The 172,939-nt window shown below is 74.1% G+C and carries 163 protein-coding genes and 5 pseudogenes; 70 read left to right on the top strand and 98 right to left on the bottom strand.

All coding sequences use genetic code 11. The features are described 5' to 3' along the window. The first annotated feature begins 74 nt into the window (after positions 1 to 74). On the top strand, positions 75 to 1,388 hold the full coding sequence (locus ABD993_RS19995) for a pyridoxal phosphate-dependent decarboxylase family protein (RefSeq protein WP_345420476.1): 1,314 nt from the start codon (positions 75 to 77) through the stop codon (positions 1,386 to 1,388). On the opposite strand, the gene ABD993_RS19990 is transcribed toward ABD993_RS19995, so the two are convergent. From ABD993_RS19990 to ABD993_RS19960, 7 genes are all read right to left on the bottom strand, one after another. After that, complete coding sequence (locus tag ABD993_RS19990; protein WP_345420473.1) at positions 1,363 to 2,514, bottom strand: acyl-CoA dehydrogenase family protein; 1,152 nt, start codon at positions 2,512 to 2,514, stop codon at positions 1,363 to 1,365. The genes ABD993_RS19995 and ABD993_RS19990 overlap by 26 nt on opposite strands. A gap of 10 nt (positions 2,515 to 2,524) precedes the next feature. Further along, positions 2,525 to 3,286 carry a 3-hydroxyacyl-CoA dehydrogenase gene (locus ABD993_RS19985; RefSeq protein ID WP_345420471.1) on the bottom strand — a complete coding sequence of 254 codons (762 nt, stop codon included), beginning with the start codon at positions 3,284 to 3,286 and terminating at the stop codon, positions 2,525 to 2,527. Next, on the bottom strand, positions 3,283 to 4,431 hold the full coding sequence (locus tag ABD993_RS19980; RefSeq protein WP_345420468.1) for a thiolase family protein: 1,149 nt from the start codon (positions 4,429 to 4,431) through the stop codon (positions 3,283 to 3,285). The genes ABD993_RS19985 and ABD993_RS19980 overlap by 4 nt, the downstream gene beginning before the upstream one ends. A gap of 163 nt (positions 4,432 to 4,594) precedes the next feature. Next, a complete protein-coding gene (locus ABD993_RS19975; protein ID WP_345420465.1) occupies positions 4,595 to 5,746 on the bottom strand; it encodes an ABC transporter substrate-binding protein in 1,152 nt (383 codons plus the stop codon). Positions 5,747 to 5,749: 3 nt separating this feature from the next. Further along, positions 5,750 to 6,577, bottom strand: a complete 828-nt coding sequence (locus ABD993_RS19970; RefSeq protein WP_345420462.1) for an ABC transporter permease — start codon at positions 6,575 to 6,577, stop codon at positions 5,750 to 5,752. Next, positions 6,574 to 7,353, bottom strand: a complete 780-nt coding sequence (locus ABD993_RS19965) for an ABC transporter ATP-binding protein (RefSeq protein WP_345420460.1) — start codon at positions 7,351 to 7,353, stop codon at positions 6,574 to 6,576. Before ABD993_RS19965 ends, ABD993_RS19970 begins: the two co-directional genes overlap by 4 nt. Beyond that, a complete protein-coding gene (locus tag ABD993_RS19960) occupies positions 7,350 to 8,219 on the bottom strand; it encodes an ABC transporter permease (RefSeq protein ID WP_345420457.1) in 870 nt (289 codons plus the stop codon). Before ABD993_RS19960 ends, ABD993_RS19965 begins: the two co-directional genes overlap by 4 nt. A 165-nt stretch (positions 8,220 to 8,384) precedes the next feature. On the opposite strand from ABD993_RS19960, the gene ABD993_RS19955 reads away from it, so the two are divergent. Genes ABD993_RS19955 through ABD993_RS19940 form a run of 4 tightly spaced genes read left to right on the top strand, consistent with a single transcriptional unit; the run spans position 8,385 to position 12,860 of the window. Continuing rightward, on the top strand, positions 8,385 to 9,227 hold the full coding sequence (locus tag ABD993_RS19955) for a nitrilase-related carbon-nitrogen hydrolase (protein ID WP_345420454.1): 843 nt from the start codon (positions 8,385 to 8,387) through the stop codon (positions 9,225 to 9,227). Next, complete coding sequence (locus tag ABD993_RS19950) at positions 9,224 to 10,477, top strand: aspartate aminotransferase family protein (RefSeq protein ID WP_345420451.1); 1,254 nt, start codon at positions 9,224 to 9,226, stop codon at positions 10,475 to 10,477. Before ABD993_RS19955 ends, ABD993_RS19950 begins: the two co-directional genes overlap by 4 nt. Beyond that, positions 10,474 to 11,862, top strand: coding sequence for a dihydropyrimidinase (gene hydA, locus ABD993_RS19945; protein WP_345420449.1), 1,389 nt, complete (start codon positions 10,474 to 10,476; stop codon positions 11,860 to 11,862). Before ABD993_RS19950 ends, hydA begins: the two co-directional genes overlap by 4 nt. Continuing rightward, the gene (locus ABD993_RS19940; protein ID WP_345420505.1) at positions 11,862 to 12,860 is read left to right on the top strand and encodes a TIGR03842 family LLM class F420-dependent oxidoreductase; all 999 of its coding nucleotides are present in this window, start codon (positions 11,862 to 11,864) and stop codon (positions 12,858 to 12,860) included. The genes hydA and ABD993_RS19940 overlap by 1 nt, the downstream gene beginning before the upstream one ends. On the opposite strand, the gene ABD993_RS19935 is transcribed toward ABD993_RS19940, so the two are convergent. Further along, the gene (locus ABD993_RS19935) at positions 12,830 to 13,420 is read right to left on the bottom strand and encodes a TetR/AcrR family transcriptional regulator (protein ID WP_345420446.1); all 591 of its coding nucleotides are present in this window, start codon (positions 13,418 to 13,420) and stop codon (positions 12,830 to 12,832) included. The two genes, ABD993_RS19940 and ABD993_RS19935, sit on opposite strands and share 31 nt — an antisense overlap. 79 nt (positions 13,421 to 13,499) lie before the next feature. Between ABD993_RS19935 and ABD993_RS19930 the strand changes: the two genes are divergently transcribed. Next, positions 13,500 to 13,991 carry a hypothetical protein gene (locus ABD993_RS19930; RefSeq protein WP_345420443.1) on the top strand — a complete coding sequence of 164 codons (492 nt, stop codon included), beginning with the start codon at positions 13,500 to 13,502 and terminating at the stop codon, positions 13,989 to 13,991. Here ABD993_RS19930 and ABD993_RS19925 read toward each other — a convergent pair. From ABD993_RS19925 to ABD993_RS19915, 3 genes are read right to left on the bottom strand one after another with little or no spacing between them, the layout of a single operon-like run. Further along, on the bottom strand, positions 13,985 to 14,506 hold the full coding sequence (locus tag ABD993_RS19925) for a DUF1059 domain-containing protein (RefSeq protein WP_345420440.1): 522 nt from the start codon (positions 14,504 to 14,506) through the stop codon (positions 13,985 to 13,987). The two genes, ABD993_RS19930 and ABD993_RS19925, sit on opposite strands and share 7 nt — an antisense overlap. A gap of 51 nt (positions 14,507 to 14,557) precedes the next feature. Then, positions 14,558 to 15,718 carry an acyl-CoA dehydrogenase family protein gene (locus tag ABD993_RS19920; RefSeq protein WP_345420437.1) on the bottom strand — a complete coding sequence of 387 codons (1,161 nt, stop codon included), beginning with the start codon at positions 15,716 to 15,718 and terminating at the stop codon, positions 14,558 to 14,560. Continuing rightward, positions 15,711 to 16,901: an acyl-CoA dehydrogenase family protein gene (locus tag ABD993_RS19915; RefSeq protein WP_345420434.1), complete on the bottom strand. Its 1,191-nt coding sequence runs from the start codon at positions 16,899 to 16,901 to the stop codon at positions 15,711 to 15,713. The genes ABD993_RS19920 and ABD993_RS19915 overlap by 8 nt, the downstream gene beginning before the upstream one ends. Before the next feature lie 137 nt (positions 16,902 to 17,038). Between ABD993_RS19915 and ABD993_RS19910 the strand changes: the two genes are divergently transcribed. Further along, positions 17,039 to 17,398 carry a DUF3040 domain-containing protein gene (locus ABD993_RS19910; RefSeq protein WP_345420431.1) on the top strand — a complete coding sequence of 120 codons (360 nt, stop codon included), beginning with the start codon at positions 17,039 to 17,041 and terminating at the stop codon, positions 17,396 to 17,398. Between the two features lie 178 nt (positions 17,399 to 17,576). Next, a complete protein-coding gene (gene hrpB / locus ABD993_RS19905) occupies positions 17,577 to 20,072 on the top strand; it encodes an ATP-dependent helicase HrpB (protein WP_345420428.1) in 2,496 nt (831 codons plus the stop codon). Between the two features lie 3 nt (positions 20,073 to 20,075). Here the strand turns inward: hrpB and ABD993_RS19900 are convergent, their stop codons facing one another. Further along, positions 20,076 to 20,321 carry a DUF3039 domain-containing protein gene (locus ABD993_RS19900; RefSeq protein ID WP_345420426.1) on the bottom strand — a complete coding sequence of 82 codons (246 nt, stop codon included), beginning with the start codon at positions 20,319 to 20,321 and terminating at the stop codon, positions 20,076 to 20,078. Positions 20,322 to 20,331: 10 nt separating this feature from the next. Here ABD993_RS19900 and ABD993_RS19895 point away from each other — a divergent pair, with 10 nt between their 5' ends. Further along, complete coding sequence (locus ABD993_RS19895; protein WP_345420502.1) at positions 20,332 to 21,291, top strand: pseudouridine-5'-phosphate glycosidase; 960 nt, start codon at positions 20,332 to 20,334, stop codon at positions 21,289 to 21,291. Here ABD993_RS19895 and ABD993_RS19890 read toward each other — a convergent pair. From ABD993_RS19890 to ABD993_RS19880, 3 genes are read right to left on the bottom strand one after another with little or no spacing between them, the layout of a single operon-like run. Beyond that, positions 21,260 to 21,640 (bottom strand): DUF3099 domain-containing protein, encoded by a 381-nt coding sequence (locus tag ABD993_RS19890; protein ID WP_425569058.1) that lies wholly within the window; start codon positions 21,638 to 21,640, stop codon positions 21,260 to 21,262. The genes ABD993_RS19895 and ABD993_RS19890 overlap by 32 nt on opposite strands. A gap of 50 nt (positions 21,641 to 21,690) precedes the next feature. Continuing rightward, positions 21,691 to 22,119: an ArsR/SmtB family transcription factor gene (locus ABD993_RS19885; protein ID WP_345420420.1), complete on the bottom strand. Its 429-nt coding sequence runs from the start codon at positions 22,117 to 22,119 to the stop codon at positions 21,691 to 21,693. Between the two features lie 24 nt (positions 22,120 to 22,143). Next, positions 22,144 to 22,716 carry an HhH-GPD-type base excision DNA repair protein gene (locus ABD993_RS19880; RefSeq protein ID WP_345420417.1) on the bottom strand — a complete coding sequence of 191 codons (573 nt, stop codon included), beginning with the start codon at positions 22,714 to 22,716 and terminating at the stop codon, positions 22,144 to 22,146. A 23-nt stretch (positions 22,717 to 22,739) separates the two neighbouring features. On the opposite strand from ABD993_RS19880, the gene ABD993_RS19875 reads away from it, so the two are divergent. Continuing rightward, the gene (locus ABD993_RS19875; protein ID WP_345420414.1) at positions 22,740 to 24,221 is read left to right on the top strand and encodes a DUF7782 domain-containing protein; all 1,482 of its coding nucleotides are present in this window, start codon (positions 22,740 to 22,742) and stop codon (positions 24,219 to 24,221) included. 10 nt (positions 24,222 to 24,231) lie between these two features. Beyond that, positions 24,232 to 24,657, top strand: a complete 426-nt coding sequence (dtd, locus tag ABD993_RS19870) for a D-aminoacyl-tRNA deacylase (protein ID WP_345420411.1) — start codon at positions 24,232 to 24,234, stop codon at positions 24,655 to 24,657. Positions 24,658 to 24,668: 11 nt separating this feature from the next. On the opposite strand, the gene ABD993_RS19865 is transcribed toward dtd, so the two are convergent. From ABD993_RS19865 to ABD993_RS19855, 3 genes are all read right to left on the bottom strand, one after another. Next, a complete protein-coding gene (locus tag ABD993_RS19865) occupies positions 24,669 to 24,944 on the bottom strand; it encodes a hypothetical protein (RefSeq protein ID WP_345420408.1) in 276 nt (91 codons plus the stop codon). Between the two features lie 73 nt (positions 24,945 to 25,017). Beyond that, a complete protein-coding gene (locus tag ABD993_RS19860; protein ID WP_345420405.1) occupies positions 25,018 to 25,443 on the bottom strand; it encodes a helix-turn-helix domain-containing protein in 426 nt (141 codons plus the stop codon). A gap of 34 nt (positions 25,444 to 25,477) precedes the next feature. After that, positions 25,478 to 27,223, bottom strand: a complete 1,746-nt coding sequence (locus ABD993_RS19855; RefSeq protein ID WP_345420402.1) for a PHA/PHB synthase family protein — start codon at positions 27,221 to 27,223, stop codon at positions 25,478 to 25,480. A gap of 263 nt (positions 27,224 to 27,486) precedes the next feature. On the opposite strand from ABD993_RS19855, the gene ABD993_RS19850 reads away from it, so the two are divergent. From ABD993_RS19850 to ABD993_RS19840, 3 genes are all read left to right on the top strand, one after another. Then, positions 27,487 to 28,755 carry an alpha/beta fold hydrolase gene (locus tag ABD993_RS19850; protein ID WP_345420399.1) on the top strand — a complete coding sequence of 423 codons (1,269 nt, stop codon included), beginning with the start codon at positions 27,487 to 27,489 and terminating at the stop codon, positions 28,753 to 28,755. A gap of 265 nt (positions 28,756 to 29,020) precedes the next feature. After that, the gene (locus ABD993_RS19845) at positions 29,021 to 30,031 is read left to right on the top strand and encodes a sigma-70 family RNA polymerase sigma factor (protein ID WP_425569057.1); all 1,011 of its coding nucleotides are present in this window, start codon (positions 29,021 to 29,023) and stop codon (positions 30,029 to 30,031) included. Between the two features lie 256 nt (positions 30,032 to 30,287). Then, entirely contained in the window at positions 30,288 to 30,830 is a 543-nt protein-coding gene (locus ABD993_RS19840; protein WP_345420394.1) for a flavin reductase family protein, read from the top strand. On the opposite strand, the gene ABD993_RS19835 is transcribed toward ABD993_RS19840, so the two are convergent. The 3 genes from ABD993_RS19835 to ABD993_RS19825 form a co-directional block, all read right to left on the bottom strand. Then, on the bottom strand, positions 30,782 to 31,528 hold the full coding sequence (locus tag ABD993_RS19835) for an HAD family hydrolase (protein ID WP_345420391.1): 747 nt from the start codon (positions 31,526 to 31,528) through the stop codon (positions 30,782 to 30,784). The genes ABD993_RS19840 and ABD993_RS19835 overlap by 49 nt on opposite strands. 61 nt (positions 31,529 to 31,589) lie before the next feature. After that, complete coding sequence (locus tag ABD993_RS19830; RefSeq protein ID WP_345420388.1) at positions 31,590 to 31,757, bottom strand: hypothetical protein; 168 nt, start codon at positions 31,755 to 31,757, stop codon at positions 31,590 to 31,592. An 87-nt stretch (positions 31,758 to 31,844) separates the two neighbouring features. Beyond that, entirely contained in the window at positions 31,845 to 32,591 is a 747-nt protein-coding gene (locus ABD993_RS19825) for a GntR family transcriptional regulator (RefSeq protein WP_345420499.1), read from the bottom strand. A 169-nt stretch (positions 32,592 to 32,760) separates the two neighbouring features. Between ABD993_RS19825 and ABD993_RS19820 the strand changes: the two genes are divergently transcribed. From ABD993_RS19820 to ABD993_RS19805, 4 genes are all read left to right on the top strand, one after another. Continuing rightward, a complete protein-coding gene (locus ABD993_RS19820; protein WP_345420385.1) occupies positions 32,761 to 33,636 on the top strand; it encodes a Cgl0159 family (beta/alpha)8-fold protein in 876 nt (291 codons plus the stop codon). Between the two features lie 49 nt (positions 33,637 to 33,685). Continuing rightward, on the top strand, positions 33,686 to 34,693 hold the full coding sequence (locus tag ABD993_RS19815) for a substrate-binding domain-containing protein (RefSeq protein WP_345420383.1): 1,008 nt from the start codon (positions 33,686 to 33,688) through the stop codon (positions 34,691 to 34,693). Positions 34,694 to 34,759: 66 nt separating this feature from the next. Beyond that, positions 34,760 to 35,815 carry an ABC transporter permease gene (locus ABD993_RS19810; protein WP_345420381.1) on the top strand — a complete coding sequence of 352 codons (1,056 nt, stop codon included), beginning with the start codon at positions 34,760 to 34,762 and terminating at the stop codon, positions 35,813 to 35,815. 7 nt (positions 35,816 to 35,822) lie between these two features. Continuing rightward, a complete protein-coding gene (locus tag ABD993_RS19805; protein ID WP_345420379.1) occupies positions 35,823 to 36,638 on the top strand; it encodes an ATP-binding cassette domain-containing protein in 816 nt (271 codons plus the stop codon). On the opposite strand, the gene ABD993_RS19800 is transcribed toward ABD993_RS19805, so the two are convergent. Next, positions 36,628 to 37,644, bottom strand: coding sequence for a LacI family DNA-binding transcriptional regulator (locus ABD993_RS19800; protein WP_345420377.1), 1,017 nt, complete (start codon positions 37,642 to 37,644; stop codon positions 36,628 to 36,630). The two genes, ABD993_RS19805 and ABD993_RS19800, sit on opposite strands and share 11 nt — an antisense overlap. 86 nt (positions 37,645 to 37,730) lie before the next feature. Here ABD993_RS19800 and ABD993_RS19795 point away from each other — a divergent pair, with 86 nt between their 5' ends. The 3 genes from ABD993_RS19795 to ABD993_RS19785 are packed head-to-tail and all read left to right on the top strand — an operon-like array spanning position 37,731 to position 40,514. Beyond that, entirely contained in the window at positions 37,731 to 38,891 is a 1,161-nt protein-coding gene (locus ABD993_RS19795; protein WP_345420375.1) for a phytanoyl-CoA dioxygenase family protein, read from the top strand. Continuing rightward, positions 38,885 to 39,640, top strand: coding sequence for an SDR family oxidoreductase (locus ABD993_RS19790; protein WP_345420373.1), 756 nt, complete (start codon positions 38,885 to 38,887; stop codon positions 39,638 to 39,640). Before ABD993_RS19795 ends, ABD993_RS19790 begins: the two co-directional genes overlap by 7 nt. A 10-nt stretch (positions 39,641 to 39,650) precedes the next feature. Then, entirely contained in the window at positions 39,651 to 40,514 is an 864-nt protein-coding gene (locus tag ABD993_RS19785) for a sugar phosphate isomerase/epimerase family protein (protein ID WP_345420371.1), read from the top strand. A gap of 47 nt (positions 40,515 to 40,561) precedes the next feature. Here the strand turns inward: ABD993_RS19785 and ABD993_RS19780 are convergent, their stop codons facing one another. Continuing rightward, a complete protein-coding gene (locus ABD993_RS19780) occupies positions 40,562 to 41,599 on the bottom strand; it encodes a class I SAM-dependent methyltransferase (RefSeq protein ID WP_345420369.1) in 1,038 nt (345 codons plus the stop codon). 215 nt (positions 41,600 to 41,814) lie between these two features. Between ABD993_RS19780 and ABD993_RS19775 the strand changes: the two genes are divergently transcribed. Continuing rightward, positions 41,815 to 43,674, top strand: a complete 1,860-nt coding sequence (locus tag ABD993_RS19775; protein ID WP_345420366.1) for an acyltransferase family protein — start codon at positions 41,815 to 41,817, stop codon at positions 43,672 to 43,674. Positions 43,675 to 43,677: 3 nt separating this feature from the next. On the opposite strand, the gene ABD993_RS19770 is transcribed toward ABD993_RS19775, so the two are convergent. Further along, positions 43,678 to 44,211, bottom strand: coding sequence for a DUF6069 family protein (locus ABD993_RS19770; protein WP_345420363.1), 534 nt, complete (start codon positions 44,209 to 44,211; stop codon positions 43,678 to 43,680). 99 nt (positions 44,212 to 44,310) lie between these two features. On the opposite strand from ABD993_RS19770, the gene ABD993_RS19765 reads away from it, so the two are divergent. After that, positions 44,311 to 44,682: a hypothetical protein gene (locus ABD993_RS19765; RefSeq protein WP_345420361.1), complete on the top strand. Its 372-nt coding sequence runs from the start codon at positions 44,311 to 44,313 to the stop codon at positions 44,680 to 44,682. Position 44,683: 1 nt separating this feature from the next. Then, positions 44,684 to 45,694 (top strand): zinc-dependent alcohol dehydrogenase family protein, encoded by a 1,011-nt coding sequence (locus tag ABD993_RS19760; protein ID WP_345420358.1) that lies wholly within the window; start codon positions 44,684 to 44,686, stop codon positions 45,692 to 45,694. Between the two features lie 29 nt (positions 45,695 to 45,723). Here ABD993_RS19760 and ABD993_RS19755 read toward each other — a convergent pair whose 3' ends face one another. Next, on the bottom strand, positions 45,724 to 46,671 hold the full coding sequence (locus ABD993_RS19755) for an aldo/keto reductase (RefSeq protein ID WP_425569061.1): 948 nt from the start codon (positions 46,669 to 46,671) through the stop codon (positions 45,724 to 45,726). A gap of 133 nt (positions 46,672 to 46,804) precedes the next feature. Here ABD993_RS19755 and ABD993_RS19750 point away from each other — a divergent pair, with 133 nt between their 5' ends. The 3 genes from ABD993_RS19750 to ABD993_RS19740 all read left to right on the top strand — a co-directional run bounded on the left by ABD993_RS19750 (position 46,805) and on the right by ABD993_RS19740 (position 50,186). Next, the gene (locus ABD993_RS19750; RefSeq protein ID WP_345420353.1) at positions 46,805 to 48,613 is read left to right on the top strand and encodes an FAD-dependent oxidoreductase; all 1,809 of its coding nucleotides are present in this window, start codon (positions 46,805 to 46,807) and stop codon (positions 48,611 to 48,613) included. 71 nt (positions 48,614 to 48,684) lie between these two features. Beyond that, a complete protein-coding gene (locus ABD993_RS19745; RefSeq protein ID WP_345420350.1) occupies positions 48,685 to 49,236 on the top strand; it encodes a hypothetical protein in 552 nt (183 codons plus the stop codon). Between the two features lie 170 nt (positions 49,237 to 49,406). Continuing rightward, positions 49,407 to 50,186, top strand: coding sequence for a dienelactone hydrolase family protein (locus ABD993_RS19740; protein WP_345420347.1), 780 nt, complete (start codon positions 49,407 to 49,409; stop codon positions 50,184 to 50,186). A gap of 15 nt (positions 50,187 to 50,201) precedes the next feature. Here ABD993_RS19740 and zwf read toward each other — a convergent pair whose 3' ends face one another. The 3 genes from zwf to ABD993_RS19725 all read right to left on the bottom strand — a co-directional run bounded on the left by zwf (position 50,202) and on the right by ABD993_RS19725 (position 53,786). Beyond that, on the bottom strand, positions 50,202 to 51,701 hold the full coding sequence (gene zwf, locus ABD993_RS19735) for a glucose-6-phosphate dehydrogenase (RefSeq protein ID WP_345420344.1): 1,500 nt from the start codon (positions 51,699 to 51,701) through the stop codon (positions 50,202 to 50,204). A 154-nt stretch (positions 51,702 to 51,855) separates the two neighbouring features. Then, on the bottom strand, positions 51,856 to 52,974 hold the full coding sequence (locus tag ABD993_RS19730; protein ID WP_345420342.1) for an LLM class flavin-dependent oxidoreductase: 1,119 nt from the start codon (positions 52,972 to 52,974) through the stop codon (positions 51,856 to 51,858). Then, positions 52,971 to 53,786: an alpha/beta fold hydrolase gene (locus ABD993_RS19725; RefSeq protein WP_345420339.1), complete on the bottom strand. Its 816-nt coding sequence runs from the start codon at positions 53,784 to 53,786 to the stop codon at positions 52,971 to 52,973. Before ABD993_RS19725 ends, ABD993_RS19730 begins: the two co-directional genes overlap by 4 nt. Before the next feature lie 164 nt (positions 53,787 to 53,950). Here ABD993_RS19725 and ABD993_RS19720 point away from each other — a divergent pair, with 164 nt between their 5' ends. The 3 genes from ABD993_RS19720 to ABD993_RS19710 are packed head-to-tail and all read left to right on the top strand — an operon-like array spanning position 53,951 to position 57,257. Next, the gene (locus ABD993_RS19720) at positions 53,951 to 55,066 is read left to right on the top strand and encodes an LLM class flavin-dependent oxidoreductase (RefSeq protein ID WP_345420336.1); all 1,116 of its coding nucleotides are present in this window, start codon (positions 53,951 to 53,953) and stop codon (positions 55,064 to 55,066) included. An 11-nt stretch (positions 55,067 to 55,077) separates the two neighbouring features. Then, positions 55,078 to 56,439, top strand: coding sequence for an NtaA/DmoA family FMN-dependent monooxygenase (locus tag ABD993_RS19715; protein WP_345420333.1), 1,362 nt, complete (start codon positions 55,078 to 55,080; stop codon positions 56,437 to 56,439). Next, entirely contained in the window at positions 56,436 to 57,257 is an 822-nt protein-coding gene (locus tag ABD993_RS19710) for a CBS domain-containing protein (RefSeq protein ID WP_345420331.1), read from the top strand. Before ABD993_RS19715 ends, ABD993_RS19710 begins: the two co-directional genes overlap by 4 nt. A 73-nt stretch (positions 57,258 to 57,330) precedes the next feature. On the opposite strand, the gene deoC is transcribed toward ABD993_RS19710, so the two are convergent. The 9 genes from deoC to paaA all read right to left on the bottom strand — a co-directional run bounded on the left by deoC (position 57,331) and on the right by paaA (position 63,497). Further along, positions 57,331 to 58,044 carry a deoxyribose-phosphate aldolase gene (gene deoC, locus ABD993_RS19705; RefSeq protein ID WP_345420328.1) on the bottom strand — a complete coding sequence of 238 codons (714 nt, stop codon included), beginning with the start codon at positions 58,042 to 58,044 and terminating at the stop codon, positions 57,331 to 57,333. Positions 58,045 to 58,069: 25 nt separating this feature from the next. Further along, complete coding sequence (locus ABD993_RS19700) at positions 58,070 to 58,702, bottom strand: zf-HC2 domain-containing protein (RefSeq protein ID WP_345420325.1); 633 nt, start codon at positions 58,700 to 58,702, stop codon at positions 58,070 to 58,072. Next, positions 58,699 to 59,250, bottom strand: a complete 552-nt coding sequence (locus ABD993_RS19695; RefSeq protein WP_345420322.1) for an RNA polymerase sigma factor — start codon at positions 59,248 to 59,250, stop codon at positions 58,699 to 58,701. Before ABD993_RS19695 ends, ABD993_RS19700 begins: the two co-directional genes overlap by 4 nt. 6 nt (positions 59,251 to 59,256) lie before the next feature. Next, complete coding sequence (locus ABD993_RS19690; protein ID WP_345420320.1) at positions 59,257 to 59,655, bottom strand: hypothetical protein; 399 nt, start codon at positions 59,653 to 59,655, stop codon at positions 59,257 to 59,259. 109 nt (positions 59,656 to 59,764) lie between these two features. Beyond that, positions 59,765 to 60,802, bottom strand: a complete 1,038-nt coding sequence (paaE, locus tag ABD993_RS19685; RefSeq protein WP_345420317.1) for a 1,2-phenylacetyl-CoA epoxidase subunit PaaE — start codon at positions 60,800 to 60,802, stop codon at positions 59,765 to 59,767. 1 nt (position 60,803) lies between these two features. After that, complete coding sequence (gene paaD, locus ABD993_RS19680; RefSeq protein ID WP_345420496.1) at positions 60,804 to 61,292, bottom strand: 1,2-phenylacetyl-CoA epoxidase subunit PaaD; 489 nt, start codon at positions 61,290 to 61,292, stop codon at positions 60,804 to 60,806. Further along, positions 61,286 to 62,182, bottom strand: coding sequence for a 1,2-phenylacetyl-CoA epoxidase subunit PaaC (gene paaC, locus ABD993_RS19675; RefSeq protein WP_345420314.1), 897 nt, complete (start codon positions 62,180 to 62,182; stop codon positions 61,286 to 61,288). Before paaC ends, paaD begins: the two co-directional genes overlap by 7 nt. Further along, positions 62,182 to 62,448: a 1,2-phenylacetyl-CoA epoxidase subunit PaaB gene (gene paaB, locus ABD993_RS19670; protein WP_231498371.1), complete on the bottom strand. Its 267-nt coding sequence runs from the start codon at positions 62,446 to 62,448 to the stop codon at positions 62,182 to 62,184. Before paaB ends, paaC begins: the two co-directional genes overlap by 1 nt. Positions 62,449 to 62,552: 104 nt before the next feature. Continuing rightward, positions 62,553 to 63,497 carry a 1,2-phenylacetyl-CoA epoxidase subunit PaaA gene (gene paaA / locus ABD993_RS19665; protein WP_345420311.1) on the bottom strand — a complete coding sequence of 315 codons (945 nt, stop codon included), beginning with the start codon at positions 63,495 to 63,497 and terminating at the stop codon, positions 62,553 to 62,555. 163 nt (positions 63,498 to 63,660) lie between these two features. On the opposite strand from paaA, the gene paaZ reads away from it, so the two are divergent. Beyond that, the gene (gene paaZ / locus ABD993_RS19660; protein ID WP_345420308.1) at positions 63,661 to 65,658 is read left to right on the top strand and encodes a phenylacetic acid degradation bifunctional protein PaaZ; all 1,998 of its coding nucleotides are present in this window, start codon (positions 63,661 to 63,663) and stop codon (positions 65,656 to 65,658) included. Positions 65,659 to 65,708: 50 nt separating this feature from the next. After that, positions 65,709 to 66,968, top strand: a complete 1,260-nt coding sequence (gene paaK, locus ABD993_RS19655) for a phenylacetate--CoA ligase PaaK (RefSeq protein ID WP_345420493.1) — start codon at positions 65,709 to 65,711, stop codon at positions 66,966 to 66,968. On the opposite strand, the gene ABD993_RS19650 is transcribed toward paaK, so the two are convergent. Then, positions 66,960 to 68,513, bottom strand: coding sequence for an FAD-dependent monooxygenase (locus tag ABD993_RS19650; RefSeq protein ID WP_345420305.1), 1,554 nt, complete (start codon positions 68,511 to 68,513; stop codon positions 66,960 to 66,962). The two genes, paaK and ABD993_RS19650, sit on opposite strands and share 9 nt — an antisense overlap. A gap of 4 nt (positions 68,514 to 68,517) precedes the next feature. Continuing rightward, the gene (locus ABD993_RS19645; protein WP_345420302.1) at positions 68,518 to 69,477 is read right to left on the bottom strand and encodes an MBL fold metallo-hydrolase; all 960 of its coding nucleotides are present in this window, start codon (positions 69,475 to 69,477) and stop codon (positions 68,518 to 68,520) included. 170 nt (positions 69,478 to 69,647) lie between these two features. Here ABD993_RS19645 and ABD993_RS19640 point away from each other — a divergent pair, with 170 nt between their 5' ends. The 5 genes from ABD993_RS19640 to ABD993_RS19620 all read left to right on the top strand — a co-directional run bounded on the left by ABD993_RS19640 (position 69,648) and on the right by ABD993_RS19620 (position 77,226). After that, entirely contained in the window at positions 69,648 to 71,024 is a 1,377-nt protein-coding gene (locus ABD993_RS19640; protein WP_345420299.1) for a BTAD domain-containing putative transcriptional regulator, read from the top strand. Next, positions 71,021 to 74,035 (top strand): hybrid sensor histidine kinase/response regulator, encoded by a 3,015-nt coding sequence (locus ABD993_RS19635; RefSeq protein WP_345420296.1) that lies wholly within the window; start codon positions 71,021 to 71,023, stop codon positions 74,033 to 74,035. Before ABD993_RS19640 ends, ABD993_RS19635 begins: the two co-directional genes overlap by 4 nt. A gap of 52 nt (positions 74,036 to 74,087) precedes the next feature. Continuing rightward, on the top strand, positions 74,088 to 75,731 hold the full coding sequence (locus ABD993_RS19630; protein WP_345420293.1) for a purine-cytosine permease family protein: 1,644 nt from the start codon (positions 74,088 to 74,090) through the stop codon (positions 75,729 to 75,731). 88 nt (positions 75,732 to 75,819) lie between these two features. Continuing rightward, positions 75,820 to 75,990 (top strand): VOC family protein, encoded by a 171-nt coding sequence (locus tag ABD993_RS19625; protein WP_345420290.1) that lies wholly within the window; start codon positions 75,820 to 75,822, stop codon positions 75,988 to 75,990. A 9-nt stretch (positions 75,991 to 75,999) separates the two neighbouring features. Further along, a complete protein-coding gene (locus tag ABD993_RS19620) occupies positions 76,000 to 77,226 on the top strand; it encodes a cytochrome P450 (RefSeq protein ID WP_345420287.1) in 1,227 nt (408 codons plus the stop codon). Positions 77,227 to 77,386: 160 nt separating this feature from the next. Here ABD993_RS19620 and ABD993_RS19615 read toward each other — a convergent pair whose 3' ends face one another. From ABD993_RS19615 to ABD993_RS19530, 19 genes are all read right to left on the bottom strand, one after another. Then, positions 77,387 to 78,649: a glucuronyl esterase domain-containing protein gene (locus ABD993_RS19615; RefSeq protein ID WP_345420284.1), complete on the bottom strand. Its 1,263-nt coding sequence runs from the start codon at positions 78,647 to 78,649 to the stop codon at positions 77,387 to 77,389. A 91-nt stretch (positions 78,650 to 78,740) separates the two neighbouring features. Next, positions 78,741 to 79,760 carry an adenosine deaminase family protein gene (locus ABD993_RS19610; protein ID WP_345420281.1) on the bottom strand — a complete coding sequence of 340 codons (1,020 nt, stop codon included), beginning with the start codon at positions 79,758 to 79,760 and terminating at the stop codon, positions 78,741 to 78,743. Beyond that, positions 79,676 to 80,020, bottom strand: coding sequence for an aldehyde dehydrogenase family protein (locus ABD993_RS36815; RefSeq protein ID WP_425569059.1), 345 nt, complete (start codon positions 80,018 to 80,020; stop codon positions 79,676 to 79,678). Before ABD993_RS36815 ends, ABD993_RS19610 begins: the two co-directional genes overlap by 85 nt. After that, positions 79,948 to 80,445, bottom strand: coding sequence for an aldehyde dehydrogenase family protein (locus tag ABD993_RS19605; RefSeq protein WP_345420278.1), 498 nt, complete (start codon positions 80,443 to 80,445; stop codon positions 79,948 to 79,950). The genes ABD993_RS36815 and ABD993_RS19605 overlap by 73 nt, the downstream gene beginning before the upstream one ends. Beyond that, positions 80,442 to 81,956 carry a GMC family oxidoreductase gene (locus ABD993_RS19600; protein ID WP_345420275.1) on the bottom strand — a complete coding sequence of 505 codons (1,515 nt, stop codon included), beginning with the start codon at positions 81,954 to 81,956 and terminating at the stop codon, positions 80,442 to 80,444. The genes ABD993_RS19605 and ABD993_RS19600 overlap by 4 nt, the downstream gene beginning before the upstream one ends. Beyond that, positions 81,943 to 82,551 carry a thiamine pyrophosphate-dependent enzyme gene (locus ABD993_RS19595; protein ID WP_345420272.1) on the bottom strand — a complete coding sequence of 203 codons (609 nt, stop codon included), beginning with the start codon at positions 82,549 to 82,551 and terminating at the stop codon, positions 81,943 to 81,945. The genes ABD993_RS19600 and ABD993_RS19595 overlap by 14 nt, the downstream gene beginning before the upstream one ends. Then, a complete protein-coding gene (locus ABD993_RS19590; RefSeq protein WP_345420269.1) occupies positions 82,548 to 83,048 on the bottom strand; it encodes a thiamine pyrophosphate-binding protein in 501 nt (166 codons plus the stop codon). The genes ABD993_RS19595 and ABD993_RS19590 overlap by 4 nt, the downstream gene beginning before the upstream one ends. 10 nt (positions 83,049 to 83,058) lie before the next feature. Then, positions 83,059 to 84,060, bottom strand: coding sequence for a Rieske 2Fe-2S domain-containing protein (locus tag ABD993_RS19585; RefSeq protein WP_345420266.1), 1,002 nt, complete (start codon positions 84,058 to 84,060; stop codon positions 83,059 to 83,061). A gap of 161 nt (positions 84,061 to 84,221) precedes the next feature. Then, positions 84,222 to 85,376 carry a glycerate kinase gene (locus ABD993_RS19580; protein ID WP_345420263.1) on the bottom strand — a complete coding sequence of 385 codons (1,155 nt, stop codon included), beginning with the start codon at positions 85,374 to 85,376 and terminating at the stop codon, positions 84,222 to 84,224. Further along, positions 85,373 to 87,133 carry a glyoxylate carboligase gene (gcl, locus tag ABD993_RS19575; protein ID WP_345420260.1) on the bottom strand — a complete coding sequence of 587 codons (1,761 nt, stop codon included), beginning with the start codon at positions 87,131 to 87,133 and terminating at the stop codon, positions 85,373 to 85,375. The genes ABD993_RS19580 and gcl overlap by 4 nt, the downstream gene beginning before the upstream one ends. Then, positions 87,130 to 88,032 carry a 2-hydroxy-3-oxopropionate reductase gene (locus tag ABD993_RS19570; RefSeq protein WP_345420257.1) on the bottom strand — a complete coding sequence of 301 codons (903 nt, stop codon included), beginning with the start codon at positions 88,030 to 88,032 and terminating at the stop codon, positions 87,130 to 87,132. The genes gcl and ABD993_RS19570 overlap by 4 nt, the downstream gene beginning before the upstream one ends. Continuing rightward, positions 88,029 to 88,811 carry a hydroxypyruvate isomerase family protein gene (locus tag ABD993_RS19565; protein WP_345420254.1) on the bottom strand — a complete coding sequence of 261 codons (783 nt, stop codon included), beginning with the start codon at positions 88,809 to 88,811 and terminating at the stop codon, positions 88,029 to 88,031. The genes ABD993_RS19570 and ABD993_RS19565 overlap by 4 nt, the downstream gene beginning before the upstream one ends. A gap of 22 nt (positions 88,812 to 88,833) precedes the next feature. Then, positions 88,834 to 89,763 carry an allantoicase gene (gene alc, locus ABD993_RS19560; RefSeq protein WP_345420251.1) on the bottom strand — a complete coding sequence of 310 codons (930 nt, stop codon included), beginning with the start codon at positions 89,761 to 89,763 and terminating at the stop codon, positions 88,834 to 88,836. Next, complete coding sequence (gene allB, locus ABD993_RS19555; RefSeq protein WP_345420248.1) at positions 89,763 to 91,052, bottom strand: allantoinase AllB; 1,290 nt, start codon at positions 91,050 to 91,052, stop codon at positions 89,763 to 89,765. The genes alc and allB overlap by 1 nt, the downstream gene beginning before the upstream one ends. Next, positions 91,049 to 91,399 carry an allophanate hydrolase-related protein gene (locus ABD993_RS19550; protein ID WP_345420491.1) on the bottom strand — a complete coding sequence of 117 codons (351 nt, stop codon included), beginning with the start codon at positions 91,397 to 91,399 and terminating at the stop codon, positions 91,049 to 91,051. Before ABD993_RS19550 ends, allB begins: the two co-directional genes overlap by 4 nt. Before the next feature lie 20 nt (positions 91,400 to 91,419). Then, positions 91,420 to 93,690: a xanthine dehydrogenase subunit D gene (gene pucD / locus ABD993_RS19545; protein ID WP_345420245.1), complete on the bottom strand. Its 2,271-nt coding sequence runs from the start codon at positions 93,688 to 93,690 to the stop codon at positions 91,420 to 91,422. After that, a complete protein-coding gene (locus ABD993_RS19540; protein ID WP_345420242.1) occupies positions 93,687 to 95,027 on the bottom strand; it encodes an 8-oxoguanine deaminase in 1,341 nt (446 codons plus the stop codon). The genes pucD and ABD993_RS19540 overlap by 4 nt, the downstream gene beginning before the upstream one ends. Next, positions 95,024 to 95,482, bottom strand: a complete 459-nt coding sequence (locus ABD993_RS19535; protein WP_345420239.1) for a (2Fe-2S)-binding protein — start codon at positions 95,480 to 95,482, stop codon at positions 95,024 to 95,026. Before ABD993_RS19535 ends, ABD993_RS19540 begins: the two co-directional genes overlap by 4 nt. Further along, complete coding sequence (locus ABD993_RS19530; protein WP_345420236.1) at positions 95,479 to 96,360, bottom strand: FAD binding domain-containing protein; 882 nt, start codon at positions 96,358 to 96,360, stop codon at positions 95,479 to 95,481. The genes ABD993_RS19535 and ABD993_RS19530 overlap by 4 nt, the downstream gene beginning before the upstream one ends. A 92-nt stretch (positions 96,361 to 96,452) precedes the next feature. On the opposite strand from ABD993_RS19530, the gene ABD993_RS19525 reads away from it, so the two are divergent. Continuing rightward, positions 96,453 to 98,030, top strand: a complete 1,578-nt coding sequence (locus ABD993_RS19525; protein WP_345420233.1) for a PucR family transcriptional regulator — start codon at positions 96,453 to 96,455, stop codon at positions 98,028 to 98,030. On the opposite strand, the gene ABD993_RS19520 is transcribed toward ABD993_RS19525, so the two are convergent. The 5 genes from ABD993_RS19520 to uraD (ABD993_RS19500) are packed head-to-tail and all read right to left on the bottom strand — an operon-like array spanning position 98,017 to position 102,393. Beyond that, positions 98,017 to 98,826: an MOSC domain-containing protein gene (locus ABD993_RS19520; RefSeq protein WP_345420230.1), complete on the bottom strand. Its 810-nt coding sequence runs from the start codon at positions 98,824 to 98,826 to the stop codon at positions 98,017 to 98,019. The genes ABD993_RS19525 and ABD993_RS19520 overlap by 14 nt on opposite strands. 37 nt (positions 98,827 to 98,863) lie before the next feature. Then, entirely contained in the window at positions 98,864 to 99,706 is an 843-nt protein-coding gene (pucL, locus tag ABD993_RS19515; RefSeq protein ID WP_345420227.1) for a factor-independent urate hydroxylase, read from the bottom strand. Position 99,707: 1 nt separating this feature from the next. Further along, positions 99,708 to 100,001: a hydroxyisourate hydrolase gene (locus tag ABD993_RS19510; RefSeq protein ID WP_345420224.1), complete on the bottom strand. Its 294-nt coding sequence runs from the start codon at positions 99,999 to 100,001 to the stop codon at positions 99,708 to 99,710. Next, positions 99,998 to 100,483: a 2-oxo-4-hydroxy-4-carboxy-5-ureidoimidazoline decarboxylase gene (uraD, locus tag ABD993_RS19505; protein ID WP_345420221.1), complete on the bottom strand. Its 486-nt coding sequence runs from the start codon at positions 100,481 to 100,483 to the stop codon at positions 99,998 to 100,000. Before uraD (ABD993_RS19505) ends, ABD993_RS19510 begins: the two co-directional genes overlap by 4 nt. Beyond that, complete coding sequence (gene uraD / locus ABD993_RS19500) at positions 100,480 to 102,393, bottom strand: 2-oxo-4-hydroxy-4-carboxy-5-ureidoimidazoline decarboxylase (protein WP_345420218.1); 1,914 nt, start codon at positions 102,391 to 102,393, stop codon at positions 100,480 to 100,482. Before uraD (ABD993_RS19500) ends, uraD (ABD993_RS19505) begins: the two co-directional genes overlap by 4 nt. Before the next feature lie 336 nt (positions 102,394 to 102,729). Here uraD (ABD993_RS19500) and ABD993_RS19495 point away from each other — a divergent pair, with 336 nt between their 5' ends. The 4 genes from ABD993_RS19495 to ABD993_RS19480 are packed head-to-tail and all read left to right on the top strand — an operon-like array spanning position 102,730 to position 107,133. Next, entirely contained in the window at positions 102,730 to 103,053 is a 324-nt protein-coding gene (locus ABD993_RS19495; RefSeq protein WP_345420215.1) for a SidA/IucD/PvdA family monooxygenase, read from the top strand. Further along, complete coding sequence (locus ABD993_RS19490; RefSeq protein ID WP_345420212.1) at positions 103,050 to 103,700, top strand: SidA/IucD/PvdA family monooxygenase; 651 nt, start codon at positions 103,050 to 103,052, stop codon at positions 103,698 to 103,700. The genes ABD993_RS19495 and ABD993_RS19490 overlap by 4 nt, the downstream gene beginning before the upstream one ends. A gap of 38 nt (positions 103,701 to 103,738) precedes the next feature. Beyond that, the gene (locus ABD993_RS19485; protein WP_345420209.1) at positions 103,739 to 105,385 is read left to right on the top strand and encodes an ABC transporter ATP-binding protein; all 1,647 of its coding nucleotides are present in this window, start codon (positions 103,739 to 103,741) and stop codon (positions 105,383 to 105,385) included. Further along, positions 105,382 to 107,133 (top strand): ABC transporter ATP-binding protein, encoded by a 1,752-nt coding sequence (locus ABD993_RS19480; RefSeq protein WP_345420206.1) that lies wholly within the window; start codon positions 105,382 to 105,384, stop codon positions 107,131 to 107,133. Before ABD993_RS19485 ends, ABD993_RS19480 begins: the two co-directional genes overlap by 4 nt. Positions 107,134 to 107,172: 39 nt before the next feature. Here ABD993_RS19480 and ABD993_RS19475 read toward each other — a convergent pair whose 3' ends face one another. Beyond that, positions 107,173 to 108,606 (bottom strand): amidohydrolase family protein, encoded by a 1,434-nt coding sequence (locus tag ABD993_RS19475; protein ID WP_345420203.1) that lies wholly within the window; start codon positions 108,604 to 108,606, stop codon positions 107,173 to 107,175. Positions 108,607 to 108,712: 106 nt separating this feature from the next. On the opposite strand from ABD993_RS19475, the gene ABD993_RS19470 reads away from it, so the two are divergent. From ABD993_RS19470 to ABD993_RS19455, 4 genes are all read left to right on the top strand, one after another. Then, positions 108,713 to 109,585, top strand: coding sequence for a LysR family transcriptional regulator (locus ABD993_RS19470; RefSeq protein WP_345420200.1), 873 nt, complete (start codon positions 108,713 to 108,715; stop codon positions 109,583 to 109,585). A 114-nt stretch (positions 109,586 to 109,699) separates the two neighbouring features. Then, positions 109,700 to 110,596 (top strand): fumarylacetoacetate hydrolase family protein, encoded by an 897-nt coding sequence (locus ABD993_RS19465; RefSeq protein WP_345420197.1) that lies wholly within the window; start codon positions 109,700 to 109,702, stop codon positions 110,594 to 110,596. Then, positions 110,593 to 111,537, top strand: coding sequence for an MBL fold metallo-hydrolase (locus tag ABD993_RS19460; RefSeq protein WP_345420194.1), 945 nt, complete (start codon positions 110,593 to 110,595; stop codon positions 111,535 to 111,537). The genes ABD993_RS19465 and ABD993_RS19460 overlap by 4 nt, the downstream gene beginning before the upstream one ends. A gap of 77 nt (positions 111,538 to 111,614) precedes the next feature. Continuing rightward, positions 111,615 to 112,874 (top strand): Nramp family divalent metal transporter, encoded by a 1,260-nt coding sequence (locus ABD993_RS19455; protein WP_345420191.1) that lies wholly within the window; start codon positions 111,615 to 111,617, stop codon positions 112,872 to 112,874. Positions 112,875 to 112,945: 71 nt separating this feature from the next. Here the strand turns inward: ABD993_RS19455 and ABD993_RS19450 are convergent, their stop codons facing one another. The 6 genes from ABD993_RS19450 to ABD993_RS19425 all read right to left on the bottom strand — a co-directional run bounded on the left by ABD993_RS19450 (position 112,946) and on the right by ABD993_RS19425 (position 118,101). Next, positions 112,946 to 113,353 carry a nitrile hydratase accessory protein gene (locus ABD993_RS19450; RefSeq protein WP_345420188.1) on the bottom strand — a complete coding sequence of 136 codons (408 nt, stop codon included), beginning with the start codon at positions 113,351 to 113,353 and terminating at the stop codon, positions 112,946 to 112,948. After that, positions 113,350 to 113,970, bottom strand: a complete 621-nt coding sequence (nthA, locus tag ABD993_RS19445; protein ID WP_345420185.1) for a nitrile hydratase subunit alpha — start codon at positions 113,968 to 113,970, stop codon at positions 113,350 to 113,352. Before nthA ends, ABD993_RS19450 begins: the two co-directional genes overlap by 4 nt. Before the next feature lie 2 nt (positions 113,971 to 113,972). Then, positions 113,973 to 114,668, bottom strand: coding sequence for a nitrile hydratase subunit beta (gene nthB, locus ABD993_RS19440; RefSeq protein ID WP_345420182.1), 696 nt, complete (start codon positions 114,666 to 114,668; stop codon positions 113,973 to 113,975). After that, entirely contained in the window at positions 114,665 to 116,194 is a 1,530-nt protein-coding gene (locus ABD993_RS19435; protein ID WP_345420179.1) for an amidase, read from the bottom strand. The genes nthB and ABD993_RS19435 overlap by 4 nt, the downstream gene beginning before the upstream one ends. 82 nt (positions 116,195 to 116,276) lie before the next feature. Next, the gene (locus ABD993_RS19430) at positions 116,277 to 117,704 is read right to left on the bottom strand and encodes a substrate-binding protein (RefSeq protein ID WP_345420176.1); all 1,428 of its coding nucleotides are present in this window, start codon (positions 117,702 to 117,704) and stop codon (positions 116,277 to 116,279) included. 79 nt (positions 117,705 to 117,783) lie between these two features. Next, entirely contained in the window at positions 117,784 to 118,101 is a 318-nt protein-coding gene (locus ABD993_RS19425; protein WP_345420174.1) for an ArsR/SmtB family transcription factor, read from the bottom strand. A gap of 138 nt (positions 118,102 to 118,239) precedes the next feature. On the opposite strand from ABD993_RS19425, the gene nicT reads away from it, so the two are divergent. Both nicT and ABD993_RS19415 read left to right on the top strand, forming a co-directional pair. Next, entirely contained in the window at positions 118,240 to 119,322 is a 1,083-nt protein-coding gene (nicT, locus tag ABD993_RS19420; protein WP_486362897.1) for a Nickel transporter NicT, read from the top strand. A 30-nt stretch (positions 119,323 to 119,352) separates the two neighbouring features. After that, entirely contained in the window at positions 119,353 to 120,075 is a 723-nt protein-coding gene (locus ABD993_RS19415) for a response regulator transcription factor (RefSeq protein WP_345420171.1), read from the top strand. Here the strand turns inward: ABD993_RS19415 and ABD993_RS19410 are convergent. The 4 genes and pseudogenes from ABD993_RS19410 to hppD form a co-directional block, all read right to left on the bottom strand. After that, a complete protein-coding gene (locus ABD993_RS19410) occupies positions 120,059 to 120,295 on the bottom strand; it encodes a hypothetical protein (protein ID WP_345420168.1) in 237 nt (78 codons plus the stop codon). The genes ABD993_RS19415 and ABD993_RS19410 overlap by 17 nt on opposite strands. Before the next feature lie 10 nt (positions 120,296 to 120,305). Further along, a complete protein-coding gene (locus ABD993_RS19405; RefSeq protein ID WP_345420485.1) occupies positions 120,306 to 120,782 on the bottom strand; it encodes a carboxyl transferase domain-containing protein in 477 nt (158 codons plus the stop codon). A 76-nt stretch (positions 120,783 to 120,858) separates the two neighbouring features. Beyond that, a pseudogene (locus ABD993_RS19400) lies at positions 120,859 to 123,486 on the bottom strand (ATP-binding protein); the annotation flags it as partial. Positions 123,487 to 123,678: 192 nt separating this feature from the next. Then, positions 123,679 to 124,884, bottom strand: coding sequence for a 4-hydroxyphenylpyruvate dioxygenase (hppD, locus tag ABD993_RS19395; protein ID WP_425569055.1), 1,206 nt, complete (start codon positions 124,882 to 124,884; stop codon positions 123,679 to 123,681). A 145-nt stretch (positions 124,885 to 125,029) separates the two neighbouring features. Here hppD and ABD993_RS19390 point away from each other — a divergent pair, with 145 nt between their 5' ends. Further along, positions 125,030 to 125,536, top strand: coding sequence for an Lrp/AsnC family transcriptional regulator (locus tag ABD993_RS19390; RefSeq protein ID WP_345420165.1), 507 nt, complete (start codon positions 125,030 to 125,032; stop codon positions 125,534 to 125,536). On the opposite strand, the gene ABD993_RS19385 is transcribed toward ABD993_RS19390, so the two are convergent. From ABD993_RS19385 to ABD993_RS19365, 5 genes are all read right to left on the bottom strand, one after another. Continuing rightward, positions 125,521 to 126,504, bottom strand: coding sequence for a hypothetical protein (locus ABD993_RS19385; protein WP_345420162.1), 984 nt, complete (start codon positions 126,502 to 126,504; stop codon positions 125,521 to 125,523). The two genes, ABD993_RS19390 and ABD993_RS19385, sit on opposite strands and share 16 nt — an antisense overlap. Further along, positions 126,501 to 127,004, bottom strand: a complete 504-nt coding sequence (locus tag ABD993_RS19380) for an SbcC/MukB-like Walker B domain-containing protein (RefSeq protein WP_345420160.1) — start codon at positions 127,002 to 127,004, stop codon at positions 126,501 to 126,503. The genes ABD993_RS19385 and ABD993_RS19380 overlap by 4 nt, the downstream gene beginning before the upstream one ends. A gap of 124 nt (positions 127,005 to 127,128) precedes the next feature. Continuing rightward, positions 127,129 to 128,418, bottom strand: coding sequence for a hypothetical protein (locus tag ABD993_RS19375; protein ID WP_345420157.1), 1,290 nt, complete (start codon positions 128,416 to 128,418; stop codon positions 127,129 to 127,131). A 66-nt stretch (positions 128,419 to 128,484) separates the two neighbouring features. Beyond that, positions 128,485 to 129,993, bottom strand: a complete 1,509-nt coding sequence (locus ABD993_RS19370; RefSeq protein ID WP_345420155.1) for a metallophosphoesterase family protein — start codon at positions 129,991 to 129,993, stop codon at positions 128,485 to 128,487. Next, positions 129,993 to 130,982: an ATP-binding protein gene (locus tag ABD993_RS19365; RefSeq protein WP_345420152.1), complete on the bottom strand. Its 990-nt coding sequence runs from the start codon at positions 130,980 to 130,982 to the stop codon at positions 129,993 to 129,995. Before ABD993_RS19365 ends, ABD993_RS19370 begins: the two co-directional genes overlap by 1 nt. Here ABD993_RS19365 and ABD993_RS19360 point away from each other — a divergent pair. Further along, entirely contained in the window at positions 130,933 to 131,229 is a 297-nt protein-coding gene (locus ABD993_RS19360) for a phosphorylase family protein (RefSeq protein ID WP_345420479.1), read from the top strand. The genes ABD993_RS19365 and ABD993_RS19360 overlap by 50 nt on opposite strands. A 632-nt stretch (positions 131,230 to 131,861) precedes the next feature. Here the strand turns inward: ABD993_RS19360 and ABD993_RS19355 are convergent. From ABD993_RS19355 to ABD993_RS19335, 5 genes are all read right to left on the bottom strand, one after another. After that, positions 131,862 to 132,752: an MBL fold metallo-hydrolase gene (locus ABD993_RS19355; protein WP_345420149.1), complete on the bottom strand. Its 891-nt coding sequence runs from the start codon at positions 132,750 to 132,752 to the stop codon at positions 131,862 to 131,864. A 181-nt stretch (positions 132,753 to 132,933) separates the two neighbouring features. Further along, positions 132,934 to 136,326 carry an ATP-binding protein gene (locus tag ABD993_RS19350; protein ID WP_345420146.1) on the bottom strand — a complete coding sequence of 1,131 codons (3,393 nt, stop codon included), beginning with the start codon at positions 136,324 to 136,326 and terminating at the stop codon, positions 132,934 to 132,936. Then, the gene (locus ABD993_RS19345; RefSeq protein WP_345420143.1) at positions 136,323 to 137,651 is read right to left on the bottom strand and encodes a hypothetical protein; all 1,329 of its coding nucleotides are present in this window, start codon (positions 137,649 to 137,651) and stop codon (positions 136,323 to 136,325) included. Before ABD993_RS19345 ends, ABD993_RS19350 begins: the two co-directional genes overlap by 4 nt. A 24-nt stretch (positions 137,652 to 137,675) precedes the next feature. Beyond that, a complete protein-coding gene (locus tag ABD993_RS19340; protein WP_345420141.1) occupies positions 137,676 to 138,341 on the bottom strand; it encodes a LuxR C-terminal-related transcriptional regulator in 666 nt (221 codons plus the stop codon). Then, positions 138,332 to 138,964 carry a histidine kinase gene (locus ABD993_RS19335; RefSeq protein ID WP_345420139.1) on the bottom strand — a complete coding sequence of 211 codons (633 nt, stop codon included), beginning with the start codon at positions 138,962 to 138,964 and terminating at the stop codon, positions 138,332 to 138,334. The genes ABD993_RS19340 and ABD993_RS19335 overlap by 10 nt, the downstream gene beginning before the upstream one ends. A 215-nt stretch (positions 138,965 to 139,179) precedes the next feature. Here ABD993_RS19335 and ABD993_RS19330 point away from each other — a divergent pair, with 215 nt between their 5' ends. The 4 genes from ABD993_RS19330 to ABD993_RS19315 all read left to right on the top strand — a co-directional run bounded on the left by ABD993_RS19330 (position 139,180) and on the right by ABD993_RS19315 (position 144,816). Further along, positions 139,180 to 141,792, top strand: a complete 2,613-nt coding sequence (locus ABD993_RS19330) for an Hsp70 family protein (protein ID WP_345420136.1) — start codon at positions 139,180 to 139,182, stop codon at positions 141,790 to 141,792. 158 nt (positions 141,793 to 141,950) lie between these two features. Beyond that, on the top strand, positions 141,951 to 142,178 hold the full coding sequence (locus tag ABD993_RS19325; RefSeq protein WP_345420133.1) for a hypothetical protein: 228 nt from the start codon (positions 141,951 to 141,953) through the stop codon (positions 142,176 to 142,178). Positions 142,179 to 142,366: 188 nt separating this feature from the next. Further along, positions 142,367 to 144,025 carry an Hsp70 family protein gene (locus ABD993_RS19320; RefSeq protein WP_345420130.1) on the top strand — a complete coding sequence of 553 codons (1,659 nt, stop codon included), beginning with the start codon at positions 142,367 to 142,369 and terminating at the stop codon, positions 144,023 to 144,025. Positions 144,026 to 144,030: 5 nt separating this feature from the next. Continuing rightward, a complete protein-coding gene (locus ABD993_RS19315) occupies positions 144,031 to 144,816 on the top strand; it encodes a PIG-L family deacetylase (protein ID WP_345420126.1) in 786 nt (261 codons plus the stop codon). A 23-nt stretch (positions 144,817 to 144,839) separates the two neighbouring features. Here ABD993_RS19315 and ABD993_RS19310 read toward each other — a convergent pair whose 3' ends face one another. Continuing rightward, positions 144,840 to 146,087, bottom strand: coding sequence for a hypothetical protein (locus ABD993_RS19310; RefSeq protein ID WP_345420123.1), 1,248 nt, complete (start codon positions 146,085 to 146,087; stop codon positions 144,840 to 144,842). 62 nt (positions 146,088 to 146,149) lie between these two features. On the opposite strand from ABD993_RS19310, the gene ABD993_RS19305 reads away from it, so the two are divergent. Further along, complete coding sequence (locus ABD993_RS19305) at positions 146,150 to 147,316, top strand: GNAT family N-acetyltransferase (protein ID WP_345420120.1); 1,167 nt, start codon at positions 146,150 to 146,152, stop codon at positions 147,314 to 147,316. A 95-nt stretch (positions 147,317 to 147,411) separates the two neighbouring features. On the opposite strand, the pseudogene ABD993_RS19300 reads toward ABD993_RS19305, so the two are convergent. From ABD993_RS19300 to ABD993_RS19275, 6 genes and pseudogenes are all read right to left on the bottom strand, one after another. Then, positions 147,412 to 148,026, bottom strand: a pseudogene (locus ABD993_RS19300) (glycosyltransferase family 4 protein); the annotation flags it as partial. Between the two features lie 380 nt (positions 148,027 to 148,406). Next, complete coding sequence (locus ABD993_RS19295) at positions 148,407 to 149,567, bottom strand: GNAT family N-acetyltransferase (protein ID WP_345420117.1); 1,161 nt, start codon at positions 149,565 to 149,567, stop codon at positions 148,407 to 148,409. Between the two features lie 6 nt (positions 149,568 to 149,573). Continuing rightward, positions 149,574 to 150,194, bottom strand: a complete 621-nt coding sequence (locus ABD993_RS19290) for a hypothetical protein (RefSeq protein WP_345420114.1) — start codon at positions 150,192 to 150,194, stop codon at positions 149,574 to 149,576. Then, complete coding sequence (locus tag ABD993_RS19285) at positions 150,191 to 152,509, bottom strand: ArnT family glycosyltransferase (RefSeq protein WP_345420111.1); 2,319 nt, start codon at positions 152,507 to 152,509, stop codon at positions 150,191 to 150,193. Before ABD993_RS19285 ends, ABD993_RS19290 begins: the two co-directional genes overlap by 4 nt. Beyond that, positions 152,506 to 154,020 carry an oligosaccharide flippase family protein gene (locus tag ABD993_RS19280; RefSeq protein WP_345420108.1) on the bottom strand — a complete coding sequence of 505 codons (1,515 nt, stop codon included), beginning with the start codon at positions 154,018 to 154,020 and terminating at the stop codon, positions 152,506 to 152,508. The genes ABD993_RS19285 and ABD993_RS19280 overlap by 4 nt, the downstream gene beginning before the upstream one ends. A gap of 32 nt (positions 154,021 to 154,052) precedes the next feature. Beyond that, positions 154,053 to 156,011, bottom strand: coding sequence for a glycosyltransferase (locus tag ABD993_RS19275; protein WP_345420105.1), 1,959 nt, complete (start codon positions 156,009 to 156,011; stop codon positions 154,053 to 154,055). Between the two features lie 243 nt (positions 156,012 to 156,254). Here ABD993_RS19275 and ABD993_RS19270 point away from each other — a divergent pair, with 243 nt between their 5' ends. From ABD993_RS19270 to ABD993_RS19250, 5 genes are all read left to right on the top strand, one after another. Continuing rightward, on the top strand, positions 156,255 to 156,446 hold the full coding sequence (locus ABD993_RS19270) for a hypothetical protein (RefSeq protein ID WP_345420102.1): 192 nt from the start codon (positions 156,255 to 156,257) through the stop codon (positions 156,444 to 156,446). 96 nt (positions 156,447 to 156,542) lie between these two features. Further along, on the top strand, positions 156,543 to 157,241 hold the full coding sequence (locus tag ABD993_RS19265; RefSeq protein WP_345420099.1) for a DUF6777 domain-containing protein: 699 nt from the start codon (positions 156,543 to 156,545) through the stop codon (positions 157,239 to 157,241). Between the two features lie 243 nt (positions 157,242 to 157,484). Then, entirely contained in the window at positions 157,485 to 158,057 is a 573-nt protein-coding gene (locus ABD993_RS19260) for a hypothetical protein (RefSeq protein ID WP_345420096.1), read from the top strand. Between the two features lies 1 nt (position 158,058). Further along, positions 158,059 to 158,466 carry an FAD-dependent oxidoreductase gene (locus tag ABD993_RS19255; protein ID WP_345420094.1) on the top strand — a complete coding sequence of 136 codons (408 nt, stop codon included), beginning with the start codon at positions 158,059 to 158,061 and terminating at the stop codon, positions 158,464 to 158,466. A 247-nt stretch (positions 158,467 to 158,713) separates the two neighbouring features. Further along, the gene (locus tag ABD993_RS19250) at positions 158,714 to 159,079 is read left to right on the top strand and encodes a hypothetical protein (protein WP_425569054.1); all 366 of its coding nucleotides are present in this window, start codon (positions 158,714 to 158,716) and stop codon (positions 159,077 to 159,079) included. A gap of 73 nt (positions 159,080 to 159,152) precedes the next feature. Here the strand turns inward: ABD993_RS19250 and ABD993_RS19245 are convergent, their stop codons facing one another. Together ABD993_RS19245 and ABD993_RS19240 are read right to left on the bottom strand one after the other, a co-directional pair. Further along, a complete protein-coding gene (locus ABD993_RS19245; RefSeq protein ID WP_345420091.1) occupies positions 159,153 to 159,797 on the bottom strand; it encodes a CoA transferase subunit B in 645 nt (214 codons plus the stop codon). Next, the gene (locus ABD993_RS19240) at positions 159,794 to 160,543 is read right to left on the bottom strand and encodes a CoA transferase subunit A (RefSeq protein ID WP_345420088.1); all 750 of its coding nucleotides are present in this window, start codon (positions 160,541 to 160,543) and stop codon (positions 159,794 to 159,796) included. Before ABD993_RS19240 ends, ABD993_RS19245 begins: the two co-directional genes overlap by 4 nt. A gap of 100 nt (positions 160,544 to 160,643) precedes the next feature. On the opposite strand from ABD993_RS19240, the gene ABD993_RS19235 reads away from it, so the two are divergent. Continuing rightward, positions 160,644 to 161,411 (top strand): IclR family transcriptional regulator, encoded by a 768-nt coding sequence (locus ABD993_RS19235; RefSeq protein ID WP_345420085.1) that lies wholly within the window; start codon positions 160,644 to 160,646, stop codon positions 161,409 to 161,411. A 47-nt stretch (positions 161,412 to 161,458) separates the two neighbouring features. Here the strand turns inward: ABD993_RS19235 and ABD993_RS19230 are convergent, their stop codons facing one another. Beyond that, positions 161,459 to 161,956, bottom strand: coding sequence for a nuclear transport factor 2 family protein (locus ABD993_RS19230; protein ID WP_345420082.1), 498 nt, complete (start codon positions 161,954 to 161,956; stop codon positions 161,459 to 161,461). 167 nt (positions 161,957 to 162,123) lie between these two features. On the opposite strand from ABD993_RS19230, the gene ABD993_RS19225 reads away from it, so the two are divergent. Beyond that, complete coding sequence (locus ABD993_RS19225; protein ID WP_345420079.1) at positions 162,124 to 163,437, top strand: MFS transporter; 1,314 nt, start codon at positions 162,124 to 162,126, stop codon at positions 163,435 to 163,437. A 3-nt stretch (positions 163,438 to 163,440) separates the two neighbouring features. On the opposite strand, the gene ABD993_RS19220 is transcribed toward ABD993_RS19225, so the two are convergent. After that, positions 163,441 to 163,908 carry a MarR family winged helix-turn-helix transcriptional regulator gene (locus tag ABD993_RS19220; RefSeq protein WP_345420076.1) on the bottom strand — a complete coding sequence of 156 codons (468 nt, stop codon included), beginning with the start codon at positions 163,906 to 163,908 and terminating at the stop codon, positions 163,441 to 163,443. 42 nt (positions 163,909 to 163,950) lie between these two features. Between ABD993_RS19220 and ABD993_RS19215 the strand changes: the two genes are divergently transcribed. Genes ABD993_RS19215 through ABD993_RS19195 form a run of 5 tightly spaced genes read left to right on the top strand, consistent with a single transcriptional unit; the run spans position 163,951 to position 169,203 of the window. Then, entirely contained in the window at positions 163,951 to 164,967 is a 1,017-nt protein-coding gene (locus tag ABD993_RS19215) for an Ldh family oxidoreductase (RefSeq protein ID WP_345420073.1), read from the top strand. A 47-nt stretch (positions 164,968 to 165,014) separates the two neighbouring features. Continuing rightward, entirely contained in the window at positions 165,015 to 166,040 is a 1,026-nt protein-coding gene (locus ABD993_RS19210) for an LLM class flavin-dependent oxidoreductase (RefSeq protein WP_345420070.1), read from the top strand. A gap of 3 nt (positions 166,041 to 166,043) precedes the next feature. After that, positions 166,044 to 167,720 carry an AMP-binding protein gene (locus tag ABD993_RS19205; RefSeq protein ID WP_345420067.1) on the top strand — a complete coding sequence of 559 codons (1,677 nt, stop codon included), beginning with the start codon at positions 166,044 to 166,046 and terminating at the stop codon, positions 167,718 to 167,720. Then, positions 167,717 to 168,673, top strand: a complete 957-nt coding sequence (locus ABD993_RS19200; RefSeq protein ID WP_345420064.1) for a beta/alpha barrel domain-containing protein — start codon at positions 167,717 to 167,719, stop codon at positions 168,671 to 168,673. Before ABD993_RS19205 ends, ABD993_RS19200 begins: the two co-directional genes overlap by 4 nt. Beyond that, the gene (locus ABD993_RS19195) at positions 168,670 to 169,203 is read left to right on the top strand and encodes a type II 3-dehydroquinate dehydratase (protein WP_345420061.1); all 534 of its coding nucleotides are present in this window, start codon (positions 168,670 to 168,672) and stop codon (positions 169,201 to 169,203) included. The genes ABD993_RS19200 and ABD993_RS19195 overlap by 4 nt, the downstream gene beginning before the upstream one ends. Positions 169,204 to 169,305: 102 nt before the next feature. On the opposite strand, the gene ABD993_RS19190 is transcribed toward ABD993_RS19195, so the two are convergent. After that, complete coding sequence (locus ABD993_RS19190; protein ID WP_345420058.1) at positions 169,306 to 169,905, bottom strand: TetR/AcrR family transcriptional regulator; 600 nt, start codon at positions 169,903 to 169,905, stop codon at positions 169,306 to 169,308. Between the two features lie 425 nt (positions 169,906 to 170,330). On the opposite strand from ABD993_RS19190, the gene ABD993_RS19185 reads away from it, so the two are divergent. The 3 genes and pseudogenes from ABD993_RS19185 to ABD993_RS19180 all read left to right on the top strand — a co-directional run bounded on the left by ABD993_RS19185 (position 170,331) and on the right by ABD993_RS19180 (position 171,440). Continuing rightward, positions 170,331 to 170,528: a hypothetical protein gene (locus ABD993_RS19185; protein ID WP_345420055.1), complete on the top strand. Its 198-nt coding sequence runs from the start codon at positions 170,331 to 170,333 to the stop codon at positions 170,526 to 170,528. 41 nt (positions 170,529 to 170,569) lie between these two features. Continuing rightward, positions 170,570 to 170,890, top strand: a pseudogene (locus ABD993_RS36810) (MFS transporter); the annotation flags it as partial. 109 nt (positions 170,891 to 170,999) lie between these two features. Beyond that, positions 171,000 to 171,440, top strand: a complete 441-nt coding sequence (locus tag ABD993_RS19180) for a hypothetical protein (RefSeq protein WP_345420052.1) — start codon at positions 171,000 to 171,002, stop codon at positions 171,438 to 171,440. Between the two features lie 61 nt (positions 171,441 to 171,501). On the opposite strand, the pseudogene ABD993_RS36805 reads toward ABD993_RS19180, so the two are convergent. Both ABD993_RS36805 and ABD993_RS19165 read right to left on the bottom strand, forming a co-directional pair. Then, positions 171,502 to 171,912 (bottom strand): annotated as a pseudogene (locus ABD993_RS36805) (IS110 family transposase); the annotation flags it as partial. A 630-nt stretch (positions 171,913 to 172,542) separates the two neighbouring features. Further along, positions 172,543 to 172,863 (bottom strand): annotated as a pseudogene (locus tag ABD993_RS19165) (fumarylacetoacetate hydrolase family protein); the annotation flags it as partial. Positions 172,864 to 172,939: the final 76 nt, after the last annotated feature.

Below are 172,939 nucleotides of genomic sequence, written 5' to 3'. Positions count from 1 at the left end.
CCGCGATCGGCGGACATCCACCCGCCCACCGCGTCAACAACCTCTGCGGCGGCGACATCTAGCAGTCTGCGGGCGTGCACGATCTCGAACCGGAGGAGTTCCGCAGGCTCGGCCGCGAGCTCGTCGACTGGGTGGCCGGGTACCGGTCGGAGCTGGGCGGTCTCCCGGTCCGCCCGTCCGTGCGGCCCGGTGAGGTCCGCGCCGCGCTGCCCGCGGGCCTGCCGGAGGAGCCCGCCGCGGACCTCGGCGGGGCCCTGACCGCCCTGCTCGACGACGTCGTGGTCCCGGGCACGCTGCACTGGCAGCACCCGGGCTACTACGGCTACTTCCCGGCCCAGGCCTCGCTGTTCTCACTCCTCGGCGACCTCGCGTCCGGCGGGCTGGGGGCCCAGGGGATGCTCTGGTCGACCGCGCCCGCGGCCACCGAGGTGGAGCAGGTCGTGGTGGACGGGATGGCCCGGGCCCTCGGGCTCGGCGAGGCGTTCACGTTCGCGGGCGGGGGCGGCGGGTCCTTGCAGGACTCGGCCTCCTCGGCGGCGCTGGTCGCGCTGCTCGCCGCGCTGCACCGGTCGGACCCGGGGTGGCGGGAGACCGGCGTCGCCGGGGACGAGCGGGTCGACGTCACCGCGGAGACGCACTCGTCGCTGGCCAAGGCCGTGCGGATCGCCGGGCTGGGCTCCCGGGCCCTGCGGGTCGTGTCCGGAAGTCCGATGGACACCGCGGCGCTCGCCGCGATGCTGGCCGAGGACCGGGCGGCGGGCCTGCGACCGGTGCTGGTCTGCCCCACGGTCGGGACGACGGGGACGGGCGCGGTGGATCCCGTCGCCGCGGTCCGTGCGGTCGTCGAGGACGCGGCCGGGGATGCCTGGGTGCACGTCGACGCGGCCTGGGCGGGCGTCGCCGCGCTGTGCCCGGAGTTCCGGTCCGTGCTGGCGGGCGCCGAGCGCGCCGACTCCGTCTGCACGGACGCCCACAAGTGGCTCGGGACCGCCTTCGACGCCTCGTTCCTCTGGACCCGGCACGCCACCGCCCTGCCGGACGCCCTGTCCATCACCCCGGAGTACCTCCGCAACAGCGCCACCGACTCCGGCGAGGTCGTCGACTACCGGGACTGGCAGGTCCCGCTGGGGCGCCGGTTCCGGGCGCTCAAGCTCTGGGCGGTGCCGCACGGCATGGGCCTTCCTCACCCACACCACGGTCGAGGGCCGCTACGCCGTCCGCATCGCCGTCGGCGCGATGCGGACGACCGCCAAGGACGTCGACACCCTCTGGACCCTTCTCTGCCCGTCATGAGGAGGTCCCTGCCCGACGAGGGTGTCCCGGTCCGGCGAGTCTGGCGGCGAGCGGCGCCGCGAGTCACGGTCAGAGGCCGAGCGAGCGGCCGATGACCTCCTTCATGATCTCGGTCGTGCCGCCGTAGATGCGGGTGATCCGGGCGTCCGCGTAGGCCCGGGCGATGGGGTACTCGTTCATGTACCCGTACCCGCCGTGCAGCTGCAGGCACCGGTCCACGACGCGGCCCTGCAGCTCGGTGCACCAGTACTTCGCCTTGCCGGCGTCGACGGCGTCCAGCTCCCCCGCGTTCAGGGCGCGGATGCAGTCGTCCACGAAGTGCTCGGCGATGTCCACCTCGGTCGCGATCTCGGCCAGGACGAACTTGGAGTTCTGGAACGACCCGATCGGCTGGCCGAAGGCCTTGCGCTCCTTGACGTACTCCAGCGTCCACTCCAGGGCCGCCCGCGCTGCCGCGACACCCGCGACGGCGATGGACAGCCGCTCCTGCGGCAGCTTGGTGACGAGCTGGGTGAACCCCTGCCCCTCCGTCTCGCCGAGCAGGTTGGCCACCGGGACCCGGACGTCGGTGAACGACAGCTCCGCCGTGTCCTGCGCGTGCTGGCCCAGCTTGTCCAGGTTCCGGCCGCGCTCGAAGCCCTCCATCCCGCGCTCGAGCACGAGCAGGGACATGCCCTTGTGCTTCTGCGTGGGATCGGTCTTCACCGCCGTGATCACCACGTCCGAGTTGATCCCGTTGGTGATGAACGTCTTCGCGCCGTTGACGACGTAGTGGTCGCCGTCCCGCCGCGCGGTGGTGGTCATCGAGGCCAGGTCCGAGCCGATGCCGGGCTCGGTCATGGCGATGGCCGTGATCAGCTCCCCGGACACGATCCCCGGCAGCCACCGCTTCTTCTGCTCCGCGTTCGCGAAGGAGAGGAAGTAGGGCATGCAGATGTCGTTGTGCAGGGTGAGCCCGAGCCCGGCACCGCCGTTCCCGGTGCGCATCAGCTCCTCGATGATCACTGCGTTGAAGCGGAAGTCGACCACCCCGCCGCCGCCGTACTCCTCCGGCACGTCCATGCCGAGGAAGCCGTTGGCCCCCGCCTTCGCGAAGACCTCGCGGGGGACGATGCCCTCGTGGTTCCAGGCCTCGTCGTTCGGGGCGATCTCCTGCTCGACGAACTTCCGGAACGACTCCCGGAAGGCCTCGTGGTCGTCGGAGTACAGCTTCCGCTTCACGCGCGTTCTCCTACCTGGGTGCCATGCGGATGGCGCCGTCGAGCCGGATGACCTCGCCGTTGAGCATCGGGTTCGCGACGATGTGGGCCGCGAGCAGGCCGTACTCGCTCGGCTTGCCGAGCCGGGCCGGGTGCGGGACCTGCTTGCCGAGCGACTCCTTGGCCTCGTCCGGGAGCCCGCCGAGCAGCGGGGTCTCGAACAGGCCCGGGGCGATGGTGTTGACCCGGATCTGGGCGCTCGCGAGGTCGCGGGCGATCGGCAGGGTCATGCCCACGACGCCGCCCTTGGACGCCGAGTACGCGGCCTGGCCGATCTGCCCCTCGAACGCCGCCACCGACGCGGTGTTGATGATGACGCCGCGCTCGCCGTCGATCGGCTCGTTCGCCACCATGCGCTCGGCCGCCAGCCGGATCACGTTGAACGTGCCGATCAGGTTGACCGTCACGACCTTCGTGAACGCGTCCAGCGGGAACGCGCCCTGCTTGCCGACGGTCCTGTAGGCGTTGCCGATGCCCGCGCAGTTGATCGCCGCGCGCAGCGTGCCCAGCTCGGCGGCCTTGTCCAGAGCCGCCGTGACCTGCTCCGGGTTCGTGACGTCCGCCGCCACGAAGGCCACCCTGTCGCCCAGCTTCTCGGCGATCTCGGTGCCCTGCGAGGTCGGCAGGTCGATGATCACGACCGAGGCACCGGCGTCGAGCAGGGTCTCGGTGGTGGCCAGGCCGAGGCCGGAGGCGCCGCCGGTGACGAGGGCGACCTGTCCGTCGATGTTCACAGCAGCTCCAGGATGGTCGCGTTGGCCTGTCCGCCGCCCTCGCACATGGTCTGCAGGCCGTAGCGGATCCCGTTGTCCCTCATGTGGTGGACCATCGTGGTCATGATCCGGGCGCCGGACCCGCCGAGCGGGTGGCCCAGGGCGATCGCGCCGCCGTTCGGGTTGAGCGACTTGACGTCCGCGCCCTCGATGTCCGCGAGCCAGGCCATCGGCACGGGGGCGAAGGCCTCGTTGACCTCGAACACGCCGATCTCGTCCACCCTCAGGCCGGACTTCGCCAGCGCCTTCCGGGTGGCGGGGATCGGGGCGGTCAGCATGATCACCGGGTCGGCACCCGCGAGGACCGCGGTGTGCACTCGGGCGATCGGGCGCAGGCCCAGCTCGGCAGCCTTCTCCGAGGTCGTCATCAGCAGGGCCGCGGAGCCGTCCGAGATCTGCGAGGCGTTGCCCGCGTGGATGACCCCGTCCGCCTTGAAGACGGTCTTGAGCGTGGCCAGGCCCTCGACGGTGCCGCCGGGGCGGATGCCCTCGTCCTTGCTCACGACCGTGCCGTCCGCCAGCGTGACGGGCGCGATCTGGCCCTCGAACCGGCCCTCGGCCTGCGCGGCGGCGGCCTTCTCGTGGCTGCCGATCGAGAACTCGTCCAGCTGGGTGCGGGACAGGCCCCACCGCTCGGCGATCATCTCCGCGCCGACGCCCTGGTTCGGGCGCACGTCGCCGTAGCGGGCGACGAAGCGCTCGCCGTACGGGTCCTGGCCGTTGCTCGAGGAGCCCATCGGCACCCGGGACATCGACTCGACCCCGCCCGCCACCACCACGTCGTACTGACCCGCGACCAGGCCCGCCGCCGCGAAGTGCACGGCCTGCTGCGAGGACCCGCACTGCCGGTCGATCGTCACGCCGGTGACGGTCTCCGGGAAGCCCGCCGCGAGCGCCGCGGTCCGGCCGATGTCCATGGTCTGCTCGCCGACCTGGGACACGCAGCCCCAGATGACGTCCTCGATCGCGGCGGGGTCCACCCCGCTGCGCTCGGCCAGCGAGGCCAGCACGTGCGCGGACAGGTCGGTCGGGTGGACGCCCGATAGGCCCCCGTTCCGCTTGCCCACGGGTGTGCGTACCGCTTCGACGATGACTGCATCACGCACGGTCGAGCTCCTCACCTCTGCCACCGACGGACGGCGCCGTCGCCCTTCGGGCACGGTAGCAACGAAACGGTCAGCAGTGACCGCGATCGCGGTGTGGCGTACAGAACATTCGTTCAGATGCCCAGCTGGAACGGGGCTCCCGGGTCGCGGGAGCCCCGTCCGGTCAGTTGCCGCCGGGGTTCAGGGTGACCGTCTCCGGCTGGTAGCCGGCACCGACGACGTCCACGCCGTCCGTCTTGAGCAGCGCGAGGGCCCTGGTGACGTAGTCGTTGGTGTAGGCCTCGGCGTCCGGGTCCCTGGTGAGGACGGTCTGCCCGTCCGCGTTCACCGCGGTCCGGGCCACGCCGACCGTCTGCGCCCACGCGGCCGGGTCGATCGTCCCCGCGCCCGCGGCGGGCGAGGGCCAGATCAGCTTGTTGACCTCGTTGACCTGCCACAGCTGGTGGCTGGCGCCGAGCTTGGAGCCCGCCTTCACCACGATGTCCCGGCAGGAGGCCACGTTGTCCCGGCAGTACGCCCAGCCCTGGATCGACGCGGCGACGAACCTCGTCGTCTGGTCCTGGTAGGCCGGGTCGGAGAGCTTGTCCGTGCTCGCCCAGATCGCGTCCTGGAGCATCGCGGTGCCGTCGGAGTTCCAGTCGACGACCGAGAAGTCCTCGGGCTTGTACAGCTGCCCGGTGGCCGGGTTGGTCGCCTCCAGGACCTGCGCGTACTCGTTGTAGGACATGGCCTGCGCGGCGTCGATCTCCCCGGAGAGCAGGGCCTGCATGTCGAACTGCTGCTGCACCAGCGTGACGTCGGCGGGCTTGAGGCCCGCCTTCGTCATGCCCGCGAAGAGCTCGAACTCGTTGCCGAAGCCCCAGTTGCCCACCTTCCTGCCCGCGAACTGCGCGGGCGCGGTGATCCCCTTGTTCGCGAACGCGACCTGCCGGGTCCCGGAGCGCTGGAAGATCTGCGCGACATCCGTGATCGCCGCGCCCTGCTCGCGCGAGGCCAGGGCTTTGGGCACCCAGGCGATGGCGTAGTCCGCCTGGCCCTGTGCCAGCACCGTCTGCGGGACGATGTCGACGCCGCCCTCCTTGATCGTGACGTCGAGCCCCTTCGCCTTGTAGAAGCCCTGGTCGATCGCGGCGAGGTAGCCGGCGAACTGGCCCTGGGTGAACCACTGCAGCTGCAGGGTCACCGGGGTGAGCGCACCGGGGGCGGCCGAGGAGCCGCCCGATGCCTGCCGGCCCGCGGGCGTGGTGGAACAGGCGGCGAGGGCGACGGCGGCCGCCGCGCCGACGGTGGCGAGGAGCCATCGGGGGGTTCTCACGTGCTACCTCCGGTTGCGCGTCACGAGCCGCTCGGCGAGCAGCCCGGCGAGGAAGAACAGCAGCCCCAGCACGATCGAGGCGGCGACGAAGGCCCACGCGCGGGTGTAGGCGGTGTTCGCGGCGGCCGCGGAGATCCGACTGCCGAGCCCGTTCTGCAGGCCGCCGAAGTATTCGGCGACGATCGCGGCGATCACCGCGGCCGGCGCGGCGAGCCGGAGCCCGGTCATGACGAACGGGACCGCGCCGGGCAGCCGGACGAACCGGGTGTACTGCCGCCGGGTCGCGGCGAGGGCGACCATCAGCTCGTCGTGCACCGGGCGGACCCGGCGCAGCCCTCGCGCGGTCGCGACGAACACGGGCACGGTCACCACCACCGTGACGACCAGCCGCCGCGGGATCTCGGTGGTGGAGCCGAACATCGTGGTGAACACCGGCGCCAGCGCCACGATCGGGATCGCCGAGGCGGCGAGGACCACCGGGGTGACCAGCTCGGAGACCAGGCGCGAGCCCGCCGCCAGTACGGCCAGCAGCACTCCCACCAGGAACCCGACGACCAGCCCGACCAGCGCGTTCCCCCCGGTCACGCCCGCGGTCTGCAGGATCACCGGGAACTGCGCCCCGACCTGCTCGGCGATCGCGGTGGGCGCGGGGAGCAGGAACGAGGGCAGCCCCCCGATCCGCACCACCAGCTCCCACACGACGAGCAGCGCGATGCCGAACGCCACCGGCGCCACGACCGCGGACGCCCCGCGGAACCGGCGTGCCGGGCCCGGCACGGCACCGACCCCTCCCGCGGCTCCCCCGACGGACGTCTCCGGCGGGGCGCTCACTCCGCCGCCCCCTTGCGCAGCGCCTCCCGGACCGCGGTGACGGCCTCGAAGAAGGCGGTGGTCTCGCGGACGTACTCGACGGCGCCCGGGTCGTCCGGCACGGTGCCCGGACGGCGCCCGGCGACGATCTCGGTGACCCGGCCCGGACGCGGGGACATGACCACGACCCGGTCCGAGAGCACCACGGCCTCGGGGATCGAGTGGGTCACGAACAGCACCGCGGCGCCGGTCTCCCCCGCGATCCGCAGCAGCTCGGCCTGCATCCGCTCGCGCGTCATCTCGTCCAGGGCGCCGAAGGGCTCGTCCATCAGCAGCAGCTTGGGGCTCGGGGCGAGCGCGCGCGCGATCGCGACCCGCTGCTGCATGCCGCCGGAGAGCTCCCCCGGCCGGGAACGGGCGAAGTCCGCGAGCCCCACCAGCTCCAACAGCTCGGCGGCCCGCGCCCGCCGCTCCGCCCTGCCGACGCCGTGGACCTGCAGCGGCAGCTCGACGTTCTCGGCGACGCTGCGCCAGTCCAGCAGTCCCGCCTGCTGGAAGGCGATGCCGTAGTCCTGGTCCAGCCGGGCCTGCCGCGCCGGTTTGCCGGTGACGGTGACGGTGCCGGAGGTGGGCTGCTCCAGGTCCGCGACGAGCCGCAGCAGGGTGGACTTGCCGCAGCCCGACGGACCGATCAGCGAGACGAACTCCCCCGCGCCGATCGTCAGGTCGATGTCGGTCAACGCGGTGACCGGCCCGAACTCCTTGCCCGCCCCCGCCAGCTCGACGGCGGCGCTCACGCCGTCGCCCCGCGGTAGCGCGAGAGCCCGAGCTCCAGCACCGTGACCAGACCCGCCGCCACCAGCCCGAGGACCGCCGCGCCGAGGATCGCCGCGTAGACCTGCGAGGGGTCGCCGGTGGCGGACTGCGCGTACTCGATGATCAACCGTCCGATCCCGCCGCGGGTCCCCGTGGAGATCTCCGCGACGATCGCGCCCACCACCGCGGCCGCCGCGGCGAGCCGCGCGGCCGGGACCAGGTACGGCACCGACGCGGGCAGCCGCAGCCGGACCAGCGTGGTCCACCAGCCCGCGGCCAGTGCGTGGAACATCTCGACGTCCGCCTTGCGCGGGGAGGTGAGCCCGCGCAGCATCCCGACCGAGATCGGGAAGAACGCCAGGTACGAGGCGATCACCATGACCCCGGCCCACGGCTCCCACGTCCAGCCCCCGATCGCGATCCTGCCGCCCCAACCCGCGACCAGCGGCGCGATCGCGATCAGCGGGACGGTCTGGGAGGCGATGACGTAGGGCAGCACGGCCTTCTCGGCCAGGGCGAACCGCTGCATCAGCACGGCCAGCAGGGTCCCGCCGATCCCGCCCAGCACCAGCCCGCCGAGCGCCAGGCCCAGGGTGACCAGCGCGCCCCCGGCCACCGCGGCGCCGACCGAGCGCGGGTCGGCGGCGCCCGCCACCTCGGGGGCGCCGAGCCTCGCCAGCACGGTCCAGACGTGCGGCATGGCGGCGTCGTCCGTGCGGGGCAGGATCCGGGTGTCGCCGACGGTCACGCCCGCGGCGGGCAGCAGCCATTTCGCCAGCTCCCACAGCGCCACGAGGAGCACGAAGGCCGCCACCGCGGTCGTCGCCCCCCGCAGTCTGCCGTTCATGCCGTCCCCTTCGCGCCGTGCGGTGATCCGGAATCCTCTGGGCACGAGGTGACAGGGGTGTTACGGCGAGGTTCCCCTTGGACCGTCGATCATCAGCCCCTTGCGCGCCGGACCGTCGCGGGTCGATGGTGTCGCCTTCGGGAACGGGTGTGAAGGGGGTCGGTCATGGGGCGCACCGTTCGGGCGGCGATCCTGCAGGCCAAGTGGACCGGGGACACCGCGTCGATGATCGACGTGCACGAGACCCACGCGCGGGCGGCCGCGGCACGGGGCGCGCAGGTGATGGGCTTCCAGGAGGTCTTCAACGCGCCGTACTTCTGCCAGGTGCAGGAGTCCGAGCACTACCGCTGGGCGGAGCCGGTGCCGGACGGGCCGACCGTGCAGCGGATGGCGGCGCTGGCGAAGGAGCTGTCGATGGTGCTCGTCGTGCCGGTCTTCGAGGTCGAGAGCGCGGGCAACTACTACAACACCGCCGCGGTGATCGACGCGGACGGCACGATCCTCGGCAAGTACCGCAAGCACCACATCCCGCAGGTGAAGGGGTTCTGGGAGAAGTACTACTTCCGCCCCGGCAACCTCGGCTGGCCGATCTTCGAGACCGCGGTCGGCAAGGTCGGCGTGTACATCTGCTACGACCGGCACTTCCCCGAGGGCTGGCGCGCGCTGGGCCTGGCGGGCGCCGAGATCGTGTTCAACCCGAGCGCGACGAGCCGGGGGCTGAGCTCCTACCTGTGGAAGCTGGAGCAGCCCGCCGCCGCCGTCGCGAACGAGTACTTCGTCGCCGCGATCAACCGGGTGGGGGTCGAGGAGTACGGGGACAACGACTTCTACGGCACCAGCTACTTCGTCGACCCGCGCGGGCAGTTCGTCGGCGAGGTCGGGTCCGGCTCGGAGGAGGAGCTGATCGTCCGCGACCTCGACCTGGGGATGATCGACGAGGTGCGGCAGCAGTGGGCCTTCTACCGCGACCGCCGCCCGGACGCGTACGGCCCGCTGGTGGAATCGTGAACCTCCACGAACGGACGCGGGCCGTGCTCCCGAGCTGGCTCGCCCTCTACTACGACGACCCGATCGAGCTGGACCACGGCTCCGGGCGGCACGTCTGGGACGCGGACGGCAACCGCTACCTGGACTTCTTCGGCGGCATCCTCACCACGATGACCGAGCACGCGCTGCCCGCGGTCACCGAGGCGGTGGCGGCGCAGGCCGCGAAGATCATCCACTCGTCCACGCTCTACCTGAACCGGCCGATGGTGGAGCTCTGCGAGGAGATCGCGGCGGTGTCCGGCATCCCGGACGCCAAGGTCTTCCTCACCACCAGCGGCACCGAGGCGAACGACGCGGCGCTGCTGCTGGCCAGCGTGCGCAACCGCTCCAACCAGGTCCTGGCGCTGCGCAACAGCTACCACGGCCGCTCCTTCTCCACGATCGGGATCACCGGCAACAGCGCCTGGTCGCCGACCTCCCTGTCGCCCTTCCAGACGTACTACGTCCACGGTGGACAGCGTCTCCACTCGCCCTTCGCGCACCTGTCCGACGCGGACTTCATCGCCGCGTGCGTGGCGGACCTGGAGGACGTGCTGGACCAGACCGGGGGCTCCATCGCCGCGCTGATCGCCGAACCCATCCAGGGCGTCGGCGGGTTCACCTCGGGGCCGGACGGGCTGCTCGGCGCGTTCGCCGAGGTGCTGCGGGCGCGGGACATCCTCTGGATCTCCGACGAGGTGCAGACCGGCTGGGGGCGCACCGGCGAGCACTTCTGGGGGTGGCAGGCGCACGTCGCCGAACGGACCAGCGCGGCGCCGGACATCGTCACGTTCGCGAAGGGCATAGGGAACGGCTTGTCCATGGGTGGGGTGATCGCCCCGGCGTCGATCATGGACGACCTGCCCGCCAACTCCATCTCCACCTTCGGCGGCAGCCCGATCACCTCGGCGGGGGCGCTGGCGAACCTGCGCCACCTGCGCGAGCACGACCTGCAGGGCAACGCGGCCAAGGTCGGACCGATCCTGCTCGACGGGCTCAAGGCCCTCGACCTGCCGCACGTCCTGGACGTCCGGGGCAAGGGGCTGATGATCGGCGTCGAGCTGGACACGGCGGCGCGGGCGGTGGCGGTGCTGCAGTCCTGTAAGGACCGCGGGCTGCTGGTGGGCAAGGGCGGGCTGCGCGGGGACGTGCTGCGCATCGCCCCTCCCCTGTCGCTCACCGCCGACGAGGCGCACGAGGGCCTGGCCATCCTGGTCGAGGCCCTCCGATGAGGACGATCGTCCGCGGCGGCACCGTCGTCACCGCCGCGGAGGAGGTCGTCGCGGACGTGCTCGTGGACGGGGAGCGGGTCGTCGGGGTCGTCTCCCCCGGGGCGGTCCCGTTCGTCGCGGACACCGAGATCGACGCGACCGGCCGCCTGGTCGTGCCCGGCGGCGTGGACGCCCACACCCACATGGAGATGCCGTTCGGCGGCACGTTCTCGGCGGACACCTTCGAGACCGGCACCCGCGCCGCAGCCTGGGGCGGCACCACCACGATCATCGACTTCCCGATCCAGAGCCGGGGCGGGTCGCTGCGCGAGGGGCTGGACGCCTGGCACGCCAAGGCGGCCGGGAAGTGCGCGATCGACTACGGCTTCCACATGATCCTGGCGGACGTCGACGACTCGTCGCTCAAGGAGATGGAGGCGCTGGTCGGCGAGGGCGTGACCAGCTTCAAGCTGTTCATGGCCTACCCGGGCGTCTTCTACTCCGACGACGGCAGGATCCTGCGGGCCATGCAGAAGGCCGCCGAGACCGGCGGGCTGATCATGATGCACGCGGAGAACGGCATCGCGATCGACGTGCTCGTCGAGCAGGCGCTGGCCCGGGGGCAGACGGACCCGCGCTACCACGGCGACGTGCGGCACGCGCTGCTCGAGGCCGAGGCCACGCACCGCGCGATCCAGCTGTCCCGGGTCGCCGGGGCCCCGCTCTACGTCGTGCACCTGTCCGCGCGCCAGGCGCTGGACCAGGTCGCGGCCGCGCGCGAGGCCGGGGACAACGTGTTCGCCGAGACCTGCCCGCAGTACCTGTTCCTGTCCACGGACGACCTCGCCCGGCCGGGCTTCGAGGGCGCGAAGTACGTCTGCTCCACGCCGCTGCGCCCGGCCGAGCACCAGGCCGCACTGTGGCGTGGCCTGCGCAACGACGACCTCTCGGTGATCTCCACCGACCACTGCCCCTTCTGCTTCAAGGGGCAGAAGGAGATGGGCCTCGGGGACTTCTCGAAGATCCCCAACGGGATGCCCGGCGTCGAGACCCGGATGGACCTGCTGCACCAGGGCGTCGTCGAGGGGCGGATCTCGCGGCGGCGCTGGATCGAGCTGGCGTGTGCCACACCGGCCCGGATGTTCGGGCTCCACCCGCGCAAGGGCACGATCGCGCCCGGCTCGGACGCGGACATCGTCGTCTACGACCCCACCGCGCAGCAGACCCATTCGGCCGCGACGCACCACATGGCCGTCGACTACTCGGCGTACGAGGGCCGGACGACCACCGGTCGGGTGGACACCGTGCTGTCCCGGGGGCGGGTGATCGTCGACCGCGGCGAGTACCTCGGCTCGGCGGGCCACGGGTCGTTCCTGGCCCGCGACACGTGCGGGTACCTGCGATGATCGACATCGGGCTGGTGCTGCAGACCGACCCGCCGGCGTCGGAGGTCGTGGACCTCATGGTGCGCGCCGAGGAGCTCGGGTTCACCCACGGCTGGACGTTCGACTCGCACGTGCTCTGGCAGGAGCCGTTCGTCATCTACAGCCGGATCCTGGAGCGGACGTCGCGGCTGCTCGTGGGGCCGATGGTGACCAACCCGGGCACCCGGGACTGGACGGTGCTGGCGTCGCTGTTCGCCACGCTGGACGACATGTACGGCCCGCGGACGGTCTGCGGGATCGGCCGCGGGGACTCGGCGATGCGCGTGCAGGGGCGCCCGCCGACCACACTGGCCCGGCTGGAGTCGTCGATCGAGGTGATCCGCGGGCTCACGGCGGGTGACGCGGTGGACCTCGGCGGCACGGACGTGCGGATCCCCTGGGTCCGCGAGGGCGCGCCCGCGGTGCCGATCTGGGTCGCGGGCTACGGACCCAGGGCGCTCGCGCTGGCCGGACGCTGCGCGGACGGGTTCATCCTGCAGCTCGCGGACCCGTACCTGGTCGAATGGACGATCAAGACGGTGCGGGCCGCCGCGGCGGAGGCGGGCCGGGACCCCGACACGATCACCATGTGCGTGGCGGCACCGGCCTACGTCACCGAGGACCTGGCGCACGGCCGGGACCAGACGCGGTGGTTCGGCGGGATGGTCGGCAACCACGTCGCGGACCTCGTCACGCGCTACGGCGCCTCGGGCGTCGTCCCCGAGGAGCTCACGGGCTACATCAAGGGCCGCGAGGGGTACGACTACAGCCACCACGGCCGAGCGGGGAACCGCTCCACCGACTTCGTGCCGGACGAGGTGGTGGACCGCTTCTGCCTGATCGGCCCCGCCGCGGCGCAGCGGGAGCGGCTCGCGGAGCTGGAGTCCCTGGGCGTCGACCAGTTCGCGATCTACGCCATGCACGACGGCCGGGACGCGACGATCGAGGCCTACGGGACCTCCGTCATCCCGCGGCTGTAGGCGGGGGCGGGATGGATGCCGAGCGCCGGGACCAGCCTGCGGTGCAGGTAGCCGCGCAGCTCGTCGTCCGTGGCGCCGGTGTGCCCGTCGAACCAGACGAGGGAGAGCACGAACCGGATGACGGTCTCGGCGATCTCGTCCATCTGGTCCGCCAGCTCGGGCTGGTGGTCCAGCAGGGGGGCCAGGTAGCGCTTGGTCATCGCCACGGCGTCCGGCGAGAGGCTCCACCGGGCCAGCTCGAAGGTCGCGCGCTCCGGGAAGGCGATCGGGGCGAGCGCGGGCTGGGTGCGGAACTCGTAGCGGGCGCGCAGGGTGGCCTCGACGACCAGCTCCGCGGCCGACCCGGCCTGGTTCGCCGTGGTCCAGATCCGCTCGACGATCTCGCCGGAGAGCCGCAGCAGCGCCGCCGACACGAGCTGCTCCCGCGAACCGAAGTGGCGGTAGACCGTGGGACGCGAGACGCCGGCCCGGGCGGCGACCTCGCTGAGGGAGGCCGCGTCGAAGCCGGAGAGGGTCAGCACCTCCACGGCGGCGTCGAGGATCCGCCTGCGCACGTCCACCGGGTCATCCTCCCAGCCCAGCCGCCGCGCCGGCCACTCTCGACGGAACCCGTCGGTGTCCACCGCTAGCGTCCGCGGCGTGGACACCGACACGGACGGCACGCACGTCACCGCTCAGGACACCGCCCAGGACCCGCTGATGGACCGGATCACGGCGCTGGTCGCCCTGTCGCACCAGGGTTCCCGCGCGGAGGCGGCGGCGGGCTTCGCCGCACTCTGGCCCGAGCTCGTCGATCCCTTCCACCGCTGCGTGCTCGCGCACTACGCCGCGGACGTGCAGGAGGACCCGCACGCCGAGCTGGAGTGGGACCGCCGCGCGCTCGCCGCGGCGGACGAGGTGCCGCCCGGGCGCGCGGAGTCCCACCATCCGGCGCTGCAGCTCGCGGGGTTCTACCCGTCGCTGCACCTCAACCTGGCCGAGGCCTGCCGCAAGGTCGGCCTGGTCGACGAGGCCCGGGCGCAGCTGGCCGCCGCACGGGCGCGGCTGGGCGCGCTCGAGGACGCCGACCCCGGGTACGCGGGCACGATCCGGGGCGGCCTCGAGCGCCTCGCCGAGCGGCTGGGTCAGTAGACCCGCACGCGCTCCACGTCGAGATCGCGGAAGGCGGGCTCCCCCGCGATCGCGGCCATGCGCTCGGCGATGCGCTGGGTCGCCGGGTGCTTGGAGTTGCGCATGGCCGACTCGTGGTCGGGGAAGGCCACGAGCTCGCAGTGGCGCCCGGGGTCGTCGTGGTCGGTGGCGATGACCGACCAGACGGCGGTGCGCGCCTCACCGATCTCGGCCAGCCACTCGTCCTCGGCGGCGGTGAACTCGGCCATCCGGTCGCTACGGAAGTCGATGAGCTGGACGAACGCCCCGGTGCCGAGGTCGAGCGCCGTGGCGGGCACCATCGCCCCCTCCAGCGCCTCGCGCAGCTCCGGTCCGTCCTCGTGCCCGTGGGCGGCGACCGCGTGGGCCGCGGCCGCCGCCATCAGGTCCGCCGGTTCCCCGGTGAGCGTCATCGTGCAGCCCGACTCGCTCGGGATGGTCCGGCAGTCGATCGTCATCCTCGACATCGCGGCCTCCTCGCCGTCCGATAAGGGCATACATCCCACTCCTCGGACCCCCCGGGCCGCAATCCGGCGTTCGGACCAGCCTCAGCGCACCTCGGTGCCGGTGGCCACCCGCGGGGCGCCGTCGGCCGAGGCCGTCGCGAGGACCAGCCGGGCGATCCGGGCCCGGTGCTCCTCCGCGCCGCCCAGCAGCACCGCATCGGTCACCGCCCGCTTGAAGTACAGCTGGGCCTGGTACTCCCAGGTGAACCCGATGCCGCCGTGCACCTGCACCGCGGCCGAGGCGATCCCGGCGTAGGCCTCCGAGCAGGTCGCCTGGGCGATGCTCGTGGACAGGGCGGGGTCGTCCGAGCCGTCGTCGAGCGCCCAGACCGCGTGGTACGCGGTGGACCGGGCGTGCTCCAGGTCGACGAGCATGTCCGCCAGCCGGTGCTTGACCGCCTGGAAGGAGCCGATCGGGCGGCCGAACTGCAGGCGGCCCTTCGCGTACTCCACGGACAGGTCCAGCAGGTGCTGCGCTCCGCCGACCTGCTCGGCGGCCAGCAGCGCCGCACCGACCCGCAACGCGTGCGTGATCACCCGCTCGGCCTCGTCCGGCCCCGCCAGCAGGCGCGCGGGCGCGTCGGAGAGCCGCACGGTGGCCTGGCGGCGGGTGAGGTCCAGCGTGGTCAGCGCGGTGCGCTCCACCCCGGGGCCCGCGGCGTCGACCACGTGGAGCCCCACGCCGTCCGGTCCGGTCGCGGCGACCACCAGGTCGTCCGCGGCGCCCGCGTCGACCACCCGCTCGACGGTGCCGGTCAGGGTGTCCCCGCTCGCCGTGACCGTGACCGCGGAGGCGTCGAACGCGCCCGCCCGGTCCCCCACCGCGAACGCCGCCGTGCGCGCGCCCTCCACCAGCGGGCCCAGGACCGCGTCCCGCACCTCGCCCGGCGAGGCCGCGACCAGCGCCGGGATCGCCAGCAGCACGGTGCCGAACACCGGCCCGCAGAACAGCGAAGCGCCGAGCTCCTCCACCACCACGGCCTGGTCGACGAGCGTGCCGCCCGCCCCGCCGTCGGCCTCCGGGACGGCCAGCCCGAGCACGCCCAGCTCGGCGCCCAGCCGCGCCCAGGCCCCGGTGTCGAAGCCCGGATCGGACTCCATGAGCCTGCGGACCGTCTGCTCGTCCGACTGCTCGGCGGCGAACTTGCGCACGGCGGTGCGCAGCTCGCGCTGCTCGTCGGTCGTCACGAAGTGGTCAGCCACGGGGCACGTCCTTCCACGCCTTGCCCGAGTCGGCCCGCAGGTCGCCGGGCAGCCCCAGCACCCGCTCGCCGAGGATGTTGCGCAGCACGTCCGAGGTGCCGCCCTCGATGGTGTTGGCCTGCGCGCGCAGGAACCGCTGCTGCAGGGGCCCGCGCCAGTCGTCGTCCCGCTCGACGTCTCGCAGGGTGTAGTCGTGGTAGAGCAGGCCCTCCGGGCCGAGCAGATCCATGCAGAAGGCGTAGACCTGCTGGTTCAGCTCGGCGCCGACCAGCTTGCCGACCGAGCCCTCCGGGCCGGGCCCGCCGACCGTGGCCGCCGCGCGGGAGCGCTCGGAGGTCAGCCGCTGGGCCTCGCTGCGCAGCCAGAGCCGGGTGAGCCGGTCCTCCAGCACGGGGGTGTGCAGGTCCGGGCGCGCGGCCCACAGGCCGACGGCGTCCGCGATCGTCCCGCTGCCCCGCTTGCTGCCGCCCGCGCCGATCGAGCTGCGCTCGTTCATCAGCGTGGTCATGGCGACCCGCCAGCCGTCGCCGACGGCGCCGAGCCGGTGCGCGTCGGGGATCCGGGCGTCGGACAGGTAGACCTCGTTGAACTCGGCCTGCCCGGTCATCTGCCGCAGCGGCCGGGTCTCGACGCCCGGCGCGTGCATGTCCAGCACGAAGTAGGTCAGACCCTTGTGCTTCGGCACGTCCGGGTCGGTGCGGGCCAGCAGCAGGGCCCAGCTCGCCCGGTGGGCCAGCGAGGTCCAGACCTTCTGCCCGTTGATCACCCACTCGTCGCCGTCCCGGACGGCCGAGGTGGCGAGCCCGGCCAGGTCGGAACCCGCGCCCGGCTCGGAGAACAGCTGACACCAGATGTTCTCGGTCGAGGCGAGCGGGCGCAGCCACTCGCGCTTCAGCTCGTCGGTCTGAGCGTGCTCGCGCAGGGTCGGTGCGGCCATCCCGTACCCGATGGGGTTCTGCGAGAAGGGCACCGGCCCGCCCGCGTCCTGCAGGATCGTGTCCGCGACGGCCTGCAGGCCCCGGGAGACCCCGAGCCCCCCGAGACCCTCGGGGAAGTGCACCCACGCCAGCCCCGCGTCGAACGCGGCGGCGAGGAAATCACGGGTCGGGCCCTTCGGGTCATGGTCCCGGACCACCCGTTCGGCGGCCTCGGCCACCCGGGTCCGGTCGGCAACGGTGCTCATGGCCCGACGATAGGAGATGAACGATCGTTAAGATAGGGCCGGCCGCTCGCCCCTCGAACACGGCTGTTCACCGACCGGGTGTCGCCCACATCGACGGAGATGTGTCGCAACCCCCTGTTCGGGGGTATGACGGAGGGGTGAGCGTCCCGGAGTCCCGTCCCCCGCGCCTGACCGATGCCGAGCGGCAGCAGCTCGAGGAGCTCGAGCAGCGCCTGCTCGGCCAGTTCCCCGACCTCGGCGGCCGCTTCCGCCGCGAGGCCCATCCCACCTCCCGCGAGGTCCGCGTCGCGCGGATCGTGTTCGGGCTGATCGCCCTGGTGCTGGTCGTCGTGGCCGGCGTCGTCGGGGGGCTCGGGGGTGCCGTCTCCGTGCTCGTCGCGGTGGTCGGCACGTTCGGCCTGATCGCGTTGGTCACCCGCAACCTCGCCCGGGCGAGAGCCGCGGTCGACGCCACCGCCACCCGGCGGGCCAGCACCTCGGGGACCGCCGAGGCCTGACCGGCCCCGCACGGAACCCGGGCACGGCCACCCGGCCGTCTTTCGGAACCCGCCTGCGCACGACCCCCCGCGGTCCGTGCTGCGCGCCCACCGACGCTCACCTCGTCGCGCGCAGCCGTGGATCGTCGCCGGGCCGGGCCGCAGGCCCCGCCCGCGGTCGACCGGGGAGACTGGTCGCGTGCCCGCCCTCGTCGCCGACCTCGGCGCGCTGCCCGACCTGCCGGTCCGCGCCGCCCTCGACGAGATCACCCGGACCCTGACCGCACACGGCTCGGCCGTGCTCGTCGCGCCGCCCGGGACGGGCAAGACCACGCTCGTCCCGCTCGCCCTCGCGGGCGCGGTCGAGGGGCGGGTCCTGGTGGCCGAGCCCCGCCGGGTCGCCGCCCGTGCGGCGGCGCAGCGGATGGCGTCGCTGCTCGGAGAGCCCGTCGGGGAGCGGGTCGGGTACGCCGTGCGCGGTGACTCCCGCAGCTCCGCGCGCACCCGCGTCGAGATCGTCACGGCGGGGCTGTTGCTGCGCAGGCTGGTGGCCGAGCCGGACCTGCCCGGGGTGGGCGCCGTGGTGCTCGACGAGTGCCACGAACGTCACCTGGACGCCGACCTGCTGCTCAGCCTCCTGCTCGACGCCCGGGAGGGTCTGCGGCCGGACCTCCCCGTGCTGGCCGCGTCCGCCACCGTCGCGGCGGGCAGGCTCGCCGCGCTGCTGGGCGACGCCCCGGTGGTCGAGGTGGCGGCCCGGACGTACCCCGTAGCCGTCCGGTACCTGCCGCCGCACCGGGGCGAGCGGATCGAGGCGTGCGTGGCGCGCGGGGTCCGCGAGGCCCTCGGCGGTACCGACGGGTCCGTGGTGGCGTTCCTGCCGGGCGTCGGCGAGATCCGCCGCACCGAGTCGGCCCTGCGGGGCGCCGGAGTACCCGTGCTCCCGCTGCACGGACGGCTGTCCCCCGCGGAGCAGGACGCCGCACTGCGGGATTCCGGGCGTCGGGTCGTGCTGGCCACGGCGGTCGCCGAGTCCAGCCTGACGGTCCCGGGGGTGCGCGCCGTCGTCGACGCGGGCCTGGCCCGGGTCCCGCGGGTCGACCACCGCCGCGGGATGTCCGGGCTGGTCACGGTCCCGGTCTCGCGCGCGGTCGCCGACCAGCGCGCCGGTCGCGCCGGACGGGAGGCGCCGGGCACGGTGCTGCGTTGCTGGCCCGAGGGGCAGCTGCTCACGCCGTTCCCCGAGCCGGAGATCCGGACCGCCGATCTCACCCGGCTGGCGCTCGACCTCGCTGTGTGGGGTACCCCGGACGGCCGAGCGCTGCGCTGGTGGGACGCCCCGCCGGAGGGGCCCCTGGCCGCGGGCCGGGAGGTGCTGCGCGCCCTGGGCGCGGTCTCCCCCGACGGCTCCCTCACCCCCCGCGGGTCGCGGCTCGCGACCCTCGGCCTGCACCCCCGCCTCGCCCGCGCCCTGCTGGACGGTGCCGACGCCGTCGGCGCCCGCGCGGCGGCCGAGATCGTCGCGGTGCTGGACGACGACACCCTCACCTCCGGCGTCGACCTCGCCGCCGAGCTGGGTCGCCTCCGCGCGGGCCACCATCCCGCGGTGGGACGCTGGCGTTCCGAGGTCACCCGCCTCACCGCCCTGCTCCGCCCCCGGAAGCCCGACCGCCCGGACGCGGGCAGCGCAGAGCCCCACCCGGCCGCCCTCGGCGCCGCGCGCGCCGTGGCGCTGGTCGTGGGGTTGGCGCATCCGGAGCGGCTGGCCCGGCGGCGCACCGGCTCTGCGCCGGTGTTCCTCATGGCGGGGGGCACCGCCGTCGAGCTGAGCGGCGATCCGGCGCTGGGCGGCCGGGAGTGGCTGGCGGTCGCCGTGGCCGACCGCACCCCCGGCGCCGTGCACGGGCGGGTCCGGGCGGCCGCCGCAGCGGACCGGGCCCTCGCCGAGGAGGTCGCCGCCGCGCTGCTCGCCGAGACCGACGAGGTGGCCTGGGTGGACGGGGACGTCCAGGCCCGCCGTGTCCGCAGGCTCGGCGCGATCGTGCTGGAGCAGCGGCCGCTGCGCGATCCCGATCCCGCGCTCGTCCGGGAGGCCCTGCTGACCGGGCTGCGCGCCGAAGGCACCGGGCTGCTGCGCTGGTCCAGGGCCGACCGTGTCCTGCGGCAGCGGCTCGCCCACCTGCACCGCACGCTCGGTGCGCCGTGGACGGGCGTCGCGGAGGAGGACCTGCTGGCGGCGGCGGAGGACCCGGCCGGTCCGCTCGCCGCCCGGCTGGCCTCGGCCCGCCGCCGCGCCGACCTCGCCGCGGTCGATGCGGGCGACGTGCTCCGCGCCCTCGTCGGCTGGCCGCTCGCGGGCCGCATCGACGAGCTGGCTCCGGAGCGCCTCGAGGTGCCGACCGGCTCGAAGGTCGCGGTCGACTACTCCGGCGACCGGCCGGTCCTGCCGGTGCGGGTCCAGGAGACCTTCGGCTGGCGGGCGGGCCCGCGGATCGGGGGCGAGCCGGTGCTGCTGCACCTGCTCTCGCCCGCGGGCCGCCCGGCCGCCGTGACCGACGACCTGGAGTCCTTCTGGGACACCGGATACCCGCAGGTCAGGGCGGAGCTGCGGGGACGTTACCCCCGACACCACTGGCCGGAGGACCCGCGCACCGCGACCCCGACCCGCCGGACGGGCCGCAACCGGCCCGCGTGAGGCTCAGGAGCCGTCGCCGGGCAGGCTCTCGTAGATCTTCTTGCAGTCCGGGCAGACCGGCGAACCGGGCTTGGGCGACTTGGTGACCGGGAACCGCTCGCCGCAGAGGGCCTCCACCATGTTCCCCAGCACCGCGCTCTCGGCGATCTTCGCCTTCTTCACGTAGTGGAACATCTTCGGCTCGTCGGAGCCGGTGGACTCGGTGGTCTCCGGTCGAGTCTCGGTGTCGGGCAGAACCTGGGTGGCCATGTGCACCATGATGCCCCACGTGGCCACCCCCGTGCGCTCCCCCACCGGGTCCCCCGGCACGTCCCCCGTCGTCTCCCCCGCGGTGGCGGACGCGCTCGCGGCCGGCACCGCCGTCGTCGCGCTGGAGAGCACGATCCTCGCCCACGGTCTGCCCGCCCCGCGCAACCGCGCCGCGGCGGACGAGCTGGAGGCCGAGGTCCGCGCGACCGGGGCCGTCCCCGCCACCATCGCCGTGTTCGACGGCGTGCCCCACGTCGGGCTCACCGCCGGGCAGCTGGACCGGATCTGCAGCGAGCCCGTCGAGAAGCTGTCCGTGCGCGACCTCGGGGTCGCCGCGGGACTCGGGCTCTCCGGCGCGACGACGGTCGCCGCCACCGCCCGGCTGGCCGCGCTCGTCGGCGTCGAGGTCTTCGCGACCGGCGGGCTCGGCGGGGTGCACCGCGGCGCCCGCGAGACCTGGGACGTCTCCGCGGACCTCCCCGCGTTGGCCGTGACCCCCGTGCTGACGGTGTGCTCGGGGGTGAAGTCGATCCTGGACGTCGGCGCCACGCTGGAGGTCCTGGAGACCTCCTCGGTCCCGGTGCTCGGCTACCGCACGGACCGCTTCCCCGGCTTCTACCGGCGGGACTCGGGCTTCCCGGTGCCCTGGCGCGTCGAGTCACCGGACCGGGCCGCGCGGATCTGGGCCGCCCACGGGACGGGATCGGGGATGGTGCTGGCCCGCCCGGTGCCCGAGCAGGACGAGCTGGACGAGGCCCTCCACGACCGGCTGCTCGCCGAGGGCCTCGCCCTCGTGGCGGAGCGCGGGATCACGGGCAAGGACGTGACCCCGGCGCTGCTGGAGCACTTCCACTCCGCCAGCGGCGGGGCCAGCCTGGACACGAACGTCGCGCTCGTGCGGGCGAACGCGCGGCTCGCCGCGCAGGTCGCGGTGGCTCTCAGCTCTCCGACTTCGGGGACTCGTCGATGACGAGGTGCTCCCGGTCCTCGAGCTCGAGGCGCTCGGGCTTGTAGCGGTTGACCTTCTCGCGCTTCTGCGGGAGCCGGTCGTTCGCGATCAGCACCGCGATCCACGGCAGGGGGATCGAGATGACCAGCAGGGTCACCGCGAGCCAGGGGATGTTGTAGAACACGGCCGCGAGGATCATGCAGGGGATCCGCATCCCCATCGTGATCTTGTAGCGGCGCTTGCGCACCGCGAGCTCCTCGTCGTAGGAGCGTTGTGCGTCCGTGATGAGCACGGGATCGGCGTCCCGGCCCGGCGGACGACTGGACTCGGTCGTCAAGGGACCACCTCCGTTCCCATCGTGCGTTCTCATCGTGGCACCCGCCGCCACGGTACGCGCGTTCACCTCGCCACGAAGGGGTGCTACGCGTCGTCATCCCGCTCGCCGTGGCGAGGGTCGACCGCGTCTCCGTGCGCGTGCAGCCGCACCGGCCCCACGGCCTCCTCGGAGACGACCTCCAGCAGCCGCTTCGCCAGCCCGCCGGTGATCCGGTAGCGGACCAGCCTGCCCTCGCGGTGCGCCGTGACCATCCCGTGCGCGCGGAGCAGCCGCAGCGCGTGCGAGACCGCCGAGTCGCTCATCCCGACGGCCACGGCCAGGTCCGAGACGCAGAGGTCGCCCGCGTGCTGCAGGGCCAGCAGGATGGACAGCCGGTTGACCTCGCCGAGCGCGTCGAGCACCGTGGCCGCCCGCTGCACGCGCTCGCCGTCCGCCAGCACGGCGGTGGCGTCGCACACCTGGTCGGGATCGATGACCCGCAGGTCGCGACGGTCGGTGGGGACCTTGTGCACGTCGGTGATCCTACGCGCGCCCGCTCAGCCGCCCGCCTTCGCCGCGGCCTTGGCCGCCTGCTTGAAGGAGCGGACCCTCTCCAGCGACCCCTGGTCGACGACGTCCGCCACCGACCGGAACGAGCCCTCGTCCCCGTAGCTGCCCGCGGCCTCGCGCCAGCCCTCCGGCGTGACCCCGCGCTGCTTGCCCAGCAACGCCACGAAGATCTGCGCCTTCTGTGTGCCGAACCCGGGCAGCGCGGAGAGCCGCCGGAACAGCTCCCGCCCGTCCGCGACGTCCGACCAGACACCGGTCACGTCCCCGGCGTAGCGCTCGACGACGGCCTGGCACAGCGCCTGCACCCGGCCCGCCATCGACTTGGGGTAGCGGTGCAGCGCCGGGGTGCGGGCGAAGATCTCCACGAGCGCCTCGGGGTCGTACTCGGCGATCCGCCGGGCGTCGAGGGTGTCCGTGCCCAGCCGGGCGGCCAGCTCGGCGGGGGCGGAGAACGCGCGCTCCATGGGGATCTGCTGGTCCAGCAGCATGCCGGTGAGCAGGGCGAGGGGATCGCGGTCGAGCAGGGCGTCCGCCGCCGCGTCCTGGGAGAGGCTCAGCACGCGCCCAACGGTAGCGTCACGGCGTGCTCCCCGACGATCTGTGTGCCCGGCTCCGCGACACCCTCCTGGAGCAGGGGTTCACCACGACCGGGGTGCGGGCGCTGCTCGGCCCCGGCGCCCACGCCGCGCTGACCCGCGGCGAGCTGGAGGCCCCCGCCCGCGCCACCCGGGACGCCGGGACGCTCGGCGCGCTCGTCCGGCTGTTCCTGCTCGGCGGTGCCGAGGAGAAGCCCCCGCTCCCGGAGCTGGACGCGCTGGTCGCAGGCGGGCTGCTCACCTCCGGTCCCGAGGGCTACCGGGCCGCGATGGACCTGCGCCCCTACGGCGAGGCGGACGTCGGCGGCGAGGCGGACTGGTACGTGCTGTCCGATCTGGACACCCCCGCCGCGCGCCAGGACCGCGACCACGTCACCGGGGTGGGCGGGGCGTCGCTCACGCTGGCGTCGTCGCTGATCAGGACGCCGGTCCGGGAGACCCTGGACCTCGGCACCGGCTGCGGGGTGCAGGCGCTGCACGCCTCGCGGTTCTCCGGGCGGGTGGTCGCCACGGACGTCGCGCCCCGCGCGCTCGAGGTCGCCCGCGCCACCCTCGCGCTGTCCGGTGTGCGCACCGTCGAGCTCGTCGAGGGGCCCTGGCTCGCTCCGGTGGCCGACCGCCGGTTCGACGCGATCGTCTCCAACCCCCCGTTCGTCCCCGGGCCCGCACGGGTCGAGTACGTGTACCGGGACTCCGGCCGGGCGGGGGACGCCGCGCTGGCCGGGCTGCTCGCCGACCTGCCCGCGCGACTGAACCCGGGCGGCCGCGCCCAGCTGCTCGGCTCGTGGCTGCACGTCCGGGGGGAGGACTGGCCGGAGCGCGTCCGGTCCTGGATCCCCGCGGGCTGCGACGCCTGGATCCTGCAGCGCGAGGTCACCGACCCGGCCCTGCACGTGGGCACCTGGCAGCGGGACGCCGGGCTGGACCTGAGCGCGCCCGCCACCCGCGCGGCCGCGTCGGAGTGGCTGGACTGGTTGGACGCCGCGCGCGTCGAGGCCGTCGGGTTCGGGTTCCTGCTGCTGCGCCGCCACTCCGACGATGGGGCCGGGCGGCCCGGTGAGGTCGTCGTCGAGGACCTGCCCGGCGAGCTCGCCGACCCGCTCAACCTCGAGATGGCGGAGTGGCTGGACCGCATCGACTGGCTGGGCGCGCACGCCTCGGACGAGGCCCTGCTCGGCGCCCGGCTGCGGCTGTCCCCCGGCGCCACCCTGGAGCGCTACTCCGTCGCGGGCGCCGAGGGCTGGACGGACGCCGGTGCGGCGGTCGTCCTCGCCGACGGTCCACAGTGGCGGCACGAGGTGGACGAGCCCGCCGCCGCCCTGCTGGCGGGCTGCTCCGGCGCCCTCCCCCTGGACGACCTGTTCGCCCTGCTCTCGTTCGCCCACGACCGGCCGGTGGACGCGCTGGTCCGGGCCGCCCTGCCCGCGGTGCGGGAGCTCGTGCGACACGGCGTGCTGGTCCCCGCGTGAGAGCCCGGGCGTGAGAGCCGTCGCGGCCCGGGTCCGCGGCGCGTCCGTCGAGGTCGGTGGGCGGATCGTCGGCGCGATCGAGGGCGAGGGACTGCTCGTCCTGCTCGGGATCACCCATGCGGACGGCCCCGAGGACGTCGACCGGATGGCCCGCAAGCTCTGGGAGCTGCGCCTGCTGGACGGCGAGCGGTCCTGCGCGGACGCCGGTGCTCCGCTGCTGGTGGTCAGCCAGTTCACGCTCTACGGCGACACCCGCAAGGGCCGCCGCCCCTCGTGGACCGCCGCCGCCCGTCCGGAGGTCGCCGCCCCCCTCGTCGACGCGGTCGTCGCCGCACTGCGCGAGCGCGGCGCCCACGTCGAGACCGGGGTGTTCGGCGCGGACATGCGGGTCGCGTCGGTCAACGACGGCCCGTTCACGATCCTCGTCGAGACCTGAGGGTCGGGCGCTCAGGCCTTGGTCGAGCGCGCCTCGTCACCGACCTCGGTCGCCTTCTCGACGACCTGGACACCGGCGTCGAGGACGCCGCGGGCGAAGTCGCGCTGGACCTGGAGGACCTTCTGCGCGGCGGTGAAGCCGCTGTCGAGCAGGCCGCGCGCGTCCTCGGCGGTGGGGCGGAACGGGGTGAGGGCGGTGACCGCGTCCGTCCAGGTGCCGAAGGCGCCCGAGACGGCGTCCTGGCCGCGCTTGGCGAAGTCGGTGATGCGGTCGGTGGTGGTGGACATGAGTGAACCTCCATGTGTGGCTTCGGTGCTACCGAAACTACGCACGAGCGTTAAGTATGTCAACCACCGCAGCTCAGGCGTCCAGAAAGCTCCGGTAGACGCCGATGATCGCGGCCTTCTGCTCCTCGGTGAGGCGGGTCTCGGCGCGGACCGCCTCCTCGACCGAGGACACCCGGGAGCCGGGCTCGCCCGCGCCGGGCGCCACGCCGCTCGCGGCCGGGGTCTCCCCCCAGCCCGCCTGGCGCAGCAGCTGCTCGGTGTTGAGCTGCAGGGCGTCGGCGATCGAGTGCAACACCTTCAGTGACGGCTGGTGCAGGCCGCGCTCCACCTGGCTGAGGTAGGCGTTGGACACCCGCGTCATCGACGCCATCTCGCGCAGCGACAGCTTGGCCATCTGGCGCTGCGCCCGGATGAACCCTCCGAGCGCGTTGACCTGCTGGGACCAGCCGTCGCCGCGCGTCGCGCGCTCCGCGCGCGGCCCGGCATCACCCGTCGTCATGCGTCCCAGTCTCCCGGACGCGCAAGTGGGGCGGTCAGGGACGGGACACGTACTCGCCCGGCGCGTCCCCGAGCACGGGCAGCGCGGCGCTCCCGAAGTCCGGCGGCGTGCGCAGGTCCCCCGCCCGCTCGGTGATCCACGGCGCCCAGTCCTCCCACCAGCTCGCGCGGTGCTCGGCCGCGTCGTCTCGCCAGTCCTGCGAGCTCGCGGGCAGCTCCGCGGTCTCGGAGAACCAGTGCCGGGACTTCGGCGAGGGCGGGTTCACCACCCCGGCGATGTGGCCGGAGTTCGACAGCACGAACCGGACGGTGCCGCCCAGCCTGCGCGCGCCGAGGTACACCGACTCCCAGGGCGCGATGTGGTCCCGCTCCGCGGTGATCACGTACGCGTCCTGCGTGACGTCCCCGAGGTCCAACCGCTCCCCCGCCAGCTCGAGCTTGCCCTCGGCCAGCTCGTTGCGCAGGTAGTGCGTGCGCAGGTACTCGGTCTGCATCTCGGCGGGCATGCGGGTCGAGTCCGCGTTCCACGTCAGCATGTCGAACGGGACCGGGTCGCCGCCCTGCAGCCAGCTGGTGTTGACGTAGTTCCAGACCAGGTCGGTGGCGCGCAGCAGGTCGAAGGTGCGCTTCATGCTGGCCGCGGGCAGGTACCCGTCCTTGGCCATCACCCGCTCCAGGCGGTCCACCGTGGGCTCGTCGACGAAGACGCCGAGCATGCCGGGCTTCGTGAAGTCCAGCAGGGTGTTCATCAGCGTCAGCGAGTTGACGCGGTCGTCCCCGCGCGCGGCCAGCCAGGCCAGCGTGGAGGCCGCGATCGTGCCGCCGAGGCAGAGCCCGGCCACGTTGACCTTGTCCGCCCCGGTGATCTCCTGCACGGCGTCGAGCGCCGCAACCGGGCCCTCGCGCAGGTAGTCGCTCATGGTCAGGTCGCGCAGCGACGAGTCCGGGTTGCGGTAGCTGATCATGAACACGGTGTGCCCGTGCTGCACCGCCCACTCGACGAGGCTGCGGCCCGGCGCCAGGTCCATGATGTAGTACTTGTTGATCCACGGCGGGCTCATGAGCAGCGGGATCGCCCGGACCTTGGGGGTCTGCGGGGCGAACTGGATCAGCTCGATGAGGCGGTTGCGGTAGACCACCTTGCCCGGGGTCGTGGCCAGGTCCTGCCCGACCGTGAACTCACCGGGGGTGTACTGGCGCGGCATCCCGCCGTTCTGCACCACGTCCCGCAGCGCGTTGTGCAGCCCGCGGACGACGCTGCGCCCGCCCGTCTGGAAGGCCTTCTGCACCAGGCCCGGGCTGGACAGCGGCCAGTTCTGCGGGGCCGCGGCCTGCACGGCCTGGTCGAGCAGGAAGTCGATCTTGCGCCGCGCGGTCGGCTCCAGCTCGAGTGTTCGCGAGAGCGTCGAGAGCCGGTCCGCGAGCAGCGCGTGCTGCTGGCGGCAGAACCAGTACCAGGCGTTCTCCTCCCAGACCGGGTCCGCGAACCGGGGGTCCTTCTCGGGCAGCACCGCGGGCCCGCCCGACGTGCTCCCGACGGCCCGCAGGGCGGAGACCAGTCCGGCCCGACCCGCGTCCAGTCCCCAGCCGAGACCGGTGCGCGCCACCGCTCCCGGATGCGCGGCCGCCGACCGCACCGCGCCCGCCAGCGCGGGCCCGAAGCCGATCGGGTCGACCTTCGCGACGAGCGCCTTCGCGTCGAGCGCCTCGCGTACGCCGCCGACGATCCGGCGCGCGCGGTCCTCCGTCGATCCCGTGTCCGGTGTGCTGCTGGACGTCATCGGCCGTGGTCCCTCCCTGGAGTACGTGCGTGGGGTACCCGGTCCCGCGGGGCCGGAACCGGCCTCACCGCAGTGGGTTCACCCATGGTGAGGGGGTACGCGTCGGTAGCGGTCCGGAGTCGACCCACGTCACTCTGTATGCCCCGTCACCAGCGCTTGGTATAGCAAGCACTACCCCCGAGTAGCCCCGCTGTTGCTAGGGATACCCATCACGACCTACTCTCCGGTAGCAAGGTCGACATCACAGGCGATGGGAGACGACCATGAGCAGCGCGATCACGGCGGCGGGGGATCCGACCTCCGTCGTCCACGAGGACACCGCGCCCGGTGCGATCCCGCCCCAGGTCGGTGGCCCGGCGGCCGATCATCCCTACCGGTTCCTGATGCGCTACGGCGCACGCACCGCGGCGCGGACGGCGGAGGCCGCGGCACGGGCGGCGGGAGCGGCGTGGTGGTCGACGGCGCGCAGGCCGTGGGCGGCGCCCGCCCGCACGGCCCTGTGGCTGTCGACGATCGCGGACCGCGCCGAGCCGCGGTTCCACCTGGCCAACCGGACAGCCCTGGAGACCGACTTCGCGCGACTGCGGGACTTCACCCTGGACGAGCACCGGGACGACGCCGTCGTCCCCACGCTCGTGCTACCGCCCCAGGCCGGGCACAGCTCCACCGTCGTCGACTTCGCGCCGGGGCAGAGCCAGCTCACCGCGATCCGCGAGGCCGGGCTCACCCGGCTCTACGCGCTCGAGTGGCGCGGGGCGACCTCGAAGACCAAGCGGGTCACCGTCGAGGACTACATCGAGGTGGTCGACCGCTCGATCCGGCGCATGGGCGGGCGCGCCAACCTCGTCGGGGACTGTCAGGGCGGCTGGCTCGCGGCGATCTACGCGGCGCTGTACCCCGAGCGCGTGCACACCCTCACCCTCGCCGGCGCGCCGATCGACTTCCACGCGGGTGAGTCGGTCATCGCGGCGTCGACGAAGGCGCTGTCCGGCAGTCTCGGCATGGCGCCCTACCGCGCGCTCGTCGCGGCCAACGGCGGCACCATGTCCGGCGCCGCGGTGCTGAGCAACTTCCTGATGATCCAGCCGCAGGCGGAGATCTCGCGCCAGCTGCAGCTGCTGGCGCACGTCGACGACCCGGAGCACGTGGAGCGGTACCGGGTCTTCGAGGACTGGTTCAAACACACCCAGGACGTGCCCGGGGCGTTCTACCTGTGGCTGGTGGACAATCTGTTCCGGCAGAACAAGCTGGTCCGCGGTGACCTCGAGGTCGGTGGGCGCCCGGTGCGGCTGTCGGCGATCGACTGCCCGGTCCTGCTGCTGGCGGGTGCCACGGATCACATCACGCCGCCGGAGCAGCTCTTCGCCATCGCCGACCACGTGTCCACGCCCGCGTCGCAGATCGTGAGGCGGACCGCCGCGGGCGGCCATCTCGGCCTGTTCACCGGGCACAGGGCGCTGCACCACGACTGGCCCGCGCTGATGGACGAGGTGCACCGGCACTCCACGGCGGGGATCACCGGCGTCGCCTGACCGTCCCGGCCCCGTTCACCCGCACGGCGGATGCGCGGGGCCGGGAACGTTTATCCGACGTCCTGCGTTCAACCCTGTAGAACCCCGGCGGAAGGCCTCCACGGCGAACCGCCCGGGTCGCGTTAGGGGAGGAACGTCCATGACACTGGCAACGACGGTGGATCCCGCAGCCGCTCCTGCCGACGACACCGCGGGTCGACCCACGGCCGGCCGCGGTACGAATCCGCGCGTTCCCGGCCAGCGTACTCCGTCCGCCGGGCGGGTGGTGCGGAGCGCGCAGACCGAGCCCGCGGACGAGTCGGGCGAGGCCACCGAGGAGAACGTCCGGCCGGAGCTCACGGCCGAGGACCTCGACGCGCAGAGCCCGGCGGCCGACCTGGTCCGCGTGTACCTGAACGGGATCGGCAAGACCGCGCTGCTCACCGCGGCGCAGGAGGTCGACCTGGCCAAGCGGATCGAGGCCGGGGTCTTCGCCAAGCACGTCCTCGACACCGAGGGCACCGCCCTGGCGGCGGACTACGCCCGCGACCTGCGCGCCGTGGTGCGAGACGGCGAGCGCGCCCGCAACCACCTGCTGGAGGCCAACCTCCGCCTCGTGGTGTCGCTGGCCAAGCGCTACACCGGGCGCGGCATGCCGCTGCTCGACCTGATCCAGGAGGGGAACCTGGGCCTGATCCGCGCGGTCGAGAAGTTCGACTACGCGAAGGGCTTCAAGTTCTCCACCTACGCCACCTGGTGGATCCGGCAGGCGATCACCCGCGGGATGGCCGACCAGGCCCGCACGATCCGGCTGCCCGTGCACCTGGTGGAGCAGGTGAACAAGCTGGCGCGGATCAAGCGGGACATGCACCAGCGCCTGGGCCGCGAGGCCACCCACGAGGAGCTGGCCGCCGAGTCCGGGCTGCCCGAGGAGAAGATCGCGGACCTGCTCGACCACGCGCGGGACCCGGTGAGCCTGGACATGCCGGTCGGCAGCGACGAGGAGGCCCCGCTCGGGGACTTCATCGAGGACGACCAGGCTGCGGACGCGGAGAACACCGTGATCAGCCACCTGCTGCACGACGACCTGCGCCGCGTCCTCGGCACCCTCGAGGAGCGTGAGCAGCTGGTCATCCGGATGCGCTACGGCCTAGACGACGGCCAGCCGTGCACCCTGGACCAGATCGGCCGCCGCTTCGGGCTCTCCCGCGAGCGGGTGCGCCAGATCGAGCGCGAGGTCATGGCCAAGCTGCGGGTCGGCGAACGCGCCGACCGGCTGCGGGCCTACGCCAGCTGATCCCGGTCCCCCGGCGCGGACGAGGCGCGGCACCGATCCGGTGCCGCGCCTCTCGCGTGAGCGGCCGACGTCGCCCTCCGGGCTCCCCACGAGTCGGGACGACGTCGACCGGTGGTCATTGTCCGGCCCGGCCTGCCCCGCACCCGTCCGACGGGGCGGGCTCGATCGGTGGACACGGGGGCGGTCCGCGTCACATCGCATTTCGGAGGTCGAAACAGTGATGGTCTTCCCGCAGCCGGTTGCCTAGGCTCGACCCATGACGTCGAGCGCCCCGTCGAGTGCCCAGGACACCCCGCAGCCGGTCACCCCGCAGATCATGCGGGAGGTGTTGGGGCACTTCGTGTCCGGCGTCGTCGTGATCACCGCGCAGGGGCCGGAGGGCCCGATCGGCTTCACCTGCCAGTCCTTCTCCTCGCTGTCGCTGGACCCGCCGCTGATCTCCTTCTCCCCCGCGCGCACCTCGTCGACCTGGCCCAAGATCCGGGAGATCGGCACGTTCTGCGTGAACGTCCTGGCATCGGACCACTCGGAGTACAGCAACGGCTTCGCCCGCTCGGGCACGGACAAGTACGCGGGCGTGACCTGGTCCCCCGCCCCCAGCGGCTCGCCGATCCTGGAGGGCGTGAGCGCCTGGATCGACTGCACGCTGTGGAACGAGTACGACGGCGGCGACCACACCATCGTCATCGGCACGGTCTCGGACCTGGGTGCGGACGAGGCGCGGCTGCCGCTGCTGTTCTACCGCGGCGGTTACGGGATCACCGCGCCGCTGCCGCCGAGCGGGGCCGAGGAGTCCTGAGTCTGGGGCAGGCCCAGACGGGCGGGGAGGTCGGCCACCGAGCCCAGCACGTCGTGCGCTCCCGCCGCCCGTAGCGTGCTCGTGGGGTGGGCGCCGCCCGCCACGCCCAGCGCCAGCCCGGCGCCCGCCCGCGTGGCCGCGCGGATTCCCGCCGTCGTGTCGGCGACGAGCACGACCTCCACCGGGTCGGCGTCGGCGGCCACCGCGGCGGCGAGCACCAGGTCCGGGTCCGGCAGGCCGCGCCCACCGACGTCCCCGGGTCCGAGCACCAGGTCCGCGGGCAGCCCGGTCGCGGCCACCAGGCGGTCGCAGGCCCGGGTCGAGAGGTTCCCGACGAGGGCGACCGCGAGGTCCGCCTCGCGCAACGCCGCGATCGCCGCTCCCGCGCCCGCGACCGCGCGCACGCGGCCCGCGCCCGCCTCGTCGCACAGCCAGGCCTCGTAGACCTCCGCCGCCATCCGGGCGCGGCGCAGGTCGCCGTCGAGCAGGTCGGCGAAGATCCGCACCACCGGGCGGTCCATCGCCGCGCGCGCCTGCCGCTCCAGCGCGGGCACCCGCGGACCCGCCACCGGCACGCCCACGCTGACCAGGCCGCGCCGGACGGCGTCGAGCGCGAGCCCCTCGTCGGCCACCGCCGTCCCGACGAGGTCCACCACCGCCACCCGCATCCCGCCACCCCACCGGTCGAGGGTGAGCACGGGGCCTACCGTGGGCGACGCCCAGGTGAACTCGGCGAATCCCTCACGTGATCGTCACCGCTCAGGCGGCGGTGTCCTCCAGCTCGGAGATCACGCGCAGCGCGGCGTCCGGGTAGTCCTCGACGAGCCGCGCGACCTGGTCCTCGCGCCCCTCCGCGACCGCGGTGTTCACCGCCGCCACGTACTCGTCGTGCAGCAGCCGCAGACGCGCCCGCACCAACTCACCCATCACCGTCGCTCCTCCTCGTGGAAAGTGTCCACCCGGTCGAACGCCCCCCGGGCCGCCGGTGCTTCCCCTTCCCGCGCAGGTCACAACTCAGCTGGTGAGGTTCAGCTCGAAGGAGTACCGGCTGGCCCGGTAGAGGTGCGAGCCGTACTCGACGGCCTTGCCCGCCGCGTCCCACGCCGTGCGGGTCATGGTGAGCAGCGGGGCGCCGCGGGTCTCGTCGAGGATCCGGGCCTCGGCCGCCGTCGCCGTCCGCGCGCCGACGACCTGGTTCGCCATCCGCGGCACGTGCCCGGCCGCGCGCAGCAGGTCGTAGAGCCCGCCGCGCTCGAGGTCCTCGCGACGCAGCCGCAGCAGGTCGACCGGGACCGCGTTGTGCATGAGCGCCAGCGGCTCGTCCCCGGCGAAGCGCAGCCGCTCCACCCAGGTGACCTCGGAGCCGAACGGGATGCCGAGCGCCTCCGCGACCTGGTCCGGGGCGGGCCGGATGTCGAACTCGCGGATCTCGGTGCGGGGCGCCTGCCCGCTCTTGGCGAGGTCGTCGTACAGGCTGGTCAGCTCCACGGGGCGGCGCACCTTGGGGTGCACCACCTGGGTGCCGACGCCGCGCTTGCGGATCAGCATGCCGCGTTCGACCAGGTAGGAGATGGCGCGGCGCATCGTCGGGCGGGAGACGCCGAGCCGGTCGGCGAGCTCCACCTCGTTCTCCAGCCTGCTGCCGACCGGGATGTCGCCCTCCTCGATCTGCTGCTGCAGTCGGGTGGCGACCTGGAAGTACAGCGGGACCGGACTCGTGCGGTCCAGGGTCACGTCCGGGACCAACGCTCCGCCGCCCATTCGGTCCACGCGACACTGCCTCTCTCCCATGTCCTGACAAAGTATGTCAGGACAAAGTGTTGACGTACTGCTCGCAGGAGCGTACACCTATCGCGGTGTTCGGAGTCACAACGAACTCGATCACCGGCCCCGGCAGGGACTGCCGGGACGTCCGACGGAGAGGCAGCTCATGCGAGACGCGGTGCTCTCCGATCTCGTCCGCACCCGGGTGCGCCGCCCGGACGCGGTGGCCGCGGCCGCCGCGAACCGCCGCAGGCCGACCTCGCTGCTGGGCGACCACGGCCGCCTGATGATGGTGGCGGCCGACCACCCGGCCCGCGGTGCACTTGCCGCGGGCGACCGCCCGCAGGCCATGGGCGACCGCGCGGACCTGCTGGACCGGCTGGTGCTCGCGTTGTCCCGGCCCGGGGTGAACGGGGTGCTCGGCACCCCGGACGTGCTGGAGGACCTCCTCCTGCTCGGCGCGCTGGACGACAAGGTGGTCATCGGCTCGATGAACCGCGGCGGCCTCGTGGGCACCGCGTTCGAGCTCGACGACCGCTTCACCGCCTACGACGCCGCGAGCATCGCCGCGGCGGGCTTCGAGGGCGGCAAGATGCTCGCCCGGATCGACGCGGACGACGCCGCCAGCGTCGCGACGCTCGAGTCCTGCGGGCACGCGGTGTCGGAGCTGGCGGGGCACCGGCTGATGGCGATGGTGGAGCCGTTCCTGTCCCGCCGGGTCGACGGCCGGGTCCGCAACGAGCTCACCGCGGACGCGATGACCCGGGCGATGACCGTCGCCGCGGGGCTGGGCACCACGTCGGCCTACACCTGGCTGAAGGTGCCCGTGGTCGAGGACATGGAACGCGCGATGGCGGCCACCACGCTGCCCGCCGTGATCCTCGGCGGCGAGGTGGCCGACGACCAGGAGGCCACCCTCGCCCGCTGGAGCAAGGCCCTGGCCCTGCCCACCGTCCAGGGACTGGTCGTCGGCCGGTCCCTGCTCTACCCACCGGACGACGACGTCTCCGGGGCCGTCGACGCCGCGGTGCGGCTGCTCTAGCATGCCGCGCCACCTTCACTCATCGATGAGACGAAGTTCAGGAAGGACAATGATGTTCCGATCCGCGAAGCGGGCCACGGTGTTCGCCGCCGTCCTCGCGAGTGCCGCCCTCGTCACGGCTGCGTGCAGCAGCCAGGGGGGCGCGCAGAACTCCGGCGCCGCGAACGCGCCTGCGGGTGGCACGGCGCCCGGGGGGCAGAAGTACACCATCGCGATGGTGACCCACGCCCCTCCCGGCGACACCTTCTGGGACAAGATCCAGTCCGGCGCCCAGGCCGCCGCGACCCAGCTCGGCGTGGACCTGAAGTACTCGAACGATCCCGACTCCGGGCCCCAGGCCACCCTTGTCCAGAACGCGATCGACTCCAAGGTCGACGCCATCGCGGTCAGCCTCGCCTACCCGGACGCCGTGGGGCCGGTCCTGAAGAAGGCCTCGGATGCGGGCATCCCGACCGTCGCGTTCAACGCCGGTCTCGACCAGTACCAGAAGTACGGCGCCAAGATGTACTTCGGCTCCGACGAGGACGTCGCGGGCCAGGCCGTCGGCACCAGGCTGAGCCGGTCCGGAGGTACCGGCAAGGCGATCTGCGTGATCCAGGAGCAGGGCAACGTCGCCCTGGAGACCCGGTGCGCAGGCGTCGCCAAGACCTACCCGAACGTCGAGATCCTGCAGGTCAACGGACGCGACCTGCCGTCGGTCCAGCAGACCATCGGGGCCAAGCTGCAGGAGGACCCCTCGATCGGCTACGTCGTCACCCTCGGTGCCGACTACGCGCTCGCCGCGGCCCAGTCGGTCTCGAGCGGCAACAGCCAGGCGAAGATCGCGACCTTCGACCTGAACAAGGACACCGCGCAGGCCATCAAGGACGGCAAGGTGCTCTTCGCCGTCGACCAGCAGCCCTACCTGCAGGGCTTCATGTCCGTGCAGATGCTGTGGCTCAACCTCACCAACGGCAACGACCTCGGTGGTGGCAAGGCCGTCCTGACCGGTCCGTCCTACGTCGACAGCGCCAACATCGACAAGATCCTCCAGTTCGCCAACAACAACACCCGCTGAGCCGCGGGCCGTGGGGAGCCGGACGTGAACTCCGGCTCCCCCGCCGCGCCGATCCTAGGAGCTGACATGAGCTCGTCACTGGCGACCGAGCCTCCGCCGACCGCGGACCGGCCTGCGGCACCGCGCCGATCCCTCGCCTCGCGCCTCCTCACCCGGCCGGAGGTCGGTGCCATCGCCGCCGCGGTCGCGATCTTCATCTTCTTCTTCGTGATCGCCACGCCGTTCCGGTCCGCCGACGCCTTCTCGACGGTCCTCTACGCGAGCTCGACCATCGGCATCGTGGCGATCGGCGTGGCGCTGCTGATGATCGGCGGCGAGTTCGACCTCTCCTCCGGTGTGCAGGTCACCACCTCGGCCCTGACCACCGCGATCATCTGCTACCAGCTCAGCCTGAACATGTGGGTCGGCGTCGTCCTCGGCCTCGTGGTCGCGCTGGGCGTCGGGTTCCTCAACGGCTACCTGGTGGTGCGCACCGGCATCCCGAGCTTCCTGATCACGCTGGCGACGTTCTTCGTGCTTCGGGGCGTGAACATCGGTGTGACCAAGGGTGTGACCGGCACTGTCGCCACCGCCAACGTCTCCGACATCGACGGCTTCGACTCGGCCAAGGCCGTCTTCGCCTCGGACATCCCGCTGGGCTTCATGACCGTCAAGATCACCGTGCTGTGGTGGATCGCCTTCGCCGCCATCGGGACCTGGGTGCTCCTGCGGACCCGCGTCGGCAACTGGATCTTCGCCGTCGGCGGCAACAAGGACTCCGCCCGGGCGGTCGGTGTGCCGGTCAAGGCCGTCAAGATCGGCCTCTTCATGACCGTGGCCTTCATGTGCTGGTTCCTCGGCATGCACCTGCTCTTCAACTTCAGCACCGTGCAGTCCGGCCTCGGCGTCGGCAACGAGTTCATCTACATCATCGCCGCGGTCGTCGGCGGCTGCCTGCTGACCGGCGGCTACGGCTCCGTCATCGGTGCCGCCATCGGCGCCTTCATCTTCGGCATGACGACCCAGGGCATCGTGTTCGCGGGCTTCGACCCGAACTGGTTCTACACCTTCCTCGGTGTCATGCTGCTGCTCGCGGTGCTGGTCAACCTGTACGTCAAGAACTACGCCCTGACGAGGAAGTGAGCACCCGATGACGGACACGATCGCCGAACACGCGTCCCCGGACCTCAAGGCGGGCACGCCGCTGGTCGAGATGGAGGGCGTCGGCAAGTCCTACGGCGCCATCCGGGCGCTCGAGGGCATCAACCTGAGGGTCAACGCCGGCGAGGTCGCCTGCGTCCTGGGGGACAACGGGGCGGGGAAGTCCACCCTCATCAAGATCATCTCCGGACTGCACCCGCACAGCGAGGGCTCGCTCAAGGTCGACGGCGAGGAGGTCGGCTTCAGCTCGCCGCGCGAGGCTCTCGACCACGGGATCGCGACCGTCTACCAGGACCTCGCGGTCGTGGGGCTGATGGAGGTCTGGCGCAACTTCTTCCTGGGCTCGGAGCTGCGAAAGGGCAAGTACCCGCTCGCGCCGATGGACATCAAGGCCATGCGCGAGATCGCGGACACCGAGCTGCAGAAGATGGGCATCAAGGTCAAGGACATCAACCAGCCCATCGGCACCCTGTCCGGCGGTCAGCGCCAGTGTGTGGCGATCGCCCGCGCCGTGTACTTCGGCGCCCGGGTGCTGATCCTCGACGAGCCCACCGCGGCGCTGGGTGTGAAGCAGTCCGGCGTGGTGCTCAAGTACACCTCCGCCGCGCGGGACGCCGGGCTGGGCGTCGTGTTCATCACGCACAACCCGCACCACGCCTACATGGTCGGCGACCACTTCATCATCCTGAAGCTCGGTCGCCGGGTGCTGGACAAGAAGCGCTCCGAGGTCTCCCTGGAGGAGCTCACCGCCGAGATGGCGGGCGGGCAGGAGCTCGCCGAGCTGGCCCACGAGCTCAAGCGCTGACCCGGGGCGGTGCCGTGGTGCGGCGGACCGCGAGGTAGGGGTCCAGGACCTGTTCCGGGCCCGGGCCCTCGCGGCCGCCGTCCAGTCGCGCCACCACCGCGTCCAGCGCGCGGGCGGTGAGGGCCTCGGTGTCCTGCCCGACCGTCGTCAGGCCGACGTGGGCGAGGCGGGCGAGCGGCTGGTCGTCGTAGCCGACCACCGAGAGGTCCTCGGGGACGGAGATCCCCTTGCGCGCCAACGCGTCCAGCAGCCCGACGGCGGTGCGGTCGTTGAAGGCCACCACGGCCGTCGGGAGGTCGTCGAGCAGATGTGCCGCCGCCTCGATGCCCGTGCTCTCGGTGCCGGTGGGGCCGGTGGGGCCGGTCGAGGGGAGCACCCGCGGCGCCAGCCCCCGCTCGCCCATCGCCCGCAGGTAGCCGTCCCGCCGGTCCTCGGCGATGGTGCCGATCCCGCCGTCGACGTAGGCGATCGCGGTGTGGCCCAGGCGGTGCAGGTGGTCCACCGCCAGGGCGGTGCCCGCCTGGTCCGCGGTGCGGACCACGTCCGGACCGGTCGCGGCCTCGAGCCTGCGGCACAGCACGACCAGCGGGACGGTGGCGGCGAGTCTCTCCAGGTCCGGCTGCGGAGCCTCCGGGCCGATCAGCACGAGCGCCTCGCACCGGGAGTCCAGCAGGGTCTCGACCGCCCGGGCCTGGCCGCGGCGGCGGGTCACCGTGGAGAGCACGACGTCGTACCCGCGGTCCTCCGCGGCGTCCTGCAGCTGCTCGGCGACCTCGGCGTGGAACGCGCTGCGGACGTCGATCAGCAGGCCGATCAGCCTGCTCCGCCTGCTGGCGAGCAGCGACGCCGCCCGGTCCGGCCGGTAGCCGAGCCGTTGCGCCGCCTCCAGCACGCGGGCCCGGGTCGCGGCGCTGGGGCCGGGCGCGCCGCGCAGCACCAGCGACGCCGACGCGGGCGACACGCCGACGGCCGCGGCCACGTCGTCCAGTCGCACCCGTCTCGCCACCGGCGCCTCCCCTCTCTTGACACGATCCAACCCCACACCGCACGATACTTGGACTTGAAGCGCTTTAAACACTCCGGAGGGTCCCGATGACGAGCTCCGTCCGCCGCGCCGCCGCGTGGCTCGACCCGGCCGACGCCCGGGTGGAGGACCTCCGCGCGACCGTCGGGCAGCCGACCGATCCGGCCGACTACCCGCACGCCGAGATCGTCTCCGGCGTGACCGTCTACACCGCCGACGACCTGCGGTCCGCATCCCGACGCGAGATCCAGGCCGAGCTCGTCCACGCCCTGCTCGACGGACCCGGCATCGTCGTCCTCCGTGGCGCCTTCGCCGACCACGCCGTCCTGGACCGGGCCACGGACGCCTTCCTCCGGCTGATCGAGGCACAGAGGGCGGCGGGCGACGCGGTGGGCGACCACTTCGCCGCCCCCGGCAGCAACGACCGGATCTGGAATGCGCTGGAGAAGCTCGCCGTCGCCGACCCGGACACCTTCGCCGCCTACTACGCCTCGGACGTGCTCGCCCTGGTGTGCGAGGCCTGGCTCGGCCCGGCCTACCAGGTCACGAGCCAGGTCAACGTCGTCAATCCCGGAGGGAGGGCGCAGTCGCCGCACCGGGACTACCACCTCGGGTTCCTGTCTCCCGCGGGCGCCGCGCGCTACCCGGCCCACCAGCACGCCCTGACCCCGGCGCTGACGCTGCAGGGCGCGGTCGCCCACTGCGACATGCCCCTCGAGACCGGCCCGACGCTCTACCTTCCGCACTCCCAGAAGTACGCGCACGGCTACCTCGTCGCGGACCGGCCGGACTTCCGGGCCTTCTTCGCCGAGCACCACGTCCAGCTGCCGCTGGCCAAGGGGGACGCCGCGTTCTTCAACCCGGCCCTGCTGCACGGCGCGGGCGCCAACCGCACCACCGACGTCCGCCGCACCGCCAACCTGCTGCAGGTCTCCTCGGCGTTCGGGCGGGCGATGGAGTACGTGGACCGGGCCCGGGTCAGCCGCGCCGTGCTGCCCGCCCTGCGCCGGATGCGGGCCGCGGGCGCCTCCGAGGCCGCACTGCGCCGGGTGATCGCCGCGGCCGCGGAGGGCTACGCCTTCCCCACCGACCTGGACCGCGACCCTCCGGTCGACGGCCTCGCCCCGCCCTCGCAGGCCGACCTCGTCACCGAGGCCGTGCTCCTGGGACAGGACGACGCCGCCTTCGCCGCCGCCCTCGCCGCGCACGCGGAGCGTCGGGGATGCTGAGCGGCAAGGTCGTCCTGGTCAGCGGCGGCACCTCCGGGGTGGGCGCCGCAGCGGCCCGGGCCGCGGTCCGGGCGGGCGCGCAGGTCGTGGTCACCGGACGGCGCCGGGAGCAGGGCGCGAAGGTCGCGGCGGACATCGGTGCGCGCTATCTGCCCTGCGACGTCGCCGACACCGACCGGATCACCGCGACCGTCGAGGCCGTCGTGGACGAGTACGGCCGGGTGGACGCGCTGCTCAACGCCGCGGGCCTCACCGACCGCGGCTCGCTGCTGGACACCACGCCCGCGCTGTTCGACCGGCACATCGCGATCGACCTGCGCGGCCCGTTCTTCCTGATGCAGGCCGTGGTGCGGGACATGCTGCGCCGCGAGGCCCCCGGGACGATCGTCAACATCGGCTCGGAGCAGGCGCACGGCGGGGCGCCCACCCTCGCCCCCTACGCCGCGGCCAAGGCCGGGCTCGCCGCCCTGACCAAGAACGTCGCCCACGCGCACCGCTTCGACCGGATCCGGGTCAACCAGCTGAACATCGGCTGGACGGACACGGATGGCGAGGACCGGACCCAACGCACGTTCGAAGGCGCCGGGGACGACTGGCGCGACCGGGCCGCCGCCCGGCTGCCCGCCGGTCGGCTGGGCGATCCGGACGAGATCGCCGACATGATCGTCCTCCTCCTCTCCGACCGCAGCGGCGTGGTCACCGGGTCCGTCGTGGACTGGGACCAGGCCGTGATCGGCACCCACGACTAGGGAGCACTGCATGAACAGGATCGCCGGAGCGCCCATCTCGTGGGGCGTGTGCGAGGTCCCGGGCTGGGGCTTCCAGCTCACCCCCGGGCGCGTGCTCGCCGAGATGGCCGAGGTCGGGCTCGCCGCCACCGAGTTCGGTCCGGACGGGTTCCTCCCGCACGCCCCCGAGGCCAGGGCCGCCACGCTGGCGGAGCACGGGCTGACCGCCGTCGGCGGGTTCACCCCGACCCTGCTGCACCTGCCCGACCACGATCCGGTCCCCGGCGTCGAGGCGCTGCTGCCCTCCTACGCCGCGGCGTCCGCGGGCACGCTCGTGCTGTCCGCGGATACCGGACTGACCGGGTACGACGCCCGCCCCGAGCTGGACGAGCTCGGCTGGAAGACCCTGTTGTCCAACCTGGACCGGATCTCCGCCGTCGCCGCCGTCGCGGGGGTGCAGACCGTGCTGCACCCGCACGTCGGGACGATGGTCGAGAACGGCGACGACGTCCGGCGTGTCCTGGAGGGCTCCTCGATCCAGCTCTGCCTGGACACCGGCCACCTGCTGATCGGCGGCGTCGACCCGGCCGAGCTGACCCGGCAGGCGGCGGAGCGGGTGGCGCACACCCACGTCAAGGACGTCGACCTCGGGCTGGCGCGGCAGGTGCAGGAGGGCCGCAGGACCTACACCGAGGCCGTCCGCGCGGGCATGTACCGCCCGCTCGGGACGGGGGACGTGGACTTCGCGTCCATCGTCTCCGCGCTGCGGGGCCGCGGCTACGACGGCTGGTACGTCCTGGAGCAGGACACGATCCTCACCGAGGCCCCGACGGGCGTCGGGCCGATCGCGGACGTGTACACGAGCGTGGAGCACCTGCGCACCCTGCTCGGCTGAGCACCCGGCGACGTCCCACTGTCGACGTCGGGCGGAGGGGGGTGGGGCTAGTGGGTGGCGGCGGGGGTGCGGCGAAGGCGCAGGCGGGCGCGCAGGGACGGACGCGAGGCGGCGGAGACGGCGGCCTTGTCGGCGTTGTCGGCGTTGTCGGCGTGCTCGGCGCGCAGGTCGGCGATCTCGTCCCACGCCGCGTCGAGCTGCTGCAGGCAGCGGGTCAGGCGGATCTGGTGGTCCGCCGACTCCCGCGCCGCGGCGGTGGCGGCGTACTCCAGCTCCAGCACGCGCGAGACCAGCGCGATCCGGTTGCGCTCCAGGCCCGCGAGCAGCTCGGAGGTGGTCCAGGGCAGCAGCGTCTCCCACAGCTCCTCGGCGAACCAGGCCTCGTCCCGAGCCAGCACCGCGAGCCCCGACAGCGCCGGGACCACGCCCATCGTCCAGGACTCGTCGGCCTCGGCCAGCACGTCCTCGACCGCGGTGAGCACGCCGTTCTCCTCGCCACCCGCCTCGTCGGCGGCGTCGACGGCACCGGCGCCGAGTCCCGCGGGGCCCAGCCCGTCCCGCCCGACCGAGGGACCGTGCGCTCCGACGCCGGGCAGCACGTCCCGCCTGCCCGCGGGCCACAGCACGTTCCACACCAGGACGACGGCGTCGGGCTCCTCGGCCATGACGCGCTCCAGCTCGCGGCGGGTGCCGTGGTAGCCGGTGTCCCCGGCCAGCACGTACAGCTCCGCGGGCGGCGGGTCCCCGTCGGTGACCAGGTGCAGGGCCGGGTCCGCGGTCACCGCGGCGCGCACCGCGGGCGTCGGCGACTTGGCGACGACGTGCACGGACCCGGCCCCGAGGTCGGCGTACAGCCCGGCGTGGGGGTCCGCACCGACGACCGTGACGGTCCCGACGGCCCGCGCCCGCAGGACCGACTCGAGCACCTCGCCGAGCATCGCTCGCGAGGGCTCCGTCAACGACTCCGCCCGGGCTCGGCGCGGCTGCGTGTGCGGCTCCTCGCGAGTGCCGCCCCAGCGCGCCCCGACGACCTCGTTGCCCGTGCCGAGCCCTCCCGGTCCCCGGCCGTCGACGAGTGCCGTCATGTGGCCCCCTCAATGCTCGTCCCCAGAGCCCGTCCCTGCGGTGCGCACAGCCCACCACGCAGGCGGCCCGCCGCCCGGCGGCGACTCGGGCACCGCGGGCGAATCCACTCGACCGGGGCTCGTCCGTCCGGGTGCCTCGCGGCGACACACGCCGGGCGGCCCCTCGCGCCGGACGATCTTCCGTGCGATCGTCACCCGATCGAGGAGGGAGGCCGGTGGCCACACTGGAGGGTTCCCGTGCGCCCGCCCGGCCGCGTGCCGTCCCCGTCCGGGTGCGTCCGGTCCGCAACCCGTTCGCCGTGCCCCACGCTCCCGGGCTGGACGGCCTGCGCGCCCTGGCCGTGCTCGCGGTCGTCGCCTACCACCTGGACCTCGGCTGGGCGGGCGGCGGTTTCCTCGGCGTCGAGGTCTTCTTCACCCTCAGCGGCTTCCTGATCACCCAGCTGCTCGTCGCCGAGCTGCGCAGGCACGGCCGGATCGACGTCCGCGGCTTCGTCCTCGCCCGCGCCCGGCGCCTGGTCCCGGCGCTGGTCCTCGCGGTGCTCGGCACGCTCGTGCTGGTCGCGGTGCTGCTGCCCGCGAACGCCCCCGGGCTGCGCGGCGACGCGCTCGCCTCGCTGACCTGGCTGCAGAACTGGCACCTGCTGATCGGCGGGGTGCCGTACTCGGAGTCGTTCGCGCGGCCGTCGCCCTTCCTGCACCTCTGGTCACTGGCGGTCGAGGCGCAGCTCTACGTCGTCTGGCCCCTGCTGTTCGCCGGCGTCCTCGCCGTGCTGGGCAGGCGCCGGGTCGCGGTCGCGGCACTGCTGCTCGCGTTCGTCTCCGCCGTCGCGTGCGCCTGGCGGTTCGACCCGGACGCGAGCGGCGCGGCCTACTACGCCACCGACGCCCGCGCGTCGGGCTTCCTCATCGGAGCCGCGACGGCGCTGCTCTGGCTCCCCGCGGCGTGGCGGCCGCGCTCACCGGCCGCCCGCACCGCGTTCGACCTCGTCGGGGTCACCGCGCTGGTCGCGCTGCTGCTCGGGCTGGGGACGGCCTCGGAGTTCGCCTCCGACCTCTACCTGCACGGCGGTTTCCTCCGCACCGGCCTGGTCACGGCGGTCGTCCTGGTCGCCGCCACGGGCGCCGGACCCGCGGTGAGCGGCCTGCTGGCCCGCGCGCCGCTCGTCGCCGTCGGGAAGCGCTCCTACGGGATCTACCTCTACCACTGGCCGATCCTGGTGCTGACCAGGCCGACCGGCGACCTCGCCGCGCACGGCTGGTTGCTGGACCTGGGCCGGGTGCTGGCCACACTGCTGGTCGCCGAGGCATCGTATCGGTGGGTGGAGACCCCGATCAGGCGAGGAGCGATCCGACGGATGACGCAGCGGGTTCGGCTGAACCGCCTCGCGGCTGGGGTCGTCGGCGGGTGCGTCGCGGCGCTGACGGTGTCCGCGGTGTTCGCCCTCACCGCGCCCGCGGGCCTCGTGTCCCACGCCCCGACGAGCGCGACCGACCTGGCCGCGGCCGGTCCGGGCACCGATCCCCCGGCTCCTCCACCCGCCCCCTCCGCGCTCCCGGGCCCGGGTGCCGCCCGAGCGGAGCCGGTCCCCGCAGCCCCGACCACTCCGGTCGCCCTCGGCCCCGCCTACGTCCTCGGCGACTCGATCGCCCTCGGCAGCGCCCAGGCGATCACCGCCGCCCTCGGCCCCGGCACCACGGTGGACGCCGAGGTCGGCCGCCAGTACGCGGGCGCCCCCGAGGCCGTCCGGAGCTGGGCCGCGCGCAACCCCGGGCCGGTCGTCGTCGATCTCGGCGCGAACGGCACCGTCGAGGCGGACGACGTCGAGAGCGTCATCGCCGCGGCGGAGGACCGGCCCGTCGTGCTCGTCGGGGTGTCGGTGCCGCGGCGCTGGGAGGCGGGCAACAACGCCGTCCTGCGCGCGGCCGCCGAGCGGCACGCCCCGACCGTCCGGTTCGTGGACTGGGGCGCGCTGGTGGCCGCCGACCCGGGCCTGCTGGGCCCGGACGACGTCCATCCCACCGTGCGGGGGCGGACCGTCCTCGCCGAGGCGATCCGCCGGGCGCTGGCCTGAGCCCTAGCGGGGCCTGCGGGCCGAGGCGCCCGCCCCCGCCACCAGGCTGCTGATCACCAGGCCGATGACCAGGTAGATCACCGCGCTGGTCACGCGCTCGGCGATCGGTCCGCTGCCCAGCAGCGGCAGCAGCGCGACGACGACCGTGACCAGCCCGACGATCCACGACAGGTACGTCATCGGCCGCGGCGTCGACAACAGCAGCAGGTGCGCCAGCCCGGTCGCGGCCAGCGCGGCGACCGCCGCCAGCACGCAGAGCAGCACCGTCCGCGAGTCGCCCAGCACGCCGGACTCGGCGGGCCCGTTGAACGCGATCCGCAGCACCGCTCGCACCACCAGCGTCCCGACCATCGCCACCAGCGCCGCGACGATCGCCGTCGCGATGCCCGCCGACCACAGCCGCGCCGCGTCCACCGTCGGCTTCGGCGGCTGGGTGCGCTGCGGCGGCTCGTAGGGCTGCTCGCGACCGAACTCCCGCGTCGGCTCGTCGCGGTCCCAGCTGCCGTACCCGCCGCCCTGTCCGTAGCCGCTCGACATCCGTCCCCCTGGTCTCGATAGGTGGCGTCAGTCTGCTGCTCCGGACGGGTGGAGGGAAGGTGCGGCCCCGGCGCGTCGGGGTGGCCCTACGCTGACGGGGTGGACGCGCCCGCCCTGACACCCCCGAAGCTCCTGCTGGGTCTGGTGGCGGCCGCCGCCGTCGCGCACGGTGGGTTGGCGGTGGTCGGCGGGGCGCTGTGGGCGCAGGTGATGTCCGGGGTGCTGTGTGTGGCGGGGCTGGTCGTCGTCGGCCTGTTGGTCACCCGGCCCACTGCGCCCGTCGTCCTGGGCACCGCGGTCCTCGGGATGGTCGGTGTCGCGAGCTTCCTGGCGGTGCTGGGGGTGGCGCTGGCCGCGGGCGGCAACCCGGCCGCGGGCTGGATCGGGCCGTGGGGCATCGCCGGGGTGATCGTGGACTCGTCGGTGGTCCGGATCGCCGCCGCCGTGCTGCGCCGCTCCGAGCGGTCCTGACGTGCGCGCGGTCCGCTTCCACACTCTCGGCGGGCCCGAGGTGCTGCGCATCGAGGAGGTCCCCGTCCCGCGGCCAGGGCCGGGCGAGGTGCTGGTCCGGGTGGACGCCGTCGGGCTCAACCGAGCCGAGGTCAACTTCCGCCGCGGCACCTATCTGGAGGACCCGCGGCTGCCCGCCGGGCTGGGCACCGAGGCCGCAGGCGAGGTCCTGGCCACCGGCCCCGGCGTGACGGGCTGGGCGGCGGGGGACGCGGTCAGCGTCATCCCCGCCTTCTCCCAGAACGACCACCCGGTCTACGCCGAGCAGGCCGTCGTGCCGGCGTCCGCGCTGGTGGCGAGGCCGCCGGGGATGGACGCCGTCACCGGCGCCGCGGTCTGGATGCCGTACGTGACGGTCTACGGGATGGTCGCCGAGGTGGTCCGCGCGCGGCCCGGGGACCGGGTCGTGGTCACGGCGGCGGCGAACAGCATCGGGGTCGCGGCGCTGCAGGTGCTCCGGCTCCTGGGTGCGGTCCCCGTCGCCACCCTGCCGGACACGACCCATCGCGAGGCCGTGCTCGCGGCGGGCGCGGCCGAGGTCGTGGTGACCGGTCCGCACGACGTCGACTCCCCCGGTCTCACCGACGACCTCCGCGCGGCGTTCGGAGGGCAGGGCGCCGACCTGGTCCTCGACGCCGTCGGCGGCCCCCAGGTCACCCGGCTCGTCGCCGCCTGCGCGCCGGGCGCGAGCGTCATCGTCCACGGTGGACTGTCCGGGCTGCCCACTCCGTTGCCCGGCGGCGGGTACGCGGCGGTCTGGCTGCGGCGCTACCGGGTCTTCGAGATCACCGGCGACCCGGCGGCCCTCCGTCGGGCCATCGCGTTCGTGCGGGCGGGCCTGGAGACCGGCGCCCTCCGCCCGATGATCGACCGGGTCTTCGCGTTCGAGGACGTCGCCGCGGCCCACGCCTACCTCGACTCCCCCGACCGCGCCCCCGGCAAGCCGGTCCTGCGGGTGGCGCCTTCCGCATAGCCCCCCGGTCTGGTCGGATGGGTGGGCGGTCAGGACCAGGCGCGGGCCCGGCGCTCGGCCCAGTAGCGCTCGGCGGGCTCGGCGAGGTCCAGCAGCTCGTCCTCGATCTCGGTGGGCAGCATCAGCCCGGCGGCACCGACGTTGCTCAGCACCTGGTCCGGCGTCGCGGCACCGGAGAGCACGGTGGCCGCCCAGGGCTGCACGAGCACCCACGCGATCGCCAGCTGGTCGACCCCGCACCCCAGGTCGGCGGCGATCGCCGCCACCCGGGCGTCCGACGGGCAGAGCGCCCCGCCGGGCGCAAGCCGCCCGTTGGCCACGGGCTCCTTCACGATCACCCGGGCGCCCGCGTCCGCGGCCTCGGCGAGGGCCGGGCCCACCGACGGCTCCAGGATGTTCCAGGTGCTCTGGAAGGAGGTGAACAGGCCCTCGCCGTCGACGGTGACGTCCAGCGCGCGGCGCACGGCCGCGGCCTGCTGCGGACCGGACGTCGAGATGCCCACGCGGATCCCGTGCTCGCGCAGGTCGGCCAGGGCGCGGTGCAGCTCGGTGTCCTCCAGCACGCCGGTGTCCAGCGTGGCCGAGTGCACGTGGTAGACGGCCAGCCGCCCGCCGAGCAGGGCCAGCGACTCCGCGGACTGGGTGGCGAAGGCGGCGGCGGAGTGGTCCTTGACCTCGTGGACCGGCACGTCGAGCCGCCACTCCCCCACGTACCGGTAGCCCCACTTCGACCCGATCTCGACGTCCGTCACCTCGGGTCGCCGGGCCAACCAGCCCGCCAGGAACTCCTCGGCCCGTCCGTACGACCGCGCGACGTCGACGTACCGGACCCCGAGGGTGTAGGCGGCGTCGAGCACCGCCCAGGTCCGCTCGCGCAGCGCGTCGACCGACCGGGCCGCGCTCAGGTCCCGCTCCCGTCCGGCGTTGATGTAGGCGGGCCTGCCGACGGCGGCGAGCCCGATGCCGATGCGGCGCACGGAGGTCACGTCCCCACGGTGCCACACCCGGCCTGACACATCGGCGAGGTGCGAACGGTGCTGCACCTCTTGCCGCAGCCGTCGAGCACTGTTCAGCTTGTGTCGCACGACACACACGGACAAGGAGGTCCGCATGACCCAGACCCTCGAGACGGGCACCACCACGCAGGAACGGGTCGACGCGTGGCTCGCCGACTTCGAGGCCGCGCTCGCCGCCCGGGACGCCGAGCGCGCCGCAGGCCTCTTCGCGACGACGTCGTTCTGGCGGGACCTGGTCGCCTTCACCTGGAACATCAAGACGGTCGAGAACCGCGAGGGTGTGGCCGACCTGCTGCGCGCGACCATGGAGACCACGGACGCCCGGAACTTCCACACCACCGAGCCGCCGACCGAGGCGGACGGGGTCGTCGACGCCTGGATCGGCTTCGAGACCGCGGTCGGTCGCGGCCGCGGCCACCTGCGACTCACCGACGAGGGCGCCTGGACCCTCCTCACCACGCTCTACGAGCTGACGGGCCACGAGGAGCCGATGGGCGAGGCCCGTCCGATGGGCGCCGAGCACGGCGCCCGCCGCGACCGCGTGACCTGGGCGGAGGCCCGCCGTGCGGAGTCCGAGGAGATGGGCCGCACGCGCGAGCCGTACGTCCTCGTGGTCGGCGGCGGGCAGGGCGGCATCGCGCTCGGGGCGCGGTTGCGCCAGCTCGGCGTGTCCCACGTCGTCGTCGACCGGTACGACCGGCCCGGCGACCAGTGGCGCAGCCGGTACAAGTCCCTCTGCCTGCACGACCCGGTCTGGTACGACCACCTGCCCTACCTGGACTTCCCGAAGAACTGGCCGGTGTTCGCGCCGAAGGACAAGATCGCGGACTGGCTCGAGTTCTACACGAAGGTCATGGAGGTCACCTACTGGTCGAGGACGACCTGCCGCTCGGCCTCCTACGACGAGGCGGCCCGGGAGTGGACCGTCGTCCTCGACCGGGACGGCGAGGAGATCACCCTCCACCCGACGCAGCTCGTGCTGGCCACCGGCATGTCCGGCAAACCGAACATCCCCGAGCTGCCCGGCCAGGACGTCTTCCAGGGCGAGCAGCACCACTCCTCGCAGCACCCGGGTCCGGACGCCTACAAGGGTGAGAAGGTCGTGGTCGTCGGGTCGAACAACTCGGCCTTCGACATCTGCGGGGCGCTGTGGGAGGTCGGCGCGGACGTGACGATGGTGCAGCGGTCCTCGACGCACATCGTGAGGTCGGAATCGCTGATGGACCTCGGCCTCGGCGACCTGTACTCCGAGCGCGCCGTGGCCGCGGGGGTGACCACGCAGAAGGCCGACATGATCTTCGCGTCGCTGCCGTACCGGATCATGCACACCTTCCAGCAGCCCGTGTACGCCGCGATCAAGGAGCGCGACCAGGACTTCTACGACCGGCTGGAGGCGAGCGGCTTCCGCCACGACTGGGGAGACGACGACTCCGGCCTGTTCATGAAGTACCTGCGCCGCGGCTCGGGCTACTACATCGACGTCGGGGCGGCGGACCTGGTCGCGAACGGCGACGTGAAGCTCGTCCAGGGCCAGGTCGTCCGGCTGACCGAGCGCACCGTGGTGCTCGACGACGGCACCGAGCTGGAGGCGGACCTCGTCGTCTACGCGACCGGCTACGGCTCGATGAACGGCTGGGCCGCCGACCTGATCAGCCAGGAGGTGGCGGACAAGGTCGGCAAGGTCTGGGGCCTGGGCTCGGACACCACGAAGGACCCCGGTCCGTGGGAGGGCGAGCAGCGGAACATGTGGAAGCCGACGCAGCAGGAGGCGCTGTGGTTCCACGGCGGCAACCTGCACCAGAGCCGCCACTACTCCCTCTACCTCGCCCTGCAGCTCAAGGCCCGCCAGGAGGGCATCCCGACGCCCGTCTACGGCCTGCAGGAGGTCCATCACACGCGCTGACACGCCCGCACGGTGTCTCAGTGTGCTCCATCCGGCCCACAGCGACGCCGTCCTGTGCTCTGCTGCCCCCCATGCTGAGGGCTGCGGAATGCCTCATCGAGGCCGAACGGGTATGGGTCCAGGTGCTCGACGGCGTGCGCGCCGAGAGATGGCGGGCGCGCGTGCCCGCGGTCCCCGACGGGCCCCCGACGGCCGGGTCGGTCGAGGCGCTGGTCCGGGTCGTCGTCGCGCGGGACCTCGCGCTGCCCGCCGAGCTGACCGGGCACGAGCCGGTGGAACAGGCGCCGTTCGACCACCACCGCGCCCTCTCGGACCTGGCCCGCGCGGCGGCCGCAGGCATCGCCGAGGCCGCCGCCGGTGCCGACGACGAGGAGACGCTCTGGCGCCGCGCGGTCGCGGTCGCGATCACCGCGCACGAGGTGTCCGTCCACGCCGGATCGGTCAACCCGCTCACCGAGGACCTCGCCCGCACGCTCTACGAGCACACCGCCAAGGACCACGACCGCTGGCAGGAGCTCGGCTACTTCGGCGAACCCCTCACCCCGGTCCCCGACGACGTCTCCTGGCGGGACCGCTTCATCATGTCCGCAGGCCGCGATCCCCACCCGCTCTGGGACCGCTGAAACCCGGTGGCGGACCGCGGCCGCGCGGGGCTACGGTCCCCGCAGCCGTGCGAGAGGGAGAGGAGGTGAGTCCCGTGGACGCTGTAGCGACGTGGGTGCTCCCCCTCGGGGTCACGGTCGGGCGGTAGGTCGCCCGGGAGCGCCATCGGCACTCCCGAAGGGCACGACTGATGCGATTCACCTCCGAACCCCGCCTGGACGAGCACGGCGTCGTCGAGCGCGGGTTCGTCCTCGACCAGATTCCCGCCGAGATTCCCGACGGGATCCCCGACGGGATCCCCGGCCTCCTCTGGACCCCCGCCGACCCCGCCCTCTCGTCCACCCCGACCCCGCTCGTCCTGCTCGGCCACCCCGGCGGACTGCGGCGCATGCACCCCCGGCTCGCCGCCCGGGCCCGGGCGGTGGTGCGGGAAGGCTTCGCGGCGGCGGCGATCGAGCTCCCCGGGAGCGGGGACCGGCCCCCCTCCGCCGCCGCCGAGCAGGCCCGGGCCGACCTGCGTCGGGCGATCGGGGCGGGCGAGGGAGTCGAGGACGACATCGTCGACCGGCTCGTCCTCCCGCTCGTCGACCAGGCGGTCCCGGAGTGCCGGGCCGCCCTGGACGCCCTCCTCGCGCAGCCCGGGATCACCGGCCCGGTCGGGTTCGCGGGCGGGATCATCTCCGTCGGCGTCCGGCTCGCGGTGGTCGAGCCGCGGATCGCGGCCGCGGTGCTGTTCGCGGGCAGCTTCGTGCCCCGGGCCATCCTCGAGGACGCCCGACGGGTCACCATCCCGCTGCACGTCCTGCTGCAGTGGGACGACGAGCACAACGACCGGCAGGCGGCCCTGGACCTGTTCGACGCCTTCGGCTCCGAGGAGAAGACGTTGAACGCGAACATGGGCGGGCACGCCGGCGTCCCCGCCGCGGCGGGGGACGCCGGGAACCGGTTCCTCGCCCGGCACCTGCGGTGAGGGGCTGGTGAGGGGCTACTGCTTCTTCTCCCGCCACGCCCGCTCGAAGGGCAGCCGCCAGGCGTTCGGCGCGATCAGCTGGTGGATCGCGTTCGGGCCCCACGAGCCGGGTGAGTAGCTCTTGACCGGCGGCGGGTCCTCCAGCAGCGGCGCCGAGCGCTCCCAGAGCGACTCGATGCCGTCCGCCGTGGTGAACAGGGTGTGGTCGCCGCGCATCGCGTCCAGGATCAGCCGCTCGTAGGCCTCCAGCACGTCCGCCGCGGAGTCCGTCTCCTGGGTGGAGAACTGCATCGACAGCTTCTCCAGCCGGAACCCGGGCCCGGGCCGCTTGCCGTAGAACGACAGCGACACCTTCGAGGAGTCGGCCAGGTCGAACGTCAGGTGGTCCGGGCCCTGGGTCCCGACGCCGGAGCCGGACGGGAACATCGTCCGCGGCGCCTCCTTGAAGGCGATCGAGATGATCCGCTGGCCCTCGGCCATCTTCTTGCCGGTGCGCAGGTAGAACGGGGTCCCCGCCCAGCGCCAGTTGTCCAGCCCGACCTTGAGCGCGATGAAGGTCTCGGTGTCCGAGTCCCGGGCGACCCCGTCCTCGTCCCGGTAGCCGGTGTACTGCCCGCGGACGACGTCCCACGGGTGCACCGGCAGCATCGACCGGAAGACCTTGTTCTTCTCCTCGGAGATCGCGCGCGGCTCCAGCGCCGTGGGCGGCTCCATGGCGACGAACGCCATCACCTGCATCAGGTGCGTGACGACCATGTCCTTGTACGCACCGGTGGACTCGTAGAAGTTGGCCCGCGCGTCCAGCCCGAGGGTCTCCGGGATGTCGATCTGGATGTGGTCGATGAAGTTGCGGTTCCAGATCGGCTCGAACAGCCCGTTGGCGAAGCGGAACGCCAGGATGTTCTGCGCCGCCTCCTTGCCCAGGAAGTGGTCGATCCGGAAGATCTGCGTCTCGTCGAAGACGGTGTGGACGTAGTCGTTGAGCTCGATGGCGCTGGGGAAGTCGTGGCCGAACGGCTTCTCCATGATCACGCGCGACCGGTCGACGAGGTCGGCGTCCCGCAGCATCGAGATGACCGCCTTGGCGGCCTTCGGCGGAACCGACAGGTAGTGCAGCCTGCGGGTCTCCTCGCCGAGGAGGGTCTCGGCCTCCTTGACCGCGGCGGTGAGCGCCTCCGGTCCGGCGCCCTGGGGGACGTAGGTCAGCTTCTCGGAGAAGTCCGCCCAGTCCTCCTCGGCGAGGCGGTGGGTGCCGAAGTTCTGCACCGCGTTCTTGGCGATCTGCCGGAAGTCGTCCGTGGACATGTCCTCCATGGCCGTGCCGACGATCCGGATCGACGGCGTCAGCTCGGACTCGGACAGGTAGGCCAGACCGGGCAGCAGCTTGCGCTTGGCCAGGTCGCCGGTGGCCCCGAACAGCACGATGACGTGCGGCTTCAGGCTCTCCGGGTCGCGCCGGAACGGGCGCGATCCCGGGCCCGGGTAGGCGATGGTCTGGGGGCGGTGATCGGGCACGCGTTGATCTCCTCGTCACGGAGGCAGGGCAGCCGACGTGGAACGGGGGAACCCTAGCCCCTCCCCGCCGCGGCGGCCCGCCCGCGTGATCAAGCCGCGCTGCTCCGTCCGGGTGGTGTGAGCGTCAGCGACCAGCGGGCGGCACCGATCGGGATCAGCCCCAGACCTCCGCCAGCAGCTCGTGGCTGCGGACCCGGTCGGCATGCTCGGTGGTGATCGTGGTGACCAGTAGCTCGTCCGCCCCGACGACCCTGACCAGCGTCTCCAGCCCGCCGCGGACCGTCTGCGGCGACCCCACGAACTGGCTGTCCACCCGGTCCGCCACACCGGCCCGCTCCTCGGCGGTCCACGGCCGGGCGAGCGCCTCCTCCGGGGTGACGTAGGGGCGGGCGCCGCGGCCGGAGCGGATGTCCAGCACCCACTGTCCGTACGGGGCGGCCAGCTCGCGGGCCCGGTCGTCCGAGTCGGCGACGACGACGTCCGCGGACACGATCACGTGCGGCGCGGCGACCCGGCCGGGGCGGAAGGCGGCGCGGTAGGCCTCGACGGCGTCCAGCACGAGGTGCGGGACGAGGTGGTAGCTCACCGCGAACGGCAGCCCGCGCTGCCCCGCGACCCGCGCGCTGTCCCCGGGCGTGGAGCCGAGCACGATCACGTCCACGTCCGCCCCGAGCGCCGGCGTGACCTGCAGCGTCTCACCGTGCGGGCCCGGTGCGGTGCCTGCGAAGTAGGACAGCACCTCGTCCACCTCGGCGGCGTAGTCCGGCGGGGTCTCGTCGGCGTCGAAGCCCAGCAGGGCCGCGAGGCAGCCGTAGAGCGCGAGGTCGGAGTCGACGCGGCCGGGCGCGGGCAGCAGCAGCCCGTCCACCACCCGCGTCTCCGGCGGGGTGCCGGAGCGCCGTCCCGTCGGGCCGTGGCGGATCAGCCTCAGGATCCGGTGCAGGTCGAACCGCCCCAGGCCGACGTCCACCCGGCCCGGATGCACCGCCGCGACGGTCCCGAACTGCTCGGCCACCTGCAGCGGCCGGGTGTTCGGCAGCTGCACGGCCCCGGATCCGACGCGGATCCGCGAGGTCGCCGACGCGATCAGCGCGACGAGCACCGGCGTGGACGCGGACGCCACGCCCTCGTTGAGGTGGTGCTCGGCCACCCAGTAGCGGTGATACCCCGCCCGCTCGGCGGCCAGGGCCAGGTCGATCGAGTTGCGCAGGGCGTCCCCGGCGGTGCCGTCCCGGGGCACCGGGGAGAGGTCGAGGATCGACAGCGGGATCACGTGAGCACCTCCGTCAGTGCGGCCGCCCAGGCCTGCGGGGCCTCGACCGGCGAGAAGTGGCCCACGCCGTCGAGCGGCCGCAGGTCGGCGGCACTGAACCAGTCGCCCACCCGGTCGGACCAGGCACGGGGGAAGAGCGGGTCGAACTCGGGCCACAGGACCGTGAGCGGGGTGGCGAGCCGGTCGGCGGGCGGCTGCTCGGCGAGCGAGGCGCGCACCATCCCCGCCCCCGCCCGGTACCAGCCGATCGACGCCGTGAACGCGCCCGGGCGGGCGTACCGCGCGGTCAGCCGGTCCAGCCGCTCCTCGGAGACCGTGAAGGCGGGGCCGGACCAGTGGTCCCAGAAGTGCCGCAGGTACGCGCGGGTCGCGTCCGCCCTGCCGTCGACCAGCTCCTCGGCGAGCCGGAGCTGGTGGAAGGACTGGTACCAGAACTCGGCGACGGCGTCCGGCTCCAGCACGCGGCGCCCCGCACCGGGCAGTGGGGGCGCCAGCACCAGCGCCGACACGCGGTCCGGGTGCGTGGCGGCGAGGGTCTGCGCGACCCGGCTGCCCACGTCGTACCCGCCGACCACGACCCGGTCGATGTCGAGGTCGTTCAGCAGCGCGACCAGCGCCGCGGTCTGCCCCGCCGCGCTCGGGTCCCCGGCCGGGGCCGACTCCCCGAACCCGTGCAGGTCGGGGCGGATGACGTCCGCCTCGAGGAGGTCCCCGACCAGGGCCCAGTCCGATCGGTCCCCCGGCCATCCGTGCAGCAGGAGCGCGGGCGGACCGGAGCCCGCACGGTCGTACGCGAGTGTCGTGCCGGCCACAGTCCGGGACCTTACGACGTCGATCGGGACCCCGCGCGCGGTTACTGTCGAAGACGTGCTCCCGGGGGTGTTGACGCAGCGGCGGTGGATCGACTGCTGCCGTGTCCAGACCACCGGGTGTCGCGCCGGCTGACCCTGACCACCACGAGCAGAGAGCCGCCGACATGACCCTGCACCTCGCCGTCGCCCTCGAGGGCACCGGCTGGCACCCCGCCTCCTGGCGCGAGCCCGAGGCACGCCCCACCGAGCTGTTCACCGCGGACTACTGGACCGGGCAGGTCCAGGAGGCCGAGCGCGGGCTGCTGGACCTGGTCACCTTCGAGGACACCTTCGCGATCCAGTCGTCGCGCCCCTTCGAGCCGGACGAGCGCACCGACCAGGTCCGCGGCAGGCTGGACGCCACCCTCGTCGCCGCGCGGGTCGCCCCGCTGACCCGCCACGTCGGGCTCGTCCCGACCGCGGTCGCCACGCACACCGAGCCGTTCCACTTCTCGAAGGCCATCGCCACGCTGGACTACGCCAGCCGCGGCCGGGCCGGCGTGCGGGTGCGGGTCTCCTCGCGGGCGGACGAGTTCGCCCTCGTCGGGCGCCGCACGCCCGGTACCCGGGAGGAGCTCTTCGCCGAGGGGGTGGACTGGATCGAGGTGGTCCGCAGGCTCTGGGACTCGTGGGAGGACGACGCCGAGATCCGGGACGCCGCGACCGGCCGCTTCGTGGACCGGGAGAAGCTGCACTACATCGACTTCGAGGGCCCGCAGTTCTCGGTGCGCGGCCCCTCCATCACCCCGCGGCCGCCGCAGGGCCAGCCCGTGGTGAGCGCGCTGGCGCACCGGGAGGTGGCGTACGAGCTCGTCGGGAAGGCCTGTGACCTGGGTTTCGTGACGCCGATGGCGACCGCGGACATCGCGGGCATCAGGGCCGAGATCCCGAACGAGCCGCTGGTGTTCGGAGACGTGGTGGTGTTCCTGGACGAGTCCGCGGAGGCGGCGCGGGACCGCAAGGGCCGCATGGACTCCCGGCTGGGCCGGGAGCTGGTCAGCGACGCGCACGTGTTCGTCGGGACGCCGGTGGAGCTCGCCGACCTGGTGGCGGACTGGCACGCCGCGGGGCTGGACGGCGTGCGGTTCCGGCCCGGGTCCGTGGACCACGACCTGGTGCAGGTCACCCGGGCCGTGGTGCCCGAGCTGCAGCGCCGCGACGCCTTCCGCACCGCCTACGAGGCGGACACCCTGCGCGGGCTGCTCGGCCTGGCCAGGCCCGCCGACCGCTACGCCGCCTGAGAGGAGCCGCCATGCCGCGCAAGCAGATCCACCTCGCCGCGCACTTCCCCGGCGTCAACAACACCACGGTCTGGAGCGACCCGGAGTCCGGCAGCCACATCGACTTCTCCTCCTTCGAGCACTTCGCGCGGACCGCCGAGCGCGCGAGGTTCGACTTCCTGTTCCTCGCCGAGGGGCTGCGCCTGCGCGAGCAGAACGGCGTGATCTACGACCTGGACGTGATGGGCCGGCCGGACACCTTCGCGGTGCTGGCCGCGCTCGCCGCCGTCACCGACCGGCTGGGGCTCGCGGGCACGATCAACTCCACCTTCAACGAGCCCTACGAGGTGGCCCGCCAGTTCGCCTCGCTGGACCACCTGTCGGCGGGCCGCGCGGCCTGGAACGTCGTGACGAGCTGGGACGCCTTCACCGGCGAGAACTTCCGCCGCGCGGGCTTCCTGCCCCGGGAGAAGCGGTACTCCCGGGCCAAGGAGTTCCTCGCCGCCACGTTCGACCTGTTCGACTCCTGGCGCGGGGACGAGATCGTGGCGGACAAGGAGTCCGGCGAGTTCTGGCGGCCCACCGGGGAGTTCGCGATCCGGACCGACCAGTTCGACATCTCCGGCCGCTTCCCGGTGCCGCGCAGCCCGCAGGGCCGCCCGGTCATCCTGCAGGCCGGGGACTCGGAGGAGGGCCGCGAGTTCGCCGCCTCCGGCGCGGATGCGATCTTCACCCGGCACGGCACCCTGGAGGCGGGCCAGGCCTTCTACGCGGACGTCAAGGGCAGGTTGGCGAAGTACGGCCGCGACCCCGAGGATCTGAAGATCATGCCCGCCGCGACCTTCGTGCTCGGCGACACCGACGCCGAGGCCCAGGAGAGGGCCCGGCACGTCCGCTACCAGCAGGTCAGCCCGGCCACCGCGATCAAGTTCCTCGAGCAGCTGTGGAACCGGGACCTCTCCGACCACGACCCGGACGGCCCGCTGCCCGCGGTGGACCCGGTCGTCGGGGAGAACACGATCTCGCGCGGCCGCGCGAGCGTGCGGATGTACACCGACCCGGTCGCCACGGCGAACGAGTGGCGGGCGCTGGCCGAGGCCAAACACCTCACCACGCGCGAGGTGATCATCGAGGTCACCGGGCGGCAGAACTTCATCGGCACGCCGCAGCGGGTCGCCGCGGCGCTGGACGAGTTCGTCCAGGCGGACGCGAGCGACGGGTTCGTGCTGGTCCCGCACGTCACGCCCGGCGGGCTGGACGAGTTCGCCGACACCGTCGTGCCGCTGCTGCAGGAGCGGGGTGCCTTCCGGACCGAGTACGAGGGCACGACCCTGCGCGAGCACCTCGGCCTCAAGCCCGCGCCGACGACCTCGGGTGCAGACTTCTCGTCGTGATCCGAGCGCGAGACGTGATGACCCGCCGGGTGCTCACCGTGGACGCGGAGGACCCGGTCGAGCTCGCCGAACGGCGGATGCTCAAGGCGGGCTTCTCCGCGCTGCCCGTGGTGCGGGACATCGACCGGCTGGTGGGGATCGTCAGCCTGGTCGACGTGTTGCGGGCGCGGGAGGAGCCGACCGGCTCCGACGGGACGGTCGGCGGGATCATGACCGACGACGTGCTCAGCCTCTCCCCCACCACGAGCGCCGCCGTCGTGGCGCACCGGCTGCGCAGCTACGGCGAGCTGCGGGTGATGCCGATCGTCGAGCGGGGCAGGCTGGTCGGGGTCGTGACGCGCAGCGACCTGCTCCGAGGCCCGCGGAAGGAGCCGGGGCGCCTGGCCCGGCTGCTCCGCCCCAGCCTCCCGGACCCGACCCCGCCGCGGCTCCCGCGCCCGCGGGTCGAGGGTGCGCGCCTCGTCGGCGAGGTGATGACCCGGACCGGGCTGGTCACGGTCGCGCCCGGGACACCCTGTTCCCGGGCGGTGGAGCTGCTGCTGGCCAACCGCTTCACCGCGCTCCCCGTCGTCGAGCCGGACGGCACGCTGGTCGGGATCGTGAGCGAGGCGGACCTGCTGCGGGACCCGCTGGCGGGCGAGCGGGGCGTTCCCCCGCGGACGGTCGCGGGCGCGATGACCCGCTCCCCCACGGTCCTGTACCCCGACACGGCCCTGGCCCAGGCCCGGTCCTTGGTCGTGGACCGCGGCTTCCGCGTCCTCCCGGTCGTCGACGGGGGCCGCCTCGTCGGCGTCCTCAGCCGCAGCGACCTGCTCTGAGGTCCGGCTCGGGCGCGGGAGGTGGGGGACTCCGCGAGTCCCGCACCTCCGCCACCCGTGTCGGACATCGGGCTCAGTAGGAGGCGGTGTCGGTGCGGGGGGTGACGGCGGTGCCCGCGTCCCGGGCGGCGGCGTCGTCCAGGAGGACCGCCGAGCCGCTGGTGCCGAAGCGGGTGGCACCGAGGTCGTGGAGCTGCTGGAGGGTGTCCAGGTCCCGCACCCCGCCGGAGGCCTTGACCTGCACCGACGGCCCCACCGAGGCACGCATGAGCGCGATGTGTGCCGCCGTGGCGCCCCCGCCCGCGAACCCGGTGGAGGTCTTCACGAACGCGGCCCCGGCCCGCTCGGCGGCCCCGCACGCGGCGACGATCTCGGCGTCGGTGAGGAACACCGTCTCCAGGATCACCTTCACGACCAGCCCCCCGGCCGCGGCGACGACGGCCGCGACGTCCGCCTCCACCTCGGCGACCAGACCGCTGCGCAGCCACCCGATGTGGAGCACCATGTCCAGCTCGACGGCGCCGTCGGCGATCGCCTGCCGCGCCTCGGCGACCTTCGCGGCGGTGGAGGTGGTGCCGTGCGGGAAGCCGATCACGGTGCACACCGCGACCCCGGTCCCGGCGAGCGCCTCGGCGGAATGCCCCACGTCCGAGGGCCGCACGCACACGCTGAGCAGCCCGTACCGCGCCGCCGTCGCCAGCTCGGCGTCCACCTGGGCCCGGGTGAGCTCGGGCTTGAGCACGGCGTGGTCGATCATCGCGGCGATCTCGGGGGCGGTGAGAGGCATGACGGCGACGCTACCGACCCGGCCCTCACGGAGGGCTGGGCACCGACCCGGAGGCGACGAACCCGCCCGCCTCGTCCGCGATCCGCATCGTCGCCACCTCGCCGTCCGGACGCGGGACGCCCCACCACTCGGCGCCGCCGGTCGCGTCGTAGGTGACGGAGGCGGCGACCGTGCCGTCGCGGCGGAGGAGATCGCACGTCAGCCTGCCCGCGGACGGGGACTCCAGCCACACGGACAGCAGGTCGGGCCGGTCCCGGTCCACCACGACGTCGCCCACCCGGTGGTCGCCCGAGGTCAGCGGCTCGGCCACGGCCGCGGCGACCACCCGCGGCGCGGTCGAGGACCCGGCCGCCCAGCCCGCGCCGAACACCGCCACCCCCACCAGCGCCGCGGCGACCAGCAGCAGCCGCCCGCGCCGGGGCCGCGGCTCGCGGGCGCGTTCCAGCCGGTCGAGGACCCGCTGCTCGAAGCCCGCGGGCGGCTCGGCGGGCGGGACCAGGGCTCGCAGGGCGTCCCCCACCCCGGCGAGCCGGTCCAGCTCGGCCCGACAGCCCGGACAGGACTGCAGGTGCGCCATCGCCGCCGCCCGCTCCTGCCCGGTGACCAGCCCCAACGCCAGCTCCGGGGCCAGCTCGCGGACTGTCGCGCAGTCGCTCACCACGACCTCCTCGGCGCGTCCAGGACGTCCGCCAGCCGGTGCATCGCGACCCGGATCCGGCTCTTCGCGGTGCCCAGCGGGATGCCCTCGGCGGCGGCGACCTCCCGGGCCGTCATACCGCGGAACGCCGCCAGCACGACCGCCCGGGTCTGCTCCACGGGCAGCGACCGCAGCGCGTCGTGCAGCTCGGCCGCCGACTCCGCCCGCAGCGCCGCCCCCTCCGGCGAGCCGGCGTCCGGCTCGAGCAGGGCGTCGAGCAGTGCGGGATCGACGGGATCGGTGCGTCGGGCCCGGACGGTGTCCACGGCGAGGTTGTGGGTGATCGTGGCCAGCCACGCCCCGACCGAGCCGCGCCGCGCGTCGAACACGGCGGCGTGCCGCCAGGCGCGCTCGAAGGCCTGCTGGGCCACGTCCTCCGCCTGCCGGACGTCCCCGAGCACCGCCAGCGCCACCCCGAACACCCGGTGCTGGAACCGCCGGACGAACGCCGCGGACAGGTCGGCGTCGCCCGAGGCGAGCCCCGCGAGAAGCAGGTCGTCCGGCGGCACGGGTCGTCAGCCGCGAGTGCCGGTGACCGACCAGAGGGCCACCCCGACGGAGCCGACCAGCAGCAGCATCGCCAGCGGCACGTGCACGGCCATCAGACCGAGATGACCGAGCGCGGCCTGCAGGAAGCTCAGCACGAAGACCGCCGCCGCGAGCACCGCGGGCCACTGCCGCCCACCGGTCCGGCGCACCAGCAGCACCGCGACGATCATGGTCAGCCCGGTGAACACGTGCACCCCGTAGGCGCCGAGCGTGTGGAGCATCTCGGCCGCGCGGTTGCGGACGATGATCTCCCCCGCCGTGACGCCCTGCGCGACGACGATCAGCGCGGCCAGCACGGACGTCACCCGCACCGTGGCGACCAGCCCGGCCGGAGCGGTCCTGGAGGTGGCGGCAGCGGTCGTCATGAGGCTCCTCTCGCGGACCGGGCGTGTTCCCGGCGGAACGGTTACGCACCGACCCCCGCGAGGGATCACGCCGCCCCGACACCGTGACCTGATCGTGATGTGGCGGGCCTCAGGCGTCGAAGTCGACGGTCACCGCGTCGGAGACCGGGTGGGTCTGACAGGTGAGGACGTACCCCGCCTCGACCTCGGAGTCCTCCAGGGCGAAGTTGCGGCGCATCGTGACCTCGCCCTCGACGACCTTCGCCCGGCAGGTTCCGCAGACCCCGCCCTTGCAGGCGAACGGGAGGTCTCCGCGGACCTTCTGCGCGCCGTCGAGCACCGGGACGCCGCGGGGCAGGGTGAGGCGGGTGGTGCGGCCGTCGAGCACGACGGTCAGCTCGGCGCCCTCCCCCGTCTCCTCGTCGGGGCGGTGCAGCTCGGGCGGCGGCTCGTCCACGTAGAACAGCTCACGGTGGACCGTGCCGCGCTCCACGCCGAGCTCGCCGAGCACCTCGACCGCCGCCTCGGTCATGCCGAGCGGTCCGCAGAGCCACCACTCGTCGACCGTGGGGACGTCGACCAGCGAGCTCAGCAGCAGCCGGAGCCGGTCGGAGTCCAGCCGTCCGCTGACGATCTCGGCGTCCAGCGGCTCGCGGGACAGCACGTGCACGAGGTGCAGCCGGGGGCCGTAGCTGTTCTTGAGGTCCGCGATCTCCTCGGTGAACATCACGGTGTCCGTGCGGCGGTTGCCGTAGAGCAGTGTCACGCGGGTGTCCGGATGGGCCGCGAGCAGCGAGGACGCGATGGACAGCACCGGGGTGATCCCCGAACCCGCGGCGATCAGCCCGTGGTGGGTGCCCGCCGTCAGCTCCGGGGTGAACCCGCCCGCGGGCGGTCCGACCTCGACCTCGTCCCCCTTCGCGAGCCGGTCGACCAGCCACTCGGAGAACAGCCCGCCGTCCACCCGGCGCACGCCGACCCGCGGCGCCGCACCGACCGGGGCGCAGATCGAGTAGGACCGCCGCTCCTCCCCCTGTCGCAGGGTCAGGAACTGACCGGGACGGAAGGCGTAGTCCCGCTCCAGGCCCGGCGGGACCGCGAAGGTGACGGCCACGGCGTCCTCGCACAGCCGCTCGACCTCGGCGACCTGCAACCGGTGGAACGCCACGTCAGATCTCCTTCATGTGTTCGAAGGGCTCCCGGCAGGAGGGGCAGCGGCGCAGCGCGGTGCAGGCAGTGGGCCCGAAGCGGGAGATCTCGTCCGTCGCCGGGGAGCCGCAGCGCGGGCAGCGGACGGCGGGCGCGGGACCCAGCGTGAGCGGGATCGGCCCGGCCGCCCGCACCGGGGCCGGCCCGGGCGGGGCCACCCCGGCCTCGGCGAGCTTGCGCCGCCCGGCCTCGCTGATCCAGTTCGTGCTCCACGCGGGCGAGAACACCGTGCGGACCTCGACCGGCCCGTACCCGGCGCCGGTCAGGGCCGCGGCGATGTCCGTGCGCATCTCCTCGACCGCCGGGCAGCCGGAGTACGTCGGTGTGATCGTGACGACGACCCGGTCGCCGGTCTCGTCGACCGACCGGACCACGCCCAGGTCGGCGAGGGTCAGCATGGGCATCTCCGGGTCCACGACCTCGGACACCACCCCGCGCGCGCTCACCAGCTCGCTCCGGGGTGTCGGCGCGCCAGGCTCTGCAGCTCGTCCACGACGTGCCCGAGGTGCTCGGTGTGCAGGCCCTGCCTGCCGCCGCGCCCACCGACCGTGCCGACCGGCTTCGCGCGCGGCGGGGTCAGGGTCGCCCGGCGAAGCACCTCGGCCAGCACGGTCTCGACCTCCTCGCGCGTGTCCGCGGGGTCGACGGCCACGCCGGGCAGCGCCCGCTCGGCGTCCGAGGTCCGGAACAGCTCGTCGACGAACGGCCACACCCAGTCCACCGCGGCCTGCATCCGGTCGTGGGACACCGCGGTGCCGTCGCCGAGCCGCAGGGTCCAGCGGGCGGCGTAGTCGCGGTGGTACGCGACCTCCTTGACACCCTTCGCCGCGACGGCCGCGACCACCGGGTCGGCCGAGCCCTCCAGGCGCTGCAGCAGCGCGAGCCGCCAGGTGGAGAACACCAGCAACCGGGCGATGCAGCGGGCGAAGTCGAGGTCGTCCGGCTGCTCGACGAGCGCGACGTTGCGGAACTCCGCCTGGTCGCGCAGGTAGGCCAGGGAGTCCTCGTCCGAGTCCGTCAGGTGACCGGCCCGCGCGAGCAGCACCCGCGCCTGGCCGAGCAGGTCCAGCGCGATGTTCGCGAGCGCGACCTCCTCCTCCAGCTCCGGCGCGTTCGCGACCCACTCCGACAGCCGGTGCTGCAGGACGAGCGCGTCGTCGCCGAGCATCAGGCAGTACGCGGCCAGCGTGGCGGGATCGGCGGGAGCGGGGGCGGTGATCTCCGCCTCCACCTCGTCGAACCCGGAGCCGAAGGCCCAGCGGGGGTCGTCGTGGTCGGTCGTCTCGGACAGCGACTGGTAGGCGTTGGTCGCGTCCTCCTCCATGGCGTGCGGGCTCATCACAGGTGCGGCACCTCCTCCGGGATCGCGTAGAAGGTCGGGTGGCGGTAGACCTTGTCGCCGCTCGGCGCGAAGAACGGGTCCTTCTCCGCCGGGCTCGACGCCGTGATGTCCTCCGCCTTCACGACCCAGATCGACACGCCCTCGTTGCGCCGGGTGTAGAGGTCGCGGGCGTTGTGCAGGGCCATCTCGGCGTCCGCGGCGTGCAGCGACCCCACGTGGACGTGGTTCAGTCCGCGCTTGCCGCGCACGAACACCTCGTACAGCGGCCAGGTCCGGCGGCTCGGGAGCTCGCCCTGCCCGGTCTCGACGCCGGTGGTGGGGACGGCGCCGTGCCCGCCTTCGGCCGTCACCTCGGGAGCGTCCCCGCTCATGCCCGTGCCTCCTGCTTGTCCGCGTACGCCTGCGCCGCCTCGCGCACCCAGGCCCCGTTCTCGTGCGCCCGCCGCCGGTGGGCCAGCCGCTGCGCGTTCGCCGGGCCCGCGCCGCTGATCACGGCCTGGAACTCCGACCAGTCCGGCTCCCCGAAGTCGTGCGCCTGCCGCTCGTCGTTCCACTGCAGCGCCGGGTCCGGCAGCGTGACGCCCAGCGCCGCCGCCTGCGGGACCGACATGTCGACGAACCGCTGGCGCAGCTCGTCGTTGGTGTGCCGCTTGATGCCCCACTCCATGGACTGCTGCGTGTTGGGCGAGTCCCCGTCGGCGGGGCCGAACATCATCAACGACGGCCACCACCACCGGTTCACCGACTCCTGCACCATCTCGCGCTGGGCGTCGGTGCCGTTGACCATCGCCAGCAGCAGCTCGTAGCCCTGCCGCTGGTGGAACGACTCCTCCTTGCAGATCCGCACCATCGCCCGCGCGTACGGCCCGTAGGAGCAGCGGCACAGCGGCACCTGGTTGCAGATCGCGGCACCGTCGACCAGCCAGCCGATCACGCCGACGTCCGCGTACGTCAGGGTGGGGTAGTTGAAGATCGACGAGTACTTCTGCTTCGCGGAGATGAGCTTCTCGGTCAGCTCCTCGCGGTCCACGCCGAGGGTCTCGGCCGCCGCGTAGAGGTACATGCCGTGGCCTGCCTCGTCCTGCACCTTGGCCAACAGGATCGCCTTGCGCCGCAACGACGGCGCGCGGGTGATCCAGTTCCCCTCGGGCTGCATCCCGATGATCTCGGAGTGCGCGTGCTGCGCGATCTGCCGGATCAGCGTCCTGCGGTAGGCCTCGGGCATCCAGTCCCGGGGCTCGATGCGTCCCCCGGAGCCGATGACGGCCTCGAAGTCGGCGGAGAGAGCGAGTCCCTCATCGGTCGCGGTCATCGCGAACCTCCATAACCGAATGTTCGTTCGTTGGATGATGACGCACTTCGGGCCCCCGTGCAACCGCGTCGAGGCCTGCCGATCTCTCCGCCCTCGTGCTAGCCTCCCGGGCAACCGAACGATCGTTCGCCGATGACGACCCCGATCGGAGGCATCACCGCCGATGACCGACCTCTTGCGCTCCTTCGTGGGCGGCAGCTGGCACACCGCACCCGACCAGGGCCGCCCCCTCCACGACGCCGTCACCGGCGCCGAGGTCGCGCGGATCTCCTCGACGGGCGTCGACTTCCGCGCCGCGCTGGAGTACGGCCGCGAGGTCGGCGGGCCCGCCCTGCGGGCGTCGACCTTCCACCAGCGCGCCGCGCTGCTCAAGGCCCTCGGGCAGCACCTGCGCGAGCACCGCGAGGAGCTCTACGCCGTGTCGGCGCGGACCGGCGCGACCCTGTCCGACTCGAAGTTCGACGTCGACGGCGGCATCGGCGTCCTGCTCGCCTACGCCTCGAAGGCCAAGCGCGAGCTGCCGAACGACACCGTCTACGTCGAGGGTGCCGTCGAGCAGCTGGGGCGCGGGGGGACGTTCGTCGGCCAGCACCTGTGCACCCCGCTGCACGGCGTCGCGGTGCAGATCAACGCGTTCAACTTCCCCGTCTGGGGCCCGCTGGAGAAGTTCGCCCCGGCCTTCCTCGCCGGCGTCCCGTCGCTGGTCAAGCCCGCGTCGCCGACCGCGTTCCTCACCGCGCGGCTCGTCGAGCTGATCGTGGACTCGGGACTGCTGCCGCAGGGCGCGCTGCAGTTCGTGGCCGGGTCGCTCGGCGACACCCTCGACCACCTCACCGGCCAGGACATGGTCGCGTTCACCGGCTCCGCGTCGACGGCGCAGACCCTGCGCGCGCATCCCGCGATCGTGCGGAACTCGGTCCGCTTCTCCGCCGAGGCGGACTCGCTGAACTTCTCCGCGCTGGGTCCGGACGGCAGCCTCGACCTGTTCGTGGGGTCCCTGGTCACGGAGATGACCGTGAAGGCCGGGCAGAAGTGCACCGCGATCCGGCGCGCCTTCGTGCCCGCCGACACGGTGGACGCCGTCGTCGAGGCCGTCACCGCCCGGCTCGCGGAGGTCACGGTCGGCCCCGAGGGTCGGATGGGCGCGCTCGCCTCGCTCGACCAGCGCGAGGAGGTCCGCCGCAGCGTCAAGTCGTTGGCGGACGCGGGCCGCGTCGTCTTCGGCGATCCCGAGGCGGACGCGGGCGACGGCCGCGGCGCCTTCCTCTCCCCGGTGCTGCTGGTCGGGGACCCGGAGCGCGCCGAGCCGCACGAGGTCGAGGCCTTCGGCCCGGTCTCGACGATCCTGCCGTACGCGAGCACCGCCCAGCTGATCGACTACGTCGCCCGCGGCCAGGGCAGCCTGGCGGGGTCGGTCGTCAGCGAGGACCCCGCCTTCGTGCGCGAGGTCGTGCTGGGCGTCGCCCCCTTCCACGGCCGGATCCTCGTGCTCAACGAGAAGGACGCGAAGGAGTCGACCGGGCACGGCTCGCCGCTCCCCCAGCTCGTCCACGGCGGCCCCGGCCGCGCGGGCGGCGGCGAGGAGATGGGCGGCATCCGCGGGGTGCTGCACCACATGCAGCGCACCGCGATCCAGGCGGACCCGGACACCCTCACCACGCTCACCGGGCGCTGGGTCCCGGGCTCGGAACGGCGTCCGACGGAGGTCCATCCGTTCCGGCTGCACCTCGAGGAGCTTCGGCCCGGGGACACGCTCGTGGCCGGACCGCGGCGGGTCACCCAGGAGGACGTGGAGCACTTCGCCGAGTTCACCGGCGACACCTTCTACGCCCACATGGACGCCGAGGCCGCGGCGGCGAACCCGCTGTTCGGCGAGCGCGTCGCGCACGGGTACCTGATCGTCTCCCTCGCCGCGGGGCTGTTCGTCGATCCCGATCCCGGGCCCGTGCTGGCCAACTTCGGGGTGGACGACCTGCGCTTCCTCACCCCGGTGAAGTTCGGGGACGAGCTGACGGTCACCCTGACCTGCAAGCAGCTGACCCCCCGGGACTCCGCCGGGTACGGCGAGGTCCGCTGGGACGCCGACGTCACGCGGCAGGACGGCGAGTCCGTCGCCCGGTACGACGTGCTCACCCTGGTGGCCAAGAAGGCCGAGCAGTGAGCAGGCTCGGGGAGGCGCCCGCGCCGGAGACCCTCGACGCGGCCGAGCGGATGTCCACCGACGAGCTGCGCGCCCTGCAGCTGGAGCGTCTGCGGTGGACGCTGCGACACGCCTACGAGAACGTCCCGCACTACCGGCGCGCGTTCGACGAGGCCGGGGTGCACCCGGCGGACTGCCGCGACCTGACCGACCTCGCGAAGTTCCCCACCACCTCCAAGGCGGACCTGCGGGCGAACTACCCCTTCGGGATGTTCGCGGTGCCGCGCAGCGAGGTCCGGCGGGTGCACGCGTCGTCCGGCACCACGGGGAAGCCGACGGTCGTCGGCTACACCGCGCAGGACATCGACACCTGGGCGGGGCTGATCGCCCGTTCGATCCGGGCGGCGGGCGGGCGGCCCGGCCACCTGATCCACAACGCGTACGGCTACGGCCTGTTCACCGGTGGGCTCGGCGCGCACTACGGCATCGAGAAGCTCGGGGCCACGGCGATCCCGGTCTCCGGCGGCATGACGCCCCGGCAGGTCCAGCTCATCCAGGACTTCGGCCCGGACGTCATCATGCTCACCCCGTCCTACATGCTCACCCTGCTGGACGAGTTCGAGCGCCAGGGCGTGGACCCGCGCTCCACCACCCTCCAGGTCGGGATCTTCGGGGCCGAGCCGTGGACGGAGCAGATGCGCACCGAGATCGAGGACCGCCTCGACATGCACGCCGTGGACATCTACGGGCTGTCCGAGGTCATGGGGCCCGGTGTGGCGCAGGAGTGCGTGGAGACCAAGGACGGGCTGCACATCTGGGAGGACCACTTCCTGCCGGAGGTGATCGACCCGCTCGACGCCACCCGGCTGGCGGACGGCGAGGAGGGCGAGCTGGTCTTCACCTCGCTCACCAAGCAGGCGCTGCCGATCATCCGCTACCGGACGCGGGACCTGACCCGGCTGCTGCCGGGCTCCGCGCGGCCGTCGATGCGGCGGATGCAGAAGATCACCGGCCGCAGCGACGACATGATCATCCTGCGCGGGGTGAACCTCTTCCCGACGCAGATCGAGGAGATCGTGCTGCGCACCCCCGGCTTCGCGCCGCACTTCCAGCTGGAGCTGACCACCGAGGGCCGGATGGACGCGCTGACGGTCCGGGTCGAGGCCCGCCCGGACACCTCCGCGGACCGCCGCGCGGCCGCGGCGGGCGAGCTGGTCCGCGCGGTCAAGGACACCGTGGGCGTGTCGGTGGCCTGCGAGGTCGTCGAGCCGGACAGCCTGGAGCGCTCGGTCGGCAAGCTGCAGCGGGTGAAGGACCGCCGGTCACGCTAGTGCCCGCGCCAGGGCGGGGCGGAGCTCCACCGGGTCGGTGACGACGGCCGCGACGTGGGCGTCCGGGCGGATCACCCACGTCTCGTCCGGGCGTGCGCCGAGCGCGGCGGTCAGGGTGCCGTCGGGGTCGATCGTGGGCAGGGACAGGGCCCGGACCGGCCCGGGGACGTCGACCGCGGGGGGCACGGCACCGCCACCGAGCAGCAGGAACCCGTCCCGCGCCAGGGCCCGCAGACGGGCTGCACCCGGCGCATCGGGGAGGTGGACAGGGCCGTCCGGCACGAGCACGCCCGGGCCCGCGGGCGGGGTCCGACCCCGTGGCGGGCGGCCCGCGAAGGGGCGGCGCGGGTCCGGTGTGGTGAGCGGGGAGTCCACGTACCAGAAGGGCTCCGCCAGGCGGCCCGAGTCCACGGCGGCACGGGCCGCGGGATCGTGGGCCGCTCCCGCCAGGACCGTGGCGCGCCGCTCCCGCGCGGCGGCGTCGCCGGGGACCAGGAAGTCCATGGTCGCGGTCGTGACCTCGAGGTTCTCCCGCGCCGCCGCGTGCCGTTCGGCGTGGTAGGTCTCCAGCAGCGCCTCCGACGCCCACCCGTTGCGGACGTAGGCGATCTTCCAGGCCGCGTTCTCCGCGTCGGCCACGCCGGAGTTCAGCCCACGCGCACCGAAGGGCGAGAGCAGGTGCGCCGCGTCCCCCGCGAGCAGTACCCGGCCGCACCGCATCCGGTCCGCGACGCGGGACTGGAAGCGGTACACCGAGCACCAGACCAGCTCGTAGTCGTGCTCCAGCGCCCCGCCGAGGACCTTCCGGATCCGTGCGTCGAGGGCCCCGGCGGCGATCTCGGCGTCGAGGTCGTGGTCCGGCGGAACCTGCCAGTCGATCCGGAACACCGAGTCCGGGCAGGGATGGATCAGCACCTGGCGGCCGGGGTTCCACTCGGGGTCGAAGTGGAAGCGCCGCTCGGTGGCCCAGCCGGGCAGGTCGGCGCGGACGTCGCAGATCAGGAAGCGGTCGTCGAAGGAGCGGCCCCGCAGTGCCACACCCAGCCGGGCACGCAGGTCGTCCGCCCGACCGCCGGCGCAGAGCACGGCGTGCGAGCCGGTCACGGTGGTTCCGTCCGCGCAGGTCGCGGACACCCCGCCCGCGTCCTGCACCAGGTCGGTGACCCGGTGACCCCACCGCACGTCGACCAGCGGCTGCTCGGCGATCCGCGAGTCGAGGATCGCCTCCGTGGTGCTCTGTGAGACGTTGACGAACGGCGGGAAGGCGGGGCGGCCGGGCTCGTCGAGCGTCGTCGCGAAGAGCTCCTCGCCCCGGTGGAAGGTGCGGGCGGTGGTCCAGGTGACGCCGGCGTCCGCGATCCGGCGGCCCGCGCCGACCGCCTCCCAGACGTCGAGCACGTCCCGCTGCTGGCAGATCGCCCGCGAACCCGCGGCCGTGCGGGCGGGGCGCCCGTCGAGCACGACCGACGGCACGCCCCAGCGCGCCAGCAGTAGCGCGGTCGTCTGGCCGACGGGGCCCGCGCCGACGACGAGTACCGGATCCATCGCCTCAGCCCTGCAGCTGCGCCCAGACCTCCCGGTCCCGCTCCGCGGTCCAGATCACCGGCCGCTCGATCCCGGACAGCTCGTCCCACAGGCGCGAGACGTCGAAGGGTAGGCAGTGCTCGAAGATCGGCCAGTGCCCGTAGTCGTCGACGAGGGCGGCGTGGGTGGCCTCGAAGGCCTCCTTCAGCGTCCCGCCCCGCTGCTGCACCGCTCCGACCTCGCGGAGCATGGTCGCGAGGAACCCGCGGGTCTGCTCGATCGCCGCGTCCACCTCGGCGCGCCCGCGGCTGACCGCACCGCGCCCGCCGACGAGCTGCTCCGCGCCGACCGCCTCGACGCGGTCCAACGTGGACCCCGCCCAGTCCCGGTGGAAGGCGTCCCCGGTGTAGAGCGCGGCCTTGGCCTCCACGAGATCGCCCGCGAACAGGATCCGGTGCCGCGGCAGCCAGGCGGTGAGGTCGCCCTCGGTGTGCCCGCGGCCGTGGAACTGCAGGACCAGGTCGCCGCGGTCACCGCCGAGGTCGATCGTGAGCCGGTCCGCGAAGGTCAGCGTGGGCCAGGTCAGGCCCGGGACCGAGTCGGCGCCCTCGGCGAGCCGCGGCATCCGCGCGAACTCCGAGTCCCAGTCCTGCTCGCCGCGCTCCGCGACGAGAGCCCGGGTGTTCTCGTGCGCGACGATCGCCTCCGCCTCGAACGCGCTCGCGCCGAGCACGCGCACCGCGTGGTAGTGGCTGAGCACCAGGTAGCGGACGGGCTTGTCGGTGTGCTCGCGGAGCCGGTCCAGCCACTTCCGCGCCGCGACCGGGGTGGCGAGCGCCTCGAAGCAGACGAGGAAGTCCTCCCCCTCGATCGCCCCGACGTTCGGGTCGCCCTCCGCGGTCAGGGCGTACACCCCGTCCGCGAGGATCTCGAGGGTCTGCTCCTTGGCGGCCGTGTCGGCGGACGACGCGAACGGACGAGCCATCTCGACGCTCCCTTGCGTGACTGGCCGGAACTGCCTGGTCAAAGCTTTGACCGTCGCCGAGGCTAGGCCCTCCCGCAGCCGGGGTCCAGGCCGCGGTACGCCCGGGGCGCCTGATGTGATGGTCACCCGTCGGAAACCTGACGTTGACCTGCACTGCGCATGCTCCTCGCATGGTCGGCGCCGGGGACGAGCCGCTGATCGAGTTCCGACTGCTCGGTCAGGTCGAGGCATGGAGCGCCGGCACCCGGATCGAGCTGGGCGGACCCAAGCAACGCGCCGTGCTCGCCTCGCTCGCGCTGCGCGCGGGCCGGGTGGTCTCCCAGGAGCAGCTCATCGACGATCTCTGGCCGGAGGACCCGCCCGCCCGCGCCGCGGCGACGGTCCAGGTCTTCGTGTCCAACCTGCGTCGCGCCCTCGAACCGGACCGCCCCCGCGGCGCCCCCGCGCGGATCCTCGCCACGGCCTCCCCCGGCTACCGGCTGGCCGTCGATCCCGCCGCGGTGGACGCGCACGAGTTCGGACGGTTGGTCGGGGCCGGGCGCGAGGCCCTGACCGGGGACGATCCGGAGCGCGCCGCCGAGCTGTTGGCGAGGGCCGCCGGGCTGTGGCGCGGCCCCGCCCTCGCCGACCTGCCGGAGGCGCCGTTCGCCCGCACCGAGGCGGCCCGGCTGGAGGAGCTGCGCCTCGGGGCCGCCGAGGACCGCGCGGACGCCGAGCTCGCCCTCGGCAGACACGACGTACTCGCCCCGGAGCTGGCCCGCCGGGTCCGCACCCACCCGCTGCGCGAACGCTCCCGCGCCCAGCTGATGCTCGCCCTCTACCGCTGCGGCAGGCAGGCGGACGCGCTGGCCGCCTACCGCGAGGGGCGCCGGATCCTCACCGACGAGCTCGGCCTCGAACCGGGCGCCCGGCTGCGCGAGCTGGAGCAGGCCGTGCTGCGGCAGGACCCGGCGCTGGCCTGGGCCGCGCCACCGCCCGTCGTGCTGCCCGCCGCGAGCCCGCCGCCGACGGTGGACGAACCCGGCCGCGTCCTCGTCGTCGACGACAGCGGGGTCAACCGCCGCGTCCTGGCCGCCGCGCTGGCCGAGCTCGGTCACGAGGTGCACACCGCCGAGAACGGGAAGGCCGCGCTCGAGCACCTGGCCGCGCACCCCGTGGACGTCGTGCTGCTGGACCTGCTCATGCCCGTCCTGGACGGCTACTCCACGCTCGCCGAGATCAAGGCCGATCCCGCGCTCGCCCACCTCCCGGTGATCATGGTGTCGACCGTGCACGAGATGGCCAGCGTGCTGCGCTGCATCGAGCTCGGCGCCACCGACTACCTGCCGAAGCCCTTCGGCGCCGAGATGCTGCGCGCGCGGCTGCGGTCCTCGCTCGCGGCCAAGCGGTTGCGGGACGCCGAGCTGCGCAGGCTCGCGGACGAACGGGAGGAGGCCGTGGACCTGCTGTCCCGACAGCTGCGGGAGATGACCCGCGAGGTCGAGGAGCGCGAGCGGGCCCTGCAGGCCGAGATCGCCGAGCTCCGCAGCCGGGTGGCGAGCGGATGAGGCCGGGTGGCGAGCGGCGCACGCTCAAGCGGCTGCTCCCGGTCGGCCTCGGGTTCGGCGGGGTCCTGCTGGCGGTGGTGCTGCTGGTCAGCCTGTTCGCCGAACAGAGCATGCAGGGGGCCACCGAGGCCGAGGTGCGGCGCTCGGAGTCCCTGCGGCTGGCCTACGAGCTGCGCCAGACCTCGGACGACCTCACCCGGATGGCCCGGTCCTACGTCGCCACCGGTGATCCGCACTACCTCGACTGGTTCCGGGAGATCCTCGCGATCCGGGCGGGCACCGCGCCGCGCCCGGTGGACTACGACGGCATCTACTGGGACGTCGTCAGCGACACCGGACGGCGACCCACCCCCTTCGAGGCGCCCGCCGCGTTCGCCGCGCTGGCGGACGGCGCCGGGTTCACCGCGGACGAGCAGCAGCTCCTGGCGACGGCCCAGGCCCGCTCGGACGAGCTGGCCGGCATCGAGGAGGAGGCCTTCGCGCTGCTGCCGGACCGCGACCGGGCCACCGCGCTCCTCTACGACGCCGAGTACCTGCACGCCAAGGCCGAGATCATGGACCCGATCGGGCAGGTGATCCGGCTCGTCGACACCCGCACGGCACAGGAGACCGCGGACGCCACGGCCCGGGCCCGCGGCTGGTCGGCGGCGGCGATCACCGTCGCGGTGCTGCTGCTCGCGGGGATGGCGGTGCTGGTCCTGTGGACCCGGCGGGCGGTGCTGCGGCCCGTCGGCGAGCTGGACGCCGCCACCGCCCGGATCGCCGCGGGGGAGCCCGAGGTCCGGGCGCCGGTCGAAGGCGTCGGCGAGATCAGCGCGCTGGCCACCCGGTTCAACGAGATGGCCGAACGCGTGCGGGCCCGGCAGGCGGACGTCATGCTGCTGCACCGGGTGGCGGCGACCGCGCACCGGGCCACCGACCTGGAGACCGCGACCCGCGAGGTGCTGGCGCTGGTCTGCGGGCACACCGGCTGGCCGCTGGGCCGCGCGGTGTTCGAGCACGCCGTCTACGAGCACGGCCGGATGCCGGTCGATCCCGCGCTGGTGGAGCGGGTGCGGGAGAGCGGTGAGCCGGTGTGGGCGGGCTCGGCGATCGGGCTCCCGGTGCGGGTCGGCACCGAGACCGTGGCCGTGCTGGAGTTCGTCGCGGGCCGCCGCACCGAACGGGACCCGGGGCAGCTCGCGCTGCTCGCGGACGTCGGCGCGCAGCTCGGGCAGGTGGTCGACCGGGTCCGCACGGCCGACGCGCTGCGGGACGCCGCCACCGCCGCCGAGGCCGCCAACCGCGCCAAGAGCGCCTTCCTCGCGACCATGAGCCACGAGATCCGCACCCCGATGAACGCCGTGATCGGCATGTCCGGGCTGTTGCTGGACACCGAGCTGGCCCCGGAGCAGCGGCAGTTCGCCGGGATCGTCCGAGACAGCGCGCACTCGCTGCTGCTGCTGATCAACGACATCCTCGACTTCTCCAAGATCGAGGCGGGCAGGCTGGAACTGGAGCAGGCCCCCTTCCACGTCGCCGAGTGCGTCGAGGGCGCGCTCGAGCTCGTCTCCGCGGACGCCGCCGCCAAGGACCTCGAGCTGCTCTGCCTGGTCGAGCCGGGGACCCCCGAAGGCCTGGTCGGGGACGTGACCCGGGTCCGGCAGGTGCTGCTCAACCTGCTCAGCAACGCGGTGAAGTTCACCGACCGCGGCGAGGTGGGCGTGACCGTCGGGCACCACGACGGGGAGTGGGTGTTCACCGTGCGGGACACCGGCATCGGCATCCCGCCGGACCGGCTGGACGCGATCTTCGAGGCGTTCACGCAGGTGGACGCCACCACCGCCCGCCGCTACGGCGGCACCGGCCTCGGCCTCGCGATCTGCAGGCGGCTGTGCGAGCTGATGGGCGGCACGGTCCGGGCCACGAGCACCCCGGGTGCGGGCTCCGCGGTCGTGTTCACCGTGCGGGCCGAGCCCACCGAGGCGGCCCGCCGCGACCCGGTCCCCACCGGGGACGCGCTGCGCGGGCTGCACGCCCTCGTCGTCGACGACCACGCCGGCAGCCTGCGCCAGCTGCGCCGCAGGCTGGGCTCGTGGGGGATGCAGGTCGCGGACACCACCTCCGGTGCCACGGCGCTGCGCTGGCTGGCCGAGGGTCGCCGGTTCGACGTCGCCGTGGTGGACGAGCCCGCCACCGCGGCCGCGGTGCAGGAGCGACAGCCGGGGATGCCGGTGGTCCTGCTGACGGCCCTGGGCCGGGTGCCGCACGCCGACCGGACCGGGGTGGCCGCCGTCGTCGCCAAGCCGGTGCGGCCCGCGCCGCTCTACCGGGCGTTGGCGGACGCCCCGGCGGACCCGGTCGTGCCCGGCGCCCGGATCCTCGTGGCCGAGGACCATCCGGTGAACCAGCGGCTGGTCCTGTTGCTGCTGCACCGGCTCGGGCTGCGCGCGGACTTGGCGGGCAACGGGCTCGAGGCCGTCGAGGCGGTTCGGGACCGGCACTACGACGTGGTGCTGATGGACGTCCGGATGCCCGAGCTGGACGGGCCCGGGGCGACCCGGCGGATCCGGGCCCTCGGCGGCAGACAGCCGTGGATCATCGCGGTGACCGCCGAGCCGGGCGGGCGGGCGGCCTGCCTCGCCGCGGGGATGGACGACCACCTGACCAAACCGCTGGTCGCCGCCGAGCTGGCGGAGGCACTGGCCCGCGCGAGCACACCGGCACCGCTCGGGCCCGCACCGCTGGACCCCGTCGCCCTGGACCGGCTGCGCGAGCTCGTCGGGCACGACCCGGAGACGCTGACCGGGCTCGTCGAGGACTTCCTCGCCGAGGCGCCCGCCCTGGTCGCCGCCCTGCGGGGCGAGGACTCCGCACGCGCGGCCCACACCCTCGCCGGACTGGCCGAGACCTTCGGCGCCACGGCGCTCGCCGCGCGGTGCCGCGCGGGCGACCCGATCGCGGCCGCCGCGGAGTACGCGCGGGTGAGCGCGGCGTTGCGGCAGCTCAGCGGGCATTTGGCGGACGTTTAGCGCTCCCGCGTTCACTTCCGCTCATCGACATCCCTGTGATCGGAAGGCCGCGATGAGCATCGAGGACGCCCCATCCACCACGGCGCCCGCACGCACGGGCGCCGCGAAGGAGACCCTGGAGGACTACACCCTCCGCTTCGCCCCACGCAGCTACCGGAAGTGGGGCACCGGCACGGTCGCCGTCTCGGCGCTCGGCGGCATCGCCTACCTCGCCGACTTCGCCATCGGCGCGAACATCGGTATCGCCTCCGGCACGGTCAACGCGCTGTGGGGCATCCTCGTCTTCGCCGTCGTGATCTTCGTGTCCGGCTTCCCGCTGGCCTACTACGCCGCGCGCTACAACCTGGACCTCGACCTGATCACCCGCGGCTCCGGCTTCGGCTACTACGGCTCGGTCGTCACGAACGTCATCTTCGCGACGTTCACGTTCATCTTCTTCGCCCTCGAGGGCTCGATCATGGCCCAGGGCCTCGAGCTCGGCCTGGGCATCCCACCGTGGCTCGGCTATGCGCTGTCCACGATCATCATCTTCCCGCTCGTCATGTACGGGATGTCGCTGCTGAGCAAGCTGCAGCTGTGGACCACCCCGCTGTGGCTGGTGCTGATGGTCGCGCCCTTCGTCTACCTGCTGATCCAGCACCCGGACTCGATCGGGCAGTTCTTCGGCTACCAGGGTGAGAACGGCACGGGCGCGCCGAACCTCGGCGCCGTCATGCTGGCCGCAGGCGTGTGCCTGTCGCTGATCGCCCAGATCGCCGAGCAGATCGACTACCTGCGCTTCATGCCGCCCAAGACCCCGGAGAACAAGCGCCGCTGGTGGACCGCGATGGTCCTCGCCGGGCCGGGCTGGGTCTTCTTCGGCGCCATCAAGCAGGTCGTCGGGCTCTTCCTCGCCGTCTACCTGATCACGAACGTCGCGGGCGGCGCGGACGTGGCCAACGAGCCGGTGCACCAGTTCCTGGAGATCTACAACCAGTTCCTGCCGCCGTGGGCCGCGATCGCGCTCGCCGTGATCCTCGTCGTGATCAGCCAGATCAAGATCAACGTCACCAACGCCTACTCCGGCTCGCTGGCCTGGACGAACTCCTTCACCCGGGTCACCAAGCACTACCCCGGCCGCCTGGTGTTCGTCGGGGTGAACCTGCTGATCGCGCTGGTGCTGATGGAAGCCAACATGTTCGACTTCCTCAACACCATCCTCGGCTTCTACGCCAACTGCGGGATGTCCTGGATCGTCGTGGTCGCCGTGGACATCGCGGTCAACAAGTACCTGCTGAAGCTCTCGCCCATCCAGCCCGAGTTCCGCCGCGGGATGCTCTACAACGTCAACCCGGTCGGCTTCGGCTCGATGCTGGTCTCCGCCGGGGTGTCCATCCTGGTCTTCTTCGGCGCCTTCGGCTCCGGCATCCAGCCGTACAGCCCGCTGGTCGCGATCGGCCTGGCCGTGGTGCTGCCGCCGCTCCTGGCGATCGCCACCAAGGGCAGGTACTACCTGCGCCGCACGGACGACGGCATCGACCTGCCGATGTACGACGAGCACGGCAACCCGTCCGGCGAGGTGCTGGACTGCCACGTCTGCGGCGAGTCGATCGAGCGCCCGGACATGATGGCCTGCGAGGCGCACTCCGCGCACGTCTGCTCGCTGTGCCTGAGCCAGGACAAGACCGGCGAGCACGTCCTGCCCGCCCAGGTCTGACGGTCCCGCAGGCCGCACCCGCCCGGGTGCGGCCTGCGTTCGGCGCGCCGGAGGGGTGCGCGCCGGCCGGTGCGGGTAGGCCGGGGGCATGAGCGTCTCCTTCGCCGCCGTCGTCCTCGGGTCGCCGAACCCGCCCGCGCTCGCCGCCTTCTACCGCGGGCTCCTCGGCTGGGACACCGTCGAGGAGTCCGCGGAGTGGGTGCGGGTGCTTCGCGATCCCGACGGCCATCCGTTCTGCCTCTTCCTCCCGGGCGCCTAGGCTCGCGGTGTGCGCAGCAAGGTCACCCCGGACGTCTTCGATCCGCGGATCTTCGCGGCCGGGATCCCGCACGAGTCCCTGCGCCTGCTGCGGGACGAGGAGCCCGTCTCGTGGCAGCCCGAGCACGAGGTCGGGATCTGGCCTGCCGGACCGGGCTTCTGGGCGGTGACCCGGTACGCGGACGTCCGGACCGTGCTGCGCACCCCCGCGGACTTCTCGTCCTCGCTGGGCGCGACCCAGATCCGCGACCCGGACCCCGCGGACCTGCCGTTCCTGCGCCGGATGATCCTCAACATGGACCCGCCGGAGCACATGCGGCTGCGTCGACTGGTCACCGGCGCCTTCAGCCGACGGCGGCTGGAGACCTTCGCGGCGACCGTGCGGGCCCGGGCCGAGCGCCTGCTCGACGGGCTGCGGCGCGAGGGCGGCGGCGACCTCACCGCCGTCACGGACGACTTCCCGCTGCAGAACCTGGCGGACCTGCTGGGGGTGCCCGCCGAGGATCGCGCCCAGCTGCTCCACTGGACGAACCGGGTGATCGGCTACCAGGACCCCGAGCACGCCACCGTCGTCACCGACGCCGAGGGCGAACCCGTGAACCCCCGCTCCCCCGCCCAGCTCGCGGACATGTTCGGCTACGCGGACCGGCTCGCCGCGACGAAGCGCCGCGAGCCCGCGGACGACGTCATGAGCGCCCTGGCACACGGCGGCGACCTCACGGGCCCCGAGCTGCAGATGTTCTTCTTCCTGCTGGTGGTCGCGGGCAACGACACCGTCCGCAGCGCCCTGCCCGGCGGCCTGCTCGCCCTGCTCGACCATCCGGAGGAGCACGCGCGGCTGCGCGCGGACCACGCCCTGCTCCCGAGCGCGATCGAGGAGCTGCTGCGCTGGCACCCGCCCGTGCTCACCTTCCGACGCACCGCGACGCGCGACCTGGAGCTGGGCGGGCGGCGCATCGCGGCGGGCGACAAGGTGGTCGTGTACCACGTGTCCGCGCACTACGACGAGCGCCGTTTCCCGGACCCGCTCCGCCTCGACCTGGCCCGCGCGGACAACGACCACCTCGCCTTCGGCCAGGGCCCGCACCTCTGCCTCGGCGCCGCGTTCGCCCGTCTGCAGCTGCGCGAGTTCCACTCCGCCCTGCTCGCGCTGCCGCCGCTCCGCCCGGCAGGTGAGCCGCGCCGCCTCACGTCGAACTTCATCAACGGCGTGACCCGGCTGCCGGTGGAGTGGTGACCTGCGGCACCGGAGTGACCTCGGCCGTCTCCCTCCAGTGAGGATCCTGTTCGCCGTCGCGGCCGGGACGACGAGCGGCCCCTCGGCCACGGAGCCGCCGGCGGCGGTCCCGCCGCCCGAGCAGGCGGCGAGCGAGGCGCGCCCCGTCACCGGCATCCGGCTACCCCTGGACCGGGGCCGCACCCACCGCGGCGAACAGGTCGCCGTCGAGGTAGTTCGTCCAGTCGGCAGCGGTCAGGCCGTGTCCGCCGGAGCGCAGGTGGTAGCTCATCGCGGGTCCCCGGAAGCCCTGGTCCGCGGCCGGGGGCCACGCGGTCGACGCCAGGCCGGTGTCGCCCAGCCCGTACAGCGCGTACACCGGGGCGGCGGCCCGGTAGGCCAGGAACTCGCCCTCCGGGTCGGCGTTGGCGTCCTCGGTGGCGCTCCCGACGACGACCCTGCGGGGCGCCATCAGCGCCAGCAGCTGGTGCTGGTCGACGGGAAGCTCGTCCACCCGGTCCCCGTAGGCCCGGTAGACGGGCGGGAACCAGTGGGGGAACGCCCGGGTGAGCTGGGCGACGCTCTCGCCGCCTTCCCCGCCGCCGCTGCGGCGCGCGAGCGCGGTGCCGGTCGAACCGGCGTCGTTCGCGACCGCCGCCGCGAACCGGGTGTCCTGCGCCCCCGCCCAGAGCGCCGCCTTGCCGCTGCGGGAGTGGCCGAGGACGGCGACCTTCGCGGCATCGACGTCCGGGTCGGTCTCCAGGTAGTCCATGACCCGGCTCGCGCCCCAGGCCCAGGCGCTGATCGCCCGACCCGCGTCCGCGGGCAGCTCCTCGCCCGCGGGGTGGAAGAGATCGATGACCCCGTCGCGGTAGTCGCCGCCGTCCGGCGCGAGGTCATCGGTCCGCAGCGCGACGAAGGCGTAGCCGGCCTTCACGATCGTCGACACCGGCGCGTAGTCCGACGACCGTGCGGGGTCCTCGTCCACGGCGCCGCGATGGTCGATCATCAGGAACGTGCCCGCGGGGCGCGCCGCGGGCAGGAACAGCGGGACCTCGATCCTCCTCGTCCCCCGGGGACCGGTGAGCGTGATGGTCACGATCTTCCGCCGCACACCCCCGACCTCGGACTGCGCGACCCCGAAGGTCTGCGCGGTCGGCGCGGGCAGGCTCCGCCCGTAGACGTTCTCCTGGAAGGCCTCCAGCAGCTCGGCGCGTCGGACGCCCTCCCAGTCCGCCACCGTGGTGACGGCGCCACCGTCGTCGCGGCGCAACGGATTCGGGTAGTCGACCCCGTCGATGGCGACCGTCTCCGGGGCCGGTGCGGCGAGCGCCTGGCCCTGCAGCGCGACTCCCCCGCCCGCGCACAGCGCCACGACCACCGCTACTGACCCCAGGCGTCTGGTGACGGTACGCAGTGGGCGGGAGTGACGGATGGTGCCCACGGGGCGAATCTACGCAGTTCGCGTGACGCCGCAACCACGGTCGGCGCACGCACGTCGATCGGACGACCCCCGTCCGGCTGACGCTGCGTCCTCACGCTTCGTCGAGGGACGCGATCTGCGCGGCGAACTCGGCCCGCAGCCGGTCCTTGCGGTCCGGCGGCAGCCAGGCCGCCTCCACGCCCGCCAGCGCGATCCGGGCCCCGTCCTCGGCACCGAACCCCATGGCGGGCAACGCCTCCGCGTACTCCCGCCCGATGTCGGTGCGGAAGAAGGTGGGGTCGTCCGTGCTCAGCGTGACGTTCAGGCCTGCCCGGATCATCCGCGCCACCGGATGCTCCGGGGTCATTTCCCACCCGGAGAGGACCTGCGTCGAGTACGGCGTGCAGGTGAACGGGATCTGCAGCTCCCGGGCGACCTCGACGACGGCCGGATCGTCCATCACGTGGTAGCCGTGGTCGATGCGGGCGCAGCCCAGCTGCTCGATCGCGATGGTGACCGCCTCGGCCGTCGAGCCCGGGATCTCGGCCACGTGCGCGGTCCGGTTGAGCCCGTGCCGCGAGGCGAGGGCGTACGCCTCGGTCCACAGCTCGGGGGACTCCGTGTTCTCCGGCGTCAGGTAGTCCTGCCCGATCCCGACGACCTCGGGGCGGCCGTCGTCGAGCACCGTGCGGACCAGCGCGACGGCGTCCTCGGGCGGGCGGTGCCGGGCGACCGCCGGGATGATCCCGAACCCCACGCCGAAGTCCCGCTCGGCCGCCGCGAGCCCGGCGACCATCGCGTCGAGCACCTCAGTGTACGGGATCGGGAAGAGGTCGGCGTTGACGAAGTACTCCCGGTACCGCAGGTTGCCCGCGGCGACCGCGTCCTCGACGGACTCGTAGGCCACCCGCTCGAACACGCCCTTGTCGGTGAACACGTGGTTCGCGGCCTCGAAGGCCACCAGGAAGTCCACGATGTTGTCGTAGCCGAACAGGACCTCCGGGTCGTAGGAGGGCAGCGGCACCTCCTTCTCCCGGGCCAGCTCGATCAGCGTCGCAGGCCGGATGGTGGCCACGAAGTGGCAGTGCAGCTCGACCTTGGGCAGGCGTCGCAGGTAGTCGGGGAGGTCCAACGGTGACTCCTCAGATCAGGGTGCAGACGGTCTTGAGCTCCTGGTGGGCGGCTGGCCGGGGGCGCCGTTCTCGGAGCCCCGGCCCGAGATCCCGTGCCCGCCTTGACCAGCTCCGGGGCGAAGTACGAATGGCAGTTGACCCAGGCCGTGCCCGCCCGCAGCGCCTGCGCGGCCGGCTCCGCGGTGCTCAGGTCCCGGGTCCAGACGCTCGCGGCCAGCCCGTACCGGGTGTCGTTCGCCGGGGCGAGTGCCTCGTCCAGCGAGTCGAGCGGGACGAGCCCGGCGACCGGCCGCAGATCTCCTCGCGCACGAGCCGCGAGTCCGGCTCCGCCCCGACGACCACGGTCGGCCGGACGAACGCCCCCTCCGCGCGACCGCCGGTGAGCACAGCCGGGTGAACCGGTCCGCCGCCCCGCGCACCAGGTCGCGCCCGACCGCCGTCGATCATGCCCTGGAACTCCCCGCTGCTCATGGCTCGGCGAGCGTCCGGGCCCGGCTGCTCTGGCAGGGACCAGGCGGGGAAGGCGCGGCGGGCGGCCGTGACCGCGGCGTCGACCTCGGCGGGCCCCGCCGGCGAGACCTCGCGGAGCACCGCACCGGTGGCCGGGTCGGACGTCTCGAAGCGAGCGCCGGACCAGATCCACTTCCCGCCGACCAGCAGCGTCTCACCACCGTCTCGGGTCACACCGACTCCTTCACGAGGTCCGCGGCGCGCTCGGCGACCGCGATCACCGGCGCGTTGGTGTTGCAGGAGGGCAGGCTGGGGAAGACGCTCGCGTCGACCACCCGCAGCCCGTCCACACCGTGCACCCGCAGCTCCCGGTCCAGGACCGGCCCCATCGCCGCAGTGCCCGCCACGTGGAAGAACGTCGAGGTCGCGAGCCGGACGAACGCCTCCCGCTCCGCCGCGCCGAGCCTGCGTTCCGGGGCGGCCGGGCCCGCGCTCACCGCCCGCAGCGCCCGCGTCTCCCCCAGCTCCTGGATGAACTCGACGCCCGCGCAGAGTGCAGCCACATCCGCCGGATCGGCCACCAGGTTCGGCTGGATCCGCAGGGGCGCAGCGGGATCGGCGGAGGTGAGCCGCACCGAACCGAGACTTCGGGCACGCATCAGCCCGGGCGAGACCGCGAAGACCGGCGGATCGAGCCGGTACCGCGCGGCGACCTCGGGCGTCGCGTGGGAACCCTGCACCACGAAGGCGTGCAGGTCCGGCCGGTCGGCGCCGGGGCCGCACCAGTTGAGCATCGCGCCCCCGCCGGTGCCGCGGACCGGACCGAGCGGCTCGCGGGCACGGAAGGTCATCCCGGTGACCAGCGGATGGTCGGCCAGCCGCTCCCCGACCGGCAGGTCCGCCCGCACTCCGATCCCGAGGTCCCGCAGGTGGTCCGCAGGCCCGATGCCGGCGAGCATGAGCAGCCGCGGCGTCTCCAGCGCGCCCGGACAGAGGATCACCTCACGCTCGACGCGCAGCACAGCCGAGGCCCGTGGGGCACGAGCGCCGTGGTCGATCCGGTACCGGGCGCCGACGCAGCGCTCCCCCGCGAACTCCAGCCCCGTCACGACCGCTCCGCAGCGGATCTCCAGGTTGGGCCGGTCGGCGACGGGCGCGAGGTACCCGTCCGCGGCGCCGTGCCTGCGGCCCGCGCACACGGTGAACTCGGGGACCGTCGCTCCGGCGTTCGAGGCGCCGTTGGCGTCCGCGATCAGCGGCAGGCCCCGCTCCGCGGCTCCGTCCAGCACCGCGAGCGCGACCGGGTGCGGATCGGCCTCGCGCTCGACGTGCATCGGCCCACCGCGCCCCCGCCACTCGTCACCCCCGCTCGCACAGTCCTCCGACCTGCGGAAGTACGGCAGCAGGGAGGCGAAGTCCCAGCCCTCGCCCCAGGCGTCGTAGTCGGCCGGATGGCCGCGGTACCAGAGCATCGCGTTGGTGGCGCTGCTTCCGCCCAGCACACGACCGCGCGGGATCGGGATGTGCCGGTGCAGCGTCGGCGCGGCAGGCTCGTAGGCGTGCCCCCAGTCCAACGGACCGCCGATCAGCTCGGTCCAGCGCGCCGGGTCGCGCACCGCGGCGCCACCCTCCGCGGGCCCCGCCTCCAGGAGCACGACGCGCACGGACGGGTCGTCGGACAGCCTGCGGGCGAGCACGCAGCCCGCGCTGCCGCCCCCGATCACCAGGTAGTCAGTTGTGCTCACTGGGCCCCATGATCACGATGCCCTCCGACTCCTCGACGTGCCGGACGAACACGTACTTGTCCTCCCGGCCGTCGCTGTGCTTGCGCGTGATCCCGGGCTCGACCTCGCCGGACACCTTCGCCACCACCACGTACGGCACGGTCGCCGCGAGCCCGGCCGCGCAGTGCGCGGCGAACTCCTCCACGGTCCGGGCGGTGTGCGCCTCGGTCACCCCGGCGCCACGGGCGATCGCGGCGAGGTCGACGCGGCCGGAGGCGGTGTGCGTGGGCGGGCCGCCGATCGACTGGTAGCGCTCGTTGTCCCAGACGGCCACGAACAGGTTCGCGGGCTGCTCGTTGCCCAGAGTCGCGAGGATCCCGAGGTTGAACAGCAACCCCCCGTCGGTGTCGAGGGACACGATCCGCCGGTGCGGCAGCCCGACCGCGAGCCCGAACGCCTCCGGTGTCACGCAGCCCAGCTGCTGCTGGAACAGGCTGGCCGCCCGCATGTGCGGGGCGGCGGTGTACCACTCGTCGACGCTGCCGCCCAGGGACAGGACCACCAGCTCGTCGGACAGCAGCCCCGCGAGCTCGACCATGCAGTCGTACCGCTTCATCGGACGATTCCCCCGCCCAGCGCGACCGCGGAGTGGTAGTAGCTCGCGTAGGCCAGCTCGTAGGCATCCACGATGGACCGGGCGATCTCGGACTCCTCCCGGACCACCCGGTACGGGATGCGCAGCGCGTCCAGCACCGGCTCCATGGTGACCCCGTGCGGGACGGCCCACCAGTTGTTCTCACCCATCTCGCCGCGGTAGCTCATCAGCATGACGACCGGGATCCCGGCGCCGAGGCCCATCCGCGCCAACGGTTCCACCGAGGCGCGCAGCCCCGAGTTCTCCATGACGAGCACCGCCCGCCTCCCGGACAGGAAGACCCCGCCGCAGATCGCGGCACCCTCGCCCTCGTTCGTCACCCGGATCGTGCGCAGGTCCGGATCGGCGTCCATCGCGGGATAGAGCGGCTTGAACAGCGAGTCGGGGAGGTAGCAGGCCACGCTCACCCCCGCCCGCTTCAACCCGGCGAGCACCTCGCCCACCGCCGAATCGTGCATCTCGCGCTCCTTACACCTGGAAGAACCGACCGAGTCCCATGCCGCGCAGCGCCCGTCGGTAGGCGACGGAGCTGCGGTCCGCGGCGATGTTGACCTCGATCCGGGGGTCGAACGGCAGGTTCTCCGGGCGCTGGGCCTCCACGATGGCCCGGTCCTCGGCGAACACCCGCAGGTTGAACGCCTCCACCTCGGCGACGGTCTGCTGCGTGAAGACGTCCTTGGCCACCAGGCAGAACAGCCGGGTGGACCGGGCGCTCACCGGGGTCGCGGCGTTCAACAGACCCAGCCTGCCGCCGTCCGGGAAGTGGACGACGAGCGTGGGGGTGAAGGGCAGGTGCATCTCGAACGCGCGCAGCCAGGACGCCCCCGGGAACGGGTTCTCCACCCCGGCCGCGTAGTTGGCGACGGTCGACCGGTAGTGCACGCGGAACCCGGTCGGAGTCGGCACCGGCCGGTAGGGCGGCACCTCGGTGTCCGCGGGGTCGGCGAACGTCGCGGTGTGGACGAAGGCGAAGTGGCCGACGTCGAGGAAACCCTCCACCTGTCGGCCCGCGAACGCGGCGATGTCGAAGGGTGGCAGGGTCACGCACTGGAAGCCCGGGGCGTCCCAGTTCGGCATCGGCGGGATGCCGGGCTCCCCGGTGGGCCGCAGGCAGGTCCAGACCAGCCCGTACCGCTCGACGACGGGGTACGTGCGCAGGTGCAGGCGCTCCGGGATCCGTGCCGCGGGATCGGCCGGGACCCGCACGCAGCGCCCGCCCACCCCGAACCGAAGGCCGTGATAGGCGCAGGTCAGCGCCTCGCCGTCGGTCGTGCCCATGGTCAGCGGGACCCCGCGGTGCGGGCACAGCTCGTCCGCGACGACGATCTCCGCGCCCGCCCGGTAGACCACCAGCGGCGCGTCCAGCAGCGTGGCGGCGACGGGGCCGCGCCCGAGGTCCGCGGTCCGGGCGACGGCGTACCAGTACCCGGTGAGGATGTGCCGGTCCGCGGGGTCGAACGTGCTCTCCATCGGCCCTCCTCCCGGGACGCGTTGCGGCGCGGAGACGGCCCTCGCACCCGCCACCGGAAGGGGGTCCTCCTCCGCAGGGGAGCTGCGGATCGTTCACCGGCACCGCCGGACGGACGGACACCACCGTCGTGGTGGCTTGTTGCGGGCGGATCCCGCGCCGGTTACAGGTCGATGAAGCAACCCTCGAGGTCGGTCCCCAGCCCGCGGCCGATGCGCCGCAGGAGTGGGCCGGGGGCGGACAGGCAGCGCTCCGGATCGAGGTCGGCCAGCGCGATCGCCCCGGTGAGCCCCGCGTGCGCCAGCACGTCGGGGTCGAGGTCGCAGCGTCCACACACGGCGATGGCCGGCACGCGGGCGGCACGGGCTGCCGCCGCCACCCCGGCGGGGGCCTTGCCGTGCAACGTCTGCGCGTCCAGGGCGCCCTCCCCGGTGACGACGAGGGAGGCGCCGCGGAGGTGCTCGGCGAACCCCACGAGGTCGAGCACCACCTCGATCCCGGGCCGACGGCGGGCACCGAGCACCGTCAATGCCGCGAATCCGACCCCGCCCGCGGCCCCCGCCCCGGGTACGGCGGCGGAACGCGCCCCGACACTCGCCCGCGTCACCGGGACCTCGGCCTGCGACAGCCCCGGCGCCCGGGCGACGAGCGACGCGAACCTCGTCAGACCCGCGTCCAGCAGCGCGACCTCGCGCGGACCCGCACCCTTCTGCGGCCCGTAGACCGCGGCGGCGCCGTGCGGGCCGAGGAGTGGGTTGTCGACGTCGCAGGCCAGCACGATCTCGACCTCGGCCAGGCGCGGGTCCAGCCCGCGAAGGTCGACGTCCGCGGCGTCCCGCAGTGCACCGCCGCCGTCCGGGAGGTCCTCGCCGTCCGCGTCGACGATCCGCGCGCCGAGGGCGGCGAGCAGGCCCGCTCCCCCGTCGGTGCAGGCACTGCCGCCGAGGCCCAGGATGATCCGCCGAGCCCCCGCGTCGAGGGCGGCGGCGAGCAGCTCACCGGTCCCGCGACTGCCGGCGCGCAACGGGTCCGGGTCCGCGAGCGCGAGCCCCGAGGCCGCGGCCAGCTCCACGACGGCGGTCCCGCCCCGCAGTCCGAACGCCGTGTCCACCGGCTTCCCCGTCGGTCCGCTCGCCGTGACCGGGATCCGCCGGAAGCCGGCGGCGAGGGCGGCCTCCAGCGTGCCCTCGCCGCCGTCGGCCACCGGCAGCTCGACGGCCCCGTGCCCGGCGTCCCGCAGCCCGGCCACCAGGTGCCCGGCGACCTCGGCCGCGGTGAGCGTGCCCTTGAACTTGTCCGGCGCGACGAGGACTCTCACGGGAGCGGGATGGTGGCGGTCGGTGCGTGCTCCCGGGTCGTCGCGAGCTCCTCGAACTCCACGACCGCGTCCAGCTCCTGCCCCATCGAGATGTTCGTGACCCGCTCCAGCACGACCTCGACGACGACCGGGACCCGGTGCAGCCGAACCAGCTCCCGCGCCCGGGCGAACGCAGCGGGCAGGTCGGCCGGGTCCGTCACGCGGATCGCGTTGCAGCCCAGCCCCTCCGCGACCTTCACGTGGTCCACGCCGTACTTGTCCAGCTCCGGGCTGTGGATGTTGTCGAAGCCGAGCTGCACGCAGTAGTCCATGTCGAACCCGCGCTGCGCCTGGCGGATCAGCCCCAGGTAGGAGTTGTTCACCACGACGTGGATGTAGGGCAGCGTGAACTGCGCCCCGACCGCCAGCTCCTCGATCATGAACTGGAAGTCGTAGTCGCCCGACAGGGCGACGACGGTGGCGTCCGGATCCGCGACCCGCACGCCCAGCGCGGCCGGGACGGTCCAGCCCAGCGGGCCCGCCTGGCCGCAGTTGATCCAGTGCCGCGGCCGCTGGACGTGCAGGAACTGCGCGCCCGCGATCTGGCTCAGCCCGATCGTGCTGACATAGCGGGTGTCCGGTCCGAACGCCTTGTTCATCTCCTCGTAGACCCGGTGCGGCTTGATGGGGACGTCGTCGAAGTGGGTCCGGCGCTGCAGCGACCCCTTGCGCTCGACGCACTCCCGGACCCACGCGCCGCGCTCCGGCAGGGTCCGCTCCCGGGCGGCCTCGAGGGCGCGGCGCAGGAACGCGCCCGCATCGGAGGTGACCCCGTAGTCCGGCGCGAACACCCGCCCGATCTGGGTCGGCTCGATGTCCACGTGCACGAACCGCCGCCCGCGCCGGTAGACCTCCAGCCCGCCGGTGTGCCGGTTCGCCCACCGGTTCCCGATCCCCAGCACCAGGTCCGACGCGAGCAGGGTGGCGTTGCCGTACCGATGCGCGGTCTGGATCCCGGCCATCCCCGCCATCAGCGGGTGGTCGTCCGGGATCGCGCCCCACCCCATCAACGTCGGGATGACCGGGATGTCGAGCAGCTCCGCGAACGCGACGAGCTCCGCGCAGGCGTCGGCGTTGACGATCCCGCCACCGGCGACGATGACCGGTCGCTCGGCGCCCTCCAGCAGGTCCAGGACCCGGTCGACCTGGGCACGCGTGGCCTCCGGCCGGTGCACCGGCAGCGGCGCGTAGGTCTCCGGATCGAAGTCGATCTCGGCCTGCTGGACGTCGATGGGCAGGTCCAGCAGCACCGGTCCCGGCCTGCCGGACCGCATGAGATGGAAGGCCTGCGCGACCGCGCCCGGGACCTGGGCGGGCTCGCGGACCGTCATGGCCAGCTTGGTGACGGGCGCGGCGATCGCCGCGATGTCGACCGCCTGGAAGTCCTCCTTGTGCAGCCGCGCGACCGGCGCCTGCCCGGTGATCGCCAGGATCGGGATCGAGTCCGCCATCGCCGAGTACAGCCCGGTGATCATGTCGGTGCCTGCGGGCCCGGAGGTCCCGACGCAGACGCCGATGTTGCCCGCCTCGGCGCGGGTGTAGCCCTCGGCCATGTGGGAGGCACCCTCGACGTGCCGGGCGAGGACGTGGGTCAGCGTGCCGTCGCGGCGGACGGCGTCGTAGAAGGGGTTGATCGCGGCGCCCGGCAGGCCGAAGAGGTGGGTGACGCCCTCCGCCTTCAGGATCGCGACGGCGGCGTCGACGGCGCGCATCCTCATGCGGTTGCCCTCCCCGAGAGTTCCTCGACCTGCTTCAGCAGCGCGCTGTGGTCCAGCCCGCCGTGTCCCTGCGCCCGCAGCGAGGCCACGAGCTGTGCCACGTGGGCACCCAGCGGGATCGCGACGCCCGCCTCCCGCGCCGCCGTCGTCACGATGCCCATGTCCTTGTGGTGCAGGTCGATCCGGAAGCCGGGGGCGAAGGTGCGGGCCCGCATGCCTGCGCCCTTGCGGGCCAGCACGGTGCTGCCCGCGAGACCACCCTGGAGCACCGCGAGCGCGGACTCGGTGTCCACGTCGTGGGCCTCCAGGAACACCAGCGCCTCGGCGACGAGCTGGATGTTCCCGGCCACGATGAGCTGGTTGGCGGCCTTCACCGTCTGCCCCGAGCCCGCCGGGCCGACGTGCACGACGGTCCTCCCCACCGTCTCGAGCAGGGGCCGCGCCGCCTCGACGTCCTCGGCGGCACCGCCGACCATGATCGACAGTGCGGCCTCGACCGCCGCGGGCTCGCCCCCGCTGACCGGGGCGTCGACCGGACGGATCCCGCGCTCGCGCTCGGCCTCGGCGATCCGGCGCGCGACGTCCGGGCGGATGGTCGAGCAGTCGATGTGCAGGGTGCCGGGCTTCGCGTTCGCCAGGATGCCGTCGTCCCCTCGATCGGAACCGAAGACGAGGCTCTCGACGTCCGGGCTGTCCGGGACCATGGTGATCACGACGTCCGCCTCGCGGACCGCGTCGGCGGTGTCGGTGGCGGCGCGCCCACCGCGCTCGACCAGGACGTCGACGGCGAGCCGGGACAGGTTGTGGCCCACGACGTCGTGGCCTGCGTCGACGAGGTGGCCCGCCATGGGACCGCCCATGATGCCGAGGCCGATGAAGGCGATGGTCTGCTGACTCATGCGGTGACCTTTCGGGTGGGGATGTACTCCAGCGCGATCCGGCCGGTGTAGCCGGCCCTGTCCAGCGCGTCGAGCACGTGGGGGAAGTCGATCCCGCCGGTACCGGGCTCGTGGCGACCCGGGGCGTCGGCGAGCTGAACGTGGGCGATGCGATCGGCGTACCGGGTGATGGCGGCGTCGAGGTCGTCGCCGTTGACGGCGAGGTGGTAGGCGTCGAACAGCAGCCCGAGGCTCCGCCCGATCGTCGGGCCTGCGAGCTCGCCCGCGTGCGCTCCGACCCGGTCGAGCACGGCCACGGCGTCCGCGGCGGTGCGCAGCGGGTAGCGCTCGGCGCCGCTCAGCGGCTCCAGCGCCACCGTGGCGCCGATGCGGCCCGCCTCCTCGGCGGCGTGGGCCAGGTTCTCGTCGGCGACGTCGTCCTGACCGGAGGCGCCGTCGATCCGGTTGCCGTACAGGGCGTTGAAGACCTCGATGCCGAGCCGCTCGCCCAGGGCGACGGCCACGGCCACCGAGTCGCGGAACTCCTGCTCCCGCCCGGGCCAGGACACGAGCCCGCGGTCCCCGGCGGGCATGTCGCCCCCGGTGAAGTTGAGGCCGCGCAGCCCCACCCCGGAGTCCTCGATCGAGCGGGCGAAGCGGTCCACCTCGGCGTCCGACGGTGAGGCCGACTCGAACGGCCACCAGAACTCGACCTCGGTGAAGCCCGCCGCGGCCGCGGCGGCGGCCCGCTCGAGGACCGGCACGTCGGGCAGACAGAGCGAACAGTTGAGCACGTACACGGTTCCTCCGATGCGAAGGGGGTCAGCGGGCTGCGCGGAAGCGTGCACCCAGGGTCTCGCGGCCCGCGTCGGTGGGGGCGCCCCAGAGGCGTACTCGGGACAGTCCGCCGTCGGGGTGGATGTCGAGGCGGACCCCGGTCACCGGGGGCGCCTCGCTCAGCACGAGGCGGTGCACGGTGTCCGGCTCCAGAGGGGTCTCCACGAGGGTCCGGCCGCCGCCGCTCAGGGTGGCCGACGCCGGGGCGTTGTGCAGGAAGTACCGCGTGTCCAGCTCGACGACCGCGATCCGCGACTCCACGGCGAGGCCGATCTCGACCCAGTCGTTGCCGGTGCCGCGGCGGCGGGCGGTCTCCCAGCCCTCCCCCATCGACCGGGCGGGGCCGGGGAGCAGCAGGTGGTGCGGCTCGCTGTAGAAGCGGTTCGACACGTCCCGGATGTGGCCGCCGTTCTCGACGGCGGCGAGGTCGACGGTGCCGAGCGCTCCGACGAGCGCGGGGTCGGGCAGTGCCTCGCCGAACACCCGGAGGCGGGCGACCCCGCCGTCCGGCACGATGCGCAGCCGGACCTCGGTCACCCGGCGGTCGCACCGGACGTCGAAGGCGTTCTCGCTGTCGCCCTTCAGGTCCGACAGCGGGACCAGGGCGAACCAGTCCCCGTCCGCACGTCCGTCGACGGCGGCCTGCGGCGGGTAGTTGCCGGTGAACCAGGTCGTATCGACCACGATCCGCCGGACGATCCCGGCCGCGCCGAGCCGGACCACGGCCTCGTCGTGCCCCGGCGAGCGCCGACGGCGGGTCTCCCAGCCGTCGTAGACCTTGCCGCGGTGGCCGAACGTGGTCGGGTCGAACTCCGGCGACCCGGGGACGATCAGGTTCTCCTTGGCGGCGAACGACTCGTCGGTCGCGGAGACCACGGAACCGCCGACCGTGCGCAGGGCGAGATCCGGGTGCATCAGGTGTCTCCTCGTCTGATCAGCCGTCCGTGGGGCCGATCGGGGTCGATCCGCGTGCCGCGCAGCCAGGTGCCGCGGACGGCGCCGTGCAGCGTGCGACCGGCGTACGGGGTGGTGGGGTGACGGTGGGCGAGGGCGCCCACCGTGACGGTCTCGTCCGGGGCGACCACCGCGAGATCGGCCGCGGCACCGACCGCGATGCGACCCTTGTGGCCCAGCCCGACCAGGTCCGCGGGTGCGGTCGCCATCCGCTCGACGACGGCCGCGAGCGACCAGCCGCGACGCCGGGCCTCGGTCCACACGACCGGCAGCCCGATCTGCAGGGACGCGATCCCGCCCCACGCCGAGCCGAAGTCCCCGGTGCCCTTGAGCTCGGGGGTCGCGGGCGAGTGGTCGCTGACGACCATGTCGATCACCCCGTCGGCCAGGCCCCGCCAGAGCAGGTCCCGGTTGGCCTCCTCGCGGACCGGCGGGCAGCACTTGAAACGGGTGTCGCCGTCCGGCACCTCCTCGGCGGTGAGCGCGAGGTAGTGCGGGCAGGTCTCCACGGTGACCCGGACGCCATCGGCGCGGGCCTCCGCCAGCAGCGGTACCGCCCTCGCGGACGAGAGGTGGACGATGTGCACCCGGCCACCGGTCTCCCGGGCGGCCGCCAGCACCCGCGCGATGGCCGAGTCCTCCGCCTCCGCGGGGCGCGACGCCAGGAAGTCCGTGTACCGGGTGCCGTGGGCCTCTGCGATGAACGCCGCGTCCTCGGCGTGCGCGAGCAGCACCCCGTCGCCGAGGGCGCGCAGGGCCCCCCGGGGGTCGGGCAGCGGCGGGAACTCCGGCACCCCGCTGTCGAGGAGGAAGCACTTGGCGCCGAACGCCCCCGCCGCGAGCAGACCGGGTAGCTCGGACTCGTTGCCGGGCACCGCTCCGCCCCAGAACCCCACGTCCACACTGCACTGTCCGTCCGCCGCCTTGCGCTTGATGTCGAGCGAGTCGGCGTCGAGCGTCGGGGGCAGCGAGTTCAGCGGCATGTCGACGATCGTGGTGACGCCCCCGGCCGCGGCCGCCCGGGTGGCGGAGGCGAAGCCCTCCCACTCGGTTCGACCGGGCTCGTTGACGTGCACATGGGTGTCGACCAGGCCCGGGATCAGCACCTCGTCGGGGGCCAGGCGGACCTCGGCGGCGTCCAGGGCGGCGTCGCCCGGCAGGATCGCCGCGATCCGCTCCCCCTCGACCAACACCGCGGCCTGCCGCTCCGACCCGCCGACCACCGCCCGTCCGCGGAAGACGGTCCTCACGACCGGTACCTCCGCCAGGAGGCGAGCTCCGAGATGTCGGTGCGGGGGGCGGGGTGGTCGGCCCGGAGCACCATGGCCAGCGACCCGGACCCGTCGGCCAGCTCGACGACGCCGAGCTCCAGCCCGTCCGGCTCACCCGGCAGCAGCACCTCCCGGAGCTGGGCGTAGGAGAGGTCGTAGACCTCGCCCTCCACCGCGCACGAGCCGCCGTCCTCGAGGGCCGGGTAGCGCCCGTCGACGGCGTGGAAGCGGTAGCGGGGCGCGGTGGTCGTCCGGGCGAGCAGTGGGGCGTCGCCCACGAGGTGGTGGTCGGCTCCGCCGGACATGGCGGTGCCGTTCAGGAACATGCGGGGCACTGCTGCTCCGATCAGAAGAGGATGTGCTCCGGGCGGACGGGGACGCGGCGCAGGGGCTTGCCGGTGGCCGCGCGGATGGCCGCCGCGACCGCCGGGCCCGAGGAGATGGTGGGGGGCTCGCCCACGCCGCGGACGCCGTAGGGGGCGTGCGGGTCGGCGTACTCCAGCACCGTCACCTGCATCGGCGGCATGTCGAGGATGGTCGGGATGAGGTAGTCGGTGAACGACGGGTTCTGCACGATCCCGTCCCGCACCACGATCTCCTCCATCAGCGCCAGGCCCATGCCCTGGGCGCTGCCGCCCTGGATCTGCCCGACGACGGCGTCCGGGTTCAGCGCCCGACCCACGTCCTGCGCGGTGTCCAGCGCGACGACCTTGACCAGACCGAGCTCGACGTCCACGTCGACCACGGCGCGGTGGGCGGAGAAGGCGTACTGGACGTGGGCGGTGCCCTGGCCGGTCTCCGGGTCGATCGGGAAGGTCGGGCGGTGGTGCCACTCGACGGTCTCCTCGACGGGCTCGGTCAGCACCTCCACGAGCGAGGCCACGACCTCGCCGGAGTCGGCGACGACCTTCTCGCCGTCCAGCCGCAACCCGGTGCGCCCCAGCGCCTCCGACGCGCGGGCGAGCACGGTCGCGCGCACCGCCTCGCACGCCGCCTGCACGGCGCCGCCGGTGACGTAGGTCTGGCGGGAGGCCGACGTCGAGCCGCCGGAGCCGACGGTCGTGTCCTTGGGGTGCACCACGACCTGCTCCACGCCCAGCTCGGTGCGGCAGATCTGCTGCTCGATGGTGATCAGCCCCTGCCCCACCTCCGCGGCCGCGGTGTGCACGGTCGCGACGGGCTCGCCGTGGACCGCCTCGAGCCGCACCCGGGCGGTGGAGTAGTCGTCGAAGCCCTCGGAGAACCCGACGTTCTTGTACGTCACGGCGTACCCGATCCCGCGCCGGACGCCCTCGCCGTGCGTCGTGTTCGACACCCCGCCGGGGAGCTCGCGGATGTCCCTGTCGACGACCGGGTCGGCGGGCAGGGGCAGGTCGCGCACCGTCCGGATCAGCTCGGCGACGGGCGCCGCGGAGTCGATCACCTGGCCGGTGATGTTGTGGTCGCCCTCGACCATGCCGTTGAGCGCCCGGATCTCCACCCGGTCCCGGCCGACTCGGTCGGCCAGCTCGTCCATCAGCGCCTCGTGCGCGAACGCGGCCTGCACGCAGCCGAAACCGCGCATGGCGCCGCACGGCGGGTTGTTCGTGTACACCCCGCGGGCGTCGACGTGGACGCTCGGGATCCGGTACGGACCCAGCCCCAGGGTGCCCCCGTTGCCGACGACCGCGCTGGTCGACGAGGCGTAGGCACCGCCGTCGAAGAGGATGTCCGCCTTGGCGTAGACGAGCTCGCCGGTCTCCTGCGCCCCGAACTCGTAGCGCAGCCACGCCGGGTGGCGGTGGACGTGCCCGAAGAACGACTCGTCCCGGGCGTAGCTCATCTTCACCGGCTTGCCGGTGTGCAGCGCGAGCAGGCAGGCGTGGACGTGCATCGACAGGTCCTCGCGGCCGCCGAACGCGCCGCCGACCCCGGCGAGGGTCAGCCGCACCCGCTCCGGGGGCAGCCCGAGCACCCGGCAGACCTGGCTCTGGTCGACGTGTAGCCACTGGGTGGCGACGAACAGGTCCACGCCGCCCTCGCCGTCCGGCACCGCGAGCCCGGACTCCGGGCCGAGGAAGGCCTGGTCCTGCATGCCGACCTCGAAGTCCAGCGCGACGACGACGGGCGCCGTCGGCGACGGGTCGCCGCGGCGGATCCTCAGGTCCCGCACCAGGTTGTCGTGCGAGGCGTGCACCCACGGGGCGTCCGGCTCCAGCGCGCGGCAGGGGTCGGTCACCGCGGGGAGGACCTCGTAGTCCACGACGATCCGCTTCGCGGCCCGGCGCGCGGTCTCCGGGTGGTCCGCCGCGACCAGCGCGACGGGTTCGCCCTGGTAGCGGACCACGCCGTCGGCCAGGGCGGGGGTGTCCAGGTGCTCCAGACCGACGGCGTTCTCACCCGGCACGTCCGCGGCGGTGAGCACCGCGGACACGCCGGGGACGCACAGCGCCTCGGTGATGTCGATCGAGCGGATCCGGGCGCTCGGGTGCGGGCTGCGCAGCGTGACGCCCCAGACCATGTCGTCGTGCCACAGGTCGGAGGAGTAGGCGAACTCGCCGGTGACCTTCAAGGTGCCGTCGGGGCGGAGCGGGGAGTCGCCGATCCGGCCCTGCGTCCGCGTTTCGGTCGAGGTCATGACGCCTTCTCCAACAGGGTGCGGTGGACGCGGGCGCACTCGCGCGCCACGGCCTCGGTGTCCACGGTGGTCATCCGGTCCTGCTCGACGACCGGCCGCCCGTCGACCAGCAACAGCTCCAGTGGCGGCGGTGAGCCGAGCACGAGTGCGGCGACGGGGTCGGCGACGTCGGCGTGGCCGAGCCCGTCGAGCCCCCACAGGGCCAGGTCGGCCAGCTTCCCCACCTCGATCGACCCGATCTCGGACTCCCGCCCGAGCACCCGGGCCCCGCCGATCGTGGCCAGCTCGAGAGCGTCCCGGACGGTCAGCGCGGTGGGGCCGCCGACGGCGCGGGCGAAGAGCACCGCGTGCCGGACCTCCTCCAGCAGGCTCCCCGCCTCGTTGCTCGCGGCACCGTCGACGCCGAGCCCGATCCGGGCGCCCGCGTCCCGCAGGTCGCGGGTGCGGGCGATGCCCGCCCCCAGCCGGGCGTTCGACGACGGGCAGTGCGCCACCCCGGTCCGGGTCGCGCCGATCCGCTTCACGGCGGCATCGTCGAAGTGGATCCCGTGGGCGAACCAGACGTCCTCGCCCGTCCAGCCCAGGGACTCCACGTAGTCCAGCGGCGAGCAGCCGAAGCGCTCGCGGCAGAACTCGTCCTCGTCGAGGGTCTCGGCGAGGTGGGTGTGCAGCCGGACACCGCGGCGTCGGGCCAGCTCGGCGGACTCGCGCATGAGGTCACCCGTCACCGAGAACGGCGAGCACGGGGCCAACGCGACCTGCAGCATCGAGCCCGGGGAGGGGTCGTGCCAGCGGTCGATCGCGGCCTCGGACGCGGCCATCACCGCGTCCCGGTCCTCGACGACGTGGTCGGGCGGGAGCCCGCCGTCCCTGCGCCCCAGGTCCATCGAGCCGCGGCACGGGTGGAAGCGCAGGCCGACCTCGGCCGCGGCGCGGATCTCGGCGGCGAAGACGTCCCCGCCCTCGCGCGGGAAGACGTAGTGGTGGTCCGTGCTGGTGGTGCAGCCGGTGAGCGCCAGCTGCGAGAGCGCGCCGGTGGCTCCGGCGTGCACGGAGTGCTCGTCGATGCCGGCCCACACCGGGTAGAGCGTGGTGAGCCACTCGAAGAGCGTGTGGTCGACGGCGAGGCCGCGGGTGACCCACTGGTAGAGGTGGTTGTGCGTGTTGACGAAGCCGGGGGTGAGCAGGCCGCCGCGGGCGTCGACCACCCGATGGCCCTCGCGGTCCGCAGCGGGCCCGGGGCCGACCGCCGTGATCCGGTTGCCCTCGACGACGACGTGTCCGCCCGCGATCTCCGCGCCGGTCACCGTCACGACGTGGGCGTTCTCGATGATCATCGGTTCGCCGCCGCCGTCCGCACCGCGTCCAGGATCTTCTCGTACCCGGTGCACCGGCAGAGGTTGCCCGCCAACGCCTCTCGGATCTCCGGGTCGGTCGGGTCCGGGTTGCGCTCCAGCAGGTCCTTCGTGGACATCAGGAAGCCGGGGGTGCAGAAGCCGCACTGCACGGCGCCCTTCTCCACGAAGGCCTGCTGGACCGGGTCGAGCTCCTCCCCGGCGAGGCCCTCCACGGTCGTCACCTCGCGGCCCTGGGCCTGACCGGCCGCGACCAGGCAGGCGCACACCGGGGTGCCGTCCAGGTAGACCGTGCAGGAGCCGCACTCCCCCTGTTCGCAGGCGTTCTTGGAGCCGGGCAGGCCCAGCCGCTCCCGCAGGGCGTAGAGCAGGCTCTCGCCCTCCCACACGTCGTCCGCCTCGCGGCGGGTGCCGTTGACGGTCAGCTCGATCCTCATGCGGCGCTCCGGTTCTCGTCGCGGTAGGCGTCCCAGGCCCAGGTCGCGGTGCGACGGGCCATCACGGACAGGGCGTGGCTGCGGTAGGCGGCCGAGCCGCGGACGTCGTCGATGGGCGCGGCGGCGTCCCGCACGCGGCGACCGAACTCGGCGGCCAACGCGACGGGCAGCGGGCCGCGGGAGTCCCAGAGCCCGGCGGCCTCCAGCTCGCCCGCCAGGAAGGCGGCGGCCTCGGGGGCGGGACGCGGGGTGGGCGCGGCGGAGCCGATGCCCACCCCCACCACACGGCGGTCCGGGTGCAGCGCGAACCCGAACGCGGACACCGCGATCACCATCGCGTTGCGGGTGCCGATCTTGGAGAACTGCTGCGGGCCGCGCGGCGGCGTGACCAGGACGGCGGAGATCAGCTCGTCCGGCTCCAGCACGCTGCGCTTGACGCCGGTGAAGAACTCGGCGACCGGCACCGTGCGCGTGCCGCGCACCGAGGCGATCTCGACGGAGGCGAACGCGGCCAGCAGCGCCGGGTGCGAGTCCCCCGCGGGCGAGGCAGCGCCGAGGTTCCCGCCGACCGTGCCGCGGTTGCGGATCTGCGGGGAGCCCACCGTCCGGGCGGCCATCGCCAGACCGGGGAGCAGCGAGCCCAGCTCGTCGATCACCCGGACGTACGGGACGCCCGCGCCGAGCCGGACGCGGCCCTCGTCGAGCGACCACTGCCGCAGCTCCGGGACCCGGTTCAGGTCCAGCAGGGCGGGCGGGCGTCGGTGGTCGAAGTTGAGCTCCACCATGACGTCGGTGCCACCCGCGATCGCGACCGCGGCGGGATGCGCGGCCTTCGCCTCGAGGGCCTCTGCCCAGGAGGTCGGCGCCAGGAAGTCCATGTGAGGAGTACAGCCCCGTCGGGCCGCGGCCAGCAGTCTCCGCCCCGACGAACCCATGGCTCTCGAGCCGGGGGCGGTTGTACGTTCCTCCAATGCTGCTGCGGGACCTGGTCGGACGGGCCGACCTCCGGCTCCGGCTGCTCCACGGCGACGAGGCCGCCCTCGACCGCCCGGTGCGCTGGGTCTACACCACCGACCTGCCCGATCCCGGGCGTTACCTGTCCGGTGGCGAGCTGGTGATCAGCGGCCTCGTGTTCCGCACGTCGGAGGCCGACACCGAGCGGTTCGTCGCCGCGCTGGCGAAGGCGGGGGTCGCGGCGTTCGCAGCCGGGGCGGCGGTGTTCCACGGCATCCCGGACGACGTCGTCGAGGCCTGCCGCCGCCACGACGTCCCGTTGGTGGAGGTGCCCGAGGAGGTGTCGTTCGGCGCGGTCACCGAGTACGTCGTGGGCTCGGTGACCGCCGCGCGCGGGGAGCGGCTGGCCGTCAGCCTCGGCAGGCAGCGGCAGCTGCTGGCGGCCGTCGCGGGCGGGGCGGGGCTAGACGAGCTCGCCGCCCGGGTCGGGGCCGAGATCGGCCGGACGTGCCGGGTGCTGTCCGCGACCGGGCGGCTGCTCGCGGGCGGGCCGCTGCCGGAGCGCGAGCTCGGCGAGGCGGTGCGCACGTTCCTGACCGCCGAGCGGTTGCCTGCGGCCACCGGGCACGCGAGCGACGGCGCGCGGGGACAACGCGGGAACCCGGCGGGCGCGGAGGCCGGGGCGGCGCAGCGGGCCGAGCCGGTGCGGACCGTGTTCCCGGTGGGGCCGTCGTCGGAACTGCGGGCCACCTCGTGGTTCGTCGCCGTCGACGGTCCGCCCCCCGAGGGCGACCGCGCGGAGGCCGTGGGCGAGCTCGTCGCGGTGGCCGCGCTGGACCGCGCCCGGCGCGGGGAGGGGCTGCGGGTGGCGCGGGACATCGCGGACGACGCGATCGCGCTGGTCGCGGAGGGGGCGGGCGAGCGCCCGGAGCTGCCGGTGCGGCTGCGTCAGGCGGGGCTGGACCCGTCCGCGGCGCACGCCGTCGTGGTCGCGGCCTTCGAGGGGCGGGGCCGGGCCGAGACCGCTCGGTCGGTGCTGGTGGACGCCGCGGCGCACCTCGGACCGCCGGTCGTCGGGACGCTCGAGGGCCACGCCGTCGCGCTCGTGCCGGGTGACCCCGCGCTGCTCGACCGGGCGCTGGCGCGGATCGCGCCGGGCCTGTCCGGAGAGCGGTTGACCGTGGGGGTCAGCAGGCCCGCCTTCGCCGCGGCGCTCGCCGGGGCGCTGCAGGAGGCGCAGCACGCGCGGTCCCTCGCGGCGCAGCGCCCCGGTCCGCTGCAGGTGGTCACCGCGACCGAGGTGACCTCGCACGTCGCGCTGCTCGCGGCGGTGCCCGACGAGATCCGGCGGACCTTCGCCGACCGCGTCCTCGCCCCGGTCCTGGCCTACGACACCCGCAACGACGCCGGTCTGCTGGAGACGCTGGAGGCCTTCCTGGACTGCTCGGGCAGCTGGAGCCGGGCCGCGGAGCGCCTCCACCTGCACGTCAACACGGTGCGGTACCGCATCGGCCGGGTGGAGGAGCTGACCGGCCGCAGCCTCGCGCACTTCCCCGACCGGGTCGACGTGTTCCTCGCGCTCAAGTCCCGCTGACGGGGTCCCCGGTGCGCAGCACCCCGGGGCGTCGCACCGTGGCGTAGACGCCGGCGCAGGGCAGCACGCCGAACCCGGTCACCTCGACGCGGTTGCGGTCCGCCGGGCCGCGCAGCGCGTGCGGCGCCCGGCCGAGCCCGCCGTGCTCGAGGGTGGGGACGGAGCAGCGGGGCGTCGGCAGCGTGACGCCGAGCTCGACCTCACCGATCCGCAGCGAGCCGCCGAGCCAGTCGTTCTCGGCGAAGGGCGGGAAGCCGGACGGGGTCGTGATCACGACGTTCGGCCGGTAGCGCAGGGCCTCGACCCCGAGCGCGTCGAGCGTCGCGGTGGTGACCAGGTGGAGCGGGGAGTGGTCGACGAACCGACCGCCCGGGGTGCCCTGCGCGATCTCCAGGATCGGCGCGTCCAGCTCGGCGTCCAGCCCTTCGGCCAGCACCGCCTCGGGGTCCGGGCGCTCCACGGACGCGCCGTCCGCCCGCTGCGCCGCCATCACGACGGTGCGGCCGAGGTAGGCGGACAGCGCCGCGTCCACCTGGTCCGCGGCGTGCTGGGTCCCGTCCGGCAACCGGACCCGCACACCGTCCTCCGAGGAGACCGCGCGGCACTGCAGCAGACCGCGCCACCAGCGCGGCTGCTTGGCCGTGGCGACCCGCCCGGTCGTGGGGTCGACCAGGGCGAGCGCGCGGTCGCCGACGGCGCCGTGGCCGTCCAGGACCAGCTCCGCGAGGTCCTCCCCGAGCATCGACTTGACCGGATAGCGATGCAGGGAGGCGACCACCCCGACGTCGGAGAGCATGGCCGCAGCATCGCACAGCGCCGGGCGGGCCGGAGTCTCAGTCGCGGACGACCGTGGCCCGGATGAGGCCGTAGGGGCGGTCGGCGGCGTGGAAGACCTCGTTCGGGTTCTCCAGGCCGAACGGGCTCAGGTCGACCGCGAAGTGGTGCTTGTTCGGCGCGGCCAGCGAGACCTCGGTGATCTCCGGGTGCGCCTCCAGGACCGCCCTGCCCATCTCCCACAGCGTCTGCTGGAGCGCGAGCGAGTGCACGCTCGCGAAGCGCTCCAGCAGGATCGCCCGGACGTCCGACCAGGACTTGTCCCAGTCCACGTCGGTGCCCGCGTAGGTCCAGGTCGCCACGAGGGACGTCGACATGATCCGGTCGTGGGTCTCCTGCAGGGTCGTGTAGCCATCCCGCAGGAAGCCCGCGAACTCGGAGCCGGTGGACTTGAGCAGCACCAGGTCCTCGAGGCCGGAGACGACGGTCTCCCCCGCCGCGGAGACCTCGACGACGGTCGTGCGGATCTCCGACTCCCGCCGCACCCAGGAGTGGTCTCCGCCGCCTTCCACGGGGATCCGCTCCCACGTGTGCTCGTCCACCTCGACGCGGGCACCCTCCACGGGCTCCACATCGGACACGAAGTGGCGGGCCAGGGTCAGCGCGTAGTCCTCGATCTCGCGCAGCCCGTGCTCCTTCGCATAGGCGTACACGGTGTTCTTCTGCGTGTCGGTCGGCAGCACCCGGGACTGGTCCCCCGCCAGGTGCGCGGCGGTGAAGTCCCCGCGCAGCGCGGTCGAGACGGTGACGTCCCGGATCTCGTGCCGGGGCGTGTCCCGGTGGATGCGCACCACCCGGTTCTCGGCCTTGCCGTAGTCGTTCGTGCCCAGCTTGATGCCCATGTCAGCTCCCGCGGTAGGTCGAGTAGGCGAAGGGGGACAACAGCAACGGGACGTGGTGGTGCCGCTGCGGGTCGGTCACCGTGAAGGCCACGGTGACCTCGGGGTAGAAGGACGACCATGCGGCCGTCGCGAAGGTCAGGGTGTGGACGCCCGCGCCGGGCCCGGCGAGGCGGCCGCGACCGTCGGCGTCGGTGGTGATGCGGTCCCGCTCGGTCCCGCCGGTCCGCAGCACGACGGTCATGCCCGCGGCCGGGGTGCCGGTGGTCGCGTCGAGGACGTGGGTGGACAGGCTCATCGCAGCGCCCGCCCGAGCCGCAGCCGGTTGATCGCAGCGAGCTCGCCGAGGGCCACGAGCCGCTCCTCGGCGGGGTCGTTCCCCAGCCGGGACCGGAGCGTGGCCAGCAGGTCCTCGGCGCTTCGGCCCTGGGCGCACACCAGGTAGACGTGGCCGAACCGCTCCTCGTACGCCCGGTTGCCCGTGGCCAGGGCCTCGAGGACCGCGGCCGAGGCACCCGCGACCCCCGCCTGCTCGCGGCGGGCCGTCCCCTCGGCGGCCCGGTCGCCGATGCGGGGGTGACCCGCCAGGGCGTCGTCGAGATCGGCACCGGTCAGCGCCGCGTCCGCGGCGGCCTGCAGCTTCTCGAGGGAGCCGTACGGCCGACCGGCGGCGACCTCGCGCGCCCACCGCGGGGCCGTGCAGACCTCCCGCAACGCGGCCTCGGCGTCCGGGGCGGGCAGCGCGTCGAACCGGGCGACCCGGGCGTCGGCGGGGCTCATCGGGCCGCCGACCCGAACGAGCCCGCTCGGGCCGTCGCGATCGGGTTGGCCTCGGCGACGAGGTCCTCGAAGCGCCGGTTGGCCACCTTGGCGATCTCGATCAGGGCCGCCGCATGCTCCTGTGCGGGCGCGTTGCCGAGCCGTCGCCTGCCCTCCGCCAGGATCGCCGCCCGCTCGGGGTGGTCGCGCACGCACACGATCAGCGGGATGCCGAACCGCTCCCGGTAGGCCGCGGCGAGCGCCGCGAACTCGTCCCGGTCGTCGTCGGCCAGCCGGGTCAGGCCCGCCGAGGACTGGTCGGTCGCGGAGTCGTCGTCGAGCAGGTCGCCGCCGAGGTCCGGGTAGGCCGCCATCAGCGCCCGCTGCTCCTCGCGGGGCGCGGCGAACAGCGCCTCCTGGAACGCGGTGCGCAGCGCGCCGGTGTCCGCGAACGGCCTGCGGTCGTAGGCCCGCCCGACGACGTCCGTCGGTCCCTGGAACAGCCGTCCGAACGCCGCGACGAACTCCTCCCGGCTCATCCGGTTGATCGCGCCGAGCCTCAGGGTCGGCGTACCGGGCGCCCCGGAGATCGCCGGGCCGCGGCCGAGGTGGTGGAACACGACGTTGAGCACGATCGCGGTGATGCTGCCGAGCGTGATGCCGGAGCCGAAGACGATCTGCGCCCACCCCGGCAGCGCCTTCGCGACGTCCGGCTGCGCGGTCACGAACATCGCCAGCCCCACGCTCGTCCCCACGATCACGACGTTGCGGTGGTCGTGGAAGTCCACCCGCGCCAGCGTCTGGAACCCGACGACGGCGACGGTCGCGAACATCGCCAGAGCGGCCCCGCCGAGCACCGGGTGCGGGATGCTCGCGACGACCGCACCCGCCTTGGGGACCATCCCGATGAGGATCATGAAGACGCCCGCCGCCGCGACGACGTACCGGCTCTTCACCCTGGTCAGCCGCACGAGCCCGACGTTCTCCGCGAAGCACGTGTAGGGGAACGAGTTGAGGACGCCGCCGATGGTGGTGGCCAGCCCGTCGGCCCGCAGCGCCCGCGCCACGTCCTCCCTGCCGACCCGCTTGTCCACGATCTCGCCGGTCGCGAACACGTCCCCGGTCGTCTCCACCGCGGTGATCAGCATGACGACGATCATCGAGACGATCGCGGCGCCCGCGAACTTCGGCCAGCCGAAGTGGAAGGGGGTGGTCACGCCGAACCACGAGGACTCCCCCACCGACGCGAACGAGACGTCCCCGAGGATCCAGGCCACCGCCGTGCCCAGGACCAGGCCGATCAGCACGGCGACGGTGGCGGCGAACCCGCGGAACACGCGCTGGATCAGGACGATCACGGCCAGCGTGCCGAGGGCGTAGGCCAGGAAGCGGCCGTTGGCCGGGTCCGGGTTCGAGCCGCCGCCCACGGCGTCCAGCGCGGCGACGGGCAGCAGCGCCAACCCGATGATCGTGATGACCGTGCCGGTGACGACCGGCGGGAAGAAGCGGATGAGCCTGCTGAACCACGGGGCGATCAGGAAGGTGAACAGCCCGGCCACGATCACCGCGCCGTAGATCACCAGCAGCCCGTCGGTGCCGCCGCCCGCGGCCATCCCGATCGCGATCATGGGGCTGACCGCGGTGAACGTGACGCCCTGCAGCAGCGGCAGCCGCACGCCGACCTTCCAGAACCCGACGGACTGGATGATCGAGGCGATGCCGCAGGTGAAGAGGTCGGCGTTGATCAGGTGGATGAGCTCGCGCTCGGACAGGCCGATCGCACCGGCCAGCAGGATGGGCACGATCACCGCGCCCGCGTAGAAGGCCAGCACGTGTTGGATGCCGTAGACGGCCAGCCTGCCCGCGGGCAGGACCTCGTCGACGGGATGGGGTCGACGTCCGGCCGCCGGTTTCCGGGAGAGAGCGCGCACGAGCACCTCGCTGTGTCGTTGCCGTGGGTATTCGGGGGGTGAGCCGCCTCATACGGTGACCCGGGCCCCGCGCCCCGGGCAGGCACGGCGCGCACGAAGGTGGTCGGGCGGACCGGGCGGGAGTTTGTGCGATCCCACAGCCGGCTCGCCGCCCGAGCGCTTCGTCCCGATCACGTCGTGTGTGAAGGCGACGACACGGTTTCCGGAATGCTGCAACCTGAGTCACGTCACGGCGACCGCCTTATCGCTTAGGTTAGCCTTAGCGACGGTCGTCACCAAGGGGGGCGGACCCGTCACAACACGGTGGGTCGGTTGCGCTGCGGAGAGGGAGTGTGGATGTCTCAGTTCGGGCCTGCGTACCCCACCCGGATCGAGTTCCACGACTTCCTGGAGTGGGTCGCGCGGCGGTTCGCCGACGTCGTCGACGGCACCGCGGTGACCGCGGTGAACCCGGTCCCGGGCTCCCCCGACGTGCTGGACGTGGTGACCGCGCTCGGGACGCTGCGCACCCGCAACGTCGTGCTGGCGACCGGGCTCACCCCGAACCTGCCCGACGGCCTGGTCCCGGGTGAGCGGATCGGGCACAGCCGCGACCTGCTGGACCGCCTCGACCGGGTCGCCGACCCGCGCCGGGCACCCCTGACCAGGTCAAGCAGATGATCCTCGGCTACCACGCCAACACCGACTACGCCGTCGTGGACCCCGAGCTGATCGAGTCGCTGTACCGGCGGCACTACCACGAGAGGGTCAGCGGGCGGGAGCGGCTGCGGTTCCTCAACGTCAGCCGGGTGGCGGACGTCGTCCCCACCGACGACCACGTGGAGCTCGCGGTCGAGTCGCTGCTGCACGGCGAGCGGGAGGTGCTCAGCGCCGACCTCGTCATCTACGCCACGGGCTATCGCCCTTCGGATCCCCGCGACCTGGTGGGCGGCCTCGCCGCGGACAGGGCGGGACGACGCGGGGCGGCTCGTCATCGACCGGGACTACCGGGTCGTCACCGATCCCGGCCTGCGGGCGGGCATCCACCTGCAGGGACCGACCGAGCACACGCACGGGCTGTCGTCGACCCTGCTGTCCAACATCGCCGTGCGCAGCGGCGAGATCGTCCGATCGATCGCGGCGCCCGCGGTCGCCCCCGTCTGACCCGCCCCGAGAAAGGCGAGACACGCATGTCCAGCAACCCGTGGGCCACCTCGGCCGCGAAGGGCGCCGTCCCGGAGATCGTCTCGAATGCGGGTGAGATCAGCCTCGAGAAGGTGGCGGCGCTGAAGCCCGACCTGATCCTCGCGCTCCACGAGGGCCGGTGAGGGCCTGCACGCGTCTTGGGAGTGGCCCGCCGCGGTGTGTGAACGTCCTGAGCGGGTCGGTCCGGGCCTTCCGCGGCCGGGTCGGCCTGGCCACACTGTTCCTCTGCGGGCACCAGGTCGGCGAGGCCCTGGTCCCCGTACTGGTCGGCGTCGTGATCGACGCCGCCGTCGGAGTGGGCGACCCCCTGGCGCTGCTCGGATGGCTGGCCGTGCTCGGGCTGGACTTCGCCTTCCTGTCGACCGGCTACCGACTCGGTGCGCGGCAGGCCTGGATCGGCGACGTGCGCGCCGACCAGCGGCTGCGGCTGCTGCTGACCCGACGCCTGCTGGACCCCGCGGGCGGCGCCGAGGCCGGACGGCTGCCGGGCGGGTTGGCGACCATCGCCACGTCGGACACCAAGCGGGTCGGGCTGATGAACTTCGCGCTCCCGCTCGGGCTGGCCGCCGTCTCCGCGCTCGCGGTGTCGGCGGTGGCGCTGCTGCGCCTCTCGGTGCCGCTCGGGCTGCTCATCCTGCTCGGCGCTCCCCCGGTCCTGTTCCTGATCCATCTCTTCGGGCGCCCGCTGGAGCGGCGCAGCGACGCCGAGCAGGAGCGATCGGCGCAGGCCGCGGGCACGGCCGCGGACCTGGTGTCCGGGATCCGGGTGCTCAAGGGGCTGCGCGCGGAGCCCGCCGCGATCCGCCGCTACACCCTGGCCAGCGAGGACTCGCTGGCCGCCACCCTGCGGGCGACCGGGAGCCAGGCCTGGTTCTCCGGCACCGTGCTGGTCGTCAACGGCACCTTCCTCGCCGTGATCGCGCTGGTCGGCGGCCGGTTGGCGGCCGGGGGCGACATCAGCGTGGGGCAGCTGGTCGCCGCGGTCGGGCTCGCGCAGTTCCTCGTCGGCCCGCTGCAGACCCTGGGCTGGGTGAACGAGCGCCTCGCCCAGGCCAGGGCCTCGGCCGGGCGGATCGCCGCGGTGCTCGGTGCGGCCCCCGCGGTCCGCGCGGGGACCGCGCCGCTGCCGGCGACGATCCACGGCGCGGTGGAGGTCCGCGGCCTGCTGAACGGGCTGGACCTCGCCGTCCGGCCCGGTGAGCTGGTCGGGGTGGCCGCGGCCGATCCCGCGGACGCGGTGGCGCTGCTGCGCGCGCTGGCACGGGAGGCGGACGTCGAGCGGGGGACGGTGGAGCTCGACGGCGTCGGGCTCGCCGCCTACCCGCCGGACCTGGCCCGCTCGGCCGTCCTCGTCGCGGCCCACGACGCGGAGCTGTTCGCCGGGAGGCTCCGCGACGCGGTCTCCCCCGCGGGCGATCCCGGTCCCGCCCTCGCCGCGGCACGCGCCGACCAGGTCGTCGACTCGCTGCCCGCGGGGCTCGACACCGTCGTCGCCGAGCAGGGCCGGTCGCTGTCCGGGGGGCAGCGGCAGCGGATCGCGCTGGCCCGGGCGCTGGCCGCCGATCCCCCGGTTCTCGTCCTGCACGACCCGACGACCGCGGTGGACACCGTGACCGAGACCGAGATCGCCGCCGGGCTGCGCACGCTGCGGCACGGCCGGACCACGATCGTACTGACCACCAGCCCCGCCCTCCTGGCCGCCGCCGATCGCGTCGTCCTGGTCGACGACGGCCGGGCCACGGCCGAGGGCGTCCACCGCGACCTCCTGCGCGGGGACGCCCGGTACCGGGAGGTCGTGCTCGGATGACCGGCCACGTGGAGGACGACGGTCCCGACCCGGGCGGCGGCCGGGCCCTGCTCCCCGTCGCGACGCCGGCCCGCGTCCGCGAGGTCGTCGACGCACTCCTGCGTCCGCACCGCGCCCGGGCCGCGCTCGCGGTGGCCGCGCTCGCGGGCGGTGCGGCCGTCGGTCTGCTCACCGCTCCGCTGCTCGGCCGGATCATCGACCTCGTCGCGGACGGCGCCGCACCGGACGCCGCGACCGCACCCGCCGCGATCCTGGTCGCCGTCGCCGTGGCCCAGGGCCTGCTCGCCGTACTGGGCGTGGCGCAGACCGCGCGGGTCGGGGAGGTCGTGCTGGCGCGGCTGCGCGAACGGCTCGTCGCGCGGACGCTCGGCCTGCCGCTGGAGCGGATCGAGGCCGCGGGGGCAGGCGACATCGGCTCGAGGGTGACCGAGGACGTCGCCCGGGTCGGCGAGGCCGTGCGCGAGGGGGTCCCGGCGCTGGCCCGGTACGGGCTGGTCATCGTGCTGACCTTCGTCGGGCTGGCGGTCCTGGACTGGCGGTTCCTGCTCGCGGCGCTGGTCGCGGTGCCGATCCAGGTCCTCACCGCGCGGTGGTTTCTGCGCCGCGCCACCCCGGTGTTCGCCGAGCAGCGGATCGCAGGCGGCGCCCAGCAGCAACAGCTGCTCGACACCGCGGGCGGGCTCGCGACCGTCCGCGCGTTCCGGCTCGCCGAGCGGCACACCGAGCTCGTCCGGGACCGTTCGCAGCGGGTCGTCGATCTCGCGATGCGGGTCGTCCGGCTGCAGAACGGCTTCTTCGGACGGCTCAACCTCGCCGAGTACCTGGGCCTCGCGGCGGTGCTGGCCACCGGGTTCCTGCTGGTCCGCGCCGGGGCGGTGTCCCTCGGCACGGCCAGTGCCGCCGCGCTCTACTTCATCGCCCTCTTCGGCCCGCTCAACGAGGTGCTGTTCCTGCTGCAGACGGTGCAGTCGGCAGGCGCCGGGCTGGCCCGGATCGTCGGCGCCGCCGACCTGCCCGCTCGGGAGCCCGGGAGCGTCGCGCGCGGCACCGGCCCGGCCACCGTCCGCGCCGACGGGCTCGCCTTCGGCTACCCGGACGGCCCGCCGGTGCTGTCCGGGATCGACCTGGACATCGCCGCCGGAACCCGGCTCGCCGTCGTCGGCGCGAGTGGGGCGGGGAAGACGACCTTGGCGAAGCTCGTCGCCGGGGTCCACCAGCCCGATGACGGGACCGTCGACCCCGAGCCCGAGGCCGTGGTGCTGGTGACCCAGGAGGTGCACGTCTTCGCGGGCACCCTGGCGGACGACCTCCGACTCGCCGCGCCGGACGCCGACGGGCCCGCCCTGCGAGCCGCGCTGGCGCAGGTCGGTGCCCTGGACTGGGCGGAGGCACTCCCCGAGGGGCTGCAGACCGTCGTCGGGGACGGCGGGCACGCCCTCACCGCGGTGCAGGCCCAACAGCTCGCCCTCGCCAGGCTGGTCCTGGCCGACCCGCCGGTCGCCGTCCTCGACGAGGCCACCGCCGAGGCGGGCAGCGCGGGCGCCCGCACCCTGGAGGCCGCCGCCCGCCGGGCCCTCGCCGGGCGCACCGGGCTGATCGTGGCCCACCGGCTCAGCCAGGCCGCCGATGCCGACCGCATCCTGCTGCTCGACGGCGGCAAGGTCGTCGAGCAGGGCACCCACACCGAGCTGGTGGCGGCCGACGGCCCGTACGCCCGGCTCTGGACGGCGTGGTCGGACGGGCGCTGAGCCGGGCGCCGAGACGGGCGCCGAGGCGCGGCGCCGCCGTCAGCGGCGCGCCTTCGCGGCCCGCACCGCCTCGTCGTGGAAGCCGCGGGCGATCGGCTCCAGGGCCTCGAAGGCGCCGGTCGGTGTGCCCGGCAGCGCCCGACCCGCGTCCCGGACCCGGCCGAGGATCGCCGCGGCCGCGGTGTCGGCATCGGCGGTCAACCGGGGCAGGTCGACGCCGGTGAGCACGCCGTCCCGCTTGACCACGCGGCCGTCGACGAGGACGGTGCGGACGTCCGCGGCCGTGGCCTGGAAGACGAGCGTGGCGTAGGGGTCGATCCGCGGGTGCTGCTCCACCGCACCGCCGCCGACGAGCTGGAGATCGGCCCGCTTGCCCGGGGTCAGCGACCCGATCCGGTCGCCCAGCCCGAGCGCGTCGGCCGCGTTGACGGTGGACCAGGCCATCGCCTCCTTCGCCGTGGTGGTGACCGCCTCGGGCATCGCGCCCGCGAGGTTGACCGCGTCGGTGCCCTCCCAGCGGGTCCAGCCCAGGCCGAACCGCAGCTCGTGCCAGAGGTCGCCGGAGTTCAGCGAGATCACGTCCGCGGACAGCGTCGGGGCGAGCCCGTGTCGGCGGCAGCGCTCGAACACGGGCCGCCCCATCCCCATGTTGAGCTCGGTCTCCACCGAGATCGACACCTTGCCCCCGCTGCGGGCCAGCGCCTCCCACTCCGCGTCGTCGAGGGTGTTGCAGTGCACGTGGACCATGTCCGGGCCGAGCAGGTCGAGGGCGTCGAGCTCGCGGACGCCGCCGGTCAGCACGCTGCCCCAGACGCAGCCGGTGTGGTTCACGATCAGCGCGCGGCGCTCGCGGGCGGCGGCCAGCTCCGCGACCGTGCGGTCCCAGGGCAGCCCGAACAGCTCCGACAGGGAGACGCCGAGGGTGAGCAGGCCGTCGTCCGTCGGGAAGTAGGTGTCGGCGATCCGGTGGTAGTCGGCGAGGCGGGCGGAGTGCTCCCCGAACCGGGTGGCCTCGGGCGAGCTCTCGAAGAAGCCGTAGCAGAAGGCGGCGCGGATGCCGGTGTCCCGCAGGCCGAGGACGGCGGCGTCGCTGTGGTCGGGGGTGTTGTTGCAGTGCGAGAAGTCGAGCAGGGTCGTCACGCCGGCGTTGAGCGCGTCGAGGGCGCCGAGCCGGACGTCGTCGGCGGTGTAGGCGGGCGAGATCGCGAGCCGGATGCCGAAGTAGTAGTCCCCCAGCGTCCAGTCCCCGCAGATCCCGCGGACGAGTGACTGCCAGGTGTGCCGGTGGGTGTCGACGAGCCCGGGCAGCACGAGGTGCCCGCTCGCGTCGATCACCTCCGCGTCCGTGACCTCCAGCGACGGGGCGACGGCGACGATCGTCCCGTCCTCGACCAGGACGTCGCCGGTGGGCAGGTCGCCGAGGGCGGGATCCATCGTCAGGACGTGGCCGCCGCGGACCAGGGTGCGTGTCATGGGGCCCAGCGTGGCGACGCGGCGGGCCTCGAACATGTGCCGAGAAGGTTGCGATGGGTGCGGTGGCGGGCCGTAGCATCCCGCGCGGGACACGAGGTGGTGGGACATGGACGTCCGTTCGCTCCGATACGCGGTCACGCTCGCCGACACCCTCCACTTCGGACGGGCGGCGCAGGCGCACTACATCGCGGCGCAGCCCTTCGGCAGGCGGATCCAGGCCCTCGAACGCGAGCTCGGCACCGCGTTGTTCGCGCGGACGAGCCGCCGGGTCACGCTGACTCCGGCGGGCGAGCGCTTCCTGCCCCGGGCGCAGCGGCTCCTCGCCCAGCTGGACGCGTTGGTGGACGAGGTCGAGGGCGCCTCCGACGAGCCCGGTCTCCTGCGCGTCGGCGTGCTCGGCTTCGGGCTGGCCGATCTCTGGCCGGACGTGCGGGACCTCCTCGCCGCGCGGTGCCCCGGCCTGGCCCTGGCGCCCGTCGAGCTGGAGTGGGCCAACCAGTACGACGCCGTCCGCAGCGGTGAGGTGGACGTCGCGCTCGTGCACGACGTCGGCGATGCGGACGACCTCACCCTCGACCCGACGCTGGAGATGGACCGGGTCGCGGTCGTCCCGGCGGAGTCGGAGCTGGCGGGGGCGGACCGGCTGACCGCGGCCGACCTCGCCGGACACCGGACCGTCTCGCCCGTCGGCGGCCCGCCCGGGCTCGACGACTGGGGGGCGGGCTCGGGGCGGCGCGGCGGCATCGGGGTCCGCTCGCCCTCGGGTGTCGCGGCGGCCGTCGCCACGAGCGGCTGGCTCGGTCTGCACGCCGAGCCCGCGCAGCGGTTCTTCCCGCACCCGGGCGTCCGGTACGTCCCGATGGAGGGCGCGCGTGCCCGGGTCTCGGTCGCGACCCGGCCCACGGACCGGCGCGGGCCCGTGGCGGCGTTCCGCGCGGCCGCCCGCGCGGCGGCCGATCACAACCGATCGGGCACATGATCGACGAGGCGTCCGGAGCCAGGATGGGGACGTCCGACTCGCGCGTCCGAGGTGGGGGACTCGCGTGTCGGGGACGGGGGACTCGCAGGCCTGCCGGACGCCGAGAGGAGCACGATGCGCTGGAGTACGTACGCCGAGGCGGACGGGACCGTACGAGCCGCGGTCTGGGAGGGTGACCGGCTCCATCCCGCGGACGGCGCGCTCGTCGACCTGCTCGGTGACCTGCCCGCCGCCGCGGACCGGGCGCTCGCGCGGCCGGGTGTCGACCCGGCCGCGGTCACGCTGCTGCCGCCGGTCCCGCGGCCGCCGTCGATCCGGGACTTCATGGCCTTCGAGGAGCACGTGGTCACGGCGAGCGCGGCGATCGGCCTGACGGTCGACCCGCTCTGGTACAGCAGGCCGGTCTTCTACTTCACCAACCCCGCGGCCCTGCGCGGCGCCCACGACCCGGTGCCGGTCTCGCCGGGCAGCGCGGCGTTCGACTACGAGCTGGAGGTGGCCGCGGTGATCGGGCGCGAGGGCGCCGACCTGACGCCCGAGGAGGCCGCCGAGCACATCGCCGGGTACACGCTGTTCTGCGACTGGAGCGCCCGCGACCTGCAGGGCGAGGAGATGAAGCTGAACCTCGGGCCCGCCAAGGGGAAGGACTCCGCGTCGAGCTGCGGGCCGTGGATGCTCACGCCGGACGAGCTGCCCGCGGCCGCCGCCATGACGGCCTCGGTCAACGGCACGCCGTACAGCGCGGGCAGGCTCGACGCGCTGTACTGGAGCTTCGCCGAGATGATCGCCTACGCCTCGCGAGGCACCCGGGTGGTACCGGGCGACCTGATCGGCAGCGGCACGGTCGGGACCGGCTGCATCCTCGAGCTGTCCCGCGTGCACGGCGCGGCGGCGTACCCGTACCTCGTACCCGGCGACCGGGTCCGGCTGGAGGTCGAGGGACTCGGGGCGATCGACGCCCCGGTCGTCCCCGGCGCCCTCGTCCACCCACTTCGGAAGGAGCTCGCGTGAGCAGCCACACCCACGACATCACCGTCCCCGGTCCGCCCCGGCTGGAGGAGGTCTCCGACGGGATCCACGCCTACGTCCAGCCGGACGGCACCTGGTGGATCAACAACACCGGGTTCGCGGTGGGCCCGCAGGGCGTGGTCGCGGTCGACTCCTGCTCCACCGAGCGGCGCACCCGCGCCTTCGTCGACGCCATCCGTTCGGTGACCGCCGCTCCCGTCCGGACGCTGGTCAACACCCATCACCACGGCGACCACACCTGGGGCAACGCCCTGTTCGACACCGCGACGATCGTCGCGCACGAGCGGGCCCGCGCCGAGATGATCGCCTTCGGGCCGCCGCGTGAGCTGCCGTTCTGGGAGAACCCGGAATGGGGGTCGCTCCCGCTGGAGCCGCCGTTCCTGACCTTCACCGAGGGCGTCACGCTCCACGTCGGGGACCTGCGGGCCGAGGTCCGGCACGTCGGGACGCCCGCGCACACCACCAACGACTCGCTCGTCTGGTTCCCCGAGCGGTCCACGGTGTTCGCGGGCGACCTGATCTTCAACGGCGGCACCCCGTTCCTGCTCATGGGCTCGGTCGCCGGCGCGGTGGACGTCCTGGAGAACGTGCTCGCGCCGCTCGGCGCGACCACCACGATCCCCGGCCACGGCCCCGTCTTCCACGACCGCGCCCCACTGGACGCCACCCTGGACTACCTGCGCTTCGTCCTGGACCTGGCCGGGCGCGGCCGGGAGGCGGGTGTCACCCCGCTGCAGGCCGCACGGGACACCGACCTCGGCCGGTTCCGGGACTGGCCGGACGCGGAGCGGATCGTCGGCAACCTGCACCGCGCCTACGCCGAGCTGGACGGGCTCCCGCGCGGCGGGGCGATCGACGTCATGGCGGCGCTCACCGACATGGTGACCTACCACGGCGGCAGGCCGCTGACCTGCCTGGCCTGAACGCGGACCGTCGGCGGCGACATTCTCACCGTGAGACATGTCTTCCGGTGACCGGTAGACGTGGCTACCTTCCCGACATGGACACCACCGTGGCACGCAGGTCGGAGTCGGGCCTGCCTGTGGGACGGGGCCTGCGGGCGCGGCTGCTGGTCGCGGGGCCCGCGTTCGTGGCCGCCATCGCCTACATCGACCCTGGCAACTTCGCGACCAACTTCGCGGCCGGCTCGCAGTACGGCTACCTGCTGCTCTGGGTGATCGTGGCGGCGAACCTGCTGGCCATGCTCGTCCAGAACCTGTCCGCGAAGCTGGGTCTGGCCACCGGCCTCAACCTCGCCGAGCTCTGCCGCGAACGCTTCCGCACCCCGGTCCGGTGGGGCATGTGGGCACAGGCGGAGGTCGTCGCGGTCGCGACCGACCTCGCCGAGGTCATCGGCGGGGCCGTCGCCCTGTCCCTGCTGTTCGGCATCCCGCTGTTCACCGGCGGTGTCATCACGGGGGTGGTCGCCTTCGGGCTGCTGGCGTTGCAGGCCCGCGGGCACCGCCCCTTCGAACGGGCGATCACGCTGTTGTTCGTCGTCATCCTCGTGGCCCTGTTCTCCACCGTCTGGCAGGTCGACGTGTCCGTCGGCGGTGCCGTGGCCGGGCTCGTCCCCCGCTTCGCAGGCACCGACACGGTGCTGCTCGCCACCGGGATCCTCGGCGCGACCGTCATGCCGCATGTGATCTACCTGCACTCCGCGCTCACCCAACGGCGGATCACGGCGGCGACCCCGGAGGAGCGCCGGTTCGTCCTGCGGACCACGCGGGTGGACGTCCTCGCGGGCATGGGCACCGCCGGGATCGTCAACGCCTCGATGCTGCTCATCGCCGCCGCCGTCTTCGCGGGTTCGGCGCTGCCGGACACCGACACCCTCGACGGCGTCCACGCCGGGCTCGGCGTCGCGGTCGGCCAGGGCGCCGCGATCGCCTTCGGCGTGGCGCTGCTCGCCTCCGGGCTGGCCTCCTCCGGTGTCGGGACCTATGCAGGCCAGGTCGTCATGCAGGGCTTCATCCACCGCCGCATCCCGATCCTGCTGCGCCGCGTCCTCACCCTCGCCCCCGCCCTGGTGGTGCTCGGCCTGGGCGTCGACCCCACCGGCGCCCTCGTGCTGTCCCAGGTCGTGCTCTCCTTCGGCATCCCGTTCGCGCTGATCCCGCTGGTGATGTTCACGAGCAACCGGTCGATCATGGGCCCGCTGGTGAACCGGCGGCCCACCACGGCGGCGGCGGTGGTCGTGGCCGCGTTGATCATCGGGCTCAACGCGTTCCTCGTCGCCGAGGTCCTGTTCGGCGGCTGAGCATCCGCGCGTCGGGCCGAGGGGTCCGGCCGCGCGGCACCCGCAGGGGTGGGTGCCGCGCGGCCGGTCGGTCAGGCGCGAGCGGGCGAGACGGCCACCGGCTCGCGGTGCGCCTCGTGGTGGTTCGCGTTCCTGGGGACGGCGAGGACCTCCCGGGTGCGGGCGTCCACGTCGGCGTCGGACAGCACCCCGTTCTCCGCCAGCACCGACTCCAGGGCGGTCAGCCAGTGCTCGTAGTAGCTCCACGGCTCACCCGCGCCGCCCGCCTCCCACTGCCGGATCGCCTGGATCAGCGAGAGCTGGAACTCGCTCCACTCGTACTTGCCGTTGTGGTAGGCCGCGACGGCCATCGCGAAGGCGCGCAGCTCCCACGGCTCGGCGAACATCCGCTCGTCCACCCCGCCCCCGGGCAGGTCGCAGACCAGGGCCTCCACCCGCCTGCGCGCGTCCCCCAGCTCGGTTGCGTCGGTGCGGATCACGGCGTCCCCACCGGCCCGACGCCGATCATCGAGTCCCGGGTGACCAGCGCGGCGAGCTCGAACGCGCCGAGGTCCTCGGTGCCGGCGGGGCGCTGCGGGAGCACCCAGTAGCGCAGCTCGGAGCTGGAGTCCCAGACCCGGACCTCGACGTCGTCGGGGATGGGGAAGCCGAAGTCCTCGGCGAGCACCTTCCGCGGCTCGCGCACGATCCGCGCCCGGTAGGCGGGAGCCTTGTACCAGTTCGGCGGTAGGCCGAGCACCGGCCAGGGATAGCACGAGCACAGCGTGCAGACGATGGCGTTGTGCACCGTGTCGGTGTTCTCCACGACCACCATCTCCTCGCCCTGCAGGCCCCCGATCCCCAGCTCGGCGCAGGCGGCGGAGGCGTCGGCGAGGAGCCGCTCCTTGAACTCGGGATCGGTCCACGCACGCGCGACGACCTGCGCGCCGAGCTGGGGGCCGACCTCGTTCTCGTAGATCTCGGCGAGGCGGTCGACGGCCTCGGTCGTCATGATCCCCTTCTCGATCAGCATCGACTCGAGGGCCTTGACGCGCGCGGTGATCTCCTCCTGGGTGCGGAGGCGGGTGTCGGTGGGTGAGTTCGTCGGGGAGGTCATGGTCAGCTCCTGTCGCCGGACGCGGGGGTGAGGTAGGGCTCCCACACGTCGAAGTAGACGGTGTTGTTGGGCTCGGCGGTCTCCGGTCCCCACAGCTCCCGGGCCGTGAAACGGACGGTGTAGAGGTGCTCCGGTGCCTCGGGTCCGTCGTTGCCCGCGCTGTCGGGGTAGATCGCCCCGCCGTGGGCGCCGGTGATCTCACCGGTGCGGCCTCGCACGTAGCGGGCCCGTCGGGTGTGCCCGTACGGGCTGTCGGCGATGACGGTCACCCGGTCGCCGACTGCGAACCGCGCGACCTTGTCCGTCGGGCGGTGCGCGGGTGCGCCGCTCTTGACGACCGCGTCGACGAAGGCGAGCAGCTCGGGATCCTCGCGCTGGGGCATCGGCGCGTCGGGGTTCTCGAGGTAGTACCGGGTGCGCTCCTCCAGCTCCTCGAGGTCGATGACGCCCTTCTGCGCGCCGCGGTCCTCGACGACGTGCACCCAGTGCTCGTAGTAGTTCGACAGCAGGTACTCCGCCGCGTCCATCTTCTCGATGCTGTGCCGGAAGGCGTCAACGCCGAAGAACCCGGCGCGGAAGCAGTTGGAGAACATGGCGAACGCGGCCTTCTCCCACTCCGCGCGGAAGACCGGCTCGTTCTCGACGGTCTCGACCCTGCCCATGCCGTCCGTGCCGCCGAGGTCGAAGACACCGTTCATGCGGAGACTCCCGTCGTCCGTCGCGGGGCGGGGAAACCGCCCCTTGCCTGTTCGTAGGTGTGCGCGACACGCAGCACGGTCGCGTCGGCGAAGTGCCGTCCGATGATCATCAGCCCCGCGGGCAGCCCGTCCACCAGCTCGGTGGGCACGCTGCACGCCGGGTGGCCCGAGATGTCGAACGGGGCGGTGTTGGCGATCATCGACAGGGCCGTGTCCAGGTAGGTGCCCAGATCGGCGTCGGCGGGCGGGATCTCCCGCGCGGTGTAGGGCAGGGTCGGCATCACGAGCACGTCGTAGTCGGTGAGTGCGGCGTCGAAGGCCGCGCGCACCTCGGGCACCAGGTTCTGCGCCATCGCGTAGTACGCGCCGCCGCCCACGGCGAAGGTGTGGCGGCCGGACATCGCGACGAGCTTCACGGTCTTGGACAGCTCGGCGCCGCGCTCGGCGCGCCCGCGCCGGTAGTGGGTGATGAGCTCGGGGTCGTAGAGCCCGTGCCAGTTCATCCCGTAGGCGTTGCCGTCCACCATCTGGTAGGCCGCGCCCTCGGTCGCGATCACGTTCCAGACGTGCATCGCGTCCAGATGCCACGGGATCGACACCTCGCCGACGGTGAGCCCCGCCTCGCGCAGGACCTCGACCGCGGCCCGCACGGCGGCGTCCACGGCCGGGTCGGAGTTCGGATGGCCGAACCCTTCGGCGACGACGCCGACGCGCAGGCCCGCCGCCGACTCCGCGAGGGCCCCCAGGTGGTCGACCGGGTCGATCGCGGTGGGCTGGCGCGGGTCGTGCCCGTCCGGACCGGCGAGGATGTCGAGCATCAGCGCGGCGTCGGCGACCGTGCGGGTGATCGGCCCGAGGTGGTCGATCGTGGTCTCGATCGGAAAGGCGCCGGTGTAGGGCACCAGGCCGAAGGTCGGCTTGTGCCCGACGGTCCCGCAGAACGAGCTCGGGATGCGCACGGACCCGCCCTGGTCACCGCCGAGGGCCAGGTCGACCTCCCCGGTCGCGACCAGGACCGCACTGCCGGACGACGAGCCGCCCGCGTTGCGCGCCGGGTCCCAGGGGTTGCGGACCGGGGCGGGCTTGGAGGTGAAGCTGGCGCCGGAGAAGCAGAGGTCCTCGCAGACCGCCTTGCCCGCGACCACCGCGCCCGCGCCCAGGAGGCGCTGCACCACGGTCGCGTCCCGGGTCGGGACGAAGCCCTCGACCGTGGCGGAGCCGTTGGTCATCGGGACGCCCGCGACCGAGACGTTGTCCTTGATCGCGACCGTGCGCCCGGCCAGCGGACCGTCGGCGGTCTCGCGGATGTCGGTGGTCACGTACCAGGCGTTCAGCGGGTGCTCACCCACCTGCCAGTCCCGGACCGGGGCGGTCGGGGCGGTGCGGCGGTAGAGCTCCTCCACGGCGTCGGAGGACGCGAAGGTGGCCGTGACGGCGGGGGCGAACTCCTCGAGCTCGACACTCGTGAGACCCAGGTCGGCGCCGAGTTCGGCGAGCCGCGCGGGATCGGGTGGGGGGACAGCCACTGATGGCCTCCTGTACTCCGAAGGTGTCGGCGAACCTACGGGCACCCCTTCGATATGTCAATGGGTCGCGACACATCGACATTCATGACGACGAGGTGACCACGCGGAGCTCGGTCCCGACCGCCTCCGCCACGTGGATCCGCTGGCCGACGACCCCGTCGCCGTCGAGCGTGACAGTTCCGCGGGGCAGCTCGAAGCGGGCGTCGTGCATGGCGCGGGCCACGGCGCGCGGCTCGTCGCCGCCTGCCCGGACCGCGGCGGCGAACCACATCCGGACGCTCTCGAACACCGACTCGCTCAGTGTGGACAGCGGCGGGGCCCACCTCCCGAAGCGCTCCCGATAGCGACCGAGCAGGGCGGCGTTGCCCTCGGTCTCCAGGGACTCGACGTAGCCGGACACGGAGTGCAGGCCCGCGGTGGCCTCGGGGCCGATCCGGGCCAGCGTGGACTCGTCCATCGCGGGCGCGAGGGTGAGGCAACGGTGGTGCAGGCCCTGCTCGTGACAGTGCCGCTGGAAGCCCGCGGCGTCCGCGCCGACGAAGGTCGAGAGCACGACGTCCGCCCCGGACCGCTCGACGGCCTCGACGACGGCGGCGAAGTCCGTCGTCCCCAACGGCGCGAGCCGCTCCCCCACGAGCCTGCCGCCCAGCCGCGGCACGATCTCGCGGGCCACGGAGTGGGTGGCGCGGGGCCAGCAGTAGTCGTTGCCCGCCAGGAACCACCGGCGCCCCCCGGCGGCGCGCATCATCGGCCCGACGGCCGCGGTGAGCTGGTCCTCCGGGCGCTCGCCGAGCTGGACGCGCAGTCCGCTCTCGATCCCGCCCTCGTTCATCAGGGTCTGGACGAGCAGGACGTCCGAGTCCGCCATCGCCTCGGACACGGCGACGAAGGTGGCCGACGTGGTCGCCACGAGGATCGTGCGACAGCCCGCGGCGGCCAGCCTGCGCGCCTCCCGGGCGCCGGTCGCCGGATCGGTCGCGTCGTCCCCGACCAGGAGCTCGACCGGGCGGCCGAGCAGCCCGCCGTCGGCGTTGATCTCCTCCAGCGCCAGCGTGGCCATGTTGTCCGAGGCCGCGGCGAACAGGTTGCCCGGCCCGGACTTGGAGGTCAGCAGCCCGAGGGCGGTGTTCTCGCCCCGGGCGCGGCGCAGGACGTGTCCGCGGCGGCGCAGCAGCCACTCGAAGCCCTGCTGGTCCAGCTCGGCCTGCAGGCGCACCCGGGTGCCCGTGCCGTGCGCGGCGAAGCGCAGCACCGTCCGGCCGCGCCACGGCTGGTCGTGCACGATCTCGATCAGCCGCCCGGGCCGCACCGCGCCGATCCGGCCGAGGATCTCGACGGGGACACCACCCGCGTCGAGCGGGGCCCGCAGCGCCACCGCGGCACCCGGCGCCACCCGGTCACACAGTGCGTCGAACACCCAGCCGGCACCGGCACCGGCACCGAACAGCCCGAAGACCACGTGCGGCGGCGCGGACACCTCCTCCTGTGCGGTCAACGTGACGACGGACATCGAGCCCCCGTGGGTCCGGTCGTGCCGGGCGAGAAGAGAGGGAGTCTGCCAAGGGTCGCGGGTCGGGGGAAGCCGGGTCTCAGGCCGGGCGCTCCTGCGCCTGCTCGTAGGGGACCGCCCCGTCGACGGACTGCAGGCCGGCGCGGAAGACCTGGTGGAGCAGGGTCAGCACGTCTCGCGCCGGGCCGGAGGAGTCGATCGAGTAGTAGCGGAAGCGCCCGTCGCGGCGCTCGCTGACCAGGCCCGCGACCCGCAGCACCTTGAGGTGCGTCGAGACCGCGGTGCGGCCGACGCTGGTGATGCGCTCCGCGATCGCCCCCGCGCTGCACTCGTCCTCGGCCGCGAGGACGCCCAGGATCTCGCGGCGGACGGGGTCGGCCAGGGCATCGAACGCCATGTTCGAGTCCACGACCCACCTCCCAGATCTGTCATCCACCGTTGACATGGGACAACGATAGCGGACGTACCCGCCGTTTGTACCTGAACATGTCAGCCGCTCTTGACGGGGTTTCGCCGATGCCGCACTGTCCCCTGCGTGACTCGGACCCGCCGCTTCGATCGCACCGACCGCCTGCACATCCTGGCCATGTCCGGGTTCGTCGCGCTGCTGACCGCGGGTGGCTTCCTCGTCCTCGTCACGGTCGTGGCCCCGGCGCAGCTCACCCTCGGCGGCGGCGCGACGTTCGGGATCGGGCTCGGCGTCACGGCCTACCTGCTCGGGGTCCGGCACGCCTTCGACGCCGACCACATCGCCGCGATCGACAACACCACGCGCAAGCTGGTCAGCGAGGGCAGGCGCGCCCGCGGCACCGGGTTCTGGTTCTCCCTGGGCCACTCGTCGGTGGTGTTCGTCCTGTCCCTGCTGCTCGCGTTCGGTGTCCGGTCGCTGGCCGGGGATCTGGGGGACGACTCGTCCTCGGTCAAGGAGACCCTCGGCGTCGTCGGGACGCTGGTCGGCGGTGGCTTCCTCGTCCTGATCGGCCTGTTGAACCTGCAGGCCATGGTCGGCATCGGGCGCGTGTTCTCTCGGATGCGCACCGAGGAGCTCGACGAGGAGACCCTGGAGAGACACCTCAGCTCCCGCGGGCTCCTGGCCCGGCTGCTGAACCGCGCGATGCGCGCGGTGAGCAAGCCGTGGCACCTGTACATCGTGGGCTTCGTGTTCGGCATCGGGTTCGACACGGCCACCGAGGTCACCCTGCTCGTCCTCGCAGGCGGCGCCGCCGCGGCCCAGCTGCCCTGGTACGCGATCCTGGTCATCCCGGTCCTGTTCGCCGCGGGCATGAGCCTGTTCGACACCGCCGACGGCGTGTTCATGTCCGCCGCGTACCAGTGGGCGTTCATCTCGCCCGTGCGGAAGGTCTTCTACAACCTCACCGTGACGGCCCTGAGCGTCGTCGTCGCGCTGGTCATCGGGCTGATCGAGCTGCTCCAGCTCCTCGCCGACGAGCTCGACGTCACCACCGGCCCGCTCGCCGAGATCACCTCCGTGGACCTGGAGACGGTGGGGTACGTGATCGTCGGGCTGTTCGTGGTGACGTGGCTCGGGGCCCTCGCCGTGTGGCGCTTCGGCCGGATCGAGGAGCGGTGGGCGCCCGTGGACCGCGCGACGCCGTAGCGGGCCGCGCCGGCCCGTACGCTCCCGGTCATGGCACGGCTTCTCCTGGTGGAGGACGACGACACGATCGGCCACGCGCTCTCGACCAGCCTGGCGGCCCACGGCCACGAGATCAGCTGGCAGCCCACCGGCCGCGGTGCCCTCGCCGAGGCCGCCCGCGGCCCGCTCGACCTGGTCCTGCTCGACCTCGGACTCCCCGACCTCGACGGGGTCGCCGTCTGCCGCGAGCTGCGCACCACCCAGCCGGACGCCGTGGTGGTCATGCTCACCGCCCGCGACGAGGAGATGGACGTGATCATCGGGCTCGAGGCGGGGGCGGACGACTACCTCACCAAGCCCGTCCGCCTCGCCGAGCTGCACGCCCGCATCCGGGCCCACCTCCGGCGCGGCACGACCGCGGGGTCCCCGGACAGCGACGGGCCGGTCGCGCTCGGGGAGCTGACCCTCGACACCGCCAGCCGCCGGGTCAGCGTCGCAGGTGCCGAGGTCGCCCTGCGGGCCAAGGAGTACGAGCTGCTCGTCCGCCTCGCGGCCGAGCCCGGCGTCGCCGTCAGCCGGGAGACCCTCATGTCCGAGGTGTGGGACGAGCACTGGTTCGGTTCCACCAAGACCCTCGACGTCCACATCGCCGCCCTGCGCCGCAGGCTCGCCGAGGCCGGTGACCCGGCGGGCCTGCCGGTCATCGTCACCCTGCGCGGGCACGGCTACCGGCTGGACCCGCCCTCCCAGGTGTGTCCTACGGTCGAGCGCTGACCCTCCCTCCCGGCGCGGGTGTCCACAGTCGCCCACCCGGCGGGCGGCCCTCCGACGACAACCCTCCTGCTCCCGACGATGCCGGACCGGCGAACCGCCAGGGAGCCTCGCCGTAGTACAGGAAGGTGCGGTCGCCGGTGGTCCGGGCCCAGTGCCGGAGCCGGTCGGTGATCAGCTCGTCCTCGGCCCGCAGCCGGGAGGTGAGCTCGCGCTCGGACATCGGGGTCGCCTCAGGGACGGGTGCCGAAGGCGGGGCGGCCCAGCTGCTCGGGCAGGACGCGGGAGGCGTCGCGCACCCACTCGCAGAGCACGGCCCGGCTCTCTCGGGGGTCGATCAGGTCCTGGACGCCGAACCGCTCGACGGTCCGGAAAGGGGACGCCAGCGCCTCCAGCTGGGCTTCGATCCGGGCGATCTCCGCCGACCGGTCCGGGGCGGTGTCCAGCTGGGCCCGGAAGGCGGCCTCGACCCCGCCCTTGGCGGGTAGCGAGCCCCAGGTGGCCGACGGCCAGGCCCAGGTCCGGTTCGGCCGGTGCCGGTTGACGATCCCGGCTCCGCCGACCCCGAACACCCGGCGGACGATGATCTCGGCCTGCGGCACGCGGGCCTGGTAGACGGCCGCGATCGCCCGCACGCCGAAGCGGATGGTCGCCCGGCGCTCCGCCCCGAGGCCGATCGAGGCGCCACCCTGGTCGGTGAGGCTGACCACCGGGAGGTGGAAGGGTCTCGCAGAGGTCGACGAGCCGGGTGATCGCCTGCGCACCCTCGGCCGAGATCGTCACGCCGCGGGTCGGGTCCGTGGCGACCACGCCGACGGGGTGGCCGTCCAGGCGGGCCAGCGCGGTGACCGTCGCGCCGCCGTACTCGGCGTAGCGGAGGACCGAGCCCCGGTCGAAGACCCCGGCGAGCAGGTCGTCGGTGGAGTAGGGCTCGCGGGGGTTGCGCGGCACGACCCGCAGCATCCCCTCGTCCGCCCGGTCCGCCGGGTCCTCCGTCGGCACGACCGGAGGGAGCTCGAACACGCTCGACGGCAGGTACGACAGGAAGGCGCGGATCACCCCGAAGGCCTCCTCCTCGCTGCGCACGACCCGCTCGACCAGCCCGTTCCCGCGGTGCACCTCGGCCCCGCCGAGCTGCTCCTTCGTGAGGTCCTCGCCGGAGCTGCCCTTGACGACCGGTGGCCCCGCCGTGAACACCTGCCCGATGCCCTCGACCATCAGGGCCAGGTGGGACATCGCGAGCCGCGCCGCGCCGAGCCCGACCGTCGGGCCGAGGCAGGCGGACACGACGGGGACCAGCGACAGGTTCTCGACGACGGCGTCCCATCCCGGGTTGACCGGCAGATAGTGATAACCGTTGCGCTGCGCGGTGACCACGCTGCCGCCGCCGCTCGCGCCGTCCAGCAGCCGGACGACCGGCAGCCGCATCGCGCCCGCGTACTCCTCGGTGAACACCTGCTTCTGCCAGATCGCGGCGTCCCCGGAGCTGCCGCGGATGGTGAAGTCGTCCGCCCCGACGACGGCGCGGCGACCGTCGATCCGGGCCGTCCCGGACACGAAGTTGACCGGGAGCATCGTGGTCAGCTCGTGGTCGTCGGAGTAGGTGGCGAAGCCGGTGAGCGGGGCGATCTCGGCGAAGCTGCCCTTGTCCGCCAGCGCGTCGATCCGCTCGCGGACGGTCAGCCTGCCGGTCCCGTGCTGGCGGGCGACCTTCTCGGGCCCGCCCATCTCGCGGCCGAGGGCCCGGCGGCGGTGGACCTCCTCGGCCTCGCGCTCCCAGCCCTCGACGACGGTGATCTCCGGGGCGGCCTCCTCGCCGTCCACGGCCGAGGGCTCCAGGACGAGCAGCGGCGTGCCCTCCTCGACGATCCCTCCGACCTCGGCCAGCAGCTCCCCCACGGTCCCCGCGGTCTCGGCCCGGACCGCGAACTCCATCTTCATCGCCTCGATGACCAGCAGTGTCGCGCCACGTCGGACCCGGTCGCCGGGTCCGACGGCGAACTCCACCACCACCCCGTCCATCGGGGCGGTGACCCCGTCGGCGGGCACGGCCGCGGCCCGGGGGGCCGCACTCGTCGTCGGCACCCGGGCGGGCAGGTCGGACGCCCGCAGCTCGGCCAGGTGGGCGGCCACGAACCCGGTGTCGGACGGGCCGCCGGTGAAGTCCGGATGCGTCAGCACCGCGCGCAGGAACGGGATCGTGGTCGCGAGGCCCTCGATCCGGAACTCGGCCAGGGCGGCGTCCGCGCGGCGGGCGGCCTCGGCGAAGGTGGCGCCGCGGGTGATGACCTTGGCCAGCAGCGAGTCGAACCGCGGGCTCGTCCGCAGACCCGCGTAACCGTAGGTGTCCACCCGCACGTGGGGGCCCGCGGGCGGGTCGAACGCGGTGAGCAGGCCCGCGCGCGGGCGCGGCGCCCCGTCCGCCGCCGGCACCTCGGTGTTGACCCGGGCCTGGATCGCGAACCCGCGAGGCTCGGGCCGGACGTCGAGGCCCGCGCCCTGCGCGAGCCGGATCTGGGTCTCGACGAGATCGACGCCGGTCACCTCCTCGGTCACCGTGTGCTCGACCTGCAGGCGGGGGTTGAGCTCGAGGAACCACACGTCGGCGCCGTCGACCAGGAACTCGACGGTGCCGAGGCTCTCGTAGCCGACGTGCTCACCGATCCGGACCGCCGACTCGTGGAGCCGGTCGCGGACCGCGGGATCGAGGAACGGGGCGGGGGCGATCTCGATCAGCTTCTGGTGTCGGCGCTGGACGGAGCAGTCGCGCTCGCCGAGCTGGCGGACCCGCGTGCCGTCCCCGACGATCTGCACCTCGATGTGCCGGGCCGCGCCGACCAGCTTCTCGACGTAGAGCTCTCCGGACCCGAACGCGTGCTCGGCCTCGGACCGGCACCGGGCGTAGGCCTCCGGCAGCTCCGCGGGGTCGGTCACCTCCCGCATCCCGCGGCCGCCCCCGCCTGCGAGCGCCTTGAGCATCACCGCGCCGTGCTCGGCGAGGAAGGTCGCGGCCTCCCCGAGCGAGGTCGGACCCGCCGTGCCGGGCAGCACGGGCACAGCGGCCGCGCGGGCCGTGGCCCGGGCACGCACCTTGTCCCCGAACAGGTCCAGCAGCTCCGGGCGGGGTCCGACGAAGGTCAGGCCGCGGTCGGCGCACAGCCGGGCGAAGTCGGCGTTCTCGCTCAGGAAGCCGTAGCCGGGATGCACGAACCGCGCCCCCGCCGCGGTCGCGACCGCGACCACCGCCTCCTGGTCCAGGTAGCCCGGGATCTCGTGCGCCTCGTCGGCGAGGGTGACGTGCGGGGCGGTGGCGTCGTCGAGGGCGAACACGGCGACCGTGCGCAGCCCGAGCTCGCGAGCGGCCCGGACGAGCCGGACGGCGATCTCGCCCCGGTTGGCGACGAGCAGGGTCACGAGACCTCCAGGGAGCGCATCAGCTGGGTGACGAGCCGGTCCGGGGTCAGCGAGCCGTCCGGGCGGTACCAGACCGCCGGGCCGAAGCGCACCCTCCCGGTCGTCTGCGACCTCTCGGTTCATACCGATGCGTAGGACGAAGGGCAACCGAGGACGAGCACACCGCGCCCGAGGCGACCGTGGGCACGGACGTCAGAAGTTCCCGCGCTGAGCCTGCTCGCGCTCGATGGCCTCGAACAGGGCCTTGAAGTTGCCGACGCCGAACCCGAGCGAACCGTGCCGCTCGATGAGCTCGAAGAACACCGTCGGACGGTCGCCGAGCGGCTTGGTGAAGATCTGCAGCAGGTAGCCGTCGGAGTCCCGGTCGACCAGGATGCCGCGGGACTGCAGCTCCTCGATCGGCACCCGCACCTCGCCGATGCGGGCGCGCAGCGCCGGGTCCTCGTAGTACGAGTCCGGGGTGGCCAGGAACTGGATCCCCTCGGCGCGCAGCACGTCCACGGTGCGGAGGATGTCGTCGGTGGCCAGTGCGAGGTGCTGGGCGCCGGGGCCGCCGTAGAAGTCGAGGTACTCGTCGATCTGGCTGCGCTTGCGACCCGGCGCGGGCTCGTTGAGCGGGAACTTCACCCGGTGGTTGCCGGAGGCGACGACCTTGCTCATCAACGCGGAGTACTCCGTCGCGATGTCCTCGCCCACGAACTCGGCCATGTTCGTGAAGCCCATGATCCGGTTGTAGAAGTCCACCCACTCGTTCATGCGGCCGAGCTCGACGTTGCCGACGACGTGGTCCAGCGCCTGGAAGAGCCGCGTCGGCTTCCCCTCCGGCTTCACACGGCTCGACGACCGTGCGACGTAGCCGGGCAGGTACGGCCCGGTGTAGCGGGAGCGGTCGACGAGGGTGTGGCGGGTGTCGCCGTAGACGGCGATGGCGGCGGTGCGCACGGTGCCGTGCTCGTCGGAGAGGTCCTGCGGCTCGACGAGGACCTTCGCGCCCTGGGCGCGGGCGTGGGCGATGCAGCGGTCGACGTCCGGGACCTCGAGAGCGATGTCGACGATGCCGTCGCCGTGGCGGCGGTGGTGGTCCAGCAGCGTGCTGGCCGGGTCGACGCCGCCCTGGAACACGAACCGCACCGCGCCGGAGCGCAGCACGTACGCCTGGTGGTCGCGGTTGCCGGTCTCGGGGCCGGAGTAGGCCACCAGCTCCATGCCGAACACGGCCTGGAAGAACAGCGCGGTCTGGGTCGCGTTGCCGACCGACCACACCACCGCGTCCCAGCCGGTCACGGGGAAGGGGTCACCGTCCGGGTCGTACTCCACGAGCCCGACGAGCCGGCGCAGCTGGTCGAGGTCGAGATCGGCGAGTCGCTCCTGGCTGGTGAGGGTCTGGTCGATGCTCACGGCGGCCTCCTCGTGCACTCCGGTCCGCCGGACTGCGCGAGTAGTGCACCTCATCGGCCCGGTGTCGGCAACGGACGTCGATTCTGCTGGTGCTGCTGTACAGCTACGTCGGTCCGGACCCGCTTCTGCTGTACATTCTGCCCACATGAGCCTGGAGCTGGACGCGCTGGACGTCGACCTGCTCGCCGCGCTGCCCGAACACACCCGCGTCGGGGTGTTGGAGCTGTCCCGCACCGTGCAGGTCGCGCGGGGCACGGTGCAGGCCCGGCTGGACAGGCTGGAGCGGGCGGGCGTGATCGCCGGGTACGGCCCGGACGTCGACCTGCGGGCCGCCGGGCACGACGTCCAGGCCTTCGTCACCCTGGAGATCGCCCAGGGCGCGCTGGAGGACGTGACGGCCGAGCTCACCGCCGAACCCGCCGTCCTGGAGGCCTACGCGACGACCGGCTCGGCGGACGTGCTGTGCCGGTTGGCGGCGTCCTCCCACGAGGAACTGCAACAGACCCTGCTGCGGCTCAACCGCTTCCCCACGGTCGGGCGGACGACCAGCGTCGTGGTGCTCTCGGTCGTCGTGCCGCCGCGGACGCTGCCGCTGCTGCAGAGCGCCCCGCGCGAGGCGCCGCACCGCGCTCCCGCCTACCGCCGGTCCTGACCCGGCGACACCCCCGCAGCAGCGCGCCGAAGCGCCCGGTACAGCAGTCCGGGGTCGCCGAGGCGGCGGCGGAGCTGTCGTTCGAGGCCGCCGATGGGATAGAGGTTCTGGGGAGCGCGGGAGTCCTTGTACGCCGTGGAGGCGAAGCGCGGCAGGGTGGTCTGGCTGAGCGACGCGAGCAGGACCGCGCCCTCGGCGGGCAGGGCGGCGCTGCACTCGATGCGCACGATCCCCGCCCACGGGGTGCCCGGGGGACAGGGCAGCCTCAGGTACCAGCTGTAGCGCTTCCAGGAGCCGTCGATGCGGAGGACGGGGGTGCGCTCCCCCGCCGACAACCTCCCGACCACCTTCCGGAGCGGGTCCTCCAGGTACTCGGTGCGGTGGCTCTTGATGAAGCCGATCGCGCGGGGCAGGTTCTCGCGCCCGTGCAGCGGTCCGTCCACGACGAGCAGGTCGTCCGACACGCAGCCGAGCAGCCGGGACCTCCCGGCCGCCCAGAGCTCGGCGTCCGCGAGGTCGACCTGCAGGGCCAGGGAGAGGGCCTGCATCGGCGGGATGTCCCGACGGGCCGCGGCGACGTGGGCCCGGTAGGTGCCCGCGGACGTCGCGATGTCCGCGGCCTCCGGGGCGGTGGTGAAGACCCCGTGCCGCACACCGTGTTCGAGCCCCTCGACCAGGTGGGCGCCATGCGGCTCGCAGCAGCACACGACCCCGGCGGCGTAGGAGGCGCAGAGGCCGGGCGCGGCACCGCCCTCGCCGTCGTCCACCCAGATCTGGGCGTCCACCCGCCGCACGCCGTCGACGAACAGCACCGCCTCCGGCGCGACGACGGCGGGATCGGCCGGGATCGGACGCCACGCGCCGACCGGGAGCTCGACGCCCGCGTCGACCTCCGCGCTGGACTCCCCCCGCTCGCCGTCGTCGCTCGTGCCGTAGCTCGGGTCCCACGGGTCCACGCTGAACCTCACGGGCCCTCCCGGACGATCGTCGAGGTGCGCTGGTCGCGGGCCACCGAGAACCGCACGGGGATCCGCTCGGCGAGCGCCGGGACGTGGGTGATCACCCCGACCATCCGGTCCCCGCGCGTGGCCAGGTTCTCCAGGGTGCCTGCGACGGTCTCGAGGCTCGACTCGTCCAACGTCCCGAAGCCCTCGTCCAGGAGGATCGACTCCAGCCGGGGCGCCCCCTCCGCGGCCAGCCCCGCGAGCTGCGAGGACAGCGCGAGTGCCAGGGCGAGGCTCGCCTGGAAGGTCTCGCCGCCGGACAACGTCTTGACCGGACGCCGCGCGTCCGCGTCGGCGTGGTCCACCACCAGGAAGTCCCCGTCGGCATGGGTCAGCTCGAACTGGCCGCCGGAGAGCTCCCGCAGGCTCTCGGACGCGTCGGCGACCAGGACGTCCAGGGCGGACGCGACGAGCCAACGCGGGAAGTGGTTGGAGCGCAACCGGTCCCCGAGGAGCTTGGCCACCTGGTGGGCGGTCGCGGCCTCGCCCCGCTCCGCGGCCAGCCCGCTCGCCTCCGCCCGCCGCTCGACGATGCGCTCCCGCGCTCCGCGGGCCTGCTGCAGCGCCGCGGCGACGCGCGTCGTCGGCTCACCGGATCCCGCGGCCGGGAGCCCCGCCGCCGCGAGCTCGGCGGCGACCTGCGCGTCCAGGGCGGCCCCCGCTCGGCGGCCCGCGCCATTGCGGCGGTCGCCTCGGCACCCCGCGTGGCCCGGTCCGCGGCGGCCTCGACCGCCCAGCCGGTGAGGGCCGCCCAGGCGGCGGCCAGGTTGTCGCCGACGAGCGGGGAGCCCCGAGCCCGACGAGCGGGTCTCGGACCCGGCGCACCTCGTCCCACGCCCGGACGAGCTCCGCCTCGATCCCTCCGGCCGCGGCCTCCTCCTCCCGCAGCGCGTCGCGGGCGCGCCGTGCCGCCAGGTCGGCGGCATGGGCCGCGGCGGCCAGCTCGCCGGCGCGGGCGATCCCCGCTTCGGCCTCCGCGTCGTCCGGCAGGCCCGCCAGCGCAGCGTCGAGGGCCGCCCGCCGCCGGTCCGCCGCGTCGATCTCGGCGACGACCTGCTGCTCGGCCCGGAGCGCGGCCGACTCGGCCGCCCGCGCCGCCGCCCATCCGGCCCGCGCGGTCTCGAGCTCCCCGCGCGCGGCGGTCTCGTCGGACTCGGCCCGTGCCAGGCTCTCGCGTACGGTAGCGGCCCGCCCCTCGCGCGCCGCCATCTCCGCCGCGGCCCATCCGACCAGTGCGCGCCAGCCTGCTGCGACGTCCTCCCCCGGGTCCGGCGCGCCCAGCCCGACGAGCGGGTCTCGGCTGCGGCGCAGCTCCGTCTCGGCCCCGGACAGCGCGGCGCGCAGCTCGTCGACCCGAGCAGCGGCCCCGTCACGCTTCCGCCGGGCGGTCCGCGCCGCGTCCGCTGCGGTCTCGGCGGCCCGGGCCCGGTCGTCCAGCTCGGCGAGCAGCCGCGCGGCATCGGCCTCGGAGGGCCGCCCGTCCAGCGCGGACTCCAGCCCGACGACGGCCGCGCGGGCTCGGTCGGCGGCCCGTCGGGCCGTGACCTGGGCAGCCTCGGCCGCGCCGCTGTTCTGGACCGCGGCCCGGGAGGCCGCCTCGGCCTCGGCGACCGCCTTCCGGAGGGCGTCGAGATCCGCACCGTCGAGGGGCGGCGGCAGCGTGGCGACGGCCTGTGCACAGACCGGGCACTCGTCGCCGGCCCGCAGCGTCGGGCGGAGCACCGCGGCGAGATCGATCCGTTCGGCGCGCACGAGCCGCGCCCGGTGCTCGTGGAGCCGGTGCCCCGCCTCCTCGGCCCCGACCGATGCGGCGTCGGCGGCCTTGCGGGCCGCCTCCCACTCCCCCGCGGCCCGGTCGGCCTCGGCCCGGGCGGACACCAGCGCCCGGTGGTCGCGGCGGAGTCCCTCCAGATCGGCGCGCTCCGCAGCGGTCGCGACGCGGGCTCAGGCCGCGGCCTCCTCCGCCTCCGCGCGCTCGGTCGTGGCCCGCAGCCCGCCGAATGCGGCGGTCGCCTCCGCGAGCTCCCCAGCGAGGTCGTCCAGCCCCGCGGGCACCACGGGCCTGCGCAGGGCGGCGAGCTCGACCGCCAGCCGATCGGCCGCCTCACGTGCCGCGGCGAGCGCGGCCGCGGCGGCGTCCGCCCGCAGCCTGGTCCGCTCCCCCGCCTCCTCGGCGGCGCGGGTGTCCGCCGCGGCGGCGCGATGAGCACGCTCCGCCGCCTGCCTGCGCGCGATGAGCGCCGGTCGGGCCGCGATGAGTCCACGATGCTCGGCGTGGTCGCGCCGGACCTGCTGGAGGCGGGCGGCGTCCGGGCCCGCCGCGACCAGCTCCGCGGCGCGGATGCGCAGTCGCTCGGCCTCGTCGGCGCGGGCGCGCACCTCGGCGACCGCCGCCGCGGCTCGGAGGCGACGGCTTTCGAGCGACCCGGTCCCGTCCGGTGTGGACACCGCGGCCAGCAGCCCGTACTCGGTGGTCAGCTGGTGGGCCAGACCCTGCGCGGCGACGCGGTCCGCGGCGGTGGCGGCGATCTCCGGCAGCAGCGCGTCGATGCGGGAGCCGAGTGCCTGGATCGCCTCGACCCGGGCCGTGGCCCGCCCTTCGGCCTCCTCGGTGGCGTCGGCGTAGCGGCCCAGCTGCTCCGTGAGGAGCTCGGCACGGCTGCGCTGGGTGGCCGCCTCGGCGTTGGCCCTGCGCATGATCTGCTCGTAGATCCCCATCCCGAGGATCCGCTCGAGCTTCTGCTGGCGCTCGTTCGTCGGTGCGTGCAGGAAGTCCGCGAAGTCCCCCTGCGGCAGCACGACACAGGTGCAGAAGTCCGCGAACGGAAGGCCCAGCAGTCGCTCGACCTCGGCGGTGACCTCCCGGCCCGACGCCAGTGGCGTCGTCTCCTCGTCTCCGACGATCTCCTCGAGCCGGGCCTCCTTGACCGTGACCCTCCCGGTCGAGGCCGCACGCCGGAGCTCGCGCGCGGCGACGTAGCGGCGCCCCCCGACCTCGAACACCAGGCTGACGGTGCCTCGGCTCGCCGTGGGGGCCAACGCCAGCGACACGGCACGCTGGTCGTCCCAGCGCGGGACCGAACCGTAGAGCGCGAAGGTCAGGGCGTCGATCACCGTGGACTTGCCGGAGTGGGTGCCGACCAGGGTGATCCCGGAGGCGTCGGCGAGGGGGCGGCAGGCGTCCAGCGTGGCGGCGTGGTCGTGGTTGCCCGCGATCGCGACGACCCGGATGCCGCTCTGCGCCAACCCCAGCAGGGTGCGCACCACGAGCTTCTGCGCGGCGGCCGTGGGAGCGGCGGAGTCGTAGAGGTCGCCCGCCACGAGGACCGCGTCGACCTCCTGCTCCCGCGCGATCCGGACGATCTCCTGCAGCACCTGCTCCTGCTCGTCGATCCGGTGGTGCCCCTTGAGGGTATTCCCGACGTGCCAGTTCGCGGTGTGGAGGAACCGCATCAGAAGGGGGCCTCGTCGTCGACGGCGGGCAGGCGCGCGAACGGGTCGCCGTTGGTGGCGGGCCCGGTCGTCGAGAGCAGAGGGTCGCCCGCCGACTCCGACTCCCGGGTCGCCCACGCCGGGAAGGGGAACTCGACGGCCAGCGGCGCCGGGATCTCGGGCTGCGACACGAACATCGCGCCCGGCTTGGCCAGCACCGCCCTCGCCCGTTGCGAGGGCGGGAGGAAGCCGTACTCGGGCCGCCCGGCCTCGGCCGGGTCCAGCCGCCCGACGACCTTGATCGACGAGTTCGACACGATCCGCCGCTCGACCTCGCTCGCGGTCTGCTGGGCGCCGATCAGGATGATCCCCAGCGAACGCCCGCGCTCGGCGATGTCCAGCAGGACCTCCTTGATGGGGCTGGAGCCCTCGCGCGGGGCGTACTTGTTCAGCTCGTCGAGCATCGTGAACAGCAGGCCCCTGGTGCCCGCCGTCTCCTTGCGCGCGGTCTCGGCCGCCAGCACCACACCGACGACGAACCGCTGCGCCCGCTCGGGCAGGTTGTGCAGGTCGACCACCGTGACCTGGTGGTTCGCGGTGGTGACCTCGCGACCCGGCCGAAGCGCCAGGTCACCGCGGACGAGGGTGCGCATCGGCTTGAGGCTCGACCGGAGCCTGCGGAGGAAGGCGTTGACCGTGCCGGTCCCGGTGACCGGCCCGGCCCAGTCGCGGCGGAGATCCTCGTCGGTGAGCTGGTCGGACACGTACTCGACGAGCTGCTCGTAGGTGCGCAGGGTCCGCCCGCCCAGCGAGACCGCGCCCTCGCCGACCTCGACGGCCTGCCGCTTGAGCTGCGCGGCGACCTGGTGGATGACCATCGTGTACTGGTTGTGCTCGTCCTCGGCGTCCGCGAAGACGTAGGGCAGGCTCCGCGGGCAGCCCGCCGCCAAGGCCGTCCGGCTGTGTGCGGATCGCGGCGTCCCGCACCACGTCGGCACCGTCTTCTCCACCGATCGCCACCACTCCGGGAAGCGCCGGGACCCGGCCTGGGACCTGCTCGTGGAACACGGCACCCTCGGGGTGGAGATGGAGGCCGCCGGGCTGTACGCGGTCGCCGCCGAGCACGGTGCGAGGGCCCTGTGCCTCACCACCGTGACCGACGGAGTCGCGGGCGAGACTGACCTCGACTCCCGGCAGCGCGAGGAGGAGCTCCTGCGGATGGCCGAGGTCGCCCTCGACGTCCTCGCCGGCTGCTGAGACGTCGCCCGGGCAGGATCCACGCCCCCGAGCGGACAGCGCCCAGGCCGTAGTTCCAGCCGTCGGATCCGCGAGATGCGGCCCGATCCGTCAGGACCTCCGGACGCCCCGTGGTCTTGACCGACGACGGCCTGATGGCGCCCCACCGGGTCTCCAGCTGTGCGAGGTCCTGGACCACCGCCCAGACCTCGATCCCCCAGCCGCGCGAGTCCGCGGCCCAGTTGTCGGCGGCACGGGAGTGATGTCGGCGATCTCGTCGACGAACAGCCCGAGCGGCGGGTCGAGGTGCCCCGCCGGCCGGGCGGCGGCGACCTGCTTGGCGGTGGCGAACACGGCCTCGGTGAAGGCGGTCAGAAGCGGCACGGGCCGCTGGTCGGAGTCGCCGGCGACGGGATCCCACCGCAGGGTCGAGGCCACCCCGCCGAGCCCGGTCGGGTTGAACACGTGGACCGGACCGGCGAGGGCGCGGTCGGCGGAGGTGAGATCGGCGAGTTCGGTCTTGGTGCTGGTGGCGTACTCGCGGCGGGTCCGTCGACGCGGGTGTCGAGGGTGTGGGTTCGCAGCCGCCACCGCACCACGTCGGACACCGAGTCGGCATCCCCGACGCCGCGACCGACCCGGGCCCGCCCGCGTCACACGGCTTGGAAGCGGCCCGGTTCCCGCTCGGTCACGGCGCCGAGCCGGACCAGCCGCTCCAGGTGCTGCTCCGCGGTCCGCGCCTCCACGGTCTCGACGTGCGGCGCCTCGACGTGCGGCCGGTAGACGAACCGGTGCGCGACGACGTCGGCGAGGGTGCGCGGCCGAGCCAGGAACGACGTGAGCGCCTCGTCGCGACGTCCGATCACCTCGCGGTAGGCGGCCAGCCGCTCGCGGAACTCCCCCACACCCTCCACCACGCCCTTCTGATGGAAGGTGCCGAACCAGCGCGCGTCGACGGTCCCGCAGAGCTCGATCGACCGCTCGAAGCCCTCCAGGCTGCTGACCCGGTCGCCGTAGTAGGGCCCGAAACCCGTCAGGTCGATGTCGGCGATGTAGAGGAACCCGTCCGGCTCGATCAGCAGTCCACTGTGGCCCCCGGTGTGTCCGGGCAGGTGTACCACCGTGGCGGAGCAGTCGCCGAGGTCGAAGCGGTGCCCGTCCGGCACTCCGACGGCGTCGGGTCGGGCGGCGAGCCGGAACTCCGCGGTCAGCGACGCGGCCGTGGTCTGCGTGACCGCTTCGGGCAGCCCGTACCCCGCGACCAGCACGTCGAGGTCCTGCACCGCGGGAAGGTCGGCCGTGTGCACGTGCAGCGGGCCTGCGAAGGCGCCCGCCCCGGCGAGATGGTCCTCGTGGGCGTGGCTGACGAACACGGCGTCCGCACTCGGCGCCTGTTCGACGAGCGCCAACGAGGGATCGACCAGCAGCGTGCCCGCGCTCCCCCGCAGCAGCAGCGAGTTGCCGTACGGGTAGCCGCCGCCGTTCGCCGCGCGCAGCAGTGTGATCCGCCCGTACTCCACGGGCGTCCATCCGGTCGTCGTCATCGACGCCTCCTGTCGGTCGACGACAGTCTCCTGCATCACGAACGATCGTTCAGTGAGTCAGGCCACACCGAGCTGGGTCTCACCGCAAGGTCGCCTGCGCCCCGGCCCAGCTCCATTCGCTCGACGGATCGCGGTGACCACGGCCATCTCCCGGGCGAGGCAGCCCGACGGCCCGCGCGGCCTACCCGGGCGCGGTCGGGACAGCGGACGGGACAGCGGTGAGCAGCCGCTCGCAGGTGGAGACGAGCACCGCCGCCGCCGCTCGCTCGTCCCGGCCCGCGACCGGGTGCGCCGCCCTACGCTGCCACCACACCAGCCGCGCGCCCGCCGCCAGGCGGATCTCCTCGGGACCGGCGTCGGGGGGCAGCCCGAGACGCTCCCGGGGCCCGGCCCCGCCCGCGCCGAGCAGCTGCTCGGCGTCGGCGCGGTGGTCGGCGGTGAGGGCGGGCGATCCGGCGCGGATCCGGTCGAGCAGGTCCAGCTCGGCCAGCTCGTGGGCCTCGGACCGGAGGCGCTCGACGTGGTAGCGCAGGCGCTCGTCGCCGCCCGCGGGGAGCCCGGCGACGACCGCCTCCAGGGCCTCGACGGCCGAACGGGCCCGCCGCGCGTCGAGCGTGCCGAGCAGCTCCCTCCGCAGCGTCTCCCGCAGCAGCGGCACCCCGCTGCGCCGGTCCAGCTCCGCGGCGATCTCCTCCGGGACGGCACCGTCCGCCGCGAGCTCGGCCGTGACCTGCGCGATCCGTTCGGTGTCCGGGCCGATACCGCCCCGCGCGCCGCGCGCCATCACCGCGGACACCGGGACCACCGTGTGACAGTGCCCGCGGACCGCGGGATCGGCGGCGCGTCGCGCGGCCTCCTGCCACGGGTCCGCGTCCAGCAGGTCCGCGCGGGCCAGCACGCCGAGCGCAGGTGGCCACGCCGGGCCCTCGCCGGAGGGCGGTCCGTCGGTCAGCAGCAGGAGGCGGGCGTCGGCGGGCCGGTCGGCCGCGGGTCGCTCGAGGATCTCCACGGTGTCGGGCAGGCCGGCGGCGAGCGCGGCGACCAGGGTGGACACCCCGGACCCCGCAGGGCCGTCGACGGCGACGCGCAGCGGCCGGTCGAGCAGGGCCGTGACCTCCCGCAGCGCCGCCCCCGACGGCGACGCGCGGACCACCTCCTCCACGACCGCCCGCACCCGGGCGACCAGCGGCCCGTCGCGCTCCGTCGGCGGCCTCGGCGCAGGCACCTCCGCCGGGGAGGGTCCGGGGGCGGGTGCCGCGGCGCTCCCGGGCTGCTCCGGGGGCACCAGCGGAACCGCCCCCGCGGCCACGACCGGCCCGGACCCGGCCGCCGGCGCCGGGGCGATCGGTGGGGTCGCCGGGGGCACCGGCACCGTGCCCTCGACCGTGGTCCCCTCCCCCGGCGCGGACCGCAGGTCGACGCGTCCGCCCGCCGCCGCGATCCGGGCCGCCAGGTTGCGCAGCCCGCGCCCCGCCGTCGCCGCCGTCGGCCCGACACCCGCGGGCTCGGGCATGACGAACCCCGGCCCGTGGTCCTGCACCGCGAAGTGGAGCCGCCCGTCGGCCTCCCCGAAGCGCACCACGACGTCCGCGCCGGGGGCGTGCTTGTGCGCGTTGTTGACCGACTCCAGGCAGCAGAAGTAGACCGCCGCCTCGATCTCGAGCGGGAACCGCCTGCCCGGCGCGAGCGTCGACTCCACGGGCACTCGGGGCGGACCCTCCAGCTCGGCCTGCAGTGCCGCCACGAGCCCGCGTTCGGCCAGGGCGATCGAGCGCACCCCGCCTGCGGTCTCGGCCAGCACCGCCTCGGCCGCGTCGAGCTGCCCGGCGAGCACCCCGAGCCGCTCCCGGGCCTGCTCGACCCGGCCGTTCTCCACCTCGTGCTCCACCAGCCCGAGGACCAGCCGGAGCGCCACGAGATGGTGCTGCGCGCCGTCGTGCAGGTCGCGTTCGATGCGCCTGCGTTCGTGGTCCATCTCCGAGACCGCCTCGCGCCGCGACACCGCGATCTCCGCTGCGTGCGCCAGCGCGGCCCGGAGCTGGCGCTCCAGCTCGACCCCGAGCCTGGCCGCCGCGACGACGACGCCGAGGCTGTCGGCGATGTCCTCCAGCAGGTGGCCCCGGTCGGCGTGCAGGCCCGCGACGGCGGCCCGGTCCACCTCGAGGGTGCCGAAGCGCTGCCCGCCGCTGAGCACCGGCACCGCGACCAGCTCCCCGCCGTCCGCGCCCGCCCCCGGGCCGGTCGGGCCGCTGCCCCACGCGTACACGCGGTCCCGCAGCCCCGGCCGCACGACGGTCAGCCTGCACAGCGAGGCCCCCAGGGCCCGGCCGACGGCCTCGGCGACCGACGCGAGGTCGGGCGCGCCGGACCCCGCGGCCCGGGCGAGGGCGGCGACCTCGGCGAGCGCGCTGTACGGGGTGGGCCTGCGCCCGTAGAGCAGGCGGTCGGTGAGCCCCTCCACCACCCGGTGCACCGGCAGGAAGGCGAGGGCGGCGGGGACCGCCGCGCCGAGCGTGGCCGCCGCCGCGGAGAACCCGGCCGACCACGCGAACGCCTCCAGCACCACCGCCCCGCCGCCGACCACGGCGACGGTGAGGACCGCGGCCAGCAGCCTGCTGAACACCCGCTCGGCCGCCCACAGCCGCTGCGCTCCCGCGGCCACCAGCACCGCGACCGCGATCGCCGCCGAGCCCAGCCGCGACGCCCAGAAGAGCAGGGCGACCGGCAACTGCGTCCCCCCGTGCGCCGTGGGGTCCACCAGGGTCAGGCCCGGCACGCCGAGCGACCACAGCACGGCGGTCACCGTGCCGAGGACCAGGGTCGCGGCGAACGAGGCCACGAGCAGGCTGAACACCATCCTCGCCCGAGTGCGGTCCGCCGCCGTCGCCTCCGTCCGGATCCGGGCGGGCAGTACTCCGAGCCCGACGAGCGGCACCAGCAGCCCGAAGAACAGCACGCAGCTGGTGGTGTGCTGCAGCAGCGCCGTGCCGAAGGCGACGACGCCGACGAGGGCGAGGACGAGCACCGCGAGGAGCACCCGGCCCGCTCCGCCCGCGCGGATCCATCGGCTGTCGGCGGTCGGGAACACCAGCAGCGCGAGGATGTAGGCGGAGCACGCGAGGCCGTGCAGCACGATCTGGTGGATCGGGCCCGCGGAGATCCCCGTGGCGCTCGCCACCGCCGTCGCCGCCGCGTGCGCCTGGAGGTTGAAGGCGCCCGAGGCGCCGACCATGGCCAGCGCCATCAGCCGGATCGACCAGCCGCGACCGCCCCGCACGAGCAGCAGGACCGCGATCGCCAGCGCGACGAGGCTCAGCAGGTAGTCGACGAGGAGCTGGTCGGGCGGCTCGCTCGCCGGCGCGGCCGCCGCGACCGCCCGTGCCCACGCTCCGGTGCCCCCGGCGGCCGCGGGCACGTACCGGGCCACCGCGACCCAGGCACCCACCCCCAGCCACGCGAGCGCGACGACCGTGCAGCCCGCCAGGACCAGCCGGTAGGCGACGCCGAGCAGGCGCGCCCCTCCGCGGGCGGCCACAGCACCGTCCGCGGAGGGGCGCACCGCTCCCGCGGTCACCGGCCCGTCTCCCGCGCGACCTCGACTGCCGGTTCCAGCCGTTCGGGGAGGCTCGCGGCCAGCACGAGCGCGCCGTCGGTGTCGGTCAGCTCCAGCAGGCCGCCGAGTGCCGCCAGCCGCTCCACCTCACCCGCCAGCGCCCGGCGCAGCTCCGCCGCGGTGATCCGGGGTTCGGGGTCGACCACCCGGACACCGAGCCGCCCGTCCTCCCGGCTCAGCTCGACGAGGAGGTCCGGACCCGGGTCCGCGGCCAGCCGCGTCACCGCGGCCGCCGCCACGTAGTAGACGCCGGACTCGACCTCCCACGGGAGCCGCGAGCCGGGCGACCCGCCGAGCCGCACCCCGCGGTCCAGGTCCGCCGCGACCTCCTCCAGCGCCCCGGCGGGCCCCTGGTCGCGCAGCACCGCCGGGTAGACGCCGCGGGCGATCGCACGGAAGCGGTCCAGCAACGCGTCGAGCTGGGCGCGGGCCCCCTCCAGCGCCTCTGCTGCGTGCACGCGGTCCGGGGTCGGCCCGGACAGGTCGTGCCGCGCGCCGTCGAGCACCAGCCGCACCGCGGCGAGCCGCTCCGTGGTGGCGTGCGAGAGCTCGCCGACGAGCCTGCGCCGCTCGACGTCGCGGGCACCCGCCAGGCGCTCCCGCGACCGCTCGAGCTCCGCTGCGAGCTCGCCTGCGCGCCGCACCCGCTCGCTCAGCTCGGTGTTCATCGCGACGCCCCGCAGCAACAGGCCCGCCCCGCCCGCGACGTCCCGCATGAGCTGCTGGTCGCCGGGGGTGACCGGGCCGGGCTTGGTGATCGTCAGTAGCGCGCGCAGCGTGGTGCCCTCCACGACCGGGACGGCGTGGGCGGTGCCGGGGTCGCCGAGGAGCACCGCCAGGTTCGGGACGTCCGCGGGTGGGCCCGCGGGACCGGTGGGGTGCTCCGCGGCGAGCACCAGGCGGTCGGGCACGGCGAGCCAGATCCGGGCCCGTTCGGCGCGGGTGCCCTCGGCGAGCACCTCGGCGAGCCCCGGCAGGGCCGACTCGGGGGTACCGCTGCGCAGCCGCGCGGTGGCCTCCGCGAGGGTCGAGTAGGGCGTGCCGCCACGGTGGTGGGTCAGCCGCTCGACGAACCGGTCCACGGCGGGCAGCCCGGGCACGGCGACCACCGCGCACATCACCGCCGCCACGAACGGCAGCAGCACGCCGATCGGTCCCAGGCCCATGCTCAGCACCGTCGACGGCACCGTCACGAGGAGCGCGAAGACCAGCAGGGCGGCCGCGCCCGCCACGACGCCGCGCAGCCCCAGTGCGGCCCACCGGCTCACGGCCCACCCGCCGGGCATCGCGGGACTCCGCGGGCCGGCCGCTCAGTCGTCCCCACGCTGGGACCGCAGGTAGGTCAGCACCGCGAGCACCCGCCGGTGGCTCTCGGCCGCGTCGGTGTGCAGGTTGAGTTTCGTGAAGATCGACGCGATGTGCTTCTCCACCGCCTTCGGCGTGACGAACAGCTGCCCGGCGATGCCGCCGTTGGAGCGGCCCTCGGCCATCAGCCGCAGCACGTCGATCTCACGCTCCGACAGGGTCGCGACCTCGTCCCTCCGCGCCCCGCGCGGGCGTTCGACCAGCCGCTTCGCCAGCACCGGTTCGATCACGATCTCGCCCTCCGCGATCCGGGCGAGCGTGTCGGTGAGCACCTCGACGCTGCCGACCTTCTCCTTGAGCCGGTAACCGATCGCGTCCGTCCCGATGTCGAGGATCCGCATGAGGTAGTGCGACTCGGCGTAGTGCGAGAGGAAGAGCAGGCCCATCTCGGGCCACTTCCCACGGATCCGCTCGGCGGTCACCAGGCCGCCGTCGGGCTCCGGGGGCATCCGGATGTCCAGCACGGCGGCGTCGGCGGGGGTGGCCGCCAGCAGGGCGAGCAGCTCGTCTCCGCCCGCCGCCACGGCGACCACCTCGTGACCCGCCGCCTGCAGCAGCAGCTGCAGGCCCTCCCGGAAGAGCGCGCCGTCCTCGGCCAGGGCTACTCGCATGGGATCCTCGCAACGATCGTTCCGCCGACGCCGGTCTCGTCCCCCGCGGCCGGGACGTCGCCGAGCACGGTGCCGCCGAGCGGCCGGGCCCGGTCCGCCAGCAGCTCCCGCACCTCGGGGACCGCCCCGCTCACCGTGGCCACCAGCTCACCCGCCTCCCCCCGCACCGTCACCTCGAGGGGTCCGGCGCCCGCGGCCAGGGCGTCGACGAGGGCGAAGTAGACGGCGCCCTCCGCCGCCGCGCCGCAGCGCCCGCCGTCGTCCCGCACCCGGAGGGGGAGGTCCCGTCGCTCCGCGAGGTCGCGCAGCGCGGGACCGAGGCCCGCCTCGTCGAGCACCGGGGGGTAGATCTGGGCCGCGACCTCCCGCAGCTCCTGCAGCACGGCGTGCAGCTCGTCCTGCAGGGCGCCGATCGCGTCCCGCAGCTCCTGGTCGGCCTCCGGCACCCGGTGGCGGAACAGGCCCAGCTGCAGGGCGAGTGCCGACGCGCGCAGCGCCGCCCCGTCGTGGAGCTGGCGTTCGAGCCTGCGCCTGACCTGCCACTGTTCGCGCTCACGGCGGCGGCGGGCCTCCGGAGCGGCGGGGAGCGTCGGGTCGTCCGACGGAGCCGGCTCCAGCCTCATGGCCGAAGGGTCCTCCCCTCGGCGGGGTGCCGGAAGGGGGTGCACCCGACGAGCAGGTAGGGCTGGCACCCTTGTGCAGCCCGGTGCGGCCGGCGGTGCGCGGGGAATGCCGCCCGGGTCGACGAGTATCAGCTGCACGGACCGTTCGCTCGTACACTCGCAACAGCGCGCTCGAACGCGGGTCCTGTCCGACCCCGCCCACCGGGGAGGCGCACGTGTCCTACAGCCTTGGTGTCGACCTCGGCACCACCTTCGTCGCAGCCGCGGTGGCCCACGCCTCGCGGGTGGAGATGTTCACCCTCGGCGACCGCAGCGTCGTCACCCCGGCGGTGGTCTACGTCCGGGAGGACGGGACGGTCGTCACGGGGGACGCGGCGGGCAGACGGGCGGTGAGCAACCCCGACCGGGTGGGCCGCGAGTTCAAGCGCAGGCTCGGCGACCCGACCCCGGTGATGCTCGGCGGCGCCCCGCACGCGGTGACCGCCCTGCTCGCGAACCTGCTCTCCGACGTCGTGGCGCGGGTGTCCGCGACGCAGGGCGCCGCGCCGGACTCCCTCGTGCTCACCCACCCCGCCAACTGGGGCCCGTTCCGGCGCGAGCTGTTCGACGAGGTGCCGCAGATCGCGGGACTCGCGACCCCGCGGATGGTGACCGAGCCCGAGGCGGCGGCGGCGCACTACGCCGCGACCCGGCAGCTCGAGATCGGCGAGACGGTCGCCGTGTACGACCTCGGCGGCGGCACGTTCGACGCCACCGTGCTGCGCAGGCGGACCGACGACATCGAGATCCTCGGCACGCCGGAGGGGATCGAGCGCCTGGGCGGCGTGGACTTCGACGAGGCGATCCTCGCCCACGTCAACTACGCCTCGGGCGGGGCGTTGTCCGAGCTGGACATGAGCCACCCGCAGACCAGCGTCGCCCTCGCCCGGCTGCGGCAGGACTGCGTGCTGGCCAAGGAGGCGCTCTCGGTCGACAGCGAGACGACGATCCCGGTCTTCCTGCCGAACCGGCACTTCGACGTCAGGCTCACCCGGGCCGAGTTCGAGGGCATGATCCGGGCGCCCGTCGAGTCCACGATCGGCGCGCTGCTGCGTACGCTGCGCTCGGCCGACGTCGTGCCCGAGGACCTCAGTGCCGTGCTCCTGGTGGGCGGGTCCTCGCGGATCCCGCTGGTGGCCACGATGGTCGGCGAGGCGCTGGGCCGCCCGACGGCGGTCGACACGCACCCCAAGTACGCCGTCGCGCTCGGGGCGGCCGCGCTCGCGGTCCACCGGTCCGGGGTGGCCGCACCGCCGGTCACGATCGTGCCCGAGCAGGCGCCGCCCCTGGTCGTGGAGCAGACGCCCGAGCCTGCGACCACGCTCCTCCCGGCCCAGCAGGTCGCCGCGGCGGAGGTCGGCACGGCGCAGCAGGCCGCCGCGGCGCAGGTCGGCACGGCACCCGAGGAGGTCCGCCCCGGCCCGCCACGACCACGGCCCGCTCCGGCCGAACCGGACGCCGTCGCCGCGCATCCGGTCACGCCCGCGCCCGAGGCCGGCGTCCCGCGGGCCCGGACGCCCCGGGGACCCGGCCCGGACCTGCCGGTCCAGGACCGCGTGCCCCGGGAGTGGGCGCCACGGCGGAACCGCGCTCCGCAGCCGACCGTGACCTGGCACTCGGGGCCTCCCGACGGACCCAGCGGCCCCGGCGGACCCGGGGGCCCCGGCGCCGTCCCGCCCCGGGACGGGCGGCGCCGCAGGGGTCCGGTCGTGATCGCGATGGCGGCCGTCCTCGTGGTGGTCCTCGGCGTGGCCGGGTGGTTCGCCTACGACAGGCTCTCCGCACCGGCGGGCCCGGCCGTGGGCCCCGCCGCGGTCGTCCCCCCGGTGGAGGCGGCGCCGCCCGCGGCCGCAGCGAGTCCCCCCACGGTCGCCACCAGTGTGCCGATCCCCTCACTCGGCAAGACGATCCCCGCCGGTACGACCCCGGGCTACATCGCGATCTCGCCGAACGGTCGGCTGGCGTACGTCGCGAACCGGAACGCCGGGGTGGTCACCGTGCTCGACACCTCGGTCGACACCGTGATCGCCACCATCCCGGTGCAGGCCGGACCCCCGCAGTACCTGGCGTTCGCCCCCGACGGCAAGCGGGTGTACGTATCGATCTTCAACGACGCCAGGACCGTCAACGTCGTGGGCGTCCTCGACACCTCCACGAACTCGATCCTCTCGACGATCCCGGTCGGGACCCGGCCGTTCGCCCTGGCGGTGACCCCCGACGGGACGCGGCTCTACGTGCCCAACCACGACTCGGGAACGGTGAGCGTGATCGACACCGCGACCAGCTCGCCGGTCCGGGACATCCCGGTGGCGAAGAACCCGCACTGGGTCGGGTTCTCCCCGGACGGGACCCGCGCCTACACCGCCAACCACGAGTCCGGCCTGATCACGATCATCGACACCGCGACCGAGTCGGTGATCGGAGAGGTCGGGGTGCAGGTCAGCCCGCACAGCGTGGAGGTGTCGCCGAACCGCCCGCTCGTCGCGAACGTCAACTACGACAGCGACTCGGTCACGGTGATCGACACGGACTCCCGGAAGGTGGTCGCGACGGTCCCGGTCGGGAAGAAGCCGCAGGACCTCGCCTGGGCGCGGGACGGCCGCTTCCTCTACGTCACCGCGGTCGACGGCGACAGCCTGACCGTCATCAACACCGAGACCTGGGCGGTCACCGCCACCCTGCCCACCGGCGACGCCCCGACCAGCCTCGCGGTCCTGCCGGACGGGAGCCGGGCCTACGTCACCAACCTGAACGGCGGCACCCTCACCGAGGTGAACCTGACGGGCTGAGCCGACCCGGGGGGTGGGCCCTACCCGAGAAGTCGGGCCCGCTCCGCAGGCCGGGGGGACAGCGCCATCGCTGCGGGCGTCCCGCGGGCGGGATGCTCCTCCCACCTCGACGAGAGGCCGACACCGGAACGGATCCGGCGCCCGGAAGGAGACCCGCGATGCTCACCACACCCGCCCTGACCGGCGACCTCACCTGCCGTGACCGCGCTGTGCTGCGCGCCGTGGATGCGGGACGGGTCCGCCTCTCCGGCCGGTCCGCCCTCGTCGTCGACGGGCTGTTCCTCGCCGATCCCTTCGCCGTCGGGCGGCTCTCCGGCCTCATCGCCGGCGCAGCCGACGCCGCCGTGTCCCTGACCGAGTCCGGACGGGCGGTGCTCGCGGCATGACGGACCTCGGCCGGTGCAGCGCAGCCGCTCGAACCGCGCCCGGTGTCGCAGGCCGCGCGGCCGGACGCCGCGTGCGACCAGGACGAGGAGGACGGGGCCGCCCGCCGCCTGCGGCGGCTTGCCGACCTGTCGCGCCGGCCCCGACACCGGCTACCATCCCGCCGCGACCGGCGGCCCTGGAGGTGGCGGTGCGTTACGGTCTCGCGGTCGAGCTCGGGACGACCTCGGTCTCCGCCGCGGTCGGTCTTCCCGGCGGACCCGAGACGGCCCTGCTCGGGGACCGGTCCGCCACGGTGCCCGCCGTCGTCCACCTGGCGGAGGACGGCACCCTGCTCACCGGCGAGGCCGCCGCCCGCCGTGCCACCAGCGCACCGGCCCGCACCGTCCTGCACCTGCGCAGGCGGCTCGGCGAGCCGACGCCGGTCATGATCGCCGGGCTGCCCTTCGCCATCTCGGACCTGATGGCCGCGCTGCTGCGCGACGTCGTCGCCGAGGTGACGCGGGCGCGCGGTGCCGCGCCCGTCCGGATCGCCCTGACCCGCCCCGCGAACTGGGGACCGACGCGGCTGGGCCTGCTCGAGGACGTCGCGCGCAGGGCGGGGATCGCCGCGCCCGTGTTCGTCGGCGAGCCCGAGGCGGTCGCCGCGCACTACGCCGAGGCGCGGCAACTCCCGCCCGGGGCCCTCGTGGCCGTGTACGACCTGGGCGGGGGCACCTTCGACGCCGCCGTCCTGCGCAGGGTGCCGCGGGGGATGGAGCCGGTGGGCCTCGGGGAGGGCATCGAGGAGCTCGGCGGCGTGGACCTCGACGACGCGCTGCTGCGGTACGTCGACTACCGCTCCGGCGGGGCGGTCGGCGCGCTCGACGCGACGGACCCCGCCTCCGCGGTCGCGGTCGCCCGGCTGCGCGAGGAGTGCACGCTCGCCAAGGAGGCCCTCAGCGTCGACACCGCGGTGGACCTGCCGGTCTACCTGCCCGGCGCCCACCTGGACCTGACCGTCACGCGGGCCGAGCTGGAGGTGATGCTCCGGGGGCCGGTCGAGTCGAGCATCGGCGCGCTGGTCCGGGCCCTGCGGGGGGCGCGGGTCCCCGTCGGCGACCTCACGGCGGTGGTGCTCGCGGGCGGGTCGGCGCGCATCCCGATGGTGGCCCGGATGGTGCGCGAGGCGCTCCTCGCCGAGGCGGGCGGGGGGCGGGTGCCGCCGGTGGAGGTGCTGACCGAGCCGGCCGCGGTGCTCGGGGCGGCGCGGTCGGCGCTCATCGCAGGGCCCGCGCACCCGGGCTATCCCGGGGAGTCCGGCGGACCGGACCCCGGACCGGGAGCGGCGCCCGCGGCGAGCGGCCGGGCGCGGGCGGCGGCGCCCCCGCTCCCCGCGACCCCACCCCCGAGCCCGCCGCGGACGGGCCCGTCCGCCGCCCCATCTCCCCCGGGCGCCTCTCCCGCCGGGACCCGCCATCCCGGGTCCCCCGCCCCCGAGCCGCACTCACCCGATCCGCACGTCCTCGAGCTGCATCGACCCGACCCGCACCCCCCGGTCCCGTCCCCGCGGGCTCCGTCTCCGCCGCTCGCTGCGCCCACCCCGCGCCCCGAGCCCGAGCACCCCCCCGTTCCGCCCTCCCGCAAGCCCGACGACGCCCGCCCCGATCACGACCACGACTGGCCCGTGCGGTCCTCCATGGGGCGCGGCGTCGCGGTGGCGGTCGCGGTGCTCGCCGTCGTCGCGGCCGTGCTGGTGCTGGTGTTCGTGGTGCTCAACCGGGTCCGCGACGCGAGCCTCGGCCCGGAACCCGGCGCACCGGCACCGCCCGCCGCAGTCGCGGCGCTCAGCTCCGGTGGGCCCGGCTGAGCGCCGTGCCGGGGGCCTGGCCCGCGCCGCTCGCGGACGTCGTGGAGCGCCGGTCCCCCGTTCTGTTCCTCTCCGCCCACCTCGACGACGCGGTGCTCTCCTGCGGCGTCCTGATGGCAGAGCTGGCCGGCCGCTGCCCGCTCACGGTCGCCACGGTGTTCACCGAGGCCTCTCCCCCGCCGCACACCCGCGCCGCGCGATCCTTCCTGCGCCAGTGCGGCGCGCCCGACGCCGAGAGCCTCTTCGCGCAGCGGCGGGCCGAGGACCGCGCGGTGGTGGCGGAGCTCGGCGCGGTCCCGGTGCACCTCGGCGCCACCGACGCGCTCTTCCGGCGGCGGTCGCGGGGGCTCGGCCGACTCGGCCGGGCGCTCCCGGAGCTCGTCCACCGCTACCCGACCTACCGGTTCGACATCGCCCGCGGCCGGGTCTCCCGCGGCGACCGGCGCCTGCTCGACGGGCTGCGGTCCGAGGTCGCCGGCCTCGCCGCCGCCCTGGGGGCGGGTGCGGTGTTCGCGCCGGTCGGCATCGGCAGGCACGTCGACCACCTGCTGAGCAGGCGGATCGCCGAGGGGCTCGCCGTCCCGACCGTCCTGTACTCGGACTTCCCGTACGACGAGCGCGGCGGCACGGCCGATCCCGCGGTCGTCGCCCACCGCCGCCCCTGGACCGGGCCCGGCGACCCCTCGACCAAGGCCGCGGCCATCCGCGGCTACCGGACCCAGGCCGACGCGCTGTTCCCCGGCGGCACCATCCCCGCCCGCGCCGAGACCTACTGGGCCGAGACCTACTGAAGCCGCGGACCGGCCGAGGTGACCTAGGCCGCGATGCGGGCGGCGTACTCGGCGAAGGGCATCGTGCCGTCCCACAGCTGGGCGTCGTGCGCCCAGTAGAAGGCGGTGAACCCGCAGCTGCGGGCCTGCTCGACCGCCCGCGCGAGCATCCCCGTGTCCGACTGCTCGACGTACGCCCGGTCGAGCGCCTCGGACTGTCCCCACCCCGGGTTCTCCCCCGCCACCGGGAGACCGTTCTCGACGGCGAGCCGGGTGATCCACCGGGTGGAGGACCAGGTGGCGACGGACGGGTCGTCGACGGGGACGCGGTCGTCGCCGGGCGCGCAGCCGCCGTCCCCGCCGGAGCCGTCGGCGACCGAGCTGACGTAGGCGACCAGGTCGTCGTCTCCCGCGAGGCCGGCGTAGAACCGCTCCCAGGCGGCCCCCGTGCCCAGGAGCCCCGGTGGGAGCCCGGCGGCGACGGCGGCGTCGTAGTCCGCGGGCAGCACCCCGACACCGGGGGTCAGCACCTCGAAGGGCCCCGCGAACCCGAGGCTCCGCATCACGCCCGTCTGCCACTCGACGACGTCGACCAGCGCCCCGACGTACCAGTCCGCCCAGGACCGCACGGCGTCCGGGCCGGGACCCGGGTCCCCGGGCCGCCACCCGGGCAGCGGGTTCGGCGGGAGGGACGCGGGCCGCCCGGGCCCACCCTGCGCGTTCGGGCCGAAGGCCCAGTACCGCCCGCCGCCCGGGTACAGCACCTCCGCCGATCCGCCCGCGGTGAGCCGCACGGCGTCGACGTTCCGCGGCCCGAGCACGGCCGCGACCTGGGCGAGGTACTCCTCCGCCTTGTCGCGGGACCGCTGGTTGAACACCAGGTCGGCCTGCGTCGACACCGCGCCGTCCTCCGCGACGTAGCGGCCGCCGGGCAGGTCGAGGACCCAGCGGGGGGTGTCGTGCAGCCCGAGGCCGAGGGTCACCGAGCGCCCGGTGGCGCGCAGCGCGTCGAGGTCGGCGCGGATCCGGCGCAGGTAGGCGGCGTCGAAGCGGTCGTCCGCCGGTTCGGCCTCGGCCCAGGACAGCTCCACCATCGCCGCGCCGACCCCGGCGCGGGCCTCCTCGGCCGACCGGTCGGGCTCGGACACGAGCGTGCCGAACACCGGTCGCCCACCGGGCGCGGACGGCGCGGACGGTCCGGGGCCCGGGGCGGCCGCCGTGCCGCAGCCCGCCACCACCACGACCGCCGCGACCAGCACCGCCGCGACGAGCCCCGCCCCCCGACTCACCACGCCTCCGAATGGTCCACTGTGTACGTCCGTTCACCTGGTCGCCCTGGCCTCGGGACAGCGCTGTGAGTACCGTCGTCCGGACCGGCGGGGCGGTGCGCCGTCCTGCCCGTCGTGCGAAGGAGGCGCCCATCGTGCTGCGCACGCTCGACGCCCCGCTCCTCGAACGGTGGGACGCGCTGGCCCTCGCCTGCGACGCCGCGCCCTTCCTCCGCCCGGGCTGGACCGCGGCCTGGGCCCGGGCGTTCGGCCGGGCGGGGGCGCTGCGGCTGCTCACGGTCGAGCGGGGCGGGGACCTGGTCGCCGCGCTCCCCCTGCTCACCTCCCCGTTCGGGCTGCGCTCGCCGACCAACGGTGAGACCGCCCTCTTCGCTCCGATCGCCGCGGACTCCGAGGCCGCCGCCGAGCTGGGTGACCGGCTGGTCGCCCTGCGCACCCCGGCGATCCGTCTCGACGCGCTGCCCGGAGAGGACCCGCACACCGCCGCCCTGCCGGATGCCGCCCGCCGCGCCGGGGCCGCAGTGCTCGTGCGGCCGCTGCGTCGGTCCCCCTACATCGACGTCAGCGGGGACCCGGTGGCCTTCCGGAAGGGGCTGTCCAAGAACCGCCGACACGGCCTGCGCCGGTTGCAGAACCGGATGCGCGAGGCCGGGGAGGTCACCCTGACCGTGCACGACGGCCGGGGCGACGACGACCTCGAGCCGCTGCTCGCCGACGGGTTCCGGCTCGAGGCGCGCGAGTGGAAGCGGGCGGCCGGTTCCGCGATCCTGTCGAGCCCCGCCGCGGTCGACCTCTACACGACCGGGGCCCGCTGGGCCGCCGGGGCGGGCATCCTCCGGCTGGCCTTCCTGCGGCTGGACGGCCGCCCGATCGCGTTCGGCTACTGCCTGCAGCAGGGTGGCGTGCTGTTCTTCCTCAAGCTCGGCATGGACGACTCGCTGGCCAAGCTCGGCCCCGGTGTGGTGTTCACCCAGCATCTGATCGACTACGCCTTCGCCGACCCGGGGACCACCGAGCTCGACCTGCTCGGGGAGAACGAGGCGTACAAGGCGGACCTGGCCGACGGGACGCGCGAACAGGTGCGGCTCCAGATCTTCCCGAGCCGGGTGGCCGGGCCCGCCCAGCGGGCCGCCGTAGCGGGCGCGGGCCTGCTGCGCGCCGCCGTGGTGGAGCGGTTGACCGAGGGCACCCGGGACCGGCTCTCCGCCGTGCGCAACCGCCTGCGGCGCTGAGGGGGCACCGACGTCTCGTCCAGGAGGCCGCGGACGAGTGCCGCATAGCGGCGCCCCACCGTCTCCTCGTCGAAGTCCAGGCTCCGCTCCCGCGCGGCGCGGCCCATCCGGGTCCGCAGATCCGCGTCGCCCGCGAGCCGCTCGATCGCCTCCCGGAGCGCGACCACGTCGAAGGCGGGCACCGCGACACCGGCCTGCGGTCCGATCCACCCGAGCCGGTCGAGGGCGAAGTGCACCACCGGCCTGCCGTGCGCCATCGCCTCGAGCGCGGAGAGGCAGAAGGTCTCGTAGCGCGACGGCACGACCATGAAGGCGCAGGACCGCAGCAGCTCCTCCTTCGCGGCGCCGTCGACCCGCCCGACGACCCGCACCCCGGGACTGCCCGCCACCGCCGCGCGCAGCCGCTGCTCCTCGGCGGGTGTCCCGCTCCCGGCGACCACCAGCTCGATCCCGGCGGGCAGCGCCGCCACCAGCAGGTCGAGCCCCTTCTGCCGCACGTCGATCCGGCCGAGGAACAGCACCGGCCCGGTTCCGGGCGCGCCGTCCCACCCGGGGGTCGGGATCCCGTTGGGGATCACCGTGACGGTGCTGTGCGCGGCCGCCTCCCCGACGACGCGCGCGTCGACCTCGTTGAGCACGACGAGGTGGCGGTACAGCCGCAACCCGTACCGCTCGACGACGTCGAAGGGCAGCCCGTAGCGGTGCCGCATGTCCGCGCCGCAGAGCATCTGCACGATGCCGACCACGGGCCTGCCCGCGAGCCGGGCGGCGAGGGGCAGGGGGCTCACCGAGGCGGGCGGGGTGAGGCTCTCCATCCAGAGGCCGGGACGGCGGACCAGCAGGACCAGCGGCAGGAGCAGCTGGAACAGCACCTGGCCCGCGCGCGGCCCCGCCCAGCCCACCGGCAGGAACCGGTACTCGACCGCTCCCCGGCGCCCGGACCGGCTGCCGCGGTAGGAGCCGCTGTAGACGGTCACGGCGTACCCCTCGGCGGCCAGCCGCGCGGCGACCCGGGCCACGACCAGCGCGCCGCCCCCGCCGTACCGGGGGTTGCCCGCGTCGTCGTAGATCGACAGCACGACGCGGCGGGTCATGGCCGTCCCGCCCGAGGCCGGGAGTCCGCGGCCGGACCGGACTCGCGTCGATCCGGGACCACCTCGACGGCCCGCGGGGACGACCGGCGCGCCCGCAGCCGTCCCGTGCCCGCGGACAGGGCGGCGTAGGCGGCCCGGGCCCGCCGCTCGGCGGCGGACAGCGGCAGCCGTTCCAGCCGGACGGCGGCGTACTCGACGGGGGACGCGCCGAAGTAGCGCTTGAAGTGCTCGCCGCCGGAGCCGCTGTCCGACTCGCCCATGTGGAACCACCGCACGCCCGCGGCGCAGGCGTCGGCGATCGCGACGGAGTGCAGCAGGTAGGTCGCGAGCGTCTCGCGCGCCAGGTCGGCCTGCATCGCGCAGAGCCAGCCGATGGCGTGCGCGCCGTGCTGGAGCACGACGTTGGCCGCGACCGGCTCCCCCGCACGCAGCACGGACCACACGACACAGCGCGCCCCGAGCGCCCGGGCGGCGAGCGCCACCTGGCCCGGCCGGTCCCGGCGGGCCGCCAGCATCCGCGCGAGGGCGAGCGGCTGGCCGCGCTGGGCGGCCCACCGGTCCACGGACGCGGCGTAGAGCTCGCGGAAGACCGCGGGCCCGCGCGGGTCGGCGGTGGACCCGTCCTCGCGGCGGACGTCGAGCTCGAACCGCTCGGCCTTGCGCACCGAGTTCCGGGCCTGCCTGCGGTAGCGGTTCCAGACGGCGTCGAACCCGCCGTCGAGGTCCACCACCTGCGCCGTGTACGGCACCGTCCGGGCCCCCGGCGGCGCGGCCGCGAGCCAGGCGGCCCCGCGCAGCGGCATCGGCGTGACCGCCCGCAGGAGCGCGGGCCGCCGGGCGAGGTCGGCCAGCACCAGGGCGCAGTCCTCCCGGGTGGGGGCTCCGCCGTCGGACAACAGGCCGCCGTAGCCCCAGCCGTAGGGCCAGGACTCCTCGGACACCGCGAGACCCGCCCGCCCGCGGGCGACCAGCGGCAGGACCAGCCGCCGCCCGTCGGGCAGCGTGTAGAGCCTGCCCGCGTCGGTGTAGCCGCGGTCCGCCAGGCAGTCCGCCCACTCGGGGGCCTGGGTGGCGACGGCGTCGGGATCGGCCTCGAAGACCTCGCGCCAGACCGCGCGCGGCACCGGCGACACGACGGCGGGATGTGGAGCGTTCATGCGGGATCACCTCGTGAGGGACGAGTAGGGATCGGTGGGTGCGGCCCGGCCCGCGAGGGCCTCCGCGATGTCGGTGAGGACCCGGCGGTCCGCGTCGCTCAGGCCGGGGGTGGCGGTCACCTCCTCGAGCGCGCGACCGTCCAGCAGCTGGACCGCCGCGGCCGTGACGACGACGGGTCCGGTGCCCGTCGCGTCGTGCAGCAGAACGGAGGAGCCGTCGGCCCGGACCTCGCGGAGCAGATCGCGCACCTGCCCGAGCTGCGCCGCGGTCGGCGCGCCGCCGTCGGGGACGTCGATCCGGAGCAGCCGGATCCCGAGTGCGGGTGCCGCCGCCTGCTCGTCCGCGGCGGGCCGCCCGACGGCGACCAGCCCGCGGGTGCGGAAGGTGTCCCGCATCAGCGCGAGCTCGGCCTCGGTGGGCGCCCCCGAGCGGTACACCCCCGGCACGACGGCGGCCGCGGCGGGCAGGGCGGGCAGCCCGCCCCGGTCCGCGTGCAGGATCCCGGTCTCGCGGACCGCGACCGCGGCGACCAGCAGGGCGAGCAGCACGGCGGCACGCACGGCGATGCGCCTGCCGGGCAGGGCGCGGAGGGTGCCCAGCGCGGGCCGGGGCGAGTCGGTGGTCATCGGCGCTCCCGGGGTCGGCGCCCGCGGACCAGCCGGGTGCCCTCGACCGCGATCACCGGCAGCGCGGTGTAGAGGGCGAGGCCCGCGAGCAGGGCGGTGACGAACGGCTGGACGGAGGTGGGCAGCGGGCGCACCAGGTCCGGGCTCAGCGGCGGCGCCGCGAGCGGCGTGCCTGCCGCCGCCACCGGCCGGACGACGCCGGCCTCGATCAGCAGCCGGGACAACGGGGCCAGCCGGACGCCCGCCGGGGTGTGCTCCAGCACGCCGCCCGCGAAGGCCTGGCGGACCGTCCCGTCGATCTCCGTCGGCGGGCCGACCGGGGGGCCGAGCCGCTCGCGCGCGGCAGGCACGGCGTCGGCGGTGCCCGGGGGCGCCTGGAGGTAGGCGGCGGCGATCCCCGGGTCGGTGAGCGCGGCGAGGACCTGGCCGTCCGACGGGTCCTGGCCGATGGGGGCGGTGACCGGCGGCAACCCGGCGGCCCTCCAGGCCGCGGCCTCGTTCGCGGCCACCGTCGACACGACCGGGAGGGCCGACACCCGCCCGTCCGCGGCCGCCGTGAGGACGGCCCCGGTGAACGCCTGGTAGGTGAGGTCGGGACCGGTCCACGTCCCGGTCACCGGGGCGCCGACCACCGCCTTCCCACCCAGCGCCGCCCACCCCCCGGCGAAGGGCTCGGCGATGTCGAACCCGCCGCAGCGGTCCCCGCCCGTGAGCACGAACGTCGTGCCTGCGACGGTCTCGGTGTCGGCGAGGGGGGCGTAGGGGTCGACCGGGGTCCGCCAGACCTCGAGACCGCGGAAGGTCGCGGACTCGAACCGGCCGAGCAGCTCGCCCCGCCCGCGGACGGAGGCCACCAGCTCCGGGGTCGCGGTGCCGTAGCCGGCGGCGATGTCCTTGTCGCTGAGCACGAACAGGTGGACACCGTGGGCCTCGGCGCCCTCCGCCGTCGCGAACATCGTCACGGTGTTGCCGGGCAGCAGGTAGCTGAGCTTGTCCGGGTCGCCGGTGGTGGCCAGCGTCGCGCACGGCGGGAACGACTCGCTGACCAGGTCCGCGACCCGGAAGACGCCGTCGTTGTCGGTGGCGTGGTAGCGGACCCAGCCGCCCGCCGACAGCGTCAGGACGGCCAACGCCGCGGCGAGCCCGGTGACCACGCCGGGGCCACCGAGACGGACCAGGGCGGCGTCGGCGGCGAGGACGGTGCCGACGATCGCCGCGGGCAGGACGTAGACGAAGAACTGCTCGTTGAGGGTGCCGAGCAGCACCATGTACGCGGCGAAGGCGTAGCTGGTGAGCAGCCAGGCCAGCAGCCACCGCGGGGCCCCGGTGACCGCCCGGGTGAGCAGCCAGCCGAGAGCGAGGGCTCCGCCCGCGAGGAACAGGTAGGAGCTCGCGTACTGGCCGAGCTGCTCGGCGACGGCGGAGACGAAGGACGCCCCGGGCCGGTTCCAGCCGGTGATCTGCAGCAGGCCGAGCAGCCGCTGGAAGGTGGCGAACTTGACGTCGACGAAGTCGGAGGTCTGGCCGAGCGCGAGCGACCACAGCGGGAACAGCAGCCACAGCCCGACGCCCCACGCGAACGCCCCGGCGGTCGTGGCGACCCGGCGCCGGTCGCGGCCGAGCAGGGCGTGGACGACCGGGGTGAACAGCAGGAACGTGGTGACCTCCTTGGTCAGCAGCGTGAGACCCGTGGCCAGCCCGACGACGGTCACGTAGACGAGCGGGCGGGCGTCGCGCAGCCGGATGGCCATGCAGAGCGTGAGCATCCCCGCGAGCAGTGCGATCGGTTCGATCAGCGCGAGCCTGCCGTAGCGCAGCAGCACCGGGTCGGTCGCCGCGACGACCATGACCAGCCCGACGAGCACGAGCCCGCGGCGCCGGCCCGCGGCGGGCATCAGGTACGCGGCGAGCAGCCCCAGCAGCAGGATCGCGAACACGGCGACGACCGCGGTCAGCACCCGCGCGGCGAGGATCGCGTCGGCGAGCGGCGCCTCCCCCATGCCGAGCAGGCGCAGCCAGCCGGCCTGGGCGAGGAAGGAGAGCGGGGGGTGGACGAACATCGGGCTGTTCGTCCAGGTCAGGTTCCAGCCCTGGGCGACCTGGCGGGCGGCCTCGGTGTAGACGACCTCGTCGTACTGGGTGTCGGGGCTCGACCGGATGTTCCACAGCAACGCGACGGCGGCGAGCACCCCGCCGCCGAGCACCACGAGGAGCTCGGGCCGCGCGCCGCCCCGGCGGGGGCGGCCGGGCGCCCGCGCCGGGGCGGCGGACGCGGGGGTGGGGGCGGGATACTCGCCCCTCCGCAGATCCGTCATCCCGCGCCGCCCGCGATGGCAGGCGCGGGGTCCGCGGCGGATGCCCGGCGCAGCCCCGGGACCCGCGCCCGGACCACGGCGAGATCGGCGGGCGCGACCAGCCCGGTCAGCACGGCCACGACCGCGTACGCCACCAGCCCGCCCACCGCGGCGACCAGGTCGAACGGTGCGGGCACGGCCTCGGCGACCGCGAGCACCGCGACGAGCGGGGCCACCGCGACGAGCCAGCGCCCCACGGTCGTCGGGCGCACCGCCGCAGGCCGGAACCGGCGGCGGTACTCCACGCCGAGCAGCAGCGCCGTCGTCCACGTGCCTGCGGCGAAGGCCCAGGCCGCGCCGACCGCGCCGAGCCGGGGCACGAGCACCACCAGGGCGGCGAGCTGCACGGCGACCGCGATCGGCACCCGCACCGCGACCGCGCCTGCGAAGCCGCGGGCGAACAGCGCCTTGAGCAGCATGTCCGCCACCAGCAGGCCGAGGGTGCCGAGGGTGATGACCCGCGCCACCGCGGCGGCCCCGCCGTAGCCGGCGGGCAGGACGAGGTCGAGCACCGAGGCAGGGGTGACCAGGAGGACGAGCTGCAGCGGGACGAGGGCGAGCGGCACCCAGCGCAGCGCCGTCATCAGGCTCGCGTGCGCCGCGGCCCGGTCCCGGGCGCCCGCGACGAAGGGGAAGACGGCGTCGGACAGGGCCGAGCCGACGAAGAACGGTGCGCGGGCGAGGATCGCGGCGGCCTGGTAGATGCCGACCGTCGCGACGGTCACGCCGTAGTCCGCGCCCATCGCCCCGAGCAGCAGGACGTCCAGCGTGCCCATCAGGCCGAAACCGGTCGTCCCGACGGCCATCGGCACGGCGGAGGCGAAGGCCTTCAGCCCGGCCACCCGGCCGCGGCCCGGGCGCCGCCCGCGCAGCGACCACCAGGCGAAGGCGGCCGAGGCGGCGGCGGCGACGAACAGCGCGACGGCCACCCCGGACACCCCGATCCCGAGCAGCACGACCAGGCCGAGAGCCAGCACCACCTTGATCACGATCTCCAGCACCCGGGTGGCACCGACGGCGTCGAACCGACGGTTGCCCTGCAGCGCGCCCAGCAGCACCGAGCCGAGGGCGAGCAGCACGATCGTCGCCGCGGCGAGCACCGTGGCGAGCGCGCCGACACCGGGCAGGATCGCCCCGGTCGTCAGCTGGACCGCCGCGAAGGCGAGGGCGAGGACGCCCCCGAGCGCGACGTTGCCCGCCAGGGCCGCGCGGAAGGCCTCGTCGGCCGCCGCGCGCTCGGCCGGTCCGTGGTCGCGGCGGGCCACCGCCCGGGCCAGCGCCCAGGGGAAGCCCGCCGCGAGGACGGAGGTCGCCAGCAGGAGCAGGTTCAGCAGCATCCCGACGCCGCCGAACTCGGCGGGCGGGAGCAGCCAGGCCAGGGCGACCCCGAGGCCGTAGTTCAGGACGGCGGTGACCACGATCCCGGCGAGGAGCACGACGCTCCCGCCCGCGGCGCCCCGCTCGGTCGACATCCGCGACGCCGACATCGGACCCGACATGGCGCTCAGACCGCCCGCACCGTGCGGGCGGTGCCGTCGACGACCGGGCGGCTCGCCGCGCGGCGCAGCGGGCGGCCGCGGCGGGCGACGGTCTCGAGCATCGCGGCCTCGTAGCGCTCGACGCAGGAGGACCAGCTCAGGCCCTCGGCCCTCGCCCGGGCCCGGCGGCCGCGGGAGCGCAGCGCGGCGCGGTCCGCCGCCAGCTCGGCGAACGCGGCGCGCAGCGCCCCGGTGTCCCGAGTGGGGACCACCGTGCCGACGCCCTCGACCAGGTCGCGGACCCCGGGGAGGTCCGACACCACCGGGACGCACCCGGCCGCCATGCCTTCGAGGGTCACGAGCCCGAACGCCTCCGCCATCGTCACTGAGGGGAGAACCACGACGTCGTTCCGGTCGTACTCGCCGTGCAGCACCTCGTCCGTGACACGGCCGAGGAACCGGACGTTCGGGGCACCGTTCGCCAGGCGCTCGTAGTCTCCTCGGTGGGCGCCATCACCCACAAGAGTGAGTTCCAGGCCGGGTACGCCGGCGACCGCCGGGATCAGCCACTCCACGCCCTTGTACGGGCGCATCTGGCCGACGAACAGGATCCGCAGCGGGCCGTCGGTGTGCTTGAGGGCCTCCGGCCGGACGTCGACGCCCCACGAGACGACCTGCACGGGCGGGCCGCCCGGCCTGCGCTCCGAGTCCGCGTAGTACTGCGAGGTGGTGAGGATCGTGTCGGCGCGCCCGGACAGCACTCGGTGCAGCCGGTTGTAGACGGCCGACAGGGTCTCGGCGCCGCGGACGGCCAGGGCGGAGTGGTGGGTGTAGACGATCGGGGTGCCCGTGCGCGCGCCCGCCAGCAGCAGGACGACGTCGCTCATCGTCGGGACCGGGCCGTGCAGGTTGACGACGTCGTAGTCGGCGAGCATCGCCGAGACGCGCCGCCAGTGCGCGGCGAGCCCGGAGAACCGGTACTCGCCCAGGCAGAGCCGGGGGATCTGGACGGAGCTGAGCACGTCCACCCGGTGGCCGCGGTCCCGCAGGCCCTCGGTCAGCCGGTCGACGCAGCGGGAGATGCCGGAGACGATCGGCGGCGCCTCGGAGGTGATCAGCAGGACGTCGAGCCGGGGGTCGCCCGCCCGGTGGGCGTCGAGCTCGGCGACACCGGGGCGGCGGCGCGGGACCGAGCGCGCGGGCTGCAGCCTGCCGACGGGCGTGATGGTGCCCGCCCGCAGCACGGCGAGGTGCTTCAGGAAGCGCAGGCCCTCGCGGACCGTGGACTTCGACTCACCCGCATGCCGGGTGCCGAAGGTGAAACCGACCTCGGCGATCCGGGTCAGGCCGGAGCGCACGACCAGCTCGAGCAGGATCTTGTAGCCGATCGGGTCGACGGCGTCGAGGTCGAGGGCGGCGGTGCGGACGGCGAAGAAGCCGGACAACGGGTCGCTCATCGCGCCGACGGGCCCGCGGAGCAGCGCGGCGGCGAGGGCCTTCGAGCCGCGGGAGACCAGGTGGCGGTAGGTCGAGCCGAGGCCCGCACCGTCGCCGCCGTCGGCGTACCGGGTGGCCACCACGACCTCGGTGTCCTCACCGGCCGCCGCGAGCAGCTCGGGCACCAGCGCCGGAGGGTGCTGCAGGTCGGCGTCCATGACGACGGCCCACGGGGCCCTGGCGACGCGCAGGCCCTCGACGACCGCCCCGCCCAGGCCGCCCACCGGCCGTGGCCGGTGGATCAGGGTGACCGGGAAGGGCAGGCCCGCGGCGCGGGCGCGGACGACGTCGGGGGTGTCGTCGCTGCTGTCGTCGACCACGATGACCTCGGCGACCCGGTCGGCGAGCGCCGCGGCCAGGCCGTCGAACAGCGCGGGGACGTTGCCCGCCTCGTTGAACGTCGGGACGACGACGGAGACCACGGGGGCGACCCCGGGCACGGCGGAGACGGCGCTGCGGGTGTCGGTGCTGGTGCCCCGGTTCGGCATGGCGGCGGTCCCTCCTCGGCGGAGACCCCTGGTCGGGGGTCGTCCTCGTCTCCGGAAAGAGTGCTGTGCGGGGCCCGTGCGGACGATGGAGTCCGCCCCCGCACGGGCGGAGCGGTCCCCCGGGGTCCGGGTAGGGCTGTCCCCCACCGGCCCGGGGTATCGCGCACCCGCTTCCCCCGATGCGGGCCGAATGGCCGACACTGGGTCTTCCGGACGGGCCGTGGCGGCGAGGAGGTGGGGATCGTGACGCAGGACCCGCACCGCTGCGCCCTGCCCCGAGCCGAGGCCGCGGGCGACCACTTCACCTGTGTGTGCCGCTCCCGGTGGGTCGCGGTCCGGCGGCGCTGGTGGAGCAGGCGGCTGCGCTGGGAGCCGGTGCTCTTCGCGGTGCCACCGGACCTCGGCGGCGAGCGCCACGAGCGCGAGCTGGGCTGAGCATCCGGCGGATCGGGGGTCAGCCCCCTCGCCGGGCGGGGTCCGGGCGTGCCACGCTCCCGGGCGTCCCCGAGCGTCGACTCTGCGAGGTTCCCGATGACCGTCCGCGAGGAACGGCGCCGCTCCGCGGGGTCGCGGTGGGTCCTTCTCGGCGCGGCGGTCGCGCTCCTGCTCGCCGGGGCCGCGGCCTGGGCCGGGCTCACCACGGCGGAGCCGCCACCCGCCGTGCGGCTCGAGGGCATCGGGATCCCGGTGCTCTCCCCCTACGCGGCGACGGCCGGGGCCGACCGGCCCGGCACGATCCCGCCCGCGCGCACCGGCGGGGCCACGGCCGGGAACGACCCCGCCCTCTACGCCCGCGCGGGGTCGGCGCCGCCGTGCGATGTCCCCGCGCTGGCCGCGGCCCTCGCCGCCGCCCCCGACCGGGGACGCGCCTGGAGCGCGACCCTCGGCCTGCCCGACCCGACCGGCCTGGTCCCGGTGCTGCTGCGCGCCGACCTCGCCGTCGACGAGCACGGGTTCGCCGACGGCACCGACGTCGCCGTGCCGGTCGTCCTGCAGGCCGGGACGGCGGTGCTGGTCGACGCCCGCGGCGAGCCGCGGGTGCGATGCACCGGGGGGAGCCCGCTGACCCCGGGTGCGCCGCCGCAGCGGACGGGTGGGGTCGACGGCGAGCCGTGGCCCTTCTACCAACCGGTCGGCGTCGTCACGGTCGTCCCGGCAGACACACCCCTCCGCACCCTGACCGTCCTCGACCTCGTCGCGGGCGACCCCGTCCAGGTCCCGACGAGCTGACCCCGAGGGGTGCGCCGACGCGGTCCGCGCGGCTCACGGGTTCGGGCCTGCGAACGGGTTCCGGTCCGCGTGGTGGTGCCCCCGGACGTCGGCGGTCCCGAAGTCGTGCGGGACCCGGTCCTCCCCGACCTCGCGTGCCGGAGCCACGTCCCGAGAAAGAAAGAACGTTCAGTCTTGACTCCGCGGATCGATCCCGGCAGTGTACGAGACAGAACGTTCTCTCTATCTACTCAGGAGAAATCCATGACCACTGCCCTCTCCCCCGCGGCCACCGGGTTCGCCCCGGCGTTGCGGCGGCTGTACTTCGTCCGCTTCGGGTTCGCGATCGTCTGGGCCGCGGTGCTGGTCCTGACCGGGGGCGGGCTCGGCGCCGTCGGCGTCGCGCTCGTCGTGCTCTACCCCGCGTTCGACGTCGCCGGCGCCATCGTCGACATGCGCGCCTCGCGGTCGAGCTCGGCCCCCGTCGGGATGTACCTGAACATCGCGACCAGCCTGCTCGCGGCGGTCGGACTGGGCATCGCCGCGGCCTCGGACATCCCCTCGGTACTGCGCGTGTGGGGGGTGTGGGCCATCGTCGCCGGCCTCATCCAGCTCGCCGTCGCGATCACCCGCCGCGCCCTGGGCGGCCAGTGGCCGATGATCCTCAGCGGCGCCATCTCCGTGCTCGCCGGCGCCGGGTTCGTCCTGATGTCGGGCGGTGCCACGCCCTCGCTGGTCGGCATCGCCGGTTACGCCACGCTCGGCGGCCTCTTCTTCCTGCTCTCCGCGCTGCGCCTGAACCGCGGTGCCCCGACCACCACCCCCGCGGAGCACTGACATGACCACCCCCGAATCCCTCACCATCGACGTCGTCGTGATCGGCGCGGGTCCCGTCGGAGAGAACGTCGCCGACCGGGTCGTCCACGGAGGTCTGACCGCGGCGATCGTCGAACGCGAGCTCGTCGGCGGCGAGTGCTCCTGCTGGGCCTGCATGCCCACCAAGGCACTCCTGCGCAGCAGCACCGCCCTGCGGGCGGCCCGCCGACTGCCCGGCGCCCGCGAGGCGGTCACCGGTGGGCTCGATGTGGCCGCCGTCCTGAACCGGCGTGACGAGTTCGCCTCCCACTGGAAGGACGACGGCCAGGTCGCCTGGTTGGAGAGCGCAGGGCCTCCGCCGTCACCTCGACGACCCGGGGGCCCGCGAGGCGGCCGTGGCCGCGGTGGAGCGGGATGCCGTCGCGAGTGAGATGGCGACGGCGTTCGCAGCCCTGGGCAGCACGGTCACCGTGCTCGCCCGCGACGGGACCGGAGCCCGGTCGGCGGCGGCAGGCTCTACGCCGCGGGAGACGCCAACCGGCGCGCGTTGGTCACCCACCAGGGCAAGTACCAGGCCCGTGCCGTGGGCGACATCATCGTCGCCAGGGCCGGCGGCACCGCTGTCGACGACCGCCCCTGGGGCCGGCACGCCGTCACCGCCGACGAGCGCGCGGGTCGTGTTCACCGAGCCCGAGGTCGTCTCGGTCGGCCTCACCGCCGCCGCCGCGACCGCGCACGGCCTGCACATCCGGGTCGTCGACCACGATCTCGGCGCCGTCGCCGGATCGGTCCTGCACACCGAGGACTACCGCGGGCAGGCTCGGATGGTCGTCGACGAGGACCGGCACGTCCTGGTCGGGGTCACCTTCGTCGGCCCGGACGTCGCCGAGCTCGTCCACGCCACGACCATCGCCGTCGCCGCCGAGGTCCCGATCGAGCGCCTCCGCCACGCCGTCCCCGCGTTCCCCACGATGAGCGAGGTGTGGCTGCGGTTGCTCGAGACGTATGAGGCCACAGCCACGACCGAGCAGGCCGCCGCCTGAGGACGGGCGTGGGTCGGCGGCACCGGCGCTGCCGACCCGGCCGCCCGTCCCGCGCGGCGGAGACCGGTCGGACTCACCGTGTCGCCACCGGCGGGAGCAGCGGGGCGCCGGTGATCGCCGCGAGGTCGTCGAGGGTGGTACCGGGGGCGAGCTCGACGAGCCGGAGGCCGGACTCCGTGACGTCGAGGATGGCGCGGTCGGTGATGATCCGGTCGACGACGCCGAGCCCGGTGAGCGGCAGCGTGCACCTCTCGACGATCTTCGGACTGCCGTCCTTGGCCACGTGATCGGTCAGCACGACGATGCGGCGGGTTCCCGCGACCAAGTCCATCGCCCCGCCCATCCCCTTGACCATCGCACCGGGGACCGCCCAGTTGGCGAGGTCCCCGCGGGCGGAGACCTGCAGGGCCCCGAGGACGGCGATGTCGATGTGCCCGCCCCTGATCATGGCGAAGGACTCCGCGGAGTCGAAGCAACTGGCCCCCGGCAGCGCCGTGACCGTCTGCTTGCCCGCGTTGATCAGGTCGGCGTCCTCCTCCCCGATGTAGGGGAACGGCCCCGTGCCGAGCAGCCCGTTCTCGGAGTGCAGGGTGACGTGCACACCGGGCGGGATGTGGTTGGCGACCTTCGTCGGGATGCCGATGCCGAGGTTGACGTAGTCGCCGTCGCGCAGCTCGCGTGCGGCGAGGGCGGCCATCTCGTCGCGGGACCAGCTCATACCGAGACCTCCTGGTGCTGCGGCCGCTCGCGGACGGTGCGCTGCTCGATGTCCTTCTCACGCTCGCGGGCGACCACCAGCCGGTCGACGAACACACCCGGCGTCACCACGAGGTCCGGATGGATCGGCTGGTCGGACAGGTGCTCGACCTCGGCGACGGTCACCCGTCCCGCCGTCGCGACGACCGGGTTGAAGTTGCGCGCCGTGTAGCGGTAGGTGAGGTTGCCGAAGGCGTCCGCGGTGTGCGCGTGCACCAGTGCGAGATCCGCGACGATGCCGCGTTCCAGCACGTAGGTGCGTCCGTCGAAGTCGGCCGTCGGCTTGCCCTCGGCGACCTGTGTCCCCACCCCGGTCCGGGTGTAGAAGGCGGGGATGCCTGCGCCGCCTGCGCGCAGCCGCTCCGCCAGGCTGCCCTGCGGGGTGAACTCGACCTCGAGCTCGCCGTCGAGGTACTGGCGTGCGAACAGTCTGTTCTCCCCCACGTACGAGGCGATCACCTTGCGCACCTGCCGGTTCTCGAGCAGCAGCCCGAGCGCCTTGCCGTCCACACCCATGTTGTTCGACACGATGACCAGATCGCGCACCCCCGAGTCCCGGACGACCTCGATCAGGTCCGCGGGGACGCCGCAGAGCCCGAACCCGCCGACCGCGATCGTCGATCCGTCGCGCAGCAGGCACGCCAACGCCTCCCGCGCGTCCTTCTCCCGTCGGACGCCCGACGGCTTCACCGGTCCATTCCGCTCCATGCCCGCAGTCGACAGTCGGCGCGAAGGGTGGGCCACACTCTGTCCGCTGAGCGGACGATTGTGGTCTCTGAGGTCCGGTGAGCGGACATATGATGCTCCGGTGGACGCCGCCGTCTCCCCCGCCCCCACCGTCGTCGCGAAGATCGGGGCGGTGCTGCGCGCGCTCAGCACCACGGACGGCGACGGTGCCACCACCTCGGCCGTTGCGCGGCGAGCCGGGTTGACCCGCCCCACCGCGCACCGGCTGCTGACCGACCTCGCCGACGAGGGACTCGTCGACCGCGACGACCGGACCGGCAGGTGGCAGCTCGGTCCCGAGCTGTTCCTGCTCGGGTCCGTGGCGGCCGCCCGGTACGACGTCACCGACCACGCCCACGACATCCTCGCCGACCTCGCCGAGCAGACGGGCGAGAGCGCCTACCTCTCCGCCCTGCGCGGCCGCGAGACCGTCTGCCTCTCCGAGGTCGAGGGCAGCTTCCCCCTCCGCTCGCACGTCCTGCACGAGGGCATCCGGTTCCCGCTCGGCGTCGCCTCGGCCGGTCTCGCGATCCTCTCCCACCTCCCGACGAGCGAGGCCGACGACTACCTCGCCACCGCCGACCTCACGACGCGCTGGGGACGCAGCCACTCACGACGCGCGCTGCGGGCGCGGGTCGCCGCGACCCGCGAACACGGCTACGCCGTCAACCCGGGGCTCGTCGTCGAGGGCAGCTGGGGCGTCGCGGCCGCGGTCTTCGACTCGGCGGGGCGCCCCCGCTGTGCCCTCAGCCTCACCGGCGTCCGGTCCCGCTTCACCGACGCCCGGCTGCCGAGCCTGGGCAGACTCCTCCTCGACCGCGCTCACCTGCTCGGCAAGCGCATGCCGTAAGCGACCGTCCTCGGGCGTGGCCGCGCGGCCCCGCCGGAATCGGTGCGCTACGACTCGCGCGGGTCCTTCCCTCCGATGCCCGGGAAGTCGATCGCCGTCCTCGGTGACTCGTACTGCAGCTGCGGCACGTGCCGACGCTTCGCGATCCTCCATCCGGACGGCCTGCGGACGAGTTCGTCCGTCACTCGGACCCACCGGACCACCACCACCGGCCTGTCCTTGAGTGCCATCGTGGCGCAGAGATGCACATCCACCGCAGCGGTATCGCCGTCCACCGTGATCCGCAGGCTGCTAATGCTGTGATCGATGAAGCCGAAGGGCTCGAGGGAGGACACGAACGTCTCCGCGAACTCGCTACCCGAGAAGCGACGCAGTCCTCCGAAGTAGGACAGGTCCGCATCCGGGGTGAAACAGCTCCGCATGAGCGTCTCGTCCCGGCGGTCCATCGCGTGGGTGTATCGCTCGAGGACGTCCCGCACTGCGAGGCGGTCGGCCATGTCGCCGGCCTGCACCGGGCTCGTCGAGATCGGCGGAGAGGCTGTCATCGAGTCGTTCTCCCTTCAGCTGCGCCACCATCGGCGCACCGGCAGATTAGTTGAGCTACCGAAGACATAGCAAGCATGCTTGCATTCCCTGGAGTGCTCGATTAGCGTCCCGACGACCGTGCAGCTGCACCCGTCACCTGCCTCATCGCCTCGAAGGAGAGGTCGCCATGTCGGCACCGTCCACAGCGGAACGCGCCCGTGCCAGCACCGTGCGGCGCACCACACTGGCCGCCGCGATCGGCAATACCGTGGAGAACTACGACTACGCGGTGTACGGCCTGGTGGCCACCGTGCTGGCGAAGAACTTCTTCCCCGGCTCGACGCCGGGAGCCGCGTTGCTCTCGACGTTCGCGGTGTTCGCCGCTGCATTCCTGATCCGCCCCCTCGGTGCCCTGCTCCTGGGCTCGCTGGCCGACCGCATCGGCCGCAAACCCACCCTGGTGATCACTCTGATCGGCATGGCCGTCGTCAGCACGCTGATCGGCCTGCTGCCCACCGCGGAGACGATCGGGATCGGCGCACCGATCCTCCTCGTCATCCTGCGCGTGGGACAGGGGCTCGCGGCGGGTGGGGAGTACGGCACCGCGATCATCTACGCCGCCGAGTTCGCCCCCGAGAACCGCAAGGGCGAGATGGCAAGCCGGGTCCAGATGGGCAGCCTCGCCGGCCTGCTCCTCGGCGCCGTCATCGTGGTGGCCCTGAGCCTGGGACTCGGACCGGAGGCCATGCAGGCATGGGGCTGGCGAGTGCCGTTCCTGCTGGCGCTGCCGTTGGGCGCCATCGGGCTCTATCTGCGGAACCGGCTGGGCGAGACGCCGGAGTTCGAGGAGGTCAAGGAGCTCGCGAAGGACATGCCCGCGGTCGACCGCACGCTGTGGCGCGGCGTGCTGCTCGTCGGTGTGGCGGCCACGCATGCCGTGGGCTTCTACCTGGCCTTCACCTACGTCCAGAACCTGATCATCCAGCTGAGGTTCTCCCTCGTGACGGCGACCGTCGTGATCGGCTGCGCGCTGGCGATCGGGATCGGGCTCGTGCTCGCCGGGGGATGCGTGTCGGACCGGATCGGACGCCGTCCCGCCCTGCTCGTCGCGACCGCGGTGATCATCGTCGCCTCGTACCCATTGATGGCCGGGCTGACATCCTCGACGAACCCATGGGTGCTCGGCATCTTCGCGGTGCTGCTGGCTGCTGCCCCCTCCTTCTACACCGGCATCGCCCCGATCACCTACATCGAGATGTTCCCGGTCCATGCCCGCGGCATCGGCGTGTCGTTGGCCTTCAACATCTCGGTCGCGCTGTTCGGTGGCACCGTCCTGTACGTGACCCAGTGGCTGGTCCAGACGACCGGGGACAACCGCGCCGGCGCCTTCGTCCTCATCGGGTCCGCCGTGCTGAGCGGCCTGACCGCGCTCGCGCTGCCGACCGTGCCGGCGCCCCGGGCCCCCCGGACCGGCGAGCGGGTCGCTCCCGAGCCCGCCTGACGGTCAGGTGCGACCCGTGCGGCGGGCGTCCTTGATCTCGGTCTCGACCGCGACGGCGCACCGCCGCAGGGTGGCGACGAGCTCGGGGAACTGGCCGGGCTCGAGCATGCCGCCGAGGGTCGACTCGATCTTGTCGACCTCGGCGGCCATCTCGGTGAGGCCGGCCCGCCCGGCCGCGGTCAGGGCCAGCGACATGGCCCGTTCGCTCTCCGGGTGCGGGCTCCGGTCCACCCATCCCCTGCGTTCGAGCTCCGCGACGATCCTGGTCATCGTCTGGGGCTTGACGAAGCAGCGTCGCGACAGCTGCGCCAGCGACAGGTTGGGCTGCCGCTCGAGGATCTTGAGCGCGGCGTAGCCGGACAAGGTCATCCGCCACGGCTTGAGCCGCATCGCCCCGATGTTCGCCACCGCGCGCTCCAGGCGGGTGACCGCATCCGTGAGGTAGTCCGGCTGGCCCGCAGCTGTGTCCACACCCCAAGCTTAGACAGCATCCTTACACCTGGAGGTTCTGACATGCCCGGCTCGACCACCTCCGCCCCGACGGTCGACCTCACCCTGGACGAGGCCCTCCGCGTCGTCACCGACGCACTGCTCGCCGCGGGCTACTCCTCGGAGGAGGCCGTGGTCATCGCCGACCACCTGATGGACTGCGAGCTCCGCGGACTGTCCTACGCCGGTTTGGCCCGCGCGGTGTCGATCATCGAACGACTGCGGGCCAGCGAGCCGCCGCAGCCGGTCCGGGTCGAGCGGGAGACACCGGTGTCGGCAGCCCTGGACGGTGGTGACCAGGTCGGCTACCTCGTCGCGTCCCGCGCGATCGGGATCGGCCTGGAGAAGACCGGCAGCCAGGGCATGGCCGTCGTCGGCGCCCGCCGGACCTGGTACACGGGGATGTTCTCCTACTACCTCGAGCGCGTCGTCGACGCCGGGTTCGTCGGCATGATCGCGGGCAGCGGTCCCCCCGTCGTCGCGCCGCACGGAGGCACCGAGGCCCGGTTCAGCACCAACCCCATCGCGTTCGGCTTCCCGACCGCCGACGGCCCGGTCATCTGGGACATCGGCACCTCGTCCATCACCTACGCCGAGGTCACCCTCGCGGGCCGGCTCGGCGAGCCGCTCCCCGAGGGGAGAGCCTTCGATCCCGCGGGCCACCCGACCACCGATCCCTCCGCCGCCCTGCAGGGCGCCTTCGCCGTGTGGGGCGGACACAAGGGCTCCGGGCTCGCCCTCGTCGTACATCTCCTCGGCATGCTCGCGGGCGCGTCGGCGGCCCCCCGGGGCGTCTCCGACTGCGGCTTCCTGGCCGTGGTCGTCGACCCGGCCACCCTCGGTGACGCGGCGGACTTCCGCGCCCGCGCCGCGGCCTTCGCCGACTCCGTCCGCGCCACCCGTCCCGTCGACGGCGGGACCGCGGTCCGGGTCCCCTTCGACCGCTCGGCGGCCCTGCGGGCGGAGACGCTCCGGCGCGGATCGATCACGGTCACGACCCCCGTGGTGAACACCCTGCGGCGGATCGCAGTGGCCGAATAGACAGCATGCTTATATAGTCTCAGCATTCTGCTACAGGAAGGCATGTCATGGTCGACTTCTTCACGGGGCTCCAGCCACTCGAACCGGGCGAGGAGGATCCGACCCGACTGGTCGAGCGCGTCCGTGAGCTCGACGCGTCGGAGGCGATCGACCGGGTGCTCGTGGGGTACTCGTCGATCTGGCCGCACAACCATGCGACCGCGCCGTACATCCTGGGGATGACCGAGAAGTTCTCGCCGATCGTCGCCCACCGCCCCGGGGTGATGGCCCCGACGGCCGCGGCCCGGTACTTCGCCACCCTGGACGTCCTGGCCCGCGGGCGGCTGGCGATCAACGTGGTGGTCGGGGGCTCGGACAAGGACCTGCACCGTGAGGGCGACGCCACCCCCAAGTCGGAGCGCTACGAGCGGGCGATCGACTACCTCGATCTCGTCCGCCGGACCTGGACCGAACCGTCGTCGTTCGACCACGAGGGCCGGTTCTACAGCGCGGAGAGCGTCAAGATCCTCACCCGCCCGGTCCAGGGGCAGGTCCCGATCTTCATGGGCGGGGAGAGCGACGCCGCCGTCGACTTCGGTGCCCGCCACGCCGACCTCTACATGCTCTGGGGCGAGCCGTTCGCCGGGACCCGAGAGCGCATCGCACGGGTCCGCGCCGCCGCGGATGGCTACGCGCGGCCGATGGAGTTCTCGTTGAGCCTGCGGTTGTTCCTCGGGGACAGCGAGGACGACGCCTGGGCCAAGGCCCGCGCCGTCGAGCAGCAGATCGCCGACGCCCAGGGTGGTCACGCCTTCCTGCGCTCCTCGGCCACCGACAGCTCCGTGGGTCGCAGGCGCGCGCTGGCGCTCACCGAGGAGGAGCTCCACGACACCTGCTTCTGGACCGGCCTGACCAGGCTGCTGGGCGGGTTCGCCAACTCCCAGGCCCTGGTCGGGACCGAGGAGCAGGTCCTGGACACCCTCGGCACGTACCACGACCTGGGCGTCGGGACCTTCCTCGTGACGACCGGGGCGGAGGCGGGCTGGGATCCTGCACTGGAGGACTTCCTGCTGCGCGCCAAGAAGGAGCTGTAGACCGTGCTCGACCTGAAGTCGCTGGGTGGCGGCACCGTCGGCGGACTGCTCGCCGACCGCGCGTCCCACACTCCCGACAAACCCGCTCTGGTGTTCGAGGACGACCAGCTCAGCTACGCCGAGCTCGACGCGGCGGCGTCCGCGGTGGCCCGCGGCCTCCTCGGCCTCGGGCTCGCCCCCGGCACATCGGTCGGCGTGTTGCTGCCCAACCGCACGGAGACCCTCATGGCCTTCTTCGGGATCGCCAGGGCGGGGCTGGTCGAGGTCCCGATCAACACCGCCTACAAGGCCACCTTCCTCGACCACGCGCTCGGCCACACGGACGTGCAGGTCCTGATCACCGAGCCCGACCTGTTCGACCTGGTCCTCGCACTGCCGGAGCGGCCGCACGCGCTTCGCACCGTCGTCCTGCTGCCGGAGGGGGAGCCTGCGGACCGGACCATCGGCACCGACGGGGAGCCTGCGGACCGGACCATCGGCACCGACGCCGTCCCGGCGTGGGCGTCGCCGCCGCGCGTCGAGATCCTCAGCTGGCACACCATGATCGCCCGCGGCGACCCCGGTCGGACGTTCCCCGACGTCGGCATCGACGAGCCCGTCGGGATCATGCTGACGTCGGGGACCACCGGCCGCAGCAAGGGCGCGATCTACCCGGCGCTGATGCCCGTGGTCGCCGCGCACGAGTTCGCCGTCGCCATGGAGACGACGGCCGACGAGCGCCTCTACACCTGTCTGCCGCTCTTCCACGGTGCCGCGAAGATCAACATCTCGCTGCACGCGGTCGCCGCAGGCGCCACCGTGGTACTCGGCCGCCGGTTCAGCGCGAGCCGGTTCTGGGAGGAGATCCGCCGCCACGAGGTCACGCAGTTCAACGCACTCGGTTCGGTCCTGCCCATGCTGCTCGCCCAGCCGCCGTCGGACCGCGACCGGGACCATCCGGCCCGCAAGGTCTTCGCCGCGCCCGCCCCTCCCCCGGTGCTCACCGCCACCGAGGACCGCTTCGGCGTGCACGTCGTGGAGGGCTACGGCCTCACCGAGATCAAGACGATCGCGTGGAACCCGATCGCGCGGCGCAAGGTCGGCTCGATGGGCGTCCCGTCCGCCACGACCCTCCTCGAGGTCCACGACGACCTCGGCTTCCCGGTGCCGCCCGGGCAGGTCGGCGAGATCGTGTACCGGCCCCGCGTCCCCCACGTCATGTTCTCCGGCTACCACCGCCGGCCCGAGGCCACCGTGGAGACCTCGCGCGACCTCTGGTGGCACACCGGCGACCTCGGTTTCGCCGACGACGACGGCTACTTCTACTTCGTCGACCGGAAGAAGGACGCTCTGCGTCGCCGCGGCGAGAACGTGTCCTCCCAGGAGGTCGAGGCCGTCCTGCTGGACCATCCCGCCGTGGCCGGGGCCGCCGCGGTCGGCGTCGCCTCCGATCTCGGCGAGCAGGAGGTGATGGCCGTCGTGCAGGTCGCCGAGGGCGTCGAGCTGGACCTGAAGGACCTCTTCGCGCACAGCGACCGGTCCCTGCCGCACTTCATGGTGCCCCGCTACTACCGGATCGTCGAACGGTTCCCCGCCACGCCCACCGGCAAGATCCGCAAGGCGGCACTGCGGGACACCGGGCTGACCGACGACACCTGGGACGCCGAGGCCGCGGGCCTGACCCCCACCCGGCAGCGATGACCGCGGTGCGCCTGCGGGAGATCGCCCCCCGCCTCACCTTCCAGGCACATCGGGTCCCGACCGAGCTGAAGATCGAGCTGGTCCAGCGGCTCGTCCGCGCCGGGATCCGGGACTTCGAGCTGTCCTCGTTCGTGCGCCCGGACCTGATCCCGGCCCTGGCCGACGCCGCCGAGGTGTTCGCCGCGCTGCGCGCGGTACCCGGGCTGACCCTGGGTTGCTGCATCGGCAACGAGCGCGGCCTGCGTGCCGCGGCGGCCGCGGGCGCCGACTCCGCAGCCTTCCTGCTCTCGGCGGACGAGGACTTCGCCCGAGCCAACATCGGGCGCAGCACCGAGCAGTCCCTCGTCGAGCTGGAACGCCTCGCCCGCGTCGCGGTGGATCTGGGGATCGCCCTCGGCACCTACGTGATCTTCGCGTGGGGCGGCCCCACCGGCCCCGCCCGCGGCCCGGCGGAGCTCGAGCCGATCGCCCGGCGGCTCGTCGACATCGGGGTCACGGACTGGGTGCTCGCCGACTCCTTCGGCTACGCCGCCCCACCCCAGATCCGCGAGCTGCTCGCCACCGCCGCCCAGCACGTGCCCCTGGAGTCGCTGACGGTCCAGGTCCACGACAACCGGGGCCTCGGCGTGGCGAACGTCCTCGTCCTCGCCGAGCTCGGCGTCGGCACCATCGACGTCTCCCTCGCCGGGAGCGGCGGCCATCCGGCGATGCCGGGCCAGCGGGGCGGTGGCGTCTGCACCGAGGACGCCGTACAGGCCCTCGACCTCGCGGGCCACGACACCGGCCTCGACCTGGCCGCCCTCGTCGACACGGCCAACTGGCTGGCGGACGCCGGCGTGCCCGGCCTGGGGTTCGTCCGGCACGTCGGACCCGTGCCGCGATCGGCCCCGGCACCCGCCGGACTGGCCTTCGACTGGAAGAACCCGACACACGAGAGCGAGCGTGCACGATGACCGACCCCTCCGCCATCGACGGACTCCGCACCGGCGACCGGCGCTACACCATCGCCGTGATCGACGGGCCGAACGTCTCCAACCTCGCCCGCCGGAACCAGCGGATGTACGGCCCGAACGTCTCCGCCGAGCGCCTCGGGCGGTTCGCCGAGGATTGGGGCGCCCGGCTCGGCGTGGCGATCGAACGGTTCCTGTCGAACCACGAGGGCGACATCCTCGAGTACATCCACGAGTCGAGCGACCGGGTCGACGGCTACCTCGTCAACCCCGCCGGACTGACCACAACCAGCCAGTCGGTGCCGTTCGCGCTGTACGACACCGGGAAGCCAGTGGTCGAGGTGCACTTCGCGAACATCAGGGCGTCGGCGGCGACGGCCCGCGGCCCGGTCTACGGCCCGGGTGAGTCCACCTTCACGCCGTACGTCACCGGGCAGTTCATGGGCATGCGCGAGTACAGCTACCCGGGGGCGCTGCTGTCCCTGGTGCTGGCCCTGGACGACGAGACCTTCCTCGGCGCGAAGTCGGAGTAGGTCCCCCGTCGGCAGAGGAGAACGTCCGACCCCTCGGCGAGGAGATCGGCGCCGTCGTAGCCTTCGAGCCGGACGTCGACGGGGACCCGGAAGAGCCGCGGCTCAGCCGCGAGGAGCCCCCGGAACGGAACGGGACCACAGGAGCCCCTCCACACCGTCGGTGAAGGTCCTGCAGACGGCCACCGGGTCGGCGAGACAGCCCGCCACCATCGCCCCGTCGCGGAGCATCACGAAATGCCGTCCCGCGGGCTCGGCCGGCTTGTCCCCCACCTGCCCGAAGAGGTCCGAGACCGCGGCCAGGAACCACTCCCGATGCAGGAGGACGCGGCGGTGCACGGGGTGCGTCGGGTCCGGGTACTCGGCCGCGGCGTTGAGGAACGCGCAGCCGCGGAACCCGGGGGTCCGGATGTCCTGGGCGATGTCCGCCGCGACGGCACGCAGCGCCTCATCCGCCGACCCGGAACGCGCCCGCGTCTCCTCGAACCGCTCCCGAAGACGACGGTCGGCCTCCTCCAGGTAGGCGACCACCAGGTCCTCCTTGCCCGGGAAGTGCCGGTAGAACGTCGCCCGGGTCGTCTCGGCCTCCGCCAGGATCCGGTCGACCGGCACGGTGTGCAGGCCCTCGGCGTAGAAGATCCGACTCGCAGTGCCGAGGAGCCGTGACCGCGCCTCGGACGGCCGAACACCGACGTTACGTTCCACACCTCCACCTTAGCGAACAGAACGTTCATTCTCTGAGTGGCGGTGGGACAGGGGCAGGCCCGGCCGGCAACGTCGGTCGCCGTGGCGGGCCGGTGCCACCACCGACCGGCGCGCCGACGAGCGGTTCCTCGCCGACGGCACCGCTCTTCGCCGGGCGTAGGAGCGATCGTCGCGGAGGGGTGGGTGCGGCGCACCCTCCCGGTCCGGCGGTCCACCCTGCGCGTCTGGGCCGAAGTTCAGCCGTGGCCACCCGCAGGAAGAGCATGACGACTGCGACCTCACGGCTGAGACCGATCGACTCGCGGCGGAATCGCCTGCGACTGAGACGACGGAAGCATCACGATGAACATGACTGTGGCCGCCACCATGGTCCGCAGCGCGCCGGACACGACCACGTCCTCGCTCGTCACGGCGGAGACGGCGACGTGAACGGCGACGAGTGCGGCTCGACGGGGCGCACCTGGCTCGGGGTCGCCACCCTGCTGGTGGGCACGCTGCTGGCCCCACTGGACTTCTTCATCGTCAACCTCGCCAGCCCGTCCATCCAGGACGAGCTCGGCGGTGGGGACCTGCTGGGCCGGCAGGTCGTGGCCGCCTACGCCGCACCTATGCCGTCACCCTGATCCTGGGCGGTCGGGTCGGCGACCTCTACGGTCGCCGGCGCGTGTTCCTCGTCGGCTTGATCGGGTTCGCGTTGGCATCTCTCCTGTGCGGCATCGCGCCCGCACCCGCCGTGCTCGTCGTGGGCCGCATCCTGCAGGGCATCACTGCGGCGTTGATGGCGCCGCAGTCGCTGGCGCTGATCCGGGCCAGTCTCACCTGGCGGCAGCAGAGCATCGCCCTCGGCTTCCACGGCGCCGTGTTCGGCCTCGCCGCCGTGCTCGGTCAGTCCCTGGGAGGGCTGCTGGTCGCCGCCGACGAGTTCGGCCTCGGCTGGCGCACCATCTTCCTGACCAACCTGCCCTTCGCGGCGGTCGCGGTCGCGGGGAGCCTGGTGCTCCGCGCGCCGCGGCCGGAACGCACCGAGCTGCTCGATGTCACCGGCGCGGTCCTGCTGTTCATCGGCCTCGCCGGGATCGTGGTTCCGCTAGCTAGTGGAGGCGGAGTCCCTCGGCTGGCGGTGCTGGGTCGTCCTCGCCGCCGATGCGGTGACGCTGGTCGGGTTCTGGCGCCGCCAGCACCGCCTCGCACAGGACGCCCTCGACGGCCCCGACGGCCCCGCCCTGCGGGTGCGGCCGCTGGTCACCCCGGTCCCGATCACCGCTGCAGGGGTTCGCGGCGGGCTCGTGGCGTTGCTGCTGTTCTACTCGATCGCGGCGTTCTTCCTCGCCTTCTCGACCTACCAGCAGGCGGCAGGCCGGAGTCCCTTCCAGACCGGTTTGGACATCCTCCCGCCGGGTGTCGGCTTCCTCTTCGGCCCACTGACCCTCCACCGCCTGACCGGCCTGCTCCCCCGCGGTGTCGCCCCGCTCGGCCTGGGCCTGGAGGCCGCGGGTTTCCCCTGCGTAGGAGCTCGGCAGCTGCTCCGGAGGTGACGACCAGCGCGTGGAGCTGGCGCTGTCCGTCGGTCGCGGCCTGAACTGCTGCCTGGCGCGTGGTGAGCAGGATCTGCAGCGCTGCTCGGTCTGCCCCTGTGCGCGGCTGGGCGAGATGGGCGCGGGCCAACGCATCTCGAGCCGCCCGCACCGCGTCGATCGGGTCGGACTTCGCCCCCGCCCGCCGGGTCGGACAGGGCGGGGCGGGGCGGTCGAGCTCAATCACGAGTTCGCCCGCCCCGCCGAGATGCTCCGCCAGCCCGGCGCCATAACCGCCCGAGCCCTCCATCGCCCACGCCCGCACCTCGCCGTGTCCGGTGGCCGGCTCGAGCAGTTCGGCGTATCCGTCGGGGTCCGCGCACGCCGTCGCCTGGGCGAGAACCGCCCCGGTGTTCGCGGCGACGATGGCGGCGGTGTGGGTGTCCTCATGAGTGTCGACGCCGATGACGACCTCGACGAGTTCTGCGAGCATGGGCAACGCGTTCTCCTTCGACCGGACGGACGCAAGCTCCCGTCCGGTTCGGGAGACTCGGCATGACTGTGACGGGACACGCCAGCTGCTACTGGCGGTCAAGCTCCTGATCAGGCCGGCTGCTCCCGGCCGGGCCGGCAGGGAGAACGGTGAACGGACAGGTCCCTCTTGAAGGCATCGGGACCAGTCGGATTTCGGGTCACGCTCACCGTCTCGCTGCCAGCCCATCACGGCCGCTCCGGACCGGCCCACGCAGTCTCACAGCCAGAATTCGCGATCCCGCGACAGCTGGGACGTCTCGGTCGACTCCACGATCAACCGCGCCCACCAGCACGCCGCCGGAGCCCGACGCCGTCCGCAGGAGCAGGCCGAGCCGCCCGGCGACGAACCGGCCGACCACGGCCTGGGCCGTTCCCGCGGCGGCTGGACCACGAAGATCCACCTGGCCTGCGAACAGAGTCGCGGCCAGCTCGCCGCGCTGGTCACCGCGGGTCATCGAGGGGACTCACCGCTGTTCATCCCGGTCCTGGACTCGCTGCGGGTGCCTCGGCCCGGGCCGGGACGCCCGCGGACCCAGCTCGACCCAGTGCCGGTGCCGCGTACGGATCTCCATCGCCGACAGCACAGTCGTCACGGGCCTGCTCCGGTGACCTTCTCGGCACGGCAGGTGTTGGCGCACTCGCCCAGACCGTCGATGCGCGTGGTCAGGACACTGCCCGCGGTGAGGTACCGCATGGGCTCCCGGGCATGGCCGACCCCGCCGGGGGTGCCCGTTGCGATGAGGTCACCGGGCTCGAGGGGGACGATCATCGAGATGTAGGCCAGCAGCTCTGCCGGTCCGAAGACCAGGTCGCCCGTGCGGGCGCGCCGGACCTCCGCGCCGTCGACCATGCTGCTCAGGTCGAGGTCCGGGGCGGCCCCGAGTTCGGTGGTGAGCCACGGCCCGACGGGCGTGGTGTCGGCGAAGGTCTAGCTGTACTCGGCCATGAGGTTGGTACACGGCGTGGCGAGTTGAGAGGGGAAGGCC

The sequence above is a fragment of the Pseudonocardia xishanensis genome (assembly GCF_039541715.1).
Lineage (GTDB): Bacteria > Actinomycetota > Actinomycetes > Mycobacteriales > Pseudonocardiaceae > Pseudonocardia > Pseudonocardia xishanensis.
This window is presented reverse-complemented; position numbering and strand designations above follow the sequence as displayed.

Excerpts from the sequence above, each read along its gene's own strand:
- uraD (WP_345420221.1), bottom strand. The coding sequence starts at position 100,483 with ATGAGCCCCGCCGACGCCCGGGTCGCCCGGTTCGACGCGCTGCCCGCC.
- ABD993_RS19240 (WP_345420088.1), bottom strand. The coding sequence starts at position 160,543 with ATGGAGCGGAATGGACCGGTGAAGCCGTCGGGCGTCCGACGGGAGAAG.
- ABD993_RS19715 (WP_345420333.1), top strand. The coding sequence starts at position 55,078 with ATGCCGCGCAAGCAGATCCACCTCGCCGCGCACTTCCCCGGCGTCAAC.
- ABD993_RS19530 (WP_345420236.1), bottom strand. The coding sequence starts at position 96,360 with ATGGACTTCCTGGCGCCGACCTCCTGGGCAGAGGCCCTCGAGGCGAAG.
- ABD993_RS19390 (WP_345420165.1), top strand. The coding sequence starts at position 125,030 with ATGAGCCTGGAGCTGGACGCGCTGGACGTCGACCTGCTCGCCGCGCTG.
- ABD993_RS19630 (WP_345420293.1), top strand. The coding sequence starts at position 74,088 with ATGAGCATCGAGGACGCCCCATCCACCACGGCGCCCGCACGCACGGGC.
- ABD993_RS19210 (WP_345420070.1), top strand. The coding sequence starts at position 165,015 with ATGGTCGACTTCTTCACGGGGCTCCAGCCACTCGAACCGGGCGAGGAG.
- ABD993_RS19780 (WP_345420369.1), bottom strand. The coding sequence starts at position 41,599 with ATGACGGCACTCGTCGACGGCCGGGGACCGGGAGGGCTCGGCACGGGC.
- ABD993_RS19570 (WP_345420257.1), bottom strand. The coding sequence starts at position 88,032 with ATGAGTCAGCAGACCATCGCCTTCATCGGCCTCGGCATCATGGGCGGT.
- ABD993_RS19280 (WP_345420108.1), bottom strand. The coding sequence starts at position 154,020 with ATGTCGACCGAGCGGGGCGCCGCGGGCGGGAGCGTCGTGCTCCTCGCC.
- ABD993_RS19290 (WP_345420114.1), bottom strand. The coding sequence starts at position 150,194 with ATGACCACCGACTCGCCCCGGCCCGCGCTGGGCACCCTCCGCGCCCTG.
- ABD993_RS19415 (WP_345420171.1), top strand. The coding sequence starts at position 119,353 with ATGGCACGGCTTCTCCTGGTGGAGGACGACGACACGATCGGCCACGCG.
- ABD993_RS19200 (WP_345420064.1), top strand. The coding sequence starts at position 167,717 with ATGACCGCGGTGCGCCTGCGGGAGATCGCCCCCCGCCTCACCTTCCAG.
- ABD993_RS19595 (WP_345420272.1), bottom strand. The coding sequence starts at position 82,551 with ATGAAGCGGTACGACTGCATGGTCGAGCTCGCGGGGCTGCTGTCCGAC.
- ABD993_RS19275 (WP_345420105.1), bottom strand. The coding sequence starts at position 156,011 with ATGCCGAACCGGGGCACCAGCACCGACACCCGCAGCGCCGTCTCCGCC.
- ABD993_RS19825 (WP_345420499.1), bottom strand. The coding sequence starts at position 32,591 with ATGGGCGGCGGAGCGTTGGTCCCGGACGTGACCCTGGACCGCACGAGT.
- ABD993_RS19590 (WP_345420269.1), bottom strand. The coding sequence starts at position 83,048 with ATGCACGATTCGGCGGTGGGCGAGGTGCTCGCCGGGTTGAAGCGGGCG.
- ABD993_RS19455 (WP_345420191.1), top strand. The coding sequence starts at position 111,615 with ATGGACACCACCGTGGCACGCAGGTCGGAGTCGGGCCTGCCTGTGGGA.
- ABD993_RS19855 (WP_345420402.1), bottom strand. The coding sequence starts at position 27,223 with ATGACGTCCAGCAGCACACCGGACACGGGATCGACGGAGGACCGCGCG.
- ABD993_RS19265 (WP_345420099.1), top strand. The coding sequence starts at position 156,543 with ATGACCGTCCGCGAGGAACGGCGCCGCTCCGCGGGGTCGCGGTGGGTC.
- ABD993_RS19860 (WP_345420405.1), bottom strand. The coding sequence starts at position 25,443 with ATGACGACGGGTGATGCCGGGCCGCGCGCGGAGCGCGCGACGCGCGGC.
- alc (WP_345420251.1), bottom strand. The coding sequence starts at position 89,763 with ATGCACCCGGATCTCGCCCTGCGCACGGTCGGCGGTTCCGTGGTCTCC.
- ABD993_RS19865 (WP_345420408.1), bottom strand. The coding sequence starts at position 24,944 with ATGTCCACCACCACCGACCGCATCACCGACTTCGCCAAGCGCGGCCAG.
- ABD993_RS19340 (WP_345420141.1), bottom strand. The coding sequence starts at position 138,341 with ATGCGAGTAGCCCTGGCCGAGGACGGCGCGCTCTTCCGGGAGGGCCTG.
- ABD993_RS19495 (WP_345420215.1), top strand. The coding sequence starts at position 102,730 with ATGTCTCAGTTCGGGCCTGCGTACCCCACCCGGATCGAGTTCCACGAC.
- ABD993_RS19295 (WP_345420117.1), bottom strand. The coding sequence starts at position 149,567 with ATGAACGCTCCACATCCCGCCGTCGTGTCGCCGGTGCCGCGCGCGGTC.
- ABD993_RS19285 (WP_345420111.1), bottom strand. The coding sequence starts at position 152,509 with ATGACGGATCTGCGGAGGGGCGAGTATCCCGCCCCCACCCCCGCGTCC.
- ABD993_RS19810 (WP_345420381.1), top strand. The coding sequence starts at position 34,760 with ATGAGCTCGTCACTGGCGACCGAGCCTCCGCCGACCGCGGACCGGCCT.
- ABD993_RS19820 (WP_345420385.1), top strand. The coding sequence starts at position 32,761 with ATGCGAGACGCGGTGCTCTCCGATCTCGTCCGCACCCGGGTGCGCCGC.
- paaA (WP_345420311.1), bottom strand. The coding sequence starts at position 63,497 with ATGACCGCGACCGATGAGGGACTCGCTCTCTCCGCCGACTTCGAGGCC.
- ABD993_RS19425 (WP_345420174.1), bottom strand. The coding sequence starts at position 118,101 with ATGGCGTTCGATGCCCTGGCCGACCCCGTCCGCCGCGAGATCCTGGGC.
- paaC (WP_345420314.1), bottom strand. The coding sequence starts at position 62,182 with ATGAGCCCGCACGCCATGGAGGAGGACGCGACCAACGCCTACCAGTCG.
- ABD993_RS19770 (WP_345420363.1), bottom strand. The coding sequence starts at position 44,211 with ATGTCGAGCGGCTACGGACAGGGCGGCGGGTACGGCAGCTGGGACCGC.
- ABD993_RS19625 (WP_345420290.1), top strand. The coding sequence starts at position 75,820 with ATGAGCGTCTCCTTCGCCGCCGTCGTCCTCGGGTCGCCGAACCCGCCC.
- ABD993_RS19785 (WP_345420371.1), top strand. The coding sequence starts at position 39,651 with ATGAACAGGATCGCCGGAGCGCCCATCTCGTGGGGCGTGTGCGAGGTC.
- ABD993_RS19740 (WP_345420347.1), top strand. The coding sequence starts at position 49,407 with ATGCGATTCACCTCCGAACCCCGCCTGGACGAGCACGGCGTCGTCGAG.
- hydA (WP_345420449.1), top strand. The coding sequence starts at position 10,474 with ATGAGGACGATCGTCCGCGGCGGCACCGTCGTCACCGCCGCGGAGGAG.
- ABD993_RS19900 (WP_345420426.1), bottom strand. The coding sequence starts at position 20,321 with ATGGCCACCCAGGTTCTGCCCGACACCGAGACTCGACCGGAGACCACC.
- ABD993_RS19640 (WP_345420299.1), top strand. The coding sequence starts at position 69,648 with ATGGTCGGCGCCGGGGACGAGCCGCTGATCGAGTTCCGACTGCTCGGT.
- ABD993_RS19895 (WP_345420502.1), top strand. The coding sequence starts at position 20,332 with ATGCCCCACGTGGCCACCCCCGTGCGCTCCCCCACCGGGTCCCCCGGC.
- ABD993_RS19510 (WP_345420224.1), bottom strand. The coding sequence starts at position 100,001 with ATGAGCCTGTCCACCCACGTCCTCGACGCGACCACCGGCACCCCGGCC.
- nthB (WP_345420182.1), bottom strand. The coding sequence starts at position 114,668 with ATGAACGGTGTCTTCGACCTCGGCGGCACGGACGGCATGGGCAGGGTC.
- ABD993_RS19585 (WP_345420266.1), bottom strand. The coding sequence starts at position 84,060 with ATGGAGAGCACGTTCGACCCCGCGGACCGGCACATCCTCACCGGGTAC.
- ABD993_RS19815 (WP_345420383.1), top strand. The coding sequence starts at position 33,686 with ATGATGTTCCGATCCGCGAAGCGGGCCACGGTGTTCGCCGCCGTCCTC.
- ABD993_RS19335 (WP_345420139.1), bottom strand. The coding sequence starts at position 138,964 with ATGAGGCTGGAGCCGGCTCCGTCGGACGACCCGACGCTCCCCGCCGCT.
- ABD993_RS19230 (WP_345420082.1), bottom strand. The coding sequence starts at position 161,956 with ATGACAGCCTCTCCGCCGATCTCGACGAGCCCGGTGCAGGCCGGCGAC.
- ABD993_RS19795 (WP_345420375.1), top strand. The coding sequence starts at position 37,731 with ATGACGAGCTCCGTCCGCCGCGCCGCCGCGTGGCTCGACCCGGCCGAC.
- ABD993_RS19490 (WP_345420212.1), top strand. The coding sequence starts at position 103,050 with ATGATCCTCGGCTACCACGCCAACACCGACTACGCCGTCGTGGACCCC.
- ABD993_RS19215 (WP_345420073.1), top strand. The coding sequence starts at position 163,951 with ATGCCCGGCTCGACCACCTCCGCCCCGACGGTCGACCTCACCCTGGAC.
- nthA (WP_345420185.1), bottom strand. The coding sequence starts at position 113,970 with ATGACCTCCCCGACGAACTCACCCACCGACACCCGCCTCCGCACCCAG.
- ABD993_RS19370 (WP_345420155.1), bottom strand. The coding sequence starts at position 129,993 with ATGCGGTTCCTCCACACCGCGAACTGGCACGTCGGGAATACCCTCAAG.
- ABD993_RS19750 (WP_345420353.1), top strand. The coding sequence starts at position 46,805 with ATGACCCAGACCCTCGAGACGGGCACCACCACGCAGGAACGGGTCGAC.
- ABD993_RS19535 (WP_345420239.1), bottom strand. The coding sequence starts at position 95,482 with ATGAGGATCGAGCTGACCGTCAACGGCACCCGCCGCGAGGCGGACGAC.
- ABD993_RS19850 (WP_345420399.1), top strand. The coding sequence starts at position 27,487 with ATGAGCAGCGCGATCACGGCGGCGGGGGATCCGACCTCCGTCGTCCAC.
- ABD993_RS19255 (WP_345420094.1), top strand. The coding sequence starts at position 158,059 with ATGACCACCCCCGAATCCCTCACCATCGACGTCGTCGTGATCGGCGCG.
- ABD993_RS19525 (WP_345420233.1), top strand. The coding sequence starts at position 96,453 with ATGCTGCTGCGGGACCTGGTCGGACGGGCCGACCTCCGGCTCCGGCTG.
- ABD993_RS19260 (WP_345420096.1), top strand. The coding sequence starts at position 157,485 with ATGACCACTGCCCTCTCCCCCGCGGCCACCGGGTTCGCCCCGGCGTTG.
- ABD993_RS19960 (WP_345420457.1), bottom strand. The coding sequence starts at position 8,219 with ATGAACGGCAGACTGCGGGGGGCGACGACCGCGGTGGCGGCCTTCGTG.
- ABD993_RS19355 (WP_345420149.1), bottom strand. The coding sequence starts at position 132,752 with ATGACGACGACCGGATGGACGCCCGTGGAGTACGGGCGGATCACACTG.
- ABD993_RS19225 (WP_345420079.1), top strand. The coding sequence starts at position 162,124 with ATGTCGGCACCGTCCACAGCGGAACGCGCCCGTGCCAGCACCGTGCGG.
- ABD993_RS19430 (WP_345420176.1), bottom strand. The coding sequence starts at position 117,704 with ATGTCCGTCGTCACGTTGACCGCACAGGAGGAGGTGTCCGCGCCGCCG.
- paaZ (WP_345420308.1), top strand. The coding sequence starts at position 63,661 with ATGACCGACCTCTTGCGCTCCTTCGTGGGCGGCAGCTGGCACACCGCA.
- ABD993_RS19520 (WP_345420230.1), bottom strand. The coding sequence starts at position 98,826 with ATGCTCTCCGACGTCGGGGTGGTCGCCTCCCTGCATCGCTATCCGGTC.
- ABD993_RS19840 (WP_345420394.1), top strand. The coding sequence starts at position 30,288 with ATGACGTCGAGCGCCCCGTCGAGTGCCCAGGACACCCCGCAGCCGGTC.
- ABD993_RS19470 (WP_345420200.1), top strand. The coding sequence starts at position 108,713 with ATGGACGTCCGTTCGCTCCGATACGCGGTCACGCTCGCCGACACCCTC.
- ABD993_RS19635 (WP_345420296.1), top strand. The coding sequence starts at position 71,021 with ATGAGGCCGGGTGGCGAGCGGCGCACGCTCAAGCGGCTGCTCCCGGTC.
- ABD993_RS19745 (WP_345420350.1), top strand. The coding sequence starts at position 48,685 with ATGCTGAGGGCTGCGGAATGCCTCATCGAGGCCGAACGGGTATGGGTC.
- ABD993_RS19410 (WP_345420168.1), bottom strand. The coding sequence starts at position 120,295 with ATGTCCGAGCGCGAGCTCACCTCCCGGCTGCGGGCCGAGGACGAGCTG.
- pucD (WP_345420245.1), bottom strand. The coding sequence starts at position 93,690 with ATGACCTCGACCGAAACGCGGACGCAGGGCCGGATCGGCGACTCCCCG.
- pucL (WP_345420227.1), bottom strand. The coding sequence starts at position 99,706 with ATGGGCATCAAGCTGGGCACGAACGACTACGGCAAGGCCGAGAACCGG.
- ABD993_RS19245 (WP_345420091.1), bottom strand. The coding sequence starts at position 159,797 with ATGAGCTGGTCCCGCGACGAGATGGCCGCCCTCGCCGCACGCGAGCTG.
- ABD993_RS19720 (WP_345420336.1), top strand. The coding sequence starts at position 53,951 with ATGACCCTGCACCTCGCCGTCGCCCTCGAGGGCACCGGCTGGCACCCC.
- ABD993_RS19690 (WP_345420320.1), bottom strand. The coding sequence starts at position 59,655 with ATGACGACCGCTGCCGCCACCTCCAGGACCGCTCCGGCCGGGCTGGTC.
- ABD993_RS19345 (WP_345420143.1), bottom strand. The coding sequence starts at position 137,651 with ATGCCCGGCGGGTGGGCCGTGAGCCGGTGGGCCGCACTGGGGCTGCGC.
- gcl (WP_345420260.1), bottom strand. The coding sequence starts at position 87,133 with ATGAGGATGCGCGCCGTCGACGCCGCCGTCGCGATCCTGAAGGCGGAG.
- ABD993_RS19475 (WP_345420203.1), bottom strand. The coding sequence starts at position 108,606 with ATGACACGCACCCTGGTCCGCGGCGGCCACGTCCTGACGATGGATCCC.
- ABD993_RS19890 (WP_425569058.1), bottom strand. The coding sequence starts at position 21,640 with ATGAGAACGCACGATGGGAACGGAGGTGGTCCCTTGACGACCGAGTCC.
- ABD993_RS19195 (WP_345420061.1), top strand. The coding sequence starts at position 168,670 with ATGACCGACCCCTCCGCCATCGACGGACTCCGCACCGGCGACCGGCGC.
- ABD993_RS19790 (WP_345420373.1), top strand. The coding sequence starts at position 38,885 with ATGCTGAGCGGCAAGGTCGTCCTGGTCAGCGGCGGCACCTCCGGGGTG.
- ABD993_RS19645 (WP_345420302.1), bottom strand. The coding sequence starts at position 69,477 with ATGGCTCGTCCGTTCGCGTCGTCCGCCGACACGGCCGCCAAGGAGCAG.
- ABD993_RS19540 (WP_345420242.1), bottom strand. The coding sequence starts at position 95,027 with ATGATCATCGAGAACGCCCACGTCGTGACGGTGACCGGCGCGGAGATC.
- ABD993_RS19480 (WP_345420206.1), top strand. The coding sequence starts at position 105,382 with ATGACCGGCCACGTGGAGGACGACGGTCCCGACCCGGGCGGCGGCCGG.
- ABD993_RS19465 (WP_345420197.1), top strand. The coding sequence starts at position 109,700 with ATGCGCTGGAGTACGTACGCCGAGGCGGACGGGACCGTACGAGCCGCG.
- ABD993_RS19805 (WP_345420379.1), top strand. The coding sequence starts at position 35,823 with ATGACGGACACGATCGCCGAACACGCGTCCCCGGACCTCAAGGCGGGC.
- deoC (WP_345420328.1), bottom strand. The coding sequence starts at position 58,044 with ATGCCTCTCACCGCCCCCGAGATCGCCGCGATGATCGACCACGCCGTG.
- ABD993_RS19550 (WP_345420491.1), bottom strand. The coding sequence starts at position 91,399 with ATGTTCCTGAACGGCACCGCCATGTCCGGCGGAGCCGACCACCACCTC.
- ABD993_RS19830 (WP_345420388.1), bottom strand. The coding sequence starts at position 31,757 with ATGGGTGAGTTGGTGCGGGCGCGTCTGCGGCTGCTGCACGACGAGTAC.
- ABD993_RS19650 (WP_345420305.1), bottom strand. The coding sequence starts at position 68,513 with ATGGATCCGGTACTCGTCGTCGGCGCGGGCCCCGTCGGCCAGACGACC.
- ABD993_RS19925 (WP_345420440.1), bottom strand. The coding sequence starts at position 14,506 with ATGCCCTTATCGGACGGCGAGGAGGCCGCGATGTCGAGGATGACGATC.
- ABD993_RS19915 (WP_345420434.1), bottom strand. The coding sequence starts at position 16,901 with ATGAGCACCGTTGCCGACCGGACCCGGGTGGCCGAGGCCGCCGAACGG.
- paaK (WP_345420493.1), top strand. The coding sequence starts at position 65,709 with ATGTCCACCGACGAGCTGCGCGCCCTGCAGCTGGAGCGTCTGCGGTGG.
- ABD993_RS19955 (WP_345420454.1), top strand. The coding sequence starts at position 8,385 with ATGGGGCGCACCGTTCGGGCGGCGATCCTGCAGGCCAAGTGGACCGGG.
- ABD993_RS19325 (WP_345420133.1), top strand. The coding sequence starts at position 141,951 with ATGCTCACCACACCCGCCCTGACCGGCGACCTCACCTGCCGTGACCGC.